The sequence below is a fragment of the Streptomyces paludis genome, from assembly GCF_003344965.1.
In the GTDB taxonomy this organism is placed as follows: Bacteria; Actinomycetota; Actinomycetes; order Streptomycetales; family Streptomycetaceae; genus Streptomyces; species Streptomyces paludis.
On the sequence record NZ_CP031194.1, the window covers coordinates 4,297,769 to 4,528,454 of the forward strand.

190 protein-coding genes, 1 tRNA gene, 6 pseudogenes and 1 riboswitch (1 of these 198 only partly in view) are annotated in these 230,686 nt (G+C 71.3%); of the genes and pseudogenes, 90 read left to right on the plus strand and 107 right to left on the minus strand.

What is annotated here, in order from left to right:
* Nucleotides 1-64 precede the first annotated feature (64 nt).
* Nucleotides 65-700 carry a stress protein gene (locus DVK44_RS19090; protein ID WP_162793958.1) on the plus strand — a complete coding sequence of 212 codons (636 nt, stop codon included), beginning with the start codon at nt 65-67 and terminating at the stop codon, nt 698-700.
* Nucleotides 701-770: 70 nt separating this feature from the next.
* Nucleotides 771-1,319: a stress protein gene (locus DVK44_RS19095; RefSeq protein ID WP_114660737.1), complete on the plus strand. Its 549-nt coding sequence runs from the start codon at nt 771-773 to the stop codon at nt 1,317-1,319.
* A 15-nt stretch (nt 1,320-1,334) separates the two neighbouring features.
* On the opposite strand, the gene DVK44_RS19100 is transcribed toward DVK44_RS19095, so the two are convergent.
* The 7 genes from DVK44_RS19100 to DVK44_RS19130 all read right to left on the minus strand — a co-directional run bounded on the left by DVK44_RS19100 (nt 1,335) and on the right by DVK44_RS19130 (nt 8,328).
* Nucleotides 1,335-1,607, minus strand: coding sequence for a DUF397 domain-containing protein (locus tag DVK44_RS19100; RefSeq protein WP_114660738.1), 273 nt, complete (start codon nt 1,605-1,607; stop codon nt 1,335-1,337).
* 31 nt (nt 1,608-1,638) lie between these two features.
* On the minus strand, nt 1,639-1,851 hold the full coding sequence (locus DVK44_RS19105; protein WP_114660739.1) for a DUF397 domain-containing protein: 213 nt from the start codon (nt 1,849-1,851) through the stop codon (nt 1,639-1,641).
* Nucleotides 1,833-2,675, minus strand: a complete 843-nt coding sequence (locus DVK44_RS19110) for a helix-turn-helix domain-containing protein (protein ID WP_114660740.1) — start codon at nt 2,673-2,675, stop codon at nt 1,833-1,835. The genes DVK44_RS19105 and DVK44_RS19110 overlap by 19 nt, the downstream gene beginning before the upstream one ends.
* Before the next feature lie 305 nt (nt 2,676-2,980).
* Complete coding sequence (locus tag DVK44_RS19115) at nt 2,981-4,084, minus strand: hypothetical protein (protein WP_162793959.1); 1,104 nt, start codon at nt 4,082-4,084, stop codon at nt 2,981-2,983.
* Between the two features lie 114 nt (nt 4,085-4,198).
* Complete coding sequence (locus DVK44_RS19120) at nt 4,199-5,758, minus strand: MFS transporter (RefSeq protein ID WP_114660742.1); 1,560 nt, start codon at nt 5,756-5,758, stop codon at nt 4,199-4,201.
* A gap of 83 nt (nt 5,759-5,841) precedes the next feature.
* A complete protein-coding gene (locus tag DVK44_RS19125; RefSeq protein WP_114660743.1) occupies nt 5,842-6,885 on the minus strand; it encodes a zinc-binding dehydrogenase in 1,044 nt (347 codons plus the stop codon).
* A gap of 105 nt (nt 6,886-6,990) precedes the next feature.
* Nucleotides 6,991-8,328: an NAD(P)-binding protein gene (locus DVK44_RS19130; protein WP_114660744.1), complete on the minus strand. Its 1,338-nt coding sequence runs from the start codon at nt 8,326-8,328 to the stop codon at nt 6,991-6,993.
* Nucleotides 8,329-8,459: 131 nt separating this feature from the next.
* On the opposite strand from DVK44_RS19130, the gene DVK44_RS19135 reads away from it, so the two are divergent.
* Entirely contained in the window at nt 8,460-9,131 is a 672-nt protein-coding gene (locus DVK44_RS19135; RefSeq protein ID WP_114660745.1) for a pentapeptide repeat-containing protein, read from the plus strand.
* A 301-nt stretch (nt 9,132-9,432) separates the two neighbouring features.
* Here DVK44_RS19135 and DVK44_RS19140 read toward each other — a convergent pair whose 3' ends face one another.
* On the minus strand, nt 9,433-9,930 hold the full coding sequence (locus tag DVK44_RS19140; RefSeq protein WP_114665275.1) for a hypothetical protein: 498 nt from the start codon (nt 9,928-9,930) through the stop codon (nt 9,433-9,435).
* A gap of 167 nt (nt 9,931-10,097) precedes the next feature.
* On the opposite strand from DVK44_RS19140, the gene DVK44_RS19145 reads away from it, so the two are divergent.
* Entirely contained in the window at nt 10,098-10,715 is a 618-nt protein-coding gene (locus DVK44_RS19145; RefSeq protein ID WP_228447255.1) for a Uma2 family endonuclease, read from the plus strand.
* A gap of 78 nt (nt 10,716-10,793) precedes the next feature.
* Complete coding sequence (locus DVK44_RS19150; RefSeq protein WP_408055334.1) at nt 10,794-12,188, plus strand: M1 family metallopeptidase; 1,395 nt, start codon at nt 10,794-10,796, stop codon at nt 12,186-12,188.
* 113 nt (nt 12,189-12,301) lie between these two features.
* Here DVK44_RS19150 and DVK44_RS19155 read toward each other — a convergent pair whose 3' ends face one another.
* Nucleotides 12,302-12,877 carry a TerD family protein gene (locus tag DVK44_RS19155; RefSeq protein ID WP_114660747.1) on the minus strand — a complete coding sequence of 192 codons (576 nt, stop codon included), beginning with the start codon at nt 12,875-12,877 and terminating at the stop codon, nt 12,302-12,304.
* Between the two features lie 229 nt (nt 12,878-13,106).
* On the opposite strand from DVK44_RS19155, the gene arfB reads away from it, so the two are divergent.
* On the plus strand, nt 13,107-13,541 hold the full coding sequence (gene arfB / locus DVK44_RS19160; RefSeq protein ID WP_114660748.1) for an alternative ribosome rescue aminoacyl-tRNA hydrolase ArfB: 435 nt from the start codon (nt 13,107-13,109) through the stop codon (nt 13,539-13,541).
* 110 nt (nt 13,542-13,651) lie between these two features.
* On the opposite strand, the gene DVK44_RS19165 is transcribed toward arfB, so the two are convergent.
* A complete protein-coding gene (locus tag DVK44_RS19165) occupies nt 13,652-14,197 on the minus strand; it encodes a flavin reductase family protein (protein ID WP_228447643.1) in 546 nt (181 codons plus the stop codon).
* A 370-nt stretch (nt 14,198-14,567) separates the two neighbouring features.
* Between DVK44_RS19165 and cdgB the strand changes: the two genes are divergently transcribed.
* Both cdgB and DVK44_RS19175 read left to right on the plus strand, forming a co-directional pair.
* On the plus strand, nt 14,568-16,331 hold the full coding sequence (gene cdgB / locus DVK44_RS19170) for a diguanylate cyclase CdgB (RefSeq protein ID WP_114660750.1): 1,764 nt from the start codon (nt 14,568-14,570) through the stop codon (nt 16,329-16,331).
* Nucleotides 16,332-16,654: 323 nt separating this feature from the next.
* Nucleotides 16,655-17,644 carry a carbohydrate-binding protein gene (locus DVK44_RS19175; protein WP_114660751.1) on the plus strand — a complete coding sequence of 330 codons (990 nt, stop codon included), beginning with the start codon at nt 16,655-16,657 and terminating at the stop codon, nt 17,642-17,644.
* A gap of 73 nt (nt 17,645-17,717) precedes the next feature.
* On the opposite strand, the gene DVK44_RS19180 is transcribed toward DVK44_RS19175, so the two are convergent.
* Complete coding sequence (locus DVK44_RS19180; protein ID WP_114660752.1) at nt 17,718-18,689, minus strand: 1-phosphofructokinase family hexose kinase; 972 nt, start codon at nt 18,687-18,689, stop codon at nt 17,718-17,720.
* 301 nt (nt 18,690-18,990) lie between these two features.
* Here DVK44_RS19180 and DVK44_RS19185 point away from each other — a divergent pair, with 301 nt between their 5' ends.
* Entirely contained in the window at nt 18,991-21,081 is a 2,091-nt protein-coding gene (locus DVK44_RS19185; protein ID WP_114660753.1) for a fibronectin type III domain-containing protein, read from the plus strand.
* Nucleotides 21,082-21,124: 43 nt separating this feature from the next.
* On the opposite strand, the gene nagA is transcribed toward DVK44_RS19185, so the two are convergent.
* The gene (nagA, locus tag DVK44_RS19190; RefSeq protein ID WP_114660754.1) at nt 21,125-22,339 is read right to left on the minus strand and encodes an N-acetylglucosamine-6-phosphate deacetylase; all 1,215 of its coding nucleotides are present in this window, start codon (nt 22,337-22,339) and stop codon (nt 21,125-21,127) included.
* On the minus strand, nt 22,339-23,415 hold the full coding sequence (locus DVK44_RS19195; RefSeq protein ID WP_114660755.1) for an ROK family protein: 1,077 nt from the start codon (nt 23,413-23,415) through the stop codon (nt 22,339-22,341). The genes nagA and DVK44_RS19195 overlap by 1 nt, the downstream gene beginning before the upstream one ends.
* A gap of 212 nt (nt 23,416-23,627) precedes the next feature.
* Between DVK44_RS19195 and DVK44_RS19200 the strand changes: the two genes are divergently transcribed.
* From DVK44_RS19200 to otsB, 3 genes are all read left to right on the plus strand, one after another.
* Nucleotides 23,628-24,899 carry an extracellular solute-binding protein gene (locus DVK44_RS19200; RefSeq protein WP_456243359.1) on the plus strand — a complete coding sequence of 424 codons (1,272 nt, stop codon included), beginning with the start codon at nt 23,628-23,630 and terminating at the stop codon, nt 24,897-24,899.
* 16 nt (nt 24,900-24,915) lie between these two features.
* Complete coding sequence (locus DVK44_RS37650) at nt 24,916-25,299, plus strand: DUF3263 domain-containing protein (RefSeq protein ID WP_114660757.1); 384 nt, start codon at nt 24,916-24,918, stop codon at nt 25,297-25,299.
* A 63-nt stretch (nt 25,300-25,362) separates the two neighbouring features.
* Nucleotides 25,363-26,247, plus strand: coding sequence for a trehalose-phosphatase (gene otsB / locus DVK44_RS19210; RefSeq protein WP_114660758.1), 885 nt, complete (start codon nt 25,363-25,365; stop codon nt 26,245-26,247).
* Between the two features lie 44 nt (nt 26,248-26,291).
* On the opposite strand, the gene DVK44_RS19215 is transcribed toward otsB, so the two are convergent.
* The 3 genes from DVK44_RS19215 to DVK44_RS19225 all read right to left on the minus strand — a co-directional run bounded on the left by DVK44_RS19215 (nt 26,292) and on the right by DVK44_RS19225 (nt 29,123).
* Nucleotides 26,292-27,719: an alpha,alpha-trehalose-phosphate synthase (UDP-forming) gene (locus DVK44_RS19215; RefSeq protein ID WP_114660759.1), complete on the minus strand. Its 1,428-nt coding sequence runs from the start codon at nt 27,717-27,719 to the stop codon at nt 26,292-26,294.
* Between the two features lie 60 nt (nt 27,720-27,779).
* Nucleotides 27,780-27,965, minus strand: a complete 186-nt coding sequence (locus DVK44_RS19220) for a hypothetical protein (RefSeq protein ID WP_162793961.1) — start codon at nt 27,963-27,965, stop codon at nt 27,780-27,782.
* Between the two features lie 105 nt (nt 27,966-28,070).
* Nucleotides 28,071-29,123 carry a glucosyl-3-phosphoglycerate synthase gene (locus tag DVK44_RS19225; RefSeq protein WP_114660761.1) on the minus strand — a complete coding sequence of 351 codons (1,053 nt, stop codon included), beginning with the start codon at nt 29,121-29,123 and terminating at the stop codon, nt 28,071-28,073.
* Nucleotides 29,124-29,311: 188 nt separating this feature from the next.
* A riboswitch (SAM riboswitch) is annotated at nt 29,312-29,439 on the plus strand.
* 17 nt (nt 29,440-29,456) lie between these two features.
* Between DVK44_RS19225 and thrC the strand changes: the two are divergent.
* The 10 genes and pseudogenes from thrC to DVK44_RS19280 all read left to right on the plus strand — a co-directional run.
* Nucleotides 29,457-30,809: pseudogene (thrC, locus tag DVK44_RS19230) on the plus strand (threonine synthase); the annotation flags it as partial.
* 141 nt (nt 30,810-30,950) lie between these two features.
* Nucleotides 30,951-31,226 carry a ubiquitin-like small modifier protein 1 gene (locus DVK44_RS19240; protein WP_114660762.1) on the plus strand — a complete coding sequence of 92 codons (276 nt, stop codon included), beginning with the start codon at nt 30,951-30,953 and terminating at the stop codon, nt 31,224-31,226.
* A gap of 405 nt (nt 31,227-31,631) precedes the next feature.
* Nucleotides 31,632-31,835 carry a cold-shock protein gene (locus DVK44_RS19245; protein WP_005315736.1) on the plus strand — a complete coding sequence of 68 codons (204 nt, stop codon included), beginning with the start codon at nt 31,632-31,634 and terminating at the stop codon, nt 31,833-31,835.
* A 369-nt stretch (nt 31,836-32,204) separates the two neighbouring features.
* Complete coding sequence (gene groL / locus DVK44_RS19250) at nt 32,205-33,830, plus strand: chaperonin GroEL (RefSeq protein WP_114660763.1); 1,626 nt, start codon at nt 32,205-32,207, stop codon at nt 33,828-33,830.
* Nucleotides 33,831-34,025: 195 nt separating this feature from the next.
* Nucleotides 34,026-34,526 carry an RNA polymerase sigma factor gene (locus tag DVK44_RS19255; protein WP_228447257.1) on the plus strand — a complete coding sequence of 167 codons (501 nt, stop codon included), beginning with the start codon at nt 34,026-34,028 and terminating at the stop codon, nt 34,524-34,526.
* Nucleotides 34,523-35,155 carry a hypothetical protein gene (locus tag DVK44_RS19260; protein WP_162793963.1) on the plus strand — a complete coding sequence of 211 codons (633 nt, stop codon included), beginning with the start codon at nt 34,523-34,525 and terminating at the stop codon, nt 35,153-35,155. Before DVK44_RS19255 ends, DVK44_RS19260 begins: the two co-directional genes overlap by 4 nt.
* 99 nt (nt 35,156-35,254) lie before the next feature.
* On the plus strand, nt 35,255-35,992 hold the full coding sequence (locus tag DVK44_RS19265) for a dienelactone hydrolase family protein (protein ID WP_114660766.1): 738 nt from the start codon (nt 35,255-35,257) through the stop codon (nt 35,990-35,992).
* Between the two features lie 1,354 nt (nt 35,993-37,346).
* Nucleotides 37,347-38,609 (plus strand): Clp protease N-terminal domain-containing protein, encoded by a 1,263-nt coding sequence (locus DVK44_RS19270; RefSeq protein ID WP_114660767.1) that lies wholly within the window; start codon nt 37,347-37,349, stop codon nt 38,607-38,609.
* A gap of 60 nt (nt 38,610-38,669) precedes the next feature.
* The gene (locus DVK44_RS19275; RefSeq protein ID WP_114660768.1) at nt 38,670-40,262 is read left to right on the plus strand and encodes a sensor histidine kinase; all 1,593 of its coding nucleotides are present in this window, start codon (nt 38,670-38,672) and stop codon (nt 40,260-40,262) included.
* A gap of 4 nt (nt 40,263-40,266) precedes the next feature.
* On the plus strand, nt 40,267-40,917 hold the full coding sequence (locus tag DVK44_RS19280; protein ID WP_114660769.1) for a response regulator: 651 nt from the start codon (nt 40,267-40,269) through the stop codon (nt 40,915-40,917).
* A gap of 32 nt (nt 40,918-40,949) precedes the next feature.
* On the opposite strand, the gene DVK44_RS19285 is transcribed toward DVK44_RS19280, so the two are convergent.
* Nucleotides 40,950-41,231, minus strand: coding sequence for a DUF397 domain-containing protein (locus DVK44_RS19285; RefSeq protein ID WP_114660770.1), 282 nt, complete (start codon nt 41,229-41,231; stop codon nt 40,950-40,952).
* Nucleotides 41,215-42,057 (minus strand): helix-turn-helix domain-containing protein, encoded by an 843-nt coding sequence (locus DVK44_RS19290; protein WP_114660771.1) that lies wholly within the window; start codon nt 42,055-42,057, stop codon nt 41,215-41,217. The genes DVK44_RS19285 and DVK44_RS19290 overlap by 17 nt, the downstream gene beginning before the upstream one ends.
* 171 nt (nt 42,058-42,228) lie before the next feature.
* Between DVK44_RS19290 and DVK44_RS19295 the strand changes: the two genes are divergently transcribed.
* The 4 genes from DVK44_RS19295 to DVK44_RS19310 all read left to right on the plus strand — a co-directional run bounded on the left by DVK44_RS19295 (nt 42,229) and on the right by DVK44_RS19310 (nt 45,486).
* Nucleotides 42,229-42,615: an amidase gene (locus DVK44_RS19295; protein ID WP_228447258.1), complete on the plus strand. Its 387-nt coding sequence runs from the start codon at nt 42,229-42,231 to the stop codon at nt 42,613-42,615.
* A 94-nt stretch (nt 42,616-42,709) separates the two neighbouring features.
* Complete coding sequence (locus DVK44_RS19300) at nt 42,710-43,852, plus strand: hypothetical protein (protein ID WP_114660773.1); 1,143 nt, start codon at nt 42,710-42,712, stop codon at nt 43,850-43,852.
* 27 nt (nt 43,853-43,879) lie between these two features.
* Complete coding sequence (locus tag DVK44_RS19305; RefSeq protein WP_114660774.1) at nt 43,880-44,380, plus strand: GNAT family N-acetyltransferase; 501 nt, start codon at nt 43,880-43,882, stop codon at nt 44,378-44,380.
* A gap of 134 nt (nt 44,381-44,514) precedes the next feature.
* Nucleotides 44,515-45,486 (plus strand): MerR family transcriptional regulator, encoded by a 972-nt coding sequence (locus DVK44_RS19310; protein ID WP_114660775.1) that lies wholly within the window; start codon nt 44,515-44,517, stop codon nt 45,484-45,486.
* Between the two features lie 12 nt (nt 45,487-45,498).
* Here DVK44_RS19310 and DVK44_RS19315 read toward each other — a convergent pair whose 3' ends face one another.
* The 3 genes from DVK44_RS19315 to DVK44_RS19325 all read right to left on the minus strand — a co-directional run bounded on the left by DVK44_RS19315 (nt 45,499) and on the right by DVK44_RS19325 (nt 49,206).
* Entirely contained in the window at nt 45,499-47,094 is a 1,596-nt protein-coding gene (locus DVK44_RS19315) for a PTS transporter subunit EIIC (protein WP_114660776.1), read from the minus strand.
* Nucleotides 47,095-47,107: 13 nt separating this feature from the next.
* On the minus strand, nt 47,108-48,067 hold the full coding sequence (gene murQ, locus DVK44_RS19320; protein WP_114660777.1) for an N-acetylmuramic acid 6-phosphate etherase: 960 nt from the start codon (nt 48,065-48,067) through the stop codon (nt 47,108-47,110).
* A gap of 116 nt (nt 48,068-48,183) precedes the next feature.
* Nucleotides 48,184-49,206, minus strand: coding sequence for a MurR/RpiR family transcriptional regulator (locus tag DVK44_RS19325; protein WP_228447259.1), 1,023 nt, complete (start codon nt 49,204-49,206; stop codon nt 48,184-48,186).
* A gap of 78 nt (nt 49,207-49,284) precedes the next feature.
* On the opposite strand from DVK44_RS19325, the gene DVK44_RS19335 reads away from it, so the two are divergent.
* A complete protein-coding gene (locus DVK44_RS19335; RefSeq protein ID WP_114660778.1) occupies nt 49,285-49,758 on the plus strand; it encodes a hypothetical protein in 474 nt (157 codons plus the stop codon).
* The gene (locus DVK44_RS19340; RefSeq protein ID WP_114660779.1) at nt 49,755-50,024 is read left to right on the plus strand and encodes a DUF4031 domain-containing protein; all 270 of its coding nucleotides are present in this window, start codon (nt 49,755-49,757) and stop codon (nt 50,022-50,024) included. Before DVK44_RS19335 ends, DVK44_RS19340 begins: the two co-directional genes overlap by 4 nt.
* A gap of 63 nt (nt 50,025-50,087) precedes the next feature.
* Here DVK44_RS19340 and DVK44_RS19345 read toward each other — a convergent pair whose 3' ends face one another.
* The 3 genes from DVK44_RS19345 to DVK44_RS19360 all read right to left on the minus strand — a co-directional run bounded on the left by DVK44_RS19345 (nt 50,088) and on the right by DVK44_RS19360 (nt 54,685).
* Nucleotides 50,088-51,326: a Cmx/CmrA family chloramphenicol efflux MFS transporter gene (locus DVK44_RS19345; RefSeq protein ID WP_114660780.1), complete on the minus strand. Its 1,239-nt coding sequence runs from the start codon at nt 51,324-51,326 to the stop codon at nt 50,088-50,090.
* Between the two features lie 198 nt (nt 51,327-51,524).
* Entirely contained in the window at nt 51,525-52,175 is a 651-nt protein-coding gene (locus tag DVK44_RS19355) for an HD domain-containing protein (RefSeq protein ID WP_114660781.1), read from the minus strand.
* Between the two features lie 107 nt (nt 52,176-52,282).
* On the minus strand, nt 52,283-54,685 hold the full coding sequence (locus tag DVK44_RS19360) for a heavy metal translocating P-type ATPase (protein WP_114660782.1): 2,403 nt from the start codon (nt 54,683-54,685) through the stop codon (nt 52,283-52,285).
* A gap of 238 nt (nt 54,686-54,923) precedes the next feature.
* On the opposite strand from DVK44_RS19360, the gene DVK44_RS19365 reads away from it, so the two are divergent.
* On the plus strand, nt 54,924-55,643 hold the full coding sequence (locus tag DVK44_RS19365) for a copper homeostasis protein CutC (RefSeq protein ID WP_114660783.1): 720 nt from the start codon (nt 54,924-54,926) through the stop codon (nt 55,641-55,643).
* 487 nt (nt 55,644-56,130) lie between these two features.
* On the opposite strand, the gene DVK44_RS19370 is transcribed toward DVK44_RS19365, so the two are convergent.
* A complete protein-coding gene (locus DVK44_RS19370; protein ID WP_114665278.1) occupies nt 56,131-58,281 on the minus strand; it encodes a HelD family protein in 2,151 nt (716 codons plus the stop codon).
* Between the two features lie 421 nt (nt 58,282-58,702).
* On the opposite strand from DVK44_RS19370, the gene DVK44_RS36780 reads away from it, so the two are divergent.
* The gene (locus DVK44_RS36780; RefSeq protein WP_181957489.1) at nt 58,703-58,876 is read left to right on the plus strand and encodes a hypothetical protein; all 174 of its coding nucleotides are present in this window, start codon (nt 58,703-58,705) and stop codon (nt 58,874-58,876) included.
* A gap of 164 nt (nt 58,877-59,040) precedes the next feature.
* On the plus strand, nt 59,041-60,420 hold the full coding sequence (locus DVK44_RS19380) for a glycosyltransferase 87 family protein (protein ID WP_228447260.1): 1,380 nt from the start codon (nt 59,041-59,043) through the stop codon (nt 60,418-60,420).
* Here the strand turns inward: DVK44_RS19380 and DVK44_RS19385 are convergent.
* Both DVK44_RS19385 and DVK44_RS19390 read right to left on the minus strand, forming a co-directional pair.
* On the minus strand, nt 60,367-60,648 hold the full coding sequence (locus DVK44_RS19385) for a type II toxin-antitoxin system RelE family toxin (RefSeq protein WP_114660784.1): 282 nt from the start codon (nt 60,646-60,648) through the stop codon (nt 60,367-60,369). The genes DVK44_RS19380 and DVK44_RS19385 overlap by 54 nt on opposite strands.
* A 120-nt stretch (nt 60,649-60,768) precedes the next feature.
* Complete coding sequence (locus tag DVK44_RS19390; protein WP_114660785.1) at nt 60,769-62,433, minus strand: DNA repair helicase XPB; 1,665 nt, start codon at nt 62,431-62,433, stop codon at nt 60,769-60,771.
* A 324-nt stretch (nt 62,434-62,757) separates the two neighbouring features.
* Here DVK44_RS19390 and DVK44_RS19395 point away from each other — a divergent pair.
* A pseudogene (locus DVK44_RS19395) lies at nt 62,758-63,153 on the plus strand (VanZ family protein); the annotation flags it as partial.
* 91 nt (nt 63,154-63,244) lie between these two features.
* Entirely contained in the window at nt 63,245-63,985 is a 741-nt protein-coding gene (locus tag DVK44_RS19400; protein ID WP_114665281.1) for a maleylpyruvate isomerase family mycothiol-dependent enzyme, read from the plus strand.
* A 10-nt stretch (nt 63,986-63,995) separates the two neighbouring features.
* Here DVK44_RS19400 and DVK44_RS19405 read toward each other — a convergent pair whose 3' ends face one another.
* Entirely contained in the window at nt 63,996-66,686 is a 2,691-nt protein-coding gene (locus DVK44_RS19405; RefSeq protein WP_114660786.1) for a helicase C-terminal domain-containing protein, read from the minus strand.
* Between the two features lie 219 nt (nt 66,687-66,905).
* On the opposite strand from DVK44_RS19405, the gene DVK44_RS19410 reads away from it, so the two are divergent.
* Nucleotides 66,906-68,300 (plus strand): hypothetical protein, encoded by a 1,395-nt coding sequence (locus DVK44_RS19410; RefSeq protein ID WP_114660787.1) that lies wholly within the window; start codon nt 66,906-66,908, stop codon nt 68,298-68,300.
* A gap of 29 nt (nt 68,301-68,329) precedes the next feature.
* On the opposite strand, the pseudogene DVK44_RS19415 reads toward DVK44_RS19410, so the two are convergent.
* The 8 genes and pseudogenes from DVK44_RS19415 to DVK44_RS19450 all read right to left on the minus strand — a co-directional run.
* A pseudogene (locus DVK44_RS19415) lies at nt 68,330-69,307 on the minus strand (RNA polymerase sigma factor); the annotation flags it as partial.
* Between the two features lie 63 nt (nt 69,308-69,370).
* Entirely contained in the window at nt 69,371-72,349 is a 2,979-nt protein-coding gene (gene uvrA, locus DVK44_RS19420; protein WP_228447261.1) for an excinuclease ABC subunit UvrA, read from the minus strand.
* A 51-nt stretch (nt 72,350-72,400) separates the two neighbouring features.
* Complete coding sequence (locus tag DVK44_RS19425) at nt 72,401-74,047, minus strand: DHA2 family efflux MFS transporter permease subunit (protein WP_114660789.1); 1,647 nt, start codon at nt 74,045-74,047, stop codon at nt 72,401-72,403.
* Nucleotides 74,048-74,168: 121 nt separating this feature from the next.
* The gene (locus DVK44_RS19430) at nt 74,169-75,116 is read right to left on the minus strand and encodes an MBL fold metallo-hydrolase (protein WP_114660790.1); all 948 of its coding nucleotides are present in this window, start codon (nt 75,114-75,116) and stop codon (nt 74,169-74,171) included.
* A gap of 123 nt (nt 75,117-75,239) precedes the next feature.
* The gene (locus tag DVK44_RS19435; protein ID WP_114660791.1) at nt 75,240-76,250 is read right to left on the minus strand and encodes a PDR/VanB family oxidoreductase; all 1,011 of its coding nucleotides are present in this window, start codon (nt 76,248-76,250) and stop codon (nt 75,240-75,242) included.
* Nucleotides 76,251-76,557: 307 nt separating this feature from the next.
* Entirely contained in the window at nt 76,558-77,478 is a 921-nt protein-coding gene (locus DVK44_RS19440; protein WP_228447262.1) for an ABC transporter ATP-binding protein, read from the minus strand.
* Entirely contained in the window at nt 77,475-78,554 is a 1,080-nt protein-coding gene (locus tag DVK44_RS19445; protein ID WP_114660792.1) for a FecCD family ABC transporter permease, read from the minus strand. The genes DVK44_RS19440 and DVK44_RS19445 overlap by 4 nt, the downstream gene beginning before the upstream one ends.
* A complete protein-coding gene (locus tag DVK44_RS19450; protein WP_114660793.1) occupies nt 78,551-79,606 on the minus strand; it encodes a FecCD family ABC transporter permease in 1,056 nt (351 codons plus the stop codon). Before DVK44_RS19450 ends, DVK44_RS19445 begins: the two co-directional genes overlap by 4 nt.
* A 154-nt stretch (nt 79,607-79,760) precedes the next feature.
* Here DVK44_RS19450 and DVK44_RS19455 point away from each other — a divergent pair, with 154 nt between their 5' ends.
* Complete coding sequence (locus DVK44_RS19455; RefSeq protein WP_114660794.1) at nt 79,761-80,426, plus strand: HAD family hydrolase; 666 nt, start codon at nt 79,761-79,763, stop codon at nt 80,424-80,426.
* Between the two features lie 16 nt (nt 80,427-80,442).
* Here DVK44_RS19455 and DVK44_RS19460 read toward each other — a convergent pair whose 3' ends face one another.
* Nucleotides 80,443-80,709 carry a hypothetical protein gene (locus DVK44_RS19460; RefSeq protein ID WP_114660795.1) on the minus strand — a complete coding sequence of 89 codons (267 nt, stop codon included), beginning with the start codon at nt 80,707-80,709 and terminating at the stop codon, nt 80,443-80,445.
* Between the two features lie 207 nt (nt 80,710-80,916).
* Between DVK44_RS19460 and DVK44_RS37655 the strand changes: the two genes are divergently transcribed.
* Nucleotides 80,917-81,300: a cold-shock protein gene (locus DVK44_RS37655; RefSeq protein WP_114660796.1), complete on the plus strand. Its 384-nt coding sequence runs from the start codon at nt 80,917-80,919 to the stop codon at nt 81,298-81,300.
* A 57-nt stretch (nt 81,301-81,357) separates the two neighbouring features.
* Here DVK44_RS37655 and DVK44_RS19470 read toward each other — a convergent pair whose 3' ends face one another.
* The 4 genes from DVK44_RS19470 to DVK44_RS19485 form a co-directional block, all read right to left on the minus strand.
* The gene (locus tag DVK44_RS19470; protein ID WP_228447264.1) at nt 81,358-82,260 is read right to left on the minus strand and encodes a 1,4-dihydroxy-6-naphthoate synthase; all 903 of its coding nucleotides are present in this window, start codon (nt 82,258-82,260) and stop codon (nt 81,358-81,360) included.
* Nucleotides 82,257-83,009: a futalosine hydrolase gene (locus DVK44_RS19475; RefSeq protein WP_114660797.1), complete on the minus strand. Its 753-nt coding sequence runs from the start codon at nt 83,007-83,009 to the stop codon at nt 82,257-82,259. Before DVK44_RS19475 ends, DVK44_RS19470 begins: the two co-directional genes overlap by 4 nt.
* Nucleotides 83,010-83,016: 7 nt before the next feature.
* On the minus strand, nt 83,017-83,493 hold the full coding sequence (locus DVK44_RS19480; RefSeq protein WP_114660798.1) for a DUF2771 domain-containing protein: 477 nt from the start codon (nt 83,491-83,493) through the stop codon (nt 83,017-83,019).
* Nucleotides 83,494-83,622: 129 nt separating this feature from the next.
* A complete protein-coding gene (locus tag DVK44_RS19485) occupies nt 83,623-85,086 on the minus strand; it encodes an MFS transporter (protein ID WP_114660799.1) in 1,464 nt (487 codons plus the stop codon).
* Between the two features lie 389 nt (nt 85,087-85,475).
* Between DVK44_RS19485 and DVK44_RS19490 the strand changes: the two genes are divergently transcribed.
* From DVK44_RS19490 to DVK44_RS19510, 5 genes are all read left to right on the plus strand, one after another.
* Nucleotides 85,476-86,456, plus strand: coding sequence for a DUF3027 domain-containing protein (locus DVK44_RS19490; RefSeq protein WP_114660800.1), 981 nt, complete (start codon nt 85,476-85,478; stop codon nt 86,454-86,456).
* 497 nt (nt 86,457-86,953) lie between these two features.
* Nucleotides 86,954-90,217, plus strand: a complete 3,264-nt coding sequence (locus DVK44_RS19495; RefSeq protein ID WP_114665285.1) for a sacsin N-terminal ATP-binding-like domain-containing protein — start codon at nt 86,954-86,956, stop codon at nt 90,215-90,217.
* Between the two features lie 117 nt (nt 90,218-90,334).
* Complete coding sequence (locus DVK44_RS19500) at nt 90,335-91,120, plus strand: calcium-binding protein (protein WP_331461610.1); 786 nt, start codon at nt 90,335-90,337, stop codon at nt 91,118-91,120.
* A gap of 182 nt (nt 91,121-91,302) precedes the next feature.
* Nucleotides 91,303-92,103: a calcium-binding protein gene (locus DVK44_RS19505; RefSeq protein WP_114660802.1), complete on the plus strand. Its 801-nt coding sequence runs from the start codon at nt 91,303-91,305 to the stop codon at nt 92,101-92,103.
* A gap of 252 nt (nt 92,104-92,355) precedes the next feature.
* Nucleotides 92,356-93,231, plus strand: a complete 876-nt coding sequence (locus tag DVK44_RS19510) for a DUF5707 domain-containing protein (RefSeq protein ID WP_114660803.1) — start codon at nt 92,356-92,358, stop codon at nt 93,229-93,231.
* 125 nt (nt 93,232-93,356) lie between these two features.
* Here the strand turns inward: DVK44_RS19510 and DVK44_RS19515 are convergent, their stop codons facing one another.
* Both DVK44_RS19515 and DVK44_RS19520 read right to left on the minus strand, forming a co-directional pair.
* On the minus strand, nt 93,357-95,864 hold the full coding sequence (locus DVK44_RS19515) for an HAD-IC family P-type ATPase (RefSeq protein ID WP_114660804.1): 2,508 nt from the start codon (nt 95,862-95,864) through the stop codon (nt 93,357-93,359).
* Nucleotides 95,865-95,994: 130 nt separating this feature from the next.
* Nucleotides 95,995-96,336 (minus strand): DUF2530 domain-containing protein, encoded by a 342-nt coding sequence (locus DVK44_RS19520; RefSeq protein ID WP_114660805.1) that lies wholly within the window; start codon nt 96,334-96,336, stop codon nt 95,995-95,997.
* Nucleotides 96,337-96,584: 248 nt separating this feature from the next.
* Between DVK44_RS19520 and DVK44_RS19525 the strand changes: the two genes are divergently transcribed.
* A complete protein-coding gene (locus DVK44_RS19525; RefSeq protein ID WP_114660806.1) occupies nt 96,585-98,039 on the plus strand; it encodes an NCS2 family permease in 1,455 nt (484 codons plus the stop codon).
* Nucleotides 98,040-98,070: 31 nt separating this feature from the next.
* On the opposite strand, the gene DVK44_RS19530 is transcribed toward DVK44_RS19525, so the two are convergent.
* Nucleotides 98,071-98,253, minus strand: a complete 183-nt coding sequence (locus tag DVK44_RS19530; RefSeq protein ID WP_114660807.1) for a ribbon-helix-helix protein, CopG family — start codon at nt 98,251-98,253, stop codon at nt 98,071-98,073.
* A 198-nt stretch (nt 98,254-98,451) separates the two neighbouring features.
* Between DVK44_RS19530 and DVK44_RS19535 the strand changes: the two genes are divergently transcribed.
* Nucleotides 98,452-98,898, plus strand: coding sequence for a MarR family winged helix-turn-helix transcriptional regulator (locus tag DVK44_RS19535; RefSeq protein ID WP_114660808.1), 447 nt, complete (start codon nt 98,452-98,454; stop codon nt 98,896-98,898).
* A gap of 284 nt (nt 98,899-99,182) precedes the next feature.
* The gene (locus tag DVK44_RS19545) at nt 99,183-100,457 is read left to right on the plus strand and encodes an MFS transporter (RefSeq protein WP_114665286.1); all 1,275 of its coding nucleotides are present in this window, start codon (nt 99,183-99,185) and stop codon (nt 100,455-100,457) included.
* Nucleotides 100,458-100,522: 65 nt separating this feature from the next.
* On the opposite strand, the gene DVK44_RS19550 is transcribed toward DVK44_RS19545, so the two are convergent.
* From DVK44_RS19550 to pip, 3 genes are all read right to left on the minus strand, one after another.
* Nucleotides 100,523-101,119: a Uma2 family endonuclease gene (locus DVK44_RS19550; protein WP_114660809.1), complete on the minus strand. Its 597-nt coding sequence runs from the start codon at nt 101,117-101,119 to the stop codon at nt 100,523-100,525.
* 301 nt (nt 101,120-101,420) lie between these two features.
* The gene (locus tag DVK44_RS19555) at nt 101,421-102,416 is read right to left on the minus strand and encodes an aldo/keto reductase (protein WP_114660810.1); all 996 of its coding nucleotides are present in this window, start codon (nt 102,414-102,416) and stop codon (nt 101,421-101,423) included.
* Between the two features lie 64 nt (nt 102,417-102,480).
* The gene (gene pip, locus DVK44_RS19560; RefSeq protein WP_114660811.1) at nt 102,481-103,596 is read right to left on the minus strand and encodes a prolyl aminopeptidase; all 1,116 of its coding nucleotides are present in this window, start codon (nt 103,594-103,596) and stop codon (nt 102,481-102,483) included.
* Between the two features lie 85 nt (nt 103,597-103,681).
* Between pip and DVK44_RS19565 the strand changes: the two genes are divergently transcribed.
* Nucleotides 103,682-104,269, plus strand: coding sequence for a MarR family winged helix-turn-helix transcriptional regulator (locus tag DVK44_RS19565; protein ID WP_114660812.1), 588 nt, complete (start codon nt 103,682-103,684; stop codon nt 104,267-104,269).
* 1,035 nt (nt 104,270-105,304) lie between these two features.
* Here DVK44_RS19565 and DVK44_RS19570 read toward each other — a convergent pair.
* Entirely contained in the window at nt 105,305-105,874 is a 570-nt protein-coding gene (locus tag DVK44_RS19570) for a MarR family winged helix-turn-helix transcriptional regulator (RefSeq protein WP_228447265.1), read from the minus strand.
* 20 nt (nt 105,875-105,894) lie between these two features.
* Nucleotides 105,895-106,641 (minus strand): GDSL-type esterase/lipase family protein, encoded by a 747-nt coding sequence (locus tag DVK44_RS19575; RefSeq protein ID WP_114660814.1) that lies wholly within the window; start codon nt 106,639-106,641, stop codon nt 105,895-105,897.
* A 147-nt stretch (nt 106,642-106,788) separates the two neighbouring features.
* Here DVK44_RS19575 and DVK44_RS19580 point away from each other — a divergent pair, with 147 nt between their 5' ends.
* Nucleotides 106,789-107,850 carry a YncE family protein gene (locus DVK44_RS19580; RefSeq protein ID WP_114660815.1) on the plus strand — a complete coding sequence of 354 codons (1,062 nt, stop codon included), beginning with the start codon at nt 106,789-106,791 and terminating at the stop codon, nt 107,848-107,850.
* 93 nt (nt 107,851-107,943) lie between these two features.
* Here the strand turns inward: DVK44_RS19580 and DVK44_RS19585 are convergent, their stop codons facing one another.
* Nucleotides 107,944-108,699 carry a TetR/AcrR family transcriptional regulator gene (locus tag DVK44_RS19585; protein WP_114660816.1) on the minus strand — a complete coding sequence of 252 codons (756 nt, stop codon included), beginning with the start codon at nt 108,697-108,699 and terminating at the stop codon, nt 107,944-107,946.
* A 119-nt stretch (nt 108,700-108,818) separates the two neighbouring features.
* Here DVK44_RS19585 and DVK44_RS19590 point away from each other — a divergent pair, with 119 nt between their 5' ends.
* Complete coding sequence (locus tag DVK44_RS19590; protein ID WP_228447266.1) at nt 108,819-109,856, plus strand: ATP-binding cassette domain-containing protein; 1,038 nt, start codon at nt 108,819-108,821, stop codon at nt 109,854-109,856.
* A complete protein-coding gene (locus DVK44_RS19595) occupies nt 109,853-110,737 on the plus strand; it encodes an ABC transporter permease (protein WP_114660818.1) in 885 nt (294 codons plus the stop codon). The genes DVK44_RS19590 and DVK44_RS19595 overlap by 4 nt, the downstream gene beginning before the upstream one ends.
* Before the next feature lie 125 nt (nt 110,738-110,862).
* On the opposite strand, the gene serC is transcribed toward DVK44_RS19595, so the two are convergent.
* The 6 genes from serC to DVK44_RS19625 form a co-directional block, all read right to left on the minus strand.
* Nucleotides 110,863-111,981, minus strand: a complete 1,119-nt coding sequence (gene serC / locus DVK44_RS19600; protein WP_114660819.1) for a phosphoserine transaminase — start codon at nt 111,979-111,981, stop codon at nt 110,863-110,865.
* Between the two features lie 171 nt (nt 111,982-112,152).
* On the minus strand, nt 112,153-113,466 hold the full coding sequence (locus DVK44_RS19605) for a cytochrome P450 (RefSeq protein ID WP_408055405.1): 1,314 nt from the start codon (nt 113,464-113,466) through the stop codon (nt 112,153-112,155).
* Nucleotides 113,467-113,504: 38 nt separating this feature from the next.
* A complete protein-coding gene (locus DVK44_RS19610; RefSeq protein ID WP_408055335.1) occupies nt 113,505-114,164 on the minus strand; it encodes a GTP-binding protein in 660 nt (219 codons plus the stop codon).
* The gene (locus DVK44_RS19615) at nt 114,145-114,531 is read right to left on the minus strand and encodes a DUF742 domain-containing protein (RefSeq protein ID WP_114660820.1); all 387 of its coding nucleotides are present in this window, start codon (nt 114,529-114,531) and stop codon (nt 114,145-114,147) included. Before DVK44_RS19615 ends, DVK44_RS19610 begins: the two co-directional genes overlap by 20 nt.
* Nucleotides 114,528-114,959, minus strand: a complete 432-nt coding sequence (locus DVK44_RS19620) for a roadblock/LC7 domain-containing protein (protein ID WP_114660821.1) — start codon at nt 114,957-114,959, stop codon at nt 114,528-114,530. Before DVK44_RS19620 ends, DVK44_RS19615 begins: the two co-directional genes overlap by 4 nt.
* Nucleotides 114,956-116,683, minus strand: coding sequence for a sensor histidine kinase (locus tag DVK44_RS19625; RefSeq protein ID WP_114660822.1), 1,728 nt, complete (start codon nt 116,681-116,683; stop codon nt 114,956-114,958). Before DVK44_RS19625 ends, DVK44_RS19620 begins: the two co-directional genes overlap by 4 nt.
* A gap of 228 nt (nt 116,684-116,911) precedes the next feature.
* On the opposite strand from DVK44_RS19625, the gene DVK44_RS19630 reads away from it, so the two are divergent.
* The 4 genes from DVK44_RS19630 (at nt 116,912) to DVK44_RS19645 (ending at nt 122,942) form a co-directional block, all read left to right on the plus strand.
* Nucleotides 116,912-119,872, plus strand: coding sequence for an FAD-binding and (Fe-S)-binding domain-containing protein (locus DVK44_RS19630; protein WP_114660823.1), 2,961 nt, complete (start codon nt 116,912-116,914; stop codon nt 119,870-119,872).
* Between the two features lie 84 nt (nt 119,873-119,956).
* Nucleotides 119,957-120,295, plus strand: coding sequence for a hypothetical protein (locus tag DVK44_RS19635; protein WP_114660824.1), 339 nt, complete (start codon nt 119,957-119,959; stop codon nt 120,293-120,295).
* 351 nt (nt 120,296-120,646) lie between these two features.
* A complete protein-coding gene (locus tag DVK44_RS19640; protein ID WP_114665289.1) occupies nt 120,647-121,786 on the plus strand; it encodes a cytochrome P450 in 1,140 nt (379 codons plus the stop codon).
* Between the two features lie 13 nt (nt 121,787-121,799).
* Nucleotides 121,800-122,942: a type III polyketide synthase gene (locus DVK44_RS19645; protein WP_114660825.1), complete on the plus strand. Its 1,143-nt coding sequence runs from the start codon at nt 121,800-121,802 to the stop codon at nt 122,940-122,942.
* Between the two features lie 59 nt (nt 122,943-123,001).
* Here DVK44_RS19645 and DVK44_RS19650 read toward each other — a convergent pair whose 3' ends face one another.
* The 6 genes and pseudogenes from DVK44_RS19650 to DVK44_RS19675 all read right to left on the minus strand — a co-directional run bounded on the left by DVK44_RS19650 (nt 123,002) and on the right by DVK44_RS19675 (nt 129,920).
* Nucleotides 123,002-124,402, minus strand: a complete 1,401-nt coding sequence (locus DVK44_RS19650; protein WP_114665290.1) for a DUF2079 domain-containing protein — start codon at nt 124,400-124,402, stop codon at nt 123,002-123,004.
* Nucleotides 124,403-124,498: 96 nt separating this feature from the next.
* Nucleotides 124,499-125,074: a hypothetical protein gene (locus DVK44_RS19655; protein ID WP_162793965.1), complete on the minus strand. Its 576-nt coding sequence runs from the start codon at nt 125,072-125,074 to the stop codon at nt 124,499-124,501.
* A 220-nt stretch (nt 125,075-125,294) separates the two neighbouring features.
* Nucleotides 125,295-125,762: pseudogene (locus DVK44_RS19660) on the minus strand (SigE family RNA polymerase sigma factor); the annotation flags it as partial.
* 254 nt (nt 125,763-126,016) lie between these two features.
* Nucleotides 126,017-127,213, minus strand: coding sequence for an acyltransferase family protein (locus DVK44_RS19665; RefSeq protein ID WP_114660828.1), 1,197 nt, complete (start codon nt 127,211-127,213; stop codon nt 126,017-126,019).
* 1,677 nt (nt 127,214-128,890) lie between these two features.
* Nucleotides 128,891-129,088 (minus strand): DUF397 domain-containing protein, encoded by a 198-nt coding sequence (locus DVK44_RS19670; protein ID WP_114660829.1) that lies wholly within the window; start codon nt 129,086-129,088, stop codon nt 128,891-128,893.
* Nucleotides 129,089-129,098: 10 nt separating this feature from the next.
* Nucleotides 129,099-129,920, minus strand: a complete 822-nt coding sequence (locus DVK44_RS19675) for a helix-turn-helix domain-containing protein (RefSeq protein WP_228447646.1) — start codon at nt 129,918-129,920, stop codon at nt 129,099-129,101.
* Nucleotides 129,921-130,104: 184 nt separating this feature from the next.
* Between DVK44_RS19675 and DVK44_RS19680 the strand changes: the two genes are divergently transcribed.
* On the plus strand, nt 130,105-130,563 hold the full coding sequence (locus tag DVK44_RS19680) for an ATP-binding protein (protein ID WP_114660831.1): 459 nt from the start codon (nt 130,105-130,107) through the stop codon (nt 130,561-130,563).
* 189 nt (nt 130,564-130,752) lie between these two features.
* Here DVK44_RS19680 and DVK44_RS19685 read toward each other — a convergent pair whose 3' ends face one another.
* The 7 genes and pseudogenes from DVK44_RS19685 to DVK44_RS19715 all read right to left on the minus strand — a co-directional run.
* Nucleotides 130,753-131,586: an ABC transporter permease gene (locus DVK44_RS19685; RefSeq protein WP_114660832.1), complete on the minus strand. Its 834-nt coding sequence runs from the start codon at nt 131,584-131,586 to the stop codon at nt 130,753-130,755.
* Nucleotides 131,586-132,599: an ATP-binding cassette domain-containing protein gene (locus DVK44_RS19690; protein ID WP_114660833.1), complete on the minus strand. Its 1,014-nt coding sequence runs from the start codon at nt 132,597-132,599 to the stop codon at nt 131,586-131,588. Before DVK44_RS19690 ends, DVK44_RS19685 begins: the two co-directional genes overlap by 1 nt.
* Nucleotides 132,600-132,650: 51 nt before the next feature.
* Nucleotides 132,651-133,541, minus strand: coding sequence for a DUF4097 family beta strand repeat-containing protein (locus DVK44_RS19695; protein ID WP_114660834.1), 891 nt, complete (start codon nt 133,539-133,541; stop codon nt 132,651-132,653).
* A gap of 111 nt (nt 133,542-133,652) precedes the next feature.
* A complete protein-coding gene (locus DVK44_RS19700; protein WP_114660835.1) occupies nt 133,653-134,309 on the minus strand; it encodes a hypothetical protein in 657 nt (218 codons plus the stop codon).
* A gap of 205 nt (nt 134,310-134,514) precedes the next feature.
* Complete coding sequence (locus tag DVK44_RS19705) at nt 134,515-136,008, minus strand: FAD-dependent monooxygenase (protein ID WP_114660836.1); 1,494 nt, start codon at nt 136,006-136,008, stop codon at nt 134,515-134,517.
* Between the two features lie 170 nt (nt 136,009-136,178).
* The gene (locus tag DVK44_RS19710) at nt 136,179-137,081 is read right to left on the minus strand and encodes an NAD(P)H-binding protein (protein WP_114660837.1); all 903 of its coding nucleotides are present in this window, start codon (nt 137,079-137,081) and stop codon (nt 136,179-136,181) included.
* Nucleotides 137,078-137,299, minus strand: a pseudogene (locus DVK44_RS19715) (nuclear transport factor 2 family protein); the annotation flags it as partial. The gene DVK44_RS19710 and the pseudogene DVK44_RS19715, both read right to left, overlap by 4 nt.
* A 119-nt stretch (nt 137,300-137,418) precedes the next feature.
* On the opposite strand from DVK44_RS19715, the gene DVK44_RS19720 reads away from it, so the two are divergent.
* The 4 genes from DVK44_RS19720 to DVK44_RS19740 all read left to right on the plus strand — a co-directional run bounded on the left by DVK44_RS19720 (nt 137,419) and on the right by DVK44_RS19740 (nt 140,268).
* A complete protein-coding gene (locus tag DVK44_RS19720) occupies nt 137,419-138,006 on the plus strand; it encodes a TetR/AcrR family transcriptional regulator (protein WP_114665291.1) in 588 nt (195 codons plus the stop codon).
* Between the two features lie 905 nt (nt 138,007-138,911).
* Entirely contained in the window at nt 138,912-139,268 is a 357-nt protein-coding gene (locus tag DVK44_RS19730; RefSeq protein ID WP_228447267.1) for a hypothetical protein, read from the plus strand.
* Nucleotides 139,269-139,270: 2 nt separating this feature from the next.
* On the plus strand, nt 139,271-139,603 hold the full coding sequence (locus DVK44_RS19735) for a tail fiber domain-containing protein (RefSeq protein ID WP_228447268.1): 333 nt from the start codon (nt 139,271-139,273) through the stop codon (nt 139,601-139,603).
* Nucleotides 139,600-140,268 carry a 2OG-Fe(II) oxygenase gene (locus DVK44_RS19740; protein ID WP_114660839.1) on the plus strand — a complete coding sequence of 223 codons (669 nt, stop codon included), beginning with the start codon at nt 139,600-139,602 and terminating at the stop codon, nt 140,266-140,268. Before DVK44_RS19735 ends, DVK44_RS19740 begins: the two co-directional genes overlap by 4 nt.
* Before the next feature lie 448 nt (nt 140,269-140,716).
* On the opposite strand, the gene DVK44_RS19745 is transcribed toward DVK44_RS19740, so the two are convergent.
* Nucleotides 140,717-141,583: a LysR family transcriptional regulator gene (locus DVK44_RS19745; protein ID WP_114660840.1), complete on the minus strand. Its 867-nt coding sequence runs from the start codon at nt 141,581-141,583 to the stop codon at nt 140,717-140,719.
* A gap of 161 nt (nt 141,584-141,744) precedes the next feature.
* Here DVK44_RS19745 and DVK44_RS19750 point away from each other — a divergent pair, with 161 nt between their 5' ends.
* Together DVK44_RS19750 and DVK44_RS19755 are read left to right on the plus strand one after the other, a co-directional pair.
* Nucleotides 141,745-142,767 (plus strand): EamA family transporter, encoded by a 1,023-nt coding sequence (locus DVK44_RS19750; protein WP_408055336.1) that lies wholly within the window; start codon nt 141,745-141,747, stop codon nt 142,765-142,767.
* Nucleotides 142,768-142,831: 64 nt separating this feature from the next.
* Nucleotides 142,832-144,676, plus strand: coding sequence for an AMP-binding protein (locus DVK44_RS19755; RefSeq protein WP_114660842.1), 1,845 nt, complete (start codon nt 142,832-142,834; stop codon nt 144,674-144,676).
* Between the two features lie 80 nt (nt 144,677-144,756).
* Here the strand turns inward: DVK44_RS19755 and DVK44_RS19760 are convergent, their stop codons facing one another.
* Entirely contained in the window at nt 144,757-145,869 is a 1,113-nt protein-coding gene (locus DVK44_RS19760; protein WP_114660843.1) for a citrate synthase 2, read from the minus strand.
* A gap of 383 nt (nt 145,870-146,252) precedes the next feature.
* Here DVK44_RS19760 and pdxH point away from each other — a divergent pair, with 383 nt between their 5' ends.
* Together pdxH and DVK44_RS19770 are read left to right on the plus strand one after the other, a co-directional pair.
* Nucleotides 146,253-146,891, plus strand: coding sequence for a pyridoxamine 5'-phosphate oxidase (gene pdxH, locus DVK44_RS19765; protein WP_228447269.1), 639 nt, complete (start codon nt 146,253-146,255; stop codon nt 146,889-146,891).
* Between the two features lie 468 nt (nt 146,892-147,359).
* Nucleotides 147,360-148,991 (plus strand): PAS domain-containing protein, encoded by a 1,632-nt coding sequence (locus DVK44_RS19770; protein WP_228447270.1) that lies wholly within the window; start codon nt 147,360-147,362, stop codon nt 148,989-148,991.
* 77 nt (nt 148,992-149,068) lie between these two features.
* Here DVK44_RS19770 and DVK44_RS19775 read toward each other — a convergent pair whose 3' ends face one another.
* From DVK44_RS19775 to DVK44_RS19785, 3 genes are all read right to left on the minus strand, one after another.
* The gene (locus DVK44_RS19775; protein ID WP_114660845.1) at nt 149,069-150,574 is read right to left on the minus strand and encodes a SulP family inorganic anion transporter; all 1,506 of its coding nucleotides are present in this window, start codon (nt 150,572-150,574) and stop codon (nt 149,069-149,071) included.
* 153 nt (nt 150,575-150,727) lie between these two features.
* The gene (locus DVK44_RS19780) at nt 150,728-151,315 is read right to left on the minus strand and encodes a carbonic anhydrase (protein ID WP_114660846.1); all 588 of its coding nucleotides are present in this window, start codon (nt 151,313-151,315) and stop codon (nt 150,728-150,730) included.
* Between the two features lie 574 nt (nt 151,316-151,889).
* Nucleotides 151,890-152,645, minus strand: coding sequence for an SIS domain-containing protein (locus DVK44_RS19785; RefSeq protein ID WP_114660847.1), 756 nt, complete (start codon nt 152,643-152,645; stop codon nt 151,890-151,892).
* 174 nt (nt 152,646-152,819) lie between these two features.
* Here DVK44_RS19785 and DVK44_RS19790 point away from each other — a divergent pair, with 174 nt between their 5' ends.
* A complete protein-coding gene (locus DVK44_RS19790; protein WP_114660848.1) occupies nt 152,820-153,515 on the plus strand; it encodes a metal-dependent transcriptional regulator in 696 nt (231 codons plus the stop codon).
* 458 nt (nt 153,516-153,973) lie between these two features.
* Entirely contained in the window at nt 153,974-154,909 is a 936-nt protein-coding gene (locus DVK44_RS19795; RefSeq protein ID WP_162793967.1) for an alpha/beta fold hydrolase, read from the plus strand.
* Nucleotides 154,910-154,982: 73 nt separating this feature from the next.
* Here the strand turns inward: DVK44_RS19795 and DVK44_RS19800 are convergent, their stop codons facing one another.
* Genes DVK44_RS19800 through DVK44_RS19810 form a run of 3 tightly spaced genes read right to left on the minus strand, consistent with a single transcriptional unit; the run spans nt 154,983 to nt 158,215 of the window.
* On the minus strand, nt 154,983-156,686 hold the full coding sequence (locus DVK44_RS19800) for a transporter (RefSeq protein WP_162793969.1): 1,704 nt from the start codon (nt 156,684-156,686) through the stop codon (nt 154,983-154,985).
* The gene (locus tag DVK44_RS19805; RefSeq protein ID WP_162793971.1) at nt 156,683-157,513 is read right to left on the minus strand and encodes an ABC transporter ATP-binding protein; all 831 of its coding nucleotides are present in this window, start codon (nt 157,511-157,513) and stop codon (nt 156,683-156,685) included. Before DVK44_RS19805 ends, DVK44_RS19800 begins: the two co-directional genes overlap by 4 nt.
* A 45-nt stretch (nt 157,514-157,558) precedes the next feature.
* The gene (locus DVK44_RS19810; RefSeq protein ID WP_181957652.1) at nt 157,559-158,215 is read right to left on the minus strand and encodes a bifunctional DNA primase/polymerase; all 657 of its coding nucleotides are present in this window, start codon (nt 158,213-158,215) and stop codon (nt 157,559-157,561) included.
* Nucleotides 158,216-158,693: 478 nt separating this feature from the next.
* Here DVK44_RS19810 and DVK44_RS19815 point away from each other — a divergent pair, with 478 nt between their 5' ends.
* Nucleotides 158,694-160,124: a transcriptional regulator gene (locus DVK44_RS19815; RefSeq protein ID WP_114660850.1), complete on the plus strand. Its 1,431-nt coding sequence runs from the start codon at nt 158,694-158,696 to the stop codon at nt 160,122-160,124.
* Between the two features lie 179 nt (nt 160,125-160,303).
* On the plus strand, nt 160,304-162,151 hold the full coding sequence (locus DVK44_RS19820; protein WP_114660851.1) for a hypothetical protein: 1,848 nt from the start codon (nt 160,304-160,306) through the stop codon (nt 162,149-162,151).
* 229 nt (nt 162,152-162,380) lie between these two features.
* Here DVK44_RS19820 and DVK44_RS19825 read toward each other — a convergent pair whose 3' ends face one another.
* Genes DVK44_RS19825 through DVK44_RS19840 form a run of 4 tightly spaced genes read right to left on the minus strand, consistent with a single transcriptional unit; the run spans nt 162,381 to nt 166,361 of the window.
* Nucleotides 162,381-163,187 (minus strand): arylamine N-acetyltransferase family protein, encoded by an 807-nt coding sequence (locus DVK44_RS19825; RefSeq protein WP_162793973.1) that lies wholly within the window; start codon nt 163,185-163,187, stop codon nt 162,381-162,383.
* A gap of 5 nt (nt 163,188-163,192) precedes the next feature.
* Complete coding sequence (locus tag DVK44_RS19830) at nt 163,193-164,359, minus strand: FAD-dependent monooxygenase (RefSeq protein WP_114660853.1); 1,167 nt, start codon at nt 164,357-164,359, stop codon at nt 163,193-163,195.
* 6 nt (nt 164,360-164,365) lie between these two features.
* Nucleotides 164,366-165,466 carry a 3-dehydroquinate synthase II gene (locus DVK44_RS19835; RefSeq protein ID WP_114660854.1) on the minus strand — a complete coding sequence of 367 codons (1,101 nt, stop codon included), beginning with the start codon at nt 165,464-165,466 and terminating at the stop codon, nt 164,366-164,368.
* Nucleotides 165,447-166,361 (minus strand): 2-amino-3,7-dideoxy-D-threo-hept-6-ulosonate synthase, encoded by a 915-nt coding sequence (locus DVK44_RS19840; RefSeq protein WP_331461612.1) that lies wholly within the window; start codon nt 166,359-166,361, stop codon nt 165,447-165,449. Before DVK44_RS19840 ends, DVK44_RS19835 begins: the two co-directional genes overlap by 20 nt.
* A 226-nt stretch (nt 166,362-166,587) precedes the next feature.
* Between DVK44_RS19840 and DVK44_RS19845 the strand changes: the two genes are divergently transcribed.
* From DVK44_RS19845 to DVK44_RS19860, 4 genes are read left to right on the plus strand one after another with little or no spacing between them, the layout of a single operon-like run.
* A complete protein-coding gene (locus DVK44_RS19845; RefSeq protein WP_114660855.1) occupies nt 166,588-167,640 on the plus strand; it encodes a prenyltransferase in 1,053 nt (350 codons plus the stop codon).
* A gap of 31 nt (nt 167,641-167,671) precedes the next feature.
* On the plus strand, nt 167,672-168,706 hold the full coding sequence (locus DVK44_RS19850) for a polyprenyl synthetase family protein (RefSeq protein ID WP_228447271.1): 1,035 nt from the start codon (nt 167,672-167,674) through the stop codon (nt 168,704-168,706).
* Nucleotides 168,703-170,361 carry a prenyltransferase/squalene oxidase repeat-containing protein gene (locus DVK44_RS19855; protein ID WP_114660857.1) on the plus strand — a complete coding sequence of 553 codons (1,659 nt, stop codon included), beginning with the start codon at nt 168,703-168,705 and terminating at the stop codon, nt 170,359-170,361. The genes DVK44_RS19850 and DVK44_RS19855 overlap by 4 nt, the downstream gene beginning before the upstream one ends.
* Nucleotides 170,358-171,605 carry an FAD-dependent oxidoreductase gene (locus tag DVK44_RS19860; protein ID WP_114660858.1) on the plus strand — a complete coding sequence of 416 codons (1,248 nt, stop codon included), beginning with the start codon at nt 170,358-170,360 and terminating at the stop codon, nt 171,603-171,605. Before DVK44_RS19855 ends, DVK44_RS19860 begins: the two co-directional genes overlap by 4 nt.
* A 92-nt stretch (nt 171,606-171,697) precedes the next feature.
* Here DVK44_RS19860 and DVK44_RS19865 read toward each other — a convergent pair whose 3' ends face one another.
* Nucleotides 171,698-172,945 (minus strand): ABC transporter substrate-binding protein, encoded by a 1,248-nt coding sequence (locus DVK44_RS19865; RefSeq protein ID WP_114660859.1) that lies wholly within the window; start codon nt 172,943-172,945, stop codon nt 171,698-171,700.
* A 178-nt stretch (nt 172,946-173,123) separates the two neighbouring features.
* On the opposite strand from DVK44_RS19865, the gene DVK44_RS19870 reads away from it, so the two are divergent.
* Nucleotides 173,124-173,570 (plus strand): SCO4402 family protein, encoded by a 447-nt coding sequence (locus DVK44_RS19870; protein ID WP_114660860.1) that lies wholly within the window; start codon nt 173,124-173,126, stop codon nt 173,568-173,570.
* A 60-nt stretch (nt 173,571-173,630) separates the two neighbouring features.
* The gene (gene purU / locus DVK44_RS19875) at nt 173,631-174,527 is read left to right on the plus strand and encodes a formyltetrahydrofolate deformylase (RefSeq protein WP_114660861.1); all 897 of its coding nucleotides are present in this window, start codon (nt 173,631-173,633) and stop codon (nt 174,525-174,527) included.
* Nucleotides 174,528-174,561: 34 nt separating this feature from the next.
* Here the strand turns inward: purU and DVK44_RS19880 are convergent, their stop codons facing one another.
* Together DVK44_RS19880 and DVK44_RS19885 are read right to left on the minus strand one after the other, a co-directional pair.
* Nucleotides 174,562-175,950, minus strand: a complete 1,389-nt coding sequence (locus DVK44_RS19880) for a zf-HC2 domain-containing protein (RefSeq protein ID WP_114660862.1) — start codon at nt 175,948-175,950, stop codon at nt 174,562-174,564.
* The gene (locus tag DVK44_RS19885) at nt 175,947-176,552 is read right to left on the minus strand and encodes an RNA polymerase sigma factor (RefSeq protein WP_114660863.1); all 606 of its coding nucleotides are present in this window, start codon (nt 176,550-176,552) and stop codon (nt 175,947-175,949) included. The genes DVK44_RS19880 and DVK44_RS19885 overlap by 4 nt, the downstream gene beginning before the upstream one ends.
* Nucleotides 176,553-176,852: 300 nt before the next feature.
* Here DVK44_RS19885 and DVK44_RS19890 point away from each other — a divergent pair, with 300 nt between their 5' ends.
* The 3 genes from DVK44_RS19890 to DVK44_RS19900 all read left to right on the plus strand — a co-directional run bounded on the left by DVK44_RS19890 (nt 176,853) and on the right by DVK44_RS19900 (nt 178,982).
* The gene (locus DVK44_RS19890; protein ID WP_114660864.1) at nt 176,853-177,233 is read left to right on the plus strand and encodes an STAS domain-containing protein; all 381 of its coding nucleotides are present in this window, start codon (nt 176,853-176,855) and stop codon (nt 177,231-177,233) included.
* An 86-nt stretch (nt 177,234-177,319) separates the two neighbouring features.
* Complete coding sequence (locus tag DVK44_RS19895; protein WP_114660865.1) at nt 177,320-177,832, plus strand: EF-hand domain-containing protein; 513 nt, start codon at nt 177,320-177,322, stop codon at nt 177,830-177,832.
* A gap of 604 nt (nt 177,833-178,436) precedes the next feature.
* On the plus strand, nt 178,437-178,982 hold the full coding sequence (locus DVK44_RS19900; protein ID WP_228447272.1) for an ATP-binding protein: 546 nt from the start codon (nt 178,437-178,439) through the stop codon (nt 178,980-178,982).
* A 13-nt stretch (nt 178,983-178,995) separates the two neighbouring features.
* Here DVK44_RS19900 and DVK44_RS19905 read toward each other — a convergent pair whose 3' ends face one another.
* The 3 genes from DVK44_RS19905 to DVK44_RS19915 all read right to left on the minus strand — a co-directional run bounded on the left by DVK44_RS19905 (nt 178,996) and on the right by DVK44_RS19915 (nt 183,043).
* Nucleotides 178,996-180,138, minus strand: coding sequence for a DUF4034 domain-containing protein (locus DVK44_RS19905; protein WP_114660866.1), 1,143 nt, complete (start codon nt 180,136-180,138; stop codon nt 178,996-178,998).
* 78 nt (nt 180,139-180,216) lie between these two features.
* Entirely contained in the window at nt 180,217-181,896 is a 1,680-nt protein-coding gene (locus DVK44_RS19910; protein WP_114660867.1) for a M48 family metallopeptidase, read from the minus strand.
* A 103-nt stretch (nt 181,897-181,999) separates the two neighbouring features.
* The gene (locus DVK44_RS19915; RefSeq protein ID WP_114660868.1) at nt 182,000-183,043 is read right to left on the minus strand and encodes a GlxA family transcriptional regulator; all 1,044 of its coding nucleotides are present in this window, start codon (nt 183,041-183,043) and stop codon (nt 182,000-182,002) included.
* Between the two features lie 60 nt (nt 183,044-183,103).
* Between DVK44_RS19915 and DVK44_RS19920 the strand changes: the two genes are divergently transcribed.
* Complete coding sequence (locus DVK44_RS19920) at nt 183,104-184,489, plus strand: MFS transporter (RefSeq protein WP_408055337.1); 1,386 nt, start codon at nt 183,104-183,106, stop codon at nt 184,487-184,489.
* 176 nt (nt 184,490-184,665) lie between these two features.
* Here DVK44_RS19920 and DVK44_RS19925 read toward each other — a convergent pair whose 3' ends face one another.
* Nucleotides 184,666-185,325, minus strand: a complete 660-nt coding sequence (locus DVK44_RS19925; protein WP_114660869.1) for a TetR/AcrR family transcriptional regulator — start codon at nt 185,323-185,325, stop codon at nt 184,666-184,668.
* 206 nt (nt 185,326-185,531) lie between these two features.
* On the opposite strand from DVK44_RS19925, the gene DVK44_RS19930 reads away from it, so the two are divergent.
* On the plus strand, nt 185,532-186,650 hold the full coding sequence (locus DVK44_RS19930) for a serine hydrolase domain-containing protein (protein ID WP_114660870.1): 1,119 nt from the start codon (nt 185,532-185,534) through the stop codon (nt 186,648-186,650).
* 93 nt (nt 186,651-186,743) lie between these two features.
* Here the strand turns inward: DVK44_RS19930 and DVK44_RS19935 are convergent, their stop codons facing one another.
* From DVK44_RS19935 to DVK44_RS19945, 3 genes are all read right to left on the minus strand, one after another.
* Nucleotides 186,744-187,976, minus strand: a complete 1,233-nt coding sequence (locus tag DVK44_RS19935) for a flavin-containing monooxygenase (RefSeq protein ID WP_114660871.1) — start codon at nt 187,974-187,976, stop codon at nt 186,744-186,746.
* A gap of 108 nt (nt 187,977-188,084) precedes the next feature.
* Nucleotides 188,085-188,774, minus strand: a complete 690-nt coding sequence (locus DVK44_RS19940) for a pyridoxine/pyridoxamine 5'-phosphate oxidase (protein ID WP_114660872.1) — start codon at nt 188,772-188,774, stop codon at nt 188,085-188,087.
* Between the two features lie 127 nt (nt 188,775-188,901).
* On the minus strand, nt 188,902-189,549 hold the full coding sequence (locus tag DVK44_RS19945; protein ID WP_114660873.1) for a TetR family transcriptional regulator: 648 nt from the start codon (nt 189,547-189,549) through the stop codon (nt 188,902-188,904).
* Between the two features lie 266 nt (nt 189,550-189,815).
* On the opposite strand from DVK44_RS19945, the gene DVK44_RS19950 reads away from it, so the two are divergent.
* Nucleotides 189,816-190,697: a VOC family protein gene (locus DVK44_RS19950; RefSeq protein ID WP_114660874.1), complete on the plus strand. Its 882-nt coding sequence runs from the start codon at nt 189,816-189,818 to the stop codon at nt 190,695-190,697.
* Between the two features lie 146 nt (nt 190,698-190,843).
* The gene (locus tag DVK44_RS19955) at nt 190,844-193,387 is read left to right on the plus strand and encodes an outer membrane protein assembly factor BamB family protein (protein ID WP_114660875.1); all 2,544 of its coding nucleotides are present in this window, start codon (nt 190,844-190,846) and stop codon (nt 193,385-193,387) included.
* 25 nt (nt 193,388-193,412) lie between these two features.
* Here DVK44_RS19955 and DVK44_RS37810 read toward each other — a convergent pair whose 3' ends face one another.
* The 5 genes from DVK44_RS37810 to DVK44_RS19975 all read right to left on the minus strand — a co-directional run bounded on the left by DVK44_RS37810 (nt 193,413) and on the right by DVK44_RS19975 (nt 200,146).
* Nucleotides 193,413-194,198, minus strand: coding sequence for a phage holin family protein (locus DVK44_RS37810; protein ID WP_114660876.1), 786 nt, complete (start codon nt 194,196-194,198; stop codon nt 193,413-193,415).
* A gap of 227 nt (nt 194,199-194,425) precedes the next feature.
* The gene (locus DVK44_RS19965; protein WP_114660877.1) at nt 194,426-194,611 is read right to left on the minus strand and encodes a hypothetical protein; all 186 of its coding nucleotides are present in this window, start codon (nt 194,609-194,611) and stop codon (nt 194,426-194,428) included.
* A 147-nt stretch (nt 194,612-194,758) separates the two neighbouring features.
* Nucleotides 194,759-194,926 (minus strand): hypothetical protein, encoded by a 168-nt coding sequence (locus DVK44_RS36785; protein WP_181957490.1) that lies wholly within the window; start codon nt 194,924-194,926, stop codon nt 194,759-194,761.
* Between the two features lie 214 nt (nt 194,927-195,140).
* Nucleotides 195,141-198,269: an AfsR/SARP family transcriptional regulator gene (locus tag DVK44_RS19970; protein WP_114660878.1), complete on the minus strand. Its 3,129-nt coding sequence runs from the start codon at nt 198,267-198,269 to the stop codon at nt 195,141-195,143.
* A gap of 245 nt (nt 198,270-198,514) precedes the next feature.
* Complete coding sequence (locus DVK44_RS19975; protein ID WP_114660879.1) at nt 198,515-200,146, minus strand: CehA/McbA family metallohydrolase; 1,632 nt, start codon at nt 200,144-200,146, stop codon at nt 198,515-198,517.
* Nucleotides 200,147-200,354: 208 nt separating this feature from the next.
* Here DVK44_RS19975 and DVK44_RS19980 point away from each other — a divergent pair, with 208 nt between their 5' ends.
* From DVK44_RS19980 to DVK44_RS20000, 5 genes are all read left to right on the plus strand, one after another.
* The gene (locus DVK44_RS19980; RefSeq protein ID WP_114660880.1) at nt 200,355-201,182 is read left to right on the plus strand and encodes an LLM class F420-dependent oxidoreductase; all 828 of its coding nucleotides are present in this window, start codon (nt 200,355-200,357) and stop codon (nt 201,180-201,182) included.
* Between the two features lie 114 nt (nt 201,183-201,296).
* Nucleotides 201,297-203,879: a bifunctional FO biosynthesis protein CofGH gene (locus DVK44_RS19985; protein ID WP_114660881.1), complete on the plus strand. Its 2,583-nt coding sequence runs from the start codon at nt 201,297-201,299 to the stop codon at nt 203,877-203,879.
* A 174-nt stretch (nt 203,880-204,053) separates the two neighbouring features.
* Nucleotides 204,054-206,456, plus strand: a complete 2,403-nt coding sequence (locus tag DVK44_RS19990; RefSeq protein ID WP_228447273.1) for a right-handed parallel beta-helix repeat-containing protein — start codon at nt 204,054-204,056, stop codon at nt 206,454-206,456.
* 126 nt (nt 206,457-206,582) lie between these two features.
* Nucleotides 206,583-207,905: a DUF418 domain-containing protein gene (locus DVK44_RS19995; RefSeq protein WP_114660883.1), complete on the plus strand. Its 1,323-nt coding sequence runs from the start codon at nt 206,583-206,585 to the stop codon at nt 207,903-207,905.
* 172 nt (nt 207,906-208,077) lie between these two features.
* Entirely contained in the window at nt 208,078-209,193 is a 1,116-nt protein-coding gene (locus tag DVK44_RS20000) for an ADP-ribosylglycohydrolase family protein (protein WP_114660884.1), read from the plus strand.
* 65 nt (nt 209,194-209,258) lie between these two features.
* On the opposite strand, the gene DVK44_RS20005 is transcribed toward DVK44_RS20000, so the two are convergent.
* The 4 genes from DVK44_RS20005 to DVK44_RS20020 all read right to left on the minus strand — a co-directional run bounded on the left by DVK44_RS20005 (nt 209,259) and on the right by DVK44_RS20020 (nt 213,785).
* On the minus strand, nt 209,259-210,863 hold the full coding sequence (locus DVK44_RS20005) for a sodium:solute symporter family protein (RefSeq protein WP_114660885.1): 1,605 nt from the start codon (nt 210,861-210,863) through the stop codon (nt 209,259-209,261).
* 275 nt (nt 210,864-211,138) lie between these two features.
* On the minus strand, nt 211,139-211,348 hold the full coding sequence (locus DVK44_RS20010) for a DUF397 domain-containing protein (RefSeq protein ID WP_114660886.1): 210 nt from the start codon (nt 211,346-211,348) through the stop codon (nt 211,139-211,141).
* 347 nt (nt 211,349-211,695) lie between these two features.
* Nucleotides 211,696-212,556, minus strand: a complete 861-nt coding sequence (locus DVK44_RS20015; protein WP_114660887.1) for a helix-turn-helix domain-containing protein — start codon at nt 212,554-212,556, stop codon at nt 211,696-211,698.
* Nucleotides 212,557-213,041: 485 nt separating this feature from the next.
* On the minus strand, nt 213,042-213,785 hold the full coding sequence (locus DVK44_RS20020; protein ID WP_114660888.1) for a GOLPH3/VPS74 family protein: 744 nt from the start codon (nt 213,783-213,785) through the stop codon (nt 213,042-213,044).
* Between the two features lie 366 nt (nt 213,786-214,151).
* Between DVK44_RS20020 and DVK44_RS20025 the strand changes: the two genes are divergently transcribed.
* A complete protein-coding gene (locus DVK44_RS20025) occupies nt 214,152-216,323 on the plus strand; it encodes a D-alanyl-D-alanine carboxypeptidase (RefSeq protein WP_331461613.1) in 2,172 nt (723 codons plus the stop codon).
* A gap of 357 nt (nt 216,324-216,680) precedes the next feature.
* Nucleotides 216,681-218,519 carry an MFS transporter gene (locus DVK44_RS20030; protein WP_408055406.1) on the plus strand — a complete coding sequence of 613 codons (1,839 nt, stop codon included), beginning with the start codon at nt 216,681-216,683 and terminating at the stop codon, nt 218,517-218,519.
* Nucleotides 218,520-218,758: 239 nt separating this feature from the next.
* On the opposite strand, the gene DVK44_RS20035 is transcribed toward DVK44_RS20030, so the two are convergent.
* Complete coding sequence (locus DVK44_RS20035) at nt 218,759-219,199, minus strand: hypothetical protein (RefSeq protein WP_228447274.1); 441 nt, start codon at nt 219,197-219,199, stop codon at nt 218,759-218,761.
* Between the two features lie 99 nt (nt 219,200-219,298).
* Entirely contained in the window at nt 219,299-220,141 is an 843-nt protein-coding gene (locus DVK44_RS20040; RefSeq protein ID WP_114660891.1) for a MerR family transcriptional regulator, read from the minus strand.
* Between the two features lie 309 nt (nt 220,142-220,450).
* Between DVK44_RS20040 and DVK44_RS20045 the strand changes: the two genes are divergently transcribed.
* Both DVK44_RS20045 and DVK44_RS20050 read left to right on the plus strand, forming a co-directional pair.
* Entirely contained in the window at nt 220,451-221,797 is a 1,347-nt protein-coding gene (locus DVK44_RS20045; RefSeq protein WP_114660892.1) for a hypothetical protein, read from the plus strand.
* Between the two features lie 97 nt (nt 221,798-221,894).
* Nucleotides 221,895-222,899, plus strand: coding sequence for a phosphorothioated DNA-binding restriction endonuclease (locus DVK44_RS20050; RefSeq protein ID WP_114660893.1), 1,005 nt, complete (start codon nt 221,895-221,897; stop codon nt 222,897-222,899).
* A gap of 55 nt (nt 222,900-222,954) precedes the next feature.
* Here the strand turns inward: DVK44_RS20050 and DVK44_RS20055 are convergent, their stop codons facing one another.
* Together DVK44_RS20055 and DVK44_RS20060 are read right to left on the minus strand one after the other, a co-directional pair.
* Entirely contained in the window at nt 222,955-223,608 is a 654-nt protein-coding gene (locus DVK44_RS20055; RefSeq protein WP_114660894.1) for a response regulator, read from the minus strand.
* 17 nt (nt 223,609-223,625) lie between these two features.
* The gene (locus tag DVK44_RS20060; RefSeq protein ID WP_228447275.1) at nt 223,626-224,813 is read right to left on the minus strand and encodes a sensor histidine kinase; all 1,188 of its coding nucleotides are present in this window, start codon (nt 224,811-224,813) and stop codon (nt 223,626-223,628) included.
* A gap of 390 nt (nt 224,814-225,203) precedes the next feature.
* Between DVK44_RS20060 and DVK44_RS20065 the strand changes: the two genes are divergently transcribed.
* Both DVK44_RS20065 and DVK44_RS20070 read left to right on the plus strand, forming a co-directional pair.
* A complete protein-coding gene (locus DVK44_RS20065) occupies nt 225,204-226,115 on the plus strand; it encodes an ABC transporter ATP-binding protein (protein WP_228447647.1) in 912 nt (303 codons plus the stop codon).
* Nucleotides 226,112-227,179 carry an ABC transporter permease gene (locus tag DVK44_RS20070; RefSeq protein ID WP_114660896.1) on the plus strand — a complete coding sequence of 356 codons (1,068 nt, stop codon included), beginning with the start codon at nt 226,112-226,114 and terminating at the stop codon, nt 227,177-227,179. Before DVK44_RS20065 ends, DVK44_RS20070 begins: the two co-directional genes overlap by 4 nt.
* A 103-nt stretch (nt 227,180-227,282) precedes the next feature.
* Here the strand turns inward: DVK44_RS20070 and DVK44_RS20075 are convergent.
* Both DVK44_RS20075 and DVK44_RS20080 read right to left on the minus strand, forming a co-directional pair.
* Nucleotides 227,283-227,355 (minus strand) — tRNA-Arg (locus DVK44_RS20075).
* Nucleotides 227,356-227,566: 211 nt separating this feature from the next.
* Entirely contained in the window at nt 227,567-228,730 is a 1,164-nt protein-coding gene (locus DVK44_RS20080) for a sensor histidine kinase (RefSeq protein ID WP_114660897.1), read from the minus strand.
* 180 nt (nt 228,731-228,910) lie between these two features.
* Between DVK44_RS20080 and DVK44_RS20085 the strand changes: the two are divergent.
* A pseudogene (locus tag DVK44_RS20085) lies at nt 228,911-229,387 on the plus strand (GtrA family protein); the annotation flags it as partial.
* 1,286 nt (nt 229,388-230,673) lie between these two features.
* On the opposite strand, the gene DVK44_RS20095 reads toward DVK44_RS20085, so the two are convergent.
* Nucleotides 230,674-230,686, minus strand: the 3' portion of a protein-coding gene (locus tag DVK44_RS20095; protein WP_114660899.1) for an MMPL family transporter. It continues 2,246 nt past the right edge of the window; 13 of the gene's 2,259 nt are visible here — the last part of the coding sequence; its start codon lies off the right edge, out of view; it ends in the stop codon at nt 230,674-230,676.

Consider the following 230,686-nt stretch of genomic DNA (forward strand, 5'->3'; position numbering starts at 1 on the left):
CCCGCTCAAAGCCCGCCGTATCTGGCCTGCTTTCTCTGACCCACCCTTCCCCAGAGGAGTCGTCATGAGCAAAACCCGGATTCGTATCGCCACGATGGTCGTCAGCGGGATCGCCGCCACCGCGGTCCTCCTGCCGAGCGCCACCGCTTCCGCGGCCCAGGCCCCGGTCCCGCCGCGGACCAAGGTGTCCGGGACCGTCTCGCACGTCTCGAACACGGACTACGCCACCGCGGCGCTCGGCACGGCCTCGACAGGAGTGACAACGGCGCTCGGGGCCAAGTCCCTCGGAAAGCCCGGGGCCGCACCCGCGAAGCAGGGTGAATACGGGACAGCCGCGGCGCATGTCGCGGTCATCAGAGCCGTCGTCAATATCACCAAGGCGATCGTCAAGATCATTACGAACGCCATTCAGAACAAGCAGAACCGCGAAGGCTATGTGAAGAGCCTCCGCGAGGGCGCTTTCTACGACGCCGGCCAGAAGTACAACGTCATGATCATCAACAGCTCCAACAAGTACTCGTTCTCGCTGGGCGGATTGGTGTACGACGCCGAAGGATCCGGCATCCACGGCAAGTACCGGATCCTGGTCTTCGAGTCGGGCACCTTCACGAACAAGGGCGACGGCGGCTACATCAACTGGGCCTTCCGTGGCTGGTTCGAGCGCAACGGGATGACGGTGAACTTCCGCCGCTCCTGGTAATCCTCCCTTTCCCTCGTCCCTTTCCCCATCCCCGGCCGGTTCCGGCCGCCTTCCACCAAGGGAACTTTTTATGCGCCGCAACACCGCTCTCGTCTCGGTCGCCCTGACCGGGCTCGCCCTCGCCGGGGGCCTCGCCGCCCCGGCCCAGGCCGCCACCGGCCCGGCCTCCACCGCCGCGACCGCTGCCGCCAACGCCGCCACCGCCGCCAAGGCGTCGGCGTCGAAGGCGCCGACCGGCGGCGAGTACACCGTGGCCACCGTCGCGACCGTCACCATCCACGGGGACCAGCTCGGTCGCGGAAAGCAGGTCACCGACGCGATCCGTAGCGTCACCACCAACAACCGCGGCGACTTCGTCAACCAGGTGAAGGACAAGATCTTCACCGCGGCGGGCGGGCGCCACAACGTGATGGTCTTCAACCTCAGCCAGAACCACAAGGACCGCTTCAACAACGTCCGGCTCTACGCCAATGTGAAGTGGGACAAGATCCACTACGGCGTGTGGATCTTCGAGTCCGGTGAATTCACCAACCTCGGCGACGGCGGCTGGATCAACTGGGGCTTCCGCGGCTGGTTCGACCGCAACGACAAGCACGTGAAGTTCAGGCGCTCCTGGTAACGCAACACCTCGCGGTCACACGCCGAAGGCGTCCGACTGAACGGCCTGCACGAAGGCGGTGAACGCCGGCGCCGGGAAGACAAGCACGGGCCCGTGCGGGATCTTGGAATCCCGCACGGGCACGGCGCGTTGGCCGCTGTCGGTGGCGACTTCGAGGCACTGGCCGCCGTCCGAGTTGCTGTAGGTGCTCTTGCGCCAGCGGGCAGCGGCCTCGACGCACTGGCCGCCGTCTTGGTTGCTGTAGCTGCTTCGGCGCCAGCGGATGGCGTTCACGTCCGTGAGTGACACAACACTTCCTTCCGGCGGGAGCCAGGAAGTATCAGTGTGCGTCGAGCACGCCCGACTGAACAGACCGCACGAAGGCGGCGAACGCCGGCGCGGGGAAGAGCAGCGCGGGTCCCTCGGGGTTCTTTGAGTCCCGTACGGGTACGGTGCCGGGGAAGTTGACGGCGGTTTCGAGGCACGCGCCGCCGGACGAGTTGCTGTACGTGCTCTTGAGCCAGACAGCGATACTCAGGTCGATGGGTCGCACGAGACCTCCTCCAACATTTGCGTGATGAGGTTCCGTGACTCGGCTGGTGACAATGCCAAGTCACGAACTGCATCGTAGCGGAGTTGGAGCTGCCGGACCGGTGTCGGTTGTTCGATGAGGTCGCCACGGAGTGCATTCTCTGTGTACGCCACCGTGTTGCCGTCCGGGTCGTTCAGGAACATTACGTCAGTGCTGTCCAAGCCGTGCGGCCCAACGGCAAGTGGCAGCACTTGCAGGGTGATTTTGGTGCGCTCGGACATGGTGAGCAGACGCTCAAGCTGCTCCTGCCACGCTTCGGTGTTCGGTAGCGGCGAACGCAGCACGGCCTCGGACAGAATTGTGCGGAAGTGCGGCGGGCACCCACTGTCCAGCAACATGCGACGCCCTACCCGTGCCTCAACCTCTTGCTCCAGTTCAAGACCGTCGATGCCGTCCGCCGCGAGTATCGCCCGCGCGTACCTCTCCGTCTGGAGCAACCCGTGCACGGTGCTGATGCCGAAGTGCCAAAGGTTGACCGCCTCGGCCTCCAGAAGCATGTACCGGCGGTACCGTTCCCGGAACTGCGTCGGGTCACCCATGGCCAGTTCCCACAGCGTCAGCAGCATCGGCGTCGTGCCGTAGAACTGGTCCAGCGCCTGTACGACTTCCGGGCTGCCCATGCTGCCGCCGGTTTCCATCTTGCCGAACAGTGAGTGGTCCCAGCCCAGCGCCTCCCCCAGCTTCCGCAGGCTGAGTTGCTTCTCCTCGCGCATCCGGCGCAGTTCTTCCATGAACCGCTTGCGCGGTTCCTGACTTCGTCCGGTGACGATCCTTCTCGGTGGCATCGTGTGCTGACCTCCGTCGAGCGTGTGGAATTAACGCGACCTGGCGTCGAATCGCCTTCCGCCAGCGGGCATTTGAGTCAATTCCCGGATGCATTCTCGTAACTGCCCGAGCACGCAAGGTAGTGCACCGACCACCCACCCAACCAGGTGTATGGGTGAAAAAGATGTCAGATGGCGACAATATGCCAGATATGCGGATGAGATGGACAGGACTGGGGCTCTTCGTGTTACTCGGAGACCGGTACAGCGTGTTCCGGGCCGTCCAGCGCGAGGATCGCCCCGCCGGGCGCCATCTGCGTCAGCGGTCAGCGCTTCTTCTTCGGGTGGATCTCCGCAGGCGGGAGTTCGAGGTCGGTGCAGCCGCGCCGCTTCGCCTGGTCCTTGGCGAAGGCGTTCAGGAGTGGGCGCAGTTGGCGGCCCGTGAGGTGCCGGTCGCGGATGTCGGTGCCGCGAGGGTAGTCGAAGGCAAGGTAGTTGACCGTCTCGTCGTCGCAGCGCGCACGGGCCCGGCCCAGTTCCTCGCTCATCATCGGCTGGCCGGAGTCGAGATCGTCCGCGTACGCGACGTTGTTCATCAGCAGCCGCTCGAAGGGTTTCTCCGTCCAGTCGCCGTACCAGCCGGAGAAGCTCACCGCCGTCTTTCCGCTCGCGGGGTCCCGGAGGGAGCAGCCCGTGACCGGGGCGTCGGCGTCGGTGTGGGGCACGACGCCCCACTCCGCGCCGTTGGGGCTCTTCGGCAGGGTGAGCCCGGCCAGCCAGCCGCAGACCGTGCCCTTCGCCTTGGCGGGTGGCACGGCGGGCGGTGGCTCGTACGGGGCGTTCCCGGCGGGTGGCGTCGGCAGGGGTGCGGCTCCGCAGCCGAGGCGCTCGGAGGCGGTGTTGGCCATGGAGACGGCGATCCGGGCGGAGGCCGGAGTGGTCTCCTCGCCCCAGGCGTGCACGGTGGTGAGCAGCCGGCGCTGCCGTCCCTGCGCGTCCCGCCCCAGGTCGGGGCAGTCCTGGAGGATGACGGGGCCGAACTCGTTGGCGAGGCCCGGTATCCCGGCGGGGAGCGCGAAGCTGGCCACGAGGGGGATGCTGAACCCGTAGTCGAGTTGCCGCTCCAGATCCTCCGGGTCGGTGTAGGCGTCCACCGCCAGGGCGTAGTGGCGCTCGTCGCGGTTGATGCGGCACTTCATCCGCCCCCGGTCGGCGTCGGTCTCGTCCGTACCGGCCTGGAGGCGTTGGTCCGGCAGGACATCGGCGAGGTCCGAGGCGCGCAGGCTTCCCTCGCAGAGGGTCGCCGCGAACCACTGGTGCTGCCAGTGCTCCTTGGTCGCGAATCCGGCGAGGGCCAGCATGGCGAGTGCCGCCGCCGACCACGCCGGCCACGCCATGACCTTCCCCGTGGTTCTTGCCTTCGATGCCATGCGCGCGTCCCCCGGTCCTCACATGCCCAAAATCCCCGGAATCCTATAAGCGGGCAGGGGAGGGGGCGCGCCTGGCGGTTTGCCCGTCACGCCGCGCGCCTGGCGGTCCGCCCGTCACGCCTCGCGCTGCTGCGGCGAGCGCGCCGTGACCATCGTCATCGCCAGCGCCGCCGCGAACAGCAGGATCACGGCCGCCCAGGCGATGGCGACCGTAAAGCCGTGGACCGTCGCGGTGTTGGCGAGGGCGGTCTTCTGCTCGGGGGTGAGGTCGCCCCGGGAGGCCGCCTCGCGTGCCGCCTTCGCGAAGTGGCTCGTCGCGTAGCTGGTGGCGCTCGTGATGGCGATGGTGTTGAGCAGCGACGTGCCGATCGAACCGCCGATCTGCTGCGCGGTGTTGACGGTCGCGGAGGTGACACCGGCGTCCCTCGGCGCGACTCCCGAGGTGGCGACGGACATGACGGGGAGGAAGGTGAGGCCCATGCCGAGGCCGAGCAGCAGGGTGCCGGGCAGGATGTGGGACACGTAACTGGAGTGGGTGTCGATGAAGGTGAGGCTGAAGAGGCCGCCGGAGGCGAGCAGCAGGCCGGGGCCCATCAGCAGGCGCGGCTGTACGTAGTGCATCAGACGGGCCGCGATCTGGGTCGACGCGACGATGATCATGGCGCTCATCGGGATGAAGGCGAGGCCCGTCCTGAGCGGTGAGTAGCCGAGGATGTTCTGGAGGAAGAACGTCATGAACAGGAACAGCCCGAACATGCCGATCGTCGTCAGACACATGGTCAGCACCGAGCCCGCCCGGCTGCGGTCCTTGATGATGTGCAGCGGCAGCAGCGGGCTGGGCGCGCGCGTCTGCCACCACACGAAGCACGCGAGGAGCGCGACCGCGCCGCACAGCAGCCCCAGGACCATCGCGGACGACCAGCCGCGCGACTCCGCCTCGCTGAACCCGTACACGAGCGCGACCAGCCCGCCGCAGCCGAGGACGACCCCCGGGATGTCGAGGCGCGACTCCTTGTGGCCCTCCCGGTCGTGCAGCAGCGCGAGCGCGCCGGCGACGGCGATGACGGCGATCGGCACGTTGACGTACAGGCACCAGCGCCATGACAGGAACTCCGTCAGTACGCCGCCGAGCAGCAGCCCGATCGCCGCGCCGCCGCCCGCGATCGCGCCGTAGATCCCGAACGCCTTCGCGCGCTCGCGGCCGTCGCGGAAGGTGGTGGTGAGGAGGGAGAGCGCGGAGGGCGCGAGCAGCGCGGCGAACGTGCCCTGGAGCGCCCGGGACGCGAAGAGCATCGCCGGGCTCTGGGCGGCGCCGCCGAGCGCGGAGGCGGCGGCGAAGCCGATCAGGCCGATGATGAACGTACGTTTACGGCCGACGAGGTCGGCGATCCGGCCGCCGAGCAGCAGCAGCCCGCCGAAGGCGAGGGTGTAGGCGGTGATGACCCACTGCCGGTTGCCGTTGCTGAGGCCCAGCTCGCGCTGGGCGGACGGCAGGGCGATGTTCACGATGGTGGCGTCGAGGACGACCATCAGCTGGGCCATCGCGATGACGGCGAGGCCCCACCAGCGGTGGGTCTCGGGGTCGGTGTCGGAGGTGCCGGGGGCGCGTGGGGTGTGTGGGGCACTGGAGGTGTGTGGGTCGGCTGGGGGCGTCGGGTCGCTTGGTTCGCTCATCGACGGTTTCCCTCCCCATGGGGTTCTGTGATGGCATCGCGTTACGCGTATCACCACAGAACACCATGAATCAGGCAGGCTCGCTACGGCTCCAGCACCACCTTCCCCATCGTTCCGCGCGTCTCCAGCGCCCGGTGCGCCCGCGCCGCGTCCGCCAGCGGGAAGCGCTGTACGGCCGGACGCAGCCGGCCCGCCTCCGCCTCCGCGAGGGCCCGGTCCTCCAGGGTCCGTATGTCGCCGCCCGCCTTGTCGAGCATCACCGGGCCGAGCACGGTCTCGGAGGTGATGCCGCGTTCCGCCAGCTCCTCGGGGGTGAAGGTCAGCGGCGTACCGTCGTGCGGGCCCTTGCCCGACCAGCCGAACACCACATGCTTTCCGCCCTTGCCGAGCAGCTCGACGGCCGCGCGCCCGATCGCCCCGCCGACCGAGTCGAAGACGACGGCCGCGCGCCGGTCGCCGTTGTGGGTGCTGAGGTGCTGCGTGCCGTCGTACATGCCGCCGAGGTACGTCCGTACGCGCTCCGGCCAGTCCGGCGCGGTGTAGTCGACGGCGAGATCGGCGCCGTTCTCCGTCACCCGCGCGACCTTGGCCGGGCCGCCCGCGAGGCCGATGACGACGGCGTCGACGTTCTTGGCGTACTGCACGAGGAGCGTGCCGATGCCGCCGGCCGCCGCCGTGACGAGGACGATGTCGCCCGCGCCGAGGTCCGTGAACTGGAGGATGCCCATCGTCGTACGGCCCGTCCCGATCATGGCGACCGCCGCGGCCTCGTCGAGCACCTCCGGGATCTCGTGCAGCCGGGTGGTGTCGGCGACGGCCAGCTCGGCGTATCCGCCCGGGACCATGCCCAGGTGCGTGACGACGCGCTTGCCGAGCCAGCTCCGCGCCACGCCCGCGCCGAGCGACTCGACCGTACCGGCGACCTCGCGGCCGGGGATGGTGGGCAGGGTGGTGGGGGCGGGCATCGGGCCGAGCTGGATGCCCTCGCGCAGGGCGGTGTCCACGAGATGGACCCCGGCGGCGGCCACCGCGATCCGTACTTGGCCGGGGCCGGGGACGGGGTCGTCGGTCCGCTCGTGGACGAGGTTCTCGGCGGGGCCGAAGGCGTGGAGGCGGATGGCGCGCATGGTGGGCTCCTCGGGGGTCCGGTCGGCCGGGCTTCTCGCCGGGCTTCTCGCCAGGACTTCTCGCCGGCCGACTGGTTTTCGGGTGGACCTCATCAGCGTCCGACCTCAAGCATTGTTGAGGTCAAGCCCCCGCCCCTTGTTCCCCTCGGTCCCGACCCGGGTGGCCACGCCGCGCAGCCGCCGTACCGCCAGCGTCGCCGCCTCGATCCCGCTGTTGAACGACACCTCCGACAGCACCCCGGGCGCCGCCACCGAGTCGCCCGCGAGGTAGACCCCGTGGCCCCGGTCGATGCGCGGCCGGTCCCGCCAGGTGCTGCCGGGCAGGTCGACCGCGCCCGTACGGTTGTCGGACAGCGCGTCGCGGCGCCATACGGTGCGCTCGCGCCAGCCGCGGAACCCCAGGTCGAGCAGGTGCTCGGCGCGTGCGACGCCGTCCGAGCGCCGCTGGTCCGGGGCGAGCGGGAACTGTCCCTGGACCAGCTGCTCGCCCGCCGGGGCCAGGCTGGGATCCGCCGCGCTGAACCGTTCCAGCCAGCCGGGGGCGTCCAGGTCCGAGATGATGAACGGATCGCCGGCGCGGGTGCGGAGCGCCAGATCGAGCAGGACGGTACGGCCGCCGGGCTGGCGTAGCGAGCTGTTCCCGGCGCTCTGCCCGCTGGTGTCGTTTTCGTCGTCCTCTTTAAGGAGGCGGCGGGCCGCGTCCAGTGTGGTCGCGACGATGACGGGCGCGTCCTCGGCGCTGTGCGCGGGCAGGTCGTCGATCCGTACGCCCGTCTCGATCCGTACGCCGAGCTGTTCCGCGTACGAGGCCATCCGGTCGACCAGCGCGCCCCAGCCGCCGACCGGGTACCGCGCCTCGGGCGAGAGCGCGGCGGCGCGGTGGAGCCGCTCCTGTACGAACGCGGCGGAGAGCGAGCCGGGGTCGTGGTGGTAGAGCGCGACGGCGGAGTAGTGGGCGGCGGCGCGGGCGGCTGCCGGGCCCGCCTTCGCCGTTGCCCAGGTCAGGAAGTCGGTGTCGACCGGGGCGTGCTCCGCCGTGCGGCGGGGGAGGGTGAGCAGGCCGCGGGGCGGGACCGCGTGCAGGGTGCCGTTCAGATGGAAGCGGATGAAGGGGCCGCCGGGCCGCAGGGGCAGACCGGCGATGGTGCCGAGCAGACCGCGCTGCCGGAGCCAGGCCGCGTGGGGGCCCTTGATGTAGAGGGCGTGCGGTCCGTCGTTGGTGCGGTACGGGGCGGTCGCGCCCGGGACACGGACGGTCGCCGTACGGGCCCGGCCGCCGAGCGTGCGGTGGCCTTCGTAGAGGGTGACGGGGGCGGCGCCCGACTCGGCGGCGGTGATGGCGGCGGTGAGGCCGGCGAGGCCGCCGCCGATGACGGTGATGGTGGGGGTGGTGGCGCCGGTGCTGGCGGGGTTGGGGTTGGGGTTGGGGCGGCTGGGTTCCATGGTCGTGTTCGCCTTCTTTCGTTCTCTTCTGCTCCGGGCATCTCTCTTTTGTTCGTTCTCTGTTGCGACGGGAACAGGGCGCCAGGATGTGACATCGGCGCGTTGTCAGTGGCGTACGACACCATGGGGGCATGGCACGGAAGACAACGAGGAGCGGGGCTACGGCGGCGAAGCGCGCGGAGGTGCGGCTGCCGCCACTGAGTCCGTACGGCGGCGGGCTGGAGCCGGACGGCGACTACGACGGGCTGGAGTTCACGGACCTGGACCTGAGCGGCCAGGAAGGACCGGGCGCGCGGTTCATCGACTGCGCGCTGCGCGGGTGCGGGCTGGACGAGACGGCGTTGGGGCGGGCGCGGTTCGTCGATTCCGTACTGCACGGGGTCAAGGGCGTCGGCACGGATCTGTCGGGGGCGTCACTGCGGGATGTGGAGGTGATCGACGCGCGGCTGGGCGGGGTGCAGTTGCATGGCGCGGTGCTGGAGCGGGTGCTGTTCAAGGGCGGGAAGATCGATTATCTGAACCTGCGGAAGGCCCGGCTGCGGGACGTGGTCTTCGAGGGGTGCGTCCTGTCGGAGCCGGACTTCGGCGGGGCGGAGCTGGAGCGCGTGGAGTTCCGGGACTGTGTGCTCCGGCGGGCCGATCTGAGCGGGGTCCGGATGAAGGACGTCGATCTGCGGACGGTCGCGGAGCTGGATATCGCGCGCGGGCTCGACCGGCTGGCGGGAGCGGTGATCAGCTCGGCCCAACTGCTCCATCTGGCACCGGCGTTCGCGGCGCAGATCGGAGTGCGGGTGGAGGACTGACGGGGGCACGGACCGGAGGCCCCGATCCGGGGGGAGTGGGGGGTTTGATCGGGGCCTCCATGGTGCTCCGGGGGGACGCGCCTGGGTGGGGGGTTGAAGCGGATCGGATCCGAGTGGATCCTCCTCCGCTTCCCGGCGGTGCCCCGGTAAGGAACCTGTGCCCGGCGGTGCGGGATGTACGCGCGGCGACCCGGAAATCCATGAGTGGACTGTGTGGTAGCTGTGTGGCCACGGTGTGAGGACCGGGCTTCGCGGAGGCGGCTGCGCGGCTCTCGGGCTGTGCGGCTGCGCGGCTGTGGTGTCAGCTGCGGGGGAAGCGGGACTGAAGGTCCCAGATGATCGGGTTGTCGGCAAGCCCCTCGTGCATATCGGCGAGATCCGCGATCAGATCGTGCAGGAAGTCGCGCGCCTCGCGGCGCAGCAGCCGGTGGCCGAAGGTGAGCGGCGGCTCGTCGCCGGGCATCCAGTCGGCCTCCACATCGACCCACCCGAAGCGCCGCTGGAAGAGCATGCGGTCCGCCGACTCGGTGAAGTCCAACTCGGCGAACTGCGGCTTCGCGGCCCGGCTGCCCCGGGGATCCCGGTCGAGCTGCTCCACGATGTCGCACAGCGCCCAGGCGAAGTCCAGCACCGGCACCCATCCCCAGGCTGTGGACACCTCGCGGTCCTTCACGGTGTCCGCGAGATACACATCCCCGCAGAAAAGGTCGTGCCGCAGCGCCCGCACGTCCGCGAGGCGGTAGTCGGTCTGCGGAGGATCGGGAAAGCGCCGGGAAAGGGAATAACCAATGTCAAGCACGGCCCCGATGGTGTCACGCCCCCGCCGCCGCCCGCCCCACGGAGCCCACGGCCGGGTGCCGCCCCGCAGAAACGTCACCGCTCACACGTTCGAGTGAACGTTCCTGGCTGCGTGTGGGGAGGACCGTTTTCCCCTGACAGGGTCGCCCTGTGCGAAGGAGGTCTGTCGTGGCACCGCTTGTTCCGAAGTACGTCCGCCCGCTGAACCGGATCAAGGGACGGATCCCCGCCCTGCTCCCGGAAGAGGCGTTCGAGCTGTTCAGCGCGGTTGGCCCCGAGGGCTGGCGGGTGGAACTCCTCGAAGGCGAGGTTCACGCGGGACCCCCGGCGGACGGAGCGCACGCGGAGATCGTTTCAGAGCTGTGCGGGCAGATTCATGACCATCAAGAGGATCCGCTCCTGCGCACGTACACGGGCGTAGGGCTGGTCCTTTCCGGGCTTACGGCCGACGGCCTGAGCATGCCCGGCAGGGCCATCCCCGACCTTGTCATCGCCCCGAAGGGCAGCTTCGCCGACGAGTTGGAGTTCCATGATCCCGCCCCAGTGCTCCTCGTCGCCGAGGTGACGTCGCGTTCCACAGGGGCGAATGACCGGGGCAAGAAGATCCGGGGCTATGCCCGCGCCGGCATTCCCGTCTACCTGCTCATCGACAGGGAAGCGGACCAGGCCGTCCTTTTCACCGGTCCTGTCGGTGAGGAGTACCGGCGCAAGGAGTCGTACAAGCTCTCCGAGACGGTGCCGCTGCCCGCGCCGTTGGGGTTCGAGCTGGATACCGGCGCGTTCTGAGTCCCGGGCGAGAGGGGGCTTGGCCCTCGGCCTTACGATCGCCGGGTGCTTCGTCCCCCGGTAGTGGTTGTTCCTCTTGTGTTTCTGCTTGTCCTGGCGGGCGGCTGTACTGGTGATGGCGATTTCCCGCGTGGTCCCGTCGGTGCGGCTGGGCTTGGGGATCCGTACTTTCCGGGGCTGGGGAACGGGGGGTACGACGTTGAGCACTATGGGCTGCGCCTTGACTACGCGCCCGCGACCGGGCGGCTCAAGGGCGTCGCGGAGATCACTGCTCGGGCCACCCAGGATCTCGGCGCGTTCTCGCTCGACTTCGACGGGATGACGGTGGACTCCGCGACCATCGACGGCGCCGAGGCCGCCGTGCGTCGGGACGGTACGGAGCTGACGCTGCGGCCCCGGGGGCGGCTCGGGCGGGGGGATACGTTCCGTACGGTCGTCCGGTACTCCGGGGTGCCGCGCCGGATCACCGACCCCGACGGGTCGCACGAGGGGTGGCTCGCGGACCGGGACGGCGGGCGGGCCGTCGCGCTGGGGGAGCCCGCCGGGTCGATGGCCTGGTTTCCCGGCAACCACCACCCGAGCGACAAGGCGGCGTACGACATCACCGTCACCGTGCCGGCCGGGCTCGGGCTCAAGGCCGTATCCAACGGCGAGTTGCGGAGCGAGCGCACCCGTTCCGGCCGTACCTCCTTCGTCTGGCACGCGCCGGAGCCCATGGCCAGCTATCTCGCCACCGTCGCCATCGGCCCGTACAAGACAGAGCGGACCGCCGCGACGGCGGAGACCCCCACCGCGCTCTACACGGCCGTCGACCCGACCGTCGCCAACGACAGCGCCGCGCTGCTCGCCCGGCTCCCCCGTGTCATGAAGTGGAGCGAGCGGATCTTCGGGCCGTATCCGTTCTCCTCCGGCGGCGTGATCATCGGCCGTCCGGGTGACGCCGGATACGCCCTGGAGACCCAGACCCGGCCCTTCCTCCCCGGCCCGACCACCACCGAGACGCTGGTGCACGAGGTGGCCCACCAGTGGTTCGGGAACTCCGTCACGCCGAAGACCTGGCGGGACATGTGGCTCAACGAGGGCTTCGCCACCTACGCGGAGTGGCTCTGGCTCGCGGACACCGAGGGCGTACCGGTACGGGACAGCTTCGCCGAGGCATACGCCGACAAGGCCAACTGGGCCTTCCCGCCGGCCGAACCGCCGTCCGCCGCGCAGCTCTCGGACCCGCCGGTGTACGGGCGCGGCGCCATGGTGCTCCAGCGCGTGCGCGAGGCCGTCGGCGACGACACGTTCTTCCGTATCGTCCGGGGCTGGGCCCGCGAGCACCGGCACGGCAACGCCGGCACGCGCGACTTCACCGCCTATGTGGAGTGCGAGGCGGGCAAGAGCGGGGGCGACGGGAGCACGGGTAAGAAGCTTGATTTGCTGTGGGACGTCTGGCTTTACGGCAAGGCCAAGCCGCCCCTCGGCTGAGCCGCGCCCGCCTTGCACGCGGCGCCAGCTGAGCCGGGTGGGTGCTCGGCACCGCCCACCCGGCCCTTCGGACTACCTGTTGTTCAGAGTCAGACGTTCGGCGCTCTGTCGCGTCAGAGGTTCACGCCGAAGTCCGTCGCGATGCCGACCAGACCCGAGGCGTAACCCTGGCCGACCGCGCGGAACTTCCACTCGGCGCCGTTGCGGTACAGCTCGCCGAAGACCATCGCGGTCTCGGTGGCGGCGTCCTCGCTGAGGTCGTAGCGCGCGATCTCCACGTCACCGGCCTGGTTGATGATGCGGATGAACGCATTCCGGACCTGGCCGAAGTTCTGGCTGCGGGTCTCGGCGTCGTAGATGGAGACCGGGAAGACGATCTTGTCGATGTCGGCCGGCAGCGCCGCCAGGTTGACCTTGATCGACTCGTCGTCACCCTCGCCCTCACCCGTGGTGTTGTCCCCGGTGTGGACGATCGTCTGGTCCGGCGTCGCCTTGTTGTTGAAGAAGACGAAGTGGGAGTCGGAGAAGACCTTCCCCGCCGAGTTCACCGCGATCGCCGAGGCGTCGAGGTCGAAGTCGGTGCCGGTGGTGGTGCGGACGTCCCAGCCGAGGCCGACCGTGACGGCGGTGAGGCCCGGGGCCTCCTTGGTGAGCGAGACGTTGCCACCCTTGGACAGGCTTACAGCCATGGGGATTGTCCTTTTCGTTGTCGTGTGCGGACTTCGAGCCGTCCCGAAGTTACCGTCACACGCCATAACGAGGGCACAGGACCGGGAGGTTCCAGCTTCTTTACTTTCTTTACCCGGAACGGGCCGATGGCCCGAAGTCGGCCTTCCATGGCCGGTTCCGTGGTGGGTGGGTGACCGCGCTTCGGGAAATGCGGGTGACGGGAACGGTCGAACACGGGACCATGGACATATGTCCGGGCCCTCTTCTCATGTCATCCGCGGTTCGGTCTCCCTGCCGGAGGCCGAGCTGATGTGGCGTTTCTCGCGTTCCTCGGGCCCGGGCGGCCAGCACGTCAACACCAGTGACTCCCAGGTCGAGCTGCGCTTCGACCTCGCGAAGACCGAGGCCCTGCCGCCGGTCTGGAAGGAGCGGGCGCTCGAACGGCTCGCGAGCCGGCTGGTGGGCGGTGTGATCACCGTACGGGCCTCGGAGCACCGCTCCCAGTGGCGCAATCGCGAGACCGCGTCCGTACGGCTCGCCGCGCTACTGGCGGAGGCGACCGCGCCGCCGCCGCGAGCGCGCCGCAAGACGAAGATCCCGCGCGGCATCAACGAGCGCCGGCTGCGCGAGAAGAAGCAGCGCGCCGACACGAAGCGGGGGCGGACGGGCCGGGACTGGGGGTAAGGGACGGGCACGGCCTGGGACCCCGGGGGCTGTCCCGGTCAGTCGGCCCCGCGTCGCTGTCCCCGCCAAGGCCCCAAGTCAAGCCCGTACCGCCGCAGTCCGTACCGCCGTCACTGTCCCAACTGCCTGTACCGCCCCTTGAAGTACAGCAGCGGGCCGCTCTCCCCGCCCGGCAGTTCCGCCGTCAGCACCCGCCCGATCACCAGCGTGTGGTCGCCCGCCACCACCCGCTGCTCCGTCCGGCACTCCAGCGTCGCCAGCGCGCCCTCGATCAGCGGCGCCCCGCTCAGCTCGCCCCTGCGGTGCGCCGTGTCCGCGAAGAGCAGCCGGTCGCTGATCCGGCCCTTCATGGAGAACCGGCCCGCGATCTGCCGCTGGTTCTCGGTCAGCAACGAGGCCGCCCACAGCGGCTGTTCGAGGAGCAGATCGTCCATCCGGGAGCCGTTGCGGAGGCTGACCAGCACCAGGGGCGGATCCAGCGAGACCGACATGAAGGCGGTCGCCGTCATCCCGGCGTCCTCTCCGGGCGGGCCGTCCTGGCTGAGTGGGGGTTCATGCGCCGTCACCAGCACCACCCCGGCGGCCAGCCGGGCGAGGGCGGCGCGGAACTCGTCGTTGCTCACCCCCACAGCATGCGGGACGGCGCCGCCCCGCAGGTCGGCGGAGGGGGCGGCGGTGGTCGTGGGGGCGGCGGTGGGGCCGGCGGGGCTCGTCTGGGGCACGCGGAAGACGCTAGTCTCGGTCGTTCCCCACCGCATCGGGCCAGGGGACCAGCCCTGGTCCTAGGACCAGGGGCCCCGCACGCTCGCCGACCCCCTGAGTTTGCGTTCAAAAAGACCGAGGGACTGTTCCCACCAGGCGTTCCGCCCCTCTGTTGCTCATGTGACTTGACTCACAGACGGGGATATTTGTTGACCCTGTGTACCGGACGCACAGCACCCTGTGATTCAGTGGCGAGGACCCTGCAAACACGAGAGCCGATAAGAATCACTGGAGTTGCTGTCGAGGTCTCGGGGAGAGCGAGCAATGGAGACCGAGTCGGAGCCGTACGTCCGCCTTGCGACCCTGCGGCAACTGCATCAGGCCATCGCCGAACTCAACACGGCCCGCAGCCTGGCGGACACCCTTCAGACCGTCGCTGACGGAGTCGTCACCGGGCTGGGTTACGAACTCGCCTGTGTCAACGTCGTCCAGGCCGACGGCGATCTCGTCGTGGCCGCCTTCGCCGGCAGCACCGCCGCGGAATCCCTGATCACCGGCCGGGTCGGCTCCCGCGGTTCCTGGGAGCGGCGGCTTGCGATGGGCGAGAGCTGGGGCGATCTGCGGTTCATACCGCACACCGAGGGCTGGGTGCTGCTGGAGGACGACGTTCCGCAGTGGTTCACCGAGGGCCCGTACCCCCGCTTCGAGGACGAGTGGCACCCGCAGGACCGTTTGTACGCCCCGATGTACGCGGCGGCCCGCCGCGACCCCCCGGCGCACGCCAGGGGCGGCGGGGGCGAACTCCTCGGCGTGATATCCGTCGACCGGCCGCGCGGCGGGCGCCGGCCGGGGCCCTGGGGGCAGGAAGCCCTCCAGATGTACGCGTCGCAGGCGGCGATTGCGATCAGTAACGCCCGGCTCCGCGCAAACATGCAGCGCGCGCTGGTCCGGCTGGAGCGCGAACAGCAGGCCCTGCGGGCCAGTGAGGAATCCTTCCGGCAGGCATTCGAGTACGCGCCGAGCGGTATGGCCATCGCCGAGATGGGCGGCGACCAGCACGGCCGGCTGCTGCGCACCAACGACGCGCTCTGCCGCCTCCTGGGCCGCCCCGCCTCCGCGATGCGCCGGCACTCCTTCTCCGACCTCGTCCACCCCGAGGACATCGGCACCCTGCTGCGTACCTCCGCCGAGGGCGGCCGGGCCGAGCTGCGGCTCGAACGCCGGGACGGCACGTACGTCTGGGTCTCGCTCCGTAACTCGGTGGTCGCCGACACCACCGACGGCCCCCGCTTCCTGCTCACGCACGTCGAGGACATAGAGGAGCGCAAGGGCCGCGAACTCCAGCTCGCGCACCGCGCCTCGCACGACTCGCTCACCGGCCTCCCCAACAGCGCCGAACTGCGCTCCCGGCTCAGCGCCCGGCTCTGCTCCCGTCCGCACGCCCTGCGCGAGACCGCCGTCGAGGCGCTGGACGCGGCGTACGGCGGTTACGACGGCACGGTGGTCCACAAGCCGGGCTACGACCCGTACGACGGCTATGACGGGTACGGCGGCTACGACGCGTACGAGGAGACGTCCGGCGGCCCGCGCGGCGGCCCCTTCGACCACCATGTCCACCTCGTCGCGCCCACCGAGAGCGGCGGCGGCGCCCCGGCGGAGGACGGTGGCGACGGCGCCGGGGACGACGGCACGAAAGGGCTCGCGGTCCTCTTCTGCGACCTCGACGGCTTCAAGTCGATAAACGACCGGTTCGGCCACAACACCGGCGACGAGGTGCTGATCGAGGTCGCGCGCCGGCTGACCACGGGCGTACGGGACGGGGACACCGTCGCGCGGCTCGGCGGTGACGAGTTCGTGGTGCTCGCGGACGGACTGGGCGCGGCGGACGCCGCCGATCTCGCCGTACGCCTGCGGAACGCGATCATCCCGCCGATCCGGGTGGACGGCCGGGCGGTCCGGGTGGGGGCGAGCTTCGGCATCAGCTGGGCGAGTTGCGGGATGTCGGTGGAGGAAGTGCTGCAATCGGCCGACCAGCGGATGTACATCGAGAAGCGCTCGCGGAGCAAGGCGCCGCGGCGGGCGGGGTAGCGCGGTAGCGCGGCTCGTTCAGTGGGTGGTGCCCCGCCGGGTCGTGCTCCGATGAGTCGTGCCCCGCTGAGCGGGGAGCCGTGACCGCTGGGCGGTGCGGTGGTGGGCGGCGGGTGGTGAACGGTGTGCGGTGTGCGGTGTCCCCGGAGTCGCAGAAACGTCTCCGCCCGTTCGGGACAGGGCTGGGACATGTCCGCTATCCGTTCTTCACCCAGGACTTGGAGACTGGCTGCACGCGTCAAGACCCGTTCGTAGGATTGCCCGTACGAGGTAGGCTCGGGCCGGTCGGCGACGCTGGCGAGAGGGTAAGGAGTGACCAGGGAATGACGGCCGGGAACAACGGCGCGAGCAAGCCCGAGGACGACGATCCGTTCGGCTATCTGTACGAGGACGGACAGGCAGCCGCCGCCGCTCAGCGCGGCCAGGCGGGCGGCTACGGCTACCCCGGCCCCGCGGCCCAGCCCGGCGTGCCCAGGACCTCGTACAACCAGGTCAGAGCGGTGGGCGACCGCCGCCAGGCGGCTCCTCCGCCGCAGCAGGCCCCGTACGGCGGCCAGCAGGCCCAGTACGGTCAGCAGCAGCAGGCATATGCCCAGGCGCCCACGACCGCGCATCCCACGATCGACCCCCGCCAGCTGCCCGGGCAGCGCGGCGCCGGTGGCGGACGCGGCAGCGGTGGCGGTCCCAACAACAGGGGCCTGCTGATCGCGGCGGTCGCTGTGGTCGCGGTCGTGGTGATAGGTATCACGGTGGCGCTGATGAACGGCGACGACAAGAAGGACGGCGACGCGGCCCCCTCGGGCGGCGCCAGCTCCTCGGCCGGAGAGCCCACGTCGCCCAGCAGCGCCCCGAGTGAAGACGCCGACGATGACGACGCGGCCTCGGGCGAACTGCCCAAGGGCGACGCGGCGGTCATGAAGCTCACGTCCCCCGCCGCGATGTCCACCGACATCCCGGGCGCGAAGAGCGAGAGCGGCGCGTACATCACGCTCAACGGAGCGGGCGCGGCTGCCAGTTGGACCTTCGATGTGCCCGACTCGGGTAAGTACACGGTCTTTGTGACGTACGGCGTGCCCGGCAAGGACGCGGACATGACGCTGAGCATCAACGGCAAGGCGATCGACCGCCCGCTCAATATGAAGAACTTCGCCCATGCGCCCGAAGGGGACTGGGAGAAGGGCTGGACGAACACCTACGCCTGGATCAACCTCGAAAAGGGATCCAACACGATCAAGATCTCGTGCGAGGACGGCAACCAGTGCGAGGCGGCGCTCGACCAGTTCGCCCTCAAGACGGACTGGGTCAAGGGCTGAGCTGACGCGTCGTTCCGCTCTGACGCTGTCTGTGGCTCTCTGCCGCTCTGACCGGTTGGCTTCGGGCGACCGGTTACGGCGCCGGGTGTTCCGTGACCCGTATGCGCGGTAGCAGTTCCTCGTACGCCGTCGCGTCGAACTCGCCCGCTACCGGGGAGAGTACGGTCGCCGTCGACAGCGCGACCGCGCGGCTCAGCCGGGTGGGCCAGGGGAGGCGTTCGACCAGGCCGGAGAGGATTCCGGCCACCGCCGAATCGCCCGCGCCCGTCGGGTTCCCCCGGGCCGGGGCCGGGGGCGCGGCGCGCCAGAGGCCGTCCGGGGTGGCCGCGAGGATGCCGTCCGGACCGAGGGAGGCGATGACGGCGTGCGCGCCCCGGCGCCGGGTGTCGTGCGCGGCGCGCAGGGGGTCGCGGGAGCCGGTGAGCAGGGCGAGTTCGTCGGCGTTCGGCTTCACCAGGTCGGGGCGCGCGGCGACGCCCCGGCGCAGCGGCTCGCCGCTCGTGTCGAGGAGTACGGGGACCCCGGCGGCCCGCGCCCGCCGGATCAGCTCCGCGTACGCGCCGACATGGATCCCCGGCGGCAGGCTGCCGCAGAGCGCCACGGCCTCGGCGCCGGGCACGAGCCGGTCGTAACAGCTCAGGAACGCGGTCCACTCGGCGGCCGAGACCGTCGGCCCCGGCTCGTTGAGCTGGGTGGTGTCACCGGTGGCGGTGTCGACGACCGCGATCGTGCGGCGGGTGGATCCGGAGATCGGCAGGAGCGCGTCCACGGGCCGGGGCCGCCCCCGCCTCCCGTGCCGTCCGTCGGCGGGCCGCGCCGTCGCGCCCGCGCCCAGCAGCTCGCGCAGCACATCGCCCGTACGGCCGCCCGCGAAGCCCGTGACCACGGTCTCGTGCCCGAGCGCCGACAGCACCCGCGCGACGTTCAGGCCCTTGCCGCCGGGGCGTTCGACCACCTCGGTGACGCGGTGGGTGGTGTGCGGGATCAGCGCGGCGGTGCGGTACGTGATGTCCAGCGCGGTGTTGAGGGTGACCGTCAGGATCATCCGTCACGCCTCCGGGAACGGGCTCGCTCGCTCATGGCCGGCTGTCTGCCGGCGCCGGCCGTCGGGCCATGGGTGCCGATCATTCCAAAAAGTCGGCGGTCGGCCCAGCCCCCCGGCCGTACGAGCCTGAGCCGACACCCGGCCGGACGAGCCCCGGCCGGTCGAGCCCGCGTGCCGTAGAGCGTCGTACCCATGGCGCGTATGATCATCCGTTTGGAAGGCAGCCAGCCCCACCTGCCCCGCCTTTCCGCCACCCGTCGTCGCTTCTGCGTATTTCCGGGCCTGAAAGGGCAGTTCACCCATGATCCCGACTCCTCGCGGGCGGCGGTTCCGTACCGCCCGCGCCCTGTCCGTCGCCACGGTGACGGCGTCCGGTCTGCTGGGGACCGTCACCACCCCCGCGACAGCGGCGGCGCCACACGCATCGGCGCCGACCGCTCTGGCTCCGGCCGCCTCGACCCCGGCCGCCGTACCGGCCGCCGACTGCGTATCGCCGTCCTTCACGCGGCAGTTCTTCCCCAACACCACCTTCTCGGGCAAGCCCAAGAAGACCGACTGCGACAAGGCCATCGACGAGGACTGGGGCACCGGCGCGCCCGTCTCCGGGCTGCCGAAGAACGGGTACGGCGTCCGCTGGACGCTGACCAGGGACTTCGGCTCGGGCGGCCCCTTCACCCTCAACGCCGCCGCGCAGGACGGCATACGTGTGTACGTGGACGGTGTGCGCCAGATCAACCTCTGGAAGGACGTCTCCGCCACCGCGAAGAAGACCCGCGACATCACCATCCCCAAGGGGAAGCACAAACTGCGCGTCGACTTCGTCAACTGGAGCGGTCGCGCGGTCGTCAAGTTCGGTTACGTGCCCAGGACTTCCAAGTCGGTGGACAAGACCGCGCCGCTCGCACCGGCCGGAGTGAAGGCCGTACCGGACATCCCCACCGCCGGGGCGAAGGTGACGTGGCAGGCCAACAAGGAGATGGATCTCGCGGTGTACCGCGTCTACCGTCGCCTCGTGGGCAGCTCCATGTTCACCAAGGTCCGCACGACCACCGCGACCAGCTACATGGCCACTCTTCCCTCGCCCGGCAAGGCGTACTTCTACGAGGTCAGGGCTTACGACAAGGCCGGCAACGAGTCCGTGGGCGGTGTCAGTCAGCCGGTGACCGGGATCCAGGTCACGACGCCGGCCGATTTCGTCGCGCGGGGAGAGGACACGGGCACCGTACTGACCTGGAAGAAGGTTCCGTGGGCGGTCCGTTACGACGTGGAGCGCGAGAACGAGGACGGTGTGCGACGAGGCGCCAGCACCACGGCCAACGGCTTCACCGAGACCAAAGTCGCCCGGTCCGAGGAGTGGCAGTACAGCGTGACCGCCGTGGACGGCGCGGGACGGAGATCGCTGTCCACCGACTCCATCAAGGCCCGTCGTACGGTCGCGGCGCCGCGCGAAGTGACCGCGTCCTCTCCGGTGCCGGGACAGACCGTCCTGACCTGGAAGGTCAACTCCGCGACGGACGGCGACTACAGCAACTTCAACGTCTATCGTTCCGATCGGCTCCCCGTGGACAGCACGACGAGCGAGCCGGTGCGCTGCCCCGTCAGATGGAAGGCGTCCGTCGGCAAACTGGATGAGTACACGTGTACGGAGTCCGGGCTGGAGGAGAACGCCAAGTACCACTACGTGATCAAGGGGTACGACAACTGGCGTGCTGAGTCGCTGTCCTCCGCCACGGTGTCCGTCACCACCATGGAACGGGATCTCGTACCACCTGCCCAGGTCAAGGGGCTCACAGCGACGGCGACGGAGTACGGCGTCGTCCTGCGCTGGACTCCCAACACCGAGCCCGACCTCAAGCGGTACGAGGTCCATACCGGCGAGGTGTGGACCGACGAGGAGGACGGCACGCGGATCTGCAACGCCTACGGGACGGCGGCCTACCTGGGTACGGACCGGACGACCTGGATCCATGAATCGAAGCCCAACGGCGAGGAGATGTGCTACTTCATCGACGCCGTCGACACTTCCGGCAACTCCAACTACCGGTGGACCCGTGAGGCCAACATCGTGGCCGTCAACAAGCTTGATCTGCGACCGTCCACCGAGGAGCCCGGAGACTCCCCCGTCAGGAGTTTCACCGCATACGAATCGAACGGCGAGGTCGAGCTGGACTGGTGGTCCGATGACAGCGCGGTGGGCTATCTCGTCCGGCGCTGGGACCGTGCCACGGGAAGCTACCGGACCCTGACCGCCAAACCGCTCACCCGCTCCGAGTACACCGACCGCACCGCCGCGCCGGGTACCACCCACTTCTACCGGGTGAGCGCGGTGTACGCCGACGGTACGGAGTCGGTGCCGGCCGAGGACTGGGTGATCGTGCCACCCGTGAAGTAGCTGATCGAGCCGTGCGGGCGGGTGCCCGCACGGCTCACCCCGTTCACCCCGCGCTGCGCGGGTCCAGCACCCAATCGCCCTTGTGCAGCACGCCCTTGAGCCGGAAGTCCGCGTCCAGGACCACCGCGTCCGCGTCCTTGCCCGGTTCCAGCGAGCCGACCCGGTCGTAGACGCCGAGCAGCCTCGCCGGGGTCGCCGAGACCGCGTCGACGATGTCCTCCACCGGCAGCCGGTCCACCGTCGCCGCCCGCCGGAAGGCGGTGTCGAGGGTGAGGGTGGACCCGGCGATCGAGCCGCCCTCCACCAACCGCGCCACCCCGTCCTTGACGTCGACGGCCAGCGGGCCGAGCTGGTAGCGGCCGTCGCCGTAACCGGCCGCGTCCATCGCGTCCGTGATGAAGGCGACACGGCCCGGACCCGCGCGGTGGAACGCCAACTCCAGTGCGGCCGGGTGCAGATGCGTACCGTCGTTGATCAGCTCGACGGTCACCCGCTCGTCCTCCAGCAGCGCGGCGACCGGTCCCGGCTCCCGGTGGCCGAGCGACGGCATCGCGTTGAACAGGTGTGTCGCCACACGCGCGCCCGCGTCGACGGCCTCGACGGTCTGCTCGTATGTCGCGTCCGTATGGCCGACGGCGGCGAGCACACCGTGCTCCACCAGCAGCCGTACGGAGTCGAGGCCGCCGGGGAGTTCGGGCGCGAGCGTCATCATCGCGGCCGTACCGCGCGCCGCGTCGATCAGCTTGCGCACCTCGGCCGGGTCGGGGTGGCGCAGCAGCTCCGCGCTGTGCGCGCCCTTGCGGCAGGGGGAGATGAACGGGCCCTCGAAGTGGATCCCGGCGAGGTCGCCCTGCTCGACGAGTTCGGAGAGAAGACCGGCGCGCTGTGCGAGGAAGGCCGGTTCGCCGGTGACGAGGGACGCGACGAGCGTGGTGGTGCCGTGGGCGCGGTGTGTACGGACGCCGTGCAGGACGTCGGCGACGGAGCCGGAGGTGAACGAGGCACCGCCGCCGCCGTGGTTGTGGAGGTCCACGAAGCCGGGGACGAGCCAGTGGCCGGTGAGATCGATGCGGTCGATACCGTCGATACGGTCGGTGTGGTTGAGGCCGTCGCGGTCGTCGTGGCCGTCGGGGAGCGCGCCGGTGATCCGGCCGTTCTCGTCGACGATCACCCGGGCGCCGTCCACGGTGCCGGTGGGGAGCACCACCCGGGCGCCGGTGAGAACGGTGCATGCGGCGCGTGCGGCGGGTGAGGCCATCAGGCCGTTACCTCCGATTGTGTGGGGGGTGTGGGGGGAGCGGTGGGGGGAGTACCGGAAGAGGCTTGTGCGGCGGGAGAAGCAGAGGCGGTCGGAGCAGCCGAGGCGCCGGGAGCGGCAGAAGCGGCAGGTATCGCGGCCCGGGGGACCTGGGCCTCCGCCTCCAGCAGGTCCCAAGCCAGCAGCCCCGCCCCCAGACACCCCGCCGTGTCCCCGAGCGCCGCCGGGACGATCTCCGGCAGGGACTGGAACGTCACCCGCGCCTCGACCGCCGCCCGCAGCGGTGTGAACAGGGTGTCCCCGGCCCCGGCCAGGCCGCCGCCGATGATCAGTGTGCGCGGGTCCAGCAGGGTGAGCGCCGTGACCAGCCCGGCGGCGAGCGCGTCGACCGCGTTGGCCCAGATCCGCAGGGCCGCCGGGTCGCCGGACTCCACGGCCTTCGCGCAGTCCGCCGCGTCCGCCGTCGGTTCGCCGGTCTCGGCCGCCCAGGCGCGGCTGACGGCGCCGGCCGAGGCCAGGGTCTCCAGACAGCCGCGCTGCCCGCAGCCGCACTCGGGGCCGTCGGGCCGTACGACGACATGGCCGATCTCGCCCGCCGAGCCGTGCGCGCCCGCCTCGATGACGCCGTTGATCCCGATGGCGCCGGCGATCCCCGTACCGAGCGGTACGAACAGGAACCGGTCCGCGCCCCGGCCCGCGCCGAGCCGCCCCTCGGCCAGCCCGCCCGTGCGTACGTCGTGCCCGAGCGCCACCGGCACCCCGCCCAGCCGGGCCGTGAGCAGCTCGCGCAGGGGTACGTCACGCCAGCCGAGGTTGGACGCGTACAGCGCCACGCCGCGCTCGGCGTCGACGATGCCGGGGACGGCGACCCCGGCGGCGAGGGCGCTCGCGCCGAGGTGCTCCGTACCGTACGCGCGCAGTTCGGCGGCGAAGCCGAGGATGGTCTCGACGACCGCGTCGGGCCCGCGTTCGCGGCCGGTCGCGCGGCGCGCCTCGTGAAGCAGAGCGCCGTCCGCCCCCACGAGGGCGGCTTTCATTCCGGTGCCGCCCACATCAAGGGCGATGACGTGTCTCACGGAGAACAGTCTCGCGTGTAGAGCCCAGAAAGGTCTAGTCCACTGTTCGGGTTTGTTGCGTGTTGTTGCGCGTATCGGTGAGTGTCCATGAGTTGTCGAAGCGTAATCATCTTGAGTGGACCGCAAACCTCCGGATGGGAGAAAATCCGACACCACATAACAACGAGTGACGAAGTAACAACGGGCGAGAACAACACGGGCGGGAACACAACGTGCGACAGCGCTACCCAGGAATGACCGCGGCGATAGCCGCACTCTGTACGACCATGGCGCTGGCCGGCTGCGGCGGTACGGGAGGGGCCGCCGAGGTCACTCTCCAGCTCGTCGCGGCGGATTACGGCACGAACTCGGAGAACAGTTCCTCGAAGTACTGGAAAGCACTCGCCGCGGAGTTTGAGTCCAACAACCCCGGCATCAAGATCGATGTGGATGTCCGCCCCTGGAAGACCATTGACGCGGATGTCGCCGAGAGGGTCGCGAACGGCGACGCGCCCGACATCGCGCAGATCGGCTCGTACTCCCAGTACGCGAAGGCGGGCAAGCTCTACAACGCCGATCAGCTGCTCTCCGTTCCCTCGCAGGCGAACTTCCTTTCGCAGCTCTCCGAGGCCGGAAAGGTCAACCGCGTCCAGTACGGAATGCCGTTCGTCGCCTCCACCCGACTGCTCTTCTACAACAAGGACTTGTTCGAACAGGCCGGGCTGACCGACGCCCCCAAGAACTGGGACGACATCAAGGAAGACGCCCAGGCGCTCAAGGAGCAGGGCGTGACGACGCCGATCGCGATCCCGCTGGGCTCGGAGGAGGCGCAGGGCGAGACCCTGATGTGGCTGCTGGCCGGCGGCGGCGGCTACACGGACACGGCGGACGGCTCGTACAACATCGACTCGCAGCAGAACATCGACACCTTCGACTGGCTGCGGAAGGACCTCGTCGGCGAAGGGCTCACCGGCCCGGTCGCGCCCGGCAAGCTCGACCGCGCGACCGCCTTCAAGGCGTTCACCAGCGGCGAGGTCGGCATGCTCAACGGCCACCCGTCGCTGATGCAGGACGCGAGCAAGAGCGGCATCAAGGTCGGCATGGTGGCGCTGCCCGGCGCCAAGGGCAAGGCCAAGTCGTCGATGGGGGTGTCGGACTGGATGATGGCGTTCAAGGAGAACAACCACCGCCGCGAGATCGGCCGCTTCCTGGATTACGTGTACGAGGACACGAACGTCCTCAACTTCGCCGGCCTGTACGACCTGCTGCCCGTGACGTACAGCGCCAGCGAGGAGATGACGGCGGACGACAACCACGCCGATCTGCGCAAGTTCCTGGAGGCGCTGCCCACGTCCGAACTCCTCCCGTACGGCAAGAACTCCTGGTCGACGGTGAGCGACAGCATCAAGAAGAACATCGGCCAGGCGGTCGAGCCGGGCGGGAGCGCGTCGAGCGTGCTGGGCCGGATCGCGAGGGACGCGGCGACGGCGGAGGCCGCGGAGTAGGTAGCGTGGAGGTGTTATGACCACCACGAATGAGCCGGAAGAGCCGGAAGAGCCGGAAGAGCCGGGGGAGCGGGAGGGTCGGGAAGCGCCCACCGACCCCACCGACCCCACCGAACAGCCGGACGAAGCGGCCGAGCAGCCCGCCCCCACCCCCTCCCTTCCCGTCGGGTCCGGGGGCGGGCTCTCCGACCGCGACCGCGCCATCCTTGCGATGGAGGGCCGCGGCTGGCCGGGGACCGGTGCCAAGGAGCGGGCCATCCGGGAGCGGCTGGGCCTCTCCCCGACCCGGTACTACCAGCTGCTGAGCGCGCTGCTGGACGACCCGAGGGCCGCCGAGCACGATCCGGTGACCGTGAACAGGCTGCGGCGCGTACGGCAGGAACGGCGCGAGCGCAGATAGCCGAGGGCCGGCCGGCCCCGGCGGGGGTGTGGGCGGGGCGCCCACTCGTCTAGGGTCGAAAACATGGGAAGCCATCCGCACCCCCAGCAGCCACCGGACCCCCAGGCCCCCCGCAGTACCCATCTACCGGAACCGACCACCCCCGCCGGCGCCGACGGCCTGGCCGCGCTGCTCGCGCGGCCGGGGAAGGCGGTCGTCGCGCTCGACTTCGACGGCACGCTGGCCGACATCGTCCCCGACCCCGAACAGGCCCGCGCCCACCCGGGCGCCGTCCCCGCGCTGGCCGCGCTCGCGCCGCATGTCGCGTCGGTCGCCGTCGTGACCGGCCGGCCGGCCGAGGTGGCCGTACGGTACGGCGGCTTCGCCGGGGTGCCGGGGCTGGAGCGGCTCGTGGTCCTCGGCCACTACGGCGCCGAACGCTGGGACGCGGCCTCCGGGACCGTCCGAGCCCCCGCACCGCACGACGGCGTGGCGGCCGTCCGCGCCGAACTCCCCGGATTCCTCGACCGGTTCGGCGCCTGGCGCGGCACCTGGGTGGAGGAGAAGGGCCAGGCCCTCGCCGTCCACACCCGCCGCGCCACCGACCCCCAGGCCGCCTTCGACGCCCTCCGCACCCCCCTGGCCGACCTAGCCGCCCGCCACGGCCTGATCGTCGAACCCGGCCGCATGGTCCTGGAACTGCGCCCGCCCGGCATGGACAAGGGCGTCGCGCTGCTGGAGTACGTACGCGAAACGGGCGCCGAGACCATCCTGTACGCGGGCGACGACCTCGGCGACCTCCCCGCCTACGCGGCCGTACGCGAACTCCGCGCCGAAGGCCACCCCGGCCTCCTGCTGTGCAGCGGCACCGAAGTCCCCGAACTCTCCGCCCAAGCCGACCTCCGCCTCCCGGGCCCGGCAGCGGTAGCGGCCTTTCTGGCGGCGTTGGCGGAGACGGTCGCGGCCTGAGCCGCCTGAGTCGTCAGGGCCGTCGTTCCGCCAGGCCCCCCGCCTCAGTCCTGCCGCAGTGCCTCCAGCTGGTCCAGGAACCAGCGCTGCGGTGGGAGGGCCGTCGCCGCTGCGGCCAGGCGCTTCGAGCGTTCGGCGCGTTCGCTGTCGGGGAGGGTGAGGGCATGGCGGAGGGCGGTGGCGGTGGCGGAGATGTCGTACGGGTTGATCACCAGCGCGTCGTCGCCCAGCTCCTCGTACGCGCCGGCCTCGCGGGAGAGGACGAGTGCGCAGCCGTGGTCGGAGACGACGGGGATCTCCTTGGCGACGAGGTTCATGCCGTCGCGGATCGGGTTGACCAGGGCCACGTCCGCCAGCCGGTACGCGGCCAGGGAGCGGGCGAAGTCGTCGTCGACGTGGAGGATGACCGGGGTCCAGCCGTAGGTGCCGAACTCGGTGTTGATCTCGTCGGCCACCCGCCGGACCTCGGCCGTGTAGTCGCGGTAGACCGCCAGATCCTGGCGGGAGGGGTAGGCGAAGGCGATGTGGACGACCCGGCCGCGCCACTCCGGGTGGTCGGTCAGCAGCAGACGGTAGGCGTGCAGGCCGCGGACGATGTTCTTCGACAGCTCCGTGCGGTCCACCCGGACGATCGTCTTCCGGGGCTTGCCCGTGTCCGCGCGGCCGATCTGGGTGCGCAGCGCCTCCATGCGGTCGGCCACGTCCGGGCGGTGCGCGCGCTCGCGCAGGAAGTCGGCGTCGGCGCCCAGGCCGTGCACGCCGACGCGGGTGCTGCCCGTACCGCCGAGCAGTTCCGTACAGCAGGCGGTGAAGGCGTCGGCCCAGCGCCGGGTCAGGAAGCCGGCGCGGTCGGCGCCGAGGATGCCGCGCAGCAGCTGGCGCGCGATGTCGTCGGGCAGCAGCCGGAAGTAGTCCGGCGGCGCCCACGGGGTGTGCGAGAAGTGCCCGATCCGCAGGTCGGGGCGGAGCGCGCGGAGCATGCCCGGCACCAGCGCCAGGTGGTAGTCCTGCACGAGGACCGCCGCGCCCTCGGCCGCCTCGTCGGCCAGGGCCTGCGCGAAGGCGCGGTTGTACGTCTCGTACGACGCCCAGCGGGCGCGGAACTCCGGGCCGAAGGACGGCTCCAGCGGGGTCTGGTAGAGCAGGTGGTGGACGAACCAGAGCGTCGAGTTCGCGATGTGGTTGTACGCGTCGGCGTAGACCTCGGGCGGGACGGCGATCATGCGGACCCGCTGCCCGCCCGTGTCCGCCGGGTCGAGCCGGCCGTCCAGCCGCCGGACGGCCTCGCGGTCGCCCTCGCCGAGCGCCGCGCACACCCAGACGGCGTCCGTGTCCGGGCCGATGGCCGACAGCCCGGAGACCAGCCCGCCGCCGCCCCGCTTGGCGACCAGGGCGCCGCCGTCGCCCACGGCGTACGAGACGGGGCCTCGGTTGGACGCGACGAGTACGTGTGCGGGCTGCTGCGAGACCATGTGCCGAAACCTAGCCCGCGCGGCGAGCGCTCAAACGTACGGACGTGCGGGTGTGACCCGTCAGTCGTGCGGGCCGCGCGTGTTCCGGGTGTCCCGTGCGCTGCGTGTCGCCGCCAGGGCGACCGCCGCGGCGCCCGCGAGCGCGAGCGCCACCCCGCCGAGCAGCCAGAGGCTCTGGGCGGCGGCGTCGGTGAGGGCCAGCTGGCGGTCGGCGTCCGCGATCATCCCGATGAAGATGTGGTTCATACCCATAAGGGACGAATCTAGATAATCGGACTGGTGGGGTGGTGCACGCCGCGCCGGTGTGGGGCGGCGGACCGGTGCGGGGCGGCGGGCCTCGGCCCCTCATTTTTACGCTGCCCGCCCCGCCGTGTACTCGGCTATCTCGCGCATCGGCGGGCGCTCCTCCGTGTCCACCGCGTACGTCCGAGGCGCGAAGCCGCCCTCACCGCCCTCGCGCCGCTCGAACTGCGTCAGCCGCGGCCGTACCAGCTGCCCCAGCTGCCCGACCTGCCCCAGCTGGCCCGCCTGCCCGGCTGCCGCGCGTCCCCGCGACAGCCGTAGCTGCGCCGTGCGGTAGATCGCCGCCGCCATCCGGCCGAGGGCCGCGTCGTCCTGGTGGCGGTGCAGCCGTACCCCTACGTCGACCTGGGCCAGCGCGTCGAGCCCCACCGTGTGGAGCGCGTCGACGAGGAGGCCCAGCTCCACGCCGTACCCGACCGGGAACGGCAGCCGCTCCAGCAGGGCACGGCGTGCCGCGTACTCCCCGCCCAGCGGCTGGACGAAACCGGCCAGCCGGGGCCAGTGCAGATTGAGCAGCGGGCGGGCCACCAGCTCGGTCACCCGGCCGCCCTGACCTGCGGAGGAGCCTGCGGAGGAACCGGCAGCGGGCGTGCTGCCTTCCGTAACGTTCCGCAGCGGCCGGTCGTACATCGCCTTCACGAAGTGCACCTCCGGGTCCGTGAGCAGCGGGCCCACCGTCCCGGACACGAAGTCCGCCGAGAACTCCCTCAGGTCGGCGTCCACGAAGCACACGACATCGCCGCTCGTCACCAGCAGCGACCGCCACAGCACCTCGCCCTTGCCCGGTACGGCCGGCAGCCGCGGCAGGATCGCGTCCCGGTGCACGACACGCGCGCCGGCCGCCGCCGCCACCTGGGCCGTACGGTCCGTGGAGCCGGAGTCGAGCACCACCAGCTCATCGACCAGCGGCGCCGTCCGCGTCATCAGCGCGCGCCGGATCTCGGAGACGATCTCGCCGACCGTCCCCTCCTCGTTCAGCGCCGGCAGCACCACGCTCACCGTGCTGCCCCGGGCGGCCTTCGCCGCCAGCAGCTGGTCGAGCGTACGGTCGGCGGCTGACCAGGAGCGCCTGGCCAGCCAGCGCTCCACCTCTTCCAGCACGTTCGGTACTCCCTGCGCTGATCCGTAAAATCGGGGGGTAAGCCACTGATCAGGATGATCCAGTGGGACCGTGTGTGATCCATCTCGCGGTGCGGACGACTATCTCAGCCGTCCACTCCTTCGGTTACAGTCTTGAACAACACCAGCAGGTGAAACAAACGCACCGGACCCCGGGTCCGGCGTCATAGCGCTCATCCAGAGGGACTGAGGGAACGGCCCGTTGAAGTCCCGGCAACCCTCCCGCCGACCGCGAGGTCACGGTGGGGAAGGTGCCAATTCCGTCTTGCGGCGAAGTACGTCGCGAGGAAGATGAGGAGAAAGGGCCTCGCCATCATGGCTGTGCAGACCGTCCCGAACAGCGTTCCGACCACAGAGTCCGCTGGGACCACCGAGTCCGCTGAGACCGCAGGGACTACCAAGACCACTGAGTCCGCTGGGACTGTTGATTTCGGTCCCGCCGTCGCGCTCTCCTGCCGCGAATGCGGCGAACGTTTCGCCCTCGGCCCCATTTTCGCCTGCGCGAGCTGTTTCGGGCCGCTCGAAGTCGCGTACGAGCTGCCCAGCGGCAACCCCGAAGAGCTGAAGAAGCGCATTGCCGAGGGCCCCGACAACATCTGGCGGTACGCGCCGCTGCTGCCGGTCCCCGCCGATGTGGCCACGAAGCCGAATATCAACCCCGGTTTCACCAAGCTCGTCAAGGCCGACAATCTCGCCCGTGAACTGGGCATCACCGGCGCGCTCCACATCAAGGACGACTCCGGCAACCCGACGCACTCCTTCAAGGACCGTGTCGTCGCCATCGCCGTCGAGGCCGCCCGCGCCTTCGGCTTCACCACGCTCTCCTGCTCCTCCACGGGCAACCTCGCGGGCGCCGTCGGCGCCGCCGCCGCCCGCGCCGGGCTGCGCTCGTGCGTGTTCATCCCGCACGACCTGGAGCAGGGCAAGGTCGTCATGGCCGCGGTGTACGGGGGTGACCTGGTCGGCATCGAGGGCAATTACGACGACGTGAACCGTTTCTGCTCCGAGCTGATCGGCGACCCGCTCGGCGAGGGCTGGGGCTTCGTCAACGTCAACCTCCGCCCGTACTACGGCGAGGGCTCCAAGACGCTCGCGTACGAGATCTGCGAGCAGCTCGGCTGGCGGCTGCCCGACCAGATCGTCATCCCGATCGCCTCCGGCTCACAGCTCACGAAGATCGACAAGGGTCTTCAGGAGCTGATCAAGCTGGGCCTGGTCGAGGACAAGCCGTACAAGATCTTCGGCGCCCAGGCGGAGGGCTGCTCGCCGGTCTCCACCGCCTTCAAGGCGGGTCATGACGTCGTACGGCCGCAGAAGCCCAACACGATCGCCAAGTCGCTGGCGATCGGCAACCCGGCGGACGGCCCGTACGTCCTGGACATCACGCGCCGCACGGGCGGCGCCGTCGAGGACGTCAACGACGAGCAGATCGTTGACGCGATCAAGCTGCTTGCCCGTACGGAGGGGATCTTCGCGGAGACGGCGGGCGGGGTGACCGTCGGTGTGACGAAGAAGCTCATTGAGACCGGACTCCTCGACCCGACGCTCACCACCGTGGTCCTGAACACCGGTGACGGCCTCAAGACGCTGGACGCCGTGGCGCCGACGACCGGGCCGACGGCGACGATCAGGCCGAGCCTCGACGCGTTCCGGGCGGCCGGGCTGGCGACGGACTCCGAGGCCGCGGCGGGCTCCGAGGCCGCGGCGGGCTCCGAGGCCGCGGCGGGCTCCGAGGCCGCGGCGGGCTGACCGGAGTCGGCCGTGCGCCGGCTCGACCCCGTACTCCGCAGAAGCAGAAAGGGCACCACCATGAGCGTCAAGGTCCGCATCCCCACCATCCTCCGCACGTACACCGGTGGTGAGGCCGAGGTCCCGGCGGAGGGCGCGACCCTCTCCGAGGTCATCCAGTCCCTGGAGGCCAACCACCCCGGCATCGCCGCGCGCGTCCTGGACGACCAGGGCAAGCTGCGCCGCTTCGTGAACGTGTACGTGAACGACGACGACGTCCGCTTCGAGCAGGGCCTGGAGACCGCGACGCCCGAGGGCGCCGGCATCTCGATCATCCCGGCGGTGGCCGGCGGCTGATCGCCGCGTCCGTACGTACGTCGCGTCCCGTACGTACGTCGCCTCCGTACGTAAGTGCTGTTACTGGAATGGCCTCCTCCGCAAGCGAAGCGGAGGGGGTCATTCTGCATGGTTGAGCGCGATAGAGTGGGGGAAGGCCCCGCTGTCCGCCGCCGTCGGCGCGCGCGAGAACGCGACAACATGAGGCCGATCTCCCGGTGGCCTTTGTGCGATAGGTGCGCTTTGCCCGGCCCGACTTGCCCTGGATCGCTGCGAATTCATCGCTATGCGAGTTCGGCCACGCCCAGATTTCTCGTCCGATTGACCTGTTGCAGAGGGCAGTTGGGCAGATACATTCAGCCGCGGTCGACGCGTTCCGACGCGAAGTGTGGCCCCGTGCAAGGGCCAGTAATAGGGGAGTTAGGCATGGCTCAGGGCACCGTCAAGTGGTTCAACGCGGAGAAGGGCTACGGCTTCATCGCGGTAGACGGTGGTGCGGATGTTTTCGTCCACTACAGCGCGATTCAGATGGACGGTTACCGCACCCTTGAAGAAGGTCAGCGAGTGGAGTTCGAGATCTCGCAGGGCCAGAAGGGTCCGCAGGCGGACATGGTCAAACTCGCCGTCTGATCCCGGCGCGATCGGCCACCGACGCACTCACGACACGCGGCACGTCACTCACGCCGAGGGGCCCGCATCCAGTGATGGATGCGGGCCCCTCGTGCGTCCGTCGTCACCGGGGGAAGGAGCCCCGGCCCTCCGGGAGACGCTTGCACTCTCGGGTGCCGAGTGCTAATTATTGGCGTTAGCACTCTGCACATGAGAGTGACAACTTAAGGACCGGGTCGGTGAGGCTCGGAGGGTCGGTGGGGCAAGGAACCACCCGGCTCTCAGGCCGTCCGTCGCGGGCGCCAGCGCGGTCCGGAGCAATCCTTCCTCCAGCTCGGAATCTCTGTTTCGAGCGGGGGAGACCCGATCCGTCCGGGAGGACCACTTCACATGGCCAAGATCATCGCGTTCGACGAGGAGGCACGGCGCGGTCTCGAGCGCGGGATGAACCAGCTCGCCGACGCCGTCAAGGTCACCCTTGGTCCCAAGGGCCGCAACGTTGTCCTTGAGAAGAAGTGGGGCGCCCCCACGATCACCAACGATGGTGTCTCCATCGCCAAGGAGATCGAGCTCGAGGACCCGTACGAGAAGATCGGCGCCGAGCTGGTCAAGGAAGTCGCCAAGAAGACGGACGACGTCGCCGGTGACGGTACGACCACCGCGACCGTCCTGGCCCAGGCGCTCGTCCGCGAGGGCCTGCGCAACGTCGCCGCCGGCGCCAACCCGATGGCCCTCAAGCGCGGCATCGAGAAGGCCGTCGAGGCCGTCTCCGGTGCGCTGCTGGAGCAGGCCAAGGACGTGGAGACCAAGGAGCAGATCGCTTCGACGGCCTCCATCTCCGCCGCTGACACCCAGATCGGCGAGCTGATCGCCGAGGCCATGGACAAGGTCGGCAAGGAAGGCGTCATCACCGTCGAGGAGTCCCAGACCTTCGGGCTGGAGCTTGAGCTGACGGAGGGCATGCGCTTCGACAAGGGCTACATCTCGGCGTACTTCGCGACCGACATGGAGCGCATGGAGGCGTCGCTCGACGACCCGTACCTCCTGATCGTCAACTCCAAGATCGGCAATGTGAAGGACCTCCTTCCGCTGCTGGAGAAGGTCATGCAGTCGGGCAAGCCCCTGCTGATCATCGCGGAGGACGTCGAGGGCGAGGCTCTGTCGACGCTGGTCGTCAACAAGATCCGCGGCACCTTCAAGTCCGTCGCCGTCAAGGCCCCGGGCTTCGGCGACCGCCGCAAGGCGATGCTGAACGACATCGCCATCCTCACCGGCGGTACGGTCATCTCCGAAGAGGTCGGCCTCAAGCTGGAGAACGCCGGTCTCGACCTGCTGGGCCGCGCCCGCAAGGTCGTCATCACCAAGGACGAGACCACCATCGTCGACGGTGCCGGTGACAGCGACCAGGTCGCCGGGCGGGTCAAGCAGATCCGCGCCGAGATCGAGAACAGCGACTCGGACTACGACCGCGAGAAGCTCCAGGAGCGTCTGGCGAAGCTCGCGGGCGGCGTGGCGGTCATCAAGGCCGGCGCGGCGACCGAGGTCGAGCTGAAGGAGCGCAAGCACCGCATCGAGGACGCGGTGCGCAACGCCAAGGCCGCCGTCGAGGAGGGCATCGTCGCCGGTGGTGGCGTGGCTCTGCTCCAGGCTTCCTCGGTCTTCGACAAGCTTGAGCTGACGGGCGACGAGGCGACCGGCGCCAACGCCGTGAAGCTCGCGCTGGAGGCTCCCCTCAAGCAGATCGCCGTCAACGGTGGCCTTGAGGGCGGCGTCGTCGTCGAGAAGGTCCGCAACCTGAAGGTCGGCCACGGCCTGAACGCGGCGACCGGCGAGTACGTCGACATGATCGCCGAGGGCATCATCGACCCCGCGAAGGTCACGCGCTCCGCGCTCCAGAACGCCGCCTCCATCGCGGCGCTGTTCCTCACCACCGAGGCTGTTATCGCCGACAAGCCCGAGAAGGCCGGCGCGGCCCCCGCGGGCGGCGGCATGCCGGGCGGTGACATGGACTTCTGATCGACCGGGGCTCCGGCCCCAGTGGATCAACTGTCCTGACCGAGGGCGGCATTTCCTTCCAGTTGACGGCCGATGACTGATGGCCGATGGCTGACGGAGGGGATGCCGCCTTTCGGCGTTTGCGGTTCGGTGGCCTTGGCTGTGTGGCTGTGCGGCTGTGTGTAAGGATCCGCCGGTGCATGACATATAAGGGGTGTGGAGACCAGGGGGAGCAACACCGCGAAGACCGCGCGCTTCACCGCGCTGTACGCCCGCGAGCAGCCGCGCGTATTCGCTTACGCGTACCGGCGGCTGGGCGACCGGAACGAGGCCGAGGAGCTGACGGCCGAGGTCTTCCGGATCGCGTGGGAGCGTACGGCGACGGGCGGCGAGGTCATGACCACGGGCTGGCTCATCGTCACCGCGCGGAATCTGCTCGCCAACCACTACCGCGCGACCGCCCGGCTCACCGACCTCCACCGCCGTATCACCGCCGAGCTGGACCGCGCCCCGGCCTCCGGCCAGGACACCGCCGTACTCGACGCCCTCGACCAGCTCCCCGCCCGGCACCGTGACGTGCTCCTCCTCAGTTACTGGGACGGGCTGAGCGCGGCCGAGACCGGTGAGGTGCTGGGTTGCGCGGCCCCGGCGGTCTGGGTACGGCTGCACCGCGCCCGTAAAGCATTCCGCGCCGTTTACGTGGAGGAGTCCGAATGAGGCGAGTCAAGTCCTTGATCAGGCAGACGAATCCGGTGCCGGACGCGGCGCCGGGTCCTTCTGCTTCCGGCCGGGCGCCGCGCTTCCGCCGGGGCTGGGGCCGGGGCTTTCTGATGGCGGCGGTGGCCTGTGGCGCGGTGGTGGCCCTCGGGGTCGGGGCCGTCCTCGTACTCCTGGACGGGCAACTGCCCGGCGGTCCTGGCGGTACATCCGTCGCGGCCGACGAACCGTACTACCACACCACGGCCGAGCTGGAGGCGTCCGCCGACCTCGTCGTCCGCGCGAAGCTGGGGACCGGACGGACGGAGAACCGCGACGGCGTGACGAACATGGTCGCCCCGGCGAAGATCATCGCGACGGCCAAGGGGGGCGCGGTGCCGGGGAGTTCGATCGAGGTCGCGTACACACCCCCCGGCACGAGTTCGGAGGCGGCCGATCTGGTCCCGGGGAAGGAGTACGTCCTGCTGCTCAGCGGCGGCGGGGACGGGCGCTACTACCTGGTCAACACCACACAGGGCTGGTACGAGGTCGACGGCGACGGCCGGATGACCGACCGGGAGATCTTCCCGGACGTGGGGCCGGTCGGACTCAGTGCGGGGGTGCGGAGGGGGCTGGGGCTGGTGGGGTGATCGGGGGGGGAAGGAAGTGAAGGGGCAGGGGAGCCACGGGGCGAGCGGTGGATTACGTACGATCGCGAGTGAACCACCCTCGACCACTTGGAGGCCCCCATGACCACCGACTCCACCCCCTCCACCTCTTCCTCTTCCTCCCCGCAGAACGTCACGTTCCCCAGCGCGGGCAGCACCGCCCACGGCTATCTCGCGGTGCCGCCCGCCGGGCACGGCCCCGGTGTCATCGTCATCCAGGAGTGGTGGGGGCTGACCACCCACATCAAGGAGATCGCGGACCGCCTCGCGCAGGCGGGCTTCGTGGCGCTCGCGCCCGACCTGTACGGCGGCGAGGTCGCCCACGACGCGGAGGAGGCGCTCCGGATGATGCTGGAGCTGCCCACCCCGCGCGCTGTCGAGCTGCTCTCGGGCGCCGTCGACTACCTCCTCGCGCGGGAGGAGACGGACGGCGACCGGATCGGCTCGGTCGGCTTCTGCATGGGCGGCGGATTCGTGCTCAGCCAGGCGGCGCACGACGCGCGAGTCGCGGCGGCCGTACCGTTCTACGGGGTCAACAAGGAGGGCGTGCCCGACTTCTCGGGCCTGAAGGCCCAGATCCTGGGGCACTACGGCGAGACCGACGAGTCCGTGCCGCCCGCGTCCCTGGAGGAGCTGCGGGAGGCGATCGTCACCCAGTCCGGCATCACCCCCACCCTGCACCTCTACCCGGCAGGCCACGCCTTCTTCAACGACGCCCGCCCCGAGGCATACCACGCCGACTCGGCCACACTGGCCTGGCAGCGCACCTTGGACTTCCTGCACACGACGCTGTCCGACACGGCCGGCACGGAGGGCTGACATGCGCCGCTGGGCGCGGTGGGGTTGTCGGGTGCGGGTCAGTACCGAGGGGTAGACCGGGGTGTACGGGGGCGAGGTGCCGACCGCGGGGGCTGGGGCCCAAGGGGTGGCGCCGTACTGCCGGTCGGCTCAGGGGCTGGCGGCCCGGTGGACCCTGCGGGGCTACGCGGCAGAGGAATGGGGCGGCCCGGCACCGGCTCAGCGGCCAACCGCCCGCTGTTTGCTGAGACTCAAGCCCCGCTGGGCGCCGTGGGGTTGTCGGGTGCGGGTCAGAGCGGAACTCTGTCGGGGGTGGGGCGGTGGCGGAGGTTGTTGGGCGTGGGGCCGCCCCTCCGGCCTTTGAGTGTCGCGTCTCCGGTGGAGGTGTAAAGGGCGCTCCTTCGTCGCGTCGGCTGCGCCGACTCCGCTGCGCTTCGCCCTTGACACCTCCCCCGGAGACGCAAGTGCGGGTGCGGGAGGGGCGGCCGGGGGGAAGGGGGGCCCAGGAGGTACACGGGAGCGCGGGCCGGTTCAGGGTCCGACGGGCGGGTGGGCCCTGCGGGGCTGCGCGGCAGAGGAATGGGGTGACTCGGCCCCGTCTCGGCGGCCAACGGTCCGCTGTGTGCTGAGACTCAAGCCCCGCTGGTCACCGTCGCGCTGTGGTGCCCGGAAGGTGGGCGGGTTCTGCCGCCCGGCCGGGTCTGCGGGCCGAATGCCCACCCCATCTGTCCCATATGGGACAGTTTGGCGTCCCGTTGAGGGTCCCCTCGGGCGGCACGTGTGTCCTCAGGTGCATAAGCGGCCCTCCACGACGCATAGACGGCCTTCAAGGGCCCACTTACCGCCACCTGCGTCCCAGTAATCCCACAACCCACACCACGGTGACCGGCGGGGCATGTGTCTGAGGAACCGGCGGCCGTCAGCCGCTGAGACGAGCCGGGCAGCCCCATTCCTCTGCTGCGCAGCCCCGCAGGGCCCACCCGCCCGCCGGACCCTGAGCCGAGTGGCAGCACGGCACCACCCCCCGGGCCCCCTCCCCCCGGCCGCCCCCCTCTTCCGTACACGCGCCGGAAGGGGAGGTGTCAAGGGCGGAGCGCAGCGGAGTCGGCGTAGCCGACGCGACGAAGGAGCGCCCTTTACACCTCCCCTGGAGGCGCGACACTGGCAGGAGGAGGGGCGGCCCAGACGCCCACCACCTCCGCCACCGGCCCACCCCGGTTACCTCTCGGTACTGACCCGCACGGGGCCACCCGTGCCCGCGCCGAATGGCCAGGAAGCGTGGCCGATCGGCCGTCGCGGGGGTGTGGGGTGGGCGCCTAACGTCGGTGTTCCGGGAAGTCAGTCACCGCCGCACACCGAATCACGGAGCCTTTCCATGACCCAGCAGCCCTCGCAGAGCCCGCAGAGCCCGCAGAGCCCGCAGGTCCCCCAGACCACCGAATTCGCTTCCGACGCGCTCGCGTTGCTGTCGCGGCTCGTCCACCGCGCGTTCAAGAAGGGGGTCGAGAAGGTGGGTACCGAGCACCTTCTCTACATACTGCTGGACGACAACGAGAAGCCCGGCGCCGCCCTCGTCCCCGGGCTCCAGGCGTCAACTTCCGTCGGCGGTCAGCTCCTTGCCCGTATGGGGGGTAACTCCTGGGTCCGGACGGATGAGGATGAGGACGAGGTGAAGGGTGGCGGTGAGGGTCAGCAAGACCCCGCCGACGACCGCGTCGAAGCCGACGCCGTCTGGCGTGAAGCGCTGTGGTTCTCCGTCAAGCAGTCCCGGCCCGGTCCCGCCAGGGAGGCCGCAAGGCCCGTACCCACCGGTGCCCTCCGCGCCACCCTCCGTGGCGCGCTCCGGCAGGCGCGGCGGGAGGGTTCGTACACCGTGCACGAGCGCCACATCGCCCGCGCTCTGCTGGAGCAGCCCCTGAGCCGGGCCGTCGAGCAGATGGTGCTGTGCCGGGTGGATCTGGCGGCGTCCGCCGCCAGGCTGGACGCGCAGGCCGAGGCCGTACGCGGCGGAGCCACCCCCTGGATGGCCGAGCGCGAGGCCGAGGCCGGCAGTGTGAAGCTGCTGCGGCAGAGCGGGCTGCTGGGCGAGCGCGGCAGTTGGTTGATGCGCGGCATGGCGTCGTGGATGACCCGTTCCACGGGCGACGGGTCGCTGATCCTGATGGTGCTGCGCAACGAGGCGATCCGGCAGGCGGAACGGTACGGTCGCGACACCGCCGGCCCCGCCGAGCTGCTGCTCGCCGTACTGTCCCTGGACCGTTCCCTCACCCTGGCCGGAAAGGCGCTTCAGGCGGAGCTGGCAGGGGTCAACTCCGTTGCCGGAGAGCTGCGTTCGTGCGGGGTACGGCATGCGGCGCTGGTCCGCGCGGCCACCGCGCTCGTACCGGCTACGGGGCACGGCGTACCGTCCACACCCGCCGGAGAGGTGGAGCTGTCGGCCGAGGCCGAGCAGCTGGTGGCCAGGGTCCGGCTGCTGGCGGCCGAGCGCGGCGCGGTTACGGTGGGGACGGCGCATGTGCTGGCCGTACTCCTCGACGCGGACGGGGAGCAGGTCGGGCGGCTGCTCCAGGAGAGCGGCGCGGACGCCGACGCGCTGGCGGCCCTCCGTACCCGGCTGGACGACCGGCTCGGCGCGTGATGACCGACCCACCCAGCAGACCAGCCAGCCACAGATCAGCGAAGCGAAGCGGAGCCAGCAGTGAAGGTGTTGTTCCGGGCGGGGGTGACCAAGCTGCGGGCGGCGGGAGCCGAGCTACGGGCTGCGGTGGCCGCGTGGCGGGCGGCGCCGCGCCGTACCAGGGTCAACGACACCGTCATCGGTCTGCTGGTGGCCGTCGTCGGAGTGGTCCCGCTCTCCCTCGATGTGCCCGGGATCCAGCCGCCGTCCCTGGCGCCGGCGGTCCTGGAGGCCGTGTGGGTGGTGCTCCTCATCCTCGCGAGGCGGTATCTGCCGGTGGGGGTGTTGCTGGGCACCGTACCGCTGTTCCTCGGCGAGAACGTCTGGGCGCAGATCGGGCTCCCCCTGATCGTGCTGTCGGCCGCGCGCCGCATCGAGCCGCAGCGCCGGGCCTGGCGCGCGGTGCTTGTCGCGTCCGTGCTGGGCTCGGCCCTGGCCCTGCTCGTACACGCGCCGACCGCGCCCGCCCGCTTCGTCGAGGCTCTCGGGAGCGTCGCGATCACGTGCGTCTTCCTCCTGGTACTCCCCGCCTGGTCCGGAATGCTGCTGGGGCAGCGCCGCCCGCTGGTCCGGCTGCTGCGCGAGCGCAACGCCTACCTGGAGCAGACACGCGTCCTCACCGACGCCACCGCGCGCATGGAGGAACGGACCCGGATCGCCGGGGAGATGCACGACATGCTGGGGCACCGGCTGAGTCTCATATCGGTGTTCGCGGGCGGCATGGAGCTTCAAGCGGCCAAGTCGGCGCCGGAGTTGGCCGAGCAGGCCGAACTGCTGCGGAAGACCGCCGGTACGGCGATGGAGGAGCTGCGGGAGATCCTGGGCGTGCTCCGCCGGGACGACATGATGACGGCTGCGGTGGCGGACACCGCCCCGGCGGCGAAGCCGGACGGCGCGGACGGCACGGGCGGTACGGGCGGTACGGAAGGCACGGGCGGTACGGAAGGCACGGGCGACACGGGCGATACGGACGGCACGCGCGATACGGCCGACCGTGGCACCCGCGACGACATCGCCGCGCTCGTCGCCGAGTCGAACGGCGCGGGCGTCCTCACCGAACTCGCCTGGTCCGGGACCGATACCACCGACGAGGAACCCCGTGTCCGCCAGGCCCTCCACCGCGTCGTCCGCGAGTCGCTGACCAACGTCATCAAGCACGCGGCCGGCGCCTCGACCCGGGTCGAGGTGGTCCACACCGGCGACCGCATCGAGGTCGCCGTCACCAACAGGGCGCCGCACACCTCCGATTTCCGCCGGATGGCGGGGAACCGCAGCGGACTGGCCGGCCTGGAGGAGCGGGTGACGCTGATCGGCGGGTCGTTCACGGCGGGGCCGGTGGGCGGACCGGACGGGCAGGGGTTCCGTACGGCGGCGGTGCTGCCGTCCCGTAAGGGCGGGGGTTCCGTACGGGGGGAGAGGGGCGCGCCCGGCGCGCTCGGAACACCACTCGCGCACCCCTCCCCCCACCCGCACCCCTACCAGCCCTCGCCCGAGCTGTCCGCCGAGACCCTCACCTGGCCGAGGCTTCTGGGCGCGGGCTGCGCGGCGGGGATCGTCATGGTTCCCGTGGCTCTGTTCCTCATCATCCTGTTGGTTGCACAGGTCATACGATGAGGTAATGATCCGAGTCCTGGTCGCCGACGACGAAGCCCTGATGCGTACGGGAATCCGCCTGGTCCTGGAACACGCCGACGATCTCACAGTGGTGGCCGAGGCCGGCAACGGCGCCGAGGCGGTCGCCGCCTGCCGGGTCCAGGACATCGATGTGGCCCTGCTCGACATCCAGATGCCGGTCAAGGACGGTATCGCCGCCGCCGAGGACATCGCGCGGGTGTCACCCCGTACGACGGTCGTCATGCTGACGGCCTTCGGCGAGGACCGGAGCGTGACCCGCGCGCTGCGCGTCGGCGCGACGGGCTTTCTGCTGAAGGACACCGGCCCGGCCGAACTGATCCGGTCCGTACGGGCCGCCGCCACCGGCGAACCCGTCCTGGCCCCCCGTATCACCCGCCGCCTGCTGGAACGCCACCTCCTCTCCGCCCAGGAAGCCGACACCGCCCGCCACCGCACCGACCTCCTGACCCCCGCCGAACGCGACGTGCTCCGGCTCCTGGGCGAGGGCCTCTCCAACGCCGAGATCGCCGGCCGACTCCACCTCAGCACCAGCACGGTCAAGGCCCACGTGGGCCGCATCCTCACCCGTACGGGCTGCGCGAACCGAGTCCAGGCAGCCGTCCTGGCCCACGACGCGGGCCTCCTGGCGGACTGAGGCTCGTATTCCGGTTCGGGTTCCGGTTGCGCCTACGCCTTGACGTTGTTGACGAACGTTGCCCATGCCCCGGCCTGGAAGACGAGGGCCGGGGCGGTTGGGGTCTTGGAGTCGCGTACGGGGACGATGCCGGTGAGGCCGGTGGCGACGGCTAGGCAGTTGCCGCCGTCCCCGCCGCTGTACGAGGACTTACGCCAGGTGGCGGCACCGGGGAAGTCTCTGGCGGTTTCGAGGCAGTTGCCGCCGCTGGCGCCGCTGTACGTGGACCTGTGCCACGTTGCTGCGGTCAGGTCGTAGTCATGAATGCTGCTCATCATGGGTGTAATCCTCTGCCGCTGATTCAAGCAGGGCCAAGGACTTTTCCGGTGACAGTGCGCTGGCCCCGACCAGATGGTAGGCCAGTTCGTATCGTGTTACTGATGCCGGATCGTCCAGCAGTTGGCCCGAGCCGAAGCTTTCGAGATAGACGAGTGGTGCCGCGTCGGAGAACTCCATCAGCTTGAGGGATCCCTCAAGTGCTGGGTGCCCGCCCGCGTCAAAAGGCAGTACTTGCAGGATGATCCTGCGTCGTCGCATCAGCGCCGCGATATGTCGCAGCGCCTCGGCCATCACCGCAGGTCCGCCGACCGGGCGGCGCAATACGGCTTCGTCAAGCACTGTCCAAACAACTGGTTCTGTCGGGTCCTTGAGTAGATTCGCACGCTCCAGTCGCGCCGACACCAACTCGCCGATTCTCTCGTCCGACGTCGTCGGAAGACCGGAGACGAACACCGCCCGCGCGTACCCCTCCGTCTGAAGCAACCCAGGGATCAGAGACTGTGCGTACTCCTTGATCACCGTCGCGATCGCCTCCGCCTCCGCCGCCTCGGCGAAGTGGTCCGGGTACTTCGACTTCTTCAGCGCTTCGCAGTTGCGTGCGAAGAACCCGTTCGTCTTGAACGTCTCGTCGAAGTACGTCGCGTACTCCGTCTGCATCCGGCGCGTACCGGACTCCAGCTGTCCGATGAACGACGCGCTGACGAAGAGTGGCCGTCCCAACTCCCCCTGGGACAGCGCCGCCTGTACGCGCTGATGTCGGAGTTCGGCGCCGAGCATGGCGCGCGGAGAGGCTGAGGGATCGAGCGGTTTGGGTGCGGACATGGCTGACTCCCTGTTCATCACCTGTCGGTGTTGGGACGAACTGTCTGTTCAGGCTAGCCATATTTCGCCACGCTGTGTGGGTCGAATTCATACGCAGAGTGCGGGAGTGGGCTTATGGCAACGCAGGACGCAAGAGGATGTGAAGTCGCGGCCGATGAGGCGGCAGAAGAGGTGAACAGTTACCGGTTCAACCTCCTGCACTGCCTTGCCGAAGGGCTGCCGGATCTCCACGACCCCCGTTACGACGTCCTGAAGTCCGCTCCGCCGGGCGGGTGTTCGGCCGGGCGGTACGGGGACTACTTCTGCCTCCGGTGCGAGCGGCCGGGCGTGAATCTGCTCGACGCGGTCGCGCCGGTGTGCGCCGAGGTCAGGGGCGCGTCAGGGGTGCTGATGACGGATCTCGGGGTCGAGGGGCTCTGGGAGTGGACGGCTGACGGGCCGGACGGGCACGGTGCCACGATCGTCGCGCAGTTGCTGCTGATGGCCGCCGAGCGGGGGTCGCTGATCGGGTACGGGGTGGAGGATCTGGTGCGGTTCCTCCGTACGGCGGCGGGCTGAGCGGAAGGTGGATGGCAGCCCCCTGCGGCGAAACTCTGTGGACCGGTCGTCTGTGCGCTGCGATGATGCCTCTGTTTCCCAGGTGGAGGGGCATTTGTTCGTTTTTGTATGTACGGGGTGCGGTGCCGAGCTGACCGCTCCGCTGGCCCCGGTCGCCCTGCCGGTCCATGCCCACCAGAAGTACGGGAACGGCATTCAGCTCCCCGTACTCATGGAACCGGGCACGTTCGCCGTGGAACCGGAGCCCTGGGGGCCGCCGTGGCGGAGGTGGCAGGAGATCCGTCCGGAGGAGGCGGCCGAGCGGGGTGTCTACGGCCCGGTTGAGGTCCTGTCCGACGGTACGCCGGGCGCGGTCGTCATCGCGCCCGGCGATGTGCGCGGCACCGTACTGCTCCCGGACGCACGCGGCGGCGGCTACTGCTGCGGCCTCGACGGGGCCGACGGGCCCAACATGGCCTGTGAGGCGTGCGGGTTGGCCGTGGCGAGTCGGGTTGACGACTGCTCGCTCTGGCAGGCGGTGTGGCTCGATCCGGACGCCGTACGCCGCCGGGCCGTCGACGGTGCTGGTGCCGGCACCGATGCCGCGCCGCTCTCCTGGGCGGAGTTGATGGAGGCGCGGGAGGGAAAGCGCACACCCCCGTTCGAGCCGATCACCACATGGGCGGCGCGGCCGGGTCAGCGGCGCTGGTGGGCCTGGAGCCCGCAGTGGGAGGCCGCGGCGGGCCGGGCGCTCGCCCATATGCTGGCGGCCTCGGAGGGCCGGGCCGTACGGGTCCCGGAGGGTGGCCTGACCGCGCAAGTGTTCCAACGCGCCCTCGATGCCCTCCTGCCGGCCGGTCCACCGGTCCGGCGCGTCCTCCTGGCCGGACCGGGGCTGCCCGCCCGCGACGCCGTCCCTGGCGCGGATGCCGGCATCCTCCTCGTACCGGACCATCCCCAGACGGGGGAGATCTGGACCCCGGCCGGGGGCGTTGGCGCGACGCATTCGGTGCCGCTGCCGTTCGGGGTGTGGCTGGGGCTGGCCTTTCCCGAGACGCACCTGCCCGTTCCCGCGTCGGGCGTCATGCCGGGCGGTGTCCTGCGCGACGATCCGCCCGCGCCGCGCCCCCGCTATCCGTTCCGAGCCGATCCGGGAACGTTCCGGCACACCCTCGCCCGGCTGCCGGCCGCCCGCAGCCCATGGCTGCGCGAGATCCTCGGCAACATCACGCCGTACATGCAGGCCGGCCTCTTCTAGGCCAGGCGTTGGTGTGATGCTGGCTCCGTGACGGATCAACGCGAGGTTGTCATCGTTCGCTGGCCAGGTCAGAGCCCTTCCGCGGCTGCTGGGCCGGCCGCGTTGCTGGCGAGCTACCACCTGCGGACGGAGGCCGAGAAGGGCGCGGCCGTCGCCGATGTGGACGGGTTGCCGGACCGCTACCGGGCGGAAATCCTGGACCCGGGGACCGCGTTCGCGGACGCTGTCGTGCTGGTGGCACTCAGCGGGGACACCGCCGTGGGCTGCCTGGTGGTGACTGCCCCGGTTGGTGGGCGGTCCGAGGTCAAGAGGCTCTGGACAGACCCGGCTTTCAGGGGCCGGGGCATCGCGTCCGGCCTGGTCGGCGCCGCACTCGCGCATGCCGCGGAGATTGGCGTCAGCACCGTACGGCTGTCGGTGTGGAAGTGGCGGGCGGGCGCCATCGCCCTGTACGAGCGGCTCGGCTTCACCGTCGTTCCGTCGTGGGACGCGCGGGATCAACTGGTCTGCATGGAACGCGCCGTGTGAGGTGAGTGGTCACAGCCACTCGCGGGCGGAGCCGTGCGTATGGGGTTGCACCTTCCGTAGCGGCATGTGGTCCGGTGGACTCACGTCCCGGTCCGGATCCTGATCCCGATCCCTTGAAGAATGGTCCCTGCCCCATGCATTCGTCATTCATTTCACCCCGCCAGGTCAAGATCGGTGACGCGGCGGCCTTCACCGGCACCACACCACGGGCGATTCGCCACTACCACGAGATCGGCCTGCTCCCCGAGCCTGAGCGCGGCGGCGACAACCGCCGCCGCTACGGGTACGAGGACATGATCCGCCTGCTGTGGATCCGCAAGATGGCCGACGCCGGGATCGCCCTGGACGACATGCGTGCCGCCTTCACCACCGGCCCGGCTTCCGCCAGTACGGCTTCCGCTGCTGCGGACACCGGAGATGGCGGAGAAGGTATCGCGGGCATCCTGGAGCGGCTGGAGGAAACCCTCGCCGAGCAGGAGGCGGAACTGCGGCGGCAACGGACCGCCGTGCAGCGGATGCGCACCGAAGGCAGCCGGATGGGGCTGCTCTCCGACTTCGTCACCGAACGCCTCAAGAACCTGCCCGAGGGCTCCCTGCGCCAGGCGGACCTGGACACCCTGCTGGTCACTGAGCGGATCTTCGGCCCGCTCGGCGCGGCCTTCCAGGCCACCCGCTTCATCGTCCTGGCCACGCATCCCGCGCTGCGGGAGGAATCCGACCGTATCGATGCGGCCGAGGAGGCACTCGACGACAGCGTCGCCGTCGATGATCCACGGGTGGAGCACATAGCCGCCGAGCGGCACGCCTTCGAGAACACCCTCAATGCCGTGGCCGAGGAGTCCGGCCTGGACAAGGACGAGGATGACCTCTTCGCGGTCTGGGAGACCCTGCACCCCGCTCCCGCCGAAGACGGCGAGGACGCGGCCGGCCTCGGCCCCGGCAGGCGGGAGCCCGGCTCCATGAGTGCGTACGAAGCCATCGGCAAGATGCCCTACGACCTTTCCCCGGCCCGACTGCGCTGTATGGAACGGGCCGTGGAACTGTCCGCCCAAGGCACCCTCGCTACTGAAGACACACCCGCTACTGAAGACACGCCCGCTACCTGAAGCACGGCAGGCTCAGGCACCGGTCGGCTGCGGAGCCGGGGCCGGTTCGTGTGGGGCCGCGCCCGTGTTGGTCGTGATCGGGGTCGCGGTCTGCGGCTGGGGCTCGGGCTGGGGTGTGTTGAGTTCCTGGAGCATCGTTCTCGTGAAGCCGAAGCAGTACGTGGCGATGAAGCCCGCCACATACCCCGCCAGCAGCCCGCCCGCGTAGACGGCGATCAGCTCGCCCAGTCCCCTGTTGCCCGACAGGAGGGGGAAGAGGGCCCAGCCGGAGGGGCCGATCGCCGTGGAACCCACGGACGGGCCGAGTTGGTTGAAGAGGCCGACGAAGCCGCCACCGAAGGCGCCGCCCACGCACGCGGTGATGAAGGGGCGGCCCAGGGGGAGGGAGACGCCGTAGATGAGGGGCTCGCCGACGCCCAGGAGGCCGGCCGGGAGGGCGGAGCGGATGGTGCGGCGGATGGAGGTGTTGCGCGGGAGGCGGAGGTAGACGGCCACCGCCGCGCCGACCTGGCCCGCGCCCGCCATGGCGAGGATGGGGAGCAGGACCGTGTAGCCCTGCTGCTCGATGAGGGTGGTGTGGATCGGGATGAGCGCCTGGTGCAGGCCCAGCATCACCAGCGGCAGGAACAGCCCGCCCAGCACGAACCCGGCGCCCGAACCCCCGTGGGAGAGCAGCCAGGTGGCGAAGGTGCCGATGGCGGTGGAGACCTCGCCGGCCACGTACATCAGACCGAAGAGCGTTACCAGGCCCGACACCAGCACCGTCAGGGTCGGGGTGACCAGGACGTCGAGCGCCTCCGGGATCCTTCTGCGGCACCACTTCTCCACCCGCACCGCGAGCAGCGCCGCGCCCAGCGCCCCGAGCACACCGCCCTGGCCCGGGGAGAGCCGCTGGCCGAACGCGTCGACGTTGGCGACGCCCGGGAAGACGATGATCGCGGCGACCGCACCGCCCAGGACGGGCGTTCCGCCGAACTCCTTCGCCGTGTTGTAGCCGACGAAGACGGCCAGCAGCGACATGAAGCCGGACGCGAGCGCGGTCAGCGCCGGGACGATCGCCGGCAGCCAGTGCAGGTTCGTCAGCAGGCCGTTCAGACCGGCGATGATGCCGCAGCCGATGAGGGCCGGGATCAGCGGGACGAAGATATTGGCGATCCGGCGCAGGAAGAGCTTCACGGGCGTGGCGTTCTTCGTCTTACGGGCCGCCCTGATCGCCTCGCCCCGCGCGGCCAGCTCCTCGGCCGTCGCTCCCGGCACAGGCGCTCCGGGGGTCGTCGCTCCAGGCACAGGCGCTCCTGGCATCGGGGCTCCGGGCATCGGGACGGGCGCTTCCGCGACCGGGGCGGGTGCCTCCCGTACCAGCGTCTCGAACTGCTCTGTCACCCTCGACACCGCGCCCGGCCCCAGCACGATCTGGTACGTCTCGTCCTCGACCACCCCCAGGACCGCGGGCAGCGCTCTCAGCTCCTCGTCCCGTACGAGGGCGCGGTCGTGCAGCCCCAGGCGCAGCCGGGTCATGCAGTGGGCGATGGACGCGACGTTCCCGGCGCCTCCCACGAGCGGGAGGATCGCCTCGGCCGTGGCGCGGTTCTTGTCCGTGGTAGCCATGGTGCGCGTTCTTTCAGCTGGTGCGGGAGGCCATCAGCGCGTCGCGCAGATGACCGTCGGAACGGGCGAGGAGCGTGGCGGCGGTGGGGCCGTCGACTCCGCCGAGGATGACGAGGATGGCGTCCTTCACCTCGCCGCGGGTTTCCCGGAGCGCCGACTCGATCTCCTCGTCGGACGCACCGGTGGCGAACGACACGATCCGGCGGGCCCGGGCGCGCAGCTTGTCGTTGGAGGCGCGGACGTCGACCATCAGGTTTCCGTACGTCTTGCCGCGCCGGATCATGGTGATCGTCGAGACCATGTTGAGCACGAGTTTCTGCGCCGTGCCCGCCTTGAGCCGGGTGGAGCCGCTGATCAGCTCGGGGCCGACCACGACCTCGATGCCGTGCTCGGCCGCCGCCGCCAGCGCGCTCCCCGCGTTGCACGACAGCCCGACCGTGAGCGCCCCCAGCCCGCGCGCGTGCTCCACGGCGCCGATCGCGTACGGCGTACGGCCCGAGGCGGAGACGCCGATCACCGTGTCCGCGGCGGTGACGCCGACCGCCGCCAGGTCGGCGACCGCCAGCTCCCTGGAGTCCTCGGCGCCCTCCACCGACGTCACCATGGCACCCGGGCCACCCGCGATCAGGCCGATCACCTCACCCGGGCCGGTGTTGAACGTCGGCGGGCACTCGCTGGCGTCCAGCACCCCGAGCCGTCCCGCCGTACCGGCGCCCGCGTAGATCAGCCGGCCGCCGCGCGCCGCACGCGCGGCGATGGCGTCGATCGCGGCGGCGATCCCGGGCAGCTGCGCGGCGACTGCTGCGGCGACGGTGGCGTCCTCGCCATTCATGATCCGGGCGATCTCCAGCGTGGTCAGCTGATCGATCCCGGCCAGGTCCGGGCGGAACGCCTCGGTGGTGAGCGAGTCGAGCTGCGCGCGGAGTTCGCCGTACGACGAGGTCCGGGCGGTCGGGGAGGACGGAGTGGTCATGAAGGCGCGGCTCTCTCTGCGGGCTGCGGACGGACGACGGGTCGGGGGATCGAGGGCTGCGGTTGGGGTATGCGGGTGCGGGTGCCGTCTGCGGGGGCGGCTGGAGTGCCGTCCGGTCAGCGCGCGCCGCTGCCGGCGCCGCGTGCGCTGTGGCGGTGCGCCAGGGCCTCGTACGAAGCGGAGAGGGCCGGGGCGGCCGTCTCGTACGTACGCTGCGCCACGCCTATGAACAGGCAGTCGACGACCAGGAGTTGACTCGTCCGGCTGGACATGGCCGCCGGGCGCAGATCGCTCTCTCGCGCGGTGGACGTCGTCAGCACATGGTCGGCGTACTGCGACACCGGGCCGTCCGGCCGGCCCGTTATGGCGACGGTCGTCGCTCCGCCGTCGAACGCCACCCGGAGCGGCTCGATGACATCGCCGGTCGAGCCGGAGTGTGTGATCGCGATGGCCACATCGCCCGCGCGGAGCTGGACGGCGTTGGTGACGGCCAGGTGCGGGTCGCTGAAGGCGTGCGCTATCAGCCCGATGCGCAGCAGTTTCTGGGCGAGGTCCATGCCGACGAGCCCGGACGCCCCGACGCCGTAGATGTCGATCCGCCGGGCCGCCGAGGCCGCGGTGACGACCGCGCCCAGCTGGACCGTGTCGAGCCCCGCGGCGGTGTCGGCCAGCGTCTGCTGCTCGTCGTAGGCGAGCTTGGCGACGACATCGGCTATCGGGTCGTCCACGGCGATGTCCGCCGTGACGGCCGGGGAGCGTCCCGACTGCTGCTGGGCCGCCAGTCCGGCGAGCGCGAGGCGCAGATCGCGGTAGCCCGGGTAGCCGAGGAGCCGGGCGGTGCGGACCACGGTCGCCTCGCTCGTGCCGGTCAGCGACGCCAGCCCGGTGACGGTGAGCGCGGAACATCCCGCCGGGTCCCCGGCGACGGCCTCGGCGACGAGCTGCATGGAACGGGTCATCGTCGGCCCGAGGGTCCGCACCTTGGCGGCCAGGGCGGCGGGCGCGGGCGGCGCGGGCGGCGCGGGCGGTGCGAGTGGCGTCGGCGGCGAGCCCGCGGAGGGTGCCTCGGGCGGCGCGGGGCCGGTGGACGCGGCGGGTGCCGCACCGCCGCTGGAACTTTCCTTCACGATCTGCGTCATACCTGAAAGATATTTTCGAAATTCCCCGCCGGTCAACCCTCAGATCTCCCTGTCATGGATATCCCTGACAATGGCTGAATGGATGACTCCCCCACCCATGGCCCCTCACTGGAACCGGCCCTGCACGCCGCCCGCGCCCTGGTGCTGGCTGATCTGGCCGCGGGCGATGTCGCGCGCGCCGACGTCGTCTCGCTCGTAGAGGACTCGGTGTCGCATCGCCGCTGGTGGGTCGAGCAGTGGCCCGAGGGCGTCGCGTACGTGACCGGGCTCATCGCCCAGGACGTACAGGACGCCCTGCTGGAGCGGTACGGACGCTGGCCGCTCTGCCCGCTCTGCGACGGGGTGCCTGACGTCAGAAGCGCAAGGGACGTGACGGACGATGCGGATGATGCGGACGGCGAAGAAGGCGGTCCGCACGCGCTGGAAGTGGAGCCCGAACTAGGGGAAGACCCGCACTGGATCTGCGGGAAGAAGGGCGTTGTCGTCGCCCCGGTCGGCTCCCTCGCCCCGCAGAAGCCCGCGGGCGGACCCGGCGGTACGGGGCTGCTGTGACCCTCTACATCGACCCGCCGACCTGGCCCGGCCACGGCCGCCTCTGGTCCCACCTGGTCAGCGACGTGTCGTTCGACGAACTGCACACCTTCGCCGCCGCCATCGACTGCCCGGCCCGCGCGTTCGAACGGGACCACTACGACGTACCGTCCGACCACTACGGGATCGCGGTCCGGGCCGGCGCGGTCGAGATCGGCTCCAAGGAACTGGTCCGCCGCCTCACCGCGGCCGGGCTGCGCCGGCCCAAGGGCCGCCCGGCCGCGTAACAACACGCGCTCGGCCCGGCCACGTAACAACCGGCGCTCCGCCCGGCCGCGTAACGCCGTCGCTCAGGAGGCGCACTCCGCCTTGGCCGGCCCGGTCACCTCGGCCGCCGCCGTCGCGGGGCGCGCGGACGAGCCCGCGATCACGCGGCTCGACGCGCCGCCGCGGTGCAGCCGCAGCGCCCACAGCGTCATCGCGACCGCGACGACCATGATGGCCCCGCCCGCCCAGGCCGGGGAGGCGTAGCCGAAGTCCGCGTCGATGACCGTACCGCCGAGCCAGGGGCCGCCCGTGTTGCCCAGGTTGAACGCGGCGGTGGCGGTGGCGCCCGCAAGGGTCGGGGCGGCAGCGGCGATGTTGAAGAGACGGGCGTTGAGCGCGGGCGCCGTGTAGAAGCACGAGACGCCCAGCAGGAACGTCAGCACGATCACCGGGACCGGGTGCGAGGCCGTCAGGGCCAGCAGGGCGAGCAGCACCGCCGACACCGTGATGCCGCTGATCAGGACGCCGAAGAGGTGCGCGTCCGCGTACCGGCCGCCCAGCGCCGTACCCACCAGCGCGCCGATGCCGAACAGCGCCAGCACCGTCGGCACCCAGCCGCTGTCCAGCCCGGCCACATCCGTGAGCAGCGGGGCGAGATACGAGAACGCGCAGAAGACGCCGCCCGCGGCGAGCGCGGTGATCACCACGGCCAGCCAGACCTGACGGTCGCGGTAGATGACCAGCTCGCGCTTGAGCCGGGGCTTCTCGGCCGGTACGGGGAGCGGCGGAATCAGTGTGACGACCCCGACCAGCGCGACGGCCGACGCGGCGCCCACCGCCCAGAACGCCGAGCGCCAGCCCAGGCTCTCACCGAGGAACGCGCCTGCCGGAACGCCCAGCACGTTCGCGATCGACAGGCCGCCGATCATGACGGCCATGGCACGGGCCCGCTGGTTCAGCGGCACCATCGCGATCGCGACGGCCGCGCCGACCGCCCAGAACCCGGCACACGCGAACGCGCTGATCACCCGGGACGCGAAGAGCACCTCGTACGTCGGCGCGAGCGCCCCGGCGACCTGGCCGAGGCCGAAGACCGAGATCAGCGCGATCAGGGTGGTACGGCGCGGCAGGCGCAGCGTCGCCACGGCGAGCAGCGGCGCGCCGACCACCATGCCGATCGCGAAGGCGGATATGAGGAGCCCGGCCGTCGGGATGGACACGTTCATGTCCTCGGCGAGCGGCGGCAGCAGGCCGGAGAGCATGAACTCGCTCGTGCCGAGCGCGAAGACCGACAGCCCCAGGATGTAGACGGCGAGCGGCATACGGCCGCGCGCCGGGGTGCCGGAAGGGGCATCGGTCGAGGTGGGTGCGGGGGCGGGCGTGGGGGTGGGTGCGGACGTCGGAATGTCAGCGGGGACGGAGTCTGGCATGACAGGTGCCAACAGCAGGCTGAGTGATTACATTCCGGCTGCCGCGCTACCGCTCAGTTACTGAGACGGGCGTGGCGCCGAGCCGCTCCGTTACTGGGACGGGCGCGGCCTCGTCAGCGTCCGCAGCTCCGCCGCCAGATTCCCGCGGGCCGGCGCCTCCCACTCCCGTACGCCGTGCGGGGTACGGAACAGCCCCGGCAGCGCGAGCAGTTGGTCCAGGACGGCGGCCCGGCCCGTACGGAAGTCCTCGTCGGGCACGAAGCCGTACTCCTCCCGTACGGCCGCCGCGTAGGCGGCGTACGCGGCGGGCGGCGAGGCGAGGACGGCCAGGTCGGCATCGCACAGGACCGCGCCGTTGCGGTCGTCGGGGGCCGCGTCGTGGGTGGCGGTGAGCCGGACGAGCCGGGCGACCTCCGCGATGTCCTCGGGCCCGAGCCCGGCCTCGCGCAGGGCGACTTCGGCGAGATGCGCGGACCGCTCCTCGTTCTCCGAGCGCTCGGGCCGGTAGACCGCGTCGTGGAACCAGGCGGCGAGCCGGACGAGATCCGCGTCGTCCGCGTACGCGGCCAGGGTGTCGATGTGGTCCAGGACGGCGGTCAGATGGGCCGTCGTGTGATACCGGCGCTGCGGCTCGGCCCACCGGGCCAGCAGGTTGTCGGCGTACGGGGCCGGGTCGGGGCCACCGGCCGGTCCGCGCAGGGAGCGGAGGGGCGCGCTGAAGCGGCTGCGGAGATCGTGCATGGGACGACCATAGAGCCGGGGCCCGGAGGGGGCGGCCTCCGGGCCCCGGTGCGCGCGGGTCGCCCTGCGCGCGGGCGGCGCGCCCGCGCGCATACCGTCTCGAGCGCTCACACCGCCTTGAAGCCGCGCAGCCGCTGGCTGTTCCCGACCACGAAGACCGACGAGAACGCCATCGCCGCGCCCGCGATCATCGGGTTGAGCAGCCCGGCCGCCGCCAGCGGGATCGCGGCGACGTTGTACGCGAAGGCCCAGAACAGGTTTCCCCGGATCGTGCCCAGCGTCCGGCGCGCCAGCCGGATCGCGTCGGCGGCGGTGCGCAGGTCGCCCCGTACGAGCGTGAGGTCGCCAGCCTCTATCGCGGCGTCCGTGCCCGTGCCCATGGCCAGGCCCAGATCGGCCTGGGCCAGGGCGGCGGCGTCGTTCACCCCGTCGCCGACCATGGCCACCGAGCGGCCCTCCGCCTGGAGCTTTTTGACGACCTCGACCTTGTCCTCGGGCATGACCTCCGCGATGACGTCCGACGCGTCGATACCGACCTCGGCGGCCACGGCCGCGGCGACCGCCTTGTTGTCGCCGGTGAGGAGGATCGGGGTCAGGCCGAGGGCGCGCAGCCGCCCGACCGCCTCGGCGCTGGTCTCCTTGACCGCGTCGGCGACTTCGAGAACGGCGCGCGCCTCGCCGTCCCACGCCACGGCGATGACCGTACGGCCCGCCGCCTCGGCGTCGGTACGCGCCCGGTCCAGCCCGGCGGGGAGGCCGATACCCCGGTCCGCGAGGAGCTTCGGGCGGCCGACGAGGACGGCGTGTCCTTCCACGGTGCCCTGGACGCCGAGGCCGGGGACGTTGGCGAAGTCCACGGGGGTCGGCAGCGCGCCGACGCGCTCGGCCGCGCCCTCGGCGACGGCGCGGGCGATGGGGTGCTCGGAGGCGTGCTCCAGCGCGCCCGCGAGCCGCAGCACCTGGGTCTCGGCCGCGTCGGCGCCTGATGTGTCGCCGCCGCTGTCGCCGCTCCTGTCGCTGCCCCTGGCGCCGTCCGCCGCCGCCGTGTGCGTCGCCAGGAGGGTCATCCGGCCCGTCGTGACCGTCCCCGTCTTGTCCAGCACGATCGTGTCCACCTTGCGCGTGGACTCCAGCACCTCCGGCCCCTTGATGAGGATGCCGAGCTGCGCGCCCCGTCCCGTACCCACCATCAGGGCGGTCGGGGTGGCCAGGCCCAGGGCACACGGGCAGGCGATGATCAGTACGGCGACGGCGGCCGTGAACGCGGCGGTCAGCCCCGCGCCGGTGGCCAGCCAGACGCCGAGCGTGCCGAGCGCGAGAACCATGACCACCGGCACGAAGACGGCGGAGATCCGGTCGGCGAGACGCTGGACGGCGGCCTTGCCGTTCTGGGCGTCCTCCACCATGCGCGCCATCCGGGCGAGCTGGGTGTCGGCGCCGATCCGGGTCGCCCTGACGACCAGCCGGCCGCCCGCGTTGAGCGTGGCGCCGGTGACCGGGTCGCCGGCGGAGACCTCGACCGGGACGGACTCGCCGGTCAGCATCGAGGCGTCGACGGCCGAGGAGCCCTCGACGACGACGCCGTCCGTGGCGATCTTCTCGCCGGGCCGGACCAGGAAGACATCGCCGGCCTGGAGGTCCGCCGTGGGGACGCGCAGCTCGCGGCCCTCCCGTATGACGGTGACCTCCTTGGCGCCCAGCTCCAGCAGCGCGCGCAGGGCGGCACCGGCCTTGCGCTTGGCGCGGATCTCGAAGTAGCGGCCCGCCAGGATGAAGGCGGTCACGCCTGCGGCGGCTTCGAGATAGATGTTCCCGGAGGCGCCGCCCCGGCTGATGGTCAGCTCGAAGGGGTGGCGCATGCCGTGCATGCCGGCCGTACCGAAGAAGAGCGCCCACAGCGACCAGAGGAACGCGGCCCAGGTGCCCACGGAGATGAGCGTGTCCATCGTCGCCGCGCCGTGCCGGGCGTTGGTCCACGCGGCGCGGTGGAAGGGCCAGCCGGCGTAGACGACGACGGGCGCGGCCAGGGTGAGGGAGAGCCACTGCCAGTTGTCGAACTGGAGCGCCGGGACCATGGCCATCGCGATGACGGGGACGGCGAGGATGACGGCGGTGAGGAGTCGCTGCCGGAGGCTGATGAGTTCGGGGTCGTCGGCGTCATCGTCGGTGGCGTCGGGGTGGACGGCTGTGGCGCCTGCCGCGCCTGCGCCGTCCGCGCCGTCCGCGGCCTCCGCGCCGTACGAGGACGGGGTGGACCGGGGTCCGGTGGGGTATCGGGGCGGCGGCTCCTTCGCCGTGTACCCCGTCGCCTCCACGGTGGCGATCAGGTCCCGCACGCTGACGTCCTCGCCGCGATAGGTGACCTTGGCCTTCTCGGTCGCGTAATTGACGGTGGCCTCGACGCCCTCCATGCGGTTGAGCTTCTTCTCGATACGCGCCGCGCAGGAGGCGCAGGTCATGCCGCCGATGGTCAGCTCGACATCGGTACCGGAGGTTTGGGTGGCACTCATCGTCGGACGGCTCCTTCTCATCGACCTGGTCAGTTTACCCCCGAGGGGTATCGTGTGACATCAGGTATACCCCCTAGGGGTACCGGTCGCAAGGGGTGGGGCGGCCGGGCGGGGCCCGAGTGGCTTGCCATTCCTTGGTGACCTCGGCCTTTAGGCTGGGTATTGGACTAGACCTGTACGGAAAACGGATCCGGACGGACCCGGCCGGATCCCCGCCACCCCCTACGGATGAGGCCCCATGAGTGAGCGCGCGGTACTGCTGGAGGTGATCGCCCTCGACGCGGCGGACGCCGTCGCGGCCCGGAACGGAGGCGCCGACCGCCTCGAAATCGTCGCCGACATGGCGGCGGACGGGCTGACCCCGTCCCGCGAGACCTTCGCGCGGATCAGGGCCGCCGTCGACCTGCCCCTAAGGGTGATGCTGCGCCAGACGGACGGATTCGCCGCCGACGGTCCCGACCCCCGGCACGGCGCGGACGCGCTGGTACGGGTGGCGCGGGGGCTGCGGGCGGAGGGCGCGGACGAGTTCGTCTTCGGCTTTCTCGACGCGGACGGGACGCCGGACCTGGTGACGGCCGAGCGCCTCATCGCCGAACTGGACGGCTGCCGCTGGACGTTCCACCGGGCGATCGACCACGCCGCCGACCGCGCCGCGCTGCGCCGGAGCCTCGCGGACCTGCCGGGGCTGGACACGTACCTCACGGCCGGATCGCCCGCCGGCGTCGGCACCGGCCTGCCGACGCTGCTGGCCGAGGCGGCGGCGGGCGCGCGCGGGGAGCCCGGCTACGGGCAGCGGCTGATGGTCGGCGGCGGGCTGCGGCTCGGCCATGTGGCGGCGCTGCGGGCGGCGGGGGTGGACGCGCTGCATGTGGGCGGCGCGGTGCGGGGGGCGGGGGGCTGGGCGGCGGGGGTGGACGCGGGGGCGGTGGGGGTGTGGCGCGCGGCGGTTGACGCGTAGCGCCTGCGGCGGGCTTGTCCCCTCCCCGCCCCTTCCCGAAACCGGGGCAGGCCCCGGACCCCGGGTGGGTTCCTCCCGGCGGGGTGTGGGGTGCGGGGGCTGTTGTCGTGGGTGTCCCACGGTGCGGCTCGGGCCTGGGTGGGGTTGTGGTGCGTGGCGGTTGGCGTGTAGCGCTTGCGGCGGGCTTGTCCCCTCCCCGCCCCTTCCCGAAACCGGGGCGGGCCCCGGACCCCGGGTGGGTTCCTCCCGGCGGGGGCCGGGGGGCCGTCCTCGTGGGCGTCCCACGGTGCGTGGCCGGTCACCGGCGCGGTGGAAACCGGGCCGGGCTCCTACCGGCGCCCGGACCCCGGTGGGTGCCTCCCGGCGGGGTGCGGGGGCCGGGGGCCGCCACCGGCGCTGTGGAAACCGGGCCGGGCCTCAACCGGTGCCTGGGCGTCGCCGGTGCGCCAGCTGGGCACCGGCTTCCGCGCCCCCCGCCGGTAGGCGACTACGCGCCAAGCGCCTTCGGCAGAGGGGCGCTGTGCAGGATGATCAGGCCGGAGACTGCTCGGGTGAGGGCTACGTACAGGCGTCGCAGGCCGGTGCGTTCGTCGGGTTCGCCGTCGACCACGGCCGCCGGTTCGTCAAGGACGACGTAGTCGTACTCCAGGCCCTTGGCCAGTGACGCGGGGACCAGGGTCAGCCGGGCGGTGGCCGTGGTCTCCTCGCCGGGGGACAGATAGGGGAGGCCCGCCGCCGTCAGTGCCTCGGCCAGGTGCGGGATGCGGGCGTCGGCGGCGATCAGGCCGGTGGAGCCCTCGTGGGCGAGGGACTCGACGCAGGCCGCGATCACCGCCGTATCGAGATGCCCGGAACCGGACTCGGGCCCGGCTCCCGGGACCTCGCGGACCGAGAGCGACCCCGGGGACTCCCGTACGGACGCGACCTCCGCCAGCCCCGGCGAGATCACCGGGAGCAGCCGGGACGCGTACGCGATGACCTCGCGGGGTACGCGGAAGCCGGCCGTCAGCTCCTCGATGACCGCGTCGCCCTTGCCCAGGTGGCGCAGGGCCTCCGGCCAGCTGTCCGTCGCCCAGGGGGTGGTGCCCTGCGCGAGGTCGCCGAGGACCGTCGCCGAGCCGGTCGAGCAGCGGCGGCCCACCGCGCGGTACTGCATCGGGGACAGGTCCTGCGCCTCGTCCAGCACCACATGGCCGAGGGAGTGCGTACGGGCCACGAGATCGCTCGCCTCGTCGATGAGCACGGCGTCCGCCGGGGACCACTTCGCGGACTTCACACCGCGCGCGGGCTTGGTCCACAGGATCGTCTTCTGCTCGTCGGCGCTGAGCAGCCCGTCCGCGTGGGCGGCCAGGAACTCCGGGTCGGAGAGGAGCCGGAGCACCAGCTTCGACGGATCCACCGGCGGCCACACCGCCTTGACCACGGCCTTTACGGCGGCGTCTCGCGCCACCGCGTTCTGCACCCGGTCGTCCGGCGCCTCGCCGGCCTCCTCCATCCGTACGAGCACGGCGTGCGCGATCCGCTGGGGCAGGGCCTCGCGGGCCGCGCCGTACCGCATGTCGCGGGCCAGCAACTGCTGGACGATCTCCTCAAGTTCGTACACGGGCACCCGCCACCGCCGCGAGCCGCGTACGACCACGACCGGTTCGGCCGGAAGGGTGACATGCGACCGTACGGCCCGCCGCAGCACCTCCGCCATGCGCGCGTCGCCCTTGATGACGGCGGCGGGCGCGGCGTCCGTGCCGCGCACCTCCACGGCGCCGGCCACCAGGCTGTCCACCGTGGCCTGCTTGACCTGCAACTCTCCCAGCGCGGGCAGCACTTGCTCGATGTAGTGGAGGAAGGACGCGTTCGGGCCGACGACCAATGTGCCGGTACGGGCCAGCCGTTCGCGGTGCGCGTAGAGCAAGTACGCGATGCGGTGCAGGCCGACGGCGGTCTTGCCGGTGCCGGGGCCGCCCTGGACACAGACCGTGCCGCCCAGGTCGCTGCGGACGATCTCGTCCTGCTCGGGCTGGATCGTGGCGACGATGTCGCGCATGGGGCCGACGCGCGGCCGTTCGATCTCGGCCTGGAGGAGCTTGCTGGAACGGACGGCCTCCGCCGGGTCGGAGAGGTGCTCGTCCTCGTACGCGGTGAGGTCGCCGGCGGTGTAGCCGAAGCGCCTGCGCAACGCCACGTCCTGCGGGTTCTGCTTGGACGCGCCGTAGAAGGGCTGGGAGGCGGGGGCGCGCCAGTCGATGACCATGGGGTCGCCGTGGGCGTCGTGGACATGGCGGCGGCCGATGTAGAAGCGGTCACCCTCATCCTTGCCGTCGCCGTCGCCCGCGTCCCTGTCGGCGCTGTCGCTTTCCGGGGCCGCGCCGCCCACACGGTGCAGATAGTCGAGGCGGCCGAAGAAGAGTGGGGTGTGGGCGAGATCGGCGAGCGACTTCACGCGCTCCTCGATCTGCGACTCCAGAACAGCGGCGTTCACCCAGTTCGCCGTGACATCGCGGATGTCGAGGGACTCGGCGTCCTCGCGCATGGCGCGCAGCGCGGAACGGGAGGCGCCGAGATGGGCGCGCTCCTGGGCGAGAAGAGGATCGACGGCGTCCGGTACGGGCACGGGATCGGGCGCGGGATCGGGCGCGGGCATGGCATCCGGTACGGGATCGAGCGTGGCATCCGGTACGGGACCGGTCACGGCGTCGGGATCGGTCGCGGCGTCGGGTACGGGCGTGGGGTCGGGCGCGGGCACGGTGGAGCCTCCGGGGCTGGCTGTACGCACGCCGAGGCGCCCGGGGCCGTCGAGGTCAGGGACGGGGCACGGGTGCGCCGTTCGGCGTTGATCACGTCATGGCGGTGGCCGTCCGGTTTCCGTCCGGACGACGGCGCTCCGCAGAGGGAGGCGGGCAAGGTGGGAGATTGTAGTCACCGGTGGCCGGGCGGGGCGAATGCTTTTCCGCACGCCCTCATCCCCGTAGGGGATGACATGAGCCCGGAGGACTACGCCTCTTCACATGTGATTACCACCTTCGGCCGATGTTGCGCACAGCCCGGAAAGCCATCCTGGATACATGACCACACAGACCTTCGCCCCCGTGTCCGCCGCCCCCGCCAAGGGCCCCGCCGAGTCCCCCGCCCACCCCGTCGGCAACGCGCTGCGCGCTGTCCGGACCTTCCTGGCCACGGCGTTCAGCGTGGCCGTGATGGGGGAGTACAGCGAGGAGGCGGGCATCAAGCGGCGTTGATCCGCCGTCGGCCGTAGTCGGCCGCCGTCAGCCGTAGTCGCCCGTCGCGGGCCGTCGTTGGCTCATTCCTGACTGCCGCGGACCGGCGCTGACCGCCGCTGACCCCTACGGGCCCGGGCGCCCGCCCCTGATCCACTAGGGTCGCGGCCGTGACCTTCCGGACCGTGACTTCTCGCTCACTCACCGCAGTGGGCCTGCTCGCCCTGTCTCTGGCCGCACTCGCCACGCTCTGTGTCGCCCAGCGCATCCCCATGGCCGACGCCCTCATCTACCGGGCCGAGGGCGCGGCCGTCGTCGACGGCACGGATCTCTACGGGCCGACGCCCTACGAGTCGAACCACTACGGGCCCGGCCACTACGGGCTCGCCGGCGCCAACGGCGTCACCGGAGCCGCCACCGGCTGGCAGCTGTCCGCCGGATACCCGCCGTTCGCCGCCCTTCTCTTCGTACCGACCACCTGGCTGCCCGTCGGTGCCCTCAAGGTCGTCCTCGTCATCGGGAACGCCGCGCTGCTGGCGCTGTTCGTCCGGCTGTCCTGGCGCTTCGCCGGACTCCCGGCCGTCAACGCCGCCGTCCCCATCACCCTCGCGGTGGCCGTCGCGCTCTGGCTCGAACCCGTACTCCAGACCGTCCTGTTCGGGCAGATCAGCCTCGCCGTCGGCTGCCTCGTCCTGTGGGACCTGTCCCGGCCCGAGCAGGCGCTCGGCAAGGGTTTCGCCCTAGGGGTCGCGGCCGGTATCACCCTCACCCCGGCCGTCTTCCTCGTCTACCTGCTGGTGACCGGGCGCGTACGGGCCGGGCTGACCGCTCTCGCCGGCCTCATCGGCACCGTACTGCTCGGTCTGCTCGTACTCCCGCACGCCAGCGGGGAGTTCTGGACGCACCACGTCGTGGAGTTCGGCCGGTACGGCGGCCCCGCGGGCCAGGTGTGGACCGCCGGGAACCAGTCGCTGTACGGGCTGCTCGCGCGCGCCCTGCACACCCCCGAGCCGGGCGTCTGGTGGGCGCTGGCCGCCGCGCTCACGGCCGCCGCGGGGCTGTGGACCGCCCGCCGCGCCGCCGTCCGGGCCGGCGCCGAGACCTGGGGCGTGCTGGCCGCCGCGCTGACCGCGCTGCTCGTCGCGCCGGTCGGCTGGTCGCACCACTGGGTCTGGTGCGTCCCGCTGCTGGCGGTCCTGCTCGCCGAACGCCGCTTCGGTACGGCGGCGGTGGCGGGCGTGGTCTGGACGGCGGGCGGCCATCTCGGCGTCGTCCCCCACCAGGCCGGAGCGGAACTCCGGCTCCCCTGGTGGCAGCAGCCGGCCGCCTCGCCGTACGCGCTCGCGGCGCTGGGGCTGCTGGTGTACGTCGCGTGGCGCGCGCATGATTTCCGGCGGGCGCGGGCGCGTCTGCGCGCGCGCCCGTACGTACCGCCGCCGCGGACACACATGCCGACGCCCCGCCGTCACGGTGCGAAATCCACCGTCGGCGGCCCCTTCGACCGGCGTGGGTCAGCCCTCGGGCAGCAGGATGTCGGCGTCGTCGAACACGCGCAGTACGACTAGGAGCAGCCGCCCTCGCGACACCATGTACTCGGCGACGATCTGCGAAGTGAGCCGGATCTCCCGGTCCTGGTCCCCGGCGCCGATCGGTCGTGACAGCGCCGTGTACGGGTCGTGCGCCAGTATGTCGATGGCCTTCTCGAACGAGGCCCGGCGGGTGGGGTCCAGCCGGTCGCGGTCGCGCGCCGCCGACTCCGTGTACAGCACTTCATAAACCTCGTGCGGCGTCATGTGCTCTCCTTGCCACGCCTGCCTCTTCGACCAGCGTATCGGCTCACAGGGTGAACGGGAGTGCCGATGCGGCAGTTCCCCCCACGGCCCGCCTTCGGACCACGCCCTCAAGACCTGCCCTCAGACCCCGTCCTCCGGGTCCCGGTCGCCCGCAAGGAGTTCGTCCGCGTCGACGATCCGGTACGCGTATCCCTGCTCGGCCAGGAAGCGCTGGCGGTGGGCCGCGAAGTCCTGGTCGATGGTGTCGCGCGCGACGACCGAGTAGAAGCGCGCCTCATGGCCGTCCGCCTTCGGGCGCAGCACCCGGCCGAGGCGCTGTGCCTCCTCCTGGCGGGAGCCGAACGTACCCGAGACCTGGATCGCGACCGTCGCCTCGGGGAGGTCGATCGAGAAGTTGGCGACCTTCGAGACGACGAGGACCGAGATCTCGCCCTGCCGGAAGGCGTCGAAGAGTTTCTCGCGCTGCGCGTTGCTGGTCTCGCCCTTGATGACGGGCGCGTCGAGATGCTCGCCCAGCTCGTCCAGCTGGTCGATGTACTGGCCGATGACGAGCGTCTGCTCGCCCGCGTGTTTCCGCACGAGCGCCTCCGTCACCTTCCGCTTTGTCGCCGTCGTCGCGCAGAAGCGGTACTTCTCCTCGGCCTCGGCGGTCGCGTACGCGAGCCGCTCGCTGTCGGTGAGATTGACCCGTACCTCCACACAGTCCGCCGGGGCGATATAGCCCTGCGCCTCGATCTCCTTCCACGGCGCGTCGAACCGCTTCGGGCCGATCAGCGAGAACACGTCCGACTCGCGGCCGTCCTCCCGTACGAGCGTCGCCGTCAGCCCGAGCCGGCGGCGGGCCTGGAGGTCGGCGGTGAACTTGAAGACCGGCGCGGGCAGCAGATGCACCTCGTCGTAGACGATCAGCCCCCAGTCGCGGGAGTCGAACAGCTCCAGGTGCGGATAGACGCCCTTCCGGCGCGTCGTGAGGACCTGGTACGTCGCGATCGTGACCGGCCGGATCTCCTTGCGCGTACCGCTGTACTCCCCGATCTCGTCCTCGGTCAGCGAGGTGCGCTTCACCAGCTCGTGCTTCCACTGGCGGGCCGAGACGGTGTTGGTCACCAGGATCAGCGTGGTCGCCTTGGCCTGCGCCATCGCACCCGCCCCGACCAGCGTCTTCCCCGCGCCACAGGGCAGCACGACGACTCCCGAGCCGCCGTGCCAGAACCCCTCGACGGCCTGCTTCTGGTACGGCCGCAGCGCCCAGCCGTCCTCCGCCAGCTCGATGGCGTGCGCCTCGCCGTCCACATACCCGGCGAGGTCCTCGGCGGGCCAGCCCAGCTTGAGGAGCGTCTGCTTGATCTGGCCGCGCTCGGACGGGTGCACGGCGACGGTGTCCGGGTCGATCCGGGCGCCCACCAGCGGCTGGACCTTCTTCGACCGGAGGATCTCCTCCAGGACGGGCCGGTCGGTGGAGGTCAGCACGAGACCGTGGCTGGGGTGCTTGGAGAGGGTGAGCCGACCGTAGCGGGCCATCGTCTCGGCGACGTCCACGAGCAGCGCGTGCGGCACCGGATACCGCGAGAACTCCACCAGCGCGTCCACGACCTGCTCGGCGTCGTGCCCGGCGGCACGGGCGTTCCACAGACCGAGCGGGGTCAGCCGATAGGTGTGGATGTGCTCGGGCGCGCGCTCCAGCTCGGCGAAGGGCGCGATGGCACGGCGGCAGGCGTCGGCCTGCTCGTGGTCGACTTCGAGGAGCAACGTTTTGTCGCTCTGGACGATGAGCGGTCCGTTCACGTACCTACATCCCTTCCACGCTGGGCCAAACGTCCAGTGTCGCGCATCTCGGGACGTTCCGGTGCCCGGACTGCCGACTGAACCGGTTCGAGTGGCGTGGTGCGGCGTATCCGGGCGGTGGCGGGGCACAGGGGGGCTATGACCGCTGAGACGGAACGGACCGGGCCGGTGAAGGCCGCTCCCGGGGGTAAGGCGCGGGGTGTGTGGGGCGCGTGGGGTGAGCGCGGTTCGCGGGGGTTACGGGGCTTGCGGGACTCCTGGGGTTCCCTGGGGGCGCGCTTTCACTGGGGCGCGTGGGGCAGGACCGCGCTGCGGATCGTGATCATGGCGGTGGCGTTTGTCTCGCTGGCGGGGTTCGCCGCCGTACTGGCCGAGCTGACGCTGACGCCGTCCCCGGCGTCCGCCGGTATCGCCGGGTCCAATCTGCGGGTGGGGCACTCGCTGCGCCAGTACGCGGAGGACTACACATTTCTCTCGGCGTGCAAGCAGATCGGCGGAAACCTGCTGATGGGAGCGCCCTTCGGGGTGATCCTCCCGCTGCTCATGCCGCCCCGGTACCGGATGGTGCGGGTGGTGCTGCTGACCGCCGTGGTGATGACGCTGGTGGAGCTGGCACAGGGCGCGATGATCCAGGGCCGGGCCTTCGACATCGATGACGTCATCCTGAACACGAGCGGCGCGCTGATCGGGTATCTGCTGCTGGGGCGGCGGCTGTCGCGGCGGTTCCACATGCTGGCGCGGGACGGGGAGAAGACCTGATGTGAGGCCGTGGCGGCGGGCGTTGTCAGTGGTGGGTGGTCCAATGGGCGGCATGACTGAGACGACGGTGCTGCTCTCCCTCATCGAGGACCGCTCGGCCGCCTTGAGGGACGCCGTGGCGACCGCCCTGGACCTCGACGCGCGCGTGCCGGGCTGCCCCGAGTGGTCCCTGCGGCAGCTGGTCGAGCATGTGGGCGGGGTCCAGCGGTTCTGGGCGGCCGTCGTCGCCGCCGGGCCCGCCGACCAGCCGCCCACGAAGGCGGTGGTGGGCGAGACCGACCCGGCGTGGAATCTGCTCGACTGGTGGGGCGAGTCGACCGCGCTGCTGCTGAGTGCCCTGCTGGCGGCCGATCCGCGCCAGGGCTGCTGGACCTGGTGGGGCGCGTCCGGCGCGCCCCAGACCGTCGCCGCCGTCGCGCGCCACCAGGTGCAGGAGGTGGCGGTGCACGCGTACGACGCCCAGGAGGCCGCTTCCGGGCGGCCCCGGCCGATACCGGGACCGGTCGCGGTGGACGGCGTGGACGAGTTCCTCACGGTGGTCGTCGGCTCGTCCGGGCCGTGGCCGCGCCGGTCGGCCCGGATCGTCCTGTGCGCCGAGGAAGGCCCGTCGTGGACCCTCGGCCTCACCCGTTCCGAGCGGTCCGTCGTCGCACCGGGCGTGATCGAGGCCGACACGACGGCGGTCGTGCGCGGCCCGGCGAGCGATCTGCTGCTGGCCCTGTACGGGCGGATACCCGTCGACTACCTCGCGGTGGAGGGCGACCGCGCGGCGGTCGCCGCCCTGATGTCCTGAGGACGGTGGCTCACGCCGGGTCGTCGGCCAGCTCCGCCACGCCCGTGATGCGGTGCAGCGGGTACGTACGGACCTCGTCCGCCGTGTGGTCGTACGCCGTCACGTAACCGCCCTCGACCCGTACGGGCGCGATCACGCGCTGGCTGGCCGCGCCGTCCGCGTTGACGTAGCCGATCCAGACCGCCGAGCCCGTCATCGCGGCGGCCTGGACGGTCGCGAGCGTCTCCCCGGGGGTGGTGCGGGGCAGCGCGCCGCTCGCGGTGGCGGCCCGCCCGGCCGCCGCCGACGACGCGGAGGAGGACGAGGTGGGTGCCGGGACCAGCGGCTCGGTGACCGGCTTCCGGACGACCGTGGCCGCCAGGTCACCGGCCCGGATCGCTCGTACGGCCGCGCCCAGCAGCGTCGCGTCCGGGACGGGCGGCCCGTCCGGTACGGGGGCGGGGGCGGTCCGGGGCGGGGTGCGGTGGGCGAGCGCGCGGGTGATCATGACATCGCCCTCCGTGGACTCCGCCGCGGGCGCGAAGCCCATGGTCCGCAGCCCGTCGAGCAGCGCCGCGGCCTCCGCGTGCGCGGCCAGCACGGTCGGGGCGAGGCGCCGCAGCCGCAAGGCCAGGGAGCGCTTGTCGGCCAGGATCTCGTCGAGGACGGCCTCGTCGTCGCAGCGTACGTACGCGGAGGCCGAGCCGACCCGGAGATGGCCGTGCTTACGGGCCACATCGTCGATCAGATAGGCCAGCGGCTGCGGTACGGGCGTACGGCTGTGCGCCTTGAGGAAGTCGTGCAGGTCGGACGCCGACTGCCCGGCGTCCAGCGCACGCCGTACGGAACCGGGCGTGAAGCGGTAGACGGTCGCCCCGCCCTTGGACTCGACGTCCGCCGTGACGGCGAGCAGCTCCGCGAGGGGGCGCAGCAGCGGGCCGGGGGCGACGGCGGTGAGGTCGGCCTGGAGGAGGACATGATCGAGGGGCTCGGGGAGGAGCGGGGCGAGGACACGGGCGGCGCGCAGCCCGGCGGCGGCGAGTTCGGCGGCCGACCCGGAGCCGTGGCCGGGAGCGGGGCCCGGACCGGCATTGGCGCTGGTGTCGGCGTGCGTCTCCGTACCTGTACCCGTACCGTCCGGCTCCCGGGCCAGCAGCGCCCGGGCGTGGGACGACAGCGCGCCCCGGCCCGTGAAGCCGAGCATCTCCGCCTCGTTCATCGTCCACGCCGCCAGCCGCGCGCGCAGATCGTCCGGCCTGCCGCCGGCCGACGCGCCGCGCAGCGGGCGTTCCCAGCGCAGCCGGGCGAGCAGCGATTCGGGGTCGGGGGCCGTGCCCTCGGGGAGCGTGGCGAGGAGTTCCAGGATCCGCCGCCGTACCTCCGGCGCCGGGCCCCGGTCCAGATCGGGGCCGAGCACGGCGAGCGTACGGCCCTTGCTGTCCTGGCTGCCGACCAGCCCGGCGGTACGGGTCGCCGTCAGCCAGGCGATCGCGAGCCGTGTCCACCGGTCGGCGGGCGGCAGCTCCTGCCAGTCGTCGTAGGCGGGGGTCGGCGCGTACCGCTCGTCGGTCTGGCCGTCCGGCGCCAGCAGGCCCGCCGCGTAACCGAGTTCGACCCAGAAGGCGGCCACGGGCTCCGGGACGTCGAGCGCGGTGGCGGTGCGCTTCAGGTCCCGTACGGAGAGGCCGCCGGCGCGCAGGACGTTCGGGCCGCCCTCGTTCCACTCCTTGGCCAGCTCCTCGATGGTGGCCAGGGCCGTGTACGCCTGGCCCGCCGCCGTACTGTCCACCATCCGCGACCGGTTCACCGCCGCGTCCGCCGCCGCCGTACTCGCGGCCGTACTCGCCGCCGCTCCGGCCGGGTCGGGGGACGCGGGCGCCGTCCCGGCGCGCGGCGCGACGACCGGCGCCACGGGCTCCGGCCTGCGGTGCGCGCGCCCGGCGCGCAGATGCAGCGCCGCCTCGCGCGGCAGCACGACCGTACGAGTGGTCGCCGGCAGCAGCAGCCCCCGGTCACGCAGCCACCGCACGGGCGGGGTGGGGCTCGATGTGACCTCGCCGTACGGCGGCCCCCACACCAGCCGGTCCAGCACCGACAGCGCCTCCATCGGCGCCGTGTCGAGCAGCGACGCCATCCGCGTCCGGTCGGTGAAGAGCCCGGTGAGGGCCGCGACTGCCGAGACCGGATCGTGGGTGGAGGGCAGCCCGGACGCCGTCAGGATCTCCTGGAGACGGCCCGGCGACATGCCCGCCGTGGCCTCCGCGACGGTCGGGCCCAGACCGGTCGGGGACGGGTGCGTGGGGGAGGGCGCGAGGAGTTCGCGGGCGGTGCGCACCAGCCGCAGCCGGTCGTCCCCGCCCCAGATCAGCGCCTGGTCGCGCAGGGTCGTCACGGCCCTCGGGAGGGCCGCCTCGATGCCCGGATCGCCCTCGTCACCGGTGAGCAGCGCGCGCAGCGTGTCGTACGGCGCGGGCTCGGGAGCCACGGCGAGCGCCTCCGCCACCTGGAGCGTGAACCGGTCGAGCCGCTCCAGCGCCCGTACGACCGACGCCCGGGTGCCGGCGCGGGTCGCGAGCTGCGAGAGATCGCTGGGCACGGGGTTGAGCAGATCGGGCCGGGCGCGCAGCAGAGCGGTGAGCGAACGGTCGCTCTGGGTGCGCAGCGCCTCCGCCAGCGTGCGCGGTGACGTACTGCCGGTCCCCTCTGGAACTCCTTCGGGCACGTGCGCCTCCTGCTCGGGCTTCGCGGATCCCCATCCGTTCCACGTTAGCCCGTCCGTCGATCGGGGAGTGGGAGAAGAGACGGGAGTGGGCAGCGGGTCGGCGGCGGCCACCCCTGCCGGCCTGGCCGTATGTACTGGACGTACGGGAGCGACTCCGACAGCATCACGTGCGAGTGGCTCGTGAGCGGTCGCGGGTGGCTGTCGTGCCGGGGAGGCTTTGTGGGGATCGAGAGCGATCAGCTCGTTTACGACTACCTGAGCCGGGTCGGTGACGCCGCCCAGCGGCAACAGCTCTCCTCCGGGGACCGGATGCGGCTCGTGTCGACGCTGCGCAACGAGATCGACCGGCAGCGCGGGAAGTACGCCACCGACAGCCCGGCGGCCGTGCGCCGCATCCTCGGACGGCTGGGCGAACCGGCGGAGCTGGTACGGGCGGCGGCGCCGCCGGGCGGGGGCGGCGAGGACACCCGGGAGCGGGAGCCGTACGCGGCGCCGGAGGTGCCGGAGCAGCGGGCGCGGGGGATGAAGGGGTTCAAGGGGATAAAGGGATTCATGGGGTCGGTGGGCTCCGTGGGTTCCACAGGCTCCATGGGGGCCAAGGGGGCCAAGGGGGCCAAGGGGGCGGACAGGGAGGCCGATTCGCGTACGGGACCGTCCGGACCCTCCGTGCCCCTGGCGCCGGAGCCGACGCCGGAGCCGGTACTGCCACTGGAGCCGGAACCGCTGCCGGAGCCCGAGTTGAAGCCGGAGCCCGAGCCGGCACCCGCACCCGCCCCACCAGCACCCGAGCCCGAACGCCCGCCCACCCCCGAACCTCCGCCCGCACCAGCGGCGTTCGCCCCGCCCATGGAGCAGGCGGCGAAGCCGCCCGTACCGTCGCCGCGTCCCGCCCCCGGGCCCGACTGGTGGCGGATAGAGGCGGGACCGCTGGGCGGCCGGGGCCCAGTGGAGACCGTGTTGGCGTCGGAACGGGAGGCCGAGGCGGCCGAGGCGGCCCAACGCCCCGGATTCGGGACAGGGTTCGTGGGCGGCATGATCCCCGAGGTCTTCAGGGAGCCGCCGGACCCGAAGGAGGAGGAGCGCCGGAGAGCGGCCGAGGCGGCCGGGGAGACAGGGACGGGTACGGAGTCCACGGCGGCGGAAGCGGGTACGGCAGCGGGTACGGGCGCGGAATCCGGTACGGACGCGGACGCGGCGCCCGGCAAGAAGCGCCGTCGGCTCCCGCTCCCGCGCCTGCTGGGCCCGCCCGGCGACATGCCCGCCGAAAAGACGAAGCCGCGCTTCGCCCACCCCTTCCTCCTGCTGGCGGCGGCCCTCCTCGTCGCGGGCGCCTTCCTCGGCTCCTGGCTGGCGCTGGGCGGCGGCTGGCTCCTCGCGTACGTCTCGCGCACGTTGTCCCGTACGGAGGCGAAGTGGGCGGTCTTCGGGCTGCCGGGCGTGTCGGCGGCGGGCGGTCTGGTCTGGCTCTGGGGCCGTTCGGTGGGCCGCTGGGGCGAGGAGATCCCGGCGGACGGCATGGCGGACGCGCTGACCGGGCTCTGGCCGGTGGTGCTGCGTACGGCGGCGGTGTCCTCGGCGCTCTTCCTGGTCTGGCGGGCGCGCCGCAAGGCGTGACCGGCCGGGACCGCTGACGGGAGCGGTGCTCACATGGTGTCGAGGAAGTCCCGCAGCGCCTGCGAGCGTGAAGGATGGCGGAGCTTCGACATCGTCTTCGACTCGATCTGGCGGATGCGCTCCCGCGTCACCCCGTACACCGTGCCGATCTCCTCCAGCGTCTGCGCCCGGAGCCCGGTCAGCCCGTACCGCAGGGAGATGATGCCGGCCTCGCGCGGGGTCATGCCCGCGAGGAGGGTCCGGATGGCCTCCTGGAGGAGCAGGAACGTCACGGAGTCCACCGGGGACGGCGCGTCGCTGTCCTCGATCAGATCACCGAACTCGGCGTGCCCGTCGTCCCCCAGGGCGGTGTGCAGGGAGACGGGTTCCTTGGTGTAGCCGACGAGTTCGACGAGCTTCTCCACGGGAACGCCCGTCTTCTCGGCCAGATCCTCCGGCGCCGGTTCGGTCCCCAGGTCCTGCATCATCTCCCGGCGCGTCCTGGCGACCCGGTTGATGATCTCCGTCATATGCACCGGAACGCGGATGGTGCGGCCCTGGTCGGCCAGGGCCCGGGATATCGCCTGCCGGATCCACCAGGTCGCGTACGTCGAGAACTTGAATCCCTTGGTGTAGTCGAATTTCTCGACGGCACGGATCAGCCCGGTGTTTCCCTCCTGGATGAGATCGAGGAAGAGGAGCCCGCGTCCGGTGTAGCGCTTGGCGATCGACACGACCAGACGGAGATTCGCCTCCACGAGATGGTTCTTCGCCCGGTCGCCGTCCTGGGCGAGGAGTTCCAGCTCGCGGCGGAAGGAAGCGTTGAGGTGCTCTGGCCGCTCCTCCGCCTCCTCCAGCAACTTCGCCGCGTACAGACCGGCCTCGATCCGCTTCGCCAACTCCACTTCCTGCTCGGCGTCCAGGAGCCGGACTCGGGCGATGAGCTTCAGATAGTCGCGGACCTGGTCGGCCGAGCCGCCGGACGTGGTGAGGGAAGGGGCGGGTTCATCACTTCCCGGTTCATCGCTTTCGGGCTCGACGTCCTCCGGCGCCTGTTCCCGGGTGCTCGCCGTCATTGTTTTCACAGTGCGTCACCTCTTCTCCAGGAGCGGGCGCAGAAACCGCCCGGTGTGGGACCCGGGGTGGGCCGCGATCTCCTCCGGGGTGCCCTGCGCCAGGACGGTGCCGCCGCCCCGGCCGCCCTCGGGGCCCATGTCCACGATCCAGTCCGCCGTCTTGATCACGTCGAGGTGGTGCTCGATGACCACCACGGTGTTGCCCGCGTCAACGAGTTGATGCAGTACGGCCAGGAGCTGGCGGATGTCGTCGGTGTGCAGACCGGTGGTCGGCTCGTCCAGTACGTAAAGGGTGCGGCCCCTGGTGCGCCGCTGAAGCTCGGTGGCGAGCTTGACGCGCTGGGCCTCGCCCCCGGAGAGCGTGGAGGCGGGCTGGCCGAGTTTCACATACCCCAGCCCGACCCCGTCCAGGGCCTTGAGATGGCGCGAGATGATCGCGTGCCCGTCGAAGAAGTCCAGGCTCTCCGCGATGGTCATGGCCAGTACGTCGGCGATGGACTTGCCCTTGTACCGCACGTCGAGCGTCTCGCGGTTGTACTGCGCGCCGCGGCACACCTCGCACGGCACATAAACGTCCGGCAGGAAGTTCATCTCCACCTTCACCGTGCCGTCGCCCTGGCACGGCTCGCAGCGGCCCCCCTTGATGTTGAAGGAGAACCGCCCCGGCCGGTAGCCGCGCACCTTCGCCTCCGGCGTCTGCGCGAACAGCGTGCGCAGATGGTCGAAGACCCCGGTGTACGTGGCCGGGTTGGACCGGGGGGTGCGCCCGATCGGGGACTGGTCGACCCGTACCACCTTGTCGAGTCCCTCGACGCCCGTGAGGGTACGGTGCCGGCCCGGCACCGCGTGCGCCCGGTGGAAGTGCCGGGCCAGGGCGGTGTGGAGGACATCGTTGACCAGCGTGGACTTGCCCGATCCCGAGACGCCGGTGACGGCGGTGAACCGGCCCAGCGGGAAGGAGACCGTGACGTTCCGGAGGTTGTGCTCGGTGGCGTCGTGCACGGTCAGCACCGGTCCACCGCCGGACGGTCCGCCGCCGTCCGGTCCGCCGCCGGACGGTTGCCGCCGTACCGGTACGGGTATCTCGCGGCGACCGGAGAGATACGCGCCGGTCAGCGAGGTGGGGTGGGCCAGCAGCTCGCGCGGCGGCCCTGAGTACACGACCCGTCCGCCGTGCTCACCGGCCCCCGGCCCGATGTCCACCACCCAGTCGGCCGCTCGTACGGTCTCGTCGTCGTGCTCCACGACGATCACGGTGTTGCCCCGGTCGCGCAGCCGCAGCAGGGTCTCGATCAGCCGCTGGTTGTCGCGCTGGTGCAGCCCGATGCTGGGCTCGTCCAGGACGTAGAGGACACCGGCCAGCCCGGCCCCGATCTGGGTGGCCAGCCGGATCCGCTGCGCCTCGCCGCCGGAGAGGCTCGCGGCGGGCCGGCTCAGCGACAGATAGTCCAGGCCGACATCGAGCAGGAACCGCAGCCGCTCGCCCACCTCCGCGAGGACGGACTCGGCCACCCGGCGCTGCCAGCCGACGAGTTCCAGCCCGGCCGTGAAGTCCGCCAGTTCGTCGATCGGCAGGGCCGTCAGCTCGGCGATGTTGCGTCCGCCGACGGTGACGGCGAGGACGCCGGGGCGCAGCCGCGCGCCGGCACAGGCCGGGCAGGGCAGTTCGCGCAGATACCCGGCGAAGCGGCCCGTACTCCCGGGGGCGGCGCCACTGGCACCGGTGCCGGCCCCGCCCTCGCCACCGTCGCCGTTCTCGGCGCTGCGCCGCTCGATGTGCGGGATGACGCCCTCGTACGGCGCCGGGTGCGAGCGCTCGCGGCCGAACCGGTTCCGGTACGTGAGGTGCAGCCGCCGCGGGCTTCCGTACAGCACGGTCTTGCGTACGGACGCGGGCAGCTTCCGCCACGGGGTGCTCGTACTGAAGCCGATCTCCGCCGCCAGTGCTTCGAGCAGCATGGTGAAGTAGTCGGCGCCGCTGGTGTTGGTCCATGGCGCGATGGCGCCCTCGGCCAGCGACTTCTCCCCGTCCGGGACGACGAGCGCGGCGTCGACCTCCCTGCGGGTGCCGAGGCCCTGGCACTCCGGGCAGGCGCCCCAGGGGGCGTTGAAGGAGAAGAGCCGCGGCTCCAGGACGTCCAGATCGAGATCGTGGGCGCGGGGACAGGCCATCTCCTCGGAGAACCGCAGCTCCCGCCGGGCGTCGTCGGCGTCGAGATCGACGAAGTCGACGACCACGACCCCGCCCGCCAGACCGAGCGCGGTCTCGACGGACTCGGTCAGCCGCTGCCGGGCGGCCGGCCGGAGCGCCAGGCGGTCCACGACGACCTCGATCGAGTGCTTCGCGCGCTTGTCGAGCGCGGGCGGCGAGGTCAGCGGCAGGACCGTACCGTCCACCCGGACCCGGCTGAAGCCGTCGGCCATCAACTGCCGGAACACATCGGTGTGTTCGCCTTTGCGGTCCCGGACGACCGGGGCCAGCACATGGACCCGGGCCGCGCCCTCGCCGGCCGCTTCCGGCGGGGTCAGCAGCCGGTCCACGATCTGCTGCGGGGTCCGGCGGCCGACCGGCTCGCCGCACTCCGGGCAGTGCGGGACGCCGATCCGCGCGTACAGCAGGCGCAGATAGTCGTAGACCTCGGTGAGTGTGCCGACCGTGGAGCGCGGGTTGCGGCCGGTGGTCTTCTGGTCGATCGCGATGGCGGGCGACAGGCCCTCGATGGAGTCGACGTCCGGCTTGGCCAGCTGCCCCAGGAACTGCCGCGCATAGGCCGAGAGCGATTCGACATAGCGGCGCTGGCCCTCGGCGAAAATGGTGTCGAAAGCCAGACTTGACTTTCCCGAACCGGATACACCGGTGAAAACGACGAGCGCGTCCCGGGGAATTTCTACGGATACATCACGGAGACTGTTCTGACGAGCGCCCTTGACAGCGATACGGCTGGTGGTGGTACGGCTGGCGGCGATTCGGTGGTCGGCGATACGGTCTTTCACTCCTTCGAGGCTAGTGCACACAACATCGCGGTGCTGCTGAATTGTTATCAATTATTTTCGGGGGTCGTCCGTTCCATTTCGCTCTATTCGCTCCATTCGATCTTTCGCGGATACGTTGCGGTGCATCGCCGCGCCCGCCAGGCTGCCCAGCAGCAGAACCGCGATCAGCGGGATCAGGGTTTCCTTTGACGCCTGCGTCAGCCCGTTCTGGACGGCCTGTTCCGCGAGCTGCCGGCCCTGTTCAGCGAGGTGGCGCGGCAGCGGCAGTGCGCCCTGGGTCGTCCCCCCGGTGGCGTGCAGATACGCGGTGAAGTCCTCGCGGTAGCGGGCCGGCAGCCGCGCGGCGGCGGCGTCGGCCTCGGCCGCCACGGACGCGGTGATCCGGGCCTGGAGCAGAACGCCGATGGTCGCGCTGCCGAGGACCGCGCCGAGTTGGCGGGCGGTGAAGAAGATGCCCGAGGCGGCGCCCCGGAGTTCGGCCGGTACGGTCCCCATCGCGACGTTGTTGACCGGCACCAGCACGCACCCCATGCCCAGCCCGCACACCAGCAGCCCGGGCATGAGCTGCCACGGCGGAAGGTCCGGTGCGGCCTGTACGGCGAGAACGGCCAGCCCCAGCGCCATCCCCACCAGCCCCGCCATCACCAGGTACTTGCCGCTGACCCGGTCGGACAGCCGGCCGATGAACGGGCCCATGAGACCGGACACCAGCGCCATCGGCGCGGTGACCAGCCCGGCATCGGTCGGCGAGAGCCCGAGCGCGGACTGCATGTAGATGACCAGCGGCAGGAACATGCCGGTCATCGCGAAGCCGATCGCGGCCGTCGTCAGGGCGCCCATGGAGAAGTTGCGGTCGGCGAAGGTCCGCAGCGGCACCAGCGGTTCGTTCCGGTTGACCCGCTGCCAGACCACGAAGGCGACCAGCAGGACCACCCCCGCCCCGATGATCTGGAACACCGTGATGGGGCCCAGGAGTTCGCCCCACGCGTACGTCTGGCCGTTCTGGACACCGAAGACGATCAGGAAGAGACCGGCGCCGGAGAGCAGGATGCCGGGCAGGTCGAAGCGGTGCGCGCGGCCCGGCCGCCAGTCCGGTATCACCAGCCGGCTCATGACCAGCGTGGCGATGCCGACCACCACGTTGACGTAGAAGATCCACTGCCAGCCGAGCGTGTCCACCAGCACCCCGCCGAGCAGCGGCCCGGTGACGGTGGCCAGCCCGGAGACCCCGCCGAGGACCCCCATCGCCCGCCCGCGGTCGCCGCCCGGGAACAGATGCGTGATGAGGGTCAGGGTCTGCGGGGTCAGCAGCGCCGCGCCCAGCCCCTGCGCGGCCCGCGCGGCGATCAGTGTCTCCACACCGCTGGAGAGCCCGGCGCAGAGCGAGGCGGCGGTGAACACGGCCAGCCCGGCGACGAACACGCGCTTGGGGCCGTAACGGTCGCCGAGCCGGCTGGTGAACAGCATGGGGACGGCGTACATGAGCAGATAGACGCTGGTGACCCAGACGACCGCGTTGAGGCCGGTGTCGAGGTCGCGCACCATGGTCGGTACGGCCACGGACACGATCGAGGTGTCCACCACGATCATGAACAGCCCCAGGGAGAGCGCGGCGAGCGCCGCCCACGGACTGGCGGCCCGCGAACGCCCCTGCCCGCTCTCCGCCTTCACTTGGTCCTGTGCGCTGGTGTCAGTCATCGCTTCCGCTCGGGGTCGGGCCTCGTGGTGGGGGGTGGTGGGGGGTGGTGCCCGGCCCGGCCGCCGGGAGGGGCGGCCGGGCCGGTCTCATGCGCGGACCGGTCTCAGGGACGGCCCCCGGTCAGTAGCGGACCGCTCCGTAGTCGATGCCCTCCGCGGGGTAGGTGGCGGCGCGCCGGCCGAGGCCGCGCATGCGCTCGCGCATCTCGTCGGCGGGCAGATGGTGCAGATCGCCGTGGCCGGGCAGCACCCACTCGAAGGTCAGCTCCTCGGCGCCGCGGGCCACCGACTCCGCGAGGGTCTTGATCGAGTCGTAGACGACGCTGTGGGCCACCTCCAGCGTCTGCTGGCTGTTCGACCAGAAGAACGCGTCCCCGCTGAAGCAGAACGTGTCGTCCGCGATGAAGATCGAGGTGCCCGCGGTGTGCCCGGGGAAGGGGTGCGCGATGACGCCGGGCCCGACCTCGACCGGCTCCGTACCCCGGATGACCTGGTCGGCGGAGGGGAGGGAGTGCAGGTCGCCCTCGTGGATCCAGAGCCGGGCCTTGAAGGCGTCGGCGTACTTGCGGGCGTGCGCGACATGGTCGAGGTGGGTGATCAGCACGTCGGTGATCTTCCCGACCCGCTCCTCGTACCGGCGGGCGAGCGCGGGCCGCCAGCGCGGGGTGTCGATCATCATCGCGGTGCCGTCGGGGCGGCGCAGGAGGTACGAGGTCGCGCCGTACGTCTGCGGGGAGGCGTGCCCGCAGAGCAGGACGGTGCCGGCCGCGTCGAGCGCCAGGGGGTACGGGTCCGAGTCGGCGCCCAGGTCGTCGGCGGGCGGGTGGACGGAGCGGGTGGGGCAGGCGTGCGCGGCCCGGTAGAGCTTCTCGACGTCCTCCGCGGTTTCGGGCTGGCGGATGACGGTCGACAGACCGCCGTACTGGCCGCCCTCCTTGAAGCCGATCATGCCGGGGGCGATCTGGCGGGCGATGTTGCAGTTCAGGCAGCGGTCGTCGACGTGCCACCCCTGCTGCTGACCTTCGGCCGCCGGGGTTTTCTGATTGGTTTCTGTCGTGCTGGTGCTCATGAACTCCGCTTTCGTGTGAGGGGTAACGCCCGTGGGCCGGGCGTCAGTTCTGGGGTCGCCGAGGTGCGGGCGCGCGTCGGCGGCGGCTCCCGGGGGCGGCTTCGGGGGCGGTGTGCCCGGCGGTCACAGATCGAGGACCAGCTGGGGGCCGCGCGAGCGGGAGACGCAGATCATCATGGTTTCGCCGGACTCCCGCTCCGCCGCGCTGAGCACCGAGTCCCGGTGGTCGGGCTCGCCCTCCAGCACCTCGGTCTCGCAGGTGCCGCAGATGCCTTCGGCGCAGGAGAACGGCACGGCCACCCCGGCCTGCTGGGCGGCGGCCAGCACGCTTGTCCCGGGCGGCACTTGGAGGGTCTGCCCGGAGCGGGAGAGGACCACCTCGAAGGCGTCGGCGTCGGCGCCGCCGCCCGCATCGGTGCCGGGGGCGGTGACGGCCGTCGGCCGGAACCGCTCGACCCGCAGCGCCCCGGCCGGCCACGCCAGGCACCGTTCCTCGACGGCGGCCAGCAGCGGTTCGGGGCCGCAGCAGTAGACGAGCGTGTCGTCCGCCGGTTTGCCCAGGCAGTCGTCGAGGTCGAGCCGGCCGTGCTCGTCCTGCGGACGGACGGTCACCGCGCCTCCGTACGCGGCCAGTTCGTCCAGGAAGGCCATCGAGGAACGCGTCCGGCCGCCGTAGAGCAGCTCCCACCGCGCCCCGGCGGCCTCGGCGGCGGCGATCATCGGCAGTACGGGGGTGATCCCGATGCCGCCCGCCACGAACAGATAGCGATCGGCGGGCCGGAGCGCGAAGTTGTTGCGCGGTCCGCGCACCCGTACCGACGCGCCGGCGAGCAGTGCGTCGTGCACGTACGCCGAGCCGCCGCGGCTCTCCGGGACCCGCAGGACGCCGATCCGCCACGCCGACCGGTCGCCGGGGTCGCCGCAGAGCGAGTAGTGCCGGACCAGGCCGTTGCCGAGCAGCAGATCGATATGGGCGCCGGGCAGCCACTCCGGGAGGGGCGCGCAGTCGGGGTGGCGGAGCGTCAGGGCGATGACGCCGTCGGCGGCGTCGGTCCGGTCCGCGACGACGAGCGAAGCCTCGTATGCGGGAGTTGAGGCGGTCGCGGCGGTCTCGGGAGCGGGGGGTTTGCTCACAGTGTGCTTCCCGCTTTCACAGGAACAGAGCGACACCCATGCCAACCGAAAGGATTCCGTCGCACGGGCTGACGCTGGGAACGAGTCAGGTCGTGGAGCGCGCGACGGAAGGCATGCGACGGAAGGCGTTGTCCGAGACGAACACTAGCGGACGTATAGCCCTATGCGTTACCGGTTCGTTATTTTTGGAGTGAAGTGAGGGACGGTTTCAGGACACCCCCAGGCGGCCCGTAATTCCGCGCATCGCGGGCCTTGGAGGGGGCTGCGGGCCGCCGAGAGATGGCGCGAAACCGTCTGTCCCGTACGGTCAGAATCCGCTCTCCGGGCGGTACGGCATCCCCGGCACCACCAGCGGCGAACCCGTCACCGGATCCGGGATGACGACCGCCGCCAGACCGAAGACCTCACGCACCAGCTCCGCCGTCACCACCTCGCCGGGCGGACCCTCCGCCACGATCCGGCCGGCCTTCATGGCGATCAGATGGTCGGCGTAGCGGGCGGCCTGGTTGAGGTCGTGGAGGACGATGACGACCGTACGGGCCCGCTCGTGGTTGAGACGGCGGACGAGGTCGAGAACCTCCACCTGGTGGGCGATGTCGAGGAAGGTCGTCGGCTCGTCGAGCAGGAGCAGCTCCGTCTCCTGCGCGAGAGCCATGGCGATCCACACGCGCTGCCGCTGGCCCCCGGAGAGTTCGTCCACCGGGCGGTCGGCGAGCGCGGTCACGTCCGTACGGGCCATCGCGTCCGTCACCGCGCGCTCGTCGTCGTCCGACCACTGCTGCCACCAGCGCTGGTGCGGCTGCCGCCCGCGCGCGACCAGATCGGCGACGGTGATCGCCTCGGGCGCCGAAGGCGACTGCGGCAGCAGACCGATGGCGCGCGCGATCCGGCGCGTGGGGATCTTCGCCAGCTCGGCACCGTCCAGCAGCACGGAGCCGCCCTTCGGCCGCAGAAGCCGCCCCAGGGCGCGCAGCGTGGTCGACTTGCCGCAGGCGTTCGGCCCGACGATCACCGACACCCGCCCGTCCGGGACGGCGAGATCGAGACCATCGACGACGGTACGGTCCTCGTACGCGAGCGTGAGCGCGCGAGCGACGAGCCGGCTCGCGCCGGGGGTGACGCCCCCGGGCCCGCTCGCACCCGGCTCGACGGCGCCCGGACCGCTCGCCTCGTACGTACGTACCTCGCCCCCGGCCCCGTGCTCCCGCACGCCCTCGGCCTCGCTCACGTCCTGCCTCCCGCCGTACGCCCCCGGATGATCAGCCAGATCAGATACGGCGCGCCCACCGCCGCCGTCAGTACCCCCACCGGCAGTTCCGTCGGCGCCAGCAGTCGGCGTGCCAGCAGATCCGTCAGGACGACGATCACCGCGCCCAGCAGCGCCGAACTCAGCAGTGGGAGCTGGGCGGTGCGGGTCAGCCGTCGCGCGATCTGCGGTGCCAGCAGTGCCACGAAGTCCACCGGGCCCGCCGCGCCCGTCGCGACCGACGCCAGCACCACCCCGACCAGCACCAGCCCGAGCCGGACGCGGCCGAGCCGTACCCCCAGCGCGGTCGCGGTGTCGTCGTCCAGCGACACGGTGCGCTGCGCCCACGCCGCCCACGCCACCGCCGGCAGCAGGAGCAGCAGCACCCACCCCAGCGGCCCGGCGGCCTCCCAGCCGCGGCCGTTGAGCGAGCCGGTCATCCACACCTGCGCCTGCTGGGCCAGTCGCAGATCGCCTTTGGTGAGAAAGAGCGTGGTCACGGACCGCAGCGCGATCGCGAAGCCGATACCGATCAGCACGAACCGCGTCGCGTGCAGCCCGCCGCGCCACGCGAAGACGTACACCAGCGCCGCCGCCACCAGCCCCCCGGCCACCGAGAGATACGGCAGTACGGAGTACGACGTCAGCCCGAACGTCATCGCCGCCACCGTCAGCGCGCTCGCGCCCTGGCTGACGCCGATGATGTCCGGGCTGGCGAGCGGATTGCGGGCGACGGTCTGGATCAGCGCGCCCGCCACCCCGAAGGCGAGCCCGACCAGCAGCCCGACGGTCATACGCGGCAGCCGCAGCGTCCCGACGACCAGCTCGGCCGACGACTCCCGCCCCAGCAGCACCTTCAGCACCTCGCCGGGCGGTACGAAGCTCTCCCCGACGCTCAGATACGCCACGCACACCGCGCCGAGCGCCACGGCCAGCCCGAGCGCCACGGCCGCCGCGCGCCGGTGCAGCAGAAACGTGGCCCGCCCGCCGCCGACCCGCACACGCGCGTACCCGGCGGGCCGTACGCGACCGGCGGGCAGCCCCGTCGTGGCCGTCACGCCGGCACCGCCTTCCGCCGTACGAGCGCCACCAGGAACGGCACCCCCAGCAGCGCCGTCGTCACCCCCGCCGGCACCTCGCCCGGCGGGAACACGACCCGGCCCACGACATCGGACACCAGCAGCATCACCGGCCCGAGCAGCGCCGCCATCGGCAGCACCCAGCGGTGGTCCGTCCCGACGGCCGCGCGCGCGATATGCGGTACGGCCAGCCCGACGAAGGCGATCGGCCCGGCCGCCGCGACCCCGACCCCGGTCAGCACCGTCGCCCCGAGGCCGCCCAGCACCCGTACCGCCGCGACGTTCTGCCCGAGGCCGCGCGCCATGTCGTCGCCGAGCGCCAGCGCGTCGAGCCCGCGCGCCACGTACCCCACCAGAACCATGCCCACCAGCAGGAACGGCCATACCTGCCGGGCCACTTCGGCGTCCCGGCCCGCGATCGAGCCGACCTGCCAGAAGCGGAACTCGTCCAGCGCCGCCGCGTTCGTCGTCAGAACGGCCGTGGTCACCGACACCAGCAGCGCGTTGACCGCGGCGCCGCCGAGCGCGAGCTTCACCGGGGTCGCGCCCCCGCGCCCGCCCGCCGCGATCGCGTACACCGCGACGGAGGCGATCCCGGCGCCGACGAAGGCGTACCAGACGTACCCGGTCAGTGTGTGCACCCCGGCGAACGCGATGGCCAGCACGACCCCCACCGAGGCGCCCTGGCTGATGCCGAGGATCCCCGGGTCGGCGATCGGATTGCGGGTGATGCCCTGGAGCGCGGTGCCCGCGACGGCGAGCGCCGCGCCGACCATCAGCCCGATCAGCGTGCGCGGCACCCGCAACTGCCGTACGACCTCGGCGTCGTCGCTGTCCCCGCCGCGCAGCAGCGCGTCCACGACGGCCGAGGGGGCGACCGCGCGCGCCCCGACCGCGAGGCTCAGCAGGACCGCGAGCAGCAGGGCGACGAGGGCCACCGCGGTCCAGCCGGCACGGCGGACGGCAGGTACGCCCCGGCGGCGGGCACCGGTCTGTTCCGTGCCGTGGACCGGCGGAGCGGCGGCTGCCATCGGAACCAATCGACGAGAGGTGAGGGTGAAGGCCGGCTGAATCGACGGTCAGTCTAAGCACCCGGATCAAGCCACCCGTCTCCACCCGTCTCCACTCGCCTCCGCCCGACTCGCCCGCGATCGGCCTGGGCACAATGGCCCCATGGATCCTTCTATGCCCCAGACGCCCCACACCACAGGCACGTCGCACGCACCCCACACCGCTCCCACCGTCGGCTTCGACCTCGACATGACCCTCATCGACTCACGGCCCGGCATCCACGCCGCGTTCACCGCGCTCGCCGCCGAGACCGGCGTCACGATCGACGCGGACCTGGCCGTCAGCCGGCTCGGGCCGCCGCTGGAGCAGGAACTGGCGCACTGGTTCCCCGAGGAGCGCATCCCCACCGTCCGGGACCGCTACCGGGAGATCTACCTCGAACTCGCCATCGCCCCGACCCTCGCCATGCCCGGCGCCCACGAGGCGGTCGCCGCCGTCCAGGCCCGCGGCGGCCGGGCGATCGTCGTCACCGCCAAGCACGGCACGAGCGCCGCCCTCCACCTCGACCACCTCGGCATAGAGCCGGACGCCGTCGTCGGCCAGCTCTGGGCCGAGCAGAAGGCGGAGGCGCTGATCGCGCACGGCGCGACGGTGTACGTCGGCGACCACATCGGCGACGTACGCGGCGCGCGTACGGCACGGGCGCTGTCCGTGGCGGTACCGACCGGACCGTGCGACGAGCAGGAGCTGCGCGCGGCGGGCGCGGACGTGATCCTGACGGACCTCACGGAGTTCCCGGCGTGGCTGGAGAGTTACGCGACGGAACAGGCCACGCGGTAAGCGGCGCCGTACCCGCTCACGAGCCCCCGCCCGCGGCCTTGGCCAGCCGCCGCTGCGCGCCGATCGACCGCAGCACCCCCGCCCCGGCGATCGCGAAGCCGAGGCCCATCAGCATGCAGACGCCGTAGGCGATGGGCGGGAACGGATCGGTGCCGAGGAAGAGCGGCGCCACGGTGATCAGGGTCGCGAGGGCGCCCGCGATGAAGACGATCGCGCCGATACGGACCAGCCCGTCGCCGGGTCCGGTCTCGTCCGCCGTACGGGGTGCAGGAGTAGCAGTCACCCCACCAGGGTAGTTCCCTGCGGACAACAGCGGAAAGGAACCGACCGGCGACGTCTTGTCACCAGCCCCTGGACCATTAGCCTTGGACCAGTGCGGCGGCCATGGCCCCGCACCACCGCTATCCAGCGCTATCCACTGCTATCCAGCGCCATCCAGAGCCGTTTTCGCGCGCGCCAGCGCCCAACGAGTACGAGGACGAGGACAGACGTGCCTACCGGCAAGGTCAAGTGGTTCAACAGCGAGAAGGGCTTCGGCTTTCTCTCCCGCGACGACGGCGGCGACGTCTTCGTCCACTCGTCGGTCCTCCCCGACGGAGTCGACGCCCTCAAGCCGGGCCAGCGGGTGGAGTTCGGGGTTGTGGCGGGCCAGCGGGGTGACCAGGCGCTCTCCGTGACGGTCCTCGATCCGGCGCCGTCGGTCGCCGCCGCGCAGCGCCGCAAGCCCGATGAACTGGCCTCGATCGTGCAGGACCTGACGACGCTGCTGGAGAACATCACACCGATGCTGGAGCGCGGGCGCTACCCCGACAAGGTGCACGGCGCCAAGATCGCGAGCCTGCTGCGCGCGGTGGCGGACCAGCTGGACGTATAGGCCCGAAACCGGGCCTCAGGACCGGGCCTCTGGCTATACGGCCTCGGGCGCCGGACCTCAGACGAACCGCAGCGCGTCCTGGCCGAGGGGCGGTACGAGCCCCTCGGCCGCCGCGCGCGTGAGCAGCCCGCGTACGGCCGCGTAGCCGTCGGTCCCGAGGTTCGCCGTGAACTCGTTGACGTACAGCCCGATGTGCTGGTCGGCGACCGCCGGGTCCATCTCCTGGGAGTGCGCCAGGACGTACGGCCGCGAGACCTCCGGGTCGTCCCAGGCCATCCGGACCGACCGGCGGATCGAGTCGGCCAGCAGCTCCAGCGTCTCGCCGCCCAGCGACCGCTTCGCGATGATCGCGCCGAGCGGGATCGGCAGGCCCGTCGTGGACTCCCAGTGCTCGCCCATGTCCGCGAGGCGGCGCAGCCCGTAGTTCTGGTACGTGAAGCGTGCCTCGTGGATGACGAGCCCGGCGTCCACCTTGCCGTCCCGTACCGCGGGCATGATCTCGTGGAACGGCATCACGACTACCTCGCCCACCCCGCCGGGCACGGTCTCCGCCGCCCACAGCCGGAAGAGCAGATACGCCGTGGAGCGCTCGCTCGGCACGGCGACGGTCTTCCCCGCCAGCCCGGCGGCCGGTCCCGGCTCGCGGGTGAGCACGAGCGGCCCGCAGCCCCGGCCCAGGGCGCCGCCGCAGGGCAGCAGGGTGTACTCGTCGAGGACCCACGGCAGCACCGCGTACGAGACCTTCAGGACGTCGAACTCACCGCGTTCCGCCATGCCGTTGGTGAGGTGGATGTCCGCGAACGTGACATCGAGGGCCGGCGCGCCCGGCACCCGGCCGTGGGCCAGGGCGTCGAAGGTGAAGGTGTCGTTGGGGCAGGGCGAGTAGGCGATCCGAAGAGCCTCGGAACCGGAACCAGAACCAGCCCGCTGCTGCGACTGCGACTGCGACCGCGACGTCATGACGCCTCCTCGAATACGGGGGTGAGCAGCGTGAACGCGTACCGCAGCGCGTCCAGCGCCGGGCCGATCCGCCAGGAGTCCCGGTCGCGCGGGCCCACGGTGTTGGAGATGGCGCGGATCTCCACACACGGCACGGAGTGGGCGGCGGCGGCCTCGGCGACCCCGAAACCCTCCATCGCCTCGGCGGCGGCCCGTGGGTGACGGTCCGTCAGTTCGGCGGTGCGGGCGGCCGTGCCGGTCACGGTGGAGACGGTGAGGACGGGCGCGAGGACCGCCCGGAGCCGCGGATCGGCGTCGAGGATCCCCGCCAGCCGCGCCGAGAGCGCGGGCGCCGGCCGATGGACCCCACGACCGAACCCCAGCTCCTCGACCGGGAGATAGCCGTCGGGGGACCCGGCGCCCAGGTCCGCCGCCACGATCGAGTCCGCGACCACGAGCGACCCGATGGGCGCGTGCGGCAGGAAGCCGCCGCCGATGCCCGCCGAGACGACCAGGTGGTACGGCGGGTCGTACGGCGAGGAGGCCAGCGCCGTCGCCGTGGCGACCGCCGCCGCGACCGGGCCGACACCGCCCGCCAGCACATCCACGACCGGTATCTGTACGGACCCGGGCCGGGGCGTGTACTGGGCGAGGCCGGACACCTCGTACCCGCCCATCAGCTCCCGGACGCCGGAGGCGGCGTACCGGCCGAGCCCGGCGACGACGGCGTCGGCCTCCGCCGCCACCGCGGTCACCACGAGCACACGCATCAGCGGGTCAGGACTTCTTCAGCCGGAAGTGCCAGATACCGCTGACGCCCTTGCCGGTCGTCTCGACGACGCTGATCTGGACGGTGTCGACGGCCTCGCCGGTCTGGGTGGAGAAGAAGGCGCTGGCCGGGATGGTCCGGTACGTCTTCTTGTACGGCTCCTGCTCGGCCCGCTGGCCGTTGATGAAGAGCGTCCAGCCGTGCTCGGCGATCTCCGGATCGACGCCGAAGCGGATCTTGTCGTCGGTGGAGACGTCGATGGTTTTGGTGGCCTTCTTGTTCAGGCAGGCCGCGGCGTCGTCGTTCTTGAGCGCCTTGCCGTCGTTGTAGCAGGCCGCCTCGGTGTTGACCGAATCGGTGCCCACCGTGACGGTCGAGAGCGGCGTCGGCTTGTCACAGGCGGCGAGGACGAGGAGCCCGGCGGACACCGCGCCGAGCACGGCACCGGCCCGGCGGGACCTACCAGAGAGGAGCGCTACGGTCATGGGCCGAAGGTTATCGGTTGCCCGCGGCCGAGGGGCGAGGGGGTACGGCGGCGAGCCGCTTCCGGCCCCGGAGCGCGACCCGTACCGGCACCCGATCCTGCCCCGGCAGGGGATCACGCCACCCGGGGATCACGCCACCCGAGGAGCCCCGCCCGGCCGTCCCGCCGCCCGCAGCAGCCCCCGTACGGCGGCGAGCGCGCCGAGCGCGACGAGGCCCGCGGCCACCGACATCCCCAGCACGCCATTGAGCGGCAGCGCGATCCCGATCGCCCCGCCCACCACCCACGCCATCTGGAGCAGCGTCTCGGACCGGGCGAACGCCGACGTCCGCACCTCCTCCGGGACATCGCGCTGGATCATCGCGTCCAGGGACAGCTTGGACAGCGCCTGCGAGAAGCCCGCGATGGCGCACAGGACGGCCATCATCACGCCTCCGAAGAACAGCGCCGCCAGGATCGAGGCGGCGAGCGCGATCCCCAGCATGGTCGCGATGATCACCTCCGGGCCGCGCGCCTTCAGCCAGGCGCCCACCGCCGTACCCAGCGCGTTGCCGGCGCCGGCGGCCACTCCCACGATGCCCAGCGAGACGGCCTCGCTCTGCCCGGACAGCGGGTGCTCGCGCAGCAGGAACGCGAGGAAGAAGATGAGGAAGCCGGAGAGGGCGCGGTGCGTGGCGTTCGCCTGGAGGCCGTGCAGGACCCCGGGCCCCACGGCACGCAGTCCGGGCCGCCGGGGTTTGCGCGGCTTGCCCCGCTTCTCCCGTCGGTTCCGTACCCGCTCCGCGACCACGCCCGGCACGGGCACCGGCACCAGCCGGGCCCGGCGCTCGCCCTTGGCCGAGTCCACCTTGGGCGGCAGCGTGAACGCCAGGACCGTACCGCCGAGGAAGATCACACAGGCGCCGTAGAGCGGCAGCCGGGGCCCGAACTGATGCAGCCCCGCGCCGATCGGCGCCGCGATGCCGGTCGCCAGCAGCCCGGCGAGGGTCACGCGGGAGTTCGCCCGTACCAGCGAGAAGCGCGGCGGCAGCAGCCGCGGCACGACCGCGCTGCGCACCACTCCGTACGCCTTCGACGCGACCAGCACGCCGAGCGCCGCCGGATACAGCTCCAGGCCGCCGGTGATGACGGCCGTGGACATGAGGATCGCCAGCACCGCCCGGGTCAGCATCGCCCCGGCCATCGCGGCGCGGCGGCCGTGCGGGAGGCGGTCCAGGAGGGGGCCGATGACCGGCGCGAGGAGGGTGAAGGGCGCCATCGTGATGGCCAGATAGAGCGCGACACGCCCGCGCGCCTCGTCCGTCGGTACGGCGAAGAAGACCGTGGACGCCAGCGCGACCGTGATCATGACATCGCCGGCGCCGTTCACCGCGTGCAGCTCGATCAGCTTCCCGAGCCCGGACTCGCCCGCGCCGTGCGCGTGCGTCGCCTTCCGTACGCCCCGGACGGCGGCCGTGAACGGCAGCCGCAGCGCGCGGCCGACGGCCCGCCCCGCCCTGCGGAGCGGGCCGCCTCTGCCCGAGCGGGACGACCTGACGGCTGCCACTCCGCCATAGTGCCCCAACGCCGGGTGGCGCGAACCGATCCCGGACATGACGACGGCGGCGCGCCCCCGGTAAGCCCCATTACGGGCGGACGCGCCCGAAATCTCTCCTCAACTCTCCTGGGACCGTCCCCGAACCGCCCGCCGCCCCTTTGACCATTGGGTTACGGCCTGGTTGCGGTGTGCGCCGAAGCACCGGAAAGGCGGCGCGCAGGTGGGCGGCGGGCGGCGGAGGGGGTAGCGTGCGTAGCGCGCCACCGGCGGTTGTTCTCGGCCGCGCGCCTCTTCGCCATCCCGCAGAATGGATGGAGAGAGGTGTGCCCGAGGAAATACGCGGGCGTGGACGTCGATGCGGCCCTCTGGTCCGCTCCGCCCTCGCCTCGTACCACCGCGAATCGGTTGGCGCACCCGTGAGACGGCGTAGGAGAGAAGCGAGACCTGTGAGTGCTGCGACGACGCGAAGCCGAACCCCCGACCGCCTGTGCGCCGAGGCGGTAGACCTCGCCAGGTCGGCTGCCGAGGAGGCGGCCGCGCCCGGGGTTGTCGGGGAACATGTCTCGGCGGTGGCGGAGGGGGACCGGGTCGTCACCCACTTCTTCGAGTGCAAGGAGATGGGCTACCGCGGCTGGCGCTGGGCCGTGACGGTCACCCGCGCCTCCCGCGCGAAGGTCGTCACCCTCGACGAAACGGTGCTGCTGCCCGGCCCGGACTCCCTGCTGGCCCCCGAATGGGTGCCCTGGAGCGAGCGCCTGCGCCCCGGCGACATGGGCCCCGGCGACCTGCTGCCCACCGAGGCGGACGACCTCCGGCTGGAGCCGGGGTACGCGGGCGAGGACGCCGGCGACGAGGCCCCGGCGGGCACGGTCCCGGCCGAGGCCCTGGCCTACCCCGAACTCACCGACGACACCGAGCCGCTCGACCTCACGGAGACCCCGTACGAGCCCACGGCCACCCCGGACTCGCCCGCCGCCCCCGCCACGGAGTCCCCGGCCGTCCCCACCCGCTCCACGATCGCGGCGGTCGCCGAGGAACTCGGCCTGCGCCGCGCCCGCGTCCTGTCCCGCTACGGCCTGCACATCGCGGCGGACCGCTGGGACGAGTCCTTCGGCGCGAAGACCCCCATGGCCCAGGCGGCCCCAGCCCCCTGCGTCTCCTGCGGCTTCCTGCTCCCGCTGGCGGGCTCGCTGCGCCAGGCGTTCGGCGTCTGCGCGAACGAGTTCTCCCCGGCGGACGGCCACATCGTCTCCCTCTCGTACGGCTGCGGCGGCCACTCCGAAGCCGCCGTCATGCCCAAGCCCTTGCGGCCCCCGCCGCCGGTACTGGACTCCATGGGCGCGGACGCGTTCCCACTGAGGCCGGCCCCGGACAGCGGCTCGGTACCGCTGGGCGACGGGTCCCCGGAGGACTTGGGCCACTCGTAGCCTTTCGGCGGGATCGCCTCCCGGCGGGGGCCGTGGGGCGTCTCGGGTCACAAGCGCCCCGGGTCCTCCGTCCGGTAGGTAGCCGCCGCGTGATGCACGCTCAACTCGCTGCCGTTGTTGCGCAGTCCCAGAAGTCACTGCCACGGCGGCCCACCCCGGCGCCGCGCGGGCGGTGCGCCCGCCCCCACCGGCGGGAGGGGGCCGGGGTCGCAGGAGGTGACGTCCCCGGATGTAGAGCGTGATTTGTGCCGCTGTACGGTCCGCAGTCGAAGAACCGGCCCGCACGCGGCGTAAATCGTGCATCCGGGGATGCGCCTCCGGAGTGCCCCGGCCCCCGGCACGGGCAAACCGACCCGCACCCCGCACCGCCAAAGACCACGGCCCCCCGCCGGGAGGCGACTCGCCGGGAGGCGAGTCGCGGTACCTTCGGCCGCACGGGCGGCAAGCCGCACCCGTCGTGGACAGAGCGGAGTCAGAGCGTGAGCGTCAGCGTCAGGATGACCGAGGGGGCCGACCCGTTCGGGACGGCGCGGCTGCGGCGAGGGGTGCTGGACGCGTGGGGGGCCAGTCCCGCGCGGTTCCGGGAGGACGCCAACGCCGAGGAGGATCTCGCGCTCGGCGGGTACCGCGACCGGCTCGTCGTCGAGTTGGCGCAGAACGCCGCCGACGCCGCCGCCCGCGCCGGGGTGCCGGGCCGGCTCCGGCTGACCCTGCGGGCCGCAGGGCACGGCGCAGGCCAAGGCACAGGCACAGACCACGGCTCCGCCGTGCTCGTCGCCGCCAACACCGGCGCCCCCCTCGACGCCACCGGCGTCGAGTCGCTGTCCACCCTGCGCGCCTCCGCCAAGCGCGAGGAGCACGAGGGGCCCGTCGGGGCCGTAGGACGCTTCGGCGTCGGGTTCGCGGCGGTGCTGGCGGTCAGCGACGAGCCGGCGATTCTGGGGCGGCACGGCGGCGTCCGGTGGTCGCTCGCGGAGGCGCGCGAGCTGGCGGCCGGGCCGGCGCAGGCCAGCCCCGGGCTGGGGGACGAGTTGCGGCGCAGGGAGGGGCACGTACCGCTGCTGCGGCTGCCGCTGCCCGCCGAGGGCACCGCGCCGGACGGGTACGACACGGTCGTCGTCCTGCCGCTGCGCGACGCCGCCGCGACGGATCTGGTCGAGCGGTTGCTGAACGGCGTGGACGACGCGCTGCTGCTGACGCTCGCCGGGCTCTCCGAGGTCGTGATCGAGACGGCCGACGGGGAGCGCACGCTCCGCAGGTCGCAGACGGAAGGCAAGCCGAAAGACGCGAAAGACGGCGCGAAGGACGGCGCGAACGACGGCGCGAAAGACGAGGCGCACGACGGCGCGTACGTCGACATCGACGACTCGCGCGACGGCAGCCGCCGCTGGCGCGTCGTCGCCGACCACGGCGCCACCCCGCCCGCCCTCCTCGAAGCGCGGCCCGTGGAGGAGCGGCTGCGCCCGTACTGGTCGGTGACGTGGGCCGTGCCGGTGGACGGCGGGGGCGCGCCCGTACGGCCGCGGACCGCGCCCGTCGTGCACGCGCCGACGCCGACCGACGAGCCCCTCGGCGTACCCGCGCTGCTGATCGCGTCGTTGCCGCTGGACACCGCGCGGCGGCATCCGGCGCCGGGGCCGCTGACGGACTTCCTGGTCGCGAAGGCGGCGGACGCGTACGCGCGGTTGCTGGGCGGGTGGGAGCCGCGTTCGACGGGCGTGATCGACCTCGTACCGGGCCCGCTCGGGAAGGGCGAGCTGGACGGGCGGCTGCGGGCGGCGATCCTGGAGCGGCTGCCGCGCGTGGCGTTCCTCGTCCCGGCCGCACCCGGCGACGAGGGCGACGAGGGGGAAGAGAGCGACGAGGGGGAAGAGGGCGACGGCACGGCCGCCCTCCGTCCCTTCGAGGCCGAGGTCGTCGAGGGCGCGGGCGCCGACACCGTACGCGTACTCGCGGAGGTGCTGCCGACGCTGCTGCCCGCCGGGCTGGAGCGGCGGCCGGAGCTGCGGACGCTCGGTGTGGGCCGGCTGCCGCTCGGGGACGCGATCGAGCGCATCGCGGGTGCCGAGCGCCCGCCCGCCTGGTGGCGGCGGCTGTACGAGTCGCTTGCCGGGGTCGATCCGGAGCGGCTGTCGGGGCTGCCGGTGCCGCTGGCCAACGGGCGGACGGCGATCGGGCCGCGCCACATCCTGCTGCCGCTGCCGGGCGCGGAGGCGGCCACGGACCTGGCCCGGCTGGGCCTCAAGGTCGCGCACCCGGACGCCGCCCACCCCCTCCTGGAGAAGCTGGGCGCGCTGCCCGCCACGCCGCGCGCTGTTCTGACGACCCCTCAGGTACGGGCGGCGGTGGCCGCGTCGCTGGACGCGGGGGAGGCGTGGGACGACGGCCTGGACGACAACGCGGCTCCGGATGCCGCGGAGTTGGCCGAGATCGTGCTGTCGCTCGTACGGGACGCGGCGCTCGAACCGGGCGACGAGCCGTGGCTCGGCGCGCTCGCGCTGGCCGACGAGGACGGCGAGACCGCGCCCGCCGGTGAACTGGTGCTGCCGGGCAGCGCGTTCGCATCTGTACTGCGTGAGGATGAACTCGCCTTTGTTGACGCGGAGTTGGCCGAGCGCTGGGGTGAACAGCCGCTCGCCGCGTGCGGCGTGCTCGCGGACTTCGCGCTCGTACGGGCCACGGACATCGTCCTCGACCCGGATGAACTGGAGCCCAGAGAGGGCGACTTCGCCGAGCCGGACGACGTCGGCCTGCTGGACGCGGTCGACGTGTGGTGCGAGGACGCGCTCGACCGGCTGCCGGAGGGGCCGTTGCCGCCGGTGGCGACGGAGATCGTGGCCGTACGGGACCTGGATCTGGTCGATGACGACGCCTGGCCGCGCGCGCTGGCGCTGCTCGCGCGCCCGCCGCTGCGGGACGCGCTGATCCAGCCCGTACGGGTGCTGCTGCCGGACGGTACGACGGAGAGCGTGCGCTCGTACACCGCGTGGTGGCTGCGCGACCATCCCGTGCTCGACGGGCGGCGCCCGGCCGGACTGCGGGCCGAGGGCGGCGATCCGCTGCTGGCGGGGCTGTACGACGCGGTGGACGCGTCGGGCTTTGACGATGCCCAGGTGCTGCGGGCGCTGGGGGTACGGACGTCCGTCGCCGCGCTGCTCGACGAGCCGGGCGGCGCGGCGGAGCTGCTCGGCCGGCTCGCGGACCCGGAGCGCGAGGTGACCTCCGGCCAACTGCACGCGCTCTACACGGCGTTGGCGGACCTCGACCCGGACGAGGTGACGCTCCCGGACGAGCTGCGCGTGGTGGTGGACGGCGAGGTGCGGGTGGTGGACGCGGCCGACGCGCTGATCGCGGACGCCCCCGACCTGCTGCCGCTCGCGGACAGCCTGCCGCTGCTGCCGGTGTCCCCGGCGCGCGCCGCCGAGCTGGCGGAGCTGCTCCAGGTACGGCGGCTGAGCGAGACGGTGGCCGGGGAGGTGGCCGAAGAGGGCGAGCGGCACACGGTCCCGGCCCCGGTGCGCGCCCTGCTGGGTCCGCTGACGCCGGAGACATACGTCGAGCACGAGGAGATCCGGGTGGACGGCGTCGAGCTGGACTGGCGCCGGGCGCCGGACGGAGTGCTGCACGCGGCCACGCTGGAGGGCGTGGCGGCGGGCCTGGCCTGGGCGGCGGGGCAGTGGCCGCGCCGGTTCGAGGTGGCGGCGCTGCTGGAGGACCCGTCGCGGACGGAGGAACTGGCGCGGGACCGCTGGTTCGACTGACACCGGGCGTTCACCTCGTCGTTCCCGTACAACCATTGACGGTTGGGGGCGGTCTGACGGCCTGCCGGGTCAAGAGATCCGGCAGGCCGGCCATTCCTTCCGGGGGAACACATGCACATGCGTGCCACCGCCATCGCCACCGTCGCCGTCGCATCCGGCGCCCTGGCCCTGTCCGCCCTCGCCGTGCCCGCCGTGGCCGCCGACGATGTCCCCGATCCGGCCCTCGTGATCGAGAAGGTCGTGGTCAACGAGGGGCGGCCGATCGTGGTGGGGGTGAAGACGGACAAGATCGCGATGCTCGCCGTCACGGCGTCCCACCCCTCGGGCATCCAGGGCATGATCGGCTCTCTCCGGCTGGCGAAGAAGACGGGCCCGGGCTACAAGATCATCGGCTCCAGCGAGGAGGAGGCCCCGTGCTACCGCGCGAGCGCCACCACCTCGACCTGCGAACTGCCCCTGGGGATCTACCCCAGCAACCTGCGGAACGAGGACGCCACGCGGTGGACCGCCGGGGCCTGGGTGGTCAGCAACAAGAACACCTGGAACGAGTGCGATCAGTGTCTGACGGCGGTCCAGCTCCAGCGGCTCGGCAAGCTGACCGTTTCCGCGCCCCCGAAGCCGGTGAAGAAGGGCACGCCCCTGACGGTCACCGGCAAGCTGACGCGCGCCAACTGGGACACGAAGAAGTACGCGGGATACGCCGGCCAGCCGGTGAAGCTCCAGTTCCGCAAGAAGGGCGGCGCGAAGTACATGACCGTCAAGACGGTCAAGGGCTCCGGCACCGGCGCTCTCAAGACCACCACTCCGGCGCGGACCGAGGGCCACTGGCGCTGGAGCTTCGCCGGTACGGAGACGACGTCGGCGGTCAACACGCCCGGGACGCTGGTCAAGATCAAGAAGTAGGGCAGGAGCGCGATCATCACAGGTCGATCAAATTGATCAATTGTGATCCATCTCGACGGATCTAGATGGATCTCGACGCATCCCGACAAAGAACGTAACTTTTCATACAACCTTTCCCCCGTCTTCCGGGTCTGTTCAGACGGGTCATCGGACCCGAACCCAGCAGGGGGGAAGTAACCAGAATGCGTACGCGTATGACAGTCGCCGTTGTCTCCGGCGCCCTGGCCCTGTCCGCCCTCGCCGCGCCCACCGCGCAGGCGCGGGGGACCGCGGGTGCCCTGGACGACGAGCCGCCCCAGATCCTCGCGGCCTCCGTGAACGGGGGCAAGCCGATCGTGGTCGGCACCTCCGCGGTGAAGACGGTGACGGTCTCCATCACGGCGAGCCACCCCAGCGGCGTCAAGGACACCTTCGGGTACCTCTGGACGGGCCAGCATGTCGAGGACCCGAAGATCAGGATCCTGCTCAACCACTTCGGGGCCGACAGCTGCAAGGAGCTGAACGCCACCACGGCGACATGCACCTTCTCGGGCCCGGTCAACCCCAAGGCGCTCAAGAACACGGACGCGCGCACCTGGAATCTCTTCGCCGGCGCCTGGGGCAAGGTCGGCCGGGACTCCGTGGTCGAGGTGGACGCGTTCACCACCGCCAAGCTCCAGCGGCAGTCCCGCCTGACCGTGGCCGCGACCCCGAAGCCGGTGAAGAAGGGCAAGACCCTCACCGTCACGGGCAAGCTGTCCCGCGCCAACTGGGACACGAAGAAGTACGCGGGGTACGCGGGCCAGTCGGTGAAGCTCCAGTTCCGCAAGAAGGACAGCAAGACCTACACGACCATCAAGACGGTCAAGGGCTCCAGCACCGGCATCCTCAAGACCACCACGAAGAAGACGACGGCCGAGGGTTACTGGCGCTGGAGCTTCGCCGGTACGGCAACCACCCCGGCCGTCAGCGCGCCCGGCACCCTGGTCAAGATCACGAAGTAGGCGGGTTGGCGGTCCGGGGATTCGGGCCGACGGCTCGAATCCCCGGACCGCCCCTCGCTCGCCCCGCCCCCCAAGACGGCCGCTGACCTTGGCTGTTGGGTTTCACAATTAATTCATATTTTCGTACAACCATTTGTCCCTTCCCCGGGTCTGGTCAGTTGGATCAGCAGATCCGCAGACCAGACGGGCACCGCCAGCGCACCGCCTAGCGGACGACGCGGGCGCGGAGCCCCATCTCGACTTGGGGAATACATGCGTATTCGTGCCACTGTTGCCGCGGTCTCCGGCGCCCTGGCCCTGTCCGCCATCGTCGCGCCGGCCGCCCAGGCCGCGCCCTCCGGTGACCGCACCCCCGCCCCGCTCTCCGGGCCGTGGGCGAGCGGTTCCGCCGGTACCTTCGGTGCCGCGGCCAAGGCGAAGGCCCCCGCTGAGGCGCCGGTGATCAAAAAGGTCGTCGTGAACGGCGGCAAGCCGATCGTCGCCGGTATCTCGGCGAAGAAGAAGGTGACGATCGCGATCACCGCTTCCCAGTCCTCGGGCATCGCCGACGCCGCCACCATCCTGTGGATCGGCTCCGACCTCGACGACGAGAACGCGGACGACGTCTACTGGTTCGAGCAGAACGAGGAGAAGGCCAGCTGCAAGGCGGCCAACGCCACCACCTCGACCTGCACCCTCACGGTCACCGTGGACCCGAAGCAGCTGATCAACACCGACGCGACCTTCTGGAAGGTCGGCGCGTACGCGCTGGGCAAGGACGAGGCGTCCATCCGCAAGGACGACGCCGCCAAGATCCGCATGCAGCGGGCTTCCCAGCTGACCGTGGCCGCGACCCCGAAGCCGGTGAAGAAGGGCAAGACCCTCACCGTCACGGGCAAGCTGTCCCGCGCCAACTGGGAGACCGAGAAGTACGCGGGCTACGCGGGCCAGCCCGTGAAGCTCCAGTTCCGCAAGAAGAACAGCAAGACCTACACCACCATCAAGACGGTCAAGGGCTCCAGCACCGGCACCCTCAAGACCACCACGAAGAAGACCACCGCCGAGGGCTACTGGCGCTGGAGCTTCGCGGGTACGGCCTCCACCCCGGCCGTCAACGCCCCGGGCACCCTGGTCAAGATCAAGAAGTAGCGGTACGCAGCAAAAGACGTCAGAAGCGCGGCGGCGGCCGCGCACGCGAAGGGCCCGGCAGCGATGCCGGGCCCTTCGCGCGTACGGCCCCAGGAGGCCCGAGCCCCAGAGGCCCAGGGACCCGCCTACGCCGGGATCTTGCGCCCCACCAGCCGCCAGCAGAACTCCAGCGCCGCCGCCGCCACGACCGCGATACCCACGGCCGTCCACGGCAGCACCGTGCCCACCAGCTTCAGCGCGAAGAAGTGCTGAAGCGCCGGCACCGCCAGCACCACCAGGAACGCCGCCCCCATCGAGATCACCAGCCCCACCCGCCACCAGGTGTACGGCCGCGCCACAATCGCCAGCACCCACATCGAGATCAGGAACAGCGTCAGCGTCGCCGCGCTGGTCTCCGCGCTCAGCGTCTCGGCGGTGCCGCCGTAGTAGTTCCGCGCCACCATGTACGTGATGAACGTGGCGCTCCCCGCGATCACACCCGAGGGGATCGCGTACCGCATCACCCGGCGCACGAAGTGCGGCTGCGCGCGCTCCCGGTTCGGCGCGAGCGCCAGGAAGAACGCCGGGATACCGATCGTCAGCGTCGACAGCAGCGTCAGATGCCGCGGCAGGAACGGGTACTCCACCTGGAAACACGCCACCAGGATCGCCAGCAGCACCGAGTAGACCGTCTTCGTCAGGAAGAGCGTCGCCACCCGCGTGATGTTGCCGATCACGCGCCGGCCCTCGGCCACCACGGACGGCAGCGTCGCGAAACTGTTGTTCAGCAGCACGATCTGGGCGACCGCCCGCGTCGCCTCCGAACCCGACCCCATCGACACGCCGATGTCCGCGTCCTTCAGCGCCAGGACGTCATTGACACCGTCCCCGGTCATCGCGACCGTGTGCCCGCGCGACTGGAGCGCGCCGACCATGTCGCGCTTCTGCTGCGGGGTCACCCGGCCGAAGACCGATCCGGACTCGACCGCCCCGGCCATCTCCTCCCGGCCCTCGGGCAGCCGCCGCGCGTCCACCGTGTGCTCGGCGCCCGACAGCCCCAGCTTGGCCGCCACCGCGCCGACCGACACCGCGTTGTCGCCGGAGATGACCTTCGCGGCGACATCCTGCTCGGCGAAGTACGCGAGCGTCCCGGCCGCGTCGGGCCGCAGCCGCTGCTCCAGGACGACGAGCGCGGCCGGCTCGGCCCCGGCCGCCGCGTCCGGGGAGTCGAGCGCGGCGGTGGTACGGGTCAGCAGCAGCACCCGCAGACCCTGCCGGTTGAGGTGGTCGATCTCCTCAAGCGCCGGATCGCCCTCGGCCAGCAGCACATCGGGCGCGCCGAGCAGCCAGCGCGACTCGCCGTCCGGCTCGGTGAACGCCGCGCCGCTGTACTTCCGTACGGACGAGAACGGCAGCGCCGACGCCACCGGCCACTCCCCGCGGTCGCCACGATAGGCGTCGATGATCGCCTGGAGGCTGGCGTTCGGGCGCTGATCGGACGCGCCGATCGCGCCGAGCACCCGCCGTACGTACGTCTCGTCGGCGCCGCCCAGCGGGCGCAGCTCGCTGACGTCCATGCCGCCCTCGGTGAGCGTGCCCGTCTTGTCGAGACAGACGACATTGACGCGCGCCAGTCCCTCGATGGCGGGCAGCTCCTGGACGAGGACCTTCATCCGGCCGAGCCGGATGACCCCGATCGCGAAGGCCACGGAGGTGAGCAGCACCAGGCCCTCGGGGATCATCGGGACGATGCCGCCGACGGTCCTGGCGATCGAGTTCTTGAAGTCGTTCTGCTTGACGACGAGCTGGCTGATGATGAGCCCGAGCGCGGTCGGGACCATCATCCACGTGACGTACTTGAGGATGGTGCTGATGCCGTTGCGCAGCTCGGAGTCGACCAGCGTGAAGCGGGACGCCTCCTCGGCGAGCTGCGCGGCGTAGGCGTCCCGTCCGACCTTCGTCGCCTGGAACGCGCCACCGCCGACGACGACGAAGCTGCCGGACATCACCTGGTCGCCGGGGCGCTTCAGCACCGGGTCGGCCTCGCCGGTCAGCAGCGACTCGTCGATTTCCAGGCTGTCGGCCTCGGCCACCACCCCGTCGACCACGACCTTGTCACCGGGGCCCAGTTCGATCAGGTCCCCGAGGACGATCTCGGAGGTGGAGATCTCGGCGGCGGTCCCGTCGCGCCGTACCGTCGGCTTGGCCTCACCGATGACCGCGAGCCCGTCGAGGGTCTTCTTGGCGCGCAGCTCCTGGATGATGCCGATGCCGGTGTTCGCGATGATCACGAACCCGAACAGGGTGTCCTGGAACGGCGCGACGAAGAACATGATCACCCAGAGCACGCCGATGATCGCGTTGAACCGGGTGAAGACATTCGCGCGGACGATCTCGGAGGCGGACCGGCTGCTGCGGACCGGTACGTCGTTGACCTCCCCGCGCGCGATGTGCTCCGCCACCTCGGCCGAGGTCAGCCCGGTATGCCGGCCGGCCGGCTCGGGTGGCTTCATGGGGTGTACGGGGTCGAGTTCGGCGCCCGCGTCGATGGCGGGGCCGTCCTGGCGCGTGGCCGGGCCATGTGATCCACGGCCGTGCGGCTCGGGGCCGGGGGGCTCGGGGCCGTCGGTGTCGATCTTTGCCCGCTGCGTCATGGTAATGACGGTAAGGCCGGTGAGGCGGGTTCACCCGCCGGCCGGGCAGAAGATCCGACTGCGGGACGAGAAGGATCGTCCGCTGGCAGTACTGCGCGGGTGCCGGAACAGGTCTTTGGTCAGGATGCGATCAGGACTTCCGACCGTCAGCGCCGGGTATGCCGTCGTTCTCCGTTCCGCTTTCGGGTTCGTCTGTCGCTGCCGTCGCCGCTACTGCCGCTGCCGCCGCGCGCTTGATCGCCGCGTCCCGGCCCCGTACGTACCGGATGCCGATGAGGCCGAGCCCGGCCCCGGCGAGGCAGGTCCAGATCCACGCCGTGTGCCCGTGGTCGCTGTACCACCCGTAGAAGGGGAGCTGGAGGAGGAAGAGCGCGAACCAGATGATCGTGCCCGCCGTGATGGTGCCGACGACCGGCCCCTCCAGGGGTTCGGGCGCCGGATGCCGGGGGTTTCCCGTCAGAAAGCCGCTCATGGTGGTCAGTCTATGCGGGGGCGGCGCGCGGGGGCCGGGGGTGTGGATAACTCAGAACAGGCCAAGTGGCACAAGGGTCTACGCGCGGAGATAGCGATCTTGGTCCTCCGTATTCATACTGATGTATTCATACTGAAACTGTTTGCTGGCTGACTGTTTTCGTTCATCTGAACGTTCAAAGTCGACTTACCCGTCTCTCCCGCCCGTCCCTCCCCCCGCTCCTTCTCGTATGACGACTGAGGTCCCCCATGCCTTCCTCGGCCACCGCTCCGGTCGCTTCCGATGCCCAGCCACCGGCTCCCGGAGAGCCGTCCGGCGGGCTCGACCGCTTCTTCAAGATCTCGGAGCGCGGCTCCACGGTCGGCCGTGAGGTACGCGGTGGCTTCGCCACCTTCTTCGCGATGGCGTACATCATCGTGCTCAACCCGATCATTCTCGGGAGCGCGAAGGACATGTACGGGCACCAGCTGGACAACGGGCAGCTGGTCACCGCGACCGTGCTGACCGCCGCGTTCTCGACGCTGCTGATGGGCGTCATCGGCAACATGCCGATCGCCCTCGCCGCCGGCCTCGGCGTCAACACGATCGTCGCCCTCCAGCTCGCTCCCCGGATGAGCTGGCCCGACGCGATGGGCATGGTCGTCCTCGCCGGGTTCGTGGTGATGCTGCTGGTCGCGACCGGGCTGCGGGAGCGCGTGATGAACGCCGTACCGCAGGGGCTGCGCAAGGGCATCGCGATCGGGATCGGCCTCTTCATCATGCTGATCGGCCTGGTCGACTCCGGCTTTGTCTCCCGTATCCCGGACGTCGCCCAGACCACCGTGCCGCTCCAGCTCGGCGGCAACGGTCATCTGCACGGCTGGCCGGTGCTGATCTTCGCGCTCGGGGTGCTGCTCACGATCACCCTGATCATCCGCAAGGTCCGGGGCGCGATCCTGATCTCGATCGTCGCGATGACCGCGCTGGCGATGATCATCGACGCGCTCGTGAAGGTGCCGAGCTGGGGCCTGACGGCGCCGCAGTGGCCCGGCAACCCGGTCTCCACCCCCGACTTCGGGCTGTTCTGGCACTTCAGCCTCTTCGGCGGCTTCGAGAAGGTCGGTGTCCTCACCGGCATCCTCTTCGTCTTCACCCTGCTGCTGTCCTGCTTCTTCGACGCCATGGGCACGGTCCTCGGCGTCGGTGACGAGGCCAAGCTGATGGACAAGAACGGGAACCTCCCGGGGATCAACAAGGTCCTCTTCGCCGACGGCATCGCCGTCGCCGCCGGGGGCGTCGGCTCCGCCTCGGCGAACACCTGTTACGTCGAGTCCACGGCCGGGGTCGGTGAGGGCGCCCGGACCGGGCTGGCCTCGATCGTGACCGGCACCCTCTTCGCCGCCGCGCTGTTCCTCACCCCGCTCGCCACGATGGTCCCGTCCCAGGCGGCGACGCCCGCGCTGGTGGCGGTCGGCTTCCTGATCCTCGCCGGGTCCGTACGGGACATCGACTGGAGCGACTTCACCATCGCCGTACCGGCCTTCCTGGCCATGGTGATGATGCCGTTCACCTACTCGATCACCAACGGCATCGGCATCGGCTTCATCGCCTTCAGCGTGCTGCGCCTGGCGACCGGGCGGGGCCGCGAGGTGCCGGTGGTGATGTACATCGTGTCGGCGGTCTTCGTCTTCTACTACGCGATGCCGGCGCTGGGCCTGACGTGAGCCACGGGGGCGTCTACGTCACCGTCTCCGGCTACGTCACCCCGTAGAACTTCTCCGTCTCGTCGACGGCCGTCTTGAAGCGTTCGTCGAAGTCGTTGCGCATGAGCGTCTGGGCCACATAGTCCTGGACGCTCATTCCGCGTTTCGCGGCATGCTGCCGGAGCCGGTCGAGCAGCTCACCGTCTATCCGCAGGCTGAGCACTGTCGATCCCATGGGGAACAGGTTCGGCTGCCGATGCGGCCCTTCGTGTCACTTTCCGCTCCATTCTCACTCGTACGAGTGATGGGCGAGTGATGGGCGAGTGATGAACCGGCGGTGCCCCGGCATGCGCGCCCCGGTGCGCCTGTGCGCCCGTAACGCCGCCGTCATACCGGTGGTATTTAGCATGGGTAATGAGTTAAACTAACGAACATGCCTGACCTGTACCACGGTGACGAGAATGAGAACGACGCCGCCGTGAACGCTCTCCGCTCCGCCGTCATGCGGCTGGGCCGGCGCCTGAAGCACCAACGTGTCGACGAGTCGCTGAGCCCCACCGAGATGTCGGTGCTGGGCACCCTCGCCCGCTGTGGCTCCGCCACCCCGGGGGAGCTGGCCCGCAAGGAGCATGTGCAGCCGCCGTCGATGACCCGCATCGTGGCGCTGCTCGAAGCGAAGGGTCTCGTCAGGCTGGAGCCGCACCCCGACGACCGTCGGCAGAAGGTGGTCAGCCAGACCGAACAGGCCGAGGCGATGCTCGAAGAGAGCCGCCGCAAGCGCAACGTCTGGCTGGCGTCCCTCGCTGAGGGCCTGGACGAGGACGAGTGGGCGAAGCTGCGCGCTGCCGCCCCCGTGCTGGAGAAGCTCGCCCACCTGTAATCCGCGCGCCATGAGGAGGCGAACCCCCATTGAGTACGGGATCCGGAGCAGACTCCGCCCCCGCACCGAAATCCACCCACGACAGCACGACGCACGACAGCACAACGCAGGACAGCGCCACCCAAGACGGCTGCACTCAAGACGGCGCCACCCACGACAGCTCCACCCGCGACGGCTCCACGCCCGACAGCTCCGCGCCCGACGGCTCCACGCAGGAGGGTGACTGTGAAGCCGCCGCCGGCCGCAAGACCGCCGGCGCGGGAAACGGCGGAACCTTCTCGTCGCTGAAGATCCGCAACTACCGCTTGTTCGCGACGGGTGCCGTCGTCTCCAACATCGGTACCTGGATGTCCCGCATCACCCAGGACTGGCTTGTCCTGAGCCTCACCGGCTCCTCGGCGGCCGTAGGTATCACCACGGCCCTCCAGTTCCTGCCGATGCTGCTCTTCGGCCTGTACGGCGGCGTCATCGCCGACCGCTACCCCAAGCGGCAGCTGCTGATCTGCACCCAGGCCGCGATGGCCCTGTGCGGGCTCGCCATGGCCGTGCTGACCCTTTCGGGGCAGGTCCAGGTCTGGCACGTCTATCTGATCGCCTTCATGGTCGGCATGGTCACGGTCGTCGACAACCCGACCCGGCAGTCCTTCGTATCCGAAATGGTCGGACCCGATCAGCTCCGTAACGCGGTCAGTCTCAACTCGGCCAACTTCCAGTCCGCCCGGCTGATCGGCCCGGCGGTGGCCGGTGTGCTCATCACCACGGTCGGCAGCGGCTGGGCCTTCATGATGAACGGCCTGTCCTTCATCGCGCCCCTCCTCGGGCTCCTGCTGATGCGCTCGCACGAGCTCCAGAGATCCGTCCCCGTACCGCGCGGAAAGGGCCAGCTCAGAGAGGGGCTGCGCTATGTGCGCGGCCGTCCCGAGCTGATCTGGCCGATCGTCCTCGTCGGATTCGTCGGCACCTTCGGCTTCAACTTCCCGATCTGGCTGACGGCCTTCGCGCACGAGATCTTCCACGGTGGCGCCGGGATGTACGCCGTCTTCAACATCCTCATGGCGGCGGGCTCCCTCGCGGGCGCCCTGCTCTCCGCCCGCCGCCGCTCCAGCCGTACGGGAATGCTCCTCCTGGCGGCGGTCGGCTTCGGTCTGCTGGAGATGCTGGCGGCGGTCTCGCCGTCCGTCTGGTTCTTCTCGCTGCTGCTCGTGCCCATCGGCATGATCGGCCTGACGGTCAACGTCAGCGCCAATACGAGCGTCCAGATGGCGTCCGAACCGGAGATGCGCGGCCGGGTGATGAGCCTCTACATGATGGTCTTCGTCGGCGGTACCCCCATAGGCGCCCCGCTCCTCGGCTGGGTCACCGACACCTACGGCGTCCGCGTCGGCTTCGCCACGGGCGGCGTGGTCTCACTCCTCGCGGCGGCGGCGATCGGCGTGATCCTGACGCGGGTCGCGGGCGTACGACTGAAGGTGGGCCTGCGCGGCGGACGCCCGCACATGGCGTTCGTACCGACGGAAGCACAGCGGAGACGGGAACGGGAGCTGGCGCCGGCGGCGTGAGCGAGGTGCGGCCCCCGACCGGAAACTTCCGGCTTTCCGGTCGGGGCCTCGTCAGGCCGGGACGGTCAGTCGCGGGGGAACTTGTCGGTCTTCAAGACCAGGTCCACGATGGTCTTGGTGAGGTCTACATCCGTGCCGAAGTCGACAGGGTACTCGTTGGCGTATCCACCGGCCTTCGGGTCTGTGTGCACACGGCACCTGCCCGTATACGGATCGACGATGAGATAGACCGGAATCCTGGCCGCCGCGTAGGTTGCTTTCTTCGGGCCGTAGTCATTGGCGGCGGTGCTCCTTGAGATCACCTCGGCGATGAAATCCACGTCGCCGACACTCCACCGGCCGTTCGCATCCCTTCTGGAGTCGGCGGCCAGTTTGACGACATCGGGGCAGAACCCGTTCAGATGCCCGGGGAAATCGAAGCGCATGTCCGATTTCACCTTCACGTCCATGCCGAACCTGTCTTCCAGGGCTCGGACGATACGGCGGGTGATTTCCCAGTGGGTGTCCCGTTGTGGCGACATGAAGATGTTCCCCTCGACAATCTCGACCTTGATTCCCTCGGGGACGGGCATCTCTTCGAGCGCTTTGAACAGCTTGTCCAGAGTCAGCCCGCTGTCGCTCTCCTCGGCCATGGCGATCCTGTCGATCTCGACGACGGTCATCTTGGCGCTCCTCCCCGCCACCGTACGGACTACAGCAGCCGCGCAGTACAACGATAAGCACGGCAAACGGGTTACGCCCCGAACGACAGCCCGGGTGGTAGGGCTGTCAGCCCCGGCGGTTAACCTCGACCTGTGGACCCCAAAACCCGGAACCGCATCATGGCGGGCGTGCTTGTGCTGATGTTCGCGATCATCGCCGTGGCGGCCGCGGTCGGCTAGCGGACGGAACGGCGCGCCGCCGCCTGCCGACAGCGGCGGCGGCGGCGCGCCGAGCGTGCCCGCGTGCGCGCGTGTGCTCGTCCTACCAGGCGAACGCCTCCGGCGACGGTCCCGGGCCCGGGAAGATCTCGTCCAGCGCGGACAGGACCTCCTCCGACAGCTCCAGCTCGACCGCCCGCAGGGCCGACTCCAGCTGCTCCGCCGTGCGCGGGCCGACGATCGGGCCCGTCACCCCGGGCCGGGTCAGCAGCCAGGCGAGGGCGGCCTCGCCCGGGTCGATGCCGTGCTTGTCGAGCAGGTCCTCGTACGACTGGATCTGCGCCCGGACCGCCGTATTGGCGAGCCCGCTCTCGGAGCGGCCCTGGCCGGTACGGGCCGCGCCGCCCTCGCGCTCCTTGCGGATCGCGCCGCCCAGCAGCCCACCGCCCAGCGGCGACCAGGGGATGACACCGAGGCCGTACTCCTGCGCGGCCGGGATTACCTCCATCTCGGCGCGGCGCTCGACGAGGTTGTAGAGGCACTGCTCGCTGACCAGGCCGTACGAGCCGAGGCGGCGGGCGGTCTCGTTGGTCTGGGCGATCTTCCAGCCGGGGAAGTTGGAGGAGCCCGCGTAGAGGATCTTGCCCTGCTGGATCAGGGTGTCGATGGCCTGCCAGATCTCCTCGACCGGGGTGGCGCGGTCGATGTGGTGGAACTGGTAGAGGTCGATGTAGTCGGTCTGGAGCCGCTTGAGGCTGGCGTCCACCGCGCGGCGGATGTTCAGCGCCGAGAGCTTGTCGTGGTTGGGCCAGGGATCGCCGTCGCCGGCCATGTCACCGTAGACCTTGGTGGCGAGGACGACCTTGTCGCGGCGGTCGCCGCCCTTGGCGAACCAGGTGCCGAGGATTTCCTCCGTACGGCCCTTGTTTTCGCCCCAGCCGTAGACGTTCGCGGTGTCGAAGAAATTGATGCCCGCGTCGAGAGCGGCGTCCATGATCGTGTGGCTGTCGGCCTCAGTGGTGAGGGGGCCGAAGTTCATCGTCCCGAGGACGAGTCGGCTGACCTTGAGTCCGGTGCGTCCGAGCTGCGTGTACTTCATGGGTCCACAGCCAACTCGTTGGAGCGTACTCAAGGCAAGAGCGGGTGGGCCTTGTGGCGGGTTGTCATGCTTGGGGGCGGGCGGGGTCGGGCAGGTCCGCATACGTGTGCGCGTCGGTATGCGCGTACGTGTCGAGCGCGGCGCGGATCTCGCGTCGTACCGTACGGCTGCCCTTGTGGCCCGCGTCCTGAACGACGATCAGGCGCGCGTCGGGCCAGGCGCGCGCCAGTTCCCAGGCGGTGCCGAGCGGGCCGCCGAGGTCGTGACGGCCGTGGATGAGCACACCGGGGATGCCCGCCAGCCGTCCCGCGTCGCGCAGCAGGGCGCCTTCTTCCAGCCAGGCGCCCTGGGAGAAGTAGTGGGCGCAGATACGGACCAGGGCCCGCTGGGCGGCCGGGGGACGGTCGGCGTAGGTGGTGGGTGAGCCGTTCGGCTCCTGGGACAGGACGGCGTCCTCCCAGGTCACCCAGTCGGTCGTGGCCCGCGCGCGGACGTCGGGGTCCGGGCTCTCGACGAGCCGGGCGTACGCGCGCAGGGTCTCCTGGACCACGGCGGTACGGTCGGCGGCCGGCCCCGACCAGCCGGTCCTGGGGTCGTCCGCCGGAAGGCCGGCGCCGGTACGGAACCGGTGCCACTCGGCGGGGAAGACCGCCCCCGCGCCTCCGTACAGCCACTCGATCTCGGAGCGGCGGGTGGTGGTGACGGAGGAGATGACGATCTCGGAGACGCGCTCGGGGTGCCGTTCGGCGTAGGCGAGGAGGAGGGTGGAACCCCAGGAACCGCCGTACAGGAGCCAGCGGTCGACCCCGAGGTGCTCGCGCAGCCGCTCCATGTCGGCGATGAGGTGGTCGGTGGTGTTGTGGCGCATGTCGGCCTGGTGCGGCTGGTGCCATTGATTCTGTGGGCCGTACGCGGGATCGCCCGCGTGCGGGGTGCTGCGGCCGCAGTTGCGCTGGTCGAAGAGGACGGTGCGGTAGCGGTAGGGGTCGAAGTAGCGCCGGGCGTACGGGGTGCAGCCCGACCCGGGACCGCCGTGGACGACGAGCGCGGGTTTGCCGTGCGGGTTGCCGCAGACCTCCCAGTGGACGAGGTTGCCGTCGCCGACGTCGAGGAGACCTTGGTCGTGGGGGTCGAGGGGCGGGTAGAGGGGGTCGGGGTCGTCGGGGTCAGCTGTGGTCATGGCGGGGGACCTCTGTGGGATGTGGTGGTGGATTGGGGGAGAGGGTTCGACCCTACAGATATAACAGCGCTGTTAGGTTGGCTCTATGGCATCCGACTCCCCAGAGCTGGCGAAAACGGCGGCGAAGCCGCCGGTTGTGGAACCGGGCGGGCCGGGCCCCGAACTGCTCGGGACCCGGCTGCGCCTTCTCCTGGACCGGCTGGAAGCCGGTGTCGCGGCTGTCTATACGGACCTGGGGATGGAGGGCTTCCGTCCGCGCTACACCCCGGTCGCGCGGACACTGGCCGTGGCGGGGGGCCCGCGCTCCATCCGCGAACTGGCGGCGGCGACGGGGGTGACGCACTCGGCCGCGAGCCAGACGGTCGCCCAGATGGCCAAGGACGGCCTGGTGACCCTGACCCCGGGCGAGGACGCGCGCCGACGCCTGGTCGAACTCACACCCAAGGCCGAGGCGCTGCTCCCGGCACTGAACGCCGAATGGGCCGCGACCACAGCGGCGGCCACGGCCCTGGAGGCGGAACTCCCCTACCCCTTGAGCCGCCTCATCAGCGAAACCCTGGAAGCCCTGGACCGCCACCCAATGCGCAACCGCATCGCATCCCAGGCGCAGACCGGCTCGCTGAATGGCGGGGCGGGTGGGGGAGTTGGGGGAGATGGGCCGGGTGCGGGTTAGTACCGAGAGGTAACCGGGGTGGGCCGGTGGTGAGGTGCTGGGTGCTGGGTGCTTGGTGCGGGGTGGGCCGCCCCTCCTTTTGCCAGTGTCGCGCCTCCAGGGGAGGTGTAAAGGGCGCTCCTTCGTCGCGTCGGCTGCGCCGATTGCGCTTCGCTTCACCCTTGACACCTCCCCTTCCGGCGCGTGTACGGGAGAGGGGGGGCGGCCGGGGGGAGGGGGCCCGGGGGGTCCGCTGTTCTGCCACTCGGTTCAGGGGCTGGCGGGCGGGTGGGCCCTGCGGGGCTGCGCAGCAGAGGAGTGGGGTGACTCGGCCCCGGCTTAGCGGCCAACCGTCCGTTGTGGGTTGCGACTCAAGCCCCGCTGGGCACCGTTGCGCTGTGGTGCCCGGAAGGCGGACGGGTCCTTCTGTCCGGCCGGGTCTGCGGGCCGCCCTCACGCCGATTCGCCCCTTATGGGGTGGTTTGGTGGCCTGTTGGGGGTCTCTTCGGGCGGCACATGTGTCCTCAGGTGCGTTAGCGGCCCTCCTGGACGCATGGACGGCCTCCAGAGGCCCACTTGGTGTCACCCGCGTCCCAGTAACCCCGCGACCCACACAACGGTGACCAGCGGGGCTTGTGTCTCAGCAAACAGCGGACCGTCAGCCGCTGAGACCAGCCGGACAGCCCCATTCCTCTGCCGCGCAGCCCCACAGGGCCCACCGGGCCGCCGGACCCTGAGCCGAGTGGCAGTGTGGCGCCACCCTTGGGCCCCCTCCCCCCGGCCGCCCCCCCCTCATCCGCACTTGCGACTCCGGGGGAGGTGTCAAGGGCGGAGCGCAGCGGAGTCGGCGCAGCCGACGCGACGTAGGAGCGCCCTTTACTCCTCCCCCGGAGGCGCGACACTGAAGGGAGGAGGGGCGGCCCAGCGCCAAGCACCTCGCCCCCGTACACCCCGGTCTGCCTCTTGGTACTGACTGAGTCGGGGCCGAGCCGCGTGGTAGTGCAGCGGGCCTTTTGGGCCCCAACTAACCCCCGGTGGCAGGCGCCGTCCCTCGGCTCAGTTCTTGCTCGGCCAGCCCGTGGCGTCCAGTGTGGCGCCCAGGGTGTGGGGGCCGGGGCCGGGGCCTGTGTCCGTAATTAGGGTGCGGAGGTCGGATTCCAGGGCTTGTAGGCGGGGTGGGCCTATTCGCCAGGCCCAGGTGGCGCGTAGCTGGTCGAAGATCGCGGCCGAGCGGGCCAGGGCGTCGTAGCCGCGTGGGGTGAGGCGTACCAGTTTGCGGCGGGCGTCCTTGGGGTCTTCCGCGCGCTCCGCGTATCCCAGTGCCTCCAGGCGGTCGACGGTCTTGCCGGCGGCCTGCTTGGAGATGCCCAGGCGGCGGCCGATCGTCACCGCCGTAACGCCCTCGCGGCCTATGGCTTGTATGGCGAAGCCATAGGCCGGGCGTATGTCCGGGTGGCCCTGGAGGGCCAGTTCGGCGTGGAGTTGGTCGATGAGGGAGCGGAACCCCGCGAAGAGCAGCAGTGGCAGCTCGTAGCCCGGCACGTCCTGCTCGGTGCTGCCCGCAGCCGCGCCGCTGCCCGCAACCTCCGCACTGTCCGCCGCCTCCTCGGTTCCGGGCTCGGTCATCGTTAACTCGACAACTCGATTTACCTTCTTGTCGTCAACCATGTTGTCGAGCCTAGCGAGGGGTGCTCCGTCTGCCGCCCCTCATGCCGGATGACGTACGGGCCGCCCAGCGACCAGGCGTGGTGCAGGGCGCCGGCGAAGGCGGCGGCGAGTTTGTGTTCGCCGGTGGGGCCCGGATGGGTGCCATCGTACGTGTCGTGGTGGATGTCGTACGTGGGCGGGCGCGCGGCCAGCAGGAGGGGGGAGTCCGGGTGGTCGAGGTCGGCCACCACCTCCCCGAGCAGGCCGTTGAAGCGGTGGACCTCGGCCGCGAAGGCGGGGTCGGACTCGGCCCGGATGTTCGGGATGACGGGCAGGAGTACGGCGCGCACCCGCGCGTTGGCGGCGCGCGCCGCGTCGATGAACGCGCGGACGTTCCGCGCCGTCCCCGCGCTGTCCGTGTAGAAGCCGAGGTCGATCAGGCCGAGCGACACGAGCAGCACATCCGCCCGCGCCGCCCCCACCGCCTCCTCGGCCAGCGGCGCCATGTGCTGCCAGCCCTCGCCCCAGCCGGCCAGATGACGGCGCGCGTCGGGCGGGAAGTCCGGGGCGGCGTACGCGTACGAGACCGGCGCGTCCGCCGCCGGGTCGTACAGCGTCTCCCGGGGGCCGACGAGGCGGAACGGGCCGTCGAAGGTGGCGTCCAGGTGTTGCCACAGGCGGTAGCGCCAGGTGAAGTCACCGGCGCTGCCGATCGTCATGGAGTCACCCACGCACATGAATCGCATCCGGCCATCCTTGCCGACGGTCTTTCGCGCCAGGATCGGGCTCGCGGCTTGCCCGTACAGGCTTCCCGGCCTCCGCCCAGGCGCCGCTCGGGCTTCTCCCGCGCTCTTCCGCCGCCGTCGCCCTCGCCCAAGTGGCAGGCTTGGCGGATGCATGCGCTTCCGTACCGTTCCGGCCTGCGTCGTCTCTCCGGCGCGGTGTCCGTCATCGCCGCTCTTGTCGCCGTACTGACCGTCGTGCTGCCGACGGTGGCGACGGCCGACGGAGGTTCACCCGATCGGGACTTCACCATCAAGGACCCGCGTATCACCGAATCGAGTGGTTTGGCCGCGAGCCGTATCCATCCGGGTGTCTACTGGACGCACAACGACAGCGCACACCCGCCGTACATCTACGCCGTCGACTCCAGGACCGGCGAGACCGTCGCGACCATCACCCTCGCGGGCATCGGTGAGATTCGGGACGCCGAGGCCATCTCCCTCGGGCCCGACGGGAATCTGTACGTCGGAGACATCGGCGACAACCTCAATGGCTCCTGGGACCACGTCTGGATCTACCGCTTCCCCGAGCCCAAGCAGCTCAAGGACGCCACCGTCCGCCCGACGCAGTTCACGGTGGAGTACGAGGACGGCCCGCGCGACGCCGAGTCGATGATGGTCCATCCCACCACCGGGCGCGTCTACATCGCGTCGAAGAACCAGGGCGGCGGCGGACTGTACGAAGGTCCCGCGCGGCTGGACCCGTCCGGTACGAACACCTTCCGGCGTATCGGCGAGGTGCCCTGGGTGACGGACGGCGCCTTCTCCCCGGACGGTACGGAGCTGACGTTCCGCTCGTACTTCAGCGCCCGCTCGTACGAGTGGAAGAACGGCAGGCTCGGCCCCCACCGCCCGGTCGGCGTGCCGTTCCAGCGCCAGGCCGAGTCGGTGACGTACACGGCGGACGGCAAAGCCCTGATGTTCGGTACGGAAGGCGCGCGGAGCGGGGTGGTACGCGTCGAGATCGACGGCGGCGGCAAGGGCGGCAAGGGAGGTAAAGGCGATGAGAGCGGCGAGAGTGGCAAGAGCAGCGAGAAGAGCGGCGGCGCGGAAGCCGGGTCAAGTACCGATTCCGGTAAGAGCGCGGGCGGTCTCACGTTCGGCGGCGTCGTGCTGCTCGCGATCCTCGGCTTCTTCGGCTTCCGGCGCCTGCGCGGCAAGGGAAAGGGGTAGGAGGAAGCGGGGAGAGGGAAGGTACCGGGGAGAGCGAAAGTGCCGGGGAGGGGGGAGTCGAGTGAGTCGTCGGAGTCGCGTGAGTCGCGGTCCTCATCCCTCCGTACGCCGTGCGACCAGTACTTCCAGACCGTCGAGCAGCCGCTGGAGCCCGAACTCGAAGTGGTCGAACTCCGGGCCGAAGGCATCCTCGGAGAGCGAGGCCATGACCGGATACACCCCGCTGTTCATAGCCTTCGTCAGATACGGTTCCTGAACCTGCCAGAACTCGCGGTCGGTCATCCCTGACTTCCGCTCCACCTCGACGGCGTGGACATGGGTGCGGGCGGCGCCGCTGACGTACCCCTCCACCATGATCCGTACCGATATCAGCTCCGGATCGCTCAGCCCCATGCCCTTGATGCCGGACAGCATTTCCTCCATCCCGCCCATCGCGTTGGGGCCGAGGACGGGCCGGGCCTGGTTGACGGAGAGCAGCCATGGGTGGCGCCGGTACAGCGTGAGCATGGCGCGCGCCATCTCTTCGACGGTGGTGCGCCAGCCCGCGTCGGGGTCGCGTGGGGTGCTGTCCGTCTCGCCCCGGACGTGATTCAGCATCAGGTCCAGCAGCTCCGCCTTGCCCGGGACATAGCGGTAGAGCGACATCGTGCCGGTGCCCAGCTCGGTGGAGAGCCGGCGCATGGAGACCGCCTCCAGCCCTTCGGCGTCGGCGAGTGCGACGGCGGCTGTGACGATCCTGCCGAGGGTGAGCCCCGGTTTCGGGCCGCGGCTCGGTCGCTCTCCGGTCCCCCAGAGGAGTTCGAGGGTGCGTTCGACGTTGCCACTGCCGGTCGTTTCGGTCGACGTCATGGCCCCAGGATAATCGCCCGAAGAAAAATGAGTACGGCGTACCCTGATGTGGGTACAGTGTACTCAGTTCGGTTGATCGGTGGTTCGGTCGGCCGGTGGTTCGGAGGGGACTGAGTGCTGTGAACGAGTACGCCGTGCGGGCGGAAGCGGTTCGGAAGACGTACAGGCAGAAGAAGACGTACGGGGAGAAGGGGGGACGCGGGGAGGAAGGGAGCCGAGCGGAGAAGCGCGCGCTCGACGGGCTGGATCTGGCCGTGCGCGCAGGGACCATTCATGGGCTGCTCGGGCCCAATGGCGCGGGCAAGACCACCGCGGTGCGGGTGCTGGCGACGCTGCTGCGGTTCGACGGCGGGCGGGCGGAGGTCGCGGGCGTCGATGTGGCGCGTGATCCGCGCGCTGTCCGGAGCCGGATCGGCTTCGTCGGGCAGTACGCGGCGGTGGACGAGGGCCTCACCGGCCGGCAGAACCTGGAGATGTTCGGCCGGCTCTTCCACCTCGGCGGGAAGCGGGCGGCGTCGCGTGCCGGGGAGCTGCTGGCGCGGTTCGATCTGGTGGACGCCGGCGACCAGGGGGTCGGTACGTACAGCGGAGGGATGCGGCGGCGGCTCGATCTGGCCGCTTCGATCATTCTCGCCCCGCGCGTCCTCTTTCTCGACGAGCCGACGACGGGCCTCGACCCGCGCGGGCGCGGGGAGGTCTGGGACGCCGTGCGGGCTCTGGTCGCGGACGGTACGACGGTGCTGCTCACCACGCAGTATCTGGACGAGGCGGACAAGCTCGCCTCGCGTATCACCGTGGTCGACCGGGGGCGGGCGATAGCGGACGACACTCCGGCGGAGCTGAAGGACGCGGTGGGGGGAGACCGGATCGAGGTCGTGGTCGCCGCCGCCTCGGACCTTCCCGCGGCGGTCGGCGCGCTGGCACGGGTCGCCGCCGGCGGTGACGGTGGCCGTGGCGGGGGCCGGGTGGAGACGGACGAAGGGGAGCGGCGGGTGCACGCGCCGGTCAGCGACCGGGTGGCCGCACTGACGGAGGTGGCGCGGACACTTCAGGACCAGGGGGTGGCGGTGGAGGACATCGGGCTGCGCAGACCGAGCCTGGATGACGTGTTCCTGCGACTGACCGGACAGCGTTCGGAAGAGAGGGGTGCCGCATGAGCGCCGCTCTGGGAAGCGCTGCGGTCGACAGCGGCAACAAGATCGGAGGTGGTGGAGGTAGCGGAGGCCCTGAGGGCGTTGGGGGCAGCCGTGGCCGGGCGTACTGGGCGGTGGCGGACGGCTGGAACGTTCTGCGGAGAGTGCTCACGCACTATCAGCGCCAGCCCCTGGCCATTGTCTGGCAGTTGGGCTTCCCGATCATCTCCGTCCTGCTGTACGGGTATGTCTTCGGCAGCGCGATGAAGGTGCCGGGCGGAGGTGACTACCGGGAGTTCCTGATGCCGGGGATGTTCGCCATGACGGTGGCGTCCGGCTTTACGACCACGGCGGCAGCCGTCGCCACCGACAGTGCCAGAGGAGTCATCGACCGGTTCAGATCGATGCCGATGGCGCCCTCGGCGGTGGTCACGGGCCGGGGAGTCGGGGATCTGATAACGGCTTGCGCGGAGCTGCTGATCCTCGTGGCGACCGCGCTTCTGATCGGGTGGAGCCCGAACGGCGGGCCGTTGAGGACTCTGGCGGCCTTCGGACTGCTGATGCTGCTGCGCTTCTCGCTGATATGGCTGGGTGTGCTGCTGGGGCTGCTGATACCCGGCCCTGAGCAGGCCGGCGGTCTCTACGCGGCGGTCTTTCCGATGACGATGATCTCCAGCGTCTTTGTGGCGCCCTCGCTGATGCCGAGCTGGCTGGGCGTGGTGGCCGCCTGGAATCCGGTCTCGGCCACGGTCACCGCGACCCGGGAGCTGTTCGGCAATCCGGTGGCCGGCGGGGGGACATGGCCGGAGGAGCATGCGCTGCTGCTGTCGATCGCCTGGCCGGCGCTGCTGACGGCGGTGCTTCTGCCGCTGGCGGTACGGAGATTCCAGCGGCTGAGCCGGTAGCCGATAGTGCCGGTAGCCGGTAGCCGGTAGCCGGTAGCCGGTAGCCGGTCGCTGGTCGCTGGGGCCTGCGACAGCACGACGGCCCCCGGCGCGGTGCCGGGGGCCGTCGAAGGGGTGTTGCTCGGTCAGAGGTGCTCGATGACGTAGTCGATGCACGAGGTCAGTGCCTCGACGTCCGCCGGGTCGATCGCCGGGAACATCGCCACGCGCAGCTGGTTGCGGCCCAGCTTGCGGTAGGGCTCGGTGTCGACGATGCCGTTGGCGCGCAGGACCTTGGCGACGGCCGCCGCGTCGATCTCGTCCGCGAAGTCGATCGTGCCGATGACCTGCGAGCGCTTCGTCGGGTCGACCACGAAGGGGGTGGCGTACTTGGACGCCTCGGCCCAGCCGTACAGGTTGCGGGCGGAGGCGGCGGTGCGGCCGGTGGCGAAGTCCAGGCCGCCCTGGGAGTTGAACCAGTTCAGCTGCTCATTGAGCAGGAAGAGCGTGGCCAGCGCCGGGGTGTTGTACGTCTGGTTCTTCACCGAGTTGTCGATCGCCGTCGGCAGCGAGAAGAACTCGGGCACATGGCGCCCGGAGCCGTGCACGCGGGCGGCCCGCTCCAGCGCGGCCGGGGAGAAGAGGCCGATCCACAGACCGCCGTCGGCGGCGAAGGACTTCTGGGGGGCGAAGTAGTAGACATCCGTCTCGGCGATGTCGACCGGCAGACCACCGGCGCCGGACGTCGCGTCGACCAGCACGAGCGCGCCCTCGTCGGCGCCGGCGACCCGCTTGACGGGCGCCGCGACACCGGTGGAGGTCTCGTTGTGGGTCAGGGCGTAGACGTCGACGCCCGCTTCCGCCACCGGGTCCGGGTGCGAGCCCGGGTCGGCGGAGATGACGCTCGGCTCGGCCAGCCACGGCGCGAGCTTCGCGGCCTTGGCGAACTTCGAGGAGAACTCACCGAACGAGAGGTGCTGCGACTTGTTCTCGATCAGACCGTGCGTCGCGATGTCCCAGAAGGCGGTGGAGCCGCCGTTGCCCAGGATCACCTCGTACCCCTCGGGGAGGTCGAAGAGGCTCCGCACACCGTCGCGCACCGAGCCGACCAGGTTCTTGACCGGGGCCTGTCGGTGGGACGTGCCGAGAAGAGACGTACCGGTCGCGGCCAGCGCGTCCACCGCCTCCGTCCGTACCTTGGAGGGACCTGCGCCGAAACGGCCGTCGGCGGGCTTGATGTCAGCGGGAATCTGGATATCGGCCACGGGCCGGAGCGTAGTCCCTTCCGGCGCACCGCTGAAATCGGTGTCCGTCCGGTGAGACGTCGGGTGTCCGATTCGAGATGTCCGATTCGGGGTGATCCGGTACGTACCGTATGTGCGTGGGTGCATACGGTACGTACCGGATCGTGGGCGGCCGGATCGTGGACCCCCGGCTCAGGGGCGGCGTGCGGGGGAGAGTGCGGGGGCGGGGGAGAAGATCACCGGCAGGCTGGTCAGACCGCGCAGCCACGGCGACGGGCGCTGCGCGAGCGCCTCCCCCGGGACGGCGAGGTCGATGTCCGGGAGCCGGTCGAGCAGCACCTCGATCCCCGTCCGGGCGATGACCTCGGCGATCTCCTGGGCGGGGAACGGACAGCGGTGCTCGCCGTGGCCGAAGGAGAAGAAGGCGGTGTTGCCGCCGGTGAGGACGGAGCTGTCCGTACGGATCTGCGGGTCGAAGTTGGCGGCGGCCACCCCGAGGATCAGCAGGTCACCGGCGCGGATCCGGCGGTTGCCGAGGTTGGTGTCGCGGGTGGCCCAGCGGCCCGGGACGTTCTGGGTGGGCGTGTCCTCCCAGAGCACCTCGGTCATCGCCTCGCCGACGCTGTGCCGCCCGCCGGACAGCGACGCGGCGAACCGGTCGTCGGTCAGCATCAGCCGGAGCGTGTTGCCGATCCAGTCGGCGGTCGGCTGATGGCCCGCGACCATGATCATCAGCAGGTCCTTGGTGATCTCCTCGACCGTGAAGTCGCCCCGGTTGGCCAGCATCCGGGAGACCACGTCCGCGCCGGGTCCGTCGGCCTTCTCGGTGAGCAGCGCCGTCGCCGCCTCGACGAGGTGCCCGTGCCCGGTGAGGGCGTCCTCGCCTCCGTCGAGCATCTCGTTGAGCGCGGTCACCAGACCGGGACCCTGCTCGTCGGTGAAACCGAGCAGCCGGGCCAGCACCCGGACGGGGAGGAGCATCGTGTACCGGCCGATGATGTCCGTACGGCCGTCGGCGCAGAAGCTGTCGATCAGCTCGTCGGCGAGCCGCTCGGCGTGCTGCCGGAGGGTGAACGGGTCGACCGCCTCCAGAGCGTCACTGATCATCGCGGCGCGCTCGCGGTGCTGTCCGTTGGTGGTGTGGATGATGGAGGTCTCGCCCCGGCCGATCATCGGCAGGAGCGGCCAGTCGTCGGGGACGTTGTCCCACTGGTTCCACAGCACGGAGTCGCGGCTGTAGAGCGCCGGGTCGCCGGTGACCTGGTGCAGTTCGCGGTAGCCGATGACCAGCCAGGCGGGGATGTCGCCGTCGAGCAGGATGGGGGCGACGGCCCCGTGGTCGCGGCGCAGCTCCCGGTACAGCTCGACGGGGTCGGTCTGGAAGCGGGGGTCGTTGAGCGGTACGGCGCCGGAGATCGTCGCGGCTCCGGGGGGTGTGCCGGTGGTGGCTTCCGCTCTTGCTTCGGTAGTCGTGGCTTCCGACTTCGCTTCGGTGTCGCTTCCCATGCTGACCGGGCAGCCCGCCGCCGGTGTGGCTGAAGTGGTCACGAGGTCGTCTCCACCGCTTTCCGCTCCTTCGACAGCGCGTGCAGATGCTCGACCAGCGTGATCAGTACGTACTTGCTGGACGAGCGGTCCCGCGCGTCGCACTCCACCATGGGCACGTCCGGGCCCAGATCGAGCGCCTCCCGGATCTGCTCCTCCGTGTGCAGGGGCCCGCCGAAGTCGTTGCAGGCCACGATGAAGGGCGTGTTGTGGTGCTCAAGGCGGTCGATCGCGTACCAGGAGTCGGAGAGCCGCCGGGTGTCCACGAGGACGACCGCGCCGAGTGTGCCGGAGAAGAGCCGGTCCCAGAGGAACCAGAAGCGCTCCTGTCCGGGCGCGCCGAAGAGATAGAGCACCGAGCGCGTGTCGAGGGAGATCCGGCCGAAGTCGAAGGCGACGGTCGTCGAGTACTTCCGGTCGAGCCCCTCCAGCCCGTCCAGTTCGTCGATGCCCTCGCCCGCGCGGGTCATCGTCTCCTCGGTGCTGAGGGGACGGATCTCGCTGACGGAACGGACCATGGTCGTCTTGCCGACCCCGAAGCCGCCGACGATGACGATCTTCAGGCCGTTGTCTGCGGTACTGGCCAGCGACGGCCGGCTCCCGTACGAGCCCGAGGGCCGGTCCGGGCCGGTGGGCCGGTCAAAGGTTGCGGAGTCCAACGAGCACCTGCTCCAGGATGTCGGGATCGGGAAGGCGGTCGTCCGCCTTGGCCGTTCGGGGATGGCGGGCGCTGATCCGGCCGGTGTCCAGCAGATCGGCGAGCATGATCCGTACGATGCTGCCGGGCAGGCCGAGTTCGGCGGCGATCTCCACCACTGCCACCGGGCTCTGGCACATCCGCAGGATCGCGACGTGCTCCGACTGCATGCCGGGGGCCGGATCGCTCTCCGCGACCACCAGCGTCACCAGGTCGAACGTGTCCGTGTCCGAGTGGCTGCGGCCCCCGGTGAGGGTGTACAGCCGGTCGGGCGACTCGTCCCGGCCCGGCCGGCTTCCGCCGGGCCGGCTCCGGCCCGCGCCGCTCATACCCGCACGCCGCTGTTGCCTTGCGCGAGGGTGCGTGGCGGTGCGCTGAGATGCTCTCCCAACTGCTCGACGAGTTCGCTCATGTTGTGCCCCACCAGGCCGACATCGGCGTCCTCGGTCGCGAGGACCGCGAGATGCGCCCCGTCCCCGGCCTCCACGATCAGCAGCAGTCCGCCGTAGAACTCCGTCATGGCGGACCGTACGCCGCCCTGTCCGTTGCCGAACTCGACGGACGCGCCGTGCGACAGGCTCTGTATGCCGGCCGCGATGGCGGCGAGCTGGTCGGCCTGGTCGACGCTGAGTTCGGGGGTGCGGCACAGCTTGAGGCCGTCCCGGGACAGGACGAGCGCGTGGCGGGCCCCGCTGGTGCGCTGAAGCAGATTCTCCAGCAGCCAGTTGAGCTTGTCGTCGGTGGTGGTGCCGGTCATCGGGGATCGCCCTCCGGGGGTGTGGCAGGGGCCGGTTGCGGTGATGTGGGGGTGGGGGTGGCGACGGGCTCGGACTCGGGCTCGGGGGCGGTGTCGGTGGCCGGGGCGGTGGCGGTGGACGAGGTGGTGGTTGAAGTGGTTGTCGAAGTGGGGGCGGTTCTGACGGACTTGCGGAAGTTGCTGAACCGGGCCGCCTGCGCGTCGGGAGTGGCGGGCGGGGCCTTGGCGGCGGAGGCGTCCGCGGCGGTACGGCCGCGGTTCTTGCCCTCGCCGGAGCGCAGGAGGGCGGCGGCGAGGGTACGGCCGCGGCGGCGCTTGGGGAGTCCGCTTTCGCCCAGTTCTACGGGGGCCTCCGCGTCGGCGGTTTCGGCAGCCACGGGTGCCTCGGCGGCCTTCGCTTCGGCGGCTTCGGCGGCGGGGGCCTCGCCGCTCGTGTCCGGGGTGCCGGTGTCAGGGCCGGTGCCGGTGTCGGTGGCGTCCTTGACGCCGGACGTGGCGGTGGCGGCGGGTGCTTTGCGTCGTCCCGTACGGCGCGCGGTCTTGGGGGCCGGCTTCGCCTTCGGCTCGGCGGTCGACGCGGTGGTCGACACGACGGGAGCCGGTGCCGCGGTCCGCGCGGCGACCGACGCCGTGGCCGACGCGATGGCCGGTACGGCCGGCCGCGTCCGTACCGGCAGGGGCGCCGCGGGCGGCCGGGGGACCTCCGGCGCCGGGGATCCCGGCCGTACCTCCGTGATCAGTTCCTGCGGCAGCAGCATCAGCGCGCCCGTACCGCCCCGTGCCGACGGCCGGAACGAGATCGTCAGCCCGTGCTTGAGCGCCAGCCGGCCGACCACCGCGAGCCCGAGCCGGGTGCCGGACAGTCCGCTGAGGTCGGACGCGTCCGTCGTGACGGCGCGTTCCGCGCGGCGCAGCTGGAGATCGCTCATCACCAGCCCGCTGTCCTCGACCGTGATGACGACCCCGGCCGGGACCTCCTCCACGTACACATGGACCTCGGCGGTCGGCGGCGAGAAGTTCGCCGCGTTGTCGAGGAGTTCGGCGAGGGCGTGCATGACACCCTCGGCCGCGTGCCCCGCGACGGCCACCTGGCTCGTCGAGTGCAGCCGTACCCGCTGGTAGCCGCTGATCCGGCCCAGCGCGCCGCGCAGGATGGACTCCATGACGATGGGCCTCGCCCAGCGCCGGCCCGAGCGTGCCCCGGTCAGTACGGCGATGGAGTCCGCGAGGCGGCCCGCCTGGGCGGCGCGGTGGTCGAGGTGGAGCAGATCGGCGAGTACGTCCTCGTTGGTGTGCCGGTGCTCCATGGCGCGCAGGTCCGCGAGCACGCCGGTGGCGATGGCCTGCATCCGGCCCGCGGCGTTGGCGCAGGCGGAGACGGTCGCCGCGCGGTGCGCCTCGCTGCGGGCCGACTCCTCGGCGGCGAGCCGGGCCTCGGCGACCGTGCGCCGTACGTCCTCCTCGGCCCTGCGGGCCTTGGCGGCGAGCTGATCGGCGCGGGCGGTGAGGGCGGCGCCGCGCTCGCGCGACTGCCGGTTCAGCTCACGGAAATGGGCGGCGGCGGTGACGGCGGCGGTCAGCGCCAGAGCGGTCACGCCCCCTCCCCAGCCGAGCGGGGTCCGTACGGAGGAGGGCGCGGCGGAGACCGCCCAGACGCACAGGAGGCCACTGACGGCCGCCGAGATCAGCAGGGCCGGTGCGGTCGACCGGAGTGAGGGGCGCAAATCGGCTACCTCGTTGACGGGGACGGGACGGGACGGCGGGAGCAGCGGGGTGTTCAGGGGATGTTCAAACGGGCGCACGGACGGACTCGGGGCGCGCGTGCGCCGGAGCGAACGAGCGAAAAAATTGAATCCTGCTCAAACCGTGGTCACTATATGAGACTTGACGATCAGTATGGGAGCCGTCCGTTCCTTTTCTTCACATGTTCCCGTGGGATGCATCCTGGGGTCATGGCTGAGCAGCGGAAGACAACACCGGCTACGGCGCTCGCGCGGGACCTGGCCCGGACCGTACGCGGCGAGGTGGATTTCGGGGCGGCGGCACGCGCGCTGACCACGATGGACGCCTCCAACTACCGCCGTGTCCCGGTCGGCGTCGTCGCCCCGCGCGACGCGGCGGACGTGGCCGCGGCGCTCGCCGTCTGCCGCGAGCACGGTACGCCCGTACTCCCGCGCGGCGCCGGAACCTCCATCGCGGGGCAGGCCACCGGGGTCGGGGTGGTGCTCGATCTCACCCGCCATCTGCGGTCGATCGTGTCCGTCGACCCGGCGGCCCGCACGGCGGTGGTCCAGCCCGGTGTCGTCCTGGACGACCTGCGGGACGCCGTACGGCCGTACGGGTTGACCTTCGGCCCGGATCCGTCCACGCACAGCCGCTGCACGCTCGGCGGGATGATCGGCAACAACGCGTGCGGCGCGCACTCGGTGGCCTGGGGGACGACCGCCGACAACCTCCGCGCGCTGTCCGTCACCACGTACGGCGGCGAGGAACTGCGCCTGGGGCAGGGCTGGGACAGTCTGACCGGCGGCGCATCGGGGAGCGCGTCCGCCGGAGTGCGCGCCGGGCTGCGCGCACTTGTCGACGCCCATCTCGCGCCCCTGCGCACCGGCTTCCCCACCGGCCTGCCGCGCCGTATCTCCGGATACGCCCTGGACGCCCTCCTCCCGGAGAACGGCACCGATCTCGCCCGCGCCTTCTGCGGCGGCGAGGGCACGCTCGGCGTGGTCACCGAGGCGGAGCTGCGGCTGGTCGAGGCGCCCGCCGCGCGCGCCCTCGCCGTCCTCGGCTACCCGGACGAGAGCGCCGCCGCCGAGGCCGCGGCCGGACTCCTGCCGTACGGGCCGCTCACTGTCGAGGGCATGGCGCAGGACCTCGTCACCGCGCGCGCCGGCCGCGATCTGCCGCGCGGCGCCGCCTGGCTCTTCGTGGAGACCGGCGGCGCGACCCCGGCCGAGGCGCGCGCCGCCGCCGAGGCGATCCTGCGCGCCGCCGACGCGCTGGCCGGAACGGTCGTCACCGACCCGGCCGGCCAGCGAGCGCTGTGGCGGGTACGGGAGGACGCGGCCGGTACGGCCACCCGGATGCCCGACGGCACGGAGGCGTGGCCCGGCTGGGAGGACTGCGCCGTGCCGCCGGCCCGGCTCGGCCCGTATCTGCGCGACTTCCGCGCCCTGCTGGCGGAACACGGTCTGCGCGGCACGCCGTACGGGCACTTCGGTGACGGCTGCATCCATGTCCGGATCGACTTCGACCTGCTGACCGAGGACGGCGTCCGGCGCTTCCGGCGCTTCTCCGAGGACACGGCGTCGCTGGTCGTCGCGTACGGCGGCGCGCTGTCGGGGGAGCACGGCGACGGGCTGGCCCGCGCCGAACTGCTGCCCCGGATGTACGGGGACGAACTGGTCGCCCTCTTCGGCCGCTTCAAGGATGTGTGGGACCCGGACGGCGGTATGAACCCGGGCGTCCTGGCCCGTCCCGGCCGGCTCGACGACCAGCTGCGCTTCACCGTGCTGCCGCGCGAGCGGGTGCAGGTCGCGTTCGGCTACCCGCACGACGGGCCCGGCGGCGGGGACTTCGCGCGGGCGGTCAGCCGGTGCGTGGGCGTCGCGAAGTGCCGTGTCGCCGGGCCGAACCCGGGATCCGGTGTCATGTGCCCGTCGTTCCGCGCCACGGGAGAGGAAACGCACTCCACGCGCGGGCGCGCGCGCCTGCTGCACGAAATGCTCGCGGGCGAGGTGGTGACGGACGGCTGGCGCTCGACGGAGGTACGCGACGCGCTCGATCTCTGCCTGTCCTGCAAAGGCTGCCGCAGCGACTGCCCGGTGGGCGTCGACATGGCCACCTACAAGGCGGAGTTCCTGCACCACCACTACGCGGGCCGGCTGCGGCCCGCCGCGCACTACGCCATGGGGATGCTGCCCCGCTGGCTGCGCCTCGCCGCGCCCTACGCGCGCGTGCTCAACACGGCGGCACGGGTACGGCCGCTGGCGGCGGTCGCGAAGCGGCTGGGCGGCATCGCGCCGGAACGGACGATTCCGCTGCTGGCGACGGAGACGTTCGGGCAGTGGCTGCGCAGGCGGGCCCGTGCGCGGGGGCGGCAGCGCGGTACCGCTGTGGGCGGCGGGCGCACCACGGTCGTCCTCTGGCCCGACACCTTCACGGAGCACCTGTCGCCGGAGGTCGGCCGGGCCGCCGTACGGGTCCTGGAGGCGGCCGGCCTCGATGTCGTCGTACCGCCGCGCGCCCGCGTCTGCTGCGGTCTGACCTATGTGTCGACCGGCCAGCTCGACCGGGCCCGTACGGTCATGCGCCGTACCCTCGACGCGCTGGAACCGGCCCTCGGCAAGGGCCTGCCGGTCGTCGTCCTCGAACCGAGCTGCGCCGCCGCCCTCAGCTCCGACCTGCCCGAACTTCTCGGCGACGACCCGAGGTCCGCGCGGCTCGCCGCCTCGGTGCGGACGTTCGCGCGGGCGCTGGAGGAGTACGCGCCGGACTGGCGTCCGCCACGCGTCGACCGCCCGGTCGCCGGGCAGACCCACTGCCACCAGCACGCGGTCCTGGGCGACGACGCGGACCGGCGGCTGCGCGAACGGGCCGGGCTGACGGGCGAGCTGAGCGGCGGGTGCTGCGGGCTGGCGGGCAACTTCGGCTTCGAGCGGGGCCATTACGGCGTGTCGGTGGCGTGCGCCGAGGACCAGCTGCTGCCGGCGGTACGTGCCGCACACGCAGCGCACACAGCCGGGGAGCTGGGGCCGGGGCCGGGTGCCGAGATCCTCGCTGACGGGTTCTCGTGCCGTACGCAGCTGGCGCAGCTCGGCGGTCACCGGGCCCGGCACCTGGCCGAAGTCCTGGCGGAGGCGCTGGGGGAGGGGTCGGCGGAGACGACGGCCGAGACGCCTCGGCGACGGTGAGTGTCGGACCCATCGCGTAGCGTGTTCGTGTCGGCGTGACCACCGGCACGACCACCGGCACTTCTACCGGCCCTTGGGGGACCTGTGCTCAACGAACTCGCCGCGACGGCGGCGCCCGTGCAGTTCACCACGCAGCAGGAGTGGATCAACGCGAGGGAGTCGACGGTCCACTCCGGGACCACGGACACGGACGGCATGCTCATCGTCTACATCCGCGACGCCGGACCCGGGGGCGCGGACCGGCCAGGATCCGCGACCCTCGCCGTCCGCCCGCCGGGCGCGGCGGACGGCGAGGAGACGGTGCTCCACGCCGCGGGGCGGCAGTTGGTGTTTCTCGCGGCGGGCTCCCGTGTCGAAGCGACGTTCCGGAGTGGCGCCGGCAGCCATGCCGTCCTGACCTGGTTCCCCTTCGTCCGGCCCTGAACGCCCGCCCGGCGCGGCCGGGTTGACCGAGCCGGCCGCACCCGGTCCGGGATGGCGGGCGATGCCACGTACGAGTGGTTTTTCCCTTCTCTCGCATGAAGTGCGAGATATCTCGGGATTCACTGATAAATGCTGTTGTCTCGCTCAGGGCGGGACACGCGTATTCATGGGGGTATCGCGATGACCGTTTCAGACTCCGTTCCGAGCGTGGGCTCGGGCGTCGGCCTGGGCTTAGGACCAGGACCGGACCCCGGCCCACGCCCCGGCCTCGACTCAGGCTCGGACCCCGGCTCCGGTTCCGTGCTGACCTGCCCCGTCCGGCACGATGTGGCGCTGGAGCCGGACCCGTTCATGTCGCGGATGCGGACCGAAGCCCCCATCGCCCGGGTGCGGATGCCCTACGGGGAGGGCGACTGCTGGCTGGTGACGCGGTACGCCGATGTCCAGACGGTCACCTCGGACCGGCGGTTCAGCCGGGCCGCGCTGATCGGGCGGGACTTCCCCCGGATCACCCCGGCGCCCATCGCCCAGTCCGAGGCGATCAACCTGATGGACCCGCCCTCGCTCAACAGAGTGCGCAGGCTGATCATCAAGGCGTTCACCACACCCCAGGTGGAGGCGCTGCGCCCCTGGACCCAGCAGACCGTGGACCGGCTGCTCGACACCATGGTGGCGAGCGGCTCCCCGGCCGACATCACCCACCATCTCGCCGACCAGCTGCCGCTGCTGACGATCTGCGAGCTGCTGGACATCCCCGAGGAAGACCGGCCCCGGCTGCGCGAGTGGGCCATGGCCATGATGTCCATGAGCGCCGCCGACGAGACCTCGGCGGTCGCCGCGAAGGCCGGCCTCCGCGCCTACTTCACCGAGCTGACCGCCGCCCGCCGCCGCACCCCCGGCGACGACCTGATCAGCGCCCTCGCCACCGCGCGCGTGGGTGACGAGATGCTCGACGAGGCGGAGCTGGCCGTCCTCGCCATGCTCCTGGTCGTCACCGGCCACGACACCACGACGTACGACATCAGTAACGTCATCTACACCCTGCTCACGCACCCCGCCCAGCTCGGCCAGGTGCGCGCCAGACCCGAGCTGCTGCCGCAGGCACTGGAGGAGCTGCTGCGCTTCATCCCGTTCCGGCAGGGGGTCGGTATCCCCCGGGTCGCGCTGGTGGACGTCGACTTCGACGGCGTCGTCATCAAGGCCGGCGACACGGTGCATGTCTCGTACCTCACGGCGAACCGGGACGATCTGGTCTACGACCGCCCCGACGAGCTGGACTTCGAGCGGCCGGACCCCGTCGCGCACATGGCCTTCGGCTACGGCAGCCACCACTGCCTCGGCTCCCATCTGGCCCGTATGGTGCTCCAGGTCGCCATCGGCACCGCAATCACCCGCTTCCCCGGACTCCGGCTGGCCGTACCGGCGGAGGAGGTGCGGTGGAACACCGTCTCGATCTGGCGTTACCCGCTCGCTCTCCCGGTTGCCTGGTAAGGACTGATCGATCATGGCAACTCTGTGCAGACCGGCGATCGCCGTCCCCGACCACGTCATCACCCGCGAAGAGACACTGGAACTGGCCCGCACACTCCACGCGGACCACCCCCAACTGGGCCTCGCCCTGAGGCTCATCGGCAACACCGGAGTCCGGACCCGCCGCCTGGTCCGGCCCATCGAGGAAACGCTCCAGCACCCCGGCTTCACCGCGCGCAACGCCGTCTACGAGGCGGAGGCCAAGGCGCGCGTGCCCGAGGTCGTCCGGCGCGCGCTGGACCACGGCCAACTCGCCCCCACCGACATCGACATGATTATCTATGTCTCCTGCACCGGATTCATGATGCCGTCGATGACCGCCTGGATCATCAACAACCTCGGCTTCCGCCCGGAGACCCGCCAGCTCCCCATCGCCCAGCTCGGCTGCGCCGCCGGCGGAGCGGCCATCAACCGGGCACACGACTTCTGCGTCGCCTACCCGGGCGCCAACGTCCTCATCGTGGCCTGCGAGTTCTGCTCCCTCTGCTACCAGCCGACCGACCTCGCGGTGGGCAACCTGCTCTCCAACGGCCTCTTCGGCGACGCCCTCGCGGCGGCGGTTGTGCGCGGCGACGGCGGCACGGGCGTACGGCTGGAGCGCAACGGATCCCATCTCGTGCCCGGCACCGAGGACTGGATCTCCTACGCGGTGCGCGACACCGGCTTCCACTTCCTGCTCGACAAGCGTGTCCCGGGCACCATGGCCATGCTCGCGCCCGCGATGCGCGACATGGCCGCGCCCCACGACTGGGACGTCTCCAACCTCGACTTCTATGTCGTCCACGCGGGCGGCCCCCGGATTCTGGACGACCTCAGCCACTATCTGGACCTGCCGCCGGAGATGTTCCGCTACAGCAGGGCCACCCTGACCGAACGGGGGAACATCGCCAGCGCGGTCATCTTCGACGCCCTGGAGCGCCTTTTCGTGGAGGGCGGCGCGGAGCACGGCGCCCGGGGCGTCATCGCCGGGTTCGGGCCGGGCATCACCGCGGAGATCACCCTCGGGACTTGGACGGACGCGGGCCGGGAGGATCCGCGGGAGGCGGCCCGGGAACTGGAGCTGGCCGTACCGGCAGCCGCGTTGCAGGGGGTGGGATCGGGAGCGGCCGACAGCTGACCGGCGGTGGCCACGCCCCGCGCCGGAGACGACCGGGGCAAAGCTTGCCGGGAGGGGCACTAGTCGCCGGTGTCCGTTGAGCCGGGGTCCGGTTGGCGCTTCAGGACCACGTAACCGGCCCCCTGGTCGAGGACCGTGTAGGTGGCCCTGGGGTGGAGCTGACCGGCGTAGATCACGGGATCGCGGGTGGCCCTGTTCTGGAGGGCGATGTAGTCGGGTGTGATGCCCTGCGTATCGCCCACCCAGAACACTCGGCAGCGCGAGGTGAGGTGGGCGAGCGGTCCGATGTTCGCCTCGACCGTCGCCCCGCTCGGTATTCGCGCCAGCATCTTCACTGCCACCTCGGCCTGCGGAGTCGTACGGTACGGATCCGGCTCGACCAGCGCCGCCAGCGGTAGCGACGTGGTCAGCGCGATCGCCGCCGCCGCGCTCGCGGCCGGGAGATGACGGGCGTACGCGAGCAGCCAGGGGCGCCGGCTGCTCCGCGTACGGTCCAGGGCGTCGACCAGCGCGAGCGCCACGACGGGCATCAGCACAGCGCTGTAGTGCCAGCCCGTGCCCCAGTAGTGCTCCTCGGCCGACAGGAAACGCCAGCTGAGTGTCGGCACGGCGACGATCAGAAGGGGGGAGCGCAGCGCGAGCAGCCCGGTCGTCGGCAGCAGCAGCCAGACCAGCGTGCGCACCTTGGTATCGAGGCCGTCGAGCGGCCCGCCCCCGCCGCCGACCTTCGACCAGTAGTCGTAGGTGTCGCTGGTGTTGAAGGCCGGGATGACGACGGTGAACACGAGCAGCGCCCACACCGCCGCCATCCCGGCCACCGCCACGCCCCATCCGACGGCCCGGGGCGAGGCACCTCGCGCCCGTACCGCCACGAGGATCCCGATCGCCGCCACCGTCAGCCCCAGATCCTCCTTCACGAACACCAGCGGCACGGCCCACAGCAGCGCCGCCCGCCAGCGCCGCATCAGCACGGCCTCCAGGGAGAAGGCGATCAGCGGCACGGCGAACGCGATCTCGTGGAAGTCGAAGGCCACGGCCCGCTGCACGCCCCAGGACAGCCCGTACGCGACACCGATCGCCAGTCCGCGCTTCGACCCGAGGAACCGCGAGGCCGCCCGGGTCACGGGGATGGCGGAGATTGCGAACAGCGCCGCCTGGGCGACCAGCAGGGTGACGGGGGTGGGCAGCAGCCGGTACGCGGGAGCGAGCAGCGCGGTCACGGGGCTGAAGTGATCACCGAGGACGTTGGTGCCGGGGCCCTTGATATCGACTATGGGCGCGCGGAGATGGGCGTAGGCACGTATCGCCTGTTCGAAGATGCCCAGGTCCCAGGACATGGTGGCGAAATTCCGGTACCGGCCGACGGAGACGATCGTGTAGGCGCAGAAGAGGAGAAGCGCGAGCGCGTACGGGTAGGGGTCGCGGAACGAGCGGGCCGTGGAGCGCACGCGGTCACGCACCCGCCTGCGGAGCTGGGGAACGGTGGAGGCGCGGAACGTGGGCAGGGTAAGACCGCTGAGGCTGACGCCGGGCACAGTGGGGATCCTTACTGCTGGTCAACGGGTGGTGCCGGCGACCGTCAGGGTGGGGTCGGAGGTGGGGGCGGTTGGGGTGATGGTGAGGGTCGGGAACAGGGACTCGGACGGGAACGAGGAGTCGGACGGGAACGGCGAGTTGGACGGGGACGGAGATGAGTCCGGAGGTTCGGGGCTGCCCGAGGGGACCGACTCCGACGGGTACGGGAGGGCGCTCGGGCCGCCGAACGATGGCGTACGCGTCGGGCCCGCGCTCGGTGTCGTTCCTGTCGGACCCGGGACCGTTCTGGCCGGTTCCGTCCCGGAGTGCGCGGGCGCGGCCGGCGGCTGCCCGGCGCGCGCGCCCGTCACGGCGAGCGCGCTCACCCCGGCCAGTACGCCCACCGCGCCCACCGCACCGGCCGCGGTGGCGGCCAGCCGCCACTGCCGCCGCCGCGTCCCGCGCGCCACGATCTCCGCGACGGGCGTGGGCGGCGGCGCGAGGCTCCGCGCGTCGTGGGCGGCCCGCTTGAGGGTGACGGCGAGCAACTCGTCGGCCCGGTCCCGGCTGTCTGGGGGGCCGTCGGGGGAGCCGTTGGGGGGAAGGCGGTCAGACACGGTATGCCCCCTGGTGGAGGGTGGTGTGCGCGAGCGGGGGTGAGGTGCGGTACGCGGGTGGGTATTCCGGTCCGGGGCCGGGTCCGGGGGACAGCTTCCGGAGCGCGGCGGTGCCGTGCGGCGAGGTGCCGGAGGCCGGACTGCCGGAGGCCGGGGCGGTGCGCGCAGGGGCGTCGTCCGGGGCAGAGTCGTCCGCGCCGATATCGTCCGCGCCTGCGTCGAGGTACGGCGCGAGCGCGCTCCGGGCCCGCGACAGATGGGTCTTGACGGTCCCCGGCGAGATCCCCGTCTCGGCCGCTATCCGGTCCACGGGCAGATCGCACACGTAATGCAGTACGGTCACCAACCGCTGCCGCGAGGACAGCCGCCGCAACGCCGCCACCAGCGCGACCCCGTCCGGCCCCGGCGCCGCCAGCTCCCGGGGCCCCGCCCCGCTCAGCCGCCGCCACGCCTCCACGGCCCGCCCGCGCCCGCGCCATCTGCTGATCGCCAGCCGGACGGCGACCGTACGGACCCACGCCTCGGGCCCGGCGCCCAGGTCCAGCCGCGCGCGCCGGTCCCACGCCCGTACGAACGCCTCCTGCACGACGTCCTGCGCCTCATGCAGATCACCGGTGAACAGATACACCTGCCCCACCAGCGGCTGTACGGAACGGGCGTAGAACTCCTCGAACTCCTCGACGGTCATGCGGCTCCCCGAACGTGGCCAGATCTCGCCGGGTATACGCCCCGGCTCACGATCCGGTTGACACCCTCAGCCGGAAATCTTCCGCCGCACCCGATCCGGTTCGGTCACCGCCCCCGGTGATAGGGGGCGTGGGGCTGCGGATGCCGGTGCCGGGGCTGTTCGTGAAGCCCTTGCCGGAGCCGTATCCCTGGACATACAGATCCGGCCAGCGAGATACGGGGAGAGGGACTCGCGCGCCCGCGCCCTCGCTCCCCCTACGCCTTCCGCAACTGCGCGAACGACGTCGCCAACCCCCGTTTCAGCGCCCCCGACAACGGCCGCTCCACGATCCGGTACACCAGCCAGCCCAGCACCATGAACCCGGCGATCACCGTGGCGACCAGCAGCCGGGGGTCCATCGTGTTCCGCAGGTAATGGATCACGGTCGTACCGGCCGCGTAGTGCATCAGGTAGAGCGGATACGTCATCGCGCCCGCTGTGACCAGCCACTTCCACCGGATGCGGTCCGTCGCGCCGAGGGCGATGGCGACCATGGTCAGCAGGAAGACCGTGAAGATCAGCACCGCTCCGCGCCAGCTCGACACATGCTCGACCTCGTCGATCCGTATCCCCAGTTCCCGCTGGCCCATGAGCCAGGCCATGGCGAGGATGCCCCACAGAAGCAGGTTCTGGCCGAAGCGGTGCATGAGGTAGAGAACGAGCCCCGCGATGAAGTACCAGGCGCCTTCCGGATTCGCCACCAGCTCCAGCAGGGGCAGCTTCGCGATCGGGGCGATCATGGCCGCCGCGCCCCAGACACAGCAGAAGACGACGACCTTGCGGTACGTGAGCCCGGTCCGCACCACCGCCAGGAACAGCAGATAGAAACGCAGCTCGGCCCAGAGGGTCCAGTACACACCGTCGACGTTCATGACGCCTGAACCCGACTGAAGCATCGTGAAGTTGAACAGGACGTCCCGCGTCGGCAGGTGGTCCCAGACGCCCGGGAACGCGACGAGTACGGACGTCGTGAAGACGATGGCGAACCAGTACGCCGGATAGAGCCGGATCACGCGCGACACGAAGAACTGCTTCGGCGAACGCCCCCAGCAGGACATACAGATCACGAAGCCGCTGATCACAAAGAAGATCTCGACGCCGATCCACCCGTAGGCCGCGAACCGGAAGACCGTAGGCATGATGTCGGACGCCGGCCGGCCCCAGATGAGATTGCCCGGCTGATCAACCCTGCGGGTGCCGGCGTAGTGGTGTACGGCGACCATCAGCGCGGCGAGAAGCCGGATGCCGTCGATGGCGTACAGCCGCCGGCCGACGCGTGAGCGGGCGCGGGCGCGGGCGCCGGTGTCGGTGACAGTGCCGGTGCTGGTGACGGCGCTTGGATGCGCGTGCCGTGAGTCCCCGGGGAACTGCTGAGACGCCTCCGTTCCGCTCTCCGTGCCCTGCGTCGACACCTGTCCGTCCTTACATGGGGATGGGGGATGGCCGGGCCGGGAGGCAACGGACGCCTCAAGCTACGACCGCCATAACCGCCACATATCGAACGGACACGCATATTCTTCGTGCTCTGGACAGGGATTTGTCACAACGCTTGCCGAATCACCGCCCAGAGTTCCCAGAGACTTAACCGCGCGCTTCTGGACGCTCCAACTGGGCGTTTCTCATACGCCGCTGGGCGCGGGTTAGTACCAAGAGGTAACCGGGGTGTACGGGAGCGAGGTGCTTGGCGCTGGGCCGCCCCTCCTCCTGTCAGTGTCGCGCCTCCGGGGGAGGTGTAAAGGGCGCTCCTAACGTCGCGTCGGCTGCGCCGACTCCGCTGCGCTCCGCCCTTGACACCTCCCCTTCCGGCGCGCGTACGGAAGAGGGGGGGCGGCCTGGGGGAGGGGGCCCAAGGGGTCCGCCGTACTGCCACTCGGCTCAGGGTCCGGCGGGCCGGTGGGCCCTGCGGGGCTGCGCAGCAGAGGAATGGGGTGACTCGGCCCCGTCTCGGCGGCCGACCGTCCGCTGTTGGTTGCGACTCAAGCCCCGCTGGTCACCGTTGCGTTGTGGTGCCCGGAAGGCGGACGGGTTCTGCCGCCCGGCCGGGTCTGCGGGCGGGGCATCCCCACTCGGTTGTCCCTTATGGGGTGGTTTGGTGGCCTGTTGGGGGTCTCGTCGGGCGGCACATGTGTCCTCAGGTGCGTTAGCGGCCCTTCTAGGCGCATGGACGGCCTTCAGGGGCCCACTTGGCGCCACCCGTGTCCCAGTAACCCCACAACCCACACTCGGTGACCAGCGGGGCTTGAGTCTCGGCAAACAGCGGACGGTCGGACGCTGAGCCGGTGTGGGGCCGCCCCATTCCTCTGCCGCGCAGCCCCGCAGGGCCCACCCGCCCGCCGGACCCTGAGCCGAGTGGCAGAACAGCGGACCCCTCGGGCCCCCTCCCCCCGGCCGCCCCCCCTCATCCGCACTTGCGACTCCGGGGGAGGTGTCAAGGGCGGAGCGCAGCGGAGTCGGCGCAGCCGACGCGACGTTAGGAGCGCCCTTTACTCCTCCACCGGAGGCGCGACACTGACAGGAGGAGGGGCGGCCCAGCGCCAAGCACCTCGCCCCCGTACACCCCGGTTACCTCTTGGTACTGACCCGCAGGTCCCGTCGACTTACCGAAGTGGCGTGTCGGTGGTGGGCGGTTGTGGGGTGTGGGGGTTCTTTCCGTGCGGGCTGTCTTTGGGGATGAGGAGCGCGCCGTTCGCTCCGAACGTCGCGATCAGCAGTGACAGGTGCTGACGGGCGGAGATGGGGGGTGGATCCGTTGTGGTCTGCGTTGTCATGGGGTGTTGTGCCCTCTCCTCGACGCGTGACGCGGGCGTGATGTGGGGGAACAGGGTTGCCCCCTGCCTGCGCGCCGGCATGAGGAAGCGGCGGGCGGGGGGCAACCCCTTACCTCTCCCCAATGGGGCGCGAGACAGGGAGAGTTGCGCCGGTCTGGGCAGGAACCTGCCGAGGAACGCGCCCGGACGTCGACGCGTAGTGACGGTAGCGTCACGGATGGGCGGGCCGCAACTGTGCCCCGTGGCATTCATGCCGCTGGTTGTATGGGCGGAGCCCCCCGCCGGGCTGGGCGAGGGGCTCCATGTGCAGGTCAGGCGGATTCAGACGATGAAGTGATCGAACTCGCCTGCTTTGACGCCTGCGACGAACGCGGCGAACTTGGTGCGGTTGGTAGTTGTAATGGTGTTCGGGTCGTCGCTCTCGCGCATCAGGATCGCACCGTCGTGTGCGGCAACCTCGACGCACTGCGGCCCGTTGCCCGAGAGTGACGATTTCTGCCAGTGGATCTCTCTGCTCATGCCTGATCTCTCACAGTTCTCGCGCGATGTGATGAACGAAGCTGCGCGACTCAACAGGCCCCAATGAAGCCTGCTCGGCAAAGTCGAGCAGCGTTCGATTGTTCTCCAGTTCGGTGGCACCGCCGAGGAAGCGGCCGCCGTAGAGGTTGTCGATGTGGACGGTATCGAACTGCGGGACGAGCCCGCTCGCATATAGCACGGTGTGGGTGAGGTCGATGAAGTCCTCGTTGGTGAAGGGGATGACCCGAAGCGTTATGCCCGGCCGTTCCGACATCTCGATGAGGTGCTCAAGTTGCTTGCGGGCGACCTGTCGTCCCCCGACACGCATGCGTAGCGCGGCTTCGTGAACGGTGGCCGTCAGGGCCGGAGGATTCTCGCGGTCGAAAATCCCCTTGCGTTTCATTCGGTGATCGACCCGAGCCTCCACCTCGTTGGCCGGCAGTGGTGGAAGCGATCTGCCGAACAGGGCTCGTGCGTGATCCTCCGTCTGCAAGACGCCCGGAAATGTCACCGGTTGGAGGTAACGCAGTTGTGCGGCGTGGTGCTCCAGCTCTGCGATGTCCAGGAAGCCCAGCGGCAGAACGCCGCGATAGTCGTCCCACCAGAACTGCCCGCGCTGTTCGTGCGTGATGGCGCACATCGCTTCGATCAACGCGGTGTCGTTGCACTCGTAGAACACGGCCAGTTTGCGGACCCGCTCCTCACTGATGCCGATCTTGCCTGCCTCGATGTGGCTGATCTTTGCCTGATCCGTGGCCAGAAGGCCGGCCGCTTCGCGGGCCGCTCTGTTCACGCTGTTGCGTAGCTTCTTCAGCTCTTCCCCGAGGCGCATCTGGCGCACCGTCGGATTGCTCCTTGCGGGCATGTCACCTTCCCCTGTCTGTGCTCAGTGTCGCGCGCATCCGTGTTGCGGGTCCACCAGTATCACCATTTCGAGTGGCTATATTGCGTCGTGGCAATTATGCGCCCTAAGGTTTCTGGTGCTGCAACTCCGCACGTCAGTAGGGGAGAACGACATGACCACCGTCAACGCCACCGCCCGCCCCGTACCCCCACCCCCGCCGCGCGGGGACACGTACCGGTTGGCCCTGCCCAACACCGCCGCCGCGCCCAAAGTCGCCCGGGACTTTGTGAGTTCGTTGCTGGGGATCAACCGGCACGGCGCGCTCATGGAGGACGCGCGGTTGTGTGTGACCGAGGTGGTGACCAACGCGCATCGTCATACCGCCACGCCGCTCATCCGGGTGCATGTCACGGTCGACCGTAAGCGGGTCACCGTCTGTGTCGCGGACGACGAGCCCTGGGCGCTGCCCGTTGCCGTACCGGTGTCGGACCGGGACAGCGGGCGGGGGCTGTTGCTGGTCGAGAGTCTGGCGTGGGCCTGGGGTGCGACCGTGCACGGGGGTTGCTCGCCGGGGCACAAGGTCGTCTGGTTCACGCTGGCCAGGCCGTCCGGTCCGCTGGAGACCGTATGACGCGGCCGGGTGACGGTGGCGGCGGCACGGCCTGGGACTTCGTCGTTACGGCGATCTGCCTGGGCGCCCTCGCCGGGGCTCTTGTCTTCGTGCCGGTACCGGTGCCCGTGCCGGAGTGGTTACGGCGGACGGGGGCTGAGGGGGAAGTAGCAGCTGAGGGGGAAGCAGTAGAGGAGGAGTCCGGGGTCCTTACCGCTTGGCCCCCGTCCTGAAAGTGTGGCGCGCCCACAGGTAGCCGACCAGGAGCAGCGCCCCGCACCAGGCGACGGCGATGACCGCGCTGTTGCCTATCCCGGTGCCGAGCCACAGGCCGCGCAGGGTCTCGATGACCGGGGTGAAGGGCTGGTTCTCGGCGAACCAGCGCAGACCTGTGGGCATGGACTCCGGCGGCACGATGGCGCTGCCCAGGAACGGAAGGAGCGTCAGCGGCATGGGGATGTTGCTGGCGGTCTCCGGGGTCTTGGCCACCAGGCCGATGCCCGTGGAGAGCCAACTGAGCGCCAGGGTGAGCAAGGTGAGCAGACCGATGGCGGCGAGCCACTCGACGGGCGTCGCGTTGGGGCGGAAGCCCATCAGCAGGGCGACGCCCAGGACGAGGGCTATGCCGGCCATCGTCTGGATCACGCTGCTGATGACATGGCCGGTCAGGAATGCGGTCCGGGAGATCGGCATCGTACGGAAGCGGTCAACGATGCCCTCGGTCTTGTCGACGCACACGCTGATCGCTGTGGTCAGAGCGCCCGAGGTGGCTGCCATGAGGATGATGCCGGGCGCGACGTAGTCGATGTAGTTGCCGGAGCCGGTGCCGGAGCCGGTTCCCGCTCCGGCTCCGGCTCCGTCGGCGGTGGGGAGGGCGCTGATGCCCGTGCCCAGGGTGCTGCCGAACACGTAGTTGAACAGCAGCAGCATCATCACCGGCATGCTGATGACCGTGAACGTCATCGACGGGTACCGCAGCGCCTTTTTGAGGTTGCGCCGCAGCATCGTCCTGGAGTCTCTGGCGGCGTAGGACACGGTGGCCATTACGCGTTCTCCTTGGGCTGGCCGGTGAGGGTGAGAAAGACGTCGTCGAGGTCGGGGGTGTGGACGGTCAGGGACTCGGCCTGGATGGCGGTGGTCTCCAGGGCGTCGAGCACGGCCCGCAGACTGGGAAGGGACCCGTTGCTCGGTATCTGAAGCGTGAGGGAGTCCTCGTCGCGTGTGCCGATGCCGAAGACGCTCGCGGCGGTGTCCAGGCTCTGGACATCGGTGAACCGCACCCGGATATGGCCGCCGGGGATGCGCTGCTTCAGCTCGTCGGCGGTGCCCTCGGCGATCAGCCGGCCGTGGTCCAACACGGCTATACGGTCGGCGAGTCGGTCGGCCTCTTCCAAGTACTGCGTGGTCAGGAAGATGGTCACGCCCTCGTCGGTCACGAGTTCCCGGATGATCTCCCACATGGTGCGCCGGCTGCGCGGGTCGAGTCCCGTGGTGGGCTCATCGAGGAAGATGATCCGTGGACCGCTGACCAGGGTCATCGCCAGGTCGAGCTTGCGCCGCATCCCGCCGGAGAAGGTGACCGTGGGGCTGTCCGCCACCTCGGACAGGTCGAAGCGGCGCAGCAGGTCCTTGGCGCGGCGCTTGCCCTCGCGCCGGTCGAGGTGGTGCAGATCCGCCATGAGGAGCAGGTTCTCCTCGGCGGTCAGCAGATTGTCGACGGCCGAGAACTGGCCGGTGACGCCGATCGCGGAGCGGACGGCGTCGGCTTCCCGGGTCAGGTGGTGGCCTGCGACCCAAACCTCGGGCTCGGCCGCGGTGACGTCCGTATTGGTGCTGGTGCCCGCGTCCGCGTCGGTGCCCGCGTCCGCGTTGATGAGTGTGGAGAGGATCTCTACCGTCGTGGTCTTTCCGGCGCCGTTCGGCCCTAACAGGGCGAAGATGGTGCCCTCTTCGATGTTCAGGTCGATGCCGTCGAGTACGAGCTTGTCGCCGTAGGACTTGCGCAGTCCGGTGGCGGTGATCGCCGGGGGCCGCGCGGATGTCTTCTGGGTGGGCATGCCGTTCTCCTTTCGGGGGAGGGGAAGGGAGGGGAAGCAGGAGTATCGGGTTCAGGCGCGGCGGATGATGATGTCGCCGGCCGCGGTCCGCGCGTACACCTCGACGGTCTCGTCGGAGTCGGAGGGGGCGGCGGCGGAGCCCAGCTCGCGGCGTACCGTGCCGAACTTGGTGTGCACGTCGAGCCAGGCCGCGGTGCCCTCGTGGACGCCCACTTCCAGCTCACCGACGGAGGTACGCAGATCGATGCGGCCGCGGGCCGCGTCATCGATCCGGATGCCGCCGTTCGCGGACACGGCGGTGACCCCGGCGTGGGTGACGCCGACCTCGATCCGGCCGTTGGCGGACCTGGCGTCGATGCCGCTGTGCGCGACCCCGACCGAGACGTCGCCGTTGGCCGCGTAGATTTTCAGCTCGCCGGTGACCTCGCTGATCCGCGTCGCGCCGTTGCCGTTCTTGACGGTCGCCGTGCCGGTGGCCGTGCCGACCTCGATCCGGCCCGCGCCGATGACCTCGATGTCCCCGGTCGAGCGGGCCAGCCGGATATCGCCCAGGTCGGTCTTGAGACCGGCGCCCGCCGCCTCTTCCACCTGGAGATCGCCGAGCGCGCTCTTGAGCGTGACTTCCCCGAGGCGGCCGTCGCAGTAGAAGCCGCCCATCGCCGTGGTGCCCCGGACATCCGACCCGAGGGGCAGTTCGACGCTCACCTCGATGGCCCCCGACTTGCCGAACAGGGACCTCTTCTTGGGTGTCCTGACCGTCAGACGGCCGCCCGAGTAGGTGACCTGGGTCTGCTGTACGGCACGTACGTCGTTCTCGTTGGATCCGTTGCGCGGCAGCACCTCGACCACGGTGTCGGTGCGCTTGCCGGCCGTGATGTGGGCGGTGCCGGCCTCCAACTCGAAGGTGGCGGAGATCGGTTCGGGGGTCTCGTACGTAGGCATGGCTGTGCCGTCCTCTTGGTGTGTGTGGTGATCCCGTCGGTGAGGCGGGTGATGTTGTGGGCGGGTGATGTGCGGGCGGGGCTCAGTTGATGAGTTCCAGTTGAGGAGGGGCTAGCGGACCCAGCCGGTGAATCCCCTGCCGCCCGAGCTGGTGCCCGTGCCGACCGAGCCCGTACTGCCCGTGCCCGTGCCCCTGCCGCGGTTCGGCGCGTTCGTGCGTTCCCCGTCGTCAAGGGCGGTGGACACGGCCCGTACCAGCCAGGCGTTGACGGACAGGCCCTCCGCCGCCGCCGCGCTCTCGGCGCGGCCCTTGAGGTGGGCCGGGAGGCGGAAGTTGATCCGCGCCATGGCGCCGTCGTCGGCGTCCGCCGGTGGCGATGCCGGTTCCGGTGCGGCGGCCGAGGAGGCGGAGGGCGTGACGGCGGAAGGCGCGAAGGCGGCGGCGGAGGCGGAGGGCGTGGCGGAAGGCGTCGTGGAGAGGGCGTCCGGCGGCGACGCCCGCGGCTCGTAGAACAGCTCAAGCGCGGGCGCCGCCGTCACCACGAACTCGGGGTCGAGCCCGCGCAGCCGCACATCGACCGACCCGGGCGCCAGCTCCCGGGTGACCTCGCCCATGGCCGCGGACAGCGCGTTGAGCAGGGTGAGGCGAGCGGCCGACTCCAGGGGCGCGGTGAGCCGCTCCGCGAGGGCGCGGGCTTCGTCACCGCCGGCGTTTGCCGCGATGGCGAGTTCTTGCCGGAGGTTGTCCACGTAGGGCGTGAGGTCCATGGTGCCATCATGGCACATCGATGGCGCCATGGCGAGCCATTGTGGCACCTTTTTGGCTCATGCGCTCTGAGCTGCGGTTTCTTGGCCCCTGGGTGTGGTGGTGGGTTGGGGTGGGTGAGGTTTTGGGGTTGGGGTGGTGCCACTTTGGTGTCAGGTGGTGCCAGGTGGTGCGTGGTCGTGGCGTCAGGTGGTGCCACGCGTTCCCTCAGCCGGTGGCCGTGCCGAACCACCTCTGGAGCCGGTCGTTCAGCTCCTGCTGGTCCTCGCCGACCCACGCCACATGGCCGTCCGGCCGCAGCAGCACCGCCGGTGCCGCCAGCTCCTCGCTGACATCGACGACATGGTCGACCCGGTCCGCCCAACCCGCCGCCGAGAGCCTGCCGGTCTGGTCCACCAGCAGCCCCCGGCCGGCGTGCGTCAGCTCGTACAGACGGGTCCGCTTCAGTTCGATGTCCCGGAGGCGTCGGCCGAGCAGCAGGTTGTGGGCGTCGGTGCTCTCGCTGCCGTCAGTGCTCTCGGTGCTCTCGGTGCTGTCGCCGCTTTCGTCGCCCGCGCTGAAGTCGTAGCGGACCGCGATCGCGCTGATCTTCTCGATCAGATAGCGGTTCACCTCCTCGAAGTCCATCAGCTCCGCCATCAGCCTGCGCACCGACCTGGGGCCCGGCTCGGGGGACAGCAGCAGCATCTGGGCGCGCGTGTTGTCCAGCACGTCGGCGGCCACCGGGTGGCGCTCGGCGTGGTAGCTGTCCAGCAGCCCCTGCGGCGCCCAGCCGTTGACCTCCGCCGCCAGCTTCCAGCCGAGGTTGAAGGCGTCCTGGATGCCGAGGTTCAGGCCCTGCCCGCCGGTCGGCGGATGGATGTGCGCCGCGTCGCCGGCCAGCAGCACCCGGCCGACCCGGTAGCGCTCGGCCAGTCGCGTGGCGTCGCCGAACCGGGACAGCCAGCGCGGCGAGTGCACGCCGAAGTCCGTACCCGCGAAATGCCGCAGCCGCTGCTTGAACTCCTCCAGGGTCGGCGCGACCGTACGGTCCTCGGCCACCCCTTCGGCGGGCACGATCACGCGGTACACCCCGTCCCCGGTGGGCATCGTGCCGAACCGCGACTGCGTCTTGCGCACTTCGTCCACCACGGCCGCCATCGTCTCCGGCGGTACGCCCACCTCCATCTCCCCCAGCAGCGTCTCGACCCGCGAGGGCTCACCGGGGAAGCCGACACTGAGCAGCTTGCGCACCGTGCTGCGCCCGCCGTCGCACCCGACGAGGTAGCGCGAGCGCAGCCTTGTGCCGTCGGCCAGTTCGACGGTCACCCCGTCGTCGTCCTGGCTCAGCCCCACCAGCTCGCCACCGCGCCGGATCTCGGTGTCCAGCTCGATGGCGCGCTCGGTCAGCAGGTGCTCGGTGACCAGCTGCGGGATGGCGAGGACGTACGAATGCGCGGTGTCGAGCTGTGCGGGCCACCGCTTGCCGATACCGGCGAAGAAACCGCCGACCGCGTACTTCTTGCCGAGCGGAAGGAACCGCTCCAGCAGGCCGCGCTGGTCCATCACCTCGACGCTGCGCGCGTGCAGCCCCTGTGCGCGGGAGTACGTGATCGGCTCGGTCAGCTTCTCCAGTACGAGCGTGCGCACACCGTGCAGCCGCAGTTCGGCGGCGAGCATCAGGCCGGTCGGTCCGCCGCCCGCGATGATGACGTCGATCATTGCAAACCCCCATTTACTGCCACGATTTCTGGCTTCGGCTGGAGATTCTGCGGTACGACCGGGGGCTTGCCGCAAGCCCCCCAGTGCGCTATAAGTTAAGAGTGGCGAGGAGTGGGTATACCTTCTCGCCTCTCTTTATTTCTCCCTCCCTCCCTCTATTTCTTTCTTTTTTATTGGTGCTCGTTCTCGTAGAGCGCGCGGAAGCCGCGCGGGGGCCGGCCGGTGATCCGCTGGACGGTGTCGGTGACGCGGTCCTCCGATCCCTCGGCGATCGTCCGGTCCAGCCCGGCCAGCAGCGCGGCGAACTCCGGCGGCATCACCTCCGCCAGGCGGTCGCGCATCCGCTCGTACGACATCGGGTGGTGGACCACGGTCCGGCCGGTGACCTCGGTGACGGTCGCGGCGATGTCGTCGTAACTGAGCGCCTCCGGGCCGGTGAGGACGAGATCGGTGTTGGGCGCCTGCTCATCGGTCAGCGCGCGGGCGGCGACGGCAGCGATGTCCCCGGCGTCCACGAAGCCGACCCGGCCGCTGCCGGTCGCGGTCAGGAGGGCGCCCTCTTCGCGGATGCTCGCGGCGTGCATGTGCGCGCCGGTGAAGTTCTGCATGAACCAGGAGGGGCGCAGCACCGCCCACTGTTCGAACAGTTCCGGGAGCGCCTGGTGCACCTCACCCACCGCCGGGCCGCCCTTCGGTACGGCGGATGAGCTGAGCAGCACGGCGCGCCGCACTCCGGCGGTACGGGCCTGCCGCAGGAACGGCAGCATGACCGCCGCCGGGTCCACGTCGCCCACGGGCGGGACTAGGTAGACGCGGTCGACGCCGTCCAGGGCTGCGGCGTGGGTGGCGGGGGTGTACCAGTCGAAGGGGACGGGTGTGGGGGAGGTGGGGGAGGTGGGGGTGGGGGTGTTGGTGGTCTGGGAGGTGAGGGGTGTGTTTTGGGGGGTGCGGCTGGCTGCCTTGACTCGGTGGCCAGCCGCTGTCAGTCGCGCGACCGTACGGCTGCCGGTGGTGCCGGTCGCGCCGATGACCAGGGTCGTGCCGGTGTTGGTGTCGGTGTCGGTGCCGGTCATCCGGTGCTCCTGGCGGATTCGGTGTTGAACTCGATGCCGAACTCGGTGCCGGATACGGCGGGTTCGGGGACGGAGAGGGGGTTCCAGTAGTCGCGGTAGGAGCTGAAGCGCCCGTCCTTGACCGTCACGACGACGATATAGCTCATGTCGTACGGGCCGTCCGTCTGCACCAGCCGGCCGACGCCGCGCATCTCGACGATGGCGACCTCGGGGGTGGTAGGGGTGGGGCGGGCATGGTGGCCTCCGGTCGCATAGAATCCGGACCCAGGGTCCGGATTGGTCCTGGCCGACGATACGGACCGAGGGTCCGCTTTGCAAACGGAGGAACCCCGTGCCCGTGCCCGAGCGCCAGCCACGCAAGGACGCCGTCCGCAACCGGCAGGCCGTCCTCGCGGCAGCCGACACCCTCTTCGCCCAGTGCGAGAGCCCCAAGGACGTCACCATGGCCGACATCGGCGCGGCGGCCGGCGTCGGCAAGGGGACGCTCTTCCGTGCCTTCGGTGACCGCACCGGGCTGCTCCGCGCGCTGTACGAGGCGCGGCTCGAACCGCTCCGGCTCTCCATCGAAACGGGTCCGCCGCCCCTGGGCCCGGCCACCCCGCCGCGCGAGCGCGTACCCGCCCTGCTCGACGCCGCCCTCTGCTTCAAGCTCGACAACCGGCACCTCTCGCTCGCCCTTGAGGAGTCGGGGAGCGGCAGCCCGTACCAGGCGGAGCATTACGAGCGGTGGCACGGCCTGCTGCGTGCCGCGCTGGAGCGGATTCCGGGGCGGGGTTTGGCCGATAGCGGCTTTACGGCTCATGTGCTGCTCGCCGCCATCCGGGCTGACCTCGTTGAGCACTTGGCCGGTCGGGAGGGGGTGTCGCGCGAGGCGATGCGGGCGCAATTGGGCGACTTTGTTAGGGGAGTTGTGGGTGAGGGGTGAGGGGTGAGGGTGGGGGATGAAGGTTGGGGTGGGTAGGGGGGGTGGGGCGGTGGCGGGGGTAGTGCGGAGTGGGGCCGCCCCTCCTGCTGTGAGTGTCGCGTCTCCAGGTCAGGAGTAAAGGGCGCTCCTTCGTCGCGTCGGCTGCGCCGATTCCGCTTCGCTGCACCCTTGACACCTGCCCCGGAGTCGCAAGTGCGGCTTGTTGGGAGGGGCGGCCGGGTGGGAGGGGGTTGCCCGGGGGGCCTGCCGTACTGCCGGCCGGCTCAGGGGCCGGCGGGCCGGTGGTCGGATAGCCCCTGCGGGGCTGCGCGGCAGAGTAATGGGGCGGTCCCACACCGGCTCGGCGGCCGACCGTCCGCTGTCGGTTGCGACTCAAGCCCCGCTGGGCGCCGAGTGTGGGTGGTGGGATGGGTGGGGTCTGTGTGGCGGCCAGTGGGGCTCCGGCGGGCACTCTTGTGTCCTGGAGTGCGCAGGATGCTGCTTTGGGTGTGGGGGTGGGAGGGGTGGGGTGTCAGGGGGTGTTGTGAGTGCTGGGGTTTGGGCAAGTCCCTTGTCCGCTTGGGGATTTGTGGGCTCGGGGTCGCTCAGGGGTTTGTGCCGGTCGAGCGCGTTCGTCACTGTGCTGCTGGCGGGTCATCAGATCAAGTGAACCCGGGTTGGCGCTCGGCCTTGGGCGGATTGGCGACCGTACGCTCCTCTGCGTCGTCCGGATCAGGGGAGTGGATATGAGTTCTGTGGGTCGTAGGAGCGTCGCGGTGATGGCGGCGGCTCTGGCGTCGCTGGGGGTGGGGACCGCTGTCACTGCGGCTACGCCGGCGGTGGCCGCGCCGTGTAGTGGGGCCGAGTGCCCGAGCCTCAAGCCGACCAGGCTGACGACCAGTCAGGCCAGCCTGAACGTCACGCAGATGCAGCTGGAGAACATCCACGCCATGGCCGTCGACGCGGTGACCGGGGAGCCCATCCGGGGTGCCCGCATCATGTTCGCCACCATCGGCGGCCGGACCCTGGGCGCGGCCTACACCGACTACGACGGCGTGGCCGCGATCACCGCCCCGGAGAACCTCGGCATCGGGACCGTCCAGGAGCTGCTGGGCGGTTACGAGGCCGCCATGGTCGGTGACGGTGTCCACGCCCCGGCCGGGGCGCACGGCGCGATCGTCATCGGCATCGACCAGGGCCCGGGCGTTCCGGGAGCCCCGTGCAGCGTCTGTAGCGACCGTGGGCTCAAGCGGGACGTGGTCCCGGTCGACTGGAGGCGGTGAGGATGCGGTTCCTCCGTCGGCGGTCCCGCGCGAGCGGTGGTACGGCTCCGGTCGGCGCGGTGAACGGCTACGCGGTTCTGGAGACGGTGGCCGCGCTGCCCGTCAGCACCTGGCGCTACCTCTGGGAGCCCGAGGACGTACGCCACCTCGGGCCGATGGCCCAGGACTGGCACGCGGCCTTCGGTTTCAACCGGGACGACACCACCATCCCCATGGTCGACGGGCTCGGCGTGGCTCTTGTGTGTGTCCAGGCCCTGAACCGTCGCGTGGAAGAACTCACGGCCGAAGTCGACCGCCTGCGCGCGGCCACCGGCCCGAAAGGCGGGACCCCATGACGGCGACGGACCAGCGGCTGAGTACGGACGCGATCTGGCGGCTTCCGGTGACGGTCTGCCGTATCACCCAGTTCCTCGGGGAGGCGGCGGCCGGCGCCCTGTTGGAGCGCGCGATCGCGTCCACCGACGCGCTGAAGCCCTCCACGATCCGGGACCGCGAGGTGGTCCCCGACATCCGCCGGTCCCGCTCGTACCAGGACTTCGCCGCGCCCGAGCTGCTGGCGGCCATCGACGAGGTGGTCGAGGCAGTCGAGCACACTCTTGGCGTCTCCTGCCGTCACACCGAGCCCAGTTACAGCCTCAACGTGCACAACGACGGCGACTTCTACGGGCCGCACCAGGACAGCAGCGCCGAGTTCTCGCCCCGGCGCCTGCTCACCTTCGTCTACTACCTGCACCGCACACCCCGGCCCTTCACCGGAGGCGAGCTGCGCGTCTTCGATGCCGCCCTGCCATTGCACACCGAGACCACCGGGAAGTGGGAGGAACACACCTGGCGGGACTGGCCGCCCGAGCACGACAGCATCGTGTTCTTCCTGCCCAGCGCCTGGCACGAGGTACGCCCGGTGAACTGCCCCGGCAAACAGCACGCGGACAGCCGCTTCGCCATCAACGGCTGGCTGTGCAGCCCCGACCCGACCGCCAGAGCTGCGGAAGCTGGCTGAGCGGGCCCCGTCTGCACCCAAAACGGCGTCCTGCGCACTCCTGGACACAAGAGATTCCGTCGGTGCCCCACACGTCGCCACACAGATCCCACCCGTCCCACCACCCACACATGAGTCGCAACCAGCAGCGGACCGTTGGCCGCTGAGCCGGTGTGGGACCGCCCCACCCTCTGCCGCGCGGCCCCGCAGGGGCTATCCGGCCACCGGCCCGCCGGACCCTGAGCCGAGTGGCAGTACAGCGGGCCCCCCGGGCAACCCCCTCCCACCCGGCCGCCCCGCCCAACAAGCCGCACTTGCGGCTCCGGGGCAGGTGTCAAGGGTGCAGCGAAGCGGAATCGGCGCAGCCGACGCGACGTAGGAGCGCCCTTTACTCCTGACCTGGAGACGCGACACTCACAGCTGGAGGGGCGGCCCCACACCCAACAACGCCCAGCTCAGACCCACCCCCCTACCCCTCACCCCCCTCAGCCGTGATCTCGTGCGCCAAGGCCACCAAACACGGGATCGCCGCGTGCGGGCTGTCCTCGCGCCAGGCCAGGTGGACGGGGAGCGGCGGGGCGTCGGTGAGGAGGCGGTAGGCGATGCCGGGGTGGGGGTGTACGGCCGCCGTGGAGGTGCCCGTGACGCCGACTCCCCGGGCCGCCGCGATCGCCGTCAGCCAGTCGTCGGTGTTGCCGACCGTGAGGGTGGTGACCGGGCCCGCGTGGGAGGGCCAGAGGGCCCGGGTGGTGGTGCCCGAGACCGTGTTGACCATCACCGGCTGCGACGCCAGGTCCGCGAGCGTCAGTGTGTCGCGCGCGGCCAGCGGGCCGTCCGCCGGGACCGCTGCCATCCGGGGCTCGGTCAGCAGCAGCTCCGTGACCAGGCCGGGGGCTTCCACCGGGCCGCGCAGCAGCGCCGCGTCGACCTCGCCCCGGGCCAGTCCGGCCGTACGGTCGTCGATCCGGCGCAGCTCCAGCGGTGTGTCCGGGTACCGCTCCTGCCAGCGGCGCAGCAGTGGTGTGGTGTACGTGCCGAAGGCCGACCACGCGTGGCCGACCCGGAGTGGGCGGCGGCGTGTCCGGCCGGTGTCCAGCGCCGCGTCGAACGCGGCGACGGCCGTCGCCGCCCGGGTCCGGAAGGCGTGGCCCTCGGCGGTGAGGACGAAGTGGTGGGTGGAGCGGTCCGCCAGCCGTACGCCGAGATGCCTCTCCAGGGCGGCGAGGGTGCGCGAGACGGACGGCTGGGTGAGGTGGAGCCTGGCCGCCGCGCGGGTCACGCCGCCCTCTTCGGCGATGGCGAGGAAGCAGCGGAGATGGCGCAGCTCGATGCTCATGCGTCCGGAGCATAACCGCAGCGCGATCGGTATTTCACAGGGTGAAGGACACGGTCGTACCGTCCTTTGGTAAGGACCCTCCCGGCGGTGCAGTATCTTGGACTCGTCGTTCTTTGTGGTGTACTAATCGATGTACTGAACGGAAGGAAGGTCGGTCCGCGGTGGAAGAGTTGCGTGAGTCGCCCACCAGCACTGCCGCGCCCGTAGACGTGGGTGCTCCCGCCACGGCTCCCGCCACCGACGCACCCCCCGCCCCCGCCTCCTCCCGCCGCACCCTCGGGCCCGTAGCCCTCGTCGTCGCCAGCGGGCTCTCCGTACAGTTCGGCGCGGCCGTCGCCGTCACGTTGATGCCGCGCGCCGGCGCCTTCGGTGTCGTCTCGCTGCGGCTCGCGCTCGCCGCCGTCGTGATGCTCGCCGTCTGCCGGCCCACGCTGCGTGGCTACTCGCGCGCCGACTGGGGCACCGTCGTCGCCTTCGGAGCCGCGATGGGCACCATGAACGTCCTCTTCTACCAGGCCGTCGACCGCATCCCGCTGGGCGCCGCCGTCACCCTCGAAGTGCTCGGGCCGCTCGCGCTCTCCGTGATCGTCTCCCGCCGGGTGGTCAACCTCCTGTGGGCCGTCCTCGCGCTCGTCGGGCTGGTGCTGCTCAGCGGCATCGCCACCGGAGGCGGCGGTATCGACCGGCTCGACCCGGTGGGCGCCGCGTACGCGCTCGCCGCCGGTGCCATGTGGGCCGCGTACATCGTCTTCAGCGCCCGCACCGGGCGGCGTTTCCCGCAGGCGGACGGGGTGGCCCTCGGGATGACGGTCGGCGCGCTGATCGCGCTGCCGCTCGGCATCGCCGAGTCGGGGATGAAGCTCCTGTCGCCCAGCACGCTCGGGCTCGGGCTCGCGGTCGCGCTGATGTCGTCCGTACTGCCGTACACCCTCGAACTCCTCGCCCTGCGGCGGATGCCCGCGCCGACCTTCGCCATCCTGATGAGCCTGGAGCCGGCCATCGCGGCGACCGCCGGCTTCCTCGTGCTGCACCAGGCGCTCTCCGTGACCGACGCGCTCGCGATCACGCTGGTCATCGTGGCGAGCATGGGCGCGGTACGGACGCAGATCGGGTCGCGCGGCGGGCCGCGGGCCGCCCGTAAGCGGGCCGGCCGGGCCGCCGGGCCCGGGGGTCTCCCCAAGTAGCCCCTGTACGAGCGATATTGGCGGTCACGCAGCGCCTGATGCATCGCGTCGAAGGGGTCGCCCCATGGTGTTCCACAGCGAGTTCCCAAGCGAGTTCCGCAGCGAGTTCAGCAGTGAATTCCACAGCGAGACGGTGTTCCGCAGCGAGTACGCCGATGTGCCCGTCCTCGACCTCCCCATCCACGAGGCCGTGCTCGGCCGGGCCGCCGCATACGGCGACTCCGTCGCGCTCATCGACGGCACGAACGGTACGACCACCACCTACGCCCAGCTCGACACCGCCCACCGCCGGCTCGCCGCCGCCCTCGTTGACGCGGGTGTGCGCAAGGGCGATGTGCTCGCCCTGCACAGCCCCAACTCCGTTGCGTACCCCATGGTCTTCTACGCGGCGACGCGCGCCGGGGCGGCCGTCACCACCATCCATCCGCTGGTGACGGCGGAGGAACTCGCCGCGCGGTTACGGAACTCCGCCGCCCGCTGGATCGTGACGGTCGCGCCGCTGCTCGAAGTGGCGCGCCGCTCTGCGGAGTTGGTCGGCGGGATCGAGGAGATCTTCGTCTGCGACCGGGTGACGGGGCACCGGTCGGTGCTGGATCTGGCGCGCGGACCGCTCCGCCGACCGCTTCGCGAGCCGTCGTTGACACCTGACAGCTCCGAGGCCGCCACCGCCCCCGACGTTGTCATCAGTCCCGGCGAGGACATCGCCGCCCTCCCTTACTCCGCCGGTACCACCGGCACCCCCAAGGGCGTCATCCTCACCCACCGTTCGCTCGCCACGAATCTGGCGCAGCTCGCGCCGTTCCTCCCCGTCAGACCCGGCGACCGGGTCCTCGCCGTGCTGCCGTTCTTCCACATCTACGGGCTGACCGCGCTGCTGAACGCGCCGCTGCGGCACGGCGCGACCGTGGTCGTGCTGCCGCGCTTCGACCTCGACCAGTTTCTGCGGGCCATCGAGAAGTACCGGGTCAGCGGCCTGTACGTGGCCCCGTCCATCGTCCTCGCGCTGGCCAGGCACCCGTCCGTCACACAGCACGACCTCTCCTCGGTGGAGTACGTCCTCAGCGCCGCCGCCCCGCTCGACGCCCGGCTCGCCGCCGCGTGCGCGGCCCGGCTGGGGCTGCCGGCCGTACGGCAGACGTACGGGCTGACGGAGCTGGCGACCGGCACGCATGTGGTGCCGCCGTCCGCCGTGGAGCCGCCGCCGGGCACCGTCGGGAAGCTGCTGCCCGGCACCGAGATGCGGATCGTCCCGCTCGCCGGAATGGGCGAGGGGGACAGGACCGGGGCCGAAGGCGAGATCCTCCTGCGCGGCCCGCAGGTCATGAAGGGCTACCTCGGCGGGCCGGAGGCGACCGCCGCCACCGCCGCCGTGATCGACAGCGACGGATGGGTGCACACCGGCGACATCGGGCGCGCCGACGAGGACGGCTGGCTCCACGTGGTGGACCGGGTGGCGGAGCTGATCACCCACCGGGGCCGCCGGATCGCGCCCGCCGAACTGGAGGCGCTGCTGATCTCGCACGACGCCATCGCGGACGCGGCGGTGATCGGGGTACGGGCCAACGGGGGCGAGCGCGAGGGAGAGGCGGCCGACGAAGCAGGCGAAGACCAAGGCGAGGTGCCGATGGCGTACATCGTCCGGCAGCCCGGTACGGAGGCGCTGACCGGGGAGCAGGTCATGACCTTCGTCGCGGAGCACGTCGCGCCGTACAAGAAGGTGCGCCGGGTCGAGTTCATCGGCTCCGTACCGCGCGCCGCGTCCGGCAAGATCCTCCGGCGCGAGCTGCGGGACCGCGAGGCGCGCGACCGTGCGCGGGGCGCCCGGACCGGGAGCACCGGCGGCAGCCTGTGGGGGAGCCCGGGCAACACCTGGGAGTACGGGCGGGAGATCGGCTGGGAGGCCAGGTAGCAGGTAGCGGGTAGCGGTGTGGGGGCGAGGAGGGAACGCGCCCCCTCACCCCCAACCCCGAGACCCCGCCCCCGCCCCCGCTAGGACGCGATCGCGTCGTACCCCTCGACCTCGCGCGGGTCCCTTGTCCCCGGGCCCACATAGCGCGCCGACGGGCGTACGAGGCGTCCCGTGCGCTTCTGTTCGAGGATGTGCGCGGACCAGCCCGCCGTACGGGCGCAGGTGAACATGGAGGTGAACATGTGCGCCGGTACCTCCGCGAAGTCCAGCACGATGGCGGCCCAGAACTCCACGTTCGTGGCCAGGACCCGGTCCGGCCTGCGCGCGTGCAGCTCCTCCAGCGCGGCCTTTTCGAGCGCCTCCGCGACCTCGAAGCGCGGCGCCGCCAGCTCCCGTGCGGTACGGCGCAGCACCCGCGCCCGGGGGTCCTCGGCGCGGTAGACGCGGTGGCCGAAGCCCATCAGGCGCTCGCCCTTGTCGAGGGCCTGCCGGACGTACGCCGTCGCGTCGCCGGTGCGCTCGATCTCCTCGATCATGCCGAGGACCCGCGAGGGCGCGCCGCCGTGCAGCGGTCCTGACATCGCGCCGACCGCGCCCGAGAGGGCGGCGGCGACATCGGCGCCCGTGGAGGCGATGACGCGCGCGGTGAAGGTGGAGGCGTTCATGCCGTGCTCGGCGGCGGACGTCCAGTACGCGTCCACGGCCTTCACATGGCGCGGGTCCGGCTCGCCGCGCCAGCGGATCATGAAGCGCTCGACGACGGACCCCGCCTTGTCGATCTCCCGCTGCGGCACCATCGGCAGCCCCTGCCCACGCGCCGACTGCGCCACGTACGACAGCGCCATCACGGCGGCGCGCGCCAGGTTGTCGCGGGCGGTGGGCTCGTCGATGTCGAGGAGGGGACGCAGTCCCCATACGGGTGCGAGCATCGCCAGCGCGGACTGCACGTCGACGCGGATGTCCCCGGAGTGGACGGGGATGGGGAAGGGCTCGGCGGGCGGCAGGCCGGGGGCGAACGCCCCGTCGACCAGGAGCCCCCACACATTGCCGAAGGACACCTGCCCGACCAGGTCCTCGATGTCGACGCCCCGGTAGCGGAGCGCGCCGCCTTCCTTGTCGGGTTCGGCGATCTCGGTCTCGAACGCCACGACCCCTTCGAGGCCAGGGACGAAGGAGGTGTCGGAGGCGGGCATCGGGCGGCTCCTCGGCATCGGATCAGCGGGCGGGGTCCGGATGTTGGCACGCGGTGACACGTACGTACGGAAAGGCGGCACGCGGTGCCGCAAATGACCCCGGCGGGTGGGAACGATAGCCCGTGGTGGGTGGGTGGCGGAAGCGTCACGACAGGGTGAGGACCGGGTGATAACCGGCACAGCACCCGATCGCCACGGACCGGTGGCCGGAAGGATTGGCGGCACTCGGTGCGGGGCAAACTCGGCCCTGCGGCAGGATGGCACCCGTGCCTCACGACACCCCGGGTGATCCCGCTGATAGTCCCGTTCCCCTCGATTCCCGTGTCTCGTCCGTCCCTCCCGGCGCTCCCCATTCAACTGATCCAGTAACCGATCCGGCTGCCATGCGCGAGCACTACCGCTCCCTCCCGCTGCTGGAGGACGACCTCGCCATCACTCCGATGGACCAGTTCGCCCGCTGGTTCGAGGACGCCGTGGCCGCCGGACTCCCCGAGCCGAACGCCATGGTCGTCTCGACGGCCGCCCGCGACGGCCGGCCGTCCTCGCGCACGGTGCTGCTGAAGCGGTTCGACGAGCGCGGCTTCGTCTTCTTCACGAACTACACGTCCCGCAAGGGCCGCGAACTGACCGCCAACCCGCATGTCGCGCTGCTCTTCCCCTGGCACCCGCTCGCCCGGCAGATCTCCGTGACGGGCACGGCCGCCAGGGTCGGCCGGGACGAGACGGCCGCGTACTTCCGGACCCGGCCGCACGGCTCCCAGCTCGGCGCCTGGGCCAGCGACCAGTCCACGGCCGTCGCCTCGCGCGAGGTGCTGCTGCGCCGCTACGAGGAGCTGGCCGCCCGCTACCCGGAGGGCGAGCAGGTCCCGGTGCCGCCGCACTGGGGCGGCTTCCGGATCACCCCGGACACCGCCGAGTTCTGGCAGGGCCACGAGAACCGACTGCATGACCGGCTCCGGTACGTACGTGGCGAGGGCCCGCACGGGCGGCCGGGCTGGCGTGTCGAACGGCTCTGCCCGTAGCCCGGCGATCTGGCCGGCGTAGTCCCGCGCGCTGCCAGGACCACCGTGATCTGCCCGTAAAACTGCGAGAAATCTGCGGGTCGTAGAAAGCTTCGGAAAGCCGCAGAAAGCCGTAGAAACAGCAGAACCCCGCAGGCTCTGGTTCCTCCGGAGAGGAGCCGGCCGGACTTACCGGCGAGCCTGCGGGGCGGTGACTGCTGGGATTTCGGCCTTCGACCCGGCCGAGCACTGCTGGAGTACGACGGCGGGCCGTTAGCCCGCAGCCACCTCACTGGTCCGGACTGAGTACATCGGTCCGATCACCTCCTTTCGGTGTGCGACACACGCTAGGCGCGTCTCCGGAGCGGCTCAAGTGAATTATTGAGATTTGTTGAACACCCTGTTTTCGGGGAACCTTGTGTGTGCTGGGTCACGTTCAAGTTGAATGATCGAGCGTGCACAGTAGGAGTCACGCAGGGGGTGCCAGCCATGAGTGCTTCTCGGAGCGAGACGACCGACGCGCCCGGACCGGGTCCGGAGCCGGACCATGATCCGGACCACGACCAGGACCCGGGCCAGGACGGGAGCGGGTCCGATCTGCTCGCCGCCCTGCTCGACGGCATGGACGCGGCCCTCTGCGCCTTCGACGCCGACGGTGTGATCACCCACTGGAACCGCGAGGCCGAGCGGATACTCGGCTGGACGGCCGGGGAGGCCGTCGGACGGCACGGCTTCGCCGGCTGGGCCGTGCGCACCGCCGACGCGGACGAGGTGCGGGACCGGCTGATGGCCGCGATGGACGCGCCGGGGCGGCAGGTCGACGAGTTCGCGCTGCTGCGCAAGGACGGCGGCCGGGTGCTCATCCGGACCCAGTCGACCGGGATGCGCGGCCCGGGCGGCAGACCCGCCGGGGTCTACAGCGCCTTCAGCGAGGTCCACGAACAGATAGACCTGGAGCGCTCCATCGCGCTGAGCGAAGCGCTGTTCGAGGACGCCGGCTGGGGTGTCGTGCTCGTGGACGTCGATCTGCGGCCGACCGTCGTCAACACCCACGCGGCCCGCGCGTTCGGTGCCACGGCGAGCGCGGGGAGCGCGGAGGGCGGGCGCGCCGCGCTGCTGGGACGGCCGCTGGCCGAGCTGCTCACGCAGGGCGTCGAGGAGCTGGAGGCGGCCCTCCACCATGTGCTGTCGGGCGGCGCGCCCAGCGCGCTCGCCGAGCTGTGGGTGACGGTCAGCACCCCGGACGGCGACCGGCGCGCCCGGCGCTGCTGGCGCTCCGGGTTTCTGCGGCTGGCGTCGCCGCTGGCGGAGGAGCCCGTACCGCTGGGCGTGGGCTGGATGTTCCAGGACATCACCGAGACGAAGCTCGCCGCGCAGAGCGCCGACCGGCTGCGGTTCCGCGCCAGTCAGCTGCACCGGGCGGGCCGGGCCGCCGCCGAGTGCGAGGACCCGATGGAGGCAGCGGCGGTCCATCTGGACTTCGCGCTGGCGGGGTTCGCGGACCACGCGCTGGTCGATCTGGTGGCCGGGCAGGACCCGGACGTGCCCGTACGGCTGGTACGTACGCTGGCGACGCCGCCCGGCGACGCGGCGGGACCGAGCACCCCGGCCGAGGCGGGCGGGATACCGGTGCGGTACGCGCCGACGCATCCGGCGCTCCAGGCGATGGACCGGGCGGGCTCGGTCCGGGCGACCGCTCCGGCTGTGGCGAGGGCGGCGAAGGGCGCGGCGGGCGCGGCGGGTGTGTCTGACGGGGCGAGCAAGGGCGGCGGGGCTTACGGACAGCCCGCGCCCGGTAGCGGCTCCGGTAATAGCGGCACCGGCACCGGCTCCGGCTCCGTCCCCGTACCGTCCCCGCAGTGGGCGAGTGCGCGGCAGTGGCCGCCGGACACCGTGCACGCGCTGTGCACGGTGCTGCGCTGCCGGGGCCGCTCGCTGGGCGTGGTGACCTTCCTCCGGGGCGCCAGCCGCCCGGCCTTCGAGCGGCCGGACGCGGCGTACGCGGAGGAGGTCACGATGCGGATGGCGGCCTGCCTGGACCTCTCCGCGCTGCTGCCCGGGGCGGGCGCGGGTCCGGGCACAGGTCCAGGCACGGGTCCAGCCACGACCGGACCGGAGTGAGCCGTACGGCCGACGACCGTACGACCCACTCCGTCCGTTCAGGAATCCGTCCGTTCAGGAACTCCCGTTGGCCACCGTCAACCCCCGTTGCTCTTCTGCCCGTTGCCGACCATCGGCGGGCGCATGGTCACCGGCTCCGTACCCCGGTCGTTGTGCCGCAGTGCCCAGTTCTCCAGGGCGACCCGGCACGCGTGGTCGACATGGCGCAGCCCGGAGAGGTCCAGCTCGATCGGCCGGTCCTTCGGCAGCTCCTCCAGCTGCTCCATCGTCCGGGGCAGCCGCAGGAACGTCGCGTTCCCGGTGATCGTCACCACCATGCGCCCGCCGGTGAGTTCGCGGACGTCGACATGGAGGTGGGAGATCTCCCACGCGGTCTTCACGACCGCGAGGAGCAGCCCCAGCACCACGCCCTCGAAGAGGTTGGTGACCAGGATCGCCAGCGCGGTGACGACCAGGATCACGGCCTCGCCCCGGTGTTCGCGCCACAGCGGCGCCAACTCCCTTACGGGGACGAGCTTGCAGCCCGCGTGGACGAGGATGCCCGCGAGCGCGGCCAGCGGGATGACCCCGATCGCCGCCGGGAGCAGCGCGGCGAACAGCAGCAGCCACAGGCCGTGCAGGACGCGGGAGAGCGGAGTACGGGCGCCCGCCCGGACGTTGGCGGAGCTGCGCACGATGACGGCGGTCATCGGCAGCGCGCCGAGCGCCCCGCAGACGGTGTTGCCGACGCCCTGCGCCATCAGCTCCTTGTTGTAGTCGGTGCGCGGCCCGTCGTGCATCCGGTCGACGGCGGCGGCGCTGAACAGGCTCTCCGCCGAGGCGATGAGGGTGAAGGCGAGCACGGTGCCGATTGCGGCGACCGTGCCGAGCCGCCCGAAGTCGTCGAGCCCGGGCGGCCGGACCGACTCCAGCAGCCCCTGGACCTCGACCTTCGCGACGGACAGATCCAGCAGGAGGACGACCCCGGTGGCGAGCGCGACCGCCGCCAGCGGCCCCGGCACGACCCGGACGCGGGCCGGGAAGCGGGGCCAGAGGACGAGAACGGCGATGGTGCCTGCGCCGATGAGGAACGGGGTCAGCGCCGAGCCGTCCGTGATGACGGCGACGGCGAGTTCGAGCAGCCCGCCGAGCTTGCCGAGCCCGCCGGACGGCTGCGCGGTGTCGGCCATCGCGTACAACTGCCCGAGGATCAGTACGAGCCCGATGCCGGCCAGCATCCCCTGCACGACGGCGACCGAGATGGCCCGGAACCAGCGGCCGAAGCCGAGGGCGCCGAGGGCGAGTTGGAGCAGTCCGGAGACGAGGACGATGGCGCCGAGCGTGCCGAGCCCGAACTCCTTGACCGCTTCGTACACGAGGACGGTCAGCCCGGCCGCCGGGCCGCTGACCTGGAGCGAGCTGCCGGGCAGACAGCCGACGAGAAGCCCGCCGACGATACCGGTGACCAGCCCGAGTTCGGCGGGGACCCCGGAGGCGACGGCGACGCCCACACAGAGGGGGAGGGCGACGAGGAAGACGACGAGGGACGCGAGGATGTCGCGCCGCAGGACCACGCGGTCCTTCAGTGGAGCGTAGGCGGACATGGAGGATTTGGCGGGCTTGGATGGCTTGGAGGATTCGGATGGCTTGGAGGGCATGGAAGGCATGACGGAGGCCGTCCTAGCTGTGGGGTCCGAGCGCGCGCGGCGCGGCGGACGAGGGTGACGGGGGAGAGAGGGCGAGACCGCGGGACGTGCTCACAGCGGTCTGAACTCCCCGTCCAGCTCGGGACGGTGGGCGCTGACGGCGCCGGTGTCCACTTCGTAGTACCAGGCGTGCAGCGCGAGCCTGCCGTCGGCGAGCCGCTCCCGTACGGCGGGATAGCCGCGCAGGGTCGTCAGCTGGGCCGCCGCGTGGTGCCGTACGGCCTGGGCGAGATCGCCCGGGGGCAGCGAGGGGACGCCGAGGCTCAGCCAGCGGCGCACGGCGGGCACCGCCGACAGGTCCTCCCCGCGCACGAGGGCGCCCACGGCGCCGCAGTGCGAATGTCCGCAGACGACCAGGTCACGGACTTCGAGGACGCGCAGCGCGTACTCGATGGTGGCGGCCTCACCGCTGGGCCGCCGGGCATCGTACGGAGGGACGATGTTGCCCGCCGTCCGCAGCTCGAACAGCTCGCCGGGGCGGGCGCCGGTGATGAGGGAGGGGATGACGCGGGAGTCCGAGCAGGTGATGAACAGCGCTTCCGGGGTCTGTCCGGCCGCGAGATCGCGGAACTCCTCGGGGCGCTGCTCCGCCACCTGTATGGAGAACGCGCGGGCGTTGTCGATGAGGGTTGACTTCATGATGGCCTGCCTCCTGCACTCCCGGGCTCGCCGGGGCGCGGTGTGGTCGGTCAGTGGGGGGTGGAACGTGGTGCGTCGAGACGCGCCGGGCCACGGAGGGGCGCGGCGAACTGGGGAGAGCGCGAGGAGACGCGAGAAGGACGTACGTAAGTACGGACCGACCGACGTACGGACCGACCGACCGACGTACGGACGGCCGGACGGGCGCGTGAGGGGCCATCGCGTCCTGCCGGATCGCGGCAGTTGGGGCGAGGCCCGCGCGCGGTCGCCCGGAATTTCCGGTCAGGCCGCGGTGGTGCCGCGTCTGACGTGGTACGCGCGGTCCGCTCGGTGTCTCACCGCTGCTCGCCCTTTCCCTTGCGGAGTAGTGCACTTGGCTTGCGGACGGCATTCATAATGCGGCACCGCAGCTTCCAGTACTTTACTCACACATTACCTTCTGATGAAAGATCAATATTCCGCCACGTAGCTTCGCGGTGACGCAAAGTGTCAGGTCAGAGGCGTGCGCGCGTTCGAGGATCGCTCTGAGTGGCGATTCTGGTGGTGCGCCCGATGGCCATTCGGGCGGGCGTTCTCAGTGACGATAGAATATTCGGTCGCGGTTTTCGTCCATGATGCGGACATTCCACTCCGGTCCGCCGTCGACATTGCCGGAACGCAGCAAGGGCGGCTCGATACCGCGCTCCGCGAGCACCCCGGCGGCGGTCGCCATCATCGCCTGCATCAGCGCGCTCGTGACGACCGTGGAGGCGGGCGCGAACGGTGTCCCGATACCGTCGGCCGTCAGCTCCGCGTCCCCGACGGCTATCCCGCTGTCGAGCACGACATCGCAGTGGTCCTTGAGGAAGGTGCCGGTACGGTGCCGGGACTCCGTCTCCGCCGCGTACGCCACGGACGTCACTCCGATGACCGTCAGCCCCAACGCCCGCGCGTGCAGGGCCATCTCGACGGGCAGCGCGTTGCGCCCGGAGAGGGAGACGATCACCAGCAGGTCCCCGGCGGTGGCCGGTCCCGCGTCGAGTACGGCGGTGGCCAGCCCCTCGACCCGCTCCAGCGCGGACCCCAGAGGAGCGGGTACGACGTCGACGCCGACCGCGCCGGGCACGGCGAGGAGGTTCATGACGGCGAAGCCGCCGGCCCGGTAGACGACGTCCTGGGCGGCGAGCGAGGAGTGCCCGGCGCCGAAGGCGAAGAGCCGGCCCCCGGCGGCGACGGTGTCCGCGACAGCCGTACCGGCCGCCGCGATGGCGCCGGACTCCTCGTCCCGTATCCGCCGGAGAAGCGCGATGGCGGCGTCGAGGAACCGGTCGGCCAGCTTGCTCTCGCTCATCGGAAGGCCCTTCGGGGTGGGGGTCCGGGACGGTGCGGGGAGGCTGTGCGAGGGATCACGTTGAGGTCTGGACCATTACTCTGTCAATACCGCTTCTCCCGGCCCCGCACGGTTGTCGGTGGTATGCGTCAGAATTGGACTCAGGGCCAGCGCACGATTTATCGAGGGGCATGTATGTCCGGACTGATCGACACCACGGAGATGTACCTCCGCACCATCCTTGAGCTGGAAGAGGAAGGCGTGGTACCGATGCGCGCCCGGATCGCGGAGCGGCTCGATCAGAGCGGTCCGACGGTCAGCCAGACCGTCGCCCGCATGGAGCGGGACGGGCTGGTGCAGGTCGCGGGCGACCGGCACCTGGAGCTGACGGAGGAAGGGCGCCGCCTGGCGACGCGGGTGATGCGCAAGCACCGGCTCGCGGAGTGCCTGCTGGTCGATGTGATCGGCCTGGAGTGGGAGCAGGTGCACGCGGAGGCGTGCCGCTGGGAGCACGTGATGAGCGAGGCGGTCGAGCGGCGCGTGCTCGAACTGCTCCGGCACCCGACGGAGTCGCCGTACGGGAACCCGATCCCGGGCCTGGAGGAGCTGGGCGAGAAGACCGAGGCGGATCCGTTCCTCGACGCGAGCATGGTGAGCCTGGCCGATCTGGACCCGGGCGCCGAGGGCAAGACGGTGGTGGTGCGGCGGATCGGTGAGCCGATCCAGACCGACGCCCAGCTGATGTACACGCTGCGGCGGGCGGGCGTGCAGCCCGGCTCCGTGGTGAGTGTGACGGAGTCCCCGGGCGGGGTGCTGGTGGGCAGCAGCGGCGAGGCCGCGGAGCTGGTGTCCGAGGTGGCGTCGCACGTCTTCGTCGCCAAGCAGCAGTAGACGGAAGGCAGTAGACGGAAGGCAGTAGACGGAAGGCAGTAGACGGAAGGCAGTAGACGGAAGGCAGTAGACGGAAGGCAGTAGGCAGTAGGCGGAAGGCAGTAGCCGAGCGGCCGGCCGCTCGGCCGGCGGATGAGCCGGGCCCGGTGCCGTGCGTGTACGTACGCGCGGCACCGGAGCCCGTTCCCCCCCTCTGGCCGACCCGGGGCCCCGAGCGCCCGGGGTCGTCCCCCCTTCACGGACCGCCCCTCCCCGGGCGGCCCGTCTCCCGGAAGAAGATCTCCCCTCGGCCACGCCCGGCAATCCCAGGGGGTGGTCACTCGAACGAGGGGTGTTAAGGGCGAGAACCCCGTTTTCGAATAAGAGTTCGATACTCTGGATGGTGCAGCGAACCGACGACCAATGACCGAGGCCGAGGCCGACTCAGGACCCGAAGGACCGAAGGGGGTGCCGGGACAGTGGAGCAGCGCCTTGATGTGACCGGAGCGGACGGCGTACGCCTCGCCGCCTGGGAGTTCAGCGATCCGACGAGCGCGGGACCGGCGCGTACGGGACCGGCGCGTACGGGACCGGCGGGCGCGGCGCCGATGAGCGCGGGGTCGGGCGGTCCCGGCCGGGATTCGGCCGTTCTGCTGCTGCACGGCCTGATGGGCCGCGCGTCGCACTGGGCCGGTACGGCCCGCTGGCTGGCCGGGCGGCACCGCGCCGTCGCCCTCGACCAGCGGGGCCACGGCCGCAGCGACAAGCCGGCCGACGGCCGGTACACCCGCGAGGCGTATGTGGCGGACGCCGAGGCCACGATCGAGCAGCTCGGCCTCGCGCCGGTCACCCTGATCGGCCACTCGATGGGCGCGCTCACCGCCTGGCAGCTCGCCGCCCGGCGGCCGGAGCTGGTGCGCGCCCTGGTCATCAGCGATATGCGGGCGTCCGCGCTGGGCGCCGCGTCGCAGCGGGAGTGGCGGGACTGGTTCCGCGCCTGGCCCGTCCCCTTCGCGACGCTCGCGGACGTACGGAAGTGGTTCGGCGAGGAGGACCCCTGGGTGGAGCGTCCCACGCCCGCGCGCGGGGAGTTCTTCGCGGAGGTCATGGCCGAGCGGGCGGACGGCTGGGCCCCGGTGTTCTCGCGCCGCCAGATGCTGAGCGTCCGCGAGACCTGGGTGCATGACGCGCACTGGGAGGAGCTGGCGCATGTCCGCTGCCCCACCCTGGTGGTCCGGGGGCTCGACGGCGAGCTGGGGCGGGCGGAGGCCCAGGAGATGGTGCGCGTACTGCCCCAGGGGCAGTACGCGGAGGTGAGCGACGCCGGGCATCTCGTGCACTACGACCGGCCGGACGCGTGGCGGGCCGCGATAGAGCCGTTCCTCGACGGGGTTGTCGCCGCCGCGCGGTCCTGACGTACGCACCTGCCCTCGCACGCCCCCTTCGTACCTGTCCGCGCCCCGCGCGTACCTGTTCCCGCGCGGCCTCTCAGCCCTTGCTGACCGCCGTGAGGATCTCCGGCAGCCGCCAGGCCGTCGGCGGGGCCGCCAGCCGCAGGCCGCCCCAGGCCACCAGCGCGCCGTACACCGCGCCGACGGGCAGCAGCAGCGACGACCACTCCGCCGCGCCCGCCGCGTGGATCCAGAGCGTGAGCCCGAGCACCGGGGCGCAGAGCAGGGCGGCCCCCAGCATGCCGCCGAAGATGGAGATCCAGGCCAGCGCGGCCTGCCCCGGCACGACGTTCTTGAAGCCGCTGTCCTGCGGTATCGAGTACGGGAAGCGGGCCGAGGCCACCGCGCCCGTCGCCAGCATCGCGCCGAGCAGCGCGTAGGAGAGCCCGAGCGCCTCCGGCAGGGGCCGCCAGTCACCGAGCACGGCCGCCGTCACGACGGTGACCAGCGTCGAGTACGGGAGGATGATCACCAGCATGGCCAGCGCGCGGGCGCGCAGCTCCAGATAGGCGTCCCGGGGCGAGGAGATCGTCAGGGCGACCATCCAGAAGGCCGAGGTGTCCTGGCCGAACTGGTTGTACATCTGGATGCCGAGCATGCCCGCCGCGAAGCACGCCAGATAGATCGTGCCCGTGCCCTGGAGCGCGTTGAACACCGGCACGATCAGCCCGATCGCCAGCGCGGTCACCCACGCCGCCTTCGTCTTCGGATCGCGCCACACATAGCGCAGGCTCCGCCCGGCCACCGCGCCCGTACGGCCCTCGCCGGACAGCAGCCGCGCCATCCCCACGCCCCGGCCGGCCGCCGCCGACTCGCGCCGGGACGGCCCGGCCGTCGCGAGCGTCGAACTGTCCGGGGCCGTCATCAGCTTGACCAGCGACCGCCGCCACGCGTACAGCAGCGCCGCCAGCGCGCCTGCCGACAGCAGCAGTTGGGCCGCCGCCCGCCCGTACGCGCCCTCGCTCGCCGACTCCACCGCGCCGATCGCCGACGCGGGCGGCAGCCACCGTACGGTCTCCGTCACCGGATCGAGCGCCGCGAGGCCGCCCGCGTCGCCGAGGCGCTGGGCGCCGAAGTTGACGAGCTGGAAGCCGATCGCGATCACCAGCCCGCTCAGTACGGCCAGATCGCGGCCCTTGCGCGAGGTCAGCAGCCGGATGTTCGCTGTCGCGACGGCGCGCGCCAGCGCCACGCACACCAGCAGCGTCAGCGGGACGGCGACGACCGCGACGGCGACCGCCGCCGCTCCGTACGCCGTCGCCACCGCCGAGCCGGTCAGCAGGAGGAACGTGAACAGGGGCCCGATGCCGACCAGCGACGCGGCGAGCAGCGCGCCGACGAGCGGGCGCGGGCGCAGCGGCAGCATGACGAGCCGGGTCGGGTCGAGCGTCTCGTCACCGCTGGGGAAGAACAGCGGCATCACGGCCCAGCCCAGCGCGAGCAGGGCCGTGAGCAGCACGGTCAGGGTGCCCGCGTGCGTGCTGCCGCGCAGCAGGACCAGGCCGGCCAGCTGCGCGGCCGCGAGGAGCAGCGTGCCGATCGCGCCCAGCACGTAGACGACGCGGCGTCCGGACGACTGGCGCAGCCCGTTGCGCAGCAGGGAGAGCTTGAGCCGGACGAAGACGGGCGCGAGCGCGCGGGCGGAGTCCGGGGCGGCGGGGGTGGCGGGTGTGGGCGATGCCGCGGCCGTGACCGGCGCGGCGGGGGTATGCGATGCGTCCGGCGTGCGTGGCTCACTCATCGGGCGCCGCCGCCCAGCCAGTCCAGCCGTTCGCCGGTATCGCGCTCCCGCGCGCCCACCAGCTCCAGGAACGCGCTCTGGAGCGACGCGGCTTCGCCCCGTACCTCCGCCAGCGTGCCCTGCGCCCGGATCCGGCCGCCCGCCATCACGGCGACCCAGTCGCACAGCGACTCGACCAGCTCCATCACATGGCTGGAGAAGACGACGGTCGCGCCCGAGTCCGTGTACCGCTCCAGAACGCTCCGGATGGTCTGCGCGGAGACCGGGTCGACGCCCTCGAACGGCTCGTCCAGGAAGAGGACTTCGGGATTGTGCAGCAGCGCCGCCGCCAGCCCGATCTTCTTCCGCATCCCGGTCGAGTAGTCGACGACGAGCTTGTGCTGCGCGCCCGCGAGGTCGAGTACGTCGAGGAGCTGGGTGGCGCGCTTGTCGACCTCGGCGCCGGGCAGCCCCCGCAGCCGCCCGGTGTAGCCGAGGAGTTCACGCCCCGAGAGCCGCTCGAAGAGCCGCAGCCCCTCCGGGAGAACCCCGATCCGCGCCTTGACGGCCACGGGGTCGCGCCATACGTCGTGGCCCGCGACCCGGATCCGTCCCTGATCGGGGCGGAGCAGTCCGGTCACCATCGAGAGGGTGGTGGTCTTCCCCGCGCCGTTCGGGCCGACCAGACCGACGAACTGGCCCGCGGGCAGGTCGAGATCGATCCCGGCGACGGCGATCTGGCCGCCGAAGCGCTTCCACAACCCCTCTACACGTACCGCAGGCTCGACATGTACCGCGGGCTCGGCGGGCTCGGAGGGGAGGGGCCGATCCTGGTTCTGGTCCGGCATGACGGCGCACTGCCTTTCGGTGTCCCTTACAGCTGAAGGACCACCTTATGTACGGCGTGCCCGTTCCGCGGCGGCTTCGCGTCCGCACGCGTACGCCAGCGGGCTGATCAGCTCCTCGGCGTCCGGCAGCCAGCGGTTGGCCGGGGTCGGCCGGCGGGCCCACTGGACCGTGCCGCCGATCGCCCGGGTCGGCGGCGCCGCCACGTAACAGCCCTCGCCGCGCGCGACGAGGTCGAGCGACGAGAGCGACCAGCCCAACTGCCGTACCAGCCCGTCCAGCTTGGCCGCCGCGCCCGGCAGTACGAAGAACAGCATGCGCCGGCCGGGCGTGCGGGTCACCGGACCGGGGGCCACCCCCAGCCGCTCCATCCTCGCCAGCGCGAGGAAGCCGGCCAGCTCCGGGACCTCCAGCGCGTCGAAGCCGCGCCCCGTGGGCAGCAGGAGCGAGGCGTCCGGCCGCTCCGTCCACAGCCGGCGCGCGGAGACCGCGCTCCCCGTCGCGAGCCCCACCCAGTCGGGGCCCGTCGCGTGCGCCCCCGGCTCCGGGCAGTCCGCGCGGCGGCACGAGCAGCGCTCCCCGCCCGCCGCGCCCGCTCCGCCGGTCGTCGGCTCCAGCCAGGTGCCCGGGAACACGTCCCAGTGCCGCTCCTCCGCGTACCGCACCGCGCTGTCCAGCAGCGATTCGCCCCGCTGCCCGGGGATCCGTACCGCACCCGGGACGCCCGTGACGCCCGGGACGCCTGTGACTCCCCGGGCGCCGGGGGCTCCTGAGGTCCTGCCCGCTCCGCCGGCTGCTCCACCTGCCGCGCCGACTCCGGCGGCTCCGGTGGTTCCGGTGTGCCTGATGGTCTTCTCCGCGATGATCTCTTCCACGCTGAGCACAACTCCCGCCGCCCCGGCCGGTTACGGGCGCGCGGAGGCGCACCGCCCCGCGCCGGTACCGCACATGGGGCGCATGGAGGCATGTGCGGGGGCGCTCGGGAAGGAGTGGAGCGGTACGCGGGTAACCAACCCCGGTGGTCCGACAACATATGGGCAGCACAAGGCCAACCGGCCGTCTTTGAAGGAAGTTTCAGTAAAGTCATCGAATTTTTCCGTTATTACCGAACATGCGCATTCTTCGTACACTCGCCGGGCAGTGATCACTGAGTCGACCACTGCGGCTTTCAGGGGGTATCCATTGGCAGCCAGGCCACTCGTCGCGCGCCAGCCGAACGAACGGCTCCAGGCGCTCATTCAGGAAGCCGGGTGCTCCAACGCCGGGCTCGCCCGGCGCGTCAACATGGTGGGAGCGGAACGCGGACTGGATCTGCGGTACGACAAAACCTCGGTCGCCCGCTGGCTGCGCGGACAGCAGCCGCGCGGCCGGGCCCCGGGCGTCATCTCCGAGGCGCTCGGCCGCAAGCTGGGCCGCGCGGTCACGATCGACGAGATCGGCATGGCGAACGGGAAGAATCTGGCCTCGGGCGTCGGCCTCCAGTTCTCGCCGACGGTCATGGGCGCGATCGAGCAGGTCTGTGAGCTGTGGCGGAGCGATGTGGGCCGCCGCGACTTCCTGTCCGGCTCGGCGGTGGCGTCCTCCGCGCTCGTCGAGCCCAGCCGGGACTGGCTGATCACCGGCGCGGACCCGGCCGTGGCGCGCAACACCGGTGCGCGGGTGGGTGATTCGGACGTCGACGCGGTCCGGGCGATGACGCGCGCGCTGATCGATCTCGACCACCGCTTCGGCAGCGGCCATGTCCGGCCGGTCGTCGTCCACTATCTGAACAGCGTGGTGGCGGGCCTGCTCGCCGGTTCGTACCGGGAGCCGGTCGGCCGCAGGCTCTTCGCGGCCGTCTCCCGGCTCACCGAGCTGGCGGGATACATGGCGGTCGACACCGGCCAGCCCGGCCTCGCCCAGCGCTACTACATCCAGGCGCTGCGGCTCGCCCAGGCCGCCGGCGACCGGGGGTACGGAGGATATGTACTGGCCGCGTCCATGAGCCATCTCGCGGCGCAGCTGGGCAATCCGCGGGAGATCGCGCAGCTGGCCCGGGCCGCGCAGGAGGGCACCCGCGGGCAGGTGACCCCGCGCGCGCAGGCCATGTTCTACGCGGCGGAGGCCCGGGGACACGCGCTGATGGGCGACGCCCACACCTGCGAGCTGGTGGTGGGCCGGGCGGTCACGGCGCTGGAGCACGCGGGGGACATCGGGGAAGGCGCCTCGGGCGGCTCCGGCGGCGCGGGGTCCAGGTCCGGGGCGGGTGACGATCCCGACTGGATCGCGCACTTCGACCACGCCTATCTCGCGGACGAGCTGGCGCACTGCTACCGGGACCTCGGCCGCCCCGAGATCTCCGCCCGGTACGCGGCCGAGTCGCTGGCGGGCCACCCCGTCTCGCGGGCCCGCCGGCGCGCCATCGGCTTCGTCCTGCTGGCCACGGCACAGGTCCAGCAGCGCGAGGTGGAGCAGGCGTGCCAGACGGGGACACGCGCGGTGGAGCTGCTCGGGACGCTGCGGTCGAGCCGGGGCGCGGAGTATCTCGACGATCTCCAGCAGCGGCTGGAGCCGTACGGGGACGAGCCCGCGGTGCGGGAGTTCGGGGCGCGGCTGGAGATTCAGGCCGCGTGAACTTTTGGTGGTGACGGGACGGGACACAGCGGCGTAATTCATCTCTGACGGTGGCGTGTCGCAGGGGTGAGTTGTTATGGAACGGATGTATGTGGTCGAGCGGCTCTGTTCACCCGGTAGCGTGAACCGCTGATTCGGCAGATGCAGAGGTTCCACCCGTTCCACACGTAGGAGTCCCGGTGACGCAGAGCGGACAAGGGGACGAGCCGCGGAATCCCGCGGCTCGGCCCGCCCACGAAGGCGTCGTGCTGCCCAGCGACGGCAGCGGGCCCTGGATCCCCGGATCCACCCCGGACGCCGACGCTCCGGACCTGAGGGCCGCACAGCCGTACGCGCCGCAGCCTGCGACGTACGGGCAGCCACCGGCGTACGGGCAGCAGTCGTCGTACGGGGAGCAGCCGTCGTACGGGCAACCGCCTGCGTACGGGGAGCAGCAGGGCTACGGGCAGCCACCGGCGTACGGCGAGCAGCCGGCGCCGTACGCCCCGCAGCAGTCGTACGGCGAGCTGCCGGAGCTGTACGGGCAGCAGCCGCAGACGTACGGTGGCGCGCTGCCGCTGCCCGAGCAGGGGCAAGCGCAGGGGCAGGCCCCGGCGCAGACTCCGGCACAGGCCCCGGCTTCGCCGTCGTACGGGCAGCAGTCGTACGGGACGCCGCTGCCCCCCGAGGCGCCGCCCGTGCCGCCGTTCGCTCCGTCGCACGCGGCGCCGTTCACGCCGCCGCCGTCCGCACCGGTGCCGGGCAGCGCGGACGCGACGCAGTATCTGCCGCCGATCCCGTCGTCGGGCGCCATGCCGTCGATGGGCGCGATGCCGCCGATGGGCGGCCCCGGCGGCCCGGACGCGGACGCCACGCAGTTCATCCCGCCGATTCCGGCCGGTCCGGGTCTGGGCCCGGGTCCGGGTCCCGGCATGCTGCCGCTGGAGGCGAACGACGCCACCCAGTTCCTGCCGCCGGTGCCCGCCCAGGGCGGCGGCTCCGACGCGGACGCCACGCAGTTCATCGCACCGATCTCCGCGACGGGCTCGGCCCCGTACGACATCCGTCCCGGCGCCCAGGGGATGTCCGGCGCCCCCGGCGCGCAGAGCTTCTCCGGTGACCCGGGCGAGCGCCCGCCGCCCGCGGACTTCGACAACCTCTTCCGCGCGGACGGCCCCGGCGCGACCCCGCCCTCCGTCCCGGGCGGAGTGCCGGCCGCGGCGCCGACCCAGCAGATGCCGAAGTTCGACCCGGCGGCCCAGCCCTACGCGCAGCAGCCGCGGCCCCCGCATCAGCACCAGCAGCAGCCCGCGCGTTCGCGCACACAGCGCCACGCCGACGCCGGTTACGCGTCGCCGCCCCCGGCGCCCGGGCGTGGTGCCGTACGCAAGAAGTCGTCGCGCGCGCCGGCGATTGCGGCCGTGGGCGTCGGGATCGTCGTCCTCGGCCTGGGCGCGGGCGCGCTGATGGGCGGCGGCGGGGACAAGAAGCAGGACAGCAGCGGCTCGGTCGCCGCGGCCTCCTCACCCTCCGCGGCCGACTCCGCCTCCCCCTCGGCCTCCGAGCCGCCGGCCTCGTCACCGGCGCCCGATCCGATCGAGACCCAGGCCAAGGCGCTCGACACGCTCCTCGCGGACAGCAGCAGCAGCCGCGAGTCCGTGATCAAGGCCGTCGACTCCATCAAGTCCTGCCGCGATCTCGACCAGGCGGCCACCGACCTGCGCGCCGCCGCCGTGCAGCGGCGCGGGCTGGTCACCCGGCTGGACGCGCTGACCGTCGACAAGCTCCCGAACCACACGGAGCTGACCTCCTCCCTCACCGACGCCTGGCAGGCGTCGGCCTCCGCCGACGACCACTACGCGGCCTGGGCCGACCAGGTCAACGGCAAGAGGGGCTGCCGCCGCGGCCACGCCCGGGTCACCAACGACACCGCGCAGGGCAACCGGGCGAGCGGCGAGGCCACGGTGGCGAAGCAGAAAGCCTCCGTCCTCTGGAACGGCATCGCGGACACCTACGGCCTTTCGAAGCGCGCACCGACGCAGCTGTAGGAAGCAGCCGAAGGCTGGAGGTTGCCGCGCCACTGCTTCGCGACGTCGCTCTAGAACATCGGCCAGTTACGAGAATTACCCCGGCGGATTTATTTTTTATGGGTCGAGACTTCGGGTCTCCAGGGCACCCTCAACTCGAACAATGAAATCTACAAGAAGTTGAACGGAAAGGGTCGAGGAGTTCCGCACCCCTCGACCCTCGCCGCCGCCGGTGACACCCTTCAGAATGTCACTCTCGGTGTTGCCCTTTACCGCAGTGCCCGCACGGATCGGCGGCCCGGACCGGAAGCGTGTTCAGCCCGATGCCGAAGTACCTTTTGTAGATCTCGATCAGCTCCGCGTCGGTCTCGATGTCCCGGACACGCTCGCTGCCGTTCTCCTCACTGGTGAAGCGGGTGCCCTTCAGGGAGTACCTGCCGCTCTCCGTGGGCCGCACACAGACCGGCCTCTTGGTGAAGGGCGATTCCGGGGAGGTGCGGTACCACCACAGCACGGCTTCGCCGTAGTCCTCGTCCCGGGCCCTGGTCTCCATGCGGTACAGCAGCCGGCCGTCGACCGAGACGTCGATGTCGCCCTCTTCGGCCGCGGTCAGCAGATAGGTGCCGTGCGGATCTCCCTGCGGTGTCCGCAGGTCCAGACGCAGGGGCCGTCTGCTGTTGTTCGAGTGGCCGACGTCGACCAGCCAGACCGCACTCGGTGTCCGCACCCGGAGCGCCATGTGGCCGGTCCGCCGGTCCGGGCCGGCCGCTCTGTGGATGCGCCCCCAGATGGTCTCGACCTGGTATCCGAGCCCCCGCAGCAGCAGACCGAAGGCGGAGTTCAGCTCGAAACAGGATCCGCCGCGGTGATCGTCCACGACCTTCCTGACCGCGTCCATCGAGTGGCCGATCGGCTCGCCGGTGTAGAAGGCGATCGTCTCGAACGGGACGGACAGCACGTGCCGCTCGTGGAGGCGGCGGAGGCCGTCCGCGTCCGCGCGTCCCGGTCTCGTCGCACCGATGCGGTCGAGATAGGCGTCGATCACATGTTCGTCCATGGTTCTCATGGGCTCGGCTCAAGCAGTTCCGCGTCATGGGCGAAGAGGTCCGTCAAGGCGCCGAGAGCGTCGACGACGGTCGTGTCACCGTCCGGTGCGTGGAAGCTCCGGGCGGCGCCCGCCGACATCTGCTGGACCATCAGGGCACGTGGGCGTCTGGCGTGTTCGTACCTCCGCAGCGCGCCCGCCGGGTCGGTGGGATCGCCGCCGGCCAGGGCCGACGCCAGGGCGAAGGCGTCCTCGATGCCCTGGTTGGCGCCCTGCGCCATGAACGGGAGCATGGGGTGGGCGGCATCGCCGGCCAGCGTCGTCCGGTGGGTGCTCCACGGCAGGTCGGCGTTCCTGGTGTGCAGTGCCCAGCGGGTGACGGACTCGGCGGCGGTGATCAGGGTGTGCAGGGCTTCGTCCCAGTCGGCGAAGGCGGCGGCGACGTCCGCCACCTCGCCCGGTTCGGACCACGATTCCGCGTGCCACTGCCGCGCGGGCAGGGTGGCCACGAAGTTGACCAGCCGGCCCGCCGCGACCGGGTAGCTGACGAAGTGCTTCCCTTCCCCGGACCACAGGGTCGACCGGGGTTCGCCGAAGAACGACGGCAGGCGGTCCGTCGGCACCAGCCCGCGGTGGACGCTGAGCCCGGAGTAGACGGGTTCGTCCCGCACACGCCCCTGCCGGACCCCGGACCGGATGCCGTCCGCACCGACGACGACGTCCGCCCGGGCCGAGGTTCCGTCGGTGAACCGGATCTCCACGCCTTCCGGCGTCTCATCCAACGACTGGCATGCCTTGCCGAACCGCACGGTTCCCTCCGGCACCGCTGAGGCCAGCAGGCTGTGCAGGTCGGCCCGGGTGAGCAGACAGTACGGCGCACCGAACCGGTCCTCGCAGTCGTCCAGGGGGACACGGCCCGACAGCGCGCCCGTCTCCCCGCTGCGTACCTCGATGGCCGTCGACCGCACCGCCACGCGGGAGAGGGGGTCCGCCAGACCGAGCTGGTGCAGGAGACGCGTCGCGTTGGGCGCGAGCTGGATGCCCGCGCCGATCCGGCCGAACGCCGGCGTCCTCTCGTAGACCTCGCAGTCGACACCGGCCCGGCGCAGCGCCGCGGCAAGGGTCAGGCCGGTGATGCCCGCTCCGACGACGGCGACATTTAAGCTCTTCGTTCTCTGTACCAAGGAAGGTCACTTCTCCAGGCAGAATTCGTTGATCGGGTACCCCACGTGCCGGTCGGCCGAGGGCAGGTATCCCAGGATCGTGTCGCCCGGCTTGAGTTCGGTGCTGTTGAGTACGGCGCCGCCGGGGCCGAGGACCCGGACGTGCCAGTCGTCCTGAAGGATCAGGTTGACCGCCTGCCCGTTCGGGGCCACGGCGTCGACGGAGATGAGCGGACGGCTCTCGATCTTGACCCGCCCCACGGTGACGACACGGGTCCGGCCCCGCACGTCGACGGCGATCACCTTGCTGCCCGACTTCAGCTCGCTGAGGTAGTGGGTGCGCTCGTGCTGGGACAGGGTGTACGAGTGGATGGCACCCGCGTTGACCCGGAAAGGCCGGGTCGGCATGTACGGCAGCGGGTGGGTCTCACTGACGCACAACACCATCCCCTTGGAATGCGAACCCACCAGGATGCCCTCGTCCTCGCGGAAGTAGGTGCAGGTGTCGACGCATGCCCGCTCCCCCATTCCGACGTGGGTGGTCTCGGTGACGGTGAGTTCCACCAGGTCCAGACTCGGGCTGTCGACCACGGAGGCGGCCTTCAGTGCCGTCGCATCACCCACGGCCTTCGGGGCGAGCATGACGCCGTCGGCGCCGTGCTCCAGCACACCGAAGATGATCTCCGCCTCCTGCACGTCGTGCGCGACGGTGATCAGGCTGCCCGTCGCCTGCGCCGCGGCGGCGATGACGATCTCCAGCGGGATCTTCGTCGGGTCGCGGAACAGAACCAGGCTCCACGGGAAGGTGCGTGCCGCCTGGCAGGCATCCTCCAGCGTCGGCTGGTCGGTGACCTCGACGAACCGGCCGAACTCCACCCCGGAGTGCGCCGCGGCCAACTGCTCCGGCGACGCCTGCTCGTCGGGACCGACGATGACGATGTCGGTCTGCCCGAGTTCGGCCGGCAGCCCCGACCCCTTGGGGAACAGGACCTTCTTCACCGTCGGCGGCAGGCCGTCGAAGTCGGCGGCGCTGTCGGACACCAACCCGTCGACCCGTTGGTGCAGCGCTTCCTCCAGAATCGCCGCCTTGTTGTCGGCGGTACGGATGTCAACCCAGGTGAGCTTCACGGCGGTGCCCCTTCTGTTTCCCCGCGTGACCGTCCGGGGAAATCGCGCTGAATGCGGTCGGGCCCAACTGAAGCCCTGTTCTGAACTCGGCCGGAGCCGGCGGCAGCAGGCCCCCGTGCACCCGCTCCGCGAGCCGGCGGGTGAGCAGGCCCGGATCCGGGCTCTCGAAGATGTTGCGCCCCATGGCCACACCCGCCGCGCCGCCCAGCAGCACCGCGTCGACGAAGTCCATGAGGGCGTTCTGATCACCCGCCCGTGGTCCGCCGGCGGCGACGACCGGCACCGGCGAGGCGGCCGTGATCTCCCGCATGCTGTCGGCGGACCCGACGAAGTAGGTCTTCACGATGTCCACCCCGAGTTCGACGGCCAGGGTGACGGCGTGCGCGACGAGCGCGGGATCGGTCGGATCGGCGACCTGGGGGCCGCGCGGGTACATCATCGCCAGGACCGGCACGTTCCAGCGGTCGCAGGCATCTGTGACGGCCGCCAGGTCGGCGATCTGCCGCGCCTCCTCCCGCGAGCCGACGTTCACATGCACACTGACCGCGTCCGCCCCCAGCCGCAGGGCCTCCTCCACCGTCCCGACGAGCACTTTGCCGTCGGGGTCCGGCGCGTGCACCGTACTGGCACTCAGATGGACGACGAGCGACAGCTGCTTGAACCAGGCCGGGTCGACGAACCGGATGTTTCCCTTGTGCAGTACCACCGCATCCGCGCCGTTGACCGCGAGTCGCCCGACCAGTGTGTTGAGACCGCTGCCCCCGCCGGGAATGGGCCCGTCCGTGAGCGAATGGTCAAGAGGAACGATCACCGTTCGCTGGGGATTCTTTCGAAACAGTCGATTGAGTCGTATACGACGCGCAGTGGAACCGCCATGTAACGGCTTGCTCATCATTGCCTCTCATGCCTCGCCAATTTGCAGGCAGGAGACACGTTAGGGCTGCAACTTCATTCCGGTCAACGGGTGCACCTTATGCCTGGCCGCATGTCCATGAGCTTTGCCCCTGCGGCCATTCCGCCGGTATTCGCGTGCACCGTTCCTTGACAGCCCCGGAAACCCATGTGAATCTCCTAACCCCAGTGCGTGAATCGCCCTGCGGCCCATTGAGAAAGACCTGTATATGTTACAGTCCCCCAGCCCGATTTCCGCTTTCATCAAGCTCGGCCGGCTGAAGTTCCTGTTCGAGACGATGGTCATCGTCGCTCTGGGCGTCACTCTCGCCGTGGCCGACGAAAACCCCTTCGATCTGCGCTGGTACGTGGTCGCGATGGTGTTCGCCTGGGTCACCCACCTCATGACGCACTACTGCAACGAATACTTCGACCTGGACGCCGACCGTGCGAACGCGGCACCGACCGAGTGGACCGGAGGCAGCCGCATTCTCGTCAGCGGGCTGCTGCCGCCGAGCGTCAGCCTTTCCGCCGCGTTCGTGCTGCTGTTCGCCGGGGTCGGTCTGCTGTCGGTGATGCCGGACACGACGGCACGGCTCCTCGGCGTCGCCAGCATGGCCCTGGCCTGGTTCTACACGGCGCCACCGCTGCGCTTCAACTACCGCGGCCTCGGCGAGCTGGCCGCTTCCGCGGTGAGTTACGCACTGGGCCCGCTGCTCGCCTACTACCTGCAAGGGCAAAGAGTTTCGCCGCTCGCCCTTTCGCTGATCGGCATCGTCTTCGCGCTTCAGTTTCTGCGGCTGCTGACGATGAACCTGTTCGACAGCGCCGGAGACCGGGCGGCCGGCAAACGGACACTCGCGGTGGTGCTGGGCGAACGCCGGCTGATCGCGACGTACCGCGGCGGGCAGGTCCTCGTATACCTGGCTGTCGCGCTGCTGGCGGTCCTTCAGGTGATCCCGGCACTGGTCGCCGTGTTGCTGCTGCTCACCGCGGGGATTCCGTTCTGGGTGGGCAGGAATATCCGTACGGCGACCCTGCCCGACAGTGCCCGCAGGGGCACCGTCACTTTCTGGGCGTCCTCGCATTTGCCCCTGTGCACCATCACCGTCTTCCTCGGCCTGCTCGTCGACAGGTCCATGACGGGATCATCCGTCTCCACCGTATGGCTGGGTATCTGCGCGGGGACCACGCTCGCCTTCGGGCTTCTGCTGGTGCATTCGCTCGGCCGGGACGGTCGTCAACGCCGGCCCGCCACCGTGACATCGCAACCCGCGCCCTGACGGGAAGCCCCCCGAGAGGAACAATCCGATGATGCCCCACACCGATACCGGGCCGGACGCTGCGGCCATCCTGATACGCGCCCGCGATCTCGTCCTGCCGGAACTGCGCACGGCCGTCGCGCGACTGGATCCCGCGTTGGGCACGATGGCCGGCTACCACTTCGGCTGGAACACCGCGGACGGCCGCCCGGCCACGGCCCACCCGGGCAAACTGCTCCGCCCCGCGCTCACCGTGCTGGCGGCCGAAGCGGTCGGCGGACTCGGCGCGTCGGTCACCCGGGGCGCGGTGGCGGTGGAGCTGGTGCACAACTTCAGCCTCATCCACGACGACATCATGGACCGCGACGAACTGCGGCGGGGCAGGCCGACGCTGTGGCGGTGCTTCGACATACCGTTCGCCATCATGGTCGGCGACGCGCTCCACGCCCTGGCCTTCGAGTTACTGAGCGAGCAGGACAACCAGCGTGCGTCCCAACTGCTCGGTGCCGCCCTGCGCGACCTCGTGTCCGGTCAGGCCCGGGACATGGAGTTCAGCGGCCGGTCGTGGCAGTGCGGCGACGCCGTCACGGTCGGGGTCGACGAGTACCGCGAGATGGCGATGGCCAAGACGGGTGCGCTGATGTCCGCGGCACTCTCCATCGGCGCCGAACTCGGCGGTGCGCGACCGGAGGTCGTGGCCACCTTCACACAGGTCGGGCGGCATCTGGGACTCGCCTTCCAGTGCGTGGACGACATTCTCGGTATCTGGGGCGACGAGGCCGTCACGGGCAAGCCGGCGCTGGGTGATCTGCGCGAGGGCAAGCGCACCCTGCCGTTGCTCGGCGCCCTGGCCACGCCGGACGGCGAGGAACTCGCCGGGATCCTCGCCGGATCCGACCTCGGCGACCCGGATCTGCGGCACGCCGCCAAGGTGATCGAACGGGCCGGCGGTCGCGCTCTCACCGAACGGGAAGTGGACCGGCAGATCGCGCTCGCCCGCGCGCTGCTGGCCGAAGTCCCCACGGAGGCGGCAGTCCAGGCCCGGTTCGACGCTCTCTGCGCAGCCGCTGTCCGGAGGGTCCGATGAGCACGGAGGAGACCCTGACCGGTCAGGTCGACGCGGCCGTGGCGTCGAGTGTCGCCGCGCTACTGGCGGCACAGGACGCCGACGGCGGCTGGCCGAACCCGCGCGCGTCCTCGGTGCCGTGCACGGCCGCCGCCCTGGTGGCCCTGCACCTCGTCGACCGGCCGAACTCCGCCGACCTGGTCAAGGCCGGCGTTGAATGGCTGATGGGGGCACGCAACGCCGACGGCGGCTGGGCCACCATCGCCGGCCGCCCGACCGACTTCGCGGCCACCTCCGCGGCCATGGCGGCGCTGCACCTGATCGCGCCGCAGGAGTCGGAGGACGCCGTCCGTACCGGGTTCGAGGTGCTCGAACGCTGGGGCGGGGTGGCCGGCTATCCGGACCCGGCCATCACCCAGATGGCAGGCCTGGCCTTCTCCCTCGCCGACCTGTACGACGCCGCGGACGTACCCCGGATGCCCACGGAAATGCTCCTGCTGCCGGGCCCGCTGCGCCGCCGGGTGCTGTCCTTCCTGACGGTGCCCTTCATCGCCCACGTGCTGCTCCAGGCGAAGCAACGCCCGGGCAACGTGCTCACCCGCGGGATCGACCGGGTCACCCGTCCCGCGGCGCTGCGTCTCCTCACGGAGATCACCGAACAGGAGGGCGGTGTCGGCTCGTTCGGCGCCGACCCGTGGCTGTCCGCACTGGTCGCCACGGGACTCTCGGTCAACGGACTCAGACCCGATCTGGTGGAAGCCGTACTCGGCTACCTCCGGATGACCGTGCAGCCCGACGGATCGTGGCAGACGCTGCACGGGATGCAGGTCGAGAAGGTCGAGGTGACCGGTCCCGCCTATGTCGTCTCGGCCCTCGGCACGGCCGGCCTCGCCACCGATCCACGCCTGCGCCGCGCCCGTGCCTGGCTGGGTGACTTCCAGCAGCAGAAGGGCTTCCCGGCGTACGACTGCCCGCCCGGCGGCTGGACGTGGTCCGGCGCACAGGGCTGGCCGAACGTGCTGGACTCGCTCGCGGTGCTCAAGGCACTCGCCCAGGACGAGAACGACGCCGCCGCGGCGCAGCGGTTGCGGACGGGTGTCGACTGGCTGCTCGAACGGCAGGACCGGCGCGGGACGTGGAGCACGTTCGTCCGCAACAGCCTGCTGCCCGCCGACGGCCCGTGCCCGTTCAGCACCGCCGAGGCCGCGCTGCTCCTGCTGGACCTGAACAAGGGAGCCGACCCGCGCGCGGACCGCGCGATCCGGTGGCTCCTGCGGCATCCGAACCCCGACGGGTCCTACTCGGCGACCTGGCACCGCGGCGGTGTGGCCGCCACCTCGGTGGCCTGGCGGGCGTTCTCCCGCGCCGGTCTCGCCGGCCATCCGGTGGCCGGAAAGGCACGGCAGTGGTTGCTGAACGCCCAGCAGCCGGACGGCTCCTGGGGCACCCCTGAGGAGACCGGGTGGGCGCTGCGCGCCCTGGTCGGCACAGGCGCCGAGGACTCCACGCGCCGCGCCGCCTCGTGGCTGGTGGCGAACCAGCGCCCCGACGGCAGCTGGCGGCCCGGCGAGTCGGGCGTCTACATACGTGACCATGTGCACTACCCCGACCATATGATCGCGCAGGGCCTCGTCCTGGAAGCGCTGGTCGCCTACCGCGACGAGGAAAGCCGATGACCTACGACGTGGTGGTGTGCGGCGCCGGTGTGGGGGGCCTGCTGTGCGCCCACGCCCTGGGCGCGCGAGGTCTTCGCGTCCTTCTGCTGGAGAAGCTGAGCGCACCTGTCCCGCTGGCCAAGGGTGAGGTTCTCCAGCCGAGTTCGCTGCCCATCCTGCGCGAACTGGGCCTACTGCCCCGGCTCGTCGAGCGGGGCGCGGTGGAACTGAGCCGCCTGGTGGTGCGCGGCGCCGACGGCGCGTCCCTGCTGGCGTTCGACTACTCCGGACTGGAGGGGAGCGACCGGACGCTGCTCGCGCTGGACTACGCCGAGATCCTCGACGTGTTCGGCGAAGCCCTGCCGGAAACGGTGACCTGCCGACGCGGTGCCACGGTGACCGAGTTGCTGCGCGACCCGGCCGGGCGGCGGGTCACCGGCGTGGGCTTCACCGCCCAGGGAGACCACGAGAGCGCGATCGCGCCCTTGGTGGTAGCTGCGGACGGCGTCTCCTCCCGGCTGCGCAAACTCGCCGGAATAGCCGCACAGCCGGTCAGGTACGGCCACCGTCTGGTGTCGTTCGAGCTGTCCGGAGTGGAGAGTCCGGCACCCGAGGTGACCGCCTACATGACCCCGGGGGGCCTGCGCCTCTTCTACCCGCTGCCCGGCGACCGGGGCAGGCTGTACGTCCAGATGGCCCCGGAGTCGTTGCGGCGGATGAACCGGGCCGAGCCGGCCGAGTGGTGTGCCGCCGTCTGCACGGACACCGCCCCGCTGGCTCCGTTGCGCGAGCGGCTGCGGAACTGCGTCGGCACCCGGCAGGTGCACACGGTGTGGCGCTTCAGCGCGTCCCGTCTGACCGTGCCCGGCATGGCGCTGGTGGGTGAGTCGGCGCACTCCGTGCATCCGATGGCCGCGCAGGGCATGAATACCGCCATCGCGGACGCCCGCACGCTCGCCGATCAGTTCACGTCCGGTCCGCTCGCACCGGACGCCGTGGACGACGCGCTGGTCCGGTACGAGGCACAGCGCGGCGCGTGGATCCGGCACATCGACCTGATGAGCCACGACGCGACCAGAATGGTCACCAGCACGTCGCGGGCCGGGAGGGCCTTCGGGCGGCATGTGCTGCGGAGGATGGGCGGCAATCCCCGGCTGCGCCACATCGCCACCCACAACCTCGCGGGCTACGGCATGCGGCCGTTCACCGTGCTCGACCGGCTGCACCAAGTGGGTCTTCCCGACCTGCGGTCGGCCCCCGTATGAGGTCCGGTACGGTCCGCTCCGGCAACCGCACCGTGCACACCGTCTCCACCTGCGGCCGGCGGCCTGTGTCCACAGACAGGTCGGCTGCCGCGCTACCGCGACGGTCCGCCCAGGAAGTCGGCCACGTTCACGAAGCCCTTCCGCTGCGCCACCAGCCGTCCCTTCCGTACGACTTGGAAGGTCACATCGCCGTTCACGATGCGCGGGAAGCCCGGGGTGCCCAGCATGTCCTCGTAGCGCCAGCGCAGCGGCGGGGTGAGGCCGCCCGTGTCGACCTCCGCGCCGTGGTCGAGGGCGTTGGTGAGGGAGCCCGCGGTGATCTTGTCGGTGCGCAGGGACTCGATGACCGAGCTGAGCGCCGTGTACGCGATCCAGGTGGTCTGCGCGCCCGGGTCCGCCGGGTCGATGTCGTCGTCCCCGAAGGCGTACTTCTCGATGACCTCGCGCATCGGCTGCCACGCGGGATCGCTCGCGGGCGGGTACCAGCCGGTGAAGTACGCGCCCTCGAAGGGGCCGTTCTTGCCGCCCGTACGGTCGATGAGGGACTGGCCGACGCTGCCGAGGACGGAGGAGACACGGATGGTCCGGCCATCGGCGGGGACACGGCGGTAGGAGTCAAAAAACGTTTCTGTACGGTCGCCGAGCACGGCCGTCACACAGCCGCCGTCGCCCGCCCGCCCGCGCGCCTGCTCCGCCGCGCCCGCGTACGCCGTGGCGCTCTCGGGCGCGCGGATATCGGCGGCGCGGGCCCGGCGGCCGGTGGCGAGGCCGGAGTCGAGCAGATCCGCGAAGTCGTCGCCGGTGGTGGTGTCGGGCCGGACGAGCGCGGTCCCGGCGCAGTCGCGGGCGAGCTGCCGCCCGTTGCCCGCGAGCAGCGTCGCCTGACCGCCGTTGACCGGATACGACATAAAGCTGGTGAACTCCTCGGCGGCGATCCCGTAACCGCCGAGATACGGGATGGCCGCGGCCTCCAGCGGCGCCATGAACTCCCGGCCGTGCTGGCTGTACGAGCCGACGACCGCCACCGCGTTCGCCTTGACGGCGCGCCGCGCGCAGTCCGCCGCGTGCGCCGGGTCGTTGCGTTCGTTGCAGGTCAGGACCCGCAGCTCATGGCCGTCGATACCGCCGGCCGCGTTGACGTACCGGGCGTACGCCTGCGCCATGGCCGGCATGCCGGGCCGGTTGGTGGCATCGGTGCCGCTCGGCGCCCAGGTCATGACGGTGACCGGGGCGCGGTCGCCGTCCGAGCCGCCGGGCAGCGCGCCGCACCCCGCGACGAGGGAGGGGACGAGGAGCAGCGACACGCTGGCGAGGGCTGTGCGGAGCCTACGTACGGTCATACATGCGCACACTTCCGGCCCCGGGGTAACACTGGGCTGTGCGGTGATCAACTGTCGGTTACGGGAAGGTGAATTGCGGGGGCCCGGTGCTCCGCGCCGGCGCGGAACGTACGTAAAGTCGACGACTGTGCAGCAAGGTTCCGAGAACTCTTCCCGTCCCGCCCGTCGCTCCCCCACCATGGGCGGCATGCCGCTGAATGACATGCCGTGGTGGCGCTGGCGCAGCAACGTGCGCTCGGCGCTGCACATGCTTTCCGACCCCGTCTTCCACCAGGAGTGCTGGCTGGCCGGCCTCGAAGGATACGGCGACGTCACCGACGCCGTGTACCGGCTGGTCGAGGACACCTGGCTGGACAACTGGTCCGCCGAGAAATACGTCGGCACGATCTTCCGCGACTCCGGCGAGGCCGCGCTCGTCGATGTCGCCGTGCTGCGGGTGCTGCGGATCATGCACCAGGTCGGCGCGGACGCGCCGGTCTCCGCGTATCTGGAGCACCACGGCTGGCCGGAGGCGGTACGGGCGGCCCGCGAGGCCCACGTACGGCTGGCGGTGAGCGACGGGGACGACCCGGACACGGTGCCGCAGTCGCTGGACGCGCTGCGGATGGTCACCCGGTCCGGGTGACGTGTCCGCCGTACGGGAGAGGATCACGCCCCCGGCACGGATGTGGGATCCTCTGAGGTCATGAGTACCGCCCCGCAGCCACCTGCCGCCGCCGCGCCCCCCGCCCTGTCCGACCAGTACGTCCTGACGCTGTCCTGCCCGGACAAACAGGGCATCGTGCACGCCGTGTCGAGCTATCTCTTCATGACCGGCTGCAACATCGAGGACAGCCAGCAGTTCGGGGACCACGACACGGGCCTCTTCTTCATGCGGGTGCACTTCTCGGCGGGCGCCCCCGTCACGGTGGAGAAGCTGCGGGCGAGCTTCGCCGCGATCGGTGACTCGTTCCGTATGGAGTGGCAGATCCACCGCGCCGACGAGCGCATGCGCGTGGTGCTCATGGTCAGCCGGTTCGGCCACTGCCTGAACGACCTGCTGTTCCGGGCCTCCATCGGCGCGCTGCCGGTGGAGATCGTGGCCGTCGTCTCGAACCACCAGGACTTCGCCGAGCTGGCCGCCTCGTACCACATCCCGTTCCACCACATCCCCGTCACCAAGGACACCAAGGCCGCCGCCGAGGCGGAGCTGCTGGAGCTGGTACGGGCGGAGCGGGTGGAGCTGGTGGTGCTGGCGCGCTATATGCAGGTCATCTCGGACGATCTGTGCAAGCAGCTCAACGGGCGGATCATCAACATCCACCACTCCTTCCTGCCGAGCTTCAAGGGCGCGCGCCCCTACCACCAGGCGCACGCGCGCGGTGTGAAGCTGATCGGCGCGACCTCGCACTACGTGACGGCGGATCTCGACGAGGGCCCGATCATCGAGCAGGAGGTCCAGCGCGTCGGCCACCAGGTCACGCCCGACCAGCTCGTGGCGATCGGCCGGGACGTGGAGTGCCGGGCGCTGGCGCGCGCGGTGAAGTGGCACGCCGAGCACCGGATCCTGCTCAACGGGCACCGTACGGTCGTCTTCGGCTGAGGCGTAACGCCCACTTGACCTTCCGGTCCGGCGATCAGAGGCGGCTCAGCGCCGCCGCCGCGAAGAGCACGTCCCTGATCGCCTCCCGGTCGCCCTCCTGCCCGGCCGCCGCGTCCTCCGGCGGTACGTGGCCCGCCACCAGCTGGCAGAACTCGACGGCGTCCAGCGCCACCGAGCCGACGGCCCGCTCGGGCACGGCGAGCGCGGCCGGGGAGTCCAGCGCGATGTACCAGTCCCCGCCGCCGGGCCCCTCCACCTCCAGATGCAGCGACCGGCCGGGCGCGCCCGCCGCCACCAGGTCCTTCGCCGGGCCCGCGAGCCCGCTGCGGCGGCGCTGGGCGAGCGCCGCGGGCAGCAGCCGGGCCGCCAGGTCGACCATCTCGCGCAGATGGGCGCCGCAGGGCGGGTCGTACGGATAGTCCACCGCCTCCGCGATGTCCGCGCCGTGCACCCAGCACTCGAAGGCGCGGTCCAGCAGCGCGTCCCGCAGGGGCAGCGCGAACTCCCCGTACGAAACGGACAGTTCGGCGACGCCCCGGCCGGCGAAGGAGACCGTACGGATGAGGGTGTGGCTCTGCTCGCGCCACGGTCCGTGGAGGGTCCGGGAGGGCAGCGGGTGCGCGCCGCCGTCCCGGCCGCCGCCGGTGTCGGACGGGCCGGTGCCGGGCAGGCCGTCGTGCCAGAAGGTTTCCGTACGGGCGGTGGGGTCGGTCGAGGCGTTGGGGCCGAGCGGGTCGTCCAGCCCGAGGGCGGCGGTGACCAGACCGTCCACGGACATGAGATGGCCGATGACACCGGCGACCGTCGTCCGGCGGGAGGCGGCCCGTTCCGCTTCGAACCACTTGAGCTTGACGGGCGCGTGCCACTCCGTGTCGCGGATGTCCCGGAGCAGCGCGTCGAGCCGCGCGGTCTCGGCGTCGTACGGGGACGCCCACTCGGGCACCGGTATCCGGGGCGGACGGGCGCCGAGGCAGCTCTCCAGGACGCGTGAGCGCAGCAACGGGTCCAGATCCAGGTTCTGTTCGGTGTGGAGAAGGCCCACGGCGTCGCGCAGCCGGAGCGCCTCGTCGGCGCAGGGGGCGCACTCGGTGAGGTGGTCCTCGACGAGGGCGGTCTCCTCCGCCGAGCAGGCGGAGAGCGCCCAGGCGCCGAGGAGGGAGGTGAGCACGGTGTGGGGAGGCCGTTCGGCCGGAGGTTCCGGTTCCGGTTCCGGACCCGAGCCCGGTTCCTGCTCCGGTTCGGTGTCCGGCTCCGGTTCGGCGTTCTGTTCCGGGTCCGGTGGCAGTCGGGGTGCGAGGTTGGCGAGGTTCGCGAGGTGGCCGGGATGCTCCGCGGCCGGCCGTGGGCCCGGTATCCGCGAGTGGACCGCCCGTTCGTCCGGCTCCCCGCCGTCGTGGTGGCCGCCGTCCAGGGGGCCGGTCATCGCGCGCGTCCGATCCCGGGGGGTGGGCTGCCGTCGCGCGGGAAGTCCTCGCCGGCCCGGGTGTTGGCCGTCGAGAGCAACTGGAGGCCGAGCCGCAGCCGGCGCCGGGCCTCGTCCTCGGTGACGCCGAGGTCCGCGGCGGCCTGGCGGTAGTCCCTGCGCTGGACGTACGCCAGTTGCAGCGCGTCCCACAGCGGCGGTGGCATGGACCTGACGATGTAGTCCGCGCGGGCGGCGGCCGCGACCCGGCGTATCTTCTCCTCCAGCTCGGCCAGCTTCTCCCGCGAGGTCTCGCCGCTCGCCTCGTACGCCGCCGCCTCGGTCCGCCGGAGCTGTGCCACGGCCAGCTCCTGTGTGACGTTCGCCACCCAGGAGCGGATCGAGCCCCGCTTGGGGTCGTAGGTGTCCGGGTGCTCCCAGAGATGGCCGAAAACCTCGCGGGTGATCCGCCCGGCCGCCTCGTCGTCGTCCAGCACCCGGTGGGCGAGGCTGTGCACCAGCGGCGCGTACTTGTCGTACAGCTCACCGAGCGCAGCCGCCTCGCCCCGGGCCATCCGCTGCTGCATCCTGCGGTCCCAGCGGGGAGGACTGTCCTTCGCCATACGACCCCCTGCTCTGTTCTGTTCTTCCGCGCTCTGTCCCGCTGTGCGATCCGACCCTGCTCACCCGTGTGACACCGTCGTGTCCGGGCCCGTCCGTTACCCGAATGTAGTGGGCCACGCCGACAACGCACGCTCCTTTGAGGCAAGTGCGCCCCCAGGGCCGTCCGGCAGGGTAGGGGACGGCGAAGCTGGGTATCCAGGTGGGTACGTTTCGCGGGAGTGACGCGGGGCAGTCGCCGCAGAGGGAAGGACGGCTTCCGGATCAGCCCGGTGGCCGGGCCCGAGGAAAGGTCCAGGCGCGTGACGCTCAAGGTGGAGGAGTCCGAGCAGGCCGGGTGGACCGTGCTGCGTGTCAGCGGTGAGCTGGACCTGCTGACCTCGCCGGAGGTCCGGCAGGGCGTGCACGACGCGGTGGCCGGGGGCCGGCGCGATGTGGTGCTCGATCTCTCCCGGGTGTTCTTCTGCGACTCCAGTGGCGTCGGGGTGCTGATCGCCGCGCGCCGGCTGCTGCACTCCTGCCGGGGCCGGCTGCGGATCGTCCTGCCCGCGCGCGGCGCGCACGCCGGAGCCGGGTCCCATGTCAACCGCGTACTCGCGGCGCTCGGTGTGCGCCGGCTCTTCGAGGTCTATCCCGATGTGCCGTCGGCCGTCGACGGGTCGTCACAACCGCTGTCCGCGTAACTTTTGGTGGTCTTTGGGACGACCCTTGCTCCACGGACCCCGCACAACCGGACCCACGCCGTCCGCTGTCGTCGTACGCTCCCGGCATGGACAGCGCAGAGTACGAGGCCAAGATCGCCTCCCGGTTCGAGGCATTCGACCAGGACGGCAGTGGCTCCATCGACCGTGAGGACTTCAGCGGAGCCGCGGCGGCGCTGCTGGCGGAGTTCGGTACGGCCGCCCGCTCCGACAAGGGGCAGGCGCTGTACAGCGGAGCCGAGGCGTTCTGGCAGGGCATGGCCGGTATCGCGGATGTGGACGGCGATCAGCGGGTCAGCAGGCAGGAGTTCGTGACCGGCGCGGTGAAGCGGCTGCGGGACAGCCCCGAGCGGTTCGCCGAGATCGCCCGCCCGTTTCTGCACGCCGCGATCGCCGTCGCCGACGAGGACGGCGGCGGGGTGACCCCGGCCGCGGTCGAGCGCGCGCTGCGGGTGCTCGGGGTGGACCGGGCGGCGGCGGAGCGGGTGGCCCGGGAGCTGGACGCGGACGGGGACGGCCGGATCCGGGAGGCGGACATCCTCACGGGCTTCGCCGGGTATTACGTGACGCCCGAGCCCTGAGGGAACCGTGCGCCGGTGTTGGTGCCGGCGCGGGTGCGCGGTGTCGGCGTCGGCGTTGGTGTCGGTTTCGGCGCGAGTGTGTGGTGTCGGCGCGTGCGTGTGTACGGCGCCGGTGCGTGCCTGTGTGCGGCATCGGTGCGTGTGTGCGGCGCCGGCACCAAAGCTCTGGCCCTAACCCTGCGATGCGTCACTGTACGTATCGGGCGCGGGAGTTGAGGTCGATACCGGGTTGTGTCCTTACGGCGGTCCGTCACAGGCCGGAGTCGCGCCGGGCTCCGGTACGCTCCGTTGGGTGCGAGAGCCAAGGCAGACCCGAGTGGGGTGCGGCGGTCGCGGTGCGGCCGGTCCGGCGGCGCCGGGAGCGGGCATGTGCGCCGCTCGCGCGCCCGAAGTGCGCCGTGCGCGCCCGCGTTCGACGCGTCGGGATGTGCGTCGCACAGTATGCACTACGCGTACTCCTTCGCGCTGGAATATGCCCGAAGCGCTTGTCGCGGTGACTGTATGTCAACCATGCTGTGTCGCAGGTACATCACGTTCAGTGATCCTGTTGAGGACCTTGTCGAGGCGCGAGGCGATGTGTCCGCCGGTTCGGATGGTGTGAGCGGTGCAGGTGCTTCAGATGCAGTTGGAGGTAGGACCCGATCCCGCGGAGGTGGGGCGGGCCCGTAGATGGGCGCGGTCGCGGCTCGTCGGTTCGGGAATGGACGGCGACGAGCCGGTGGCGGAGGCGCTGATTCTGCTCATCTCCGAGCTGGTCACCAACGCCGTGGTGCACACGGGCTGTCCGGCCGTGCTGCGGGTGCTCTTCGGCGCGGGCCCGGCCGAGGCCGACACCGTACGGGTTGAAGTGGCGGACGCCAGCGCGGTCCCGCCGCGCCCGCGGCACGCCGAGGGCGACGACACCAACGGGCGCGGGCTCGAACTCGTCGACTGCCTCGCCGACCGGTGGGGCTGGCAGCCGGAGGGCGCGGGCAAGCGCATCTGGTGCGAGATCGACCGCACCGCCAAGGCGCCGGAGGCCGCGACGGACACGTCCTCGACGGCGACCTCGTCACCGCCGACGACGGTGGAAACTTCCCCGGCTCCCCGCGACCCGGCCCCCCACGACCCGGCGCCGTGGGAGCCGACGTACACCGTCTATCCGTGGTGAACGGCGGGCCCGTTCAGCCGTGTACGGCCGCCACGCTCAGATCGCGCAGGCGGCAGAACTCCTCGGCACCGTCGTTGCGGTAGCGCCACGGCAGCGCGCCGACATAGCCGTCCACCTGCCGGAACAGCTCCAGGGCCGGCTCGTCCCGGTCCTGTACGCACAGGTAGTACGCCAGCAGGTGCCGGACCTCGGCGAGCCGGGGGTGGTCCGGATCGGCCGCCGCCGCGTCGGCCAGGGCGGCGTCCACCAGGGCGCGCGCCTCCTCGGTGTTCTCCGGTGCGTAGCCGCCGCCCTCGGGCTCCTCGCGGTGCTCAAAGAGGACGATCAGCGGGAGGATCCGCAGCAGGCTGCCCAGCGGCGCGTCGGCCGCCGCCCGCGCCGCGAAGCCGCGGGCCAGCTCCTCCGAGCCGCGCCACTTCGCGCACCAGTACTGGAGCGCCGAGAAGTGCGCCTCGTAGTGGTACGGCGCCCGCTGGACGATCTCCGCCCAGAGCCGGTCCAGCCGGGCGTGCGGATAGCCCAGGCCGAGCGCGGTCCAGATCTCCACGATGTACGGGGTCGGGTCGTCCGGCGCCAGTTCGGCCGCGCGGGCGCACTCCGCGACGGAGCGCTCCAGCACCCGGCGGAACCCGGCGAACTGCTCGTCGCTGGTGTACTTGGCCCGTTGCGCGCCCCGGATGTCCCAGGCGAGATCGACCGTGGACCGGGCCCGTACGAGCGCGGCGTCCGGGTCGTCGGGACGCTCCGCCTCCCAGTCCGCCAGCCAGCCGTCGTCCTTGGCGGCCAGATCGCCGAGGAATGTGACGTACAGGCTGCGCCGGTCCCAGTCGGGGCCGCCCGCGGTGGCCGTGGCGCTCCGCGTGGCGGCCAGCAGTTCGGCGGCGGGACGCCAGTCGCCGGCTTTCAGGGCGGGCTGGACGGCGGTGAGTCCCGGCTCCAGGGGCGCGAAGTGCTCGGTGTTCTGCCGCTCGGGCGGCAGAAACCCCAACTCGGCGCTCTCCGCGGATAGTTCGGAGGCGGCGGGGCTGTCGGTCTCGCCGCGCATCTGCCGGCGGAACTCCTGGACGAACGTCACCACGTACACGTCCCAGGCCAGCAGTTTCACGAGGAGGAAGAGACAGCCCAGGGAGAGCAGGATGATCAGGGCGACGAGCATGGGCGGTTCCTTCGTGGGTGCGGAGGTGCAGGTGTTGTGCACGTACGGCTGCGCGCGGCGGCGGTCCGCCGCCCGGGCTCACCGCGCCTGGTCGAGCAGGAGCCGCTTGAGCGGCTCGGTGTCCGGCCGGTCGGCCAGCGCCGCCGCGACCGCGGCCTCCGGGTCGTGCTCGGTGCCCTCGGGCGCCAGCCGTACCTCCGCCGCCTCCGACCAGGAGAACGTCCAGCTCAGCCGGGACCGGCCGGCCAGTTCGGCCAGGACCATGCCGGTGACACCGGTCACCAGCGCCGGGCGGACCAGCTCCTGGAAGGCCCGGCCCGTGACCGTGGCCGTCCTCTCGGAGAGCGGCAGTCTGCGGGCGAGCTGCCACAGCTGGCCGTCGTCGATCACCCTGAGCAGCACCGCCATGGTCGGCACATCCCGGGTGTAGTCGGCCAGCGCCCGGTGCAGCGGCGAGTCCAGCGCGCCGAGCCGGGCGCGGGAGGACTCCGTCAGCAGCTCCGGCCAGTCGGCCGCGCGGCGCATGGCCCGCGCGTCGGGCGTCAGCACCGCCTCCTCCAGCGCCTCCAGTGTGCGGGCGGGATCGGCGAGGAGGTCCAGCGCGGCGCCCTTGCCGCTGTCGGTGGCGGTGGCAAGAGCAGAGGCAGTGGAGGTAGTGGTGGCGGCGGATCCGGCGGCCGGGGATTCGTCCCGCGTCAGTGACGTCGGCAGCTCCTCGATCCGGCGGACCCGGTCCGCAATGGGCGGGTGCGAACCGTACGGAGAGACCGGCTCGTCCGGCAACTCGTCGCGCAGCGGCAGCAGTTGCAGCGCGCGGGCGCTGAGCAGCTCCCCGAAGCCGCCGAACACCGCGCCGCGCGGCGGGAGCAGCCCGGCGTCCGTGCCCATCAGCGCGTACGACCGGAGGTAGAAGCCGTGCGCGGAGTCCAGCACCGGGATCTCGCGCAGCGCGGACGCGGTGGCGTCCCGGCCGGCGATCCGGGCGGCCGTCGCGTCGGCCGCGTACTCCTGGCGCCGGGCATCGGCCAGTGTGGCGCGCAGGGAGAACTTCGCGTAGCCGGTGTAGAGCCGGGCCATCACGCGGTACGTGAAGCCCGCGCCGCCCGGGTCGATCTCGCGCGCCTCGCGGCCCTTGGCGAGCCGCTTCTCGTTGCGGCGCTCCTGGCGGGCCCGCTCCTTGTCCTGCGTACGGTCCGCGCGTGCTTCGAAGTCCCCTATGGTGCGCAGCAGTTGATCCCGTCCGCGGCGGATCGCCGGGCCGAGCCGGGTGTCGGAGTGCGAGTAGTGGCCCAGCTCATGGGCGATGACCGACCGGGACTGCGCCTGATTGAGGCCCTGGAGCAGCGGCACGCCGAGGAAGAGCAGCCGGCGGCCCGGCAACAGGCCCAGCAGCCGGGCCTCTTCGGTGACGGCGGCGTTCACCTCGGCGGTGAGCACGATAGCGTCCGGCGCCCTGGTGCCGACCTGCTCCGCCAACTCCCGTACTGTGTGCCAGAGTTGCGGTTCGTCGTCCGCGTCGACCGGCAGTCCGGGCGGATAGTCGTCCGGGTTGCGCCGACTGCCCAGCATGAACATGCCCCGTACCACGGGTATCGCGAGCAGCAGCGACACCAAGGACAGCTTGACCGCGACCGAGGCCGGGCCCCAGCGGAAGAGCGCGTAGTCCGCGCCCGCGAGCGCGCCCAGCACCACGAGGCCCAGCAGATGGAATCCGGCGAGCAGCGCGAGTGCGCGCAGCGCCCGGAGAGACGCCCCCATATGAATTTCCCCCCTCTTCGGAAAAGACTGAGGGAGTATGCATCAGGCGTCCGACCGGCCCGTATCCGGGGCGCGGTTGCCGTGGGTACGGGTACGGGCGGGCTCAGCCGGAGGCGCGGGCGCGGAAGGCGCGCCGGTATGTCGTCGGTGGTACGCCCAGCACCGTCTGGAGGTGCTGGCGCATCGACTGGGCCGTGCCGAAGCCGGCGTCGCGGGCGACCCGGTCGACCGGGAGGTCCGTCGACTCCAGGAGCTGGCGGGCACGTTCGACGCGCTGGCGGACCAGCCACTGACCTGGGCTGATGCCGGATTCCTCGCGGAAGCGGCGGGTGAACGTCCGGACGGACATCGACTCCTGCTCGGCCATGTCGCGCAGCTGGATCGGCTGGTGGAGCCGGGCGAGCGCCCAGGTCCGGGCGGCGGTGGTGGTCGCCAGCCGGGGTTCGGGCACCGGGCGCCGGATGTACTGGGCCTGACCGCCGTCCCGGTGCGGAGGGACGACCGTACGGCGCGCGACTTCGTTGGCGACGGCCGAGCCGTGGTCGCGGCGCACGATGTGGAGGCAGAGATCGATACCGGCGGCGACCCCGGCGGAGGTCAGGACATCGCCGTCGTCGATGAACAGGACGTCCGCGTCCACCCTGATCCGGGGGAACAGCTGCTGGAAGTGGGCGGCGGAGGACCAGTGGGTGGTGGCGGGCCGGCCGTCGAGCAGCCCCGCCGCGGCCAGGACATAGCCGCCGGTGCAGATCGACACGAGCCGGGTGCCGGGGCGGACATGGGCGAGGGCGGCGGCCAGCTCCGGGGTGAGGACGCCCCGCTCGTGGACGGGACCCAGTTCGTACGACGCGGGGACGACGACGGTGTCGGCGGTGGCCAGCGCCTCCGGGCCGTGCTCGACGAGGATCGAGAAGTCGGCGTCCGTACGGACCGGGCCGGGCGCGCCGACCGCGCAGGTCACGACCTCGTACAGCCGCTCGTGCCGCTGCTCCCGCTGCCGCGATGGGTGCCGCGCCGGGTGCCGGGCCAGGCCGAAGATCCGCTGGGGGATGCCCAGCTCGAACGGGATCAGCCCGGGGAGGGCGAGGACGACGACGCGGTGCGGGCGGTGCGGGGGAGTGGGGCGGTGGTCGTGGTCGTGGGCCATGGCCCGATCGTAGCGAATGCTGTCTGTCCGGCCACTCGTCCGGAGCGGGCGGCTCGGCCGATGCTGTCCGGCGTGACACAGATAAGTGAGAACTCCGAGGTAAGCGGCCCGCGCGGGCCGCGTCGGGGTTGGCCCCGGCCCCAGTCCCGGCCTCAGTCCGCGCCCCGGCCCCGGCCCGGGCGTCGGCCGCGGTTCCACCGGGCCTGGTCCGTCGCCGTGGTCACCTTCGTGACGATCATCGGCGCGGCGGCCTTCGCCTCGCTCCCCGGTCTGCTGATCGAGCCGCTGCACACGGAGTTCGACTGGTCACGCGGCACGATCGGGTTCGCCGTCTCGGTCAATCTCGCGCTGTACGGGCTGACCGCGCCGTTCGCCGCCGCGCTGATGGACCGCTTCGGGATCCGCCGGGTCGTCACCGTGGCGCTCACCGTCATCTCGGCGGGCTCGCTGCTCACGGTGTGGATGACCGCCGCCTGGCAACTGGTGCTCTACTGGGGCCTGCTGGTCGGGCTCGGCAGCGGCTCGATGGCGCTGGCCTTCGCCGCGACCGTCACCAACCGCTGGTTCGTGGCCCGGCGCGGACTGGTCACCGGCATTCTCACGGCGGCCGGCGCCTCCGGCCAGCTCGTCTTCCTGCCGCTGCTCTCCTGGCTGGTGGAGCGGCACGGCTGGCGTCCGGCGGCGGTCACGGTGGCGCTGGCCGCCGCCGCGGTGGTGCCGTTCGTCTGGCTGCTGCTGCGGGACCATCCGGCGGACGTGGGGCTGGCCCCGTACGGCGCGCCCGCGCTCGTACCCAAGCCGCCGCCGGTGCCCGGTGCCGCGCGGCGGGCGGTCGGGGTGCTGGTCCGGGCGGCCCGCACCGGGCCGTTCTGGCTGCTGGCGGGCACGTTCGCGATCTGTGGCGCCTCCACGAACGGCCTGGTGAAGACCCACTTCGTGCCCGCCGCGCACGACCACGGCATGCCGATCACGGCCGCGGCGTCGCTGCTCGCGGTGATCGGGGTCTTCGACGTGGTCGGCACGATCGCGTCCGGCTGGTTCACCGACCGCTACGAGGCGCGCCGGCTGCTCGCGGTCTACTACGCGCTGCGCGGGATCTCGCTGCTGTTCCTGCCGATGCTGCTGGCACCGACCGTGCACCCGCCGATGGTCTTCTTCATCGTCTTCTACGGTCTGGACTGGGTCGCGACGGTCCCACCGACCATCGCCCTGTGCCGGGAGCACTACGGCGACGACAGCGCGATCGTCTTCGGCTGGGTCCTCGCCTCACACCAGATCGGCGCGGCGGCCGTAGCCTTCGCGGGCGGCCTGGCCCGCGACATCTTCGGCTCGTACGACGTGGTCTGGTACGCCTCAGGCGCGCTGTGCGCGGTGGCGGCGCTGATGGCTTTGGTGATCAGCCGCCGCCCGGCGGGGGCGGCGGGCGCGGCGTCGGCAACCGGCTGACCTCCGGCCCGGGCGCCGGTCGAGGTGCCCGTACACCGTCGAGCGCGGCTGGTCCGGGGTGAGCTTCGTCGATCTGGTGATCAGGGACTGGCCGGCCGTCGATGTGCGGCAGTAGCCAAGAAGCGTTGTCGGAAACCACCCCAACGATCGTTCGCCGACACTCCCGGGCCAGTCGGCTAGCTCGTGCAGATCGCGGCCTCGATGTGGGCGAGCTGGGCGGCGAGGATCTCTTCGAACGCGGCGCGGCGGTCCACCCCGAGGGGGCGGACGTCGCGGGCGAAGTGGGCCAGGGCCGGGAAGCGTTCGGGGTCGGCGCCGAGTACCGCGACGCGGAACAGCTCCATGCCCTGTTCGTGTTCTTCGGGGGTGACGGTGCTGACCCCGGCCTCGGAGGCGATCAACGCGGCGATGAGGACCGCGATCCGGTGGTAGCACGCCGGGATCTCCTCGTCGGGCAGTCCCGACGCGCGCAGAGCCTGTAGCGCCTCTTCCATGACCAGCCGGGAACCGGTGCCGCTTGACGCGTAGCGTCCCCAGACCGCGGCGAGCTGGGGCTGCTGACCGAATGCCTCTCTCACGCGCAGGGCCAGGGCCGTGATGCGCTGCTTCCAGTCGCCCTCGGGGCGGTGGCCGTCCATGGCCGCGAGAAGAATCCGGTCGGCGACCGCGCGCAGCAGTTCGGTCTTGCTGCGGAAGTGCCGGTAGAGGCTGGAGGAATCGGTCCCGAGGGCCGCGGCCAGCTTGCGCACGCTGAACGAATCCGCGTCGCTCGTGCGCAGCAGCTCCGCCGCCGCATCCAGGATCTCTTCGGTCGACCAGCGCCTTCGGCCTGCCATCTTGCTCCTCTCGCCGGATCTCAGCCTAACCTATGCACTTGTTGTTGCACGCACCGCGTGCATAATGAGGACATGGGCATGCCTGAGGACATGGGCATGCCGGGCGGCCCGGCAGGAGGCGGGTCGGCGTGCCGCTCGTGCCCTCTTATCCGGGTCAGGCGACCGATGCGGAGCGCAACCCCGGGGAATACGAAAGGACGCATGACGTGAAGTACCCACTGGACTCCACGGCGCTGAACGCAGCCATCGAAAACGTCCACCGCGCCGGGATGCCGGGCCTGTTCGCCGCGGTGCGTGACGGCGACCAGGTCTGGCGCGGTGCCGCCGGGGTCGCGGATGTCGCCACCGGTCGCCCCGTCACCGCCGACTTGCGGCACCGGGTCGGCAGCATCACCAAGACCTTCACCGCAGTCGCAGTCCTGCAACAGGTCGAGAGTGGTCAGATCGGTCTCGACACATCGATCGGCCGGTACCTTCCGGGGCTGGTTCCCGGAGAACGCGGTGAAGCGATCACGGTCCGGATGCTGATCAACCACACCAGTGGCCTCGCCGAGTACCTTCCGTACGCCTACCCCTCCCTCAAGGCGTTCCCCGCCCTCGCGGACACCGGACCCCAGAGCCTGGACGACCACCGGCTCACGCGGTTTCACCCCACTGAACTGATCGAGATGGGGGTCACCGCACCTGCCGTGGGCGCCCCGGGCGGTACGCCGGGGGTGTACTCCAACACCAACTACCTGCTCCTCGGCGAACTCCTGCAACAGGTGACCGGCACTACGGCCGAGCGGTACATCACCCGGAACGTCATCGAGCGCGCCGGGCTCCGGGACACCGAATTCCCCGCCGGACCATACGTCGACGGGCCGCACTCGCAGCTCTACGAGGCGTGGTTCGGCATGATCGACCCGCCGCGCGACTACAGCGTCTACGACATGTCATGGGTGGGGCCGTCGGCCTCGCTGATATCAACCGTCGCGGACCTCAACCGTTTCTACGGCATGCTGCTGGCCGGGGAGATCGTCAGCCCGTCGTCGCTGGCGCAGATGCAACGCACCGTTCCGGTCGTCTCCCAAGAGGGAAGGACGATCGACTACGGCCTCGGCCTGCACCCGATGGAGGGGCCCGGTCAGGGCATCTTCTGGGGCCATGGCGGCACGGTCTGGGGTGGTGGAGCGCTGGCCATGACCCGTGCCGACGGGAAGCGTCAGATGGCGGTCGCGGTGAACCTGCAGAGGTGGAACGGGCTCGACTCCTCCGGCAAGCCGCAGCCTCATCCCATCGACGACGCGCTTGTGGCTCTCTACCGCGTGGCGATGCACAGCTGACCCGGCCGGGGAGAGTGACGGCCCCCGTCCGGACGCCTTTGACCTCTACCGTCCAGCCCGAGTGCCGATCGCGACGGCGACGTCAGCGCCGGGCTACCGCGTCCGGCGGGCGAGGGACTTGCGTTCACTCGATCGTGTGCGGGCCTCGGCGCGGAGGCGGGTGCGTTTTTCGCGGGCCAGGGCCTTGCCTATGCGGCGGGCGTCGAGGGCGAGTTCGCGGAGCATGCCGCTGATCGGGTTGGTGAAGCCGGTGAAGTAGAGGCCGGGGGCGTGTTTGGGGGTGCGGGCGCCGCGGACGGTGGGGTGGCCGCGGGGGTCCAGGACCTTCAGGTGGCCCACCAGGCCCTCCAGCGCGCGGTGGTAGCCGGTCGCCGCGATGACCACCTCGGGGGTGATGCGGGAGCCGTCGGCCAGGACGACCGCGTTGCCCTCGAAGGACTCGACCGCGGCCACCGGCTCGACCTGTCCCTTGCGTACGGCCTTGATCAGGCCCACGTCCTGAAGCGGGATCGCGCCCTCGCGGGCCCGCGAGTACAGGCCGGTGTCCGGGCGCGGCAGGCCGTATGCCGAGAGGTCGGGGATCGCGATCCGGGCCTGGAGCGCGGCCACGCGGTCGACGAGCCGGGTCGGCAGCCGGCGGATCAGGATGCCGGTGGCCTGCGCCGGCCAGCCCAGGGTGGAGCGGCGCACGATGTGGGGGGCGTTCCTGACGGCGAGCCGGACATGCGCGGCGCCGCCCTCGACGAGGTCGACGGCTATCTCCGCGCCGGTGTTGCCGACCCCGACGACCAGCACGTCCTTGCCCGCGTACGGTCCGGCGTCGCGGTAGCCGCTCGCGTGCAGCAGGGTGCCGCCGGAGGTCTCGTACGTCTCGCGGCCGGGCCAGTCCGGCAGCTTCGGCGTGTGGTTGAAGCCGGTCGCGACGACGACCGCGCGCCCGCTCAGCTCCCGCCCGCCGGTCGCGTGCAGCAGCCATCCGGCGCCGTCGGGGGCCCGGTCGATCCGGGTGACCTCGACACCGGTGACGGTCTCCAGACCGTGGTGCTCGGCGTACTTCTCCAGGTACCGGACAACGTTGGCACGCGCCACCCAGCGGCCGAACGAGCGCGGCATCGCGAGCCCCGGCAGCCCGGACCGCGCGCGCGTGGTGTGCAGATGCAGCCGCTCGTAGTGCCCGCGCCAGGACGCCCCGACGGCATCGGCCTTCTCCAGCACGACGGCCCGCACACCGTGTTGGCGCAGCACGGCGGCGACCGCGAGCCCACCGGGGCCGCCGCCGATGACGTACACGGGACGGTCATGGGTGAAGTCGAAATCGGCACACATGTCAGCAGAGCGTAGTCGTATCTTCACAATTGACGGGTCTCGTTCACACCGGGATTTCGATTGCGAATAGGTCACGCCGCCCCGCCGCGCCCCGCCGGGCCGTTGGGCTCACGGCCAGAGCAACTCCCGCGTCCAGTCGTCCGCTTCTCCGCCGCGCCGGTAGCGCAGCCGTACATGCCGCCTGCGCTCGTCCCCCTGGAAGAACTCCACCTCGTCGGGCACCAGTACGTACGCCGTCCACGTCGGCGCCTCCGCGGTGGGCTCGTGGTGCGCCCGGTCCCAGGCCGCCGCGCTCGCCTCGGCCAATTCGGCTGCTGAGGCGAGGACTTCGCTCTGCCGGCCGACCAGTGCGGCGGCCAGCGCGCCGGTCGAGCGGGCGCGCAGATCCGCCCGCGCGGCCTCCGGGCCCGCGGTGCGGACATGACCTCGCAGGCGTACGGCCCGGCCCTGCGCGGCCCAGTAGAAGCCGAGCGCGGCCTCGGGGCATGCGGCCAGCTGGCGGCCCTTGCGGCTGGTCGCGTGGGAGGCGAAGTGCCAGCCGTGTTCGTCCGCGTCGTGCAGCATCAGGGTGCGTACGTCCGGACGGCCGGATACGTCGGCGGTCGCGAGCGTCATGGTGTGCGGTTCGGGCTGGCCTGCCGCCACCGCCTCGGTGAACCACCGGTGGAACAGCGGGAGCGGATCGACGGGTGAGCCGGCCGGATCGAAGACGGGCAGTGCGGTGTCCCAGACGCGCTGGGCGCGCAGGAGCGCGCGGAAGGTCTCCTGCCGCTCGTCGCGCGAGTGTTCGTCGGTCATGGGGACATTGAACCCGTGGCGGCGGAGTGTCTGTGTGTCCGCGCGTCTGTGGTGTCGCGTCGCCGGACCGCTCGTTCGGTGCTGGTGCTGGTGCTGGTGCTGGTGCTGGTGCTGTTTCTGTTTTTGCTTACTTCGCGGGCTTCTTGCCGGTGATTCCCAGGTGGACCAACAGCGCCAGGTTCGGCTTCAGTTCCGCCTGCTTCACGCCCCAGCTCTGGAAGTTCTTCTGGTGCGAGGCCACCGCGGCGAGCATGACGACCAGGGAGCCGGCCAGTGCCGCCGGGCTGATGTCCTTGTCGACCCGGCCCTTGGCCTGAAGTTCCTTCACCGATTCGGTGAGGGAGTTGGTCACGGAGTTGAGGATCTTGAGGCGGATCTTGTTGAACCGCTTGTCGCCCTCGGCCGCGCCCAGGTCGACCACGCGGAGGATGGCGTCGTGTTTGCGCCAGAAGTCGAGGAAGCCGTCGACCAGCTCCTCCGCCGTCTGCCAGCCGGCCTTGCCGACCCAGGAGCGGCCGGAGACCAGTCCGGTCAACCCCGTGCCCTCCTTGGCCATTTCCTCGGCGATCTCCAGGACGGCGCCCTCGACGTCCGGGAAGTACTGGTAGAAGGTCGCGGGCGAGGTGCCCGCCTTCCGTGCGACGTCGATGACTTTGACGTCCCGGTACGGCGAGGAGCTGAGCATCTCGCCGAGGCAGTCGAGCAGCTTCTGCCGCGTCGCCTGCCCACGTCGACCAGCCACGCGGCCGTCGACGGTGCGCACTTGTCCTGTCATGCCGTCAGCTTACCGAGGGGTGATCCCCGCGCGATTTGGCCGACTGCAAATGGGGAAGCGGCCCTCTCGCACAGGGGTGCGGCGGGGTGGGGGTCTGGTCTCTGGCTGGAAATCGGCGTGAATAGTGTTATCAACAGCCTGTGGATAACTTCGGTGGATAACTCGTGGTGGCAGCCGGCTCACGCGCTGCGCTTCCGCCCCCGGCGCATTAGCTTGGCGGTGCGGGAAGCATGTTTCCACGTCCACGCCAGGAAGGACCCGGGCCCATGGCCGCATTCGCGGAATCCACACCGTGCTGGGTGGATGTGTCGCTCCCCGATCTGGAGGCGGGCAAGCGCTTCTACGGGGAGCTGTTCGGCTGGACCTTCGGCGGGAGCGGTGACCGGGAGTCCGGGCAGTACACGGAGGCGTTCAGCGACGGGAAGCGGGTGGCCGGGCTCGTCGCCAAGAAGGACGGGCGGATGCCCACCGTCTGGGGGATCTATTTCGCCACCGCCGACGCCGTCGCGCTCTGCCGCCGTATCACCGAGGCCGGCGGCCGGCTGGTGCGCGACCCGGTGGCGATCGGGCGCAACGGGATCGTGGCCCAGGCGGCCGACCCCGACGGTGCCGTCTTCGGTGTCTGGCAGGCGGGCGAGGACCCGGGCTTCGAGAAGAAGGGCCTGCCGGGGTCCTTCTGCTGGACCGAGTGCTACACCCGGGACAAGGAGCGCGTCGACCGGTTCTACGAGACCGTCTTCGGCTTCCGGGGTACGGATCTGCCCAGCCCCTCCGTCGACTTCCGGATGTGGTCCCCGGCCGGTACGGAACCGGGGGAGGCCACCGCGATCGGCGGTCGCAGCGTCATCACGGACGCCTTCCCGGTGGAGCTGCCCAGCCACTTCCTCAGCTACTTCTCCGTTTTCGACTGCGACGCGACCGCCGCCCTCGCCGTCCGCCTCGGCGGCCGGGTCAGCGCGCCGCCGTTCGACATCCCGCACGGCCGGATGGCCGTGCTGCTGGACAACCAGGGGGCCTCCTTCGCCGTACTGTCTGAGTCGGCGGCATCAGCGGCGGCGTCAGCGGCGGGACCGGCGGCATCAGCGGCCTCCGCCGCATCCGCGGATGCGGCGGAATCCGGCCCGGAGCGGGGTCGGAAACCGGCGTAAGAACCCGAACCCGTACAGGTCGTGGTGTCCGGATCGCTACAGGACACCCCGATCCGCCCCCGGGTTCGCAACAGCCGCCTCCGACAGGAAGAATCAACGGGGATGGGGCCGTACCTTCGTGGCCCGTACGGGGAGGTGGCAGGCAAGTGGAGCAGCTGACGCAGCACGACCCGCGGCGTATCGGCCCTTTCGAGGTGCTGATGCGGCTCGGGGCCGGCGGCATGGGGCTGGTCTACCTCGCGCGCTCGGCTTCGGGCCGCCGGGTGGCGATCAAGACCGTACGGACCGAACTGGCCGAGGACCAGCTGTTCCGGGTCCGCTTCACACGTGAGGTGGAGGCCGCCCGCGCCGTCAGCGGGTTCTACACCGCCGCCGTGGTGGACGCCGACCCCCGGGCCGCCGTGCCCTGGCTGGCCACCGCCTATGTGCCCGCGCCCTCCCTCGAAGAGATAGTGAACGAGTGCGGTCCCATGCCGGCCCAGGCGGTGCGCTGGCTGGCGGCGGGCATCGCCGAGGCGCTCCAGTCGATCCACGGCGCCAACCTCGTCCACCGCGACCTGAAACCGTCGAACGTGCTGGTCGTCGAGGACGGGCCGCGCGTCATCGACTTCGGCATCGCCTCCGGCGTCTCCAACACCCGGCTGACCATGACGAACGTCGCCGTGGGCACCCCCGCCTACATGTCGCCCGAGCAGGCGCGCGACTCGCGCAGCGTGAAGGGCGCCAGCGACATCTTCTCGCTCGGCTCCACGCTGGTCTTCGCCGCCACCGGACACGCGCCGTTCCACGGGGTCAACGCCGTCGAGACGGTCTTCATGCTGCTGCGCGAGGGCCCGGACCTCGACGGGCTGCCGGACGAGCTGAGACCGCTGATCGAGTCGTGCATGCAGACCGACCCGACGCTACGGCCCAGCCCCGCCGACCTCCAGGCGCAGCTGGCGCCGCACCTCTTCGCCTCGGGCGGTGACGACAGCGGTACGGCGTCGGCGTGGCTGCCCGAGGCCGCCACCGCGATGATCGAGCACCGGCGGGCCGGCGGCCGGGTCCCCGCGCCCGCCGCGCCCGCCTCCGTACGGCAGGCGGAGAGCCCGCCCGTACGGCCCCCGGCCCCGCCGCCGGCCCCGCCCCGGCCGCCCGCGCAGTCGCCCGACTGGGACGCCGCGTGGCGGCCCGACGGCGGTGGCGCCGGTGGCGCCGGCGGTGGCCGCCGCGTCGGCGGCAGACCGGCCACCGAGCCGCAGCGGACCGCGCCGCACCCGCCGCCGACCCCGTTCCCGCCGCCCCCGGCGCCCCCGCGGATGGCGCCGCGGACCGCCCCGTCGACGCCCCCGGACGGCCCGGTGCGGCTGCCCGGGGCCCCGCTGCCGATCGGTCCCGGACCCCGGGTCGCGGGCGGGCACGGCGCGGGCGCCGCCGAGGCCGGGCAGGCCACCGGCTGGGTCAGACCGCCCGCCGGGCTCACCGCCCCCGACGGCTCCCCGGGCGGCCCCCTGCCGGCCCCGGCCGCCCCGCCGGTGCCCGCGCCCACCAGGCCGCCCGACGCGGCGCCGCCCGGCCCCTGGCGGCCCTGGCGGTTCCGTATGTCGAACGACGTCTGGGGAACGCCGGTCGTCGAGGACGATCTGCTGTACGTCACCTCCTTCGAGGTGCACGCGCTGGACGTGGCCAGCGGACGCCGCCAGTTCAAGACCCGCGACGTGGCCTGGGCGATGGCCGTCTCCGGCGGCCGGATCCACGCCTCGGACGGCCCCACGCTCTACGCGCTCGACGGCAAGGACGGCAGCGAGCGCTGGCGTCTCCAGACCGACGCCTGGGTGTACTCCCTCAAGGTCGACCGGGGCACGGTCGTCACCGGGACCCGCGGCGGCGGCGTCCAGGCGTGGGAGGCGGCGAACGGCGAGAAACTCTGGGAGACCTCGGGCGCCCAGACGGACTTCGAGACCCCCGAGGCCGGGCCCGCCATCTCCGGCGGCACGGTCTACGTCTGGAAGGACGCCCGGCTGCTGGCGCTGGACGCGCGCTCCGGCACCGAGCTGTGGTCGTACCCCATCGGTGACGCGGCCTCCTGCGGCGGCGTACCCGTACGGGTGAGTCCGGCCCCGGACGGCCAGCTGTACGTCGCGGCCGGTCCGCGCGTGCTCTCCATCGACCTCACGAGCGGTCATGTGCGCTGGCACTTCGAGGCGCCCGCGGTCTTCCTCTCGCCGCCCGCCTTCGCGCCGGGCCCGGCCGTCACGGGCGGCGGGGTCTACCTCGCCGACTACCTCGGCACCGTGTACGCGCTGGACGCCGCCACCGGCAAGGACCGCTGGCGGATCGCGACGGAGTCCCGCCAGTCCATCGAGCCGGTGCTCGTCGCGGACGGCAACATCCATGTCGGCAGCGGCAGCGCGCTCTACACCCTCGACGCGGTGACGGGCACGCCCAAGTGGCGCTTCGCGGCGGGCGGCGAGGTGATCGGCGCGCCGGTGGTCGCGGACGGCCGGCTGCACTTCGGCTCGGCCGACCATGTGCTGTACACCCTGGACGCGAGCGGCGGCCAGCTCCGCTGGAAGCTGGCGACCGGCGGCGAGATCACCGGCTCGCCGGTGGCGCGGCGGGGTGTCGTGTACGCGTGCAGCAAGGACCGGTGCGTGTACGCGCTGGACGCGGTGAAGGGGACGGCGACGGGACGCGGCGGCGCGCGGTAGGAGTCCGGGTCCGCCTCAACAGGCCCTATGCGCGCGGGTCGTTGGACGGGCGGTCGGGGGATGGGCGGTCGACGACGGGCAGGGACTGGGTGTCGCCGTCGTGGGACCAGCCGTCCGGGGGCCGCGCGGACGCGGACGGGTAGGGGTGCGGGTCGGGGTGCGCGTACGGGTCCGGGTGAGGGTAGGGCTCGGGCGCGTACGGCTGCTGGCGCTGCGGCGGGGACTGCGGCTGATGCTGCGGCGCCGGGCCCGGGTCGTACCCGTACGGCGACGACTGCTGCTGAGGGGCGTACTGCCAGTCCTGCGGCGGCTGTTGCGACTGCTGAGGCTGGTACGGGTGGGGCTGATACGGCTGCGGCTCCTGACGCTGTGGTGCCGGGGGCCAGGGCTGCCTGGCGCGGCTGCGTCCGCTCATCAGCAGCGCGGCGATCAGCAGCACGATCCCGCCACCGAGGGCGTACGCGACACCGATACCGAGCCCCGACCCGTCACCGTTGAGCGCGAGACTGCCCGCCGCCTGCCCCTGACGCACCATCCACAGCACGGTGAAGCCGAGAACGGCCAGCCCGGACAGCCCCACCAGCGCCCGCGAGCGCAGCGTCAGCGCGAAGAGCGTGAGCAGCGCCGCGAAGGCGAAGGGCAGGAGCAGCGAGTCGAACAGCCCGGAGCCGCGGTCGGTCAGGCCCTCGAACAGCTCCGCGATCCGGAAGTCGCGCCCCTCCCGGCCGTCGTACCAGGGGCGGAACGGGGCGATGACGGCCGCGGCGGCGCCGATGAGCGCGAGGATCGAACCGAGGACGTTACGGACCATCGTCGGCCTCCCGGGCGGTACGGAATGCTGCTCCGGCTCCCGACGCTACGCCCCGTCATCGGCGTACGCCATGCGATCGCGGCCGATTGGCACGCGCGGGGCGACGCTGGGCCACCCGTGGGGCGATGCTGGGCCATGCGGGGGCCACGCGCGGACGGGCCGACGGGGGTGCGGGCCCGCGGCCCTGTCCGCCGGCCCGCACCGCCCTGTCACCCGACCGGCAGGCCCTAGTGGTTCAAGGTGAGGTGCCAGTCGCCCCGGGGCGTGGCCGGTATGAGTGTGTCGCCGATGCTGGTGGCGTGTACGTCGCCGCTCGTGGCGTGCATGTCGCCCGCGAGGGCCGGTGACGCCGCTCCGGCTGTCGTGGCGGCCACAAGGGCGGTGGTGATCAGAATGCGCTTTGCGAGGGTCATGTCGTACCTTTCGGGCGAGACTTGATCGAGCGGAGTGCTGTTGTCGGCCGACGACCCGACCGGGAACCGGACATGCCACGACCGCGACGGCTCCCCCTCCGCGCCGTCGCGGTCGTCACCCCCGTCAAGAGGATTTTTCAAGCGGCATCAGGCACCGGGTTCACCGGTGGCGTGCGTGTCCCCCTGGGTGGTCGCGCCCGCGTCCGGGCTGCCGGTGGCGTGCGTGTCGCCCTGGGTGGTCGCGGCCGAGTCCGGGCTGCCGGTGGCGTGCGTGTCGCCCTGCGGCTTGAGGGTCGAGCTCTTCTTGTCCGTCATGACCGTTGACTCCCTTTGTGGCGTTCGAGTGCTGGGGCGATGAGGCCCGTCCGGCGGTTCCCCCGGGCGACTGCCGGACGGGCTACTCAGGGCCGCTCACCCTAGGGGTACGGCCTGACACCGATCCATCTGCCCCCCGACGCAACGGATCGACGACTACGACCGTGCCAGGCAGCCCTAAACGAATGATGAACGCCCAGCCCAGGGGGCCCGGTCAGGCCGCGGCCACCGACGAGAGCAGGGCGCGCACATCCGCCGCCTCCGGTGAGCCCAACTCCTCGTACGTGGCGAGCGCCTCCCGCCAGCAGACGTGGGCGCGGCCCGTCTGGCCGATGCTGTTCAGGGCGCGTCCCAGGGTCGTCAGCACATTGGCGCGCCGCCAGTCGCCGCCGATGTCCCGGAGGATGGTCAGCGCTGCCTCGGCGTTCGACGCCGCCCGTACCGGACGGCGGGCCAGCAGATCGACCTCGGCGAGCCGGAACAGCGACATGCCCTCCCACAGCCGGTGCCTGCTGTCTCTGAAGGTCTTCAGCGCCTCCGTCAGCCGGTCGGTCGCGTCGGTGAGATGGTCCTTCTGCGCGAGGGCCATGCCCAGCGCGTAGCGGGCGTTCGCGCCGCGGAGGGTGTTCCCCGTGCGGTCGTAGATCTCCATGCCCTGCTGGGCGAGCGCGATCGCGCTCGCCGTGCGGCCGAGGGCGAGCCGTACGCGGGAGAGATTGCAGAGCGAGGAAGCCTCTCCCGCCTCGTTCCCGTCCGCGCGGTAATCCGCGATGGCCCGCGTCAGATGCCGCTCGCCGTCCGGGTAGCGGTTCTGGTAGAGAGCGATGATGCCGCAGTGGTTCGAGGCCCAGGCCATGGTCAGCAGGTCGCCGGAGTGGTGGGCCAGCGCCCGGGCCTGTTCCGCCTTCTCCTTCGCCCTGTCGAACCGTCCCGTGAAGTGGTGGACGTTGCTCATCGTGATCAGGGCGCGCCCCTCCAGCCAGGGATCGCCCGACGCGCCCGCCGCCGTCAGCAGTGCCGCCGCGGCCTCCTCGTACTCCTTGGAGTTGGCGCCCGACTCGCCCAAGTCCAGCGACGCCCACAGCAGATCGACCGCCCGGCGCAGCGTGCCGGGGCGGTCGGCCGCCTGGTGTGCGCAGGCCAGCACGGAGTTCGCCTCCGCGTAGAGCCAGTCCTCGCCGTCGCGCCGGTCCGTGAACGACAGGCCCGGGTAGGCGGTCGCCTCCAGCCGGTCCGGCAGCCGGTCGCCGGGCCGTTCCAGCGCGTACACGTTCGCCGTCGTCGCCAGATAGAAGTCCAGCAGCCGGGAGAGCGCGTCCTCCCGCCGGGACGCGGGCTGTTCGTCGCGTTCCGCGCACGCACGCGCGTAGAGCCGTACGAGGTCGTGGTACCGGTAGCGGCCCGGGGCGGCGGATTCGAGCAGGGAGGTGTCGACGAGCGACTCCAGCAGCTCCTCGGCCTGTCTCACCGGCAGATCGAGGAGCGCGGCCGCGGCGGCGAGCGAGATGTCCGGGCCGTCGGCGAGGCCGAGCAGCCGGAACGCGCGGGCCTGGGACTGTTCGAGGGCGCCGTAGCCGAGTTCGAAGGTCGCCTTGACGGCGAGGTCGCCGGCCTGCAACTCGTCCAGCCTGCGCCGCTCGTCCGCGAGCTTCTCGGCGAGTACGGAGACGGTCCAGGTGCGCCGGGAGGCGATGCGGGAGGCGGCGATACGGATCGCCAGCGGCAGGAAGCCGCACGCGGCGACGACATCGAGCGCGGCCTCGCGCTCGGAGCTGACGCGCTCGTGGCCGATGATGCGGGTGAACAGCTGGAGCGCCTCGTCCGGCGACATCACGTCCAGATCGACCAGATGTGCCCCGGCCAGGTCGACCATCCGGCCCCGGCTGGTCACCACCGCCGCGCAGCCGTCCGTACCGGGCAGCAGCGGGCGGACCTGGGCGGCGTCGCGCGCGTTGTCCAGCAGGACCAGGACGCGACGGCCGTCGAGCGTGGAGCGGTAGAGCGCGGAGCGGTCCTCCAGCGAGTCGGGGATCGCGGCCGCGCTCATGCCGAGCGCCCGCAGGAACGAGGCCAGTACGGTCTCCGGCTCGGCGGCCCGGGGCCCGGCGCCCTGGAGGTCCACGTACAACTGCCCGTCGGGGAAGTGCGCGCGGGCCGCGTGCGCGACATGGATGGCGAGGGTCGTCTTGCCGACGCCGCCGATCCCGGCGATCGCGGAGACCGCCATCACCGCCCCCTCGGGGGTGGCCAGCCGGTCGCCCAGCTCCTGTACGAAGGCGGCGCGGCCGGTGAAGTCGGGCACGGTCGCGGGCAGTTGGGCGGGCCGGAGGACGGCGGGCGAGGTGGCGGGCTCCTCGGCGGGGCCGACGAGCAATGCGTCGGCCTCCAGGATGCGCTGATGGAGTCTGGCCAGCTCGGGGCGCGGGTCGACACCGAGTTCGTCGGCGAGCAGCCGGCGGGTGTCCGCGTACACGGCGAGCGCCTCCGCCTGCCGGCCGCCGCGGTACAGCGCGAGCATCAGCAGCTCGCGCAGCCGCTCGCGCAGCGGGTGCTCGGCGGTGAGGGCGGTCAGCTCGGAGACGGCCCCGGCATGGCAACCGGCCTCCAGGTCCATGTCAATTCGAGCCTCGGTGAGTTGCAGGCGCCATTCCTCCAGCCGGGCGCGCTGCGTCTGCGCGTACGGCCCCGGCACCGCGGCCAGCGGCTCGCCCGTCCACAGCTCCAGCGACCGGTTGAGCAGGTCCCGGGCCTGCGCGCGGTTCCCGGCGGCCCGCTCCTTGTCCGCGTGCCCGGCCAGTTCCTCGGCGACGCTCAGGTCGAGGGCCTCGGGCCCGGTCCGCAGGGCGTACCCGCCGGACTCGCTCACCAGCACGCCCGAGCTGAGCACCTTCCGCAGCCGCGAGGCGTACGTCCGTACGGCGGCCAGCGCCTGCGACGGCGGCCGGTCGCCCCAGAGCGCGTCGATCAGCTCGGGGGCGGTGGCGGTACGGCCCTCGCGCAGGAGCAGGGCGGCCAGCAGCGCGCGCTGCTGCGGCGAACCGGACGGCAGCGTCTCGGCGCCGCGCCAGGCGCGGACCGGGCCGAGCACGCTGAAGCGCAGCGCGTCGGTGCTGGGGTGCGCGGTGGCGCCGGGGCCGGCGTTCGTGTGTGCGCTTGTGCCCGCGCTCGCGTTGCCGTTCGCGTCGCCCTGCGCGGTCGCGTCGGCGCCCGCGTTTTTGCTCGCCCGGACGCCCGCGTCTTCGCTCGCTCCGTCGCCCGCGCGTCCGCCCTTCGTCCCTTCCGTACCCACCGGAGCCCGTCGCTCCCGCTGCTCCGGCACGCGCGGCTCGCCGTCACGTTCCATTGCTCCCCCTGCCCTGCCCCCGTTGCCGCCGTCGTTGCCTCATCGCGCTACCGCCGTACTGCCGTACCGCCCACGACAGTCTGCCCTGTCAGGAGCGTTGAGTCAGCAGTGAGTTCGGGTCTCCGCGGGCCCGGGACAGGATCGTGACGGCGGGCGGCCGGGAGGTTATTCAGAAAAGGATGCGGAGGCCGGCAGAAACGGTTCCAGCCTGTCCGGATCTCCTCCGTTCCCCCCTTATCTCCCCTTCACTTTCCCCGCTCTCCCAGGAAAATCGGGTTCGTGAAGGCGATGAGGGCGCCGGGCAGACCGGGGGCCGCCGGGGGGTGCCGTACCTCGGCCCGCACGTAGGTCGCGTACGAGGCGGTGGTACGCCACTCGACGGAGCCGGTGTAGGCGGCGGGGGCGGCGCCCGAGCCGGCGCCGGGGAGCGTGGCCGTGTGGACGATGCCCTGGTCGGTGAGGAAGCGGACGGTCCGGCCGGGGGCTCCGGTGACGTCGAGACGTACCGTCACCGGGGCGTCGGCGGCGACCCGCAGCCGCTCACCGATGCCCGCGTGCCGCCCCCGGCCGCCGGTGGCGCCGAAGGAGAGCGAGACCCGGGCGGACTCGGCGACATAGCTGCGGCCCGCGCGCAGACCCGCCAGGATCGCGTCGCGCGTGAGGTCCTCGGCCAGGACGACGGTCTGCGGGGTGCCGACGGGGTCCGGGTCGCGGTGGGCGTCGCTGCTGCCCATCGCCGGGATCCAGCGCCCGCCCGAACGGGCCGCCGCGACAAGGAGGTTGTCCCACTCGGCGAGGGACACCTCGTCGTCCGGGGTGTACGGGCCGTTCCAGACCTCGACCGCGTCCGCGTCCGCGAAACCGAACTTCCACGCGCAGCCGAGGCAGGTGCCGTGCGGATGCGCCGGGACCACCAGCCCGCCGGCGCGCCGGATCTCGCGCGCGTAATGGCCGAAACGGTTGTCGCGGGCGCGGTAGCGCCAGTCGATGAAGGTGCCCGGGTCCGTGCCGAGCGCCACGACATGGCCGTTGCGGGTGGTGACCTCCTCGCCGGTGAGGATCAGCAGGTCGTCGCCCCACAGGCCCTCCCACGCGCGGTGGCCGGCGGAGGTGTTGTGCTCGCTGCTGTTGATGAAGTCGAGCCCGGCGGTACGGGCGAGCGCGGCGATCTCGGCGGGTGTGCGCCGGCCGTCGGAGTAGACGGAGTGGAGGTGGCAGTCGCCCCGGTACCAGTCCCGGCCGCGCCCCTTCGCGCGCGGCGGCGGATAGACGGGTACGGGCGCTTCACCGGGTACGGGCTGGCCGCCTGCCTCGGGCGCCGGGCCGGGGCGCAGCGTCACCGTCACCTCGTACGGGAGTCCCGCCGGGGCGACCGTGTACGGGCCGAGGACGATGTGCCAGGTGCCCGCGCGGACCGGGCCCGGGAGATAGCCGGGGGTGGCCGCGTCCGCGCGGACGAAGAACTCGCTGCGGGCCCCGCCCGACCAGCCGCGGAAACCGGGGCCGCCGAGCCGGGTGCCGCGTTCGTCGAAGAGACCGATGTCGAGGGCGTTGCCCAGGGTGCCGGCGGGCACGGCGGGCCGCTCGTAGGCGTACGCGACATGGATCTCGGCGATGCCCTCGGGCACGTCCACGGGCAGGTGGACGAAGTCGGGGGCGCCCGGCGGGAGGGTGCCGCGCACGGTCCGGACCAGATCGCCGCCGCCCGACGCGCCTGACGCGCCTGACGTGCCGGACCCATCAGACCCGCCGCCGCCCGGGGCCGCCGCGCTCGCGAAGCTCACAGGCCCCAACGTAAGCGCGGCGGCGGCGCCCGTCACCAGGAGCCCGCGCCGGCCGGGATCTGCGGGAGTGTGCTTGTCGCGGTCCTTGTCCATGGTGGCGGCTCCAGGGGTGCCGAGGGGATTGGGTCTGCGCACTCCTGCCCACGCCCGGTGAACCGTGGCACACGGCAGGGGGGTCGCCGTATGACCGAAACAAGGCAGGGCCGCCTCTCCCGCGCCCGCCCACACCCCCTACCTGCGAGTAACAAGGCGCTGTACGGTGACAGCCGCCCCACCGACGCCGACGACGGAGGCTCCACCCATGCGGATCGCGACCACCATCTTCCTCACCGACGAGACGATCACCCCGGTGCGGCTCGCCCGCGAACTGGAGGAGCGCGGCTTCGCGGGGCTCTACCTCCCCGAGCACACCCATATCCCCGTCGAGCGCACCAGCCCCTACCCGGCCGGCGGCCCGCTGCCGCGCGAGTACGGCCGTACGCTCGACCCCTTCGTCGCCCTCGGCCAGGCCGCCGCCGTGACCGAGCGGCTCGGGCTCGGCACGGGCATCACGCTCGTCGCCCAGCACGACCCGATCGATCTGGCCAAGCAGATCGCCACCCTCGACCATCTCTCCGGCGGGCGCTTCACGCTCGGCGTCGGCTACGGCTGGAACAAGGAGGAGGCCGCGGACCACGGCGTGGAGTGGACGTCCCGGCGCGCGCTCACCCAGGACCGGCTGGCGCTGATGCGGGCACTGTGGGCCGCCGAACCGACCGCGTACAAGGGCGAGTTCGGCGCCGTACGGGCCAGCACCGCGTACCCGAAGCCGGTACGGGGCGAGCCCCGCGTCCTCATCGGCGGCGCGGCGGGCCCCAAGCTCTTCGCCGCAATCGCCGAGGCCGCCGACGGCTGGCTCCCGATCGGCGGCCGGGGCCTCACGGAGACCCTCCCCGCGCTCCGCGCGTCCTGGACAGCGGCGGGCCGCGACCCGGCCACCCTCCAGGTCGTGCCGTACGCGGTGATCCCGAGCGAGGGAAAGCTGGCGCACTACGCGGAGCTGGGCATCGAGGAGGTCGTCCTCCAGCTCCCGCCGGCGGGCGAGACGGAGGTACTGCACGCACTGGACGCGTACGCGGCGTACGTCTGAGGCGGCCGGCGGACCGGCAGCAGGCAGCCGGCCACCGACCGCCACCCACGGACGAGAGCCGTGCCACCTCCCCGGCGCCCGCGTCCACCCCGTTCGCGCTCGTATGCTCGGATCATGACGATTCAGCAGCCCGGAGGGCCGACCGCCAACTCCATGCGCCGTGCGCTCAAGCGCGCCCGCGACGGCGTCGCCCTCGATGTCGCCGAGGCCGCCGTGCTCCTTCAGGCGCGGGGGGACGACCTCACCGACCTCGCCGCGTCCGCCGCGCGGGTGCGGGACGCGGGGCTCGCGGCGGCCGGGCGGCCGGGGGTCATCACGTACTCCCGGAAGGTCTTCATCCCGCTGACCCGGCTCTGCCGGGACAAGTGCCACTACTGCACCTTCGTCACCGTGCCCGGCAAGCTGCGCCGCGCCGGGCACGGGATGTTCCTCTCGCCCGACGAGGTGCTGGAGATCGCGCGCCAGGGCGCCGCGCTCGGCTGCAAGGAAGCGCTGTTCACGCTCGGCGACCGGCCCGAGGACCGGTGGCCGGAGGCGCGTGAGTGGCTGGAGGCGGAGGGGTACGACGACACGCTCGCGTATGTCCGCGCCATGGCCATCCGGGTCCTGGAGGAGACGGGGCTGCTGCCCCATCTGAACCCGGGCGTCATGAGCTGGACCGACCTACAGCGGCTCAAGCCGGTCGCGCCGAGCATGGGCATGATGCTGGAGACCACCGCCACCCGCCTCTGGTCCGAGCCCGGCGGCCCGCACCACGGCTCGCCCGACAAGGAGCCCGCCGTACGGCTGCGGGTGCTGGAGGACGCCGGCCGCTCCAACGTCCCCTTCACCACCGGGGTGCTGATCGGCATCGGGGAGAACCACGAGGAGCGCGCCGACGCCCTCTTCGAGCTGCGCCGCGTCCAGCGGGCGTACCACGGCATCCAGGAAGCCATCATCCAGAACTTCCGCGCCAAACCGGACACCGCGATGCGCGGCATGCCGGACGCGGAGCTGGAGGAGCTGGCGGCCACCATCGCCGTCGCCCGGCACATCCTGGGCCCCGCCGCCCGGATCCAGGCCCCGCCGAATCTGGTCGACGCGGAGTACGCGCTGCTGATCGGCGCGGGCATCGACGACTGGGGCGGCGTCTCGCCGCTCACCCCCGACCACGTCAACCCCGAGCGCCCCTGGCCGCACATCGACGAACTGGCCGCGCGGACCGCCGAGTCGGGGTTCGAGCTGCGTGAACGGCTCACGATCTACCCGGAGTTCATCCAGCGCGGCGAGCCGTGGCTCGACCCCCGGCTGCTGCCGCACGTACGCGCGCTGGCCGACCCGGAGACCGGGCTCGCCCGGGAGGGCGTCCGGCCCGCCGGCCTGCCCTGGCAGGAGCCGGACGAGGGCTTCACCTCCACCGGCCGCACCGATCTGCACCGCACCATCGACACCGAGGGCCGCACCGGCGACCGGCGCGACGACTTCGACGTCGTGTACGGGGACTGGGAGGCGCTCCGCGAGGCCGCCGCGCCCGGCATGGTGCCGTCCCGGATCGACACGGACGTACGGGGCGCACTCGCGCAGGCCGCCGACGACCCGACCAAGCTCACCGACGCCGAGGCGCTCGCGCTCTTCCACGCGGACGGCCCGGCGCTCGACGCGCTGACCCGGATCGCGGACGAGCTGCGCCGCGATGTGGTCGGCGACGATGTCACGTACATCGTCACGCGCAACATCAACTTCACCAACGTCTGCTACACCGGCTGCCGTTTCTGCGCCTTCGCCCAGCGCCGTACGGACGCCGACGCCTACACACTCTCCCTGAGCCAGGTCGCGGACCGCGCCGAGCAGGCGTGGGAGGTCGGCGCCACCGAGGTCTGCATGCAGGGCGGTATCCACCCGGACCTGCCGGGCACGGCGTACTTCGACATCGCGCGGGCGGTGAAGGAGCGCGTCCCGGGCATGCATGTGCACGCCTTCTCCCCGATGGAGGTCGTCAACGGCGCCTCGCGCACGGGTCTTTCGATCCGCGAGTGGCTGACCGCCGCGAAGGAGGCGGGTCTCGACTCGATCCCCGGTACGGCGGCGGAGATCCTGGACGACGAGGTCCGCTGGATCCTCACCAAGGGCAAGCTGCCCACGGCCACCTGGATCGAGGTCATCACCACCGCCCACGAGCTGGGCATCCGCTCCAGCTCCACGATGATGTACGGCCATGTCGACCAGCCCCGCCACTGGCTCGGCCACTTCCGTACGCTCGCCCGTATCCAGCAACAGACCGGCGGCTTCACCGAGTTCGTCACACTGCCCTTCATCCACACCAACGCCCCGGTCTATCTGGCCGGAATCGCCCGGCCGGGCCCGACCGACCGGGACAACCGCGCGGTGATGGCCATGGCCCGGCTCCTGCTCCACCCGTACATCCCCAACATCCAGACCAGCTGGGTCAAGCTCGGTACCGAGGGCGCCGCCGAGATGCTCCGCTCGGGCGCGAACGACCTGGGCGGCACGCTGATGGAGGAGACCATCTCCCGTATGGCCGGGTCGAGTTACGGCTCTTACCGCTCGGTCAAGGATCTCGTCGCCATCGCGGAGGCGGCCGGCCGGCCGGCCCGGCCGCGTACGACGCTGTACGGGGAGGTCCCGGAGGAGCGCGTACGGGCGGCGGCGGCCTCGGACGGCCATCTGCCGGAGCTGCTGCCGGTGCTGCCCTCGTAGAACCGGCGGTTACCGGACCGGCGTAAGACGGGCGATTACCGGACCGGCGACGTTCGGACAAGAAAGAGGTGTCGGAAAGAAAGCGCTTCCTACCTGTTGCCCCCGCGAAGGCGCGGCCGTTTGACTGTCCCCGCACGGGACGGCCAAGTCGGCGCCTTCATGAGGGAGTTGCATGTGAGACCCATCGCACGAGCCCACCGTCTGACAGCCCTGACCGCGGCGGGGCTGCTGGCCGCGGCCGGGCTGCTGACGTCCGCCTCCACGGCCGTCGCGGCCGGCCCGGCCGCCGCCGGAGAGGCCGTCGCCCCGGCCGCCGCCGACGCCCCGGCCTGGGAAGCCATCACCTTCGGCCAGTCCACCGACCTCAACTTCGCCTCCAACGTGCTGCCCGAGAAGGTCGGCTTCAACTACGCGGCGCCCGAGCATCCCGGCACCATCGACGGCCGCGTCGTCATGGAGAGCCGGGGCGGCAAGATCGCCCCCGGGCACGACGGGCTCACCTTCTACCACACCACCCTGAACCCCCGGACGGACAACTTCGTCCTCACCGCCGACATGACGGTCGACCAGCTCGGCCCCGAGACCGGCGGCGCCGTCGGCTCCCAGGACAGCGCCGGCATCATGGTGCGCGATGTGAACGGCGGGGCGCGCCAGGACCCGATGGTCCTCGGTTACGAGGAGGTGCCGGCCGCGTCCAACATCTTCGCCTCCGGTGTCATGCGCCAGGGCGTCACCGCCATCCAGCGCACCGGTGTCGTCAAGCCGTACGGCAACACGGGCAGCAGCATGAGCGCCACCGCGTTCACCACCGACTCCCGTTACGCGCTGCCGCTCGGCACCCCGGTGACCCTCCGACTGGAGCGCACCGACACCGAGTTCATCATCTCCTCGACCTTCACCCACGTGGGCCAGCCCGTCACCTTCGAGCGGCGGGTGACCGGCGCGGACTGGGTCCAGGACATCGACCCGGACCATATGTACGTCGGCTTCTACGCGGCCCGCAACGCCAAGGTCACCTTCGACAACGCCCGCCTCGAACTCTCCGAGGCGCACACCCAGCCCCGCCCGGCGACCGAGCCGGTCCCGGTGAAGCCCGCACTCACCGTGCTCTCTCCGCCGGTGACCAGCGGCCTCGACTACCCGCTGCGGGCCCGCCCCAATGTCGATGGCACGGTGGAGTTCACCGACGCGGCCGGGACCGTACTGCACCGTGCGCACACCACCGCGCACCGTACGGTCGGCCACCGCGTCACCCTCACCGCCGAACGGACCGATTTCGGGCTGCGCTTCATCCCGGACGACGCCACCTCCGGCGGCCCGGTGAGCCAGTCGCTGACGGTACGGACGAAGGCGTACGGCGAGCGCGGTGACGGCGCCGTCGTCCACGCGGCCCCCGAGGGCGCGGCCACCGCCGCCGGCACGGCCGCCGACCCCGTCGACCTCGCCACGGCGCTCGCGTATGTCGCGCCGGGCGGCAAGGTGCTGCTGCACGGCGGTACGTACCGGCCGACGGCGACGGTCGGGCTCGACGCCGCGTACAGCGGCACGAAGGACCGGCCCAAGACCGTCAAGCCGTACCGCGGCGCTCAGGTCGTGCTCGACGGCCGCGGCACCCTCCCCATCACCCTGCGGCTGGACGCCGACCACTGGCGCTTCGAGGGCTTCCGCGTCACCGGCGCGACGGGCAACGGCATGCGGGTCAGCGGCAGCCACAATGTCATCGAGCGCATGCTCTTCAACTACAACATGGACAGCGGTTTCCAGATGTCCGGCAGCGGCGACAACTCCGCCCTGTGGCCCGCGCACAACCTGATCCTCAACAGCGAGTCGCACGACAACCGGGACCTCACCGACATCAACGCCGACGGCTTCGCGGCGAAGCTCGGCGTCGGCGCCGGCAATGTGTTCCGGGGCAATGTCGCACACCACAACATCGACGACGGCTGGGACCTCTACAACCGCGTCAACGAGGGCGCCAACATGCCCGTCCTCCTGGAGAACAACATCGCCTACGCCAACGGCCGCCTCAGCAACGGCTATCACGAGGACGGCGACACCGGGAACGGCTTCAAGGTCGGCGGCGAGGGCCTGCCCGTCGCCCATGTCGTACGCGGCAACATCGCTTTCGACAACAACATGGACGGCTTCTCGGACAACTTCAACCCGGGCCCTCTTGAGCTGTCCCACAACACCGCGTTCGACAACAAGCGCTTCAACTTCATCATGCGCTTCAACCCCTACTTCTCCGTCGAGGAGCAGGGCGTCTACCGCGACAACCTGTCGTTCCGCACCCCGGACGGGCGCGGCGGCGACACTCCCGTACGCGACTACATCTCCGGCGACACCGACCGCACCAACGTCCTCTTCGACGGCGAGCGCGCCACCAACGAGGACGCCACCACCATCGCCCGGGCGCGCGACTTCCGCTCGCTGACGCTGCCGGGCACGTACACCAGGCACAAGGACGGCTCGCTGATCTACGGCGACTTCCTCCGGCCCACCCGCCACTCGCTGCTCAACACGGCGGGGACGAAGGGCGGTTGGATCGGCGCGCTCGACGGCGGCAGGCTGCGCTGACGCGCGGGCTCACGTCTGCTCTTCGGTCTCCGCCGTCCGTCCGCCGGGTCGGGGGAGACCGAAGAGAACCGCCCGTCGACTTTGGTCGGCTGTCCAGGGCCGGGCGGGGTTTGTACGGTCAGCGGTATGACAGCAGAGGCCGGTAGAGGCACGAGTACGAGTGCGAGCACGGGTACGGGTACGGGGACGGGAACGAGACGACTGGCGGATGTCGACGCGTTGCGGGGCTTTGCGCTCCTGGGGATTCTGCTCGTCAACATCCCGTTCTTCGCAAGCGGTTACACCCTGCCGGGAGTGGCCGATCCGGCCCGGACGGCCTGGCACGACGGGGTCGCCTCGGGCCTGATCCAGTTCGTCTTCGAGGCGAAGTTCTATCTGCTCTTCTCGTTCCTCTTCGGCTACAGCTTCACCCTCCAGCTCGACTCGGCCGCCGCGCGCGGCGTCGGCTTCCGGCCCCGCTTCCTGCGCCGGCTCGGCGCGCTGTTCCTGATAGGCGTGGCCAACGCGGCGCTCCTCTACTACGGCGACATCCTCATCACGTACGCGCTCTTCGGGCTGCTGCTGTTCCTGATGCGCGGCATCAGCCCGCGCCGGGCGCTGTGGGTGGCCGGGATCATCACCGGCGTCTTCGTTCTGCTCTTCCTCGCGCTGGCCACGGCGGTGGCCCTGTTCGACGGGTCGTCCTCGCCCACCGCCGCGGAGCACGCGAAGATGCTCGCCGACGGCCGGGCGGCCACCGAGGCGATGCGGGGCGGCCCGTGGTCCGTGATCGCGGACCGGGTCTCGGAGCTGACGACGACCCTCCCGCTCACGATCTTCATCCAGGGCCCACTGGCCTTCTCCGCCATGCTGGTGGGGCTGGCCGCCGGGAAGCTGCGCGTCCTGGCGGACCGGGGCGCGGACCCGGCGGCGTACGGGCGGAAGCTGCGCACGATCCAGTGGATCGGCTTCCCGGTGGGGCTGGCCGGCTCGGCCTTCTACACCTTCGCCAGTACGGACAACCTGTTCGCGGGCGGTCTGCACTTCCTGACCGCGCCCTTCCTCACCGCCGCGTACGTCGCCACGCTGCTGCGCTTCTTCCGTACGGTCCGGGGCGGCCGGGTGGCGGAGGCGCTGGCCCGGCCGGGGCGGATGGCGCTCACCAACTATCTGAGCCAGTCCCTGCTCTGCGTCCTGATCTTCACGGGCACCGGCCTCGGTCTCATCGGCCGGGTCCCGTACGCGGGGGTCATCGGTATCGCGCTGGCGATCTACTCCGTACAGCTGCTGTGGAGCGCGTGGTGGCTGCGGCGGTTCCGGATGGGCCCGGTGGAGTGGCTGCTGCGGGCCGCGACGTATCTGGAGCGGCCGGCGATGCGCGTACGACGCCAGGAGGGGGCGGATGGCGGGTCGGGCGGCGGGTCCGGCACCGGGGCTGAAGCGCGCTCCGAGGCCACGCGATCGGCCTGATTATCGAAGTTTTACATACCCACCCCGTGGCTCAAATGCGACCTCCGCGACCACGGACCCCCATACCGGCCCCGTGACACGGGGCCGTAACCAAGAGCGCCCTCAACCCCCTGTTCCCGGTCGATTACAGTGCTGCGCAGCCGCTGCGAGGCACAGGGTGAGGGAGGGGCGCGTGAGCACACCGTCCGGTGCCATCTGGGGCCGTGTGGAGCAGCAGGACTTCCGCAGCCGGGTGCGGGGCTGTCTGCTCGGCGGCGCGATGGGCGACGCGCTGGGCGCGGGGGTCGCGATGATGACCCTCGACGAGATGCGGGCGGCGTACGGCGCCGAGGGCGTGGTGGACTTCGTCCCCGCGTACGGCCGCCGGGGCGGGGTCACCGCGGCGACCCAGCTGACCCTCTTCACCGTCGACGGGCTGATACGGGCCCAGATCCGCCGCGACACCGGCGCCTGGCATCCGCCCACCGACGTCTACCGCGCCCATCAGCGCTGGGTCGCGACCCAGCGCGACTGGGGCCCCGATCTGCGCCGCAAGGACAACGGCTGGCTCGCGCAGGAGGAGTGGCTCTACGCGCGGAGGGACCCGACGATCTCCACCCTCACCGGCTTTGCGGGCGAGGTCATGGGCTCGCTCGACCAGCCGAGGAACCCGATCGCGCGAGACGCGGGCGCGCTGGTGCGGTCCGCGCCGTTCGGGCTGCTGGTGGGCTGGGAACCGCAGCTGGTCTGCCAGCTGGCGCTGGAGTGCGCCGTGCAGTCGCACGGCTCGCCGGGCGCGTATCTCTCGGCGGGCGCCTTCGCCGCGATCGTGCACGCGCCGGCCCGCGGCGAGACGCTGGAGACGGGCGTGGAACGCGCCCTCGCGCTGCTCGCGCCGCGCCCCGGCCACGAGCCGGTGACGGAGGCCCTCCAGCAGGCGATGGCCGCCGTACGGCAGGGGGCGCCGGGCCCGTCGGTGATCGCGTCGCTCGGCGAGGGCCGGACCGCCGAGTCCGCGCTCGCCGTCGGCGTCTACTGCGCGCTGGTCGCCGAGGACGTACGGCAGGGCCTGCGCCTCGCCGTCAACCACGACGGCCCCTCCGCCGCGACCGCGAGCCTGTGCGGCGCCCTGCTCGGCGCGCTGCACGGGGAGACGGCCCTGCCGCCGGCCTGGGTGGCCGAGCTGGAGGGCCGTCCGACCCTGCTGGAGATGGCCGACGACTTCGCGATGGAGATGACCCAGGGCCGCGCCCTGCACAGCCCGTCGGAGACGGCATCGGGCTGGCTGGCGCGCTATCCGCGGGGGTAGGGGGGTAGGGGGCGGGCCGTACGGACGCCCGCGCCCGCGCCCGGGCCCGGCTCCGCCGCGTACCGTCAGCCGCCCGAGGACCCCGAGTCCTCCCGCTTGCCGTGCTTCCCCCGTGTCGCCTGCGTCCCCTGCGCGGGCACCTTCAGCGACTCGGCCGTCAGCCCGGACCCGTCCCCGTCGCCCTGCCCGTTGATCCGCGCCAGCAGTACGTCGCGTGCCGGCGTGTCCTCCGGCTTCAGGAAGCCGATCACGATGTAGAGCACCAGCGACACCGCGAGCGGTACGGAGACCTGGTACTGGAGCGGGACCCCGCCCGACACGTTCCAGTTGATCGGATAGTTGACCAGCCAGAAGGCCAGCAGCCCCATCGACCAGCTGGTGAGCGCGGCCGTCGGGCCCGATCTGCGGAACGTCTTGAGCATCCCGAGCATGAACGGGATCGCGATCGGCCCCATCAGCCCCGCCACCCACTTGATGACGACGGTGATGATGTCCTTGAACGTCGGCGAGTTGACCTGGGTCGCGACGGCCATCGACAGCGCCAGGAAGGTGATGGTCGACAGCCGCGCCGCCAGCAGCCCCGCCCGCGCCGACCAGGTGCGCGCCGCCTTGGAGAGGGTGGGGGCGATATCGCGGGTGAAGACGGCCGCGATGGCGTTCGCGTCGGAGGAGCACATGGCCATCGTGTGCGAGAAGAAGCCGACGATGACCAGGCCCAGCAGCCCGTGCGGCAGCAGCTGTTCGGTCATGAGGGCGTACGCGTCCGACGCGTCGGGCTTCTCCGCCGTCACCAGCAGCGGCGCGCACCACATCGGGAAGAACAGCACCAGCGGCCAGACCAGCCAGAGGACGGCGGAGAGCCGGGCCGAGCGGGTCGCCTCGCGGGCGTTGGCGGTCGCCATGTAGCGCTGCGCCTGGTTCCACATGCCGCCGTTGTACTCGAACGTCTTGATGAAGAGGAACGCGAGCAGGAAGGTGACGGTGTACGGGCCGGCCGTCGGTGACGCGTGCCCGTCCGGGAGCTTGTCCCAGACCGTCCACAGCGCGCTGAACCCGCCCAGCTCGCCCATGACGGCGACGAGCATCGCGATACCGGCGAAGAGCTGGATGATGAACTGCCCGAGTTCGGTGAGGGCGTCGGCCCACAGCCCGCCGATGGTGCAGTAGATACCCGTGATGACACCGGTGATGAGGATGCCCTGGTTGAGGGAGATACCGGTGAAGACGGAGAGCAGGGTGGCGATGGCGGCCCATTTGGCGCCGACGTCCACGATCTTCAGCAGCAGCCCCGACCAGGCGAGGGCCTGCTGTGTTCTCAGGTCGTAGCGGTTCTTGAGGTATTCGAGCGGCGACGCGACGTGTAATCGGGAGCGCAGCCGGTTCAGCCGGGGCGCGAAGAGCTTGGAGCCGATCCCGATACCGATGGCGATGGGCAGGGACCAGGTGACGAACGAGGTGACGCCGAAGGTATAGGCGATGCCCGCGTATCCGGTGAACATCACCGCGCTGTAGCCGGACATGTGGTGCGAGATGCCCGACAGCCACCAGGGCATCCTGCCGCCGGCGGTGAAGAAGTCACTGACATTGTCCACGCGTTTGTGCGACCACAGGCCAATCGCGATCATCACACCGAAGTAGGCGATGAGCACGGTCCAGTCGAGGCTGTTCATATCCCCTCCAGGGGTTCCGCCTTATGAACCATGGAGTGCCGGAGGGATTGAACCGCCTAGTTCTGGGGCGGGTCAAGACATCGCGCAGTCATAGATATGAACAGAGGTCAGGAAGCCGAACGACGGCCGACGGGCTGCCGCGCGGGCGATGCCACCCGGACGCGGGCATGACCGAGCCCCCTCGGCCAGGACGGCGGACCGGTCGAGAGGGCTCTTCAGTGGTGCGTGGTGCGGGGCGCGGGGTGCCGCGCCCGGGTGGCGCTTCGGTCCCGGCCTCAGCCGCGGTCGAAGGCGCCCGTGGTCATCTGCTGCACGAACGCGTTCCACGAGGTGGGCGCGAAGGAGATCGACGGCCCCTCGGGGGCTTTCGAGTCCCGGACGGCAATGGTCTGGACGACGGGGGACTTGACCTCTACGCATGCGCCGTTTCCGCCGGAGTACGAGGACTTCGTCCACGTGTCCGTAGCGCCCTGAAGAATTGCCATGTTCGCTCCGGTTCAGCAAGTGATGTGAAATAGCGCCAACTTCTCGCTGGCATGATCGACGCTACTCGCCCCGGTCCTTGCGCGGGGGCGGCGTTCACTCGTACGGATGGCTAATAGGGGAACGGGCTTACGGAATACTCCAGTTGGAGGGTATAATCCCCTCGCGCCTGTTGACGGAAAATGGATCTGTCCGACTATTTCGGGTGATGCGGCGCGGAAACGACGTGCGAAACGAGTACGAGGCGACGTGCGAAGCCCGTGTGAAACGGTGCGCGAAACGGCGCGGTCCCGGGAGCACGGGGGATCCGTGGTCCCGGGACCGGAATGGGGCCCGTTCGGTGGGCGCCTCAGCGCTCGGTGTAATCCTTGATGATCTTCGAGATGAAATCCCGCGTCTGCTCGACATTCAGCGCCTGGGCGCGCAGGTGCTCGTACATCACGCTGTAGCGCTGCACGTCATTCGCCTTCTCCAGATAGAGATCGCTGGTGACGCCCTCGATGTACACCACGCTGGAGTCCGCCGCGTCCGGGAATTCGAGAATCGCGTAATGCCCGCTGATCCCGGGGTGCGCGCCCATCTCGAAGGGCAGCACCTGCACGGTCACATGCGGGAGTTGCGACTGCTCGACGAGATGCTCCAACTGCTCGCGCATCAGCTGCTTGTTGCCGACCACCCGGCGCAGCGCCGCCTCGTCGACCACGGCCCAGAGCCGGAGCGGATTGTCGGGCGTGTTCACCCGGTCCTGGCGCCGGAGCCGTACCCCGACGCGCTTCTCGACGTCCGGCGCCGGCGCCTCCGGCAGGGCCCCGTTGATCAGCGCCTCGGCGTACGGGCGGGTCTGGAGCAGCCCCGGGACGACCTGGGGCTCGTACACGCGGAGTGACGCCGCGTCCGTCTCCAGACCGATGTAGACGCTGTACGGGATATCGCCGAACGCGTGCCACCAGCCCTGCTGGCGCGAGTCCTTGGCCATTTGCATCAGCGAGTCGACGATCCGGGCGTCCTCGACCTCGTACACCCCGCAGAGGTCGCGCACATCGCGCTGGCTGATGGAGCGGCGGCCGTTCTCCAGCCGACTGATCTTCGACTGGGACACGAGCAGGCGCTCCGCCACCTCTTCGGCGGTCATGCCTTTGAGTTCGCGAAGCCGACGCAACTCCTGGCCCAATCGGCGTCGCCTGACGGTGGGATTGACGTTGGACGCCACGGGAAACTGCACCTCCGGCTGCGTAACTGGTGTAGCTGTACGTATCTACTGCTGAGCAGACTGCCACCAAAGGTCCCAACTGCGCTGGGAAACGGCCACAGAGACGTATGCGCCGGTCTGCGCCCCGGACGCCGCACGCCCTTCCGCGCGCCCTGGCGCCCCCTGCGGGTGCGGGGCGGGTACGGGGCCGACCCCCGGGGTGTCCGCGGGCCCGTGAGACCCGCCTGGGGCCGCCTGAGGCCGCGTGAGCCCGCCTGGGGCCACCCGTCGAGTGAACGCACAACGCGCGGGGTGGCCGAATGGTTTCCGGCCACCCCGCGCGTCTTGTGCGGCTCCCGGACCGGGTCTGGGGACTGCGATACGGCGGACTGCGATACGGCGGACTGCGGTGCTGCGGTTCGAGCGGTTCGTGCGTCCTGCGGTCGTACGGTCCTGCGGTGTGCTGCGGTCGTACGGTCGCGCCGGGACGCACGCGTACGCACCGCTCAGTGCGCCGGCACCCGGTCCATGCCACCGCGCTGCGGCTGCATCGGCACGCCGCCTGGCGGCCTGCCACCCCCCGGAACGCCGACGGCGCCCTGGGCGGGGTTACGGCGTGGCTGAGCGCCCGCGCCGTTCTGGACGTCCATCACGGCGTGTGCCACGAGGCCGCCCATCGGGTCGTGCCGGATCAGATCCCGGAGCCGGGAGCGCGAGGAGCGCCCCTCGTTCCCGGGGTAGAGGTGCTTGCCGAGTCCGACCGCATGGGCCAGCGCGGCGAGCGCCGCGGTCCGCGGGTCCGGCGGAACGCCGGTGCGGATCGCATTGTCCAGCCGGGTCTTGATCTCCCGGCTGATCGCCGTCTCCGTCGCCTGGTAGCGCGTTGTCGGCAGCACCCCGCACATCTGGCCCGCCACGGCATGCACCATGCCGCACCGTTCCAGATGCGAGAGATAGGTCTGGCGAAGTCCCAGTCGGGGCCCGCCAATCCAATGGACGGCCCGGACCGGACTGCCGCGTCTGCGCAGCAGTTCCAGTGCGGAGTCCAGAGTCGGATCTCCGGTCGGCCGTGGCATCACCACGGCGATACGATCCCCATCAGGGGCTATCCGTCCTGCCAGAGCCAGCTCTACTAGCTGTGCTCCGGCCAGGCCGAGGTCGAGCGACTGCGGCTGCGCTGTGGTACCCGTGGCCGGGTCCAGAGCGAGCAACAGAAGCTCCTCCGGAATTGTTCTGCGGCTCCTGCCCATCCATGCCTCCCCGCGTGGATGAATGACAGGGTGACCCCTCTCACAATGGTCTGTCGAGGGTGCCTGGGTGCTTTGTGTGGGAACCGTTATGTATGTCGTTCTCGTCTAGCACGTGGGCCGAGGTCTCAGAGCAGGACACTGATAGATGCTTCGGACAGTGCGGTACGTCGGATGAGACATGAAGGAGACGCGGTGGCGGGCGAGTCCCCCGGTAAGTCGGAGCAGCGGAAGTCATCGGGGGAGTCAGCCCCGGGAGAGCAGGATCCCCGGCTCTCAGTCTTCCGTGAAACGGCGACGGAGAGGAGCGGAACGGCCGAGAAGGCCGAATCCGGTCCTGGCTCCGGATCGGGTTCCGCGGTGTCGGTGATGGTCGCGACCGCAAATCGTACGGAGGAGCCCGAGACGCCCGGCGGGGCCGGCGGGGCCGGCGAGGACTCCGACGAGTCGGACGGCGGGCCGATAGCCAAGGAAGAAGAAGCCGAGGAGCCCAAGCCCAAGGCGGAGGAGCCCAAGGCTGAAGAGGTCGAAGAGGCCAAGGAGCAGGAGGCGGACGCGAAGGCGCCCTCCTGGGCCAAGCCCGCCGCCGTACCGGAGGCAGAGGCCGAACCGGAGGCCGAACCGGAGGCGGACGCCTCACAAACCGCACCCGCCTCACCCGCCTCATCCACCACTTCCGGCGAAGACGCCTCAGGCGCCCCTGAGGCCCCAGAGAGCACCGAAAGCACTCCTGCCCCCGCCAAGGGCTCCGAGGCCGCTGAGGACCCCGCCAAGCCCGCTCCGGACCCCGAAGCGGATGCCGACCGGCCCGCCGCAGAGCCCGAGGGCAAGGCGGACGACAAGACGGACGGCAAGACGGACGCCGAATCCGGCGCCGAATCCAGCGGCGAATCCGTCAGCGAAGCCAGCGACAAGAGCGACAAGCCGGCCGACTCGATCGACCGGCCGACCACCGTTTTCAAGGCCCTGCCGCGCCCCGCCGTCGACCAGCCCACCACCGCGCTCAAGATCCCCCCGAGCCTGCGGGACAAGGCGAAGCCGGAGGCGCACAAGGCCGACGAGCCCAAGCCGGACGAGCCGAAGAGCAGCACGTTCGTCCCCCTGCGCCGCGACGACAAGCCGACCCCGGCCCCGGCCGCCGCCACGAGCACCACCCCCGGCAAGGCGAAGCCCGCCACTCCCGCCCCCGCCGTCACCTCGCCCGTACCGACACCGCCCGCCGCGGCCACCGCCGCGTTCCCCGAGGCCGAGCGCACCCGGCAGCAGCCCATGCCGCCGATGCCGCCGCTCGATCTGCTGGCCGAGCTGACCAACACCCCGGAAACGGCGGCCCGCAAGGCCGTCCGCCGGGTCAAGATCTGGACGCCGCTGGTCGTGCTCGCGGCGATCGTCTTCGTCATCATCCAGGCGGTACGCCCGCTCCCGGCGCCGGAGTTGACGCTCTCGGCGGACGCCGGCTTCACCTTCGACGGGGAGAAGCTCGACATGCCGTACCCCGGCGAGGGGCAGGGCGCCGTCGAGGTCGAAGGTGTCGGCGCCATCGGCACCTTCGGTGAGCAGAAGCCCGCGCCGATCGCGAGTGTCGCCAAGACGATGACGGCCTACGTGATCCTCAAGGAGCACCCGATCAAGGGCGAGCAGGACGGCCCGGACATCAAGGTCGACAAGAAGGCGGGCGAGGAGGCCGACCGGCCGGACGAGTCGGTGGCGCCCATCAAGACGGGCCAGAAGTACACGGAGAAGCAGATGCTGCAACTCCTGATGATTCCCTCGGGGAACAACGCCGCGCGGTTGCTCGCTCGTTGGGACTCCGGTTCCGAGGACGCGTTCGTCGAGAAGATGAACGCCGCCGCCAAGGAACTGGGCATGACGGACACGACGTACACGGACCCCAGTGGCCTGGACGCGGCCACCGTGTCCACGCCCTTGGACCAGATCAAGCTGGCCAGGGCCGTCATGCAGAACGATGTCTTCCGGGCCATCGTCGACATGCCGCAGGCCGACATCCCGGGGATCGGCAAGACGATCTACAACAACAACACGATTCTGCTGGAGCCGGGGGTGGGCGGAATCAAGACCGGTTCGTCGACTCCGGCCGGCGGCAACCTCCTCTGGTCCGCCAATACGGTCATCGATGGCAAGCCGCGCCGGATTCTCGGCGTAGTGATGGGTATGCAGAAGGCCGGCACGCTCGACGAGAAGCTCACGCTCGCCAAGCAGGAGAGCCTGAAGCTGATCCAGGCCGCGCAGGCCGGGGTCCGTTCGGAGACCGTCCTCAAGAAGGGCGATGTCGTCGGTTATGTCGACGACGGGCTCGGCACCCGTACCCCCGTGGTCGCCACCAAGGACCTCAAGGCGGTCGGCTGGGGCGGTTTCAAGGTGAAGGTCGCCCTGGACGAGGGCGGTGAGACCGTTCCGCACTCCGCCGCGGCGGGCACCGTGGTGGGCAGGGTGACCGCGGGCAAGGAGTCCGTTCCGGTGGCGCTCCAGTCCGCGCTGGCAGAGCCCGGATTCGGCGCGAAGCTGACGCGTCTGGGCTGACGGCCCGCGACCGCCTGTGTGCCCGTCGGTGCTTCCGGCGGGCACACAGGCGTTTTCGCGCGAAGGCGCGGGTGCGCAGCGAAGCCGATCAGTGACGGATCGAAATCGATCCGCTCATCCCTCCCACGCGTGCTAGCGTCGCGAAACGGACATCTGCCCGTCGCGGTCCCCGATGCGCCGATCGGGCAACCTTCGGAGGCGGGGCGGCGTCCCTGGGACTGCCGGGGGGCGGCAAGCCGGGCAGACGACGGTGAGACGGGGAGACGGAGAGCCGCAGTGACCACCGCTGAGCCGACGCGCGCCGGCAGCACGTCCGATGCTGTGTCCGATGCCACAATCGACGCCGACGCCGACGCCATGCCCGAGGCCGTGGCCGGCAGCCCGCCCGTCGCTCCGCGAATAGACGTCCCGGCGCCACGGCCCAGCGGCGACACCGGCGACGTACCGCCGAGGGACAGCGACCCGCGTACCGGCATCCGTACCCGCCTCGAACCCCTCCGGCTCCGCGTGCTGCGGCACCCCGTCCTCTTCACCGCCGTCGTCGCCGGCGCCGTCCACGTGCTGTGGTTCTTCTTCTTCGCCAACAGCGGCGGCGACATCGCCGCCCAGGACGCCTGGGCCGAGTTCGTCGGGCGGCACCCGGACTCCGCGTACAACCTCGCCTGGTACGGCGGGATGCACCCCGTCTCGTACAGCGTCGTCTCGCCGTATCTGATGTCCGTCCTCGGTGTCCGGACGACGATGATGATCGTCGGCACCGTCGGCGCCGCCCTCACCGCGCTGATCCTGGTCCGGGTGCGGGCCGTCCGTAATCCGGTGGCGTGCTCGCTCGTCGGGGTCTTCGCGTATCTGTGCAACGCGCTGTCGGGGCGCGTGACGTTCGGGCTCGGTGTGATGTTCGCGGTCGGCGCGGTCGCGGCGGTGTTCTGCTGGCCGTACCGCTGGCGCCGCAAGCGCTGGCTCAAGGGGGTCGCGGCGGCGCCGCTGGCCGCGCTGGCGACGGCGGCGAGCCCGGTGGCCGGGCTCTTCCTCGGTGTCGTGGCCGCCGCGCTCTTCCTCAACAAACGGCGCCCGGGGGCGTACGCGCTGGGGCTCGCGCCCGCGGCCGTCGTGGCGCTCTCGGCGTGGCTGTTCCCGTTCTCGGGGACGCAGCCGATGTCGGTGGGGACGGCGTCGCTGCCGTTCATCTTCTCGGTCGTCACGTTTCTGCTCGTACCGAAGGAGTGGCGTACGGTCCGGGCCGCCGCGGCGGTCTACGGCATCGGTGTGCTGCTCACGTACGTCATCGACTCGCAGATCGGCTCCAACGTCTCGCGGCTCGCGATGATCATCGGCGGGGTGGTGCTGCTCGCGGCCCTCCCGTACGCACGGCCCCGCTCGCGCCGCTGGTACGCGCTGGTCCTCGCCGTCGTCGGGCTCAACTTCTGGATCGGCTTCAAGGGCGTCGACGACATCGTCCGTACGGCGCCCGCCGCCTCGTGGACACGCGAGCTGGCGCCGCTGGTGTACCAGTTGCAGCGGGTGAAGGCGGAGAAGGGCCGGGTCGAGGTCGTCCCCGCCAGCAGCCACCGCGAGGCGTCGGCGCTCGCCCCGTACGTCAATCTGGCCCGCGGCTGGAACCGGCAGGCGGACATGGAGCGCAACCCGCTCTTCTACGACGACACCCTGACCCCCGACAGCTACCGCGCCTGGCTCGACCGCTGGGCCGTGCACTACGTGGTGCTGCCGAAGGGGCGGCCGGACGCGGGCGCGGGGCTGGAGGCGCAGCTGGTGGAGGAGGGGCTGCCGTATCTGGAGCGCCTCTGGGGCGACTCGAACTGGCAGCTCTTCGCGGTGAAGGACCCGATGCCGCTGGCCGACCCGCCGGCCACGGTGGACCGGGCGGGCGCGGGCGAGCTGACGATCCAGGTGCGGTCGGCGGGCCGGGTGCTGATCCGGATCCCGTACTCGCCGTGGCTGGGGCTGGTCGACAGCGACGGCAAGAGTGTGCTGCCGCCGCAGCAGACGGAGACCTCGAAGGCGGACCCGGAGAGCCCGAAGGTCTTCACCAACCCCAACGGCTGCCTGATGAAGGCCGAGGCGAACGGGGACGGCGACGAGTGGACGGAGCTGCTGGCCCCCCGGCCGGGCGTCTACCGACTGGCGGCGCCGTACCGGCTGCCGCGGGGCACGGGGTGCCCGGAGGAGATGCGGTAGCCGGTACGACGACGGGGTGTCAACGCTCCGCCGTCCGGTCACGACCGCATCACCATGGGTCGTGATCACGGAAGAGCGTGACGCCGTTGTGCTGGGCCCGGAACCACTGGCACTTCGGCGGCTCGCCGATTCACTTGGCGGGCGGGGCCGCAAACGGAGCCCTCACGGGCCACCACGCCCTGTCTTGCACCCGCTGCAATGCCACCGAAAGGGAGGTGATGGCAGCTCTCGGCGGCTTGTCAGCCGCAGTGCTCCCAACCGCTCTTCCAGACAACATCTTGGACACCGCCGCCCCACTTGACACAGGTGTTGGCCGCAGACACGTACACAGGTCCTGCGAACTTGGTGTACCCACCGAAATCTTTGATCTCGCTCCCGCCGGACTTCTGGATGGAGGCGCCCATCCACATCGCTGCGCCGGTCGACGAATCCAAGATCGTGGTGACGCAGTTGTACCCGTTGCTGCTGTTGTAGGTCAGGTAGATGACCGCAGGGCCCAGGTCTTTGGAGTTGATGACTTTATATCCGGAGCCGCACACCGCGCCGGGGGTCGTTGCCGCAGCTGCGGCGGGGCCAGCCGTCGAGAGCAGCCAGGCTGCAGCGACGACGGTCACCACGGCGGCGGGCTTCAACTTGTTGGAACGGAGCACAGTGCCTTCTCTCTTCACATGCATGATCATTTCATGAAGATCATTTGCTCTCCCGGTGAAGGTGTCAAGGGCGTTATGTAGCCAAGAGCGAACGGATGTTGACGGGGCGTGAGTGGACCGGGCCGGGGCTCAGCCGATCGGGAACGCCACGTCGCAGACCTCGTCCGTGGCCGAGGCCGCGTCCCAGTCGGCGAAGTAGATCTCGCGGCACGGGCCGGTGATGGTCAGGCCCTGCCGGTCGATCCACTTCTCGACCGCCTCGAAGGCGGAGAGGATCTGCGGGTGCGCGACCTGCGCCTTGGTGATGCGGACGTAGGCCAGGCGCTGCGCGGGCTCGGTGCGTACGGTGGCGCCCGGGACGGCCGCCGTGCCGTTCGCCGCGACGGCCGCCGTGTCGTCCGCCGCGCTCTTCGCGACCGGTACGCACGCCTCGGCCGGGCCGTCGCTGTCCGGGCCGACCTCCGCGTGGTACGCGACGTACGGCACGCCCGTCACGCCCCCGTACGCGGCGGCGGCTTCGGTGAGGCGGCCGATGGCGGCCGGGATCCAGCGGGGCAGTTCGTCGGAGAGCAGCTGGCGGCGCTCGGCCAGCACGGTCCGCTCGGGCACGTCGATGGTCCTGATCTCGTACATGTGGCTACTCCTGCCGGAGAGTCGGTCACGGATATGGGTGGCGAGCACGCGCCGGACCGCGTGGCGTTCCTCGACGTCCGTCCAGTACGCTTCCAGCGCGTCGGCGGCCCGGTCACCGGGCAGCGCGACGACCTCGGCGATGCGCGCCAGCGGCATGTCGAGCTGCCGCAGGAGCGCCACCAGCCGGGCCTGTTCGACCTGGTCGGGGCGGTACCAGCGGTAGCCGGTGGCGGGGTCGACCCGCGCGGGGGCGAGCAGACCGAGCCGGTCGTACAGCCGCAGTGCCTTCGGCGAGAGGCGTGAACGGGCCGAGAAGTCACCGATCGTGAGCAGTTCCACGAGGTCCCATCCTCCGTCATCGGGCCGCTGTCGGCCCGATGGGGAGAGCGTGCGCCTTGCCCCTGGGACAAGGTCAAACACCGGAGCGTACGTACGAACGAAGCGCGTCCGCGCGACAGGAGGCGGGACCACGGGCAGGACCGAGGTTGAGTTCAATGGCGGGGCCAAGGTCAAAAGAGAGAAAGGTCAAACCGTCAATCATCCATTTTTGCTTTCGGGTTACGGCGCGATCCCTCATAGTGATGCGATATGAGGTGTGAACGGTGCGGGAGTGACCGGGGAGAATCGCGGCCCGGCACGGAGTGCCAGGTGTGCGGCGCCGGGGGCTCGGAGCCCTGGAACGATGCCGCCGACACCCGGCCCTGGTCCGACGCCGGTGCCACGCAGGCGGCCTGGACCGGCCTTGAGGCGCGCTCGACGCCGATTCCCGGTATGACGATGCCGAGGACGGCCGCCGCGGCGGCAAGCGTCGCGCCCGGCCCCAGGCGGCACGAGATACCCGATGAGATGCCGGGCCAGCCCCTGGGCCGGGCCTTCGACGAGCTGGCGGAGTCGTCGCGGCTGGGCGAACAGGGCGTCCCCGGGGCGGAGTCGGAGAGCGGCGGGAACCGCGAACGCGGCGGCAACGGGCGGGGCGTCCGGCGGCGGTCGAAGCGCGACGCCTCGCGCGAGCGCGCGCGCGACCGCGAGCGGGCGCTCGCGGCGAGCGAGGAGGCGGGCGTCTTCTCGGAGTTCTCGCCGGACTTCCCGCCGGGGAGCATGTACAGCCGGGGCCGCTCGCGCAAGCGCGTACTGATCACCGTCGCCGTGCTGGCCCTCGGCTGCCTGGGCGTCACGGTCGCCGTGGTCAACAGCTCCGGCGGCGGCAACGGCCCGGTGGCCGGCACCGCCAACCCGCAGCTGCCCGGCGCCGATACGCCCCAGCTGCCGGGCCTGGGAGGCGGCGGCATCGACCCCGGCGTCGTCCCCGGTGACGGCGACGGTGTGGGTGACGGTGTCGGCGACGGTACGGGCAACGGCGCGGACCCGGGCGCCGGCATGGGGACGAACGCGGGCGACCCGTCCGGCGACGCCTCGGCCGAACCGGGCCCGGGCGCGGGCGTCGGCTCGGAGGCGGGCTCGGCGGCGCCCGGCGGGGCGGGGGCAGCCGCGTACGAGGAGTGGGCCGGTCCCGGATGCAGTACGGGCCACTACCGCGAGCACGGCCGGGTCGAGAACGGCGACGCGGCCTGGTACACGGTGAAGTCCGGCGGATACAAGGGCAGTTACTGCGACGGCAGATTCTCCGCCGTACCGATGTCCGGTCGGCAGGACCAGGACTCCGGCTCCACCGCGACCTGGTCCTGGACGCTCGACAAGGCGTACGAGAGGTGCGCCGTCGCCGTGTACGTACCGGACAGCGGCCGGGCCCGCGATGTGGCCGGCAACCCGACCGTCTACAGCGTGCTCAAGGACCCGGCGAACAGTGCCACAGGCTACGACGGCTTCGCCGTGGTCCAGACGAAGCACCGCGGCAGTCTGGTGCGGGTGGGCAGCTACCCGGCAAAGGGCCGGACATTCGCGGTCCAAATGGTGGACCGGGGGCTGGACTTCGGCAGCGAGGAACGCACGGGCGCGCACCACGCGGCGGCCCAGATGAAGATCAACTGCACCTAGTGGAAAGCTCGACCGGCGGCGCGGATACCTGAGAATCAGCGGCCCGGAAAGCGGATGCCCGGAAAAGCGAAAGTCCAGAAAAGCAGAAGTCGGACAAGTGAAGCGCGACGAACTGAACCGTGAGCTGGCCGGCCTGCGCCGCGCGCGGATCGGTGACCGTCGCGCTCCGCACAAGCCCCTGCTGCTGCTCTGGCTGCTGGGCCGCTTCGCCGCCTCGGGCGGTACGCCGGGCGGTACGGCCGTCACGTACGACGAGGCGGAGGAGCCGGTCAGCCGGCTGATCAACGACTTCGGCCCGGCCGTGACAAGCCCCGCGCGGGCCCGGGAGCGGGCGGCGATGCCCTTCGTCCACCTGGAGCGCTCCCTGTGGGACCTGCGGGACGCGACGGGGCAGGCGATCGGCACGGACGCGCCGGAGCGGGGCGGCCAGCTCCGGGCGCGCGGTGCGCACGGCCGGCTCCGCCCGGAGGTCGAGGCGCTGGTGGCGGACCCCGCCGTACTGGCCGCTGCCGCCCGGCAACTGCTCGAACAGCACTTCACCCCGGCGCTGGAGGCGCTCGTCCGCGACGCGGCGGGCCTGGACCTGCCGGGGCTGGACGAGGAGATGTACGCAGCTGTACCGCCGCTGTCCGACCCGTCCGGCAGGTCCGCTCCGTCCGGCCTGTCCGGCCTGTCCCGTCCGGCGCGACGGGCGCGGCGGGCGGGCTTCGCCGAGGAGGTGCTCCACGCGTACGCCTACGCCTGTGCCTTCTGCGGCTTCGACGGCGCGCTGGGCCGTCACCCGGTCGGACTTGAGGCCGCGCATGTCCGCTGGCACAGCCAGGACGGCCCGGACGCCGTCGACAACGGGCTGGCCCTCTGCTCCCTGCACCACACACTCCTCGACCTGGGCGTCCTGGGCCTGGTCCCCGGCCCGTCCGCCGGACCGCGGATCCAGGTGTCGCGGCTGTACGTCACGAGGAGCGAGGCGGGCCGCGCGGTGGACGCCCTGCACGGCCGCCCTGTCGCGCCGACCCGGCCGGGACATCCGCCCGTATCGAAGGAGTTCGTGGTCTGGCACGGGCGGCAGGTCTTCAAGCGGCCGGGCGCGGCGGTGATGTGAGCCGGGCGGCGTGAGCCGTATGGTACGGACCTGCTGTCACTGTCACTGTCACCTGTCACGTCCGGTCGAGGACGCCGGTCTCCCAGGCCCAGGCGGCGATCTCCACGCGGTTGCGGGCGGGCAGTTTGGTCTGCACGTTGCCGAGATGGGTCTTCACCGTGCCGATGGAGATGGAGAGTTCGGCGGCGATCTCCGCGTTGGTCAGCCCCCGGGCGACGAGGCGTACCAGCTCCAGCTCGCGGGCCGACAGCGGGCTCTGCGCCCGCCGGGCATCGGTCGCGGGGCGGTGCAGGCCGCGCAGCAGCCGTACGGTGATGGAGGGGCTGACCAGCGCCTCGCCGGAGGCCGCGGCGCGGATCGCCTCGACGAGCAGGGCGGGGCCCGAGTCCTTGATCAGGAATCCGGCGGCGCCGTCGCGGAGGGCGCGGTGGACGTACTCGTCGTCGTCGAAGGTGGTGGCGACGACGACCTTCGGCGGGTTGACGGCGCCGGGCCGGTTGATACGGCGGAGCGCTTCGAGGCCGTCGAGGCGGGGCATGCGGATGTCCATCAGGACGACGTCGGGGCGGTGCAGGCGGGCTAGTTCGACGGCCTCCAGCCCGTCGGCGGCCTCGGCGACGACCTCGATGTCGTCCTCGGCGGCGAGGATCATCGAGAATCCGGCGCGGACCATGGCCTGGTCGTCGGCGATCAGTACGCGAATGGTCATCGGGCGGCTCCGGTGGGTCAGTGGGAGGGGACTGAAGAAGAGGAGAGGACAGGCAGGACGGCTTCGACACCCCAGCCGCCGCCCGTGACCGGGCCCGCCTGGATACGGCCGCCGATCAGACCGACGCGCTCGGCCAGCCCGCGCAGACCGAAACCGCCGCCGCTGCCGCCCACGCCGCCGACGACGGTGTGACGCGGCCGGCCGTTGTCGGTGACGCGTACGGTGAGAATGTCGCTGCCGCTACCGCCGCCGGTTCCCGTTTCTGCGGCCGTGGACCGGGCCACGCGTACGGTCACTTCCGTACAACCGTGGGCGTGCTTACGGATGTTGGTCAGGGCCTCCATCACCACCCGGTGCGCGGTGGTGGTCACCTCCACCGGCAGATCGCCGAACGTGCCCTCCCGGTCGAGCCGGGCCCGTGCGCCGCCGACCCCGGCGAACCCCTCGACCAGCGCGTCGATCTCGTCGATCCCGGCCAGGGGCGCCAGCGCCGGCTGCCCCTCGGTGTCGCGCAGCATGCCGACCATGTGCCGCATGGAGGTCAGCGCCTCCGTGCCGGCCCGCTCGATCCGTTCCAGCGACGGGGGGATCAGCTCCGGCCGCCGCTCCGCGACGGCGAGGGCGCCCTGCGCCTGTACGACGATGCCGGTCACGTGGTGGGCGACGAAGTCGTGCAGGTCGCGGGCGAACTCGGTGCGCTGCTCCAGGCGCAGCGTCGACGCCTGGCGCCGCTGTTCCGTCATGACCAGCCGCCAGGTGACACCGATACCGAGGACGGCCGTCGAGCCGAAGGCGAACATCGTGACCATGGTGATCATCCGGTCGCCGCCCAGGCCGAGCGCCAGCGGCCGGAGCATGATCGCCGTCCACAGCAGGGGAGGGGCGATCCATCCCGTCCACTCCCGTCGTGCCCGTACGGGAACGACCAGCAACAGCCAGAGCAGCGCGGCTGGTTCGGCGAGTCCGTACGGGCTGTGGAAGTAGGGGAAGCCGGGGGAGACACGGTCAAGGGCGTACATGGCGAGGGTGAAGCCCAGCGACGCCGCCCCGACCGCGCAGGCGACCGCGGGGAGCGCCCGGGCGCCGAGCCACGGGGACACGACGACGACCGCCCCGGCGGCCAGGACGAGGGACAGCTTGATGAGGTCGGCGTCGTACGGACCGAACCGCGCGGTCCGGTAGTCGTACACCAGAGCCGTCCCCACCACGGCCAGCCAGAGCAGCCATCCGCCCCGGGCCAGCAGGAGCCCCGTGCGGGTCCAGCGGAGGACGGGGCCGTTCGGCGGCTGCGCTCGCGGCTGGGCTCGGGCTCGGCCGAAAGTCGTAGAGGAGCGCGAGGGATCTGTCTTTCGCCGGATCCGTAGCGCTCGGCGCGCGGGCAGAGTCGTCTCTGTCGGGCGGACCCCGGTTCCGTTCTCCATCACACGCAGGAGCATGACATGAGCGCTCTCCCCCCTTCGGGCCACCCGATCCATCCACCGGAGAGAAACGAGTGGGACGGACGGGCTGAGTGGGACGGGCGGACCGAGTGGGCCGCCGCGCCGACGACGCGGCCCCGGTGGAGTGAACCGGCCGTGGAGGCATACGGGTTGGGAATGGAGTACCGGCGCGGCTGGGCGCTGCGGGACTGCTCCTTCCGGCTTCCGGCCGGGCGGATCTGCGGGCTCGTGGGCCCCAACGGCGCCGGGAAGAGCACCCTGATGAGCCTTGTGACCGGTATGGCGCGGCCGACCGCCGGGCGGCTGCGGGTGTTCGGCGCGGAGGCGCACTCGCCGGACGGCAGTCTACGGACCGCCTTCCTGTCGCAGGACAAGCCGCTGTTCCGGCGCTTCACCGTGGCGGAGACGCTGCTCATGGGCGCCCGGCTGAACCCGAGTTGGGACCGGGCGACGGCGGAGGCCATCGTCCGGGCCGGCAACGTACCCCTCACCGCACGGGTCGGCACCCTCTCCGGCGGCCAGCGCACCCGTGTCGCCTTCGCCCTGGCCTTCGGCAAGCGCCCCGACCTGCTGGTTCTCGACGAGCCGATGGCCGATCTCGATCCGCTGGTACGGAAGGAGCTGACGCTGGCCCTGGCCGCGGAGGCCGCCGCGCACGGCACCACGGTGCTGATCTCCTCCCACATGCTCTCCGAACTGGAGGACCTGTGCGACTACTTGCTCGTCATCGCGGACGGTTCCCTGCGACTGGCCGGCGACGCGCACGAGCTGCTCGCCGCGCACACGCTGATCGACGGCGGCCCGGCGGACGTCCCGGCGGCGGTCGGCGGCCACCGCGTGGTCGAGACCAGCGGGGCGGCGGGCCGCGCGGTCACTCTCGTACGGCTGGAGGGCCCGCCACCCGTACCCCCGGCCTCCCGGGCGGGCCGGACGCCGGGACTGGAGGACCTGCTCCTCGGCTATCTGCGCTCACCGGAGGCGCCGCCGCTGATCTGCCCCAGCGCGCGGGTGGGCGACATAGCCGACGCCATTGCCAACAACCCGACGACCAAGGACGCGGCCGCATGAGCACCGACACCAGGCAGGGCGGCCAGAACCAGCAGCCCACCGGAACCAAGGGCCCCACCAGAAATACCGGCCCCACCGGAACCGTCCCGACCGCCGTCCAGCGGGGCCCGGCCCGGCTCGCCGGCATGCTGTGGCTCGTCTGGCGCCAGCACCGGGCCGCGTTCCTGACCCTGATCGCCGTGACCGCCGTCGCGGTGGGCCTGATGGCGTACCTGCGCGCGGACCTGATGGGCTTCCTGGCCAGCGAGAACACCTCGGCCCCGACCCCCGACCAGACGGACTCCTTCGAGTCGCACGCCCAACGCATGTGGAGTGTCGGCGAGTACCTCGGCTACCTGCCGCTCCTGATCGGCGTCTTCATCGGCGCCCCGCTCTTCGCCGGCGACCTGGAGACGGGCACCGCCCGGCTGGTCACGGCGCAGTCCGTCAGCCGTACGCGCTGGATCGTCACGAAGCTCGCGCTGACCGGGGTCGTGGTCGCCGCGCTGACCGCGCTGCTGTCGGCCGTATTCGGCTGGTGGTGGCGGCCCGTGAGCCACCGCGACACGATGAGCTTCACCAGCGGCACCTTCTTCGACAACACGGGCATCGTCCCGGTGGCCCTGGCACTGCTGGCCTTCTCCGTGGGCGCGGCGGCGGGCCTGGTGCTGCGCCGCACCCTGGTGTCGATGGTGGCCACCCTGGGCATCGTCGCCGCCCTCCAGGTGGTGTGGTCCCGCTTCCGCCTGGACCTCGGAACCATCCTCACCGCCGAGTCCCGCGGCACCGCCGGCCAGGAACTCCCGGACCCCAAACTACCCTCGGGCGCCGTGGAGACGGGCGAGGGCACAGGCTTCCTCACCGGCTCCGGCGAGCGCCTGGACTGGATGACCTGCCTCAGCGAAACCGAGGACACCGCCCGCACCGCCTGCCTCCAGGCCAAGGACATCGTCGGCCTCTGGAAGGACTACCTGCCGATCTCCCAGATGCCCACCATGCAGTACCTGGGCGCCGCCATCATCCTGACCCTCACCGCGGCCCTGACCACATGCATCCTCCTACGAGGCCGCAAACAACCGCTGTAACCCCCACACGAGCCCTGAACCCAGAACCCCCACAGCCCACAAGAACGCAGAAGCCTTTCCGCCCATACCCGCGGAAAGGCTTCTGACCTGCAACTTCACCGTGTGCCCCCGGCAGGATTCGAACCTGCGACACCCGCTTTAGGAGAGCGGTGCTCTATCCCCTGAGCTACGAAGGCGGGGCTTGCGTGGAGCGTGGAGGAATACTCTGGGTGATATTCCGTCTCGCTTGAGCAAGGTCCCGGGCTGCCGCTGAGGTCAGCCCAGGACAGCGTAGCGGATGGGGTGGGGTGGTGTTGCGGTGGTTGGTGGTTCGGCCGGCTCGGCCTTGGCCGGGTACGTGACTGCGGGATGAACGGCTTCGTCTGCTGGACCTGTTCGCGCAGGAGGTCACCATACGCAGGGGAGTTCCACGTCGATCACCGTCGGGCCTCCCGCCGGGCTTGTCACCGTGACCGTTCCGTCGAGTGCGGCGACCCGGCGGCGCATGCCGACCAGGCCGGAGCCGGCCGTCTCGTCGGCGCCGCCGCGGCCCTCGTCGCGGACCATGACCACCAGGCCGGTACGGGTGCCGGCCAGCCATACCTCGGCGGTCGCGGAGCCGCTGTACTTGGCCGCGTTCGTCAGTGCCTCGGCCACGACGAAGTACGCCGCCGCCTCGACCGCCGCCGGGACGCGGGCGCCGCTCTCGGCGCCGTCCTCCAGGCCCTGGACCCGTACGGTGACATCCAGACCGCTGCTCGCGGCCAGGGCCCGTACCGCGCCGGCGAGGCCGCGGTCGGTGAGGATCGGCGGGTGGATGCCGCGTACGACGTGGCGCAGCTCGGTCAGTGCCTCCTCGGCCTGGTGCTGCGCGTCGTCCAGCAGCCGGCGCGCGCCGTCCGGGTCGCGGTCGTACGCGCGTTTCGCCAGCCCGATGCGCATGGACAGCGATACCAGCCTGGCCTGCGTACCGTCGTGCAAGTCCCTTTCGATACGGCGCAGTTCGGCGCCGTGCGCGGCGATCGCGCCGGCCCGGGTGGCGGTCAGCTCCTCGACGCGTTCGGCGAGCAGCGCGCTCGGCGAGGGCTTGAGCAGGGTGGTCGACCACGCGGCGTCGAGGTCCGCGAGCCGGCTGATCAGCGGCAGGACGACCGCCTTCCGGCGCAGCAGTCCGCACAGCACGCCGTCGACCAGCAGCCCCGCCAGCCACAGAGGCACCGCCAGCAACAGCAGCAGACCGTAGACGTAGTAGGCGGCCATCCACCGCAGATCCTTGCGCGTACCGGGGTCGCGGACCGCCGTGCGCAGCCGCTCCCGGAGCGGACCCGTCAGGGGCGCGTACGCCTCGGGGATCTTCTTCCCCGTCCACGCCTCCACCTGGGTCCGCTTCGCGCCCGCCACCCGGCGCACCAGGAGCACCGCCTCGGGCAGCAGCCCGGCACCCACCACCAGCAGGGTGCCGGCGGCCGAGAACAGCAGCACGGTGACGAACAGGTACGAGAAGAAGCCCAGGGCCGTGGCTCCCGCGAGCTGCACTGTGGCCCGAGCCGCCTGTCGCACTGTGTTTCGCATGCTGATCAGGCTAATTCCTCGCTTCACCCGGGGGCGGGAGAGCGGGCACCCGGTTCGGGGTGTAGCCCGCTACACCATGGGTTCGGGAGTGACACTCCTCGTACCGGCGGGCGGGTGACGGCACCGTTGAACGCAGTTGATCCGCGAGGTTCACCGTTCATCGTGCCGGAAGGAAATCCCATGAAGTCGCACCGGGCCACGGCCACCCCGGCAGCCCCGGCCGCAGCTCTGGCCGCAGCCTCGGCAGCCCCGGCCGCGCCCGGTCCGTTCGCTTCCTTCGCCCGGTTCGTACTGTTCGGTGGCGGCGTCGGTGTCGCCTCCAGCTTCGCCGTCTCCCCGCTCGCCGCGCTGATGCCCTGGGCGGTCGCGAACGCGCTGATCACGGTCGCCTCCACCGTCCTGTGCACGGAACTCCACGCCCGCTTCACCTTCGGGGCCGGGCGCCGTGCCGGATGGCGGCAGCACCTTCAGTCGGCGGGATCGGCCTCGGCCGCGTACGGGGTGACCACCGTCGCGATGCTCATCCTGCACCTGATGCAGCCGTCGGCCGGAACGCTGCGCGAGCAGGCCGTCTACCTCGGCGCCTCCGGGCTCGCGGGCATCGGACGCTTTCTGGTGCTGCGGCTGTACGTGTTCGCCGTCGGCCGGAGCCAGGCCCCGGCGGACGGTGAGAGGGCGGTTCCGTCCATCCCGGTTCAGCGAGGTGTCCCTGTCCGATCGGCCATGGCTACGGCTGTGGCTACGGCCACCGCTTGGCAGGTCCCCTTGCGGGGCGTACGGGTGAACTCCAGGCCGGTCTCCCGGTCCGGTCGGGCCTCGCAGGGGAACCCGAAGGCGACGGCCGGGTCGCGCCCGTGGAGGTCGACCACGGATTCCACGAGGTCCGCGAAGTCGCCCACAGTCAGGCGGCCTTGGCGCCAGGCGCCCGCCCAGGTGATCGGCACGATGAGCCCGGCCGGCGCCACCACAGCGCGGGTATGACGTAGAGCAGCCTCACATTCGTCCGGGGAGCATCGGGCAGGAGGCCCGCGTGGTCTCCTCGTACGCCCCGACGCTGCGCGCCCCCGCTCGCGCTCCGGGCCCGGGCGCCGGGCGCGCCGCCCGCTTTCTGCTGTTCTCGGTCCCCGAAGCGCCCGGGACGCCGCCGCCGCCCGGCGCTGACGCCGAGGCCGGCCTGCTGCCCCGGATACTGCCCGACGCGCTCCTCCTGTACGGGGTACGGGCGAGCCGGGACGCCGTGTCCCAGGCCAGGGACCGACACCCCTGCCACGCCCTTGCCGTGGGCGGCCCATGTCCACATCGGACCGTGAACGCCCTTACCTGATAGGCCCGTTGTTGCTCTATCGGCCCGTCCGTCCTCGCCTCTCGACCCCGCCACGGAGCGGCTGATCCTCGCGGTGTACTACGGCGGCAGCCGAGGAGGCGGCGCGCTACCTGAGGCCGGTTGCGGAGATCGGGAACCCAGGGGCCTGCCAGGCACCTGACGAGTTACGTTTCCGCCGCACCCACGCCGTCCCTACGGCTGGAACCCGGCCCCCGTACGCCCAACCCCGTACCCCCAACTGCCGCCGCCCGAGCCCCGGTGTGGGGGAGACCTCCCCTGCGGCGGGCCCAACTCGGCCTCCTCCGCAGGCGAGTGGCTGGACCAGGAGCTGCTGTTCCACTTCGACGACCTCATCCACCCCCACGGGCACCGCCACTCCCAAGGGCACCGCCACCACCGCCGATGCCTGCCGTGGCCGCCCTCAAGCCGCTGGGGGAGCCGGCCGGCCGCCCGGTGTCCCCGCCCGCTGACACCCGTAAGCCCGGCGGCGAGTCAAGTGCTCGCCGCCGGGCCTGGGGCTCGCCGTTCCCCGTCCCCACGGGTTCGGCGAGTGCGGGGCCGATACCGCCATGGTGGCCCCGGTCTGGGTGGTCAGTTGGTTACTGAGGTGGTCAGTCGGTCAGTGGGTCAGG

Coding starts and splice junctions, on each gene's coding strand:
- DVK44_RS19090 (WP_162793958.1), top strand. CDS start 65: ATGAGCAAAACCCGGATTCGTATCGCCACGATGGTCGTCAGCGGGATC.
- DVK44_RS19095 (WP_114660737.1), top strand. CDS start 771: ATGCGCCGCAACACCGCTCTCGTCTCGGTCGCCCTGACCGGGCTCGCC.
- DVK44_RS19110 (WP_114660740.1), bottom strand. CDS start 2,675: ATGCCACCGAGAAGGATCGTCACCGGACGAAGTCAGGAACCGCGCAAG.
- DVK44_RS19115 (WP_162793959.1), bottom strand. CDS start 4,084: ATGGCATCGAAGGCAAGAACCACGGGGAAGGTCATGGCGTGGCCGGCG.
- DVK44_RS19120 (WP_114660742.1), bottom strand. CDS start 5,758: ATGAGCGAACCAAGCGACCCGACGCCCCCAGCCGACCCACACACCTCC.
- DVK44_RS19125 (WP_114660743.1), bottom strand. CDS start 6,885: ATGCGCGCCATCCGCCTCCACGCCTTCGGCCCCGCCGAGAACCTCGTC.
- DVK44_RS19130 (WP_114660744.1), bottom strand. CDS start 8,328: ATGGAACCCAGCCGCCCCAACCCCAACCCCAACCCCGCCAGCACCGGC.
- DVK44_RS19135 (WP_114660745.1), top strand. CDS start 8,460: ATGGCACGGAAGACAACGAGGAGCGGGGCTACGGCGGCGAAGCGCGCG.
- DVK44_RS19155 (WP_114660747.1), bottom strand. CDS start 12,877: ATGGCTGTAAGCCTGTCCAAGGGTGGCAACGTCTCGCTCACCAAGGAG.
- arfB (WP_114660748.1), top strand. CDS start 13,107: ATGTCCGGGCCCTCTTCTCATGTCATCCGCGGTTCGGTCTCCCTGCCG.
- cdgB (WP_114660750.1), top strand. CDS start 14,568: ATGGAGACCGAGTCGGAGCCGTACGTCCGCCTTGCGACCCTGCGGCAA.
- DVK44_RS19175 (WP_114660751.1), top strand. CDS start 16,655: ATGACGGCCGGGAACAACGGCGCGAGCAAGCCCGAGGACGACGATCCG.
- DVK44_RS19180 (WP_114660752.1), bottom strand. CDS start 18,689: ATGATCCTGACGGTCACCCTCAACACCGCGCTGGACATCACGTACCGC.
- DVK44_RS19185 (WP_114660753.1), top strand. CDS start 18,991: ATGATCCCGACTCCTCGCGGGCGGCGGTTCCGTACCGCCCGCGCCCTG.
- nagA (WP_114660754.1), bottom strand. CDS start 22,339: ATGGCCTCACCCGCCGCACGCGCCGCATGCACCGTTCTCACCGGCGCC.
- DVK44_RS37650 (WP_114660757.1), top strand. CDS start 24,916: ATGACCACCACGAATGAGCCGGAAGAGCCGGAAGAGCCGGAAGAGCCG.
- otsB (WP_114660758.1), top strand. CDS start 25,363: ATGGGAAGCCATCCGCACCCCCAGCAGCCACCGGACCCCCAGGCCCCC.
- DVK44_RS19215 (WP_114660759.1), bottom strand. CDS start 27,719: ATGGTCTCGCAGCAGCCCGCACACGTACTCGTCGCGTCCAACCGAGGC.
- DVK44_RS19220 (WP_162793961.1), bottom strand. CDS start 27,965: ATGAACCACATCTTCATCGGGATGATCGCGGACGCCGACCGCCAGCTG.
- DVK44_RS19240 (WP_114660762.1), top strand. CDS start 30,951: ATGAGCGTCAAGGTCCGCATCCCCACCATCCTCCGCACGTACACCGGT.
- DVK44_RS19245 (WP_005315736.1), top strand. CDS start 31,632: ATGGCTCAGGGCACCGTCAAGTGGTTCAACGCGGAGAAGGGCTACGGC.
- groL (WP_114660763.1), top strand. CDS start 32,205: ATGGCCAAGATCATCGCGTTCGACGAGGAGGCACGGCGCGGTCTCGAG.
- DVK44_RS19260 (WP_162793963.1), top strand. CDS start 34,523: ATGAGGCGAGTCAAGTCCTTGATCAGGCAGACGAATCCGGTGCCGGAC.
- DVK44_RS19265 (WP_114660766.1), top strand. CDS start 35,255: ATGACCACCGACTCCACCCCCTCCACCTCTTCCTCTTCCTCCCCGCAG.
- DVK44_RS19270 (WP_114660767.1), top strand. CDS start 37,347: ATGACCCAGCAGCCCTCGCAGAGCCCGCAGAGCCCGCAGAGCCCGCAG.
- DVK44_RS19280 (WP_114660769.1), top strand. CDS start 40,267: ATGATCCGAGTCCTGGTCGCCGACGACGAAGCCCTGATGCGTACGGGA.
- DVK44_RS19285 (WP_114660770.1), bottom strand. CDS start 41,231: ATGAGCAGCATTCATGACTACGACCTGACCGCAGCAACGTGGCACAGG.
- DVK44_RS19290 (WP_114660771.1), bottom strand. CDS start 42,057: ATGTCCGCACCCAAACCGCTCGATCCCTCAGCCTCTCCGCGCGCCATG.
- DVK44_RS19310 (WP_114660775.1), top strand. CDS start 44,515: ATGCATTCGTCATTCATTTCACCCCGCCAGGTCAAGATCGGTGACGCG.
- DVK44_RS19315 (WP_114660776.1), bottom strand. CDS start 47,094: ATGGCTACCACGGACAAGAACCGCGCCACGGCCGAGGCGATCCTCCCG.
- murQ (WP_114660777.1), bottom strand. CDS start 48,067: ATGACCACTCCGTCCTCCCCGACCGCCCGGACCTCGTCGTACGGCGAA.
- DVK44_RS19325 (WP_228447259.1), bottom strand. CDS start 49,206: ATGACGCAGATCGTGAAGGAAAGTTCCAGCGGCGGTGCGGCACCCGCC.
- DVK44_RS19335 (WP_114660778.1), top strand. CDS start 49,285: ATGGATGACTCCCCCACCCATGGCCCCTCACTGGAACCGGCCCTGCAC.
- DVK44_RS19345 (WP_114660780.1), bottom strand. CDS start 51,326: ATGCCGCTCGCCGTCTACATCCTGGGGCTGTCGGTCTTCGCGCTCGGC.
- DVK44_RS19355 (WP_114660781.1), bottom strand. CDS start 52,175: ATGCACGATCTCCGCAGCCGCTTCAGCGCGCCCCTCCGCTCCCTGCGC.
- DVK44_RS19360 (WP_114660782.1), bottom strand. CDS start 54,685: ATGAGTGCCACCCAAACCTCCGGTACCGATGTCGAGCTGACCATCGGC.
- DVK44_RS19365 (WP_114660783.1), top strand. CDS start 54,924: ATGAGTGAGCGCGCGGTACTGCTGGAGGTGATCGCCCTCGACGCGGCG.
- DVK44_RS19370 (WP_114665278.1), bottom strand. CDS start 58,281: ATGCCCGCGCCCGATCCCGCGCCCGATCCCGTGCCCGTACCGGACGCC.
- DVK44_RS36780 (WP_181957489.1), top strand. CDS start 58,703: ATGACCACACAGACCTTCGCCCCCGTGTCCGCCGCCCCCGCCAAGGGC.
- DVK44_RS19385 (WP_114660784.1), bottom strand. CDS start 60,648: ATGACGCCGCACGAGGTTTATGAAGTGCTGTACACGGAGTCGGCGGCG.
- DVK44_RS19400 (WP_114665281.1), top strand. CDS start 63,245: ATGACTGAGACGACGGTGCTGCTCTCCCTCATCGAGGACCGCTCGGCC.
- DVK44_RS19425 (WP_114660789.1), bottom strand. CDS start 74,047: ATGACTGACACCAGCGCACAGGACCAAGTGAAGGCGGAGAGCGGGCAG.
- DVK44_RS19430 (WP_114660790.1), bottom strand. CDS start 75,116: ATGAGCACCAGCACGACAGAAACCAATCAGAAAACCCCGGCGGCCGAA.
- DVK44_RS19450 (WP_114660793.1), bottom strand. CDS start 79,606: ATGGCAGCCGCCGCTCCGCCGGTCCACGGCACGGAACAGACCGGTGCC.
- DVK44_RS19455 (WP_114660794.1), top strand. CDS start 79,761: ATGCCCCAGACGCCCCACACCACAGGCACGTCGCACGCACCCCACACC.
- DVK44_RS19470 (WP_228447264.1), bottom strand. CDS start 82,260: ATGACGTCGCGGTCGCAGTCGCAGTCGCAGCAGCGGGCTGGTTCTGGT.
- DVK44_RS19475 (WP_114660797.1), bottom strand. CDS start 83,009: ATGCGTGTGCTCGTGGTGACCGCGGTGGCGGCGGAGGCCGACGCCGTC.
- DVK44_RS19480 (WP_114660798.1), bottom strand. CDS start 83,493: ATGACCGTAGCGCTCCTCTCTGGTAGGTCCCGCCGGGCCGGTGCCGTG.
- DVK44_RS19485 (WP_114660799.1), bottom strand. CDS start 85,086: ATGTCCGGGATCGGTTCGCGCCACCCGGCGTTGGGGCACTATGGCGGA.
- DVK44_RS19495 (WP_114665285.1), top strand. CDS start 86,954: ATGACCGAGGGGGCCGACCCGTTCGGGACGGCGCGGCTGCGGCGAGGG.
- DVK44_RS19500 (WP_331461610.1), top strand. CDS start 90,335: ATGCGTGCCACCGCCATCGCCACCGTCGCCGTCGCATCCGGCGCCCTG.
- DVK44_RS19505 (WP_114660802.1), top strand. CDS start 91,303: ATGCGTACGCGTATGACAGTCGCCGTTGTCTCCGGCGCCCTGGCCCTG.
- DVK44_RS19510 (WP_114660803.1), top strand. CDS start 92,356: ATGCGTATTCGTGCCACTGTTGCCGCGGTCTCCGGCGCCCTGGCCCTG.
- DVK44_RS19515 (WP_114660804.1), bottom strand. CDS start 95,864: ATGACGCAGCGGGCAAAGATCGACACCGACGGCCCCGAGCCCCCCGGC.
- DVK44_RS19520 (WP_114660805.1), bottom strand. CDS start 96,336: ATGAGCGGCTTTCTGACGGGAAACCCCCGGCATCCGGCGCCCGAACCC.
- DVK44_RS19525 (WP_114660806.1), top strand. CDS start 96,585: ATGCCTTCCTCGGCCACCGCTCCGGTCGCTTCCGATGCCCAGCCACCG.
- DVK44_RS19530 (WP_114660807.1), bottom strand. CDS start 98,253: ATGGGATCGACAGTGCTCAGCCTGCGGATAGACGGTGAGCTGCTCGAC.
- DVK44_RS19535 (WP_114660808.1), top strand. CDS start 98,452: ATGCCTGACCTGTACCACGGTGACGAGAATGAGAACGACGCCGCCGTG.
- DVK44_RS19550 (WP_114660809.1), bottom strand. CDS start 101,119: ATGACCGTCGTCGAGATCGACAGGATCGCCATGGCCGAGGAGAGCGAC.
- DVK44_RS19555 (WP_114660810.1), bottom strand. CDS start 102,416: ATGAAGTACACGCAGCTCGGACGCACCGGACTCAAGGTCAGCCGACTC.
- pip (WP_114660811.1), bottom strand. CDS start 103,596: ATGACCACAGCTGACCCCGACGACCCCGACCCCCTCTACCCGCCCCTC.
- DVK44_RS19565 (WP_114660812.1), top strand. CDS start 103,682: ATGGCATCCGACTCCCCAGAGCTGGCGAAAACGGCGGCGAAGCCGCCG.
- DVK44_RS19570 (WP_228447265.1), bottom strand. CDS start 105,874: ATGACCGAGCCCGGAACCGAGGAGGCGGCGGACAGTGCGGAGGTTGCG.
- DVK44_RS19575 (WP_114660814.1), bottom strand. CDS start 106,641: ATGCGATTCATGTGCGTGGGTGACTCCATGACGATCGGCAGCGCCGGT.
- DVK44_RS19580 (WP_114660815.1), top strand. CDS start 106,789: ATGCATGCGCTTCCGTACCGTTCCGGCCTGCGTCGTCTCTCCGGCGCG.
- DVK44_RS19585 (WP_114660816.1), bottom strand. CDS start 108,699: ATGACGTCGACCGAAACGACCGGCAGTGGCAACGTCGAACGCACCCTC.
- DVK44_RS19595 (WP_114660818.1), top strand. CDS start 109,853: ATGAGCGCCGCTCTGGGAAGCGCTGCGGTCGACAGCGGCAACAAGATC.
- DVK44_RS19605 (WP_408055405.1), bottom strand. CDS start 113,466: ATGGGAAGCGACACCGAAGCGAAGTCGGAAGCCACGACTACCGAAGCA.
- DVK44_RS19615 (WP_114660820.1), bottom strand. CDS start 114,531: ATGAGCGGCGCGGGCCGGAGCCGGCCCGGCGGAAGCCGGCCGGGCCGG.
- DVK44_RS19620 (WP_114660821.1), bottom strand. CDS start 114,959: ATGACCGGCACCACCACCGACGACAAGCTCAACTGGCTGCTGGAGAAT.
- DVK44_RS19630 (WP_114660823.1), top strand. CDS start 116,912: ATGGCTGAGCAGCGGAAGACAACACCGGCTACGGCGCTCGCGCGGGAC.
- DVK44_RS19640 (WP_114665289.1), top strand. CDS start 120,647: ATGTCGCGGATGCGGACCGAAGCCCCCATCGCCCGGGTGCGGATGCCC.
- DVK44_RS19645 (WP_114660825.1), top strand. CDS start 121,800: ATGGCAACTCTGTGCAGACCGGCGATCGCCGTCCCCGACCACGTCATC.
- DVK44_RS19670 (WP_114660829.1), bottom strand. CDS start 129,088: ATGAGCAGAGAGATCCACTGGCAGAAATCGTCACTCTCGGGCAACGGG.
- DVK44_RS19675 (WP_228447646.1), bottom strand. CDS start 129,920: ATGCGCCTCGGGGAAGAGCTGAAGAAGCTACGCAACAGCGTGAACAGA.
- DVK44_RS19680 (WP_114660831.1), top strand. CDS start 130,105: ATGACCACCGTCAACGCCACCGCCCGCCCCGTACCCCCACCCCCGCCG.
- DVK44_RS19685 (WP_114660832.1), bottom strand. CDS start 131,586: ATGGCCACCGTGTCCTACGCCGCCAGAGACTCCAGGACGATGCTGCGG.
- DVK44_RS19690 (WP_114660833.1), bottom strand. CDS start 132,599: ATGCCCACCCAGAAGACATCCGCGCGGCCCCCGGCGATCACCGCCACC.
- DVK44_RS19695 (WP_114660834.1), bottom strand. CDS start 133,541: ATGCCTACGTACGAGACCCCCGAACCGATCTCCGCCACCTTCGAGTTG.
- DVK44_RS19700 (WP_114660835.1), bottom strand. CDS start 134,309: ATGGACCTCACGCCCTACGTGGACAACCTCCGGCAAGAACTCGCCATC.
- DVK44_RS19705 (WP_114660836.1), bottom strand. CDS start 136,008: ATGATCGACGTCATCATCGCGGGCGGCGGACCGACCGGCCTGATGCTC.
- DVK44_RS19710 (WP_114660837.1), bottom strand. CDS start 137,081: ATGACCGGCACCGACACCGACACCAACACCGGCACGACCCTGGTCATC.
- DVK44_RS19730 (WP_228447267.1), top strand. CDS start 138,912: ATGCAGCTGGAGAACATCCACGCCATGGCCGTCGACGCGGTGACCGGG.
- DVK44_RS19735 (WP_228447268.1), top strand. CDS start 139,271: ATGCGGTTCCTCCGTCGGCGGTCCCGCGCGAGCGGTGGTACGGCTCCG.
- DVK44_RS19740 (WP_114660839.1), top strand. CDS start 139,600: ATGACGGCGACGGACCAGCGGCTGAGTACGGACGCGATCTGGCGGCTT.
- DVK44_RS19745 (WP_114660840.1), bottom strand. CDS start 141,583: ATGAGCATCGAGCTGCGCCATCTCCGCTGCTTCCTCGCCATCGCCGAA.
- DVK44_RS19755 (WP_114660842.1), top strand. CDS start 142,832: ATGGTGTTCCACAGCGAGTTCCCAAGCGAGTTCCGCAGCGAGTTCAGC.
- DVK44_RS19760 (WP_114660843.1), bottom strand. CDS start 145,869: ATGCCCGCCTCCGACACCTCCTTCGTCCCTGGCCTCGAAGGGGTCGTG.
- pdxH (WP_228447269.1), top strand. CDS start 146,253: ATGCGCGAGCACTACCGCTCCCTCCCGCTGCTGGAGGACGACCTCGCC.
- DVK44_RS19770 (WP_228447270.1), top strand. CDS start 147,360: ATGAGTGCTTCTCGGAGCGAGACGACCGACGCGCCCGGACCGGGTCCG.
- DVK44_RS19775 (WP_114660845.1), bottom strand. CDS start 150,574: ATGTCCGCCTACGCTCCACTGAAGGACCGCGTGGTCCTGCGGCGCGAC.
- DVK44_RS19780 (WP_114660846.1), bottom strand. CDS start 151,315: ATGAAGTCAACCCTCATCGACAACGCCCGCGCGTTCTCCATACAGGTG.
- DVK44_RS19785 (WP_114660847.1), bottom strand. CDS start 152,645: ATGAGCGAGAGCAAGCTGGCCGACCGGTTCCTCGACGCCGCCATCGCG.
- DVK44_RS19790 (WP_114660848.1), top strand. CDS start 152,820: ATGTCCGGACTGATCGACACCACGGAGATGTACCTCCGCACCATCCTT.
- DVK44_RS19800 (WP_162793969.1), bottom strand. CDS start 156,686: ATGAGTGAGCCACGCACGCCGGACGCATCGCATACCCCCGCCGCGCCG.
- DVK44_RS19805 (WP_162793971.1), bottom strand. CDS start 157,513: ATGCCGGACCAGAACCAGGATCGGCCCCTCCCCTCCGAGCCCGCCGAG.
- DVK44_RS19825 (WP_162793973.1), bottom strand. CDS start 163,187: ATGGACGAACATGTGATCGACGCCTATCTCGACCGCATCGGTGCGACG.
- DVK44_RS19840 (WP_331461612.1), bottom strand. CDS start 166,361: ATGATGAGCAAGCCGTTACATGGCGGTTCCACTGCGCGTCGTATACGA.
- DVK44_RS19845 (WP_114660855.1), top strand. CDS start 166,588: ATGTTACAGTCCCCCAGCCCGATTTCCGCTTTCATCAAGCTCGGCCGG.
- DVK44_RS19850 (WP_228447271.1), top strand. CDS start 167,672: ATGCCCCACACCGATACCGGGCCGGACGCTGCGGCCATCCTGATACGC.
- DVK44_RS19855 (WP_114660857.1), top strand. CDS start 168,703: ATGAGCACGGAGGAGACCCTGACCGGTCAGGTCGACGCGGCCGTGGCG.
- DVK44_RS19860 (WP_114660858.1), top strand. CDS start 170,358: ATGACCTACGACGTGGTGGTGTGCGGCGCCGGTGTGGGGGGCCTGCTG.
- DVK44_RS19865 (WP_114660859.1), bottom strand. CDS start 172,945: ATGACCGTACGTAGGCTCCGCACAGCCCTCGCCAGCGTGTCGCTGCTC.
- DVK44_RS19870 (WP_114660860.1), top strand. CDS start 173,124: ATGGGCGGCATGCCGCTGAATGACATGCCGTGGTGGCGCTGGCGCAGC.
- purU (WP_114660861.1), top strand. CDS start 173,631: ATGAGTACCGCCCCGCAGCCACCTGCCGCCGCCGCGCCCCCCGCCCTG.
- DVK44_RS19880 (WP_114660862.1), bottom strand. CDS start 175,950: ATGACCGGCCCCCTGGACGGCGGCCACCACGACGGCGGGGAGCCGGAC.
- DVK44_RS19885 (WP_114660863.1), bottom strand. CDS start 176,552: ATGGCGAAGGACAGTCCTCCCCGCTGGGACCGCAGGATGCAGCAGCGG.
- DVK44_RS19895 (WP_114660865.1), top strand. CDS start 177,320: ATGGACAGCGCAGAGTACGAGGCCAAGATCGCCTCCCGGTTCGAGGCA.
- DVK44_RS19905 (WP_114660866.1), bottom strand. CDS start 180,138: ATGCTCGTCGCCCTGATCATCCTGCTCTCCCTGGGCTGTCTCTTCCTC.
- DVK44_RS19910 (WP_114660867.1), bottom strand. CDS start 181,896: ATGGGGGCGTCTCTCCGGGCGCTGCGCGCACTCGCGCTGCTCGCCGGA.
- DVK44_RS19915 (WP_114660868.1), bottom strand. CDS start 183,043: ATGGCCCACGACCACGACCACCGCCCCACTCCCCCGCACCGCCCGCAC.
- DVK44_RS19920 (WP_408055337.1), top strand. CDS start 183,104: ATGCTGTCCGGCGTGACACAGATAAGTGAGAACTCCGAGGTAAGCGGC.
- DVK44_RS19925 (WP_114660869.1), bottom strand. CDS start 185,325: ATGGCAGGCCGAAGGCGCTGGTCGACCGAAGAGATCCTGGATGCGGCG.
- DVK44_RS19935 (WP_114660871.1), bottom strand. CDS start 187,976: ATGTGTGCCGATTTCGACTTCACCCATGACCGTCCCGTGTACGTCATC.
- DVK44_RS19940 (WP_114660872.1), bottom strand. CDS start 188,774: ATGACCGACGAACACTCGCGCGACGAGCGGCAGGAGACCTTCCGCGCG.
- DVK44_RS19945 (WP_114660873.1), bottom strand. CDS start 189,549: ATGACAGGACAAGTGCGCACCGTCGACGGCCGCGTGGCTGGTCGACGT.
- DVK44_RS19950 (WP_114660874.1), top strand. CDS start 189,816: ATGGCCGCATTCGCGGAATCCACACCGTGCTGGGTGGATGTGTCGCTC.
- DVK44_RS37810 (WP_114660876.1), bottom strand. CDS start 194,198: ATGGTCCGTAACGTCCTCGGTTCGATCCTCGCGCTCATCGGCGCCGCC.
- DVK44_RS19965 (WP_114660877.1), bottom strand. CDS start 194,611: ATGACCCTCGCAAAGCGCATTCTGATCACCACCGCCCTTGTGGCCGCC.
- DVK44_RS36785 (WP_181957490.1), bottom strand. CDS start 194,926: ATGACGGACAAGAAGAGCTCGACCCTCAAGCCGCAGGGCGACACGCAC.
- DVK44_RS19970 (WP_114660878.1), bottom strand. CDS start 198,269: ATGGAACGTGACGGCGAGCCGCGCGTGCCGGAGCAGCGGGAGCGACGG.
- DVK44_RS19975 (WP_114660879.1), bottom strand. CDS start 200,146: ATGGACAAGGACCGCGACAAGCACACTCCCGCAGATCCCGGCCGGCGC.
- DVK44_RS19980 (WP_114660880.1), top strand. CDS start 200,355: ATGCGGATCGCGACCACCATCTTCCTCACCGACGAGACGATCACCCCG.
- DVK44_RS19985 (WP_114660881.1), top strand. CDS start 201,297: ATGACGATTCAGCAGCCCGGAGGGCCGACCGCCAACTCCATGCGCCGT.
- DVK44_RS19995 (WP_114660883.1), top strand. CDS start 206,583: ATGACAGCAGAGGCCGGTAGAGGCACGAGTACGAGTGCGAGCACGGGT.
- DVK44_RS20005 (WP_114660885.1), bottom strand. CDS start 210,863: ATGAACAGCCTCGACTGGACCGTGCTCATCGCCTACTTCGGTGTGATG.
- DVK44_RS20010 (WP_114660886.1), bottom strand. CDS start 211,348: ATGGCAATTCTTCAGGGCGCTACGGACACGTGGACGAAGTCCTCGTAC.
- DVK44_RS20020 (WP_114660888.1), bottom strand. CDS start 213,785: ATGGGCAGGAGCCGCAGAACAATTCCGGAGGAGCTTCTGTTGCTCGCT.
- DVK44_RS20025 (WP_331461613.1), top strand. CDS start 214,152: ATGGTCGCGACCGCAAATCGTACGGAGGAGCCCGAGACGCCCGGCGGG.
- DVK44_RS20030 (WP_408055406.1), top strand. CDS start 216,681: ATGCCCGAGGCCGTGGCCGGCAGCCCGCCCGTCGCTCCGCGAATAGAC.
- DVK44_RS20035 (WP_228447274.1), bottom strand. CDS start 219,199: ATGATCATGCATGTGAAGAGAGAAGGCACTGTGCTCCGTTCCAACAAG.
- DVK44_RS20055 (WP_114660894.1), bottom strand. CDS start 223,608: ATGACCATTCGCGTACTGATCGCCGACGACCAGGCCATGGTCCGCGCC.
- DVK44_RS20065 (WP_228447647.1), top strand. CDS start 225,204: ATGGAGTACCGGCGCGGCTGGGCGCTGCGGGACTGCTCCTTCCGGCTT.
- DVK44_RS20070 (WP_114660896.1), top strand. CDS start 226,112: ATGAGCACCGACACCAGGCAGGGCGGCCAGAACCAGCAGCCCACCGGA.
- DVK44_RS20080 (WP_114660897.1), bottom strand. CDS start 228,730: ATGCGAAACACAGTGCGACAGGCGGCTCGGGCCACAGTGCAGCTCGCG.